Annotated in this window: 229 protein-coding genes, 1 tRNA gene, 2 riboswitches and 1 other annotated feature (1 of these 233 cut by a window edge); of the genes, 86 read left to right on the top strand and 144 right to left on the bottom strand. The window is 40.6% G+C overall.

All coding sequences use genetic code 11. From position 1 onward, the window contains the following. Positions 1-1,669, top strand: partial view of an ATP-dependent Clp protease ATP-binding subunit gene (locus tag EKQ44_RS01135; RefSeq protein ID WP_237662529.1) — the 3' portion only. 464 nt of this gene lie to the left of the window's left edge; 1,669 of the gene's 2,133 nt are visible here — the last part of the coding sequence; its start codon lies beyond the left edge, outside the window; it ends in the stop codon at positions 1,667-1,669. 50 nt (positions 1,670-1,719) lie between these two features. Here EKQ44_RS01135 and EKQ44_RS01130 read toward each other — a convergent pair whose 3' ends face one another. From EKQ44_RS01130 to EKQ44_RS01085, 10 genes are all read right to left on the bottom strand, one after another. Then, the gene (locus tag EKQ44_RS01130; RefSeq protein WP_237661686.1) at positions 1,720-2,052 is read right to left on the bottom strand and encodes a hypothetical protein; all 333 of its coding nucleotides are present in this window, start codon (positions 2,050-2,052) and stop codon (positions 1,720-1,722) included. A gap of 79 nt (positions 2,053-2,131) precedes the next feature. Next, positions 2,132-3,061 (bottom strand): polysaccharide deacetylase family protein, encoded by a 930-nt coding sequence (locus EKQ44_RS01125; RefSeq protein ID WP_237661685.1) that lies wholly within the window; start codon positions 3,059-3,061, stop codon positions 2,132-2,134. 88 nt (positions 3,062-3,149) lie between these two features. Beyond that, on the bottom strand, positions 3,150-4,643 hold the full coding sequence (locus tag EKQ44_RS01120; protein WP_237661684.1) for a UDP-N-acetylmuramoyl-L-alanyl-D-glutamate--2,6-diaminopimelate ligase: 1,494 nt from the start codon (positions 4,641-4,643) through the stop codon (positions 3,150-3,152). Positions 4,644-4,853: 210 nt separating this feature from the next. Further along, positions 4,854-6,548, bottom strand: a complete 1,695-nt coding sequence (locus EKQ44_RS01115) for a M3 family oligoendopeptidase (RefSeq protein ID WP_237661683.1) — start codon at positions 6,546-6,548, stop codon at positions 4,854-4,856. Between the two features lie 130 nt (positions 6,549-6,678). Further along, entirely contained in the window at positions 6,679-7,131 is a 453-nt protein-coding gene (locus tag EKQ44_RS01110) for a MarR family winged helix-turn-helix transcriptional regulator (RefSeq protein WP_237661682.1), read from the bottom strand. Between the two features lie 177 nt (positions 7,132-7,308). Continuing rightward, on the bottom strand, positions 7,309-8,877 hold the full coding sequence (locus tag EKQ44_RS01105) for a bifunctional metallophosphatase/5'-nucleotidase (RefSeq protein ID WP_269151511.1): 1,569 nt from the start codon (positions 8,875-8,877) through the stop codon (positions 7,309-7,311). A gap of 77 nt (positions 8,878-8,954) precedes the next feature. Beyond that, positions 8,955-9,752, bottom strand: a complete 798-nt coding sequence (phnE, locus tag EKQ44_RS01100; RefSeq protein ID WP_237661681.1) for a phosphonate ABC transporter, permease protein PhnE — start codon at positions 9,750-9,752, stop codon at positions 8,955-8,957. Further along, positions 9,752-10,552 (bottom strand): phosphonate ABC transporter, permease protein PhnE, encoded by an 801-nt coding sequence (phnE, locus tag EKQ44_RS01095; protein ID WP_237661680.1) that lies wholly within the window; start codon positions 10,550-10,552, stop codon positions 9,752-9,754. Before phnE (EKQ44_RS01095) ends, phnE (EKQ44_RS01100) begins: the two co-directional genes overlap by 1 nt. Next, complete coding sequence (phnC, locus tag EKQ44_RS01090) at positions 10,549-11,322, bottom strand: phosphonate ABC transporter ATP-binding protein (RefSeq protein ID WP_237661679.1); 774 nt, start codon at positions 11,320-11,322, stop codon at positions 10,549-10,551. Before phnC ends, phnE (EKQ44_RS01095) begins: the two co-directional genes overlap by 4 nt. A gap of 83 nt (positions 11,323-11,405) precedes the next feature. Further along, on the bottom strand, positions 11,406-12,344 hold the full coding sequence (locus tag EKQ44_RS01085; protein WP_237661678.1) for a phosphate/phosphite/phosphonate ABC transporter substrate-binding protein: 939 nt from the start codon (positions 12,342-12,344) through the stop codon (positions 11,406-11,408). 384 nt (positions 12,345-12,728) lie between these two features. Between EKQ44_RS01085 and EKQ44_RS01080 the strand changes: the two genes are divergently transcribed. After that, positions 12,729-13,460, top strand: coding sequence for a ZIP family metal transporter (locus EKQ44_RS01080; protein ID WP_237661677.1), 732 nt, complete (start codon positions 12,729-12,731; stop codon positions 13,458-13,460). A 47-nt stretch (positions 13,461-13,507) separates the two neighbouring features. Here the strand turns inward: EKQ44_RS01080 and EKQ44_RS01075 are convergent, their stop codons facing one another. Continuing rightward, complete coding sequence (locus tag EKQ44_RS01075; protein WP_237661676.1) at positions 13,508-13,681, bottom strand: aspartyl-phosphate phosphatase Spo0E family protein; 174 nt, start codon at positions 13,679-13,681, stop codon at positions 13,508-13,510. A 223-nt stretch (positions 13,682-13,904) separates the two neighbouring features. Here EKQ44_RS01075 and EKQ44_RS01070 point away from each other — a divergent pair, with 223 nt between their 5' ends. Then, a complete protein-coding gene (locus EKQ44_RS01070) occupies positions 13,905-14,678 on the top strand; it encodes a divergent polysaccharide deacetylase family protein (RefSeq protein WP_237661675.1) in 774 nt (257 codons plus the stop codon). A gap of 54 nt (positions 14,679-14,732) precedes the next feature. Here the strand turns inward: EKQ44_RS01070 and cbpA are convergent, their stop codons facing one another. The 7 genes from cbpA to EKQ44_RS01035 form a co-directional block, all read right to left on the bottom strand. Then, positions 14,733-15,371, bottom strand: coding sequence for a cyclic di-AMP binding protein CbpA (cbpA, locus tag EKQ44_RS01065; protein ID WP_237661674.1), 639 nt, complete (start codon positions 15,369-15,371; stop codon positions 14,733-14,735). Between the two features lie 107 nt (positions 15,372-15,478). Further along, positions 15,479-16,822 (bottom strand): CoA-disulfide reductase, encoded by a 1,344-nt coding sequence (locus EKQ44_RS01060; protein ID WP_237661673.1) that lies wholly within the window; start codon positions 16,820-16,822, stop codon positions 15,479-15,481. A gap of 124 nt (positions 16,823-16,946) precedes the next feature. Further along, the gene (locus EKQ44_RS01055; protein WP_237661672.1) at positions 16,947-17,480 is read right to left on the bottom strand and encodes a 1,2-dihydroxy-3-keto-5-methylthiopentene dioxygenase; all 534 of its coding nucleotides are present in this window, start codon (positions 17,478-17,480) and stop codon (positions 16,947-16,949) included. Between the two features lie 201 nt (positions 17,481-17,681). Beyond that, positions 17,682-18,320: a methylthioribulose 1-phosphate dehydratase gene (locus EKQ44_RS01050; protein WP_237661671.1), complete on the bottom strand. Its 639-nt coding sequence runs from the start codon at positions 18,318-18,320 to the stop codon at positions 17,682-17,684. Next, on the bottom strand, positions 18,317-18,982 hold the full coding sequence (locus EKQ44_RS01045; RefSeq protein ID WP_237661670.1) for a 2-hydroxy-3-keto-5-methylthiopentenyl-1-phosphate phosphatase: 666 nt from the start codon (positions 18,980-18,982) through the stop codon (positions 18,317-18,319). The genes EKQ44_RS01050 and EKQ44_RS01045 overlap by 4 nt, the downstream gene beginning before the upstream one ends. After that, entirely contained in the window at positions 18,979-20,223 is a 1,245-nt protein-coding gene (gene mtnW / locus EKQ44_RS01040) for a 2,3-diketo-5-methylthiopentyl-1-phosphate enolase (protein WP_237661669.1), read from the bottom strand. Before mtnW ends, EKQ44_RS01045 begins: the two co-directional genes overlap by 4 nt. Positions 20,224-20,298: 75 nt before the next feature. Further along, positions 20,299-20,405, bottom strand: a riboswitch (SAM riboswitch). A gap of 86 nt (positions 20,406-20,491) precedes the next feature. Further along, positions 20,492-21,664 (bottom strand): pyridoxal phosphate-dependent aminotransferase, encoded by a 1,173-nt coding sequence (locus tag EKQ44_RS01035; RefSeq protein WP_237661668.1) that lies wholly within the window; start codon positions 21,662-21,664, stop codon positions 20,492-20,494. Between the two features lie 98 nt (positions 21,665-21,762). On the opposite strand from EKQ44_RS01035, the gene EKQ44_RS01030 reads away from it, so the two are divergent. Further along, positions 21,763-22,545 (top strand): carbon-nitrogen family hydrolase, encoded by a 783-nt coding sequence (locus EKQ44_RS01030; RefSeq protein ID WP_237661667.1) that lies wholly within the window; start codon positions 21,763-21,765, stop codon positions 22,543-22,545. A 390-nt stretch (positions 22,546-22,935) separates the two neighbouring features. On the opposite strand, the gene cspD is transcribed toward EKQ44_RS01030, so the two are convergent. After that, positions 22,936-23,133 carry a cold-shock protein CspD gene (gene cspD, locus EKQ44_RS01025; protein ID WP_010192350.1) on the bottom strand — a complete coding sequence of 66 codons (198 nt, stop codon included), beginning with the start codon at positions 23,131-23,133 and terminating at the stop codon, positions 22,936-22,938. Between the two features lie 319 nt (positions 23,134-23,452). Continuing rightward, positions 23,453-23,612: riboswitch (SAM riboswitch) on the top strand. 108 nt (positions 23,613-23,720) lie between these two features. On the opposite strand from cspD, the gene mtnK reads away from it, so the two are divergent. Further along, the gene (mtnK, locus tag EKQ44_RS01020; RefSeq protein WP_237661666.1) at positions 23,721-24,917 is read left to right on the top strand and encodes an S-methyl-5-thioribose kinase; all 1,197 of its coding nucleotides are present in this window, start codon (positions 23,721-23,723) and stop codon (positions 24,915-24,917) included. 3 nt (positions 24,918-24,920) lie between these two features. Beyond that, the gene (mtnA, locus tag EKQ44_RS01015) at positions 24,921-25,970 is read left to right on the top strand and encodes an S-methyl-5-thioribose-1-phosphate isomerase (protein ID WP_237661665.1); all 1,050 of its coding nucleotides are present in this window, start codon (positions 24,921-24,923) and stop codon (positions 25,968-25,970) included. 46 nt (positions 25,971-26,016) lie between these two features. Here the strand turns inward: mtnA and EKQ44_RS01010 are convergent, their stop codons facing one another. The 4 genes from EKQ44_RS01010 to EKQ44_RS01000 all read right to left on the bottom strand — a co-directional run bounded on the left by EKQ44_RS01010 (position 26,017) and on the right by EKQ44_RS01000 (position 29,650). Then, positions 26,017-26,598, bottom strand: coding sequence for a DUF2087 domain-containing protein (locus tag EKQ44_RS01010; protein WP_237661664.1), 582 nt, complete (start codon positions 26,596-26,598; stop codon positions 26,017-26,019). 49 nt (positions 26,599-26,647) lie between these two features. After that, positions 26,648-26,773 (bottom strand): hypothetical protein, encoded by a 126-nt coding sequence (locus EKQ44_RS21375; RefSeq protein WP_269151510.1) that lies wholly within the window; start codon positions 26,771-26,773, stop codon positions 26,648-26,650. Positions 26,774-26,910: 137 nt separating this feature from the next. After that, positions 26,911-27,399 carry a methylated-DNA--[protein]-cysteine S-methyltransferase gene (locus EKQ44_RS01005; RefSeq protein ID WP_237661663.1) on the bottom strand — a complete coding sequence of 163 codons (489 nt, stop codon included), beginning with the start codon at positions 27,397-27,399 and terminating at the stop codon, positions 26,911-26,913. 40 nt (positions 27,400-27,439) lie between these two features. After that, the gene (locus tag EKQ44_RS01000) at positions 27,440-29,650 is read right to left on the bottom strand and encodes a PAS domain-containing sensor histidine kinase (protein ID WP_237661662.1); all 2,211 of its coding nucleotides are present in this window, start codon (positions 29,648-29,650) and stop codon (positions 27,440-27,442) included. A 564-nt stretch (positions 29,651-30,214) separates the two neighbouring features. Here EKQ44_RS01000 and EKQ44_RS00995 point away from each other — a divergent pair. Next, positions 30,215-31,978: a B12-binding domain-containing radical SAM protein gene (locus EKQ44_RS00995; RefSeq protein ID WP_237661661.1), complete on the top strand. Its 1,764-nt coding sequence runs from the start codon at positions 30,215-30,217 to the stop codon at positions 31,976-31,978. Positions 31,979-31,984: 6 nt separating this feature from the next. Here the strand turns inward: EKQ44_RS00995 and EKQ44_RS00990 are convergent, their stop codons facing one another. From EKQ44_RS00990 to EKQ44_RS21370, 3 genes are read right to left on the bottom strand one after another with little or no spacing between them, the layout of a single operon-like run. Beyond that, the gene (locus EKQ44_RS00990) at positions 31,985-32,170 is read right to left on the bottom strand and encodes a hypothetical protein (protein WP_237661660.1); all 186 of its coding nucleotides are present in this window, start codon (positions 32,168-32,170) and stop codon (positions 31,985-31,987) included. Positions 32,171-32,184: 14 nt separating this feature from the next. Then, a complete protein-coding gene (locus EKQ44_RS00985) occupies positions 32,185-32,340 on the bottom strand; it encodes a hypothetical protein (RefSeq protein ID WP_207556271.1) in 156 nt (51 codons plus the stop codon). 35 nt (positions 32,341-32,375) lie between these two features. After that, a complete protein-coding gene (locus EKQ44_RS21370; protein ID WP_269151509.1) occupies positions 32,376-32,507 on the bottom strand; it encodes a hypothetical protein in 132 nt (43 codons plus the stop codon). An 83-nt stretch (positions 32,508-32,590) separates the two neighbouring features. On the opposite strand from EKQ44_RS21370, the gene EKQ44_RS00980 reads away from it, so the two are divergent. Next, positions 32,591-32,938, top strand: coding sequence for a DUF3905 domain-containing protein (locus EKQ44_RS00980; RefSeq protein WP_237661659.1), 348 nt, complete (start codon positions 32,591-32,593; stop codon positions 32,936-32,938). Between the two features lie 109 nt (positions 32,939-33,047). Here EKQ44_RS00980 and EKQ44_RS00975 read toward each other — a convergent pair whose 3' ends face one another. The 6 genes from EKQ44_RS00975 to EKQ44_RS00950 form a co-directional block, all read right to left on the bottom strand. Continuing rightward, positions 33,048-33,875, bottom strand: a complete 828-nt coding sequence (locus tag EKQ44_RS00975; protein WP_237661658.1) for a carbohydrate ABC transporter permease — start codon at positions 33,873-33,875, stop codon at positions 33,048-33,050. Positions 33,876-33,887: 12 nt separating this feature from the next. Further along, positions 33,888-34,793, bottom strand: a complete 906-nt coding sequence (locus tag EKQ44_RS00970) for a carbohydrate ABC transporter permease (RefSeq protein ID WP_237661657.1) — start codon at positions 34,791-34,793, stop codon at positions 33,888-33,890. Positions 34,794-34,981: 188 nt separating this feature from the next. Beyond that, on the bottom strand, positions 34,982-36,229 hold the full coding sequence (locus EKQ44_RS00965) for an ABC transporter substrate-binding protein (RefSeq protein WP_237661656.1): 1,248 nt from the start codon (positions 36,227-36,229) through the stop codon (positions 34,982-34,984). A gap of 45 nt (positions 36,230-36,274) precedes the next feature. Further along, entirely contained in the window at positions 36,275-38,377 is a 2,103-nt protein-coding gene (locus EKQ44_RS00960) for an amylo-alpha-1,6-glucosidase (protein WP_237661655.1), read from the bottom strand. Positions 38,378-38,522: 145 nt separating this feature from the next. Further along, entirely contained in the window at positions 38,523-39,524 is a 1,002-nt protein-coding gene (locus EKQ44_RS00955) for a LacI family DNA-binding transcriptional regulator (RefSeq protein WP_237661654.1), read from the bottom strand. A gap of 152 nt (positions 39,525-39,676) precedes the next feature. Continuing rightward, entirely contained in the window at positions 39,677-41,035 is a 1,359-nt protein-coding gene (locus tag EKQ44_RS00950) for a TrkH family potassium uptake protein (RefSeq protein WP_237661653.1), read from the bottom strand. Positions 41,036-41,220: 185 nt separating this feature from the next. Between EKQ44_RS00950 and EKQ44_RS00945 the strand changes: the two genes are divergently transcribed. Continuing rightward, complete coding sequence (locus tag EKQ44_RS00945; protein WP_237661652.1) at positions 41,221-41,409, top strand: alpha/beta-type small acid-soluble spore protein; 189 nt, start codon at positions 41,221-41,223, stop codon at positions 41,407-41,409. 95 nt (positions 41,410-41,504) lie between these two features. On the opposite strand, the gene EKQ44_RS00940 is transcribed toward EKQ44_RS00945, so the two are convergent. The 3 genes from EKQ44_RS00940 to EKQ44_RS00930 all read right to left on the bottom strand — a co-directional run bounded on the left by EKQ44_RS00940 (position 41,505) and on the right by EKQ44_RS00930 (position 44,992). Continuing rightward, a complete protein-coding gene (locus EKQ44_RS00940; protein ID WP_237661651.1) occupies positions 41,505-42,671 on the bottom strand; it encodes an anti-sigma factor domain-containing protein in 1,167 nt (388 codons plus the stop codon). Next, positions 42,640-43,422, bottom strand: a complete 783-nt coding sequence (sigI, locus tag EKQ44_RS00935; RefSeq protein ID WP_237661650.1) for an RNA polymerase sigma factor SigI — start codon at positions 43,420-43,422, stop codon at positions 42,640-42,642. Before sigI ends, EKQ44_RS00940 begins: the two co-directional genes overlap by 32 nt. A 481-nt stretch (positions 43,423-43,903) precedes the next feature. Then, the gene (locus EKQ44_RS00930; RefSeq protein WP_237661649.1) at positions 43,904-44,992 is read right to left on the bottom strand and encodes an SDR family oxidoreductase; all 1,089 of its coding nucleotides are present in this window, start codon (positions 44,990-44,992) and stop codon (positions 43,904-43,906) included. 116 nt (positions 44,993-45,108) lie between these two features. Here EKQ44_RS00930 and ku point away from each other — a divergent pair, with 116 nt between their 5' ends. The 3 genes from ku (at position 45,109) to EKQ44_RS00915 (ending at position 48,367) form a co-directional block, all read left to right on the top strand. Further along, a complete protein-coding gene (gene ku, locus EKQ44_RS00925) occupies positions 45,109-45,993 on the top strand; it encodes a non-homologous end joining protein Ku (protein ID WP_237661648.1) in 885 nt (294 codons plus the stop codon). 189 nt (positions 45,994-46,182) lie between these two features. Then, the gene (locus tag EKQ44_RS00920; RefSeq protein ID WP_237661647.1) at positions 46,183-48,021 is read left to right on the top strand and encodes a DNA ligase D; all 1,839 of its coding nucleotides are present in this window, start codon (positions 46,183-46,185) and stop codon (positions 48,019-48,021) included. A 67-nt stretch (positions 48,022-48,088) separates the two neighbouring features. Next, the gene (locus tag EKQ44_RS00915; RefSeq protein ID WP_237661646.1) at positions 48,089-48,367 is read left to right on the top strand and encodes a hypothetical protein; all 279 of its coding nucleotides are present in this window, start codon (positions 48,089-48,091) and stop codon (positions 48,365-48,367) included. A gap of 95 nt (positions 48,368-48,462) precedes the next feature. On the opposite strand, the gene EKQ44_RS00910 is transcribed toward EKQ44_RS00915, so the two are convergent. After that, on the bottom strand, positions 48,463-49,440 hold the full coding sequence (locus tag EKQ44_RS00910; protein ID WP_237661645.1) for a YeiH family protein: 978 nt from the start codon (positions 49,438-49,440) through the stop codon (positions 48,463-48,465). Between the two features lie 280 nt (positions 49,441-49,720). Between EKQ44_RS00910 and EKQ44_RS00905 the strand changes: the two genes are divergently transcribed. Further along, positions 49,721-50,860, top strand: coding sequence for a mechanosensitive ion channel family protein (locus EKQ44_RS00905; protein ID WP_237661644.1), 1,140 nt, complete (start codon positions 49,721-49,723; stop codon positions 50,858-50,860). A 16-nt stretch (positions 50,861-50,876) separates the two neighbouring features. Here EKQ44_RS00905 and EKQ44_RS00900 read toward each other — a convergent pair whose 3' ends face one another. Together EKQ44_RS00900 and EKQ44_RS00895 are read right to left on the bottom strand one after the other, a co-directional pair. After that, positions 50,877-51,062, bottom strand: coding sequence for a stress protein (locus EKQ44_RS00900; RefSeq protein ID WP_237661643.1), 186 nt, complete (start codon positions 51,060-51,062; stop codon positions 50,877-50,879). A gap of 95 nt (positions 51,063-51,157) precedes the next feature. Then, positions 51,158-53,449, bottom strand: a complete 2,292-nt coding sequence (locus tag EKQ44_RS00895) for an ATP-dependent DNA helicase (protein WP_237661642.1) — start codon at positions 53,447-53,449, stop codon at positions 51,158-51,160. A 130-nt stretch (positions 53,450-53,579) separates the two neighbouring features. Here EKQ44_RS00895 and EKQ44_RS00890 point away from each other — a divergent pair, with 130 nt between their 5' ends. Genes EKQ44_RS00890 through EKQ44_RS00880 form a run of 3 tightly spaced genes read left to right on the top strand, consistent with a single transcriptional unit; the run spans position 53,580 to position 57,265 of the window. Beyond that, on the top strand, positions 53,580-55,019 hold the full coding sequence (locus tag EKQ44_RS00890) for a spore germination protein (RefSeq protein WP_237662527.1): 1,440 nt from the start codon (positions 53,580-53,582) through the stop codon (positions 55,017-55,019). A gap of 10 nt (positions 55,020-55,029) precedes the next feature. Continuing rightward, positions 55,030-56,139, top strand: a complete 1,110-nt coding sequence (locus EKQ44_RS00885; protein ID WP_237661641.1) for a GerAB/ArcD/ProY family transporter — start codon at positions 55,030-55,032, stop codon at positions 56,137-56,139. Then, a complete protein-coding gene (locus EKQ44_RS00880; protein ID WP_237661640.1) occupies positions 56,126-57,265 on the top strand; it encodes a Ger(x)C family spore germination protein in 1,140 nt (379 codons plus the stop codon). Before EKQ44_RS00885 ends, EKQ44_RS00880 begins: the two co-directional genes overlap by 14 nt. Before the next feature lie 71 nt (positions 57,266-57,336). On the opposite strand, the gene EKQ44_RS00875 is transcribed toward EKQ44_RS00880, so the two are convergent. The 5 genes from EKQ44_RS00875 to EKQ44_RS00855 all read right to left on the bottom strand — a co-directional run bounded on the left by EKQ44_RS00875 (position 57,337) and on the right by EKQ44_RS00855 (position 61,289). Next, entirely contained in the window at positions 57,337-58,059 is a 723-nt protein-coding gene (locus EKQ44_RS00875; protein ID WP_237661639.1) for an alpha/beta fold hydrolase, read from the bottom strand. 244 nt (positions 58,060-58,303) lie between these two features. Continuing rightward, entirely contained in the window at positions 58,304-58,927 is a 624-nt protein-coding gene (gene kynB, locus EKQ44_RS00870) for an arylformamidase (protein WP_237661638.1), read from the bottom strand. A 15-nt stretch (positions 58,928-58,942) separates the two neighbouring features. Next, positions 58,943-60,214 (bottom strand): kynureninase, encoded by a 1,272-nt coding sequence (gene kynU, locus EKQ44_RS00865; protein ID WP_237661637.1) that lies wholly within the window; start codon positions 60,212-60,214, stop codon positions 58,943-58,945. A gap of 99 nt (positions 60,215-60,313) precedes the next feature. Continuing rightward, entirely contained in the window at positions 60,314-60,541 is a 228-nt protein-coding gene (locus EKQ44_RS00860; RefSeq protein WP_237661636.1) for a hypothetical protein, read from the bottom strand. A 181-nt stretch (positions 60,542-60,722) separates the two neighbouring features. Next, positions 60,723-61,289: a hypothetical protein gene (locus EKQ44_RS00855; protein ID WP_237661635.1), complete on the bottom strand. Its 567-nt coding sequence runs from the start codon at positions 61,287-61,289 to the stop codon at positions 60,723-60,725. 97 nt (positions 61,290-61,386) lie between these two features. Here EKQ44_RS00855 and EKQ44_RS00850 point away from each other — a divergent pair, with 97 nt between their 5' ends. Next, a complete protein-coding gene (locus EKQ44_RS00850; RefSeq protein ID WP_237661634.1) occupies positions 61,387-61,986 on the top strand; it encodes a hypothetical protein in 600 nt (199 codons plus the stop codon). A 29-nt stretch (positions 61,987-62,015) separates the two neighbouring features. On the opposite strand, the gene EKQ44_RS00845 is transcribed toward EKQ44_RS00850, so the two are convergent. The 5 genes from EKQ44_RS00845 to EKQ44_RS00825 all read right to left on the bottom strand — a co-directional run bounded on the left by EKQ44_RS00845 (position 62,016) and on the right by EKQ44_RS00825 (position 67,355). Then, on the bottom strand, positions 62,016-62,756 hold the full coding sequence (locus tag EKQ44_RS00845; protein WP_237661633.1) for a phosphatase PAP2 family protein: 741 nt from the start codon (positions 62,754-62,756) through the stop codon (positions 62,016-62,018). Between the two features lie 111 nt (positions 62,757-62,867). Further along, the gene (locus EKQ44_RS00840) at positions 62,868-63,674 is read right to left on the bottom strand and encodes a GNAT family N-acetyltransferase (protein WP_237662526.1); all 807 of its coding nucleotides are present in this window, start codon (positions 63,672-63,674) and stop codon (positions 62,868-62,870) included. 185 nt (positions 63,675-63,859) lie between these two features. Continuing rightward, positions 63,860-64,801: a 3D domain-containing protein gene (locus EKQ44_RS00835; protein WP_237661632.1), complete on the bottom strand. Its 942-nt coding sequence runs from the start codon at positions 64,799-64,801 to the stop codon at positions 63,860-63,862. Between the two features lie 236 nt (positions 64,802-65,037). Next, entirely contained in the window at positions 65,038-66,030 is a 993-nt protein-coding gene (locus EKQ44_RS00830) for a class I SAM-dependent methyltransferase (RefSeq protein ID WP_237661631.1), read from the bottom strand. Positions 66,031-66,032: 2 nt separating this feature from the next. Then, positions 66,033-67,355 carry an FAD-dependent oxidoreductase gene (locus EKQ44_RS00825; protein ID WP_331254645.1) on the bottom strand — a complete coding sequence of 441 codons (1,323 nt, stop codon included), beginning with the start codon at positions 67,353-67,355 and terminating at the stop codon, positions 66,033-66,035. Between the two features lie 185 nt (positions 67,356-67,540). Here EKQ44_RS00825 and EKQ44_RS00820 point away from each other — a divergent pair, with 185 nt between their 5' ends. Further along, complete coding sequence (locus EKQ44_RS00820) at positions 67,541-67,696, top strand: hypothetical protein (RefSeq protein ID WP_237661629.1); 156 nt, start codon at positions 67,541-67,543, stop codon at positions 67,694-67,696. A gap of 146 nt (positions 67,697-67,842) precedes the next feature. Here EKQ44_RS00820 and EKQ44_RS00815 read toward each other — a convergent pair whose 3' ends face one another. Next, entirely contained in the window at positions 67,843-68,097 is a 255-nt protein-coding gene (locus EKQ44_RS00815) for a DUF2164 domain-containing protein (protein ID WP_237661628.1), read from the bottom strand. A gap of 28 nt (positions 68,098-68,125) precedes the next feature. Further along, entirely contained in the window at positions 68,126-68,959 is an 834-nt protein-coding gene (locus EKQ44_RS00810; RefSeq protein WP_237662525.1) for a VanW family protein, read from the bottom strand. 192 nt (positions 68,960-69,151) lie between these two features. Between EKQ44_RS00810 and EKQ44_RS00805 the strand changes: the two genes are divergently transcribed. Together EKQ44_RS00805 and splB are read left to right on the top strand one after the other, a co-directional pair. Beyond that, positions 69,152-69,412, top strand: coding sequence for a transcriptional regulator SplA domain-containing protein (locus tag EKQ44_RS00805; protein WP_414491237.1), 261 nt, complete (start codon positions 69,152-69,154; stop codon positions 69,410-69,412). Between the two features lie 14 nt (positions 69,413-69,426). After that, positions 69,427-70,452, top strand: a complete 1,026-nt coding sequence (gene splB, locus EKQ44_RS00800; protein WP_237661627.1) for a spore photoproduct lyase — start codon at positions 69,427-69,429, stop codon at positions 70,450-70,452. A gap of 56 nt (positions 70,453-70,508) precedes the next feature. Here the strand turns inward: splB and EKQ44_RS00795 are convergent, their stop codons facing one another. Continuing rightward, complete coding sequence (locus tag EKQ44_RS00795; protein ID WP_237661626.1) at positions 70,509-71,564, bottom strand: M42 family metallopeptidase; 1,056 nt, start codon at positions 71,562-71,564, stop codon at positions 70,509-70,511. A 204-nt stretch (positions 71,565-71,768) separates the two neighbouring features. On the opposite strand from EKQ44_RS00795, the gene EKQ44_RS00790 reads away from it, so the two are divergent. Beyond that, on the top strand, positions 71,769-72,449 hold the full coding sequence (locus tag EKQ44_RS00790) for a cobalamin B12-binding domain-containing protein (protein WP_237661625.1): 681 nt from the start codon (positions 71,769-71,771) through the stop codon (positions 72,447-72,449). Beyond that, positions 72,449-72,991: a hypothetical protein gene (locus EKQ44_RS00785; RefSeq protein WP_237661624.1), complete on the top strand. Its 543-nt coding sequence runs from the start codon at positions 72,449-72,451 to the stop codon at positions 72,989-72,991. The genes EKQ44_RS00790 and EKQ44_RS00785 overlap by 1 nt, the downstream gene beginning before the upstream one ends. Positions 72,992-73,060: 69 nt before the next feature. Here the strand turns inward: EKQ44_RS00785 and EKQ44_RS00780 are convergent, their stop codons facing one another. Continuing rightward, entirely contained in the window at positions 73,061-74,047 is a 987-nt protein-coding gene (locus tag EKQ44_RS00780; protein ID WP_237661623.1) for a CheR family methyltransferase, read from the bottom strand. A gap of 836 nt (positions 74,048-74,883) precedes the next feature. On the opposite strand from EKQ44_RS00780, the gene EKQ44_RS00775 reads away from it, so the two are divergent. Both EKQ44_RS00775 and EKQ44_RS00770 read left to right on the top strand, forming a co-directional pair. After that, positions 74,884-75,405 (top strand): GNAT family N-acetyltransferase, encoded by a 522-nt coding sequence (locus tag EKQ44_RS00775; RefSeq protein WP_237661622.1) that lies wholly within the window; start codon positions 74,884-74,886, stop codon positions 75,403-75,405. A gap of 27 nt (positions 75,406-75,432) precedes the next feature. Beyond that, a complete protein-coding gene (locus EKQ44_RS00770) occupies positions 75,433-75,753 on the top strand; it encodes a CHY zinc finger protein (protein ID WP_237661621.1) in 321 nt (106 codons plus the stop codon). A gap of 29 nt (positions 75,754-75,782) precedes the next feature. Here EKQ44_RS00770 and EKQ44_RS00765 read toward each other — a convergent pair whose 3' ends face one another. The 3 genes from EKQ44_RS00765 to EKQ44_RS00755 form a co-directional block, all read right to left on the bottom strand. Beyond that, positions 75,783-76,787 carry a DUF3231 family protein gene (locus EKQ44_RS00765; RefSeq protein WP_237661620.1) on the bottom strand — a complete coding sequence of 335 codons (1,005 nt, stop codon included), beginning with the start codon at positions 76,785-76,787 and terminating at the stop codon, positions 75,783-75,785. A 417-nt stretch (positions 76,788-77,204) separates the two neighbouring features. Beyond that, on the bottom strand, positions 77,205-77,528 hold the full coding sequence (locus tag EKQ44_RS00760) for an SCP2 sterol-binding domain-containing protein (RefSeq protein WP_237661619.1): 324 nt from the start codon (positions 77,526-77,528) through the stop codon (positions 77,205-77,207). Positions 77,529-77,645: 117 nt separating this feature from the next. Continuing rightward, positions 77,646-78,008 (bottom strand): rhodanese-like domain-containing protein, encoded by a 363-nt coding sequence (locus EKQ44_RS00755; RefSeq protein ID WP_237661618.1) that lies wholly within the window; start codon positions 78,006-78,008, stop codon positions 77,646-77,648. Between the two features lie 224 nt (positions 78,009-78,232). Here EKQ44_RS00755 and EKQ44_RS00750 point away from each other — a divergent pair, with 224 nt between their 5' ends. Next, on the top strand, positions 78,233-79,246 hold the full coding sequence (locus EKQ44_RS00750; RefSeq protein ID WP_237661617.1) for a DoxX family membrane protein: 1,014 nt from the start codon (positions 78,233-78,235) through the stop codon (positions 79,244-79,246). Positions 79,247-79,337: 91 nt separating this feature from the next. On the opposite strand, the gene EKQ44_RS00745 is transcribed toward EKQ44_RS00750, so the two are convergent. Beyond that, a tRNA-Val gene (locus EKQ44_RS00745) sits at positions 79,338-79,409 on the bottom strand. An 89-nt stretch (positions 79,410-79,498) separates the two neighbouring features. Then, positions 79,499-79,810: a hypothetical protein gene (locus tag EKQ44_RS00740; protein WP_237661616.1), complete on the bottom strand. Its 312-nt coding sequence runs from the start codon at positions 79,808-79,810 to the stop codon at positions 79,499-79,501. A gap of 133 nt (positions 79,811-79,943) precedes the next feature. Between EKQ44_RS00740 and EKQ44_RS00735 the strand changes: the two genes are divergently transcribed. Both EKQ44_RS00735 and EKQ44_RS00730 read left to right on the top strand, forming a co-directional pair. Beyond that, entirely contained in the window at positions 79,944-80,171 is a 228-nt protein-coding gene (locus tag EKQ44_RS00735; protein WP_237661615.1) for a hypothetical protein, read from the top strand. 78 nt (positions 80,172-80,249) lie between these two features. Beyond that, positions 80,250-80,801, top strand: coding sequence for an HD domain-containing protein (locus EKQ44_RS00730; RefSeq protein WP_237661614.1), 552 nt, complete (start codon positions 80,250-80,252; stop codon positions 80,799-80,801). 71 nt (positions 80,802-80,872) lie between these two features. Here the strand turns inward: EKQ44_RS00730 and EKQ44_RS00725 are convergent, their stop codons facing one another. From EKQ44_RS00725 to EKQ44_RS00710, 4 genes are read right to left on the bottom strand one after another with little or no spacing between them, the layout of a single operon-like run. Beyond that, positions 80,873-81,463 carry an SCO family protein gene (locus EKQ44_RS00725; RefSeq protein ID WP_237661613.1) on the bottom strand — a complete coding sequence of 197 codons (591 nt, stop codon included), beginning with the start codon at positions 81,461-81,463 and terminating at the stop codon, positions 80,873-80,875. 60 nt (positions 81,464-81,523) lie between these two features. Further along, positions 81,524-82,519 carry an aliphatic sulfonate ABC transporter substrate-binding protein gene (locus EKQ44_RS00720; RefSeq protein WP_237661612.1) on the bottom strand — a complete coding sequence of 332 codons (996 nt, stop codon included), beginning with the start codon at positions 82,517-82,519 and terminating at the stop codon, positions 81,524-81,526. A gap of 24 nt (positions 82,520-82,543) precedes the next feature. Continuing rightward, entirely contained in the window at positions 82,544-83,299 is a 756-nt protein-coding gene (locus tag EKQ44_RS00715) for an ABC transporter permease (RefSeq protein WP_237661611.1), read from the bottom strand. After that, on the bottom strand, positions 83,296-84,069 hold the full coding sequence (locus EKQ44_RS00710; protein ID WP_237661610.1) for an ABC transporter ATP-binding protein: 774 nt from the start codon (positions 84,067-84,069) through the stop codon (positions 83,296-83,298). Before EKQ44_RS00710 ends, EKQ44_RS00715 begins: the two co-directional genes overlap by 4 nt. Before the next feature lie 400 nt (positions 84,070-84,469). Between EKQ44_RS00710 and EKQ44_RS00705 the strand changes: the two genes are divergently transcribed. The 4 genes from EKQ44_RS00705 (at position 84,470) to EKQ44_RS00690 (ending at position 87,250) form a co-directional block, all read left to right on the top strand. Further along, positions 84,470-85,195, top strand: a complete 726-nt coding sequence (locus EKQ44_RS00705) for an alpha/beta hydrolase (RefSeq protein WP_237661609.1) — start codon at positions 84,470-84,472, stop codon at positions 85,193-85,195. 290 nt (positions 85,196-85,485) lie between these two features. Then, positions 85,486-86,007 carry a YjcG family protein gene (locus tag EKQ44_RS00700; protein ID WP_237661608.1) on the top strand — a complete coding sequence of 174 codons (522 nt, stop codon included), beginning with the start codon at positions 85,486-85,488 and terminating at the stop codon, positions 86,005-86,007. Positions 86,008-86,010: 3 nt separating this feature from the next. Next, a complete protein-coding gene (locus EKQ44_RS00695) occupies positions 86,011-86,436 on the top strand; it encodes a GNAT family N-acetyltransferase (protein WP_237661607.1) in 426 nt (141 codons plus the stop codon). A gap of 112 nt (positions 86,437-86,548) precedes the next feature. Beyond that, positions 86,549-87,250, top strand: a complete 702-nt coding sequence (locus EKQ44_RS00690) for a DUF421 domain-containing protein (protein ID WP_237662523.1) — start codon at positions 86,549-86,551, stop codon at positions 87,248-87,250. Here the strand turns inward: EKQ44_RS00690 and EKQ44_RS00685 are convergent. Together EKQ44_RS00685 and EKQ44_RS00680 are read right to left on the bottom strand one after the other, a co-directional pair. Continuing rightward, positions 87,220-88,128 (bottom strand): MBL fold metallo-hydrolase, encoded by a 909-nt coding sequence (locus EKQ44_RS00685; RefSeq protein WP_237661606.1) that lies wholly within the window; start codon positions 88,126-88,128, stop codon positions 87,220-87,222. The two genes, EKQ44_RS00690 and EKQ44_RS00685, sit on opposite strands and share 31 nt — an antisense overlap. Before the next feature lie 30 nt (positions 88,129-88,158). Next, positions 88,159-88,422, bottom strand: a complete 264-nt coding sequence (locus tag EKQ44_RS00680; RefSeq protein WP_237661605.1) for a hypothetical protein — start codon at positions 88,420-88,422, stop codon at positions 88,159-88,161. 134 nt (positions 88,423-88,556) lie between these two features. On the opposite strand from EKQ44_RS00680, the gene EKQ44_RS00675 reads away from it, so the two are divergent. The 3 genes from EKQ44_RS00675 to EKQ44_RS00665 all read left to right on the top strand — a co-directional run bounded on the left by EKQ44_RS00675 (position 88,557) and on the right by EKQ44_RS00665 (position 91,716). Beyond that, on the top strand, positions 88,557-90,845 hold the full coding sequence (locus tag EKQ44_RS00675; protein ID WP_237661604.1) for a UvrD-helicase domain-containing protein: 2,289 nt from the start codon (positions 88,557-88,559) through the stop codon (positions 90,843-90,845). Positions 90,846-91,006: 161 nt separating this feature from the next. Next, positions 91,007-91,207, top strand: coding sequence for a sporulation histidine kinase inhibitor Sda (sda, locus tag EKQ44_RS00670; protein WP_237661603.1), 201 nt, complete (start codon positions 91,007-91,009; stop codon positions 91,205-91,207). 38 nt (positions 91,208-91,245) lie between these two features. After that, complete coding sequence (locus EKQ44_RS00665; RefSeq protein ID WP_237661602.1) at positions 91,246-91,716, top strand: hypothetical protein; 471 nt, start codon at positions 91,246-91,248, stop codon at positions 91,714-91,716. A gap of 78 nt (positions 91,717-91,794) precedes the next feature. Here the strand turns inward: EKQ44_RS00665 and spoVIF are convergent, their stop codons facing one another. From spoVIF to EKQ44_RS00605, 12 genes are all read right to left on the bottom strand, one after another. After that, positions 91,795-92,055: a sporulation-specific transcription regulator SpoVIF gene (spoVIF, locus tag EKQ44_RS00660; RefSeq protein ID WP_237661601.1), complete on the bottom strand. Its 261-nt coding sequence runs from the start codon at positions 92,053-92,055 to the stop codon at positions 91,795-91,797. A gap of 149 nt (positions 92,056-92,204) precedes the next feature. Continuing rightward, positions 92,205-92,345, bottom strand: a complete 141-nt coding sequence (locus EKQ44_RS00655) for a YjcZ family sporulation protein (RefSeq protein WP_237661600.1) — start codon at positions 92,343-92,345, stop codon at positions 92,205-92,207. A gap of 391 nt (positions 92,346-92,736) precedes the next feature. Beyond that, entirely contained in the window at positions 92,737-92,982 is a 246-nt protein-coding gene (locus EKQ44_RS00650) for a hypothetical protein (protein WP_237661599.1), read from the bottom strand. A gap of 47 nt (positions 92,983-93,029) precedes the next feature. Further along, on the bottom strand, positions 93,030-93,890 hold the full coding sequence (locus tag EKQ44_RS00645) for a DUF421 domain-containing protein (protein ID WP_237661598.1): 861 nt from the start codon (positions 93,888-93,890) through the stop codon (positions 93,030-93,032). A 146-nt stretch (positions 93,891-94,036) separates the two neighbouring features. Then, the gene (locus tag EKQ44_RS00640; protein ID WP_237661597.1) at positions 94,037-94,213 is read right to left on the bottom strand and encodes a DUF1657 domain-containing protein; all 177 of its coding nucleotides are present in this window, start codon (positions 94,211-94,213) and stop codon (positions 94,037-94,039) included. A 15-nt stretch (positions 94,214-94,228) separates the two neighbouring features. Further along, the gene (gene spoVAE / locus EKQ44_RS00635) at positions 94,229-94,585 is read right to left on the bottom strand and encodes a stage V sporulation protein AE (protein WP_237661596.1); all 357 of its coding nucleotides are present in this window, start codon (positions 94,583-94,585) and stop codon (positions 94,229-94,231) included. Continuing rightward, the gene (gene spoVAD / locus EKQ44_RS00630; protein ID WP_237661595.1) at positions 94,585-95,604 is read right to left on the bottom strand and encodes a stage V sporulation protein AD; all 1,020 of its coding nucleotides are present in this window, start codon (positions 95,602-95,604) and stop codon (positions 94,585-94,587) included. Before spoVAD ends, spoVAE begins: the two co-directional genes overlap by 1 nt. Continuing rightward, positions 95,604-96,080, bottom strand: coding sequence for a stage V sporulation protein AC (spoVAC, locus tag EKQ44_RS00625; RefSeq protein WP_237661594.1), 477 nt, complete (start codon positions 96,078-96,080; stop codon positions 95,604-95,606). The genes spoVAD and spoVAC overlap by 1 nt, the downstream gene beginning before the upstream one ends. A 13-nt stretch (positions 96,081-96,093) precedes the next feature. Next, on the bottom strand, positions 96,094-96,546 hold the full coding sequence (locus EKQ44_RS00620) for a YhcN/YlaJ family sporulation lipoprotein (protein WP_237661593.1): 453 nt from the start codon (positions 96,544-96,546) through the stop codon (positions 96,094-96,096). Positions 96,547-96,656: 110 nt separating this feature from the next. Then, the gene (locus EKQ44_RS00615; protein ID WP_237661592.1) at positions 96,657-97,010 is read right to left on the bottom strand and encodes a DUF1360 domain-containing protein; all 354 of its coding nucleotides are present in this window, start codon (positions 97,008-97,010) and stop codon (positions 96,657-96,659) included. 55 nt (positions 97,011-97,065) lie between these two features. Further along, positions 97,066-97,218 (bottom strand): hypothetical protein, encoded by a 153-nt coding sequence (locus EKQ44_RS00610; protein WP_237661591.1) that lies wholly within the window; start codon positions 97,216-97,218, stop codon positions 97,066-97,068. A gap of 93 nt (positions 97,219-97,311) precedes the next feature. Then, positions 97,312-98,457, bottom strand: coding sequence for a coiled-coil domain-containing protein (locus EKQ44_RS00605; RefSeq protein WP_237661590.1), 1,146 nt, complete (start codon positions 98,455-98,457; stop codon positions 97,312-97,314). 177 nt (positions 98,458-98,634) lie between these two features. On the opposite strand from EKQ44_RS00605, the gene EKQ44_RS00600 reads away from it, so the two are divergent. The 3 genes from EKQ44_RS00600 to EKQ44_RS00590 all read left to right on the top strand — a co-directional run bounded on the left by EKQ44_RS00600 (position 98,635) and on the right by EKQ44_RS00590 (position 100,658). After that, positions 98,635-99,357, top strand: a complete 723-nt coding sequence (locus EKQ44_RS00600; protein ID WP_237661589.1) for a BMQ_0737 family morphogenetic spore coat protein — start codon at positions 98,635-98,637, stop codon at positions 99,355-99,357. 126 nt (positions 99,358-99,483) lie between these two features. Then, positions 99,484-100,248 (top strand): hypothetical protein, encoded by a 765-nt coding sequence (locus tag EKQ44_RS00595; protein ID WP_237661588.1) that lies wholly within the window; start codon positions 99,484-99,486, stop codon positions 100,246-100,248. A gap of 104 nt (positions 100,249-100,352) precedes the next feature. Beyond that, entirely contained in the window at positions 100,353-100,658 is a 306-nt protein-coding gene (locus EKQ44_RS00590; RefSeq protein ID WP_237661587.1) for a hypothetical protein, read from the top strand. 40 nt (positions 100,659-100,698) lie between these two features. Here EKQ44_RS00590 and EKQ44_RS00585 read toward each other — a convergent pair whose 3' ends face one another. Together EKQ44_RS00585 and EKQ44_RS00580 are read right to left on the bottom strand one after the other, a co-directional pair. Then, positions 100,699-101,412 carry a glycosyltransferase gene (locus EKQ44_RS00585; protein ID WP_237661586.1) on the bottom strand — a complete coding sequence of 238 codons (714 nt, stop codon included), beginning with the start codon at positions 101,410-101,412 and terminating at the stop codon, positions 100,699-100,701. Positions 101,413-101,416: 4 nt separating this feature from the next. Continuing rightward, positions 101,417-102,130, bottom strand: coding sequence for a glycosyltransferase family 2 protein (locus EKQ44_RS00580; RefSeq protein ID WP_237661585.1), 714 nt, complete (start codon positions 102,128-102,130; stop codon positions 101,417-101,419). Between the two features lie 111 nt (positions 102,131-102,241). On the opposite strand from EKQ44_RS00580, the gene EKQ44_RS00575 reads away from it, so the two are divergent. Beyond that, complete coding sequence (locus EKQ44_RS00575) at positions 102,242-103,210, top strand: UDP-glucuronic acid decarboxylase family protein (protein WP_237661584.1); 969 nt, start codon at positions 102,242-102,244, stop codon at positions 103,208-103,210. A gap of 291 nt (positions 103,211-103,501) precedes the next feature. On the opposite strand, the gene galE is transcribed toward EKQ44_RS00575, so the two are convergent. Beyond that, entirely contained in the window at positions 103,502-104,488 is a 987-nt protein-coding gene (gene galE / locus EKQ44_RS00570) for a UDP-glucose 4-epimerase GalE (protein ID WP_237661583.1), read from the bottom strand. Between the two features lie 155 nt (positions 104,489-104,643). Here galE and EKQ44_RS00565 point away from each other — a divergent pair, with 155 nt between their 5' ends. The 3 genes from EKQ44_RS00565 to EKQ44_RS00555 are packed head-to-tail and all read left to right on the top strand — an operon-like array spanning position 104,644 to position 107,419. Next, entirely contained in the window at positions 104,644-105,648 is a 1,005-nt protein-coding gene (locus EKQ44_RS00565) for a glycosyltransferase family 2 protein (protein ID WP_237661582.1), read from the top strand. A 12-nt stretch (positions 105,649-105,660) separates the two neighbouring features. Continuing rightward, complete coding sequence (locus EKQ44_RS00560; protein WP_237661581.1) at positions 105,661-106,656, top strand: glycosyltransferase family 2 protein; 996 nt, start codon at positions 105,661-105,663, stop codon at positions 106,654-106,656. Between the two features lie 25 nt (positions 106,657-106,681). Next, positions 106,682-107,419: a GT-D fold domain-containing protein gene (locus tag EKQ44_RS00555; protein WP_237661580.1), complete on the top strand. Its 738-nt coding sequence runs from the start codon at positions 106,682-106,684 to the stop codon at positions 107,417-107,419. Between the two features lie 134 nt (positions 107,420-107,553). On the opposite strand, the gene EKQ44_RS00550 is transcribed toward EKQ44_RS00555, so the two are convergent. From EKQ44_RS00550 to fabI, 3 genes are all read right to left on the bottom strand, one after another. After that, a complete protein-coding gene (locus EKQ44_RS00550) occupies positions 107,554-108,849 on the bottom strand; it encodes a UDP-glucose dehydrogenase family protein (protein ID WP_237661579.1) in 1,296 nt (431 codons plus the stop codon). Positions 108,850-108,889: 40 nt separating this feature from the next. Further along, the gene (locus EKQ44_RS00545; protein WP_237661578.1) at positions 108,890-109,708 is read right to left on the bottom strand and encodes a UTP--glucose-1-phosphate uridylyltransferase; all 819 of its coding nucleotides are present in this window, start codon (positions 109,706-109,708) and stop codon (positions 108,890-108,892) included. 341 nt (positions 109,709-110,049) lie between these two features. Further along, positions 110,050-110,820, bottom strand: coding sequence for an enoyl-ACP reductase FabI (gene fabI, locus EKQ44_RS00540; protein ID WP_237661577.1), 771 nt, complete (start codon positions 110,818-110,820; stop codon positions 110,050-110,052). 197 nt (positions 110,821-111,017) lie between these two features. Here fabI and EKQ44_RS00535 point away from each other — a divergent pair, with 197 nt between their 5' ends. Together EKQ44_RS00535 and EKQ44_RS00530 are read left to right on the top strand one after the other, a co-directional pair. Beyond that, a complete protein-coding gene (locus tag EKQ44_RS00535) occupies positions 111,018-111,593 on the top strand; it encodes an exosporium protein D (protein ID WP_237661576.1) in 576 nt (191 codons plus the stop codon). Continuing rightward, positions 111,571-111,990 (top strand): exosporium protein D, encoded by a 420-nt coding sequence (locus EKQ44_RS00530; RefSeq protein WP_237661575.1) that lies wholly within the window; start codon positions 111,571-111,573, stop codon positions 111,988-111,990. The genes EKQ44_RS00535 and EKQ44_RS00530 overlap by 23 nt, the downstream gene beginning before the upstream one ends. 46 nt (positions 111,991-112,036) lie before the next feature. Here the strand turns inward: EKQ44_RS00530 and EKQ44_RS00525 are convergent, their stop codons facing one another. Further along, positions 112,037-114,100: a cation:proton antiporter domain-containing protein gene (locus tag EKQ44_RS00525; RefSeq protein ID WP_237661574.1), complete on the bottom strand. Its 2,064-nt coding sequence runs from the start codon at positions 114,098-114,100 to the stop codon at positions 112,037-112,039. Between the two features lie 274 nt (positions 114,101-114,374). Here EKQ44_RS00525 and prpE point away from each other — a divergent pair, with 274 nt between their 5' ends. The 4 genes from prpE to EKQ44_RS00505 all read left to right on the top strand — a co-directional run bounded on the left by prpE (position 114,375) and on the right by EKQ44_RS00505 (position 119,289). After that, positions 114,375-115,115: a bis(5'-nucleosyl)-tetraphosphatase PrpE gene (gene prpE, locus EKQ44_RS00520; RefSeq protein ID WP_237661573.1), complete on the top strand. Its 741-nt coding sequence runs from the start codon at positions 114,375-114,377 to the stop codon at positions 115,113-115,115. 154 nt (positions 115,116-115,269) lie between these two features. Continuing rightward, positions 115,270-116,373: a UDP-galactopyranose mutase gene (glf, locus tag EKQ44_RS00515; protein WP_237661572.1), complete on the top strand. Its 1,104-nt coding sequence runs from the start codon at positions 115,270-115,272 to the stop codon at positions 116,371-116,373. A 20-nt stretch (positions 116,374-116,393) separates the two neighbouring features. Then, positions 116,394-117,905 carry a DUF707 domain-containing protein gene (locus EKQ44_RS00510; protein WP_237661571.1) on the top strand — a complete coding sequence of 504 codons (1,512 nt, stop codon included), beginning with the start codon at positions 116,394-116,396 and terminating at the stop codon, positions 117,903-117,905. Between the two features lie 478 nt (positions 117,906-118,383). Next, positions 118,384-119,289 carry a phosphotransferase enzyme family protein gene (locus tag EKQ44_RS00505; RefSeq protein WP_237661570.1) on the top strand — a complete coding sequence of 302 codons (906 nt, stop codon included), beginning with the start codon at positions 118,384-118,386 and terminating at the stop codon, positions 119,287-119,289. A gap of 162 nt (positions 119,290-119,451) precedes the next feature. On the opposite strand, the gene EKQ44_RS00500 is transcribed toward EKQ44_RS00505, so the two are convergent. The 4 genes from EKQ44_RS00500 to EKQ44_RS00485 are packed head-to-tail and all read right to left on the bottom strand — an operon-like array spanning position 119,452 to position 122,197. Beyond that, the gene (locus EKQ44_RS00500; RefSeq protein WP_237661569.1) at positions 119,452-120,351 is read right to left on the bottom strand and encodes an RluA family pseudouridine synthase; all 900 of its coding nucleotides are present in this window, start codon (positions 120,349-120,351) and stop codon (positions 119,452-119,454) included. Between the two features lie 13 nt (positions 120,352-120,364). After that, on the bottom strand, positions 120,365-121,162 hold the full coding sequence (locus EKQ44_RS00495; protein WP_237661568.1) for an NAD kinase: 798 nt from the start codon (positions 121,160-121,162) through the stop codon (positions 120,365-120,367). A gap of 18 nt (positions 121,163-121,180) precedes the next feature. Further along, positions 121,181-121,813 (bottom strand): GTP pyrophosphokinase, encoded by a 633-nt coding sequence (locus tag EKQ44_RS00490; RefSeq protein ID WP_269151507.1) that lies wholly within the window; start codon positions 121,811-121,813, stop codon positions 121,181-121,183. Positions 121,814-121,828: 15 nt separating this feature from the next. Next, positions 121,829-122,197 (bottom strand): UPF0738 family protein, encoded by a 369-nt coding sequence (locus EKQ44_RS00485; protein ID WP_237661567.1) that lies wholly within the window; start codon positions 122,195-122,197, stop codon positions 121,829-121,831. A gap of 342 nt (positions 122,198-122,539) precedes the next feature. Here EKQ44_RS00485 and EKQ44_RS00480 point away from each other — a divergent pair, with 342 nt between their 5' ends. The 4 genes from EKQ44_RS00480 to EKQ44_RS00465 all read left to right on the top strand — a co-directional run bounded on the left by EKQ44_RS00480 (position 122,540) and on the right by EKQ44_RS00465 (position 125,387). Continuing rightward, a complete protein-coding gene (locus EKQ44_RS00480) occupies positions 122,540-123,151 on the top strand; it encodes a CYTH domain-containing protein (RefSeq protein ID WP_237661566.1) in 612 nt (203 codons plus the stop codon). After that, positions 123,148-123,831 carry a lytic transglycosylase domain-containing protein gene (locus EKQ44_RS00475; protein WP_237661565.1) on the top strand — a complete coding sequence of 228 codons (684 nt, stop codon included), beginning with the start codon at positions 123,148-123,150 and terminating at the stop codon, positions 123,829-123,831. Before EKQ44_RS00480 ends, EKQ44_RS00475 begins: the two co-directional genes overlap by 4 nt. A gap of 277 nt (positions 123,832-124,108) precedes the next feature. After that, entirely contained in the window at positions 124,109-124,525 is a 417-nt protein-coding gene (locus EKQ44_RS00470; RefSeq protein ID WP_237661564.1) for a globin domain-containing protein, read from the top strand. Next, positions 124,515-125,387: a ClpXP adapter SpxH family protein gene (locus EKQ44_RS00465; RefSeq protein WP_237661563.1), complete on the top strand. Its 873-nt coding sequence runs from the start codon at positions 124,515-124,517 to the stop codon at positions 125,385-125,387. Before EKQ44_RS00470 ends, EKQ44_RS00465 begins: the two co-directional genes overlap by 11 nt. A 743-nt stretch (positions 125,388-126,130) precedes the next feature. On the opposite strand, the gene pepF is transcribed toward EKQ44_RS00465, so the two are convergent. The 4 genes from pepF to mecA all read right to left on the bottom strand — a co-directional run bounded on the left by pepF (position 126,131) and on the right by mecA (position 131,890). Continuing rightward, positions 126,131-127,945, bottom strand: a complete 1,815-nt coding sequence (gene pepF, locus EKQ44_RS00460; protein ID WP_237661562.1) for an oligoendopeptidase F — start codon at positions 127,943-127,945, stop codon at positions 126,131-126,133. 76 nt (positions 127,946-128,021) lie between these two features. Then, complete coding sequence (locus EKQ44_RS00455; RefSeq protein ID WP_237661561.1) at positions 128,022-129,215, bottom strand: competence protein CoiA; 1,194 nt, start codon at positions 129,213-129,215, stop codon at positions 128,022-128,024. Between the two features lie 369 nt (positions 129,216-129,584). Continuing rightward, positions 129,585-131,096 (bottom strand): cardiolipin synthase, encoded by a 1,512-nt coding sequence (gene cls, locus EKQ44_RS00450; RefSeq protein ID WP_237661560.1) that lies wholly within the window; start codon positions 131,094-131,096, stop codon positions 129,585-129,587. Positions 131,097-131,197: 101 nt separating this feature from the next. Next, on the bottom strand, positions 131,198-131,890 hold the full coding sequence (gene mecA / locus EKQ44_RS00445; RefSeq protein WP_237661559.1) for an adaptor protein MecA: 693 nt from the start codon (positions 131,888-131,890) through the stop codon (positions 131,198-131,200). Between the two features lie 534 nt (positions 131,891-132,424). Here mecA and EKQ44_RS00440 point away from each other — a divergent pair. Beyond that, entirely contained in the window at positions 132,425-133,087 is a 663-nt protein-coding gene (locus tag EKQ44_RS00440) for a TerC family protein (protein WP_237661558.1), read from the top strand. Between the two features lie 134 nt (positions 133,088-133,221). On the opposite strand, the gene spxA is transcribed toward EKQ44_RS00440, so the two are convergent. Then, positions 133,222-133,620 (bottom strand): transcriptional regulator SpxA, encoded by a 399-nt coding sequence (gene spxA / locus EKQ44_RS00435; RefSeq protein ID WP_010191975.1) that lies wholly within the window; start codon positions 133,618-133,620, stop codon positions 133,222-133,224. A gap of 562 nt (positions 133,621-134,182) precedes the next feature. Between spxA and EKQ44_RS00430 the strand changes: the two genes are divergently transcribed. The 3 genes from EKQ44_RS00430 to EKQ44_RS00420 are packed head-to-tail and all read left to right on the top strand — an operon-like array spanning position 134,183 to position 139,237. Then, a complete protein-coding gene (locus tag EKQ44_RS00430) occupies positions 134,183-135,403 on the top strand; it encodes an efflux RND transporter periplasmic adaptor subunit (RefSeq protein WP_237661557.1) in 1,221 nt (406 codons plus the stop codon). A gap of 9 nt (positions 135,404-135,412) precedes the next feature. Continuing rightward, positions 135,413-138,481 (top strand): efflux RND transporter permease subunit, encoded by a 3,069-nt coding sequence (locus EKQ44_RS00425; RefSeq protein WP_237661556.1) that lies wholly within the window; start codon positions 135,413-135,415, stop codon positions 138,479-138,481. A 24-nt stretch (positions 138,482-138,505) separates the two neighbouring features. Further along, positions 138,506-139,237: an SGNH/GDSL hydrolase family protein gene (locus tag EKQ44_RS00420; RefSeq protein WP_237661555.1), complete on the top strand. Its 732-nt coding sequence runs from the start codon at positions 138,506-138,508 to the stop codon at positions 139,235-139,237. Positions 139,238-139,300: 63 nt separating this feature from the next. Here the strand turns inward: EKQ44_RS00420 and EKQ44_RS00415 are convergent, their stop codons facing one another. Further along, entirely contained in the window at positions 139,301-139,876 is a 576-nt protein-coding gene (locus EKQ44_RS00415) for a GNAT family N-acetyltransferase (protein WP_237661554.1), read from the bottom strand. 168 nt (positions 139,877-140,044) lie between these two features. Here EKQ44_RS00415 and EKQ44_RS00410 point away from each other — a divergent pair, with 168 nt between their 5' ends. After that, on the top strand, positions 140,045-140,230 hold the full coding sequence (locus tag EKQ44_RS00410) for a hypothetical protein (protein WP_237661553.1): 186 nt from the start codon (positions 140,045-140,047) through the stop codon (positions 140,228-140,230). A 36-nt stretch (positions 140,231-140,266) separates the two neighbouring features. Here the strand turns inward: EKQ44_RS00410 and EKQ44_RS00405 are convergent, their stop codons facing one another. The 7 genes from EKQ44_RS00405 to EKQ44_RS00380 all read right to left on the bottom strand — a co-directional run bounded on the left by EKQ44_RS00405 (position 140,267) and on the right by EKQ44_RS00380 (position 147,760). Continuing rightward, entirely contained in the window at positions 140,267-141,475 is a 1,209-nt protein-coding gene (locus tag EKQ44_RS00405; RefSeq protein WP_414491245.1) for a putative glycoside hydrolase, read from the bottom strand. 210 nt (positions 141,476-141,685) lie between these two features. Next, on the bottom strand, positions 141,686-141,820 hold the full coding sequence (locus EKQ44_RS21365) for a hypothetical protein (RefSeq protein WP_269151506.1): 135 nt from the start codon (positions 141,818-141,820) through the stop codon (positions 141,686-141,688). A gap of 122 nt (positions 141,821-141,942) precedes the next feature. Continuing rightward, positions 141,943-142,887 carry an ABC transporter ATP-binding protein gene (locus EKQ44_RS00400; RefSeq protein WP_237661551.1) on the bottom strand — a complete coding sequence of 315 codons (945 nt, stop codon included), beginning with the start codon at positions 142,885-142,887 and terminating at the stop codon, positions 141,943-141,945. Beyond that, the gene (locus tag EKQ44_RS00395) at positions 142,874-143,956 is read right to left on the bottom strand and encodes an ABC transporter ATP-binding protein (RefSeq protein WP_331254635.1); all 1,083 of its coding nucleotides are present in this window, start codon (positions 143,954-143,956) and stop codon (positions 142,874-142,876) included. Before EKQ44_RS00395 ends, EKQ44_RS00400 begins: the two co-directional genes overlap by 14 nt. Positions 143,957-143,978: 22 nt before the next feature. Beyond that, a complete protein-coding gene (gene opp3C / locus EKQ44_RS00390) occupies positions 143,979-144,989 on the bottom strand; it encodes an oligopeptide ABC transporter permease (protein WP_237661549.1) in 1,011 nt (336 codons plus the stop codon). Next, complete coding sequence (opp3b, locus tag EKQ44_RS00385; protein ID WP_237661548.1) at positions 144,989-145,918, bottom strand: oligopeptide ABC transporter permease; 930 nt, start codon at positions 145,916-145,918, stop codon at positions 144,989-144,991. The genes opp3C and opp3b overlap by 1 nt, the downstream gene beginning before the upstream one ends. Before the next feature lie 150 nt (positions 145,919-146,068). After that, a complete protein-coding gene (locus EKQ44_RS00380; protein WP_237661547.1) occupies positions 146,069-147,760 on the bottom strand; it encodes a peptide ABC transporter substrate-binding protein in 1,692 nt (563 codons plus the stop codon). A gap of 333 nt (positions 147,761-148,093) precedes the next feature. On the opposite strand from EKQ44_RS00380, the gene EKQ44_RS00375 reads away from it, so the two are divergent. Together EKQ44_RS00375 and trpS are read left to right on the top strand one after the other, a co-directional pair. Next, positions 148,094-148,471: a DUF3899 domain-containing protein gene (locus EKQ44_RS00375; protein WP_237661546.1), complete on the top strand. Its 378-nt coding sequence runs from the start codon at positions 148,094-148,096 to the stop codon at positions 148,469-148,471. 43 nt (positions 148,472-148,514) lie between these two features. Continuing rightward, positions 148,515-148,734 (top strand) — a binding site (T-box leader). A 291-nt stretch (positions 148,735-149,025) separates the two neighbouring features. Next, on the top strand, positions 149,026-150,015 hold the full coding sequence (gene trpS, locus EKQ44_RS00370) for a tryptophan--tRNA ligase (protein WP_237661545.1): 990 nt from the start codon (positions 149,026-149,028) through the stop codon (positions 150,013-150,015). A gap of 283 nt (positions 150,016-150,298) precedes the next feature. Here trpS and EKQ44_RS00365 read toward each other — a convergent pair whose 3' ends face one another. From EKQ44_RS00365 to EKQ44_RS00320, 10 genes are all read right to left on the bottom strand, one after another. After that, entirely contained in the window at positions 150,299-151,048 is a 750-nt protein-coding gene (locus tag EKQ44_RS00365; RefSeq protein ID WP_237661544.1) for a YjbA family protein, read from the bottom strand. A 99-nt stretch (positions 151,049-151,147) separates the two neighbouring features. After that, positions 151,148-151,354, bottom strand: a complete 207-nt coding sequence (locus EKQ44_RS00360) for a hypothetical protein (protein WP_331254634.1) — start codon at positions 151,352-151,354, stop codon at positions 151,148-151,150. Positions 151,355-151,527: 173 nt separating this feature from the next. Continuing rightward, positions 151,528-152,439, bottom strand: coding sequence for an oligopeptide ABC transporter permease (gene opp4C / locus EKQ44_RS00355; protein ID WP_237661542.1), 912 nt, complete (start codon positions 152,437-152,439; stop codon positions 151,528-151,530). A gap of 14 nt (positions 152,440-152,453) precedes the next feature. Then, positions 152,454-153,404 carry an ABC transporter permease gene (locus EKQ44_RS00350; RefSeq protein ID WP_237661541.1) on the bottom strand — a complete coding sequence of 317 codons (951 nt, stop codon included), beginning with the start codon at positions 153,402-153,404 and terminating at the stop codon, positions 152,454-152,456. A 249-nt stretch (positions 153,405-153,653) separates the two neighbouring features. Next, entirely contained in the window at positions 153,654-155,345 is a 1,692-nt protein-coding gene (locus EKQ44_RS00345) for a peptide-binding protein (protein ID WP_237661540.1), read from the bottom strand. A 107-nt stretch (positions 155,346-155,452) separates the two neighbouring features. Beyond that, a complete protein-coding gene (locus EKQ44_RS00340; RefSeq protein ID WP_237661539.1) occupies positions 155,453-156,475 on the bottom strand; it encodes an ABC transporter ATP-binding protein in 1,023 nt (340 codons plus the stop codon). Beyond that, positions 156,475-157,455, bottom strand: a complete 981-nt coding sequence (locus EKQ44_RS00335) for an ABC transporter ATP-binding protein (RefSeq protein ID WP_237661538.1) — start codon at positions 157,453-157,455, stop codon at positions 156,475-156,477. Before EKQ44_RS00335 ends, EKQ44_RS00340 begins: the two co-directional genes overlap by 1 nt. A 428-nt stretch (positions 157,456-157,883) precedes the next feature. Beyond that, a complete protein-coding gene (locus EKQ44_RS00330; RefSeq protein ID WP_237661537.1) occupies positions 157,884-158,666 on the bottom strand; it encodes a DUF2268 domain-containing putative Zn-dependent protease in 783 nt (260 codons plus the stop codon). Between the two features lie 714 nt (positions 158,667-159,380). Beyond that, positions 159,381-160,619, bottom strand: a complete 1,239-nt coding sequence (gene fabF, locus EKQ44_RS00325) for a beta-ketoacyl-ACP synthase II (protein ID WP_237662521.1) — start codon at positions 160,617-160,619, stop codon at positions 159,381-159,383. 48 nt (positions 160,620-160,667) lie between these two features. After that, complete coding sequence (locus tag EKQ44_RS00320) at positions 160,668-161,600, bottom strand: beta-ketoacyl-ACP synthase III (RefSeq protein ID WP_237661536.1); 933 nt, start codon at positions 161,598-161,600, stop codon at positions 160,668-160,670. A gap of 223 nt (positions 161,601-161,823) precedes the next feature. On the opposite strand from EKQ44_RS00320, the gene EKQ44_RS00315 reads away from it, so the two are divergent. Beyond that, positions 161,824-162,066 carry a hypothetical protein gene (locus EKQ44_RS00315; RefSeq protein WP_237661535.1) on the top strand — a complete coding sequence of 81 codons (243 nt, stop codon included), beginning with the start codon at positions 161,824-161,826 and terminating at the stop codon, positions 162,064-162,066. Positions 162,067-162,247: 181 nt separating this feature from the next. Here the strand turns inward: EKQ44_RS00315 and EKQ44_RS00310 are convergent, their stop codons facing one another. The 5 genes from EKQ44_RS00310 to EKQ44_RS00290 form a co-directional block, all read right to left on the bottom strand. Then, complete coding sequence (locus tag EKQ44_RS00310) at positions 162,248-162,436, bottom strand: ComZ family protein (protein ID WP_237661534.1); 189 nt, start codon at positions 162,434-162,436, stop codon at positions 162,248-162,250. Between the two features lie 15 nt (positions 162,437-162,451). Then, a complete protein-coding gene (locus tag EKQ44_RS00305) occupies positions 162,452-163,405 on the bottom strand; it encodes a BMP family ABC transporter substrate-binding protein (RefSeq protein ID WP_237661533.1) in 954 nt (317 codons plus the stop codon). A gap of 141 nt (positions 163,406-163,546) precedes the next feature. Beyond that, positions 163,547-164,311 carry a hypothetical protein gene (locus EKQ44_RS00300; RefSeq protein WP_237661532.1) on the bottom strand — a complete coding sequence of 255 codons (765 nt, stop codon included), beginning with the start codon at positions 164,309-164,311 and terminating at the stop codon, positions 163,547-163,549. Positions 164,312-164,405: 94 nt separating this feature from the next. Further along, positions 164,406-165,146, bottom strand: a complete 741-nt coding sequence (locus EKQ44_RS00295) for an alpha/beta fold hydrolase (protein ID WP_237661531.1) — start codon at positions 165,144-165,146, stop codon at positions 164,406-164,408. A gap of 171 nt (positions 165,147-165,317) precedes the next feature. Further along, a complete protein-coding gene (locus EKQ44_RS00290) occupies positions 165,318-165,455 on the bottom strand; it encodes a hypothetical protein (protein WP_237661530.1) in 138 nt (45 codons plus the stop codon). A gap of 114 nt (positions 165,456-165,569) precedes the next feature. On the opposite strand from EKQ44_RS00290, the gene EKQ44_RS00285 reads away from it, so the two are divergent. Then, a complete protein-coding gene (locus tag EKQ44_RS00285; protein WP_237661529.1) occupies positions 165,570-165,752 on the top strand; it encodes a YjzD family protein in 183 nt (60 codons plus the stop codon). Between the two features lie 60 nt (positions 165,753-165,812). On the opposite strand, the gene clpB is transcribed toward EKQ44_RS00285, so the two are convergent. The 5 genes from clpB to EKQ44_RS00260 all read right to left on the bottom strand — a co-directional run bounded on the left by clpB (position 165,813) and on the right by EKQ44_RS00260 (position 170,493). After that, positions 165,813-168,404 (bottom strand): ATP-dependent chaperone ClpB, encoded by a 2,592-nt coding sequence (gene clpB, locus EKQ44_RS00280; RefSeq protein ID WP_237661528.1) that lies wholly within the window; start codon positions 168,402-168,404, stop codon positions 165,813-165,815. 296 nt (positions 168,405-168,700) lie between these two features. Continuing rightward, a complete protein-coding gene (locus EKQ44_RS00275; RefSeq protein ID WP_047971104.1) occupies positions 168,701-168,880 on the bottom strand; it encodes a YjzC family protein in 180 nt (59 codons plus the stop codon). 139 nt (positions 168,881-169,019) lie between these two features. Further along, positions 169,020-169,358, bottom strand: a complete 339-nt coding sequence (locus EKQ44_RS00270) for a DsrE family protein (protein ID WP_237661527.1) — start codon at positions 169,356-169,358, stop codon at positions 169,020-169,022. Positions 169,359-169,391: 33 nt separating this feature from the next. Then, positions 169,392-169,706, bottom strand: coding sequence for a metal-sulfur cluster assembly factor (locus EKQ44_RS00265; protein WP_237662520.1), 315 nt, complete (start codon positions 169,704-169,706; stop codon positions 169,392-169,394). Further along, positions 169,681-170,493 (bottom strand): alpha/beta fold hydrolase, encoded by an 813-nt coding sequence (locus EKQ44_RS00260; protein ID WP_237661526.1) that lies wholly within the window; start codon positions 170,491-170,493, stop codon positions 169,681-169,683. The genes EKQ44_RS00265 and EKQ44_RS00260 overlap by 26 nt, the downstream gene beginning before the upstream one ends. A 144-nt stretch (positions 170,494-170,637) precedes the next feature. On the opposite strand from EKQ44_RS00260, the gene EKQ44_RS00255 reads away from it, so the two are divergent. The 3 genes from EKQ44_RS00255 to EKQ44_RS00245 all read left to right on the top strand — a co-directional run bounded on the left by EKQ44_RS00255 (position 170,638) and on the right by EKQ44_RS00245 (position 171,927). Beyond that, entirely contained in the window at positions 170,638-171,444 is an 807-nt protein-coding gene (locus EKQ44_RS00255) for a Cof-type HAD-IIB family hydrolase (RefSeq protein WP_331254644.1), read from the top strand. Positions 171,445-171,535: 91 nt separating this feature from the next. Continuing rightward, positions 171,536-171,688: a hypothetical protein gene (locus EKQ44_RS00250; RefSeq protein WP_010192046.1), complete on the top strand. Its 153-nt coding sequence runs from the start codon at positions 171,536-171,538 to the stop codon at positions 171,686-171,688. 2 nt (positions 171,689-171,690) lie between these two features. Further along, positions 171,691-171,927 (top strand): DUF3813 domain-containing protein, encoded by a 237-nt coding sequence (locus tag EKQ44_RS00245; RefSeq protein ID WP_237661524.1) that lies wholly within the window; start codon positions 171,691-171,693, stop codon positions 171,925-171,927. A 146-nt stretch (positions 171,928-172,073) separates the two neighbouring features. Here the strand turns inward: EKQ44_RS00245 and EKQ44_RS00240 are convergent, their stop codons facing one another. Continuing rightward, positions 172,074-172,919, bottom strand: coding sequence for a YitT family protein (locus EKQ44_RS00240; RefSeq protein WP_237661523.1), 846 nt, complete (start codon positions 172,917-172,919; stop codon positions 172,074-172,076). A gap of 214 nt (positions 172,920-173,133) precedes the next feature. Between EKQ44_RS00240 and EKQ44_RS00235 the strand changes: the two genes are divergently transcribed. Then, positions 173,134-173,997: a DegV family protein gene (locus EKQ44_RS00235; RefSeq protein WP_237661522.1), complete on the top strand. Its 864-nt coding sequence runs from the start codon at positions 173,134-173,136 to the stop codon at positions 173,995-173,997. Between the two features lie 64 nt (positions 173,998-174,061). Continuing rightward, the gene (locus tag EKQ44_RS00230) at positions 174,062-174,193 is read left to right on the top strand and encodes a DUF3941 domain-containing protein (protein WP_082852400.1); all 132 of its coding nucleotides are present in this window, start codon (positions 174,062-174,064) and stop codon (positions 174,191-174,193) included. A gap of 91 nt (positions 174,194-174,284) precedes the next feature. Here the strand turns inward: EKQ44_RS00230 and EKQ44_RS00225 are convergent, their stop codons facing one another. Next, positions 174,285-175,139, bottom strand: coding sequence for a CvfB family protein (locus EKQ44_RS00225; RefSeq protein WP_237662519.1), 855 nt, complete (start codon positions 175,137-175,139; stop codon positions 174,285-174,287). Between the two features lie 358 nt (positions 175,140-175,497). Between EKQ44_RS00225 and EKQ44_RS00220 the strand changes: the two genes are divergently transcribed. Continuing rightward, on the top strand, positions 175,498-175,989 hold the full coding sequence (locus EKQ44_RS00220; RefSeq protein WP_010192059.1) for a YajQ family cyclic di-GMP-binding protein: 492 nt from the start codon (positions 175,498-175,500) through the stop codon (positions 175,987-175,989). A gap of 40 nt (positions 175,990-176,029) precedes the next feature. Here the strand turns inward: EKQ44_RS00220 and EKQ44_RS00215 are convergent, their stop codons facing one another. Further along, a complete protein-coding gene (locus EKQ44_RS00215; RefSeq protein ID WP_237661521.1) occupies positions 176,030-176,533 on the bottom strand; it encodes a GNAT family N-acetyltransferase in 504 nt (167 codons plus the stop codon). Positions 176,534-176,615: 82 nt separating this feature from the next. Between EKQ44_RS00215 and EKQ44_RS00210 the strand changes: the two genes are divergently transcribed. Beyond that, complete coding sequence (locus tag EKQ44_RS00210) at positions 176,616-177,479, top strand: SDR family oxidoreductase (protein ID WP_237661520.1); 864 nt, start codon at positions 176,616-176,618, stop codon at positions 177,477-177,479. Between the two features lie 413 nt (positions 177,480-177,892). On the opposite strand, the gene EKQ44_RS00205 is transcribed toward EKQ44_RS00210, so the two are convergent. The 5 genes from EKQ44_RS00205 to EKQ44_RS00185 all read right to left on the bottom strand — a co-directional run bounded on the left by EKQ44_RS00205 (position 177,893) and on the right by EKQ44_RS00185 (position 184,169). Further along, entirely contained in the window at positions 177,893-178,942 is a 1,050-nt protein-coding gene (locus EKQ44_RS00205) for a LacI family DNA-binding transcriptional regulator (RefSeq protein ID WP_237661519.1), read from the bottom strand. An 82-nt stretch (positions 178,943-179,024) separates the two neighbouring features. Beyond that, positions 179,025-180,575, bottom strand: a complete 1,551-nt coding sequence (locus EKQ44_RS00200; protein ID WP_237662518.1) for an alpha-amylase family glycosyl hydrolase — start codon at positions 180,573-180,575, stop codon at positions 179,025-179,027. 88 nt (positions 180,576-180,663) lie between these two features. Further along, entirely contained in the window at positions 180,664-181,506 is an 843-nt protein-coding gene (locus EKQ44_RS00195) for a sugar ABC transporter permease (protein ID WP_237661518.1), read from the bottom strand. Next, positions 181,506-182,798 (bottom strand): sugar ABC transporter permease, encoded by a 1,293-nt coding sequence (locus EKQ44_RS00190; protein WP_237661517.1) that lies wholly within the window; start codon positions 182,796-182,798, stop codon positions 181,506-181,508. Before EKQ44_RS00190 ends, EKQ44_RS00195 begins: the two co-directional genes overlap by 1 nt. 81 nt (positions 182,799-182,879) lie before the next feature. Beyond that, the gene (locus EKQ44_RS00185; RefSeq protein ID WP_237661516.1) at positions 182,880-184,169 is read right to left on the bottom strand and encodes a sugar ABC transporter substrate-binding protein; all 1,290 of its coding nucleotides are present in this window, start codon (positions 184,167-184,169) and stop codon (positions 182,880-182,882) included. 437 nt (positions 184,170-184,606) lie between these two features. Here EKQ44_RS00185 and EKQ44_RS00180 point away from each other — a divergent pair, with 437 nt between their 5' ends. Then, the gene (locus EKQ44_RS00180) at positions 184,607-186,370 is read left to right on the top strand and encodes an alpha-glycosidase (protein WP_237661515.1); all 1,764 of its coding nucleotides are present in this window, start codon (positions 184,607-184,609) and stop codon (positions 186,368-186,370) included. Between the two features lie 87 nt (positions 186,371-186,457). Here EKQ44_RS00180 and EKQ44_RS00175 read toward each other — a convergent pair whose 3' ends face one another. Next, positions 186,458-187,330, bottom strand: a complete 873-nt coding sequence (locus EKQ44_RS00175; RefSeq protein WP_237661514.1) for an AraC family transcriptional regulator — start codon at positions 187,328-187,330, stop codon at positions 186,458-186,460. Positions 187,331-187,450: 120 nt separating this feature from the next. On the opposite strand from EKQ44_RS00175, the gene EKQ44_RS00170 reads away from it, so the two are divergent. From EKQ44_RS00170 to EKQ44_RS00140, 7 genes are all read left to right on the top strand, one after another. Next, positions 187,451-188,806, top strand: a complete 1,356-nt coding sequence (locus EKQ44_RS00170) for an MATE family efflux transporter (protein ID WP_237661513.1) — start codon at positions 187,451-187,453, stop codon at positions 188,804-188,806. Between the two features lie 263 nt (positions 188,807-189,069). Further along, positions 189,070-189,411 (top strand): P-II family nitrogen regulator, encoded by a 342-nt coding sequence (locus tag EKQ44_RS00165; protein WP_237661512.1) that lies wholly within the window; start codon positions 189,070-189,072, stop codon positions 189,409-189,411. A 219-nt stretch (positions 189,412-189,630) separates the two neighbouring features. After that, positions 189,631-191,004 (top strand): ammonium transporter, encoded by a 1,374-nt coding sequence (locus tag EKQ44_RS00160; protein WP_237661511.1) that lies wholly within the window; start codon positions 189,631-189,633, stop codon positions 191,002-191,004. Positions 191,005-191,315: 311 nt separating this feature from the next. After that, a complete protein-coding gene (locus EKQ44_RS00155) occupies positions 191,316-192,107 on the top strand; it encodes a carotenoid biosynthesis protein (RefSeq protein WP_237661510.1) in 792 nt (263 codons plus the stop codon). After that, complete coding sequence (locus EKQ44_RS00150; RefSeq protein WP_237661509.1) at positions 192,076-192,741, top strand: lysophospholipid acyltransferase family protein; 666 nt, start codon at positions 192,076-192,078, stop codon at positions 192,739-192,741. The genes EKQ44_RS00155 and EKQ44_RS00150 overlap by 32 nt, the downstream gene beginning before the upstream one ends. Before the next feature lie 24 nt (positions 192,742-192,765). Beyond that, complete coding sequence (locus tag EKQ44_RS00145) at positions 192,766-193,875, top strand: glycosyltransferase family 2 protein (protein ID WP_237661508.1); 1,110 nt, start codon at positions 192,766-192,768, stop codon at positions 193,873-193,875. Beyond that, positions 193,872-195,338: a phytoene desaturase family protein gene (locus EKQ44_RS00140; RefSeq protein WP_237661507.1), complete on the top strand. Its 1,467-nt coding sequence runs from the start codon at positions 193,872-193,874 to the stop codon at positions 195,336-195,338. The genes EKQ44_RS00145 and EKQ44_RS00140 overlap by 4 nt, the downstream gene beginning before the upstream one ends. 260 nt (positions 195,339-195,598) lie before the next feature. On the opposite strand, the gene EKQ44_RS00135 is transcribed toward EKQ44_RS00140, so the two are convergent. The 4 genes from EKQ44_RS00135 to asnB all read right to left on the bottom strand — a co-directional run bounded on the left by EKQ44_RS00135 (position 195,599) and on the right by asnB (position 201,541). Continuing rightward, positions 195,599-196,432 carry a phytoene/squalene synthase family protein gene (locus tag EKQ44_RS00135; protein WP_237661506.1) on the bottom strand — a complete coding sequence of 278 codons (834 nt, stop codon included), beginning with the start codon at positions 196,430-196,432 and terminating at the stop codon, positions 195,599-195,601. Then, positions 196,398-197,897, bottom strand: coding sequence for a phytoene desaturase family protein (locus EKQ44_RS00130; RefSeq protein WP_237661505.1), 1,500 nt, complete (start codon positions 197,895-197,897; stop codon positions 196,398-196,400). The genes EKQ44_RS00135 and EKQ44_RS00130 overlap by 35 nt, the downstream gene beginning before the upstream one ends. Continuing rightward, positions 197,894-199,420, bottom strand: coding sequence for a phytoene desaturase family protein (locus tag EKQ44_RS00125; RefSeq protein WP_237661504.1), 1,527 nt, complete (start codon positions 199,418-199,420; stop codon positions 197,894-197,896). Before EKQ44_RS00125 ends, EKQ44_RS00130 begins: the two co-directional genes overlap by 4 nt. A gap of 270 nt (positions 199,421-199,690) precedes the next feature. Beyond that, positions 199,691-201,541 carry an asparagine synthase (glutamine-hydrolyzing) gene (asnB, locus tag EKQ44_RS00120; protein WP_237661503.1) on the bottom strand — a complete coding sequence of 617 codons (1,851 nt, stop codon included), beginning with the start codon at positions 201,539-201,541 and terminating at the stop codon, positions 199,691-199,693. A 234-nt stretch (positions 201,542-201,775) separates the two neighbouring features. Between asnB and EKQ44_RS00115 the strand changes: the two genes are divergently transcribed. Next, on the top strand, positions 201,776-202,354 hold the full coding sequence (locus tag EKQ44_RS00115; RefSeq protein WP_237661502.1) for a DUF2777 family protein: 579 nt from the start codon (positions 201,776-201,778) through the stop codon (positions 202,352-202,354). Between the two features lie 58 nt (positions 202,355-202,412). Here the strand turns inward: EKQ44_RS00115 and EKQ44_RS00110 are convergent, their stop codons facing one another. Continuing rightward, positions 202,413-202,751, bottom strand: a complete 339-nt coding sequence (locus EKQ44_RS00110; RefSeq protein WP_047971132.1) for a DUF1516 family protein — start codon at positions 202,749-202,751, stop codon at positions 202,413-202,415. A 251-nt stretch (positions 202,752-203,002) separates the two neighbouring features. On the opposite strand from EKQ44_RS00110, the gene EKQ44_RS00105 reads away from it, so the two are divergent. Continuing rightward, positions 203,003-204,199, top strand: a complete 1,197-nt coding sequence (locus EKQ44_RS00105) for an ornithine--oxo-acid transaminase (RefSeq protein WP_237661501.1) — start codon at positions 203,003-203,005, stop codon at positions 204,197-204,199. Positions 204,200-204,781: 582 nt separating this feature from the next. On the opposite strand, the gene EKQ44_RS00100 is transcribed toward EKQ44_RS00105, so the two are convergent. After that, entirely contained in the window at positions 204,782-205,687 is a 906-nt protein-coding gene (locus EKQ44_RS00100; RefSeq protein WP_237661500.1) for a fumarylacetoacetate hydrolase family protein, read from the bottom strand. Positions 205,688-205,845: 158 nt separating this feature from the next. Here EKQ44_RS00100 and EKQ44_RS00095 point away from each other — a divergent pair, with 158 nt between their 5' ends. After that, on the top strand, positions 205,846-206,025 hold the full coding sequence (locus EKQ44_RS00095) for an aspartyl-phosphate phosphatase Spo0E family protein (RefSeq protein ID WP_237661499.1): 180 nt from the start codon (positions 205,846-205,848) through the stop codon (positions 206,023-206,025). A gap of 20 nt (positions 206,026-206,045) precedes the next feature. Here EKQ44_RS00095 and EKQ44_RS00090 read toward each other — a convergent pair whose 3' ends face one another. Further along, positions 206,046-207,221 (bottom strand): DUF418 domain-containing protein, encoded by a 1,176-nt coding sequence (locus EKQ44_RS00090; RefSeq protein ID WP_237661498.1) that lies wholly within the window; start codon positions 207,219-207,221, stop codon positions 206,046-206,048. 170 nt (positions 207,222-207,391) lie between these two features. Between EKQ44_RS00090 and EKQ44_RS00085 the strand changes: the two genes are divergently transcribed. The 7 genes from EKQ44_RS00085 to EKQ44_RS00055 all read left to right on the top strand — a co-directional run bounded on the left by EKQ44_RS00085 (position 207,392) and on the right by EKQ44_RS00055 (position 209,882). Continuing rightward, positions 207,392-207,613, top strand: a complete 222-nt coding sequence (locus EKQ44_RS00085; protein ID WP_237661497.1) for a spore germination protein — start codon at positions 207,392-207,394, stop codon at positions 207,611-207,613. Between the two features lie 126 nt (positions 207,614-207,739). Continuing rightward, on the top strand, positions 207,740-207,985 hold the full coding sequence (locus EKQ44_RS00080) for a spore germination protein GerPB (protein WP_237661496.1): 246 nt from the start codon (positions 207,740-207,742) through the stop codon (positions 207,983-207,985). 97 nt (positions 207,986-208,082) lie between these two features. Continuing rightward, positions 208,083-208,700, top strand: coding sequence for a spore germination protein GerPC (gerPC, locus tag EKQ44_RS00075; RefSeq protein WP_237661495.1), 618 nt, complete (start codon positions 208,083-208,085; stop codon positions 208,698-208,700). Positions 208,701-208,719: 19 nt separating this feature from the next. Next, positions 208,720-208,896: a spore gernimation protein GerPD gene (locus tag EKQ44_RS00070; protein WP_237661494.1), complete on the top strand. Its 177-nt coding sequence runs from the start codon at positions 208,720-208,722 to the stop codon at positions 208,894-208,896. A 3-nt stretch (positions 208,897-208,899) separates the two neighbouring features. Next, positions 208,900-209,319 (top strand): spore germination protein GerPE, encoded by a 420-nt coding sequence (locus EKQ44_RS00065; protein ID WP_237661493.1) that lies wholly within the window; start codon positions 208,900-208,902, stop codon positions 209,317-209,319. 3 nt (positions 209,320-209,322) lie between these two features. After that, positions 209,323-209,541, top strand: coding sequence for a spore germination protein (locus EKQ44_RS00060; protein ID WP_237661492.1), 219 nt, complete (start codon positions 209,323-209,325; stop codon positions 209,539-209,541). 122 nt (positions 209,542-209,663) lie between these two features. Further along, positions 209,664-209,882, top strand: a complete 219-nt coding sequence (locus EKQ44_RS00055; protein ID WP_237661491.1) for a spore germination protein — start codon at positions 209,664-209,666, stop codon at positions 209,880-209,882. 35 nt (positions 209,883-209,917) lie between these two features. On the opposite strand, the gene EKQ44_RS00050 is transcribed toward EKQ44_RS00055, so the two are convergent. The 5 genes from EKQ44_RS00050 to addB all read right to left on the bottom strand — a co-directional run bounded on the left by EKQ44_RS00050 (position 209,918) and on the right by addB (position 222,258). Next, the gene (locus tag EKQ44_RS00050; protein ID WP_237661490.1) at positions 209,918-210,229 is read right to left on the bottom strand and encodes an HNH endonuclease; all 312 of its coding nucleotides are present in this window, start codon (positions 210,227-210,229) and stop codon (positions 209,918-209,920) included. 68 nt (positions 210,230-210,297) lie between these two features. Then, on the bottom strand, positions 210,298-213,723 hold the full coding sequence (locus tag EKQ44_RS00045; RefSeq protein ID WP_237661489.1) for an SbcC/MukB-like Walker B domain-containing protein: 3,426 nt from the start codon (positions 213,721-213,723) through the stop codon (positions 210,298-210,300). Continuing rightward, the gene (gene sbcD / locus EKQ44_RS00040; protein ID WP_237661488.1) at positions 213,720-214,898 is read right to left on the bottom strand and encodes an exonuclease subunit SbcD; all 1,179 of its coding nucleotides are present in this window, start codon (positions 214,896-214,898) and stop codon (positions 213,720-213,722) included. Before sbcD ends, EKQ44_RS00045 begins: the two co-directional genes overlap by 4 nt. A gap of 74 nt (positions 214,899-214,972) precedes the next feature. Next, positions 214,973-218,749: a helicase-exonuclease AddAB subunit AddA gene (gene addA / locus EKQ44_RS00035; protein WP_237661487.1), complete on the bottom strand. Its 3,777-nt coding sequence runs from the start codon at positions 218,747-218,749 to the stop codon at positions 214,973-214,975. Then, entirely contained in the window at positions 218,746-222,258 is a 3,513-nt protein-coding gene (gene addB, locus EKQ44_RS00030; RefSeq protein ID WP_237661486.1) for a helicase-exonuclease AddAB subunit AddB, read from the bottom strand. The genes addA and addB overlap by 4 nt, the downstream gene beginning before the upstream one ends. Before the next feature lie 183 nt (positions 222,259-222,441). On the opposite strand from addB, the gene EKQ44_RS00025 reads away from it, so the two are divergent. Continuing rightward, the gene (locus EKQ44_RS00025; protein WP_237661485.1) at positions 222,442-223,584 is read left to right on the top strand and encodes an MFS transporter; all 1,143 of its coding nucleotides are present in this window, start codon (positions 222,442-222,444) and stop codon (positions 223,582-223,584) included. A gap of 772 nt (positions 223,585-224,356) precedes the next feature. Here EKQ44_RS00025 and yidC read toward each other — a convergent pair. The 4 genes from yidC to EKQ44_RS00005 all read right to left on the bottom strand — a co-directional run bounded on the left by yidC (position 224,357) and on the right by EKQ44_RS00005 (position 230,270). Beyond that, entirely contained in the window at positions 224,357-225,127 is a 771-nt protein-coding gene (yidC, locus tag EKQ44_RS00020; protein WP_237661484.1) for a membrane protein insertase YidC, read from the bottom strand. A 27-nt stretch (positions 225,128-225,154) separates the two neighbouring features. After that, positions 225,155-225,427: a hypothetical protein gene (locus EKQ44_RS00015; RefSeq protein WP_237661483.1), complete on the bottom strand. Its 273-nt coding sequence runs from the start codon at positions 225,425-225,427 to the stop codon at positions 225,155-225,157. Between the two features lie 150 nt (positions 225,428-225,577). Next, positions 225,578-227,074 carry an acyl-CoA synthetase gene (locus tag EKQ44_RS00010; protein ID WP_331254643.1) on the bottom strand — a complete coding sequence of 499 codons (1,497 nt, stop codon included), beginning with the start codon at positions 227,072-227,074 and terminating at the stop codon, positions 225,578-225,580. 139 nt (positions 227,075-227,213) lie between these two features. Beyond that, the gene (locus EKQ44_RS00005) at positions 227,214-230,270 is read right to left on the bottom strand and encodes an efflux RND transporter permease subunit (protein WP_237661481.1); all 3,057 of its coding nucleotides are present in this window, start codon (positions 230,268-230,270) and stop codon (positions 227,214-227,216) included. Between the last annotated feature and the right edge of the window lie 416 nt (positions 230,271-230,686).

The raw sequence follows: 230,686 nt of genomic DNA, 5'->3' as shown, positions 1-230,686 counted from the left end.
AAACAAGGAAATCTATCTATTAGATGTTGCTTCCCTTGTTGCCAATACAGGGATACGTGGTCAATTCGAAGAGCGTCTGAAGCAAGTCATCGCAGAACTTCAACAAAGAAAAAACGTCATACTGTTTGTGGATGAGTTACACCTGATTGTTGGCGCTGGTTCTGCTGAAGGCTCCATGGATGCCGGGAATATATTGAAGCCCGCTTTGGCAAGGGGGGAGCTGCAATTGGTTGGCGCCACCACCTTGAAAGAGTATCGTCAAATTGAAAAAGATGCTGCGCTTGAACGTCGATTCCAACCTGTTTCAGTGAAAGAACCTTCAACGGACGAAGCACTGAAAATCATTCAAGGAATTCAGTCAAAATATGAGGATTACCACCAAGTCGTTTATGAAGAAGATGCCATAAAAGCATGTGTGGAGCTTTCACATCGTTATATCCAAGATCGCTTTTTACCTGACAAAGCCATTGATCTGATGGACGAAGCAGGTTCAAGAAAGAATTTGACCTTGGATCATATCGATTTGGAACAGATTGATGCCCGTCTGTCTCAACTTGAAAAAGAAAAACAAGCAGCTCTTTCCAAGGAAGATTATGAAACTGCCGCTAAATTGCGAGACGAAGAGGAAAAGCTGGAAGCAATAAGAAATTCAGATACACCTGAAGACAAGAAAAAAGCTCAGGTTTCAGTGGAAGACATCCAAAAGATCATGGAAGAGATATCTGGGATCCCTATTGGAAAGCTGCAACTTGATGAACAAGAGAAGCTTAAAAACCTGGAAAACAATCTAAATAAAAAAGTGATAGGCCAGCAAGAGGCTGTCAAAAAAATCACCAAAGCTATCCGCAGAAGCCGGGCCGGCCTGAAGAGAAAAGAGCGCCCAATTGGTGCATTCATGTTCGTCGGACCTACAGGTGTTGGAAAGACGGAGCTTACTAAATCCCTTGCAGAAGAACTGTTTGGAACTAAAGATGCATATATTCGCTTTGATATGAGTGAATATATGGAAAAGCATACAGTATCCAAGTTGATTGGTTCCCCTCCTGGATATATTGGTCATGATGAAGCGGGACAATTGACAGAAAAGGTCCGCAGAAACCCATATAGCATCATTCTTCTTGATGAAATGGAAAAAGCACATCCTGATGTGTTGCACTTATTCCTTCAAGTGATGGAAGATGGAAGATTGACGGACAGTCAAGGCAGGACCGTAAGCTTCAAAGACACGGTAATCATCATGACAAGTAATGCAGGTGTCACCGATAAGAAAATAACCGTAGGCTTTGAAAACCTAGATTCCCCGGTGGAAAGTACCATAGTAGAAAATCTAACCAACTACTTTAAACCGGAATTCCTGAACCGCTTTGACAATATCATTGAATTCTCTCAGCTTAAAAAGGATCATCTAATTGAAATTGTCGATATCATGCTCAATGAACTAAACGGTATGTTAAAAGAAGAACGCGACTGTTCTTTAAGCGTTTCAGACAGTGCGAAGGAAAAACTTTCAGCGCTTGGTTATCACCCTGCTTATGGTGCAAGACCACTACGTCGGGTCATTCAGGAACATATTGAAGATCCGATTACAGATCTTCTGTTAGAGAACGAAACACCAAAGACCATTCAGGTTGATGTACTGGAAGGTAAGATTGAAGTAAAGGCTTTATGATATGAAAAGAAGCAAGGTAGCCCCTTGCTTCTTTTTAGTTGAAGAGAACGTTAAATATCCAACTCTTTATTTAAATCCAAGCCTATACCTCGTCGATACAGCCTGAACCCCCTACTTTTAAATTCAGGGATATAGAATTTCATTTTTTCGTCTTGAGAATTGCCAATGAATAGTAAGTTATATCTAGTTAAACCCTGTAAATTAATGAGCCTTAGTACTTCATCGACTTCATTTTCTACCTCCACGATTACGTCGAGCTTTTTCTGTTGGACAATCTGGTCCTGCATCAACGAATCGGCATTCTCCACCTTAGTCTTCGATTGACAAGCGGAAACATTGAATAGCAGAACAAATGAAAATAACACATGAAACATACAAGCCACGAAACTTACCTCCCATACTTATCGTGACCCGTAAATTTTTCATTATGTGTTACTCATCCATTTGTTACAGAAATGTAATTTACTCTAGTTCATAATCCTGCAGGTGGACAAAGCTGAAGCCTTGTTCGATGAGAGAGGCAACTGCTTCTTTAACCCCTTCTGCAGTCTCGCTTTCAGGCTGGTTCATATGCAGGATAATAATGGAACCTGGCTGTGCTTTAAGCATTTCTTGAACTACTTCCTGTTTTGTAAAAGTAGCTCCACCGTCTCCTATCACATCAAAATTAACTATCTGAACTCCCAAATCCTCTGCAATTTGGACAGATATCTCATCATAAAAGGCGGTTCCTGATCGGAAGTATTTAGGAATGGTTCCCGTTATATCATAAATTTTTAATTGGTTATCCATTATTTCACCGATGATCTCTTCCTTCGTGGAAGTGCTTGCTATTCCCCATGCACTCCTAGGGGAAGTGGACAATGGTTTATGCTTGGTACCATGATTCTGTATCGTGAATAAAGGGTTTTGGGATAACTCTAAAAACGCTTCATATTGGGCATCAATCCATCTTGCATTGACGAACAAATCGGCCTTTATATTATTTTCAATTAAAAAGGATATTAACTTTTCATCATATCCACTTCCAAATTCTCCACCACAGGCGTCTAGAGTCAGCGATATAACTTTTTCTTTTGTATCCATTCTGGTTTTCACTCCGGATACATACTCAGAAAATTGCGACGAATCACCATACACTTTCCCACTTACTTCTAAGGCAAGCTCATTAATCCCTTGTCTTTGTTCGTCCTTTTTTACTTCTTCCGCTTTTTCCTCTGCTTCATCAACTTCAGAGGTATTTCCCACACTATGATTCTTCATATTGCTATCTTCAGGTTTTTCCTGTATGACCGGAGAATTACTTGAACACCCAAATGTAATCAGAAGAATGAATAATAATACCCCTAGCGTTTTCCCCATTTTGTTTTCATCCCCTATCAACTTTGACATAATAATCAAAAAACTCCATTGACCAAAAAGATGACTAGCTGATGGTCCAATAAGTGAACTATCAACTAGTCAGCCCGTTTCCTGTTCTTTATGTTGTCGGAATTGTTTCAGTTAATGGAAAGGCTTTAACTGCCTTGAGTGTTATTTCTTTTTCATCAAACGGTACAGATTCTTTTCCAATCAATTGATAATTCTCATGCCCCTTACCTGCGATGAGGATAACATCTCCTTCACCTGCAACCTCCACTGCTCGGATGATTGCCTGCTCGCGGTCCGGAATGCATTCGAATTTATCATGGATGGCTCCTGCAGCCATACCCTCTACGATCTCTTCACCAGGTTCGTCTAATGGGTTATCCGTAGTAAAAATGACATATTCGGATTTCTCGGTAGCAATTCTACCCATCTTCGGACGTTTGTCTTTATCTCTTCCGCCCCCTGTACCAATTATGGAGATAATCTTCTGTTTGGAAAACATCCTGATACTGTCCAATACCTTGCCGATTGCATCTTCGGTATGTGCGTAGTCAATGATGACAGTCCGCTTATCACCTGTATTCAATGTTTGCATGCGACCACTTGGTGGAGGTGTTTCTTTTAGATGATTCAATATCCTTTCAAATGGCATACCTTTATCCCACAATACACAAATGACCGAAAGGATATTATACACATTGAATTCCCCGACGAACGGAATTTCCATCTCAAACTCACCAAAGTTCGTATTAAGGGTAAAGGAGGTTTTGTTCTCGAAGAACTTGATATCCTTTGCTTTAAAGTCCGCATCGTTTTTAATGCCATATGTGATGATCCTTGCACTTGTCATGGTGATATAATCCTTGCTTGCCTCATCATCAGCATTCAAAATAGCTGCTTTATCCTTGCGAAAATCTTGTCCAAGCTGAGCAAATAGCAACCCTTTTGCATTTTTGTAATGCTCCATCGTACCATGGAAGTCAAGATGATCTTGTGTAAGGTTGGTAAATACACCGTTCTGGAATTCCACCCCTGCAAGTCTTCCTAGGATCAAACCATGAGAGGATACTTCCATTACTACATCCGTTACACCTGCTTCTACCATATCTTTTAGCATACGTTGCATGGTAAGCACATCGCTTGTCGTGTTCTTGCTCTCGAATTTCTCCCCATCAATGTCAATTTCAATCGTACCGCTCAGGCCGGTTTTATAACCTTCTCTTCTCATGACATTATTGATGACACTAGAAACCGTCGTTTTGCCGTTAGTCCCGGTAACCCCTACAATTCGTAGTTTAGTGGATGGATAATCAAAGAACTTATTTGCAAGTTGGCCCAGCGCTCTTTCCGTGTCCCTTACATGCACATAACAAACACGCTCATCTAATTGTTCTGGTAGCTCCTGCACCACAATGACACTGGCACCTTTTTCAATGGCAGATGCAATGTAGCGGTGTCCGTCCACTGTATAGCCTTTAATGCAGACAAAAACGGAATCCGTAGTCACTTGTCTAGAATCAGAAAAAATATTAGAAACGGAGAGAGGAAACTCTCCATACACTTTTATAGTTGAAACATTGGATAATAAAACATTCGTCTTCACCATCGTCACTTCCTTTTCTGATACTAAAAATGTTAATTATAGTATCTTCATTAAAATCCTTATGTACCTTACCGCTTTTTGCTAAAAATTTTGATGAATGTTTATCATCTATTTAGGTAATACTTTACCCTCTATTCTACAAAATTTGCGCAAAAAGGGAAAGAAAAAGCCAAAGTAAAAGCTGCCGTAAAAAATACGACAGCTTAAAGCCTTTTATAATGCCTTATCATTTACATCATTAAGATAAGACTCAATTTCACCTACAACCGACTCTACGCAACCGTCCTCGAATGGGGAGCGAAGGCCTGCGAATTTCACTAAATCTACAAATGACTTGCTACCACCTTGTTTGCAAAGCTCCAAGTAAGATTTCCAAGCTGCTTCGGCGTTTTCTTGAGACAATTTCCAATATTGTAATGCACAGATTTGCGCTAATGTGTAATCAATATAATAGAATGGACTGCGGTAAATATGGCCTTGTCGCTGCCAGAATCTCCCTGATTCCAAATAAGCGTTCCCCTCATAATCACGGCCAGGCATATATTTCTGTTCTATTTCTCTCCACGCCTTGCTTCTTTCAGCAGGAGTGGCTTCCGGATTCTCATAAACGAAATGTTGGAATTCATCTACTGCCACACCGTATGGAAGGAAAGAAATAGCGCCACTCAAATGGGAGAATTTGTACTTCTCGGTGTCTTCTTTAAAGAACAACTTCATCCACGGCCAAGTGAAAAACTCCATGCTCATGGAGTGAATCTCACAAGCTTCGTAAGTAGGCCAGTTATATTCCGGCACATCAAAGTCACGGCTCATATACACTTGGAAGGCATGTCCCGCTTCATGGGTAAGAACGTCAATATCACCGCTAGTACCATTAAAGTTTGAGAAGATATAAGGTGTTTTATAGGTTGGGATATACGTGCAATATCCACCAGCCTCTTTCCCTTTCTTCGCAACTAGGTCCATCAGGTTCTTATCAATCATAAATTGGAAGAACTCTTTTGTTTCCTCGGAAAGCTCTTCATACATCTGCTTTCCATTTTCTATGATCCATTCTGGAGTCCCTTTAGGTTTTGCGTTTCCAGATTTAAATTTAAATCCTTCATCATAATACTTCAAGGCATCGACACCAATACGTTCCTGCTGTCTTTCTGCAAGTTTTCCTACAAGAGGCACAATGGATTCCTTCACTTGATCACGGAATTTCGCTACCATTTCCGCATTATAATCCGTACGTGTCATTCGTGCATAGCCAAGCTCCACGAAGTTTTCGTAGCCAAGTTTTTTTGCCATTTTGGTACGGACTTTCACAAGTTGATCAAAGATTTCATCAAATTCTTCCTGGTTATCCTGGAAGAAACCGAACTTTGCTTCGCTTGCCTTTTTACGTACTTCACGGTCTTCCGACTCTGTAAAAGGATCCAATTGCGCAAGAGTCAGCTCTTCCCCGTTAAAATCGATTTTTGCAGATGCGACCAGTTTGGAGTATTTCGTACTGAGCTTATTTTCAAGCTGCAGGTCCTCGATAATGGAATCATCAAACGTTTTTAATTCACACTCTGCCAAGGCGAAAAGTTGCGTTCCCCATTTCGCTTCCAATTCTGTGCGAAAAGTTGATTTAACAAGTGCTTGATAGAATTTGGTATCCCAAGACTTTGTCAGAGGCTCGATCTCATCCAGGAAATCTTGCTCCTCTTTATAAAACTCATCATTTGTGTCAATCGAATGTCGAATATACACCAAATTAAAGTCCGTGCTTATATGGTTGCGAATATCATTGATCTCCTGAATCGCCTTCTCCTGCTCTTCAACAGAACCTGCCGCCTCAAATCTCTCCAAAGCAGCCATAAATTTCTTTTCCACCTCATCCACATTCGGACGCGTATAACTAAAATCCTCAAATCTCATATGTATTATCCCCTTTATAAACAGACTTCACCTTTATATGTATTCGACATGGATGGTGAAAATCCTTGTGGGGTCTGTCCCCCTTTGTAAGTTTTTTTCACGACAAAAAAATGACCTTCTGCTTTGAAGGTCATTTTTTTGAGGTTGCTGTTACGTTGAGTCCTAGTTTTTTGATTAGTTCGATGGCTTGTTCTTTTTCTTGTTGCGTTAAGCCGTGTAGTAGGTCGTGGATGTGTTGTTCATGCTTCGGGAAGATTTCTTGGAGCAGCTTTTTTCCATCCTCCGTGATCTGTGCATACGTGACCCTTCTGTCTTTTGGACAGGCTTTACGGGCAAGAAGCCCTTTGCTTTCTAACTTGTCTACCACATAGGTGATACTGCCACTTGCCAATAGTATTTTTCCACCGATTTGCTGAAGTGGCTGATCGCCTTTATGATAAAGAAGTTCGAGTACTGCAAATTCAGTCGGGTTTAAGTTGAAACTTTGAATGGATTGATTCGCTTGATCGTTTACTGCACGGAAAGCTCGTGATAGTACGATAAATAACTTTAAAGATGTATCCAGCTCATGTCTTTCAGCCATAATAGTCATTCCTTTTTCTAGAATATCTTGAATTAAAACTAATGGTATAGTAATTCAAGGGTTTCGTCAATCTATATTCTAGAAATTGTCAATTAAGAATACCCTGTATACTCCGCTGTTCATCTCCGCACCAAGCTTCAAACACCCTGAAGGAGAAATGTGTTAACAGCATAACCTCTACTTCCAAATCACCTTCCAATTTCCATTCACAGTTGCTTCGATCACTTTGTTTTCCATTATATAGTTTGCGATTAATTCGGACATATCCAGCGGGATGTCTTTTACGACCTCCTTCCCTTTATACATGGAATAGTCTCCTCCACCACCTGCCCGATAATTGTTCATCACCACATCAAATTCTTCACCCATTTCAAGCGGAATACCGTTTCTATTCAGTTTTACCACTCTTTCTCCAAGTGGCTTCCTTATATCCAGAATATACTCGATTCCTTCCCACATATCGTAATTATAGTGCTGAGGCTTTGGGGTGGTGAAAGAAGGATTAACTTCCAATTCCCCGCTACTGCCAATAATGAAATAGGAGGCGGAACGCTCTAATGCATCTTTTATATCTTGGCCAGATATTCGAATCACCTTCAACGTGTTAGGGTAGATATAGTTTGAAACAATATCCCTCATGGTGACATATGCAGGAAATCCAGGAGAATTGTTATGAAAAAGAGCGGTATTGGATATGGCAGCACCAGTAGCCTCCATTTGAACATTATTGATGAATTCGATTAAGGCATTATCTTGGGTACGTATTTCATTGGCATTCTTTACAAGCATATCGCCCTTAATTTTCCCCATCGGCAAATCTAACCATTCCTGTGTCGCCGTTTCATATTCCTCAATCAGTGTAACCACCTCTTGGTCCGGTTCTGAACCCTCCACAGATATAAGGTCTGCTTCCTTTGAAACGACCTGCCATCTACCATCTACATTCTCAAACGTAACTTCCGCTTTCCCTACCATTTGTCCATTCACCCCCGGCTGTACGACAAGGACATCATGGATGGATGTTGCAATGGTCCGATGCTGGTGTCCCGTCAGAAGGACATCGATTCCCTTTATTTTGCTACAGATATCATAGCCTTGATTTTCACCGGTAAGGTTTTCTGTTGCTTCCCCAGTAGACGGGTCACGCTCGAAACCACCGTGATAGCTGACAATTAATAAGTCAGGGTTTTCTTTTTCCTTAATGAGGGATACCCATTTTTCGGTGGATGCTAGAGCGTCTTTAAAAGAAAGTTTTTCGATATGGTCAGGGTTTTCCCAATTCGGTATGTAATGGGTCGTTACACCTAATACCGCCACCTTTATAGGACCTAATGTTTTAATCAAGTATGGCCTTCCTAAAAAAGGTGTTCCACTTTGTTGGTCGAGAATATTGGCGGATAACCATGGGAACCCTGATGCTTCCGCAGCATTCTTTAATACTTCAAGTCCGTAATTAAATTCATGGTTTCCGACTACAGCAGCATCATAGTTCAGATGATTCAACACAGTGATCATTGGATTTTCCAATTGTGTTTGTTTTTTAACATAATGATAGGTTAAAGGAGTTCCTTGTATCAAATCCCCATTATCGATTAATAGAATATGCTCTTTCTTTTTCCGAACCTCTTTTATGACTGTTGATACTTTTGCCAGGCCAAGGGCCGCCGCTTCATTGTTTCCATAGTTTAAGGGCATGATAGAGCCATGTACATCGCTTGTTTCGAGTATTGTTATTTTCAGCTTCAATTGGTAGCCTCCTAATCTGGATCAAACTTGATTAAAGAAAGGGCTGATCACGTTGATCAACCCTATAGAAACAAAACTTATACGATTCTTCTACGAATAGCTGAAGATAGGAAATCTATTATGGTCACCACTACGATGATCACTAAAAGAATCAAGCCCATCTCTTCCCAGTTACGATTCATCTGTGCAAATTGTATCAGTGTCCCGATACCGCCGGCTCCGACAATTCCCAGAATGGTCGAGGCACGAACATCAATCTCGAAACGATAGATAGCATAGGAAAGGAATTCTGGGATAATCTGTGGAATGACTCCTTGGAAGAGAATCTGGACTTTATTTGCGCCACTTGCTTCCATGGCCTCCACGATATTCATATCGATGGATTCCAGCACTTCCGAGTACAGTTTACCAAGCATTCCCGTAGATCCGATGGCGATAGCCAATACCCCGGCGAATGGATTCGGTCCTACTGCCACTACAAACAGTATAGCCAGGATAAGATCTGGGAATGCCCTAACCCCACTCAAGATCCACTTTCCGAACGTGGTCAGAACTTTACTTTTTGTCATATTCTGTGCAGCAAGGAAACCTAATGGGATCGCAAGAATGGCTGCCATGAGCGAGCCTGCAAATGCGATATACAAGGTTTCGACCATTGCAGACCAAACTTTGCCGATAGCTGACCACTCAGGACTGAATAGCTTTGGAATGACTCGATGGAAGTTATTGACCATTCTTTCCGCCGCACGAGTCCAGTTGATATCAATGGTGGCAAATGTCCAAACATACATTAGTACGAGGAAGAGAAAGATTCCCCAGTTTCTCACCTTTTTTATAATAGACGTCTTCTTTTTGGGAGGTAATACAAGTTCCATTATACAATCGCCTCCCTAATCTTGGTAGAAATATATTCAATAATAACGACCATTGCAAAGATAACAAGGATGATCAACATTGCGTTCGGATAGTTATAAAATCTCAGCTGTTGACTTAGAATTATCCCGATCCCTCCGGCCCCAACCAGTCCTAAAACTACCGAAGCCCGTATATTGATCTCAAATACATATAGGACAAAGGAGACGAATTGCGGCAACACCTGAGGAATCAGGGCGAATGAAATTTTCTGAAGCGTATTGGCACCAGATGCGCTCATCGCTTCCATTGGATTCATATCCACCGATTCAATGGTTTCACTGATCAACTTAGCTAAAATACCTAAAGAGAAAATAATAAGTGCAAGAATACCAGGTAATACCCCGATTCCAAATAGACCAACGAATATAACCGCAAGCACTAGATCCGGAATGGTACGCAGGATATTCAAGAATGTACGAACAGCTGTGTATACAAATTTATTGGTAGTGACGTTTTGTGCTGCCAATAGGCTTAACGGAATACATAACAAGGAAGCAACCGTTGTGGCAATGATGGCCATTTGCACGGTTGTGGCCATTGGCTCTAGAATATGTACAAATACATTCAAATTTGGCGGGAAGAACTTCACTATCACCTTAAACATATTTGGGATTCCGCTGATTAAATCGCCAATTGTGGCATTAGTCTTCACCGTACTTAGAATGTAAAAACCAATTACCAATGAAAAAATGACACTCAATTTAAATTTCGTTTTTGCAGGAAGGAGTGAAGGTGCTGTCTTGTTCTCTTCTAGCTTCACTGTTCTACACCTCCGCGCAAATCGTCTTCCCGAATTGCACGACCATAGATTTGTTCGAACGTCTTCTCTGATACTTCTGAAACAGGTCCATCAAAAACCACTTCTCCTGCTCTCATCCCGATGATGCGATCCGCATACTCCATTGCCATATCAATGAAATGAAGATTTACGATTGTAGTGATTTTGTCTTCTTTATTGATTTTCTTCAAATAAGTCATTACCTGATGGGAGGTTGGTGGATCAAGTGATGCAACCGGCTCATCAGCCAAAATATACTTGGGTTTTTGAGTCAACACCCGTGCAATACTGACACGTTGCTGCTGCCCGCCACTCAATTCATCTGCACGGTTATAAAGCTTTTCTTCTATATTGACACGCTTTAAACTTTCATAAGCTAGTGCTAAGTCTTCTTTCTTGAAAAGATTGAACATGGAACGTAATGTTCCTGTATATCCTAAACGACCAGCAAGAACATTTTTCAAAACATTCGATCTTTTTACCAGATTATAGTTCTGAAAAATCATTCCTACTTTGGTTCGTAGCTTTCTGAGATCAGTGTTTCTGTATGCTAGGATGTTTTCATTATCAACATTCAGTTCTCCTGAGGTTGGAGTGACCAAACGATTGATACTTCTGATAAATGTCGATTTACCTGCACCGGACAGGCCGACAATAACAACAAATTCACCCTCATTGATTGTTACATTAATATTCTTCAACCCTTGCGTTCCGTTCGGATACACCAAGGAAACATCTTTGAACTGTATCATGTTGCAAACCCCCTCAATTCTTTACACACAAATAAAATAGGGGGAAGTAAGCAACCTCCCCCTGGATTGCGAATCATATTAAATTAGAAAGAAATGGAATCCTTGAATTTTTCATATGTCTCTTTTACAACTTTATACTCTTCATCAGTTGCTTCACTGATTGCATCCCAGTTGTAAACGTCATTCATGATTTGGATCATTTCTTCGTCATCATTGAAAGAAAGGAATGCATCTTTGATTTGTTGAACCAATTCTTTATCAAGCTCTTTCGTTACAGAAATCGTGTCGTTTGGAATTTCTTCTGTATAGCCAAGTACCTTTAAATCTTCCATGATCGTATCATATTCTTCTGTAAGTGTTGTACGAACATCGTCAAAAGTTGTTGCTACATCAGCGTCACCTTCCAATACTGCGATAGCAGCTTGGTCGTGACCACCTGTTTGAATAGTATCTGAGAAGAAATTCGTTTGTAGATCTTGAGTAGATGAGATATCGAACTCATCCATTAATTGGGAAGCTGGGAATAGGAATCCGGATGTTGAAGTTGCATCCCCGTAAGCCCATACTTTTCCTTCCAGATCAGCTAATGATTCAATTCCAGAATCAGCTCTTACAAGGTATTGCGCCTTGTATGTACCGCTTCCGTGTCTCATGGATTTAAGGATTACTTCAGCGCCATATTGCTCATTTGCAAGTACATAACCGAATGCTGGAATAAATCCAACGTGTACAGTGTTAGAACCCATTGCTTCAATTAGTGCTGTGTAGTCAGTCATTACACGACCTTCCACTTCCACTCCAAGTTCTTCCCCTAAACGGTCAGCCAATGGTTGTACAGTGTCCGCAATGGAGTCAGAATCTTGGGAAGGTACAAATCCCATTACAATTTTTTCCGGTTTAATTTGCTCTCCGGAGTCTCCATTGCTGGAGTTGGTGTTCTCAGTGCCCGAGTTGTTGCTGCCACATGCAGTTAAGCTGATTGCTAGAATCGCAACCAAAAAGATTGATAAAAACTTTTTCATTTTTCTTTTTCCCCCTAAGAAATGATGATGTTGTTTTCTCACAATTAAAAGTATAACGAAACTTTTCTACATTAGGCTACATTTTTTTCTCTTTTTTTACAAAATGTTAAAAATATTTACTTTTCATTGCAGAAATATCAACTTTTTAGTCAGTTTCTTAACACTGCCTTAACAATCAGTTAATATTTTCTGCAAAAGACCGACTCAGATGTCGGATGATTGATGAGGGACGTCCTTCAAAAAGAACTTTTGATTTATAAATTTATATCTAGCATTATTATTGGTACAATAACCTTAATACTTTTGGTTTATTGAAATATTTAATGGGAGTAATCGTACTATTCTATTTCTAATAGGATTCAGAACCAGAAAGGAATTATAGATATGAAAGAAGCTTTATTGGGAAGTGTTTTAGCTGCAATGTCAACCGGTTTGGGAGCCTTGCCTATCCTGTTTTTAAAAAACACCTTGACGCACAGGTGGAAAGATACACTGCTAGCTTTTACCGCAGGTATCATGATGGCTGCCGCAACATTAAGTTTAATACCGGAAGCACTATCATATGGAGGATTTCTTCCTTTAGGGGTTGGATTACTTTTTGGGGTCATTATTCTGACACTACTGGAAAAGTCGATTCCTCATATCGATCTTGAGCATAATAGAAAAGGAATTGCTTTTGACCAGAAAGCGATGCTGATAGTTGCTGCCATTACCTTGCATAATATACCTGAGGGACTTTCTGTAGGTGTAAGTTATGCATCGGATGCAGAAGAAACTGGAAATTTAATTGCATTTGCGATAGGGTTACAAAATGCTCCTGAGGGATTCTTGGTGGCATTGTTTTTAATGAATCAAAAAATAACGAGGATGAAAGCTTTTGTAGTAGCTACGTTGACTGGGGCGGTTGAAGTACCAATGGCCATACTCGGTTTCTATTTGACTTCGGTAGTCTCTGCACTTGTTCCTTATGGTCTTGCTTTTGCCGCAGGAGCCATGTTGTATATCATTTATAAAGAATTAATTCCTGAAAGTCATGGGGATGGTCACGAGACTTCCTCGACATACTCCTTTATTATCGGATTATTGTTTATGATATTTTTAATCCAAATTTTTTAGCCGTTCCTCATGGGCGGCTATTTTTCTTTTTCCATTTATATTTATATCTATTTTTTGTCGTAAATCATTTCTTGGTATTGATAAATCAACTTGTCCAGATCTTGACTGCATTTTACAGTTTGCTCACTGATATAACCTGTTTTGTTGGCAATGGCAATCATATTGTCCCTTTTTTCTTTAATTAATAATAACAAGTGATCTACATACCCTTCATAAGTCACTGTCTATTCGCCCCTTCTCTCTCTATAATCCACAATAGGAATTATGACAATAATTTCTATAATTGTAAATAGAATCGCAAAGTTAGACATTTTTTTCATTGATTTTTTTATTATATTTAGATAAAAATAGTACAAAGTATCTAGAGAGAGTAAGCTTAGTTGGATAAATACCAAAAAACAAGTGTGCAGTTTTTGTCGAATCTATAACAAAGCAGGTGGATGTATGAAACGATTATTGATGATCATCATGAGCTTTTCCATCCTTTACAACTTTTCCAGTCAAGAGGCTTCAGCAGAAGAACATACAAGCAATAAAGTGGCCATTGTCATTGATGACTTCGGGAACAACATGAAAGGAACAGAAGAGATCCTTCAATTACCTGTATCCCTGACAGTGGCGGTCATGCCATTCTTATCCACTACCAAAAAGGATGCTGAAATGGCACATCGTTTAGGTCATGAAGTGATCCTGCACTTGCCCATGGAGCCTTTAAAAGGAAAAAGAAGTTGGCTCGGTCCTGGTGCCATCACATCCAACCTATCCGACGAGGAAATATACAAAAGGGTAAATGATGCCATAGATTCCGTTCCCTATGCAGTCGGCATAAATAATCATATGGGGTCCAAAATAACAGCTGATGAACGTATTATGAGTGTGATTTTAGGTATCTGTAAAGAGAGAAACCTTTACTATCTCGACAGTAAAACAACCAAAAAGAGTGTTGTCGCTGAATTGGCCACTAAGATGGGTGTCCCTTTTTTAGAAAATGAACTGTTTTTTGACGAAGTTTTTACCACCAATCATATTGTGAAGCAGACTACTCAGCTAATCAAGAAAACGGAAGTAGATGATTCCATTATTGCAATTGGTCATGTTGGGGTAGTTGGCGAGAAGACCGCAAGTGTACTGAAACAATACATCCCAAAATTAAAGGATAAAGCAGAAATTGTCACTCTATCCAATATTTTAATAGATAAAGAAATTTTATTGCACTAAAGAATGAGCGGTCCCCAATGTGGAGACCGCTCAAAACTTTTGGAAGTTTATGTTCTAGTTTTGTACATCTATTTGATCTACGTGTGTCACTCTGAATTCTTTTTCTCCAAGTTTTTTCACCAGCTTATTAACCTTCTCTTCAGGTAATTCAGCGGGAAGATTCACTATGATTCGTCTTAAGTATTTTTCCCCATTATCTAGAGTGAGCATGCCGTCGATATTGATATCCTTTAGCATGGATACAAGATCCTTGATGGCACCTTTATGTTCAATTGTTGCAATAGTGAGAGTATATCCCCCTGTTTTCATGCCAAATGAATCGGCAAGCACATCCATGACATTCGCGTGGGTCAATATCCCTAGAAATTCATGGTCCTCATTCAGCACTGCGATGAACGGCAAGCGCTTGATTGTGAAGAAAGCCTTGAAAAAGGAGTCTTCTTCAAAGATGAATGCGTCTTGACTTTTTATCAGTACTTCAATGGAATCATCTTCACTACCCTTTTCTTCATAAAGGTAATCAAGCAGATGAACTTTGTAGACAAGGCCAAGGAAGTTATGGCCATCATTGGAAAGGATCGGAATGCACCGATAGCCAGTATCCTTAATTTTCTCATATGCCTGTTTGATGGTATAAGTTGGTTCACAATACTGAACATCATGCTTAGGCACAAAATTGTAGCGGACCTTCATCTCTTTCACTCCTCAGTCAAATATATGTATAAAGCTACTTTAACATTAGCATATTTGACTTTAGCGGTAAAGAAAATTCATAATATTTTAACAACTTGTCTTTTTTCTTATTTTGCAGCATTTGCTGCCACCTGAACTGCATCCCAAACAGTAGCATAGGGTGGGGCATAACAAAGGTCTAGCATTGCAATTTGCTTGGTAGACAATCCGCAGGTGATTGCCGTTGCATAGACATCCAATCTCTTGGCAATAGATATATCCTTACCAACCATTTGTGCACCAAGCAGCTTTTGTGAGCCCTTTTCATAAACAAGCTTGATATGTATCGTTTTGGCGTCCGGATAGTAGGAAGCATGGTTATTTGTTTCAATGACTACACTTTCAATGTCGAATTCCTCTTTTTCCGCCTCTTTTTCGGTCAGTCCAGTCATGGCAACGGTCCATTCCATCACTTTCACAACATTTGTTCCAAGTATCCCTTTGAAAGTGGATGGGATGCCAGCCAAATTATCTGCAGCCACTCTTCCATGTTTGTTCGCCGTTGTGCCTAGACCGATATTGACAGGTCTGTTCAATAGAAGGTGATTACTTGTTGCACAATCACCAGCAGCATAGATGGATGGGAGGCTAGTCTTTTGATGGGTGTCTACGATAATCGCCCCGTTTTCAAGCATATCCATTCCTAGGTCTTTAACAAACTCCGTGTTCGGTTTATTTCCGATGTTGACGATTACTGCATCCACTTCAATAGTGCCCTTGTCCGTCATTATATGTGACACTTTATCACCGGTTACCTTAAGTTCCTTCACTTCTTCTCCCGTTCGAATGGAAGCACCTTGTTTCGAATTCAGCGAATCCGAAATAATATTGGCCATTTCGGCATCATAATTGGGTAATATCTGGTCCTGTAGCTCGATTACCACAACTTCTTTCCCAAGCTCCAGCATGCTCTCCACAAGTTCCATTCCAATGTACCCACCACCTATGATGCCTACCTTCTTAATTGCCTTATCGCAAAAGTACTCTCTCATCCTGATACCATCATTTAAGGTTTTCAATGTGTGAACATTTGTTGCCTCCTTTGGAATGAAAGGCGGAACAATCGGTTTTGATCCTGTTGCAATAAGTAATTTATCGTAGTCGACCCATGTATCCACTCCTGTAATAAGGTTTTTCACCTTTACTCTTTGTCTTTCAGGATCAACATTTATTGCCTCATGGCGAATATGTACTTGGATGTCGCGTTTCTCAAAATCTTCCACAGTCCTTGCCAGCAAGTCTTCATGGGATTTTGTTATTCCTGATATGTAGTACGGTAGGCCACATGCACCGTAGGATATATGTGAATCTTTTTCAAATACGCTGATTTTCACCTTTTCATCCAACCTTCTAAGTTTGGAGGCAGCGCTCATTCCACCTGCAATGCCACCTATTATCACCACATGCTCCATTATGCCTTCCTCCTAAATCTATCTCTGTTTTCATACCATTATATTCCCTCCAGACAGATAAAGTAGTCATGAAAAATAAAAAACAGATGACCCTGCTGCCAACGCAAGGTTATCTGTTTTTTTATTAGTTATTCACTTCTTCTTTTTCATAAATCGGTACCCAACCTTCTGTGGTTACGAAGATTCGAACTGCGACTACTTTACGATCCCCCATTAAGGTGAAATAGTGGCGGACATTTGGCGGGACAGAGATCAAATCGCCAGGCTCCAATTCTACATCAAAGAAAGAGCCATCCTTTCCTTGAATAACGAATATACCATGGCCACTGACAATGAATCGAACTTCATCATCTGTATGATGGTGCTCTTTATTGAAGTTTTGAAGAAGTTGCTCCAAGTTAGGTGTTGTATCAGATAAAGAGATAACATCTTGTGCCTTGTACCCTCTTTTTATAGAAATCGCAGCAATCTCATCTTTAAAGACTGTTAGGATCTCTTCTTTGTTTTCATCTGTTAAAGAAAAGTTTTCCTGCAAGTGTTGAGGGAGTTTCGCAATGTCCCAGTTTTCGTAGATTACTTCATTATCATTTAGAAAGCTTTCCACCTTTTCTTTCCCACTAATTCTTTCATTTGTTTCGTGTAATCTGATTTCTGCCATGTTAAATTCCTCCTTATTTTATATCTCTATTAAACACCGCTGTTCCTTTCCGCAAATGGCTCGCTTTCCGCGGGACGGTGCTTGAGCCTCCTCACAACGCTTCAGGGGTCTCAACCTACCGTTACTCCCCCGCTGGAATCTTCACCATTTGCTCCAATCCACAGCTAGGGAAACTATTGAACTAACTTTTCTAACTAAGATTTAAATAGATATTTTGGGTTGAACCAAATTTTTCACGCTTAATAATTTCAAATGATAGGAGAATAGAAACTCCCAGGCCTCTAGGTATTTTTTCGCTTCAAAGGCGGTTTTGCCCCATACAGTGATTCCATGATTCCTTATGAGGACAGCGCCAGCATCTCTATCTATATAGTTAGAAAACTCGTCTGCTAAAGTTGGTATATCCGCATAGTTTTTTATGATTGGGATGCTTACTTCTGCATCTTCCTCCCAAATACCGAATGCTTTAATAATTTCTTGTCCTTTAAATGTAATCTGTCCGTGGTCACCATACAGCTCAGAGATCACATTATTATCTACTGTATGGACATGCAAGGAACATCCTGCATTTGTCTTCCGGTATACTTCCAGATGTAGCAGGGTTTCTGCTGAAGGTTTCAAGCTAGTGTTTTCAACAGCTTTACCTAATTCATCTACAAGGAGGAAATCTTCTGAGGTTATCTTCCTTTTATCTTTGCCGCTTGAGGAAACCAAGAATTGCAGTGGGACATCTGATACTTTGATAGAAAGGTTTCCACTTGTGCCAAAAAACCAATCGCGCACTGCCAACTCTTCCTTGACATCAGAAAGCTCTGACCATTTCTTCAAAAATTGACTCATGCTGTCACCTCCCGTTTTTTCAGGATTTTCATCACATCATAAAATGTTTCGAATGGGGAAAAGCTGATGGAATGTTCCTCACACTTTTTGATAAGAAAGTCTCTCGCTATCACTTGGTCAGCAAGTTTAGCTGCTTCTAAATCTGTAATGGAATCGCCGATCACTATTTTATAGGTGTCTGTTTCGGCAAGCTTTCTGATAATGGATGGCTTGCAGCAACCACAACCATTGTTACACTCCTCATCACATGCATGCGGCCAAAGGATGTTTATTGTTTCTCCTGAAAAATCGGAGTGATTGCAGTAGATGTTCGCTTCTTCTACCACTCCGTCTAAAAGTGGCTCTACAAAGAAATCAATGCCGCCAGAAACAATATAAAGTGGAATACCCTCTTCTTTTGTAAAAGCCACAAACTCTCTGAAGCCATCACGAATCTCAGCATGAGCTAATATATATTCCGTAATAATCTCCTTTTTCTCAGAAGGAAGAAGCGCAAACATTTTTCCCACCCCTTCCTTGATGGAGATTTCCTGGGATAGTACCTTATCTTTAATGTCGTCCCATTCTGCCGGGGCGAATTTCTTCATAATGGCAATGATATTGTCACTGTTAGTGATGGTTCCATCGAAGTCGCAAAATATCATCGGCTTTTTAGCTGTCATGTTGTAACCTCCACACTTCCCCACTGCTTAAGGGCTACCTCTAATTCAGGATGATTTTGGGCGTAAGCTGCAAGTGATTCCCCAGCCTTAACAGCATCTACTGCCTGACGGAAAGCTTTAGCGCCGGATGCCCCACCAAGCTCATGGCCGTGGACCCCTCCTCCTGCATTGATAACCGCATCGTTTCCAAAGTCCTGATAAAGGAGCGGTACAAGTCCTGGGTGTATCCCAGCTGATGGTACAGGCAAAGTCTTTTTCAGCTGATTGTCAGCTACTGTTAGGGCATCACGGATTCCGAGCGCCTGTTCTTTTGGTAAAGCAACACTTCCATAAGGCGATGGAAATAAAGAAAAGTCAGCTCCGGCATAGCGTAAAAGTTTCCCCAATAGCAATTCATTGGATATGCCATAAAACTCTGACGGGGTGACTGCTCCACTAACCGCCGGATGTGCCATGATTGGAATAGATACTTCCTTGTCTTCTGCCAAACTTTGAAGTGTATCAAGTCCATATGCAAAAACATTGAATAGTAGAAAATCAGCACCCAATTCTACCGCCCTTTTTGCTTTATCCTTAAGCTCTAATGTACGGCCTGTCAGGTTTACCGCATATCTTGCACGATGACTTGTCTCTTCTTTCACTTCCTCAAGTATCCTTTTGCCTTCGGTAATCCTTTTTTCAAATGGGGTAAGGTCGTTTTCAAACAATATTTCATCATCCTTGATGAAATCCACTCCCCCAAGTGCCTGATCCTTCAATTGATCCGTAAGATATTCAAGGTCCCTACCAATTACTCCTTTGAAAATGCTCATGACAAATGGTCTATCATGAACGCCAGTAATGGAGCGTATCCCCTCTAGTCCGAATTTCGGTCCAGGATATGCTAGCTTTAAGTCATTGCTGAATTCAAGATCAATCAACTTTATTTCCCCATCTAAAGACAACTTGCCAAATACTGTCGTTAAAATGGCAGGCAGGTCGTTGCTATAATTGAGACTAGGATATGCAATTTGAATAATCCCGCGTGTTACCCCTTTTCCTAAATATGCATCCACCCTCTCACTTGACGAGAGCTTTTTCACGCTTACGACTCTTCCTTTATGCTTTTTCAGTTGTTGCTGTTCAAGCTGCGGGAGGTCCGTCCAAGATCCGATTGTAAGCCCGAGCGCGATACCTTCCGCTTTTTTTTCGAGATTCCCTTTATGATCATGAACCAGATAGGTTGCTAGAATTTCTGACATTATGTACACCCTTTCTATCGATGATAAAAAAACAAAAAACCCCTTCCATAAGAAGAGGTTAGTCTATCTAACGTCCTCTTATCTATCAGCTTCATGCTGCAAGATTTAGCACCGTGCTTAATAAAATTAAGTCGGTTGCCGGGTTTCATCGGGCCAGTCCCTCCACCTGCTCTTGATAAGATTGGATTATATATATAATTCAAATAATCTAAATACTCAATTCTAGTTGAGATTATGACATCATTTGGAGTTTATGTCAACAGACTATTCAGAAAATCTTTAATCCTCTGATTCGTTGAACTGCTTCTTGCAATCTTTCCGTACTGGTTAATAGCCCGACGCGTACATAACCCTCGCCAAAGGACCCAAAGCCAATACCAGGGGCTACCACCACATGTGCTTCTTCAAGCAGCTTATCTGCAAACTCCTCGGAAGTATAGCCTTCCGGAACTTTTAACCATGCAAAAAAGGATCCATTTGGTGCCTTCACTTCCCAGCCAATTTCCTGTAAACCATGAATAAGGACATTTCGTCTTTCCTCATACAAATCTACCAACTCTTGTACACAGGTTTGTTTATCTAACAAAGCGGTTGCAGCCGCCTCTTGGATGGCACCAAAAATACTGACATAAATATGGTCCTGCAAAAGATTGATTGCTTTAATCACACTTGCATTCCCTACAGCAAACCCCACTCGCCAGCCTGCCATATTAAAAGTTTTCGACAAAGTATAGATTTCAATCCCGACATCTTTCGCACCAGAAGTCTGTAAGAAACTAAGTGGTTTTTTTCCGTCAAACCCGATAGCACCATAGGCAAAGTCATGTACAACGCAAATATCGTGCTCATTTGCAACTTCTACCGTTTCTCTGAAGAAAGCAGAATTCGCTACAGCTCCTGTCGGATTATTGGGATAATTGAGGAACATAAGCTTCGCAGATTTTAAGACCTCTGGATTGATATCTTCATAGTCTGGTAAAAAATGATATACTTCTTTTAAAGGCATGTATTCCATTTTAGCTTTAGCCAATGCAACACCAGACCAATAATCCGGATAGCCCGGATCTGGGACAAGTGCTGTATCCCCTTCATTTAATAAACATTGGGGGATTTCCACCAGTCCAGCCTTGCCACCAAAAAGTATGGCCACTTCGGTTTCTGGATTTATGTCCACATCGTATTCTCGTTTATAAAAAGTTGCGATCGCTTCTTTAAAAAAATGATGACCCTGAAATGGGGAATATTTATGATGATTTGGTTTTTCTACGGCTTCCTGTAACGACTTTACAATATGTGCTGGAGTCGGCTGGTCAGGGTTTCCTTGTCCAAGATTAATAACATCATGACCTTGTGCAACAACCTTCCCCACTTTTTCAACCAATGAAGCAAAGAACTGTTTAGGCAGTGTATTTAATAATTCAGATTGTTGAAAGTGTTTCACCTTTTTCACCTACTTAAAAAATTCTTGAAATCCTAGTCACAAATCATATAGTGTTAGATTCAACTTGTAAAGTATTTTTTCAACGGGGGGATAAAATTATGAAATGGAAAATAGCTTGTATTCAATTTGATGTAGCCTTTGGAGATCCTGAAGCAAATATAGAAAAAGCATGTGAACTTTTGACAGTTGCAGGAAAGGATCGACCAGATATCATTGTCCTTCCTGAACTCTGGTCCACAGGCTATGACCTTGGACGCCTTGATAAAATTGCAGATTCCGGCGGTTTTGTCACCACCAAATTCCTTAAATCTGCTGCAAAAGAACTGAAAACTCACATTGTGGGCGGCTCTGTCGCGAAAAAAACGAACAAAGGAATTTATAATACGATGATTACCGTCAACAAAGATGGAGAAGTTGCCGGCGAGTATAGCAAATTGCATCTTTTTCGATTGATGGACGAGCATCACTTCCTCCAGCCAGGAAAAACGGATGGGATGTTTGAGCTTGATGGAGAAACTTGTGCTGGTTTCATTTGCTATGATATTCGTTTTCCTGAATGGATCCGTGCGCACACTACAAAAGATGCAAAAGCAATTTTCGTTGTTGCAGAATGGCCTTTGGCAAGAGTTGACCATTGGCGTACCCTTCTTATTGCCCGGGCCATTGAGAACCAGTGTTATGTAATCGCTTGTAACCGTTCAGGCGCGGACCCCAAGAATGCTTTTGCAGGACACTCCATGATTATCGATCCATGGGGAGAGATTTTGGCCGAAGCAGGAGAAACAGAAGAGATCATCACGGCTGAAATTGATTTGGCGAAAGTGGAAGAAGTAAGAAAAAGAATCCCGATCTTCGAAGACCGAAGACCACAATACTATTAAAATAGGATTTTTTTATATTACACCGCTGTTGCTTTTCGTAACGGGCTTCGCTTTCCACGGGGCGCTTGGGGAGTTTTCGCCCTTTACTACAAACATCAGCTACAAATCTCTCTAAAATAGAACTGTTTTACAATGTTTGTTGTTTTTTGAAAGATCCAAGCAAAACTAGTGGATTGGAGCGAAAGGCACTCGACTCCGGCGGGAGGTAGCGGTAGTCTTGAGACCCCGCAACGAAGTGAGGAGGCTCAAGCACCGCCCCGCGGAAAGCGAGTGACTGTAGCGGAAAGGAACGGGTAAACTTTGTAGGCAATATTACTAATCTTTTTGAATGAAGTTGAATTTCCAAACAAAAAGGACTCCGCGAGGGAGTCCTTTTCTATTTGGCTAGCATTATTTTGTAACGTTAGCAGCTTGAGGTCCACGAGCACCTTCAACGATTTCGAAAGAAACTTCTTGACCTTCTTCTAAAGTTTTGAAACCTTCGCCTTGGATTGCGGAGAAGTGTACGAATACGTCGTCTTGACCTTCAACTTCGATGAATCCAAAACCTTTTTCTGCGTTGAACCATTTTACTTTACCTTGTAACATGTTTGTTCCTCCTTGTGGTTTACCCACGTAAATATTACTATTCTTGCTCTTTCAAACACTTCAAGACGAAAACGTGTTTCTGACTTTCCATATTCACGAACAAAAATAATAGTTTAATAATAACAGGTGCCTATCATTTTTTCAAGGTTTTAACCAAACAATTCATACAATTCCATTAAATTCTTTAAAAAATCTGATAATGGTAATTAAAAAATCTTTCCAAAAAACTTATTGACAATATTCCTACCATCTTGTTATGATTTTCATCAAGTAATAATTTTCACACAATTTTATACATTCACAATTTATTAATTGTGATCTCTTATCAAGAGCAGGTGGAGGGATTTGGCCCGATGAAACCCAGCAACCGACCGTAATACTGTTGTGAGACAGGGCGTTACACATTTGTGGACGCCGAACGTAATCGTTCGTAAGGCACGGTGCTAATTCCAGCAGAAATTATTTCTGGCAGATAAGAGGGGAGAAGTCTACTCTTCAAGCCTCTTTCTTATGGAAAGGGGCTTTATTATTGAAATAAACGCCCCGCTCAAAATTTTCACGATAAATGATGACTCGGGGGTAAAAATATGACGATTACTGCAACAACAAACTATGAACCATTAACGGAAGCAACAGCCGTATCATTGGCAAAGGACCTAGAATTTTTCAAGGAAGGAGCACTTCTGCACTGTCAAGAGATAGGTGACGGGAACTTGAACCTTGTATTTCACATCAAAGATGAAAACAATACAGGGATCATTATCAAACAGGCACTACCTTATGCCAAAGTTGTAGGAGAAAGCTGGCCCCTCACCTTGCATCGTGCCACAATCGAAGGGAACTACTTGAAAAATGCTGCAGCACTTGTCCCTAACCTAGTTCCGAAAGTCTATTATACAAACGAAGCATTGGCCATCACGATCATGGAAGACCTTTCCCATCTAGACATCGCAAGAAACGGTTTTATTCAGGGCATGGACTATCCCCTCATATCCAAACACATTGGGGAATACTTGGCCAAAACGTTATTCTATACGTCAGATTTCGGTTTGAACCAACAGGAAAAGAAGATTCTGCAACAACAATTTTCCAACCCGGAACTTTGTAAAATTACAGAAGACCTTGTGTTCACAGACCCATTTTTTGATAGTAAGACAAACAGTTATGAGCCAGAACTTCAAGGTGCAGTGGAAGAAATTTGGAAGGATGATACCCTTAAACTTGAAGTTGCGAAATTGAAATACAAATTTCTAACAAATGGGGAGGCACTTCTTCATGGAGACCTTCATACTGGAAGCATATTTGCCAACGAAATCGATACGAAGGTAATTGATCCGGAGTTTGCTTATTTTGGACCTATTGGCTTTGATGTTGGTCAATTCTTTGCGAACATTTTACTGCAAGCCATCACCAGATCAAACGATGAAAGAGGCGATATTACCGCCCATCTACACCAAGTGTGGGAAACTTTTATCTCTATTTTCTCTAACCTTTGGAAAACGTCCAGCGTAGAGCAGTTGTCCACAACTCCAGGGTATCTGGATTATGTACTAAAGAATATCTTTGCAGAGGCAGTCGGTTTTGCAGGATGTGAAGTGATCAGGCGCACCATCGGGTTAGCGCATGTAGCAGATCTTGACACCATCCAGCCTTTCGCCAAGCGTATTCTAATTAAGCGAAAGGCGCTGGAGCTTGGAAGATTACTAGTCTTGGAGGCAGCAAATCTCAAGAACACAAAAGAGATAGAGACTTTATTGGAAAATGTATTAAAGGAGATTAAATGACTTATGACTGTTACAACTGGCCTTCCACTTTCTGTGGAGTGGAAGGATACATCTATCCGTTTATTAGATCAACAGAAACTTCCCCATGAAACCGTGTTCATTGACCTGAAGACCCTTGACGATGTTTATGATGCCATCATCACTTTAAAAGTAAGGGGGGCACCCGCCATCGGGATAACTGCAGCTTACGGACTTGCACTTGCTGCAAATTCCTATGAGACTGAAAGACTTGATGATTTTCACTCACTATTGAAAAAGGATAGGGACTACCTAGCTTCCTCGCGCCCCACTGCAGTAAATTTATTTTGGGCACTTAACAGGCTGGTGCAAGTCTCCTTAAAAGCATCTTCAGTAAATGAAGCGAAAACGAATCTAGTTCATGAGGCCATTCAAATTCAGTTAGAAGATGAGACAACTTGTCGATACATCGGAGAGCATGCCCTCACCCTTTTTCAAAAGAATGATAAGGTCCTTACGATATGCAATGCTGGGTCCATTGCAACGGCAAGGTATGGCACAGCATTGGCTCCCTTCCACCTTGCAAAGGAAAAGAATATCCCAATCAGTGTATTTGCAAGTGAAACAAGGCCTGTTCTCCAGGGAGCACGCTTAACTGCATGGGAGCTACAACAATCGGGTGTGAATGTCACTCTGATCACGGATAACATGGCTGCCCATACTATCAAAACCAAAGGAATCAATGCCATCATTGTTGGCGCAGATCGAATTACAGCCAACGGCGATACGGCAAATAAAGTCGGAACCTACAGCCTTGCAATACTAGCAAAATCCTTTGGTATCCCTTTTTATGTGGCAGCTCCCTTATCCACCTTTGACCTTTCGAAAAAGACAGGCGAAGAAATTGAAATTGAAGAAAGAGACCCAAAGGAAATCACCCACCTTGGAGGCAAATCGATTGCCCCAGATGGCATATCTGTCTTCAATCCAGCGTTTGATGTTACACCAAATGAACTGATTACCGCAATCATAACCGAAAAAGGAATCATCAAAGGCAACTATACCGAAGCCATTCCAGCCTTATTTGAAAATTAACATAACAAAAGGATCCATTATACTTATGAGTACAATGGATCCTTTATTATTTGGCCCACATTTCCCTAGGATTGAGTTCGTAAATACCCGCTTCCCGATACATATAATGATTAATGATAAATTCCCTTCTAATCGTCGCATAATCCTCATGAAACTGTTTGATATGCTCATTTATTTCCTTTTCACTATACTTTTTCCCCATCTCCAAATCTTTCACAATGTGCTCAAAAATAATTAATTTCTTTTTCCTTTGTGCTGGGATGGTTTTTAATGTACCGTCCTTCGCTAAGAAGTTTTGCAGGACCTGCTCCCTTTCCTTCCGTTCTTCCATTGTTTTCTCCCCCTTGCCACTTCTACTTAAAACAATATATAAGCCTTCATGGTGTATCTCCAAAGCCTTCTGATTTAAATAGTAATAGACCGTATTTTTCTCCCTTCTTTCATAAACCGCACTTATTTCTTTTAGCTTCGATATGTGATGGGAAACAGTAGGTGGTTTTACACCTAACCTCTCTGCTAGCTCTTGTCCACTAAGAGGCTCCTCCTCCGATGCCAATAGTACCAACAGCTTGATTCTTGTCTTATCCCCCATCACCTTATAAAAATTCACAAGTTTATCCAGTTGCATTATTCCACCACCTCCACCAAATTTTATCACCATCTAATTAGATAATAATCTAATTAAAATTTCTTTTCAACCCTTTTTTCTCTTTTTTTAAAATGGTCTCTTTATCTTGTTCACTGATGACATTTAACTTTGTTAATACTTCTGTGTAAAAAATGAGTTTGTTCGATTTCCCCATTTTTATCATCTCCTGTTTTGCCCTTGAGCAACTTTTTTTGTCTTAGTAAATTATATGAAACAAAACAAGGGTTGATACAGCTTAACCGTATGAACACAAAAAAAAATACGATAGAATTAAATCTACCGTACAAATTTCTATACCAATACACCTTCTAGCTTTAGCAGCTCTTCTTTTATCCCTATTTTATCACCGGCATATCCAACCAACGCTTTATTCTTCCCAATGACACGGTGGCATGGTATCACGATCGGTATAGGGTTTCTGCGGTTTGCCTGTCCAATAGCCCTAACCGCCAACGGCCTATTTATCTCTTTTGCTATGTCTTGATAGCATTTCACTTCGCCATATGAAATATTGCTCAGTGCCTGCCAAACCTCCAGCTGAAAATCTGTCCCGTTCATTTTTAAGGGTACATCAAAGTTAGATCGCCTTCCTAGAAAGTACTCCTCCATTTGATTGGTCACAAGCTTGCATATTGGATGATCCGGATCTGACACATACCTTTGACCAATAGACTCCAGTTTCAGAAAATCATCATCAAACTCAATCTTTATAAGGTACTCTTCATCGCATATTATAAAGATTTTACCGATTATTGTATTCAGGCTACTATAATAAAACATAATCGTTTCCTCTCTTATTAAGCTGATATCAAGATATTAATCAATGTACTGTAGGTGTTCCGATAGGCAACCTTATGTGGAAGGTCGTGCCCTTTCCTAGCTCGCTGCTCACCTCAATGGTACCATTGTGCTCTTCTACTATTTTATAGCTTACCATAAGCCCAAGCCCTGTTCCACGGTCCTTCGTGGTATAGAACGGTTCGCCAAGCTTCTTTAGCTTATCTTCGGGTATACCGATTCCTTCATCCCTAATGGATATGAGTACCTGTTCCCCATCCTCTTTTGATAGCGCCACAGAAGCTGTACCACCTTTTGGCATCACTTCTATTGCATTTTTTAGTATATTGATAAAAACCTGTTTTAATTGATTCGGTTCACAATAGATATCAGGTAACCCTTCTTCAATGGATGTGACGAATTGGACATTGTCAAGCGACGCCTGGGCACTTAACAGGTCGAGTGTCTCTTTCATGATTACCGTGACACTCTTGCGTTGATAGGAAATTGCCTGGGGTTTGGCCAATACAAGAAACTCGGTAATGATGGATTCTATCCTTTTTAATTCAGAGGTGATCACATCGAAATACATCGCATACTGGTCTTCATTCATGCTATTTTGCAAGAGTTGAATAAACCCTTTTAATGCTGTCATCGGGTTTCTTATCTCATGGGCGATACCTGCCGCTAGCTCTCCTACCACTGTAAGGGTGTCGGACTTTCGTAGCTGATCCTCCATCTCTCTTTTTTCTGTGATATTTCTGAAGATGGTCATGTGTAAACCTTCAATGACATTTTTCTTAGCGGAATATTCAATAATTTGCATGCCAGTCTCATCTTCGAGACAAACTTCGCCACTTAGCTCTTCGCTATTCGGGCAATCCTTCCAGTGGCTTTGGAGGTCCTGGAACTGCTCATGCTGTAGATAGTAGTGAAGATAGTTCGCAACTAACTCTTCTTTTGGAAGCTTCAGTATTTTGCTGGCATTCGGGTTTGCATCAATGATGTTACACTTGTTATCCCACAAAAGGATACCATCCATCGCGTTATCAAAAATCTTGCGGAACTTTTGTTCACTTTCCCTCAGGTCCTTTTCCATTTTCCTGCGTTCACTGACATTACGGAAGATAATCATATTAAAACCATCAATGATGCCCTTATTTGCTGTAAATTCTAGGAGCTTCTTCTGACCATTCGGCATATGAAACTCCAGCTCTTCCCTGATTTCACCATTGGCTACAAACTGTTTCATGATGGAAAACACTCTTTTACTATGTCTTGGAACAAAACAGTGAAGCTTGGAATGTATCAGCTCATCCAATGGAAGTTCAAATGCCCTGCTTGCAGCTGGGTTTGCACGCATGATTTCTCCACTGTTATCTACCAGTACAATCGCATCCAAGGCATGCTGGAACATTTCCCTGAATCTCTCTTCACTCTTCTGAAGCTGAAGCTCCATATTACGTTTTTCCGTCACATCCCTCATGATGGCAAGGTAATAATCATCATAGATGTTCGCAGTAATCGTCACTTCAAATGTTTTCCGTTCCCCTGTGTGAAGAATAACCGGCAATTCCCCTCTCACCCTGCCATGATTATCAAGAAGGCTCCAGATTTTTTTCATCTTGTATTGGAAATCCTCTTCTACAAAATCATCAAGCTTGGACTGGAGAAGGTCTAATTTCGGCATGGCAAAGTTTGAACAAAAAGCGGGATTCACATCTATAAAATACCCTTCCTTATCAAACACAACAATACCATCCACCGCCCGATTTATTACATCATGATACATCTGCTTGCTCTTATTCGACTCTTTCTCTAGCTTCTTCTTCGCGGTAATATCACGGATGATGCATATGTCCAATCCGCTCTCATCAGGGTTCCGAACTGCTGAGTATTCCACATACTTTATCGTTCCATTGTCTAGTCGCACAACCAATTCATTTTTCAATTCCCCTAATTCATCCAATTGTGCTTCTTGAAACTCCACTTCTTCTTTGGACATCAAATCAAGAAAGTCATGCAATTTACGACCTAATAGACCTTCCCTTGATAGTTCAAAAAGCTCGCAAGCCTTTTGATTGACCTGAAAGAATTCCACATTTTCATTGAACAATATAATGGCATCATTGGCATGCTCAAATGTAAGTTGCAGAAATCTATTTTCCTTTTCAAGCTTGTGAAGTTTGTTTGTCAGAGTCTCTATCTCTACCTCCAACTTTTTGGTCTCTTCCTTTACCATGTGTTGGATCATAACCTTCCCCCACTTATCATTTATTTTTTCTTCCCATATTTTAAATAATTATTTTTTTAAAAACGCGGCTGATATATCCCGCACTATAGGTCTTTTTTCAGAGGTGTTTTGTTGAATGTAATAAAAACGCACTTCTGCTCTAAATTAAATTCTACGTTTCTCCCCTTAAATCCTTTCTTCTACATTTAACGCAATAAAAAAGTCATTTCAGAAATCTTTTTGTAATATTTACTACTTTCCTGTTGATAATGGAAAGGAGAGGGAAATTTTGCTAGCGGTACAAAATATCCTGCAAACCATGACTCCTACATTTTAATTAGGCTCTCTTCTAAATAATTGTAGCTTTTCACTAGTAAAAAGTCGGAAATTGGACTTTTTACTGCTTACTTACTCTAGATATGCACGTAGCATATTTAGTATTGCAGGGAAAAGAGCACGACAGTAAGGAATATAACGGTCACTTTAAAAATTTTCCAAAGCAACAAAGTTTACGAAAATAGCCTTAAATTATGATAAACTGTATTAGTTATAGAATTTTTTCACTAGGAGTATGATGGATTTACCATGAAAATAATCGCGTCAACCTTAAATGCAAAATATATCCATACCAACCTTGCTATTCGTTATTTGAAAGCTTATGCAGCACCAGAATACAAAGTAGATTTAGCCGAATATACCATCAAAGACCCTGTCATGAATATAGTATCAGACTTGATCCAAAGAAAGCCTGATGTCATAGGATTCAGTTGTTATATATGGAACATAGAAGAGACAATCAAAGTTATGAGCATGTTGAAGAAAATCAACCCTGAGTTAACGATTGTCCTTGGTGGTCCTGAAGTGACATATGACGTGACAGAGTGGCTCGACCGCCTGACAGACGTCGATTTCATTGTTCTTGGGGAAGGCGAAATGACGTTCAAACAACTTTTACAAGAACTAGAAGGTGAAGGGAACTTCGCTAGCATCAGCGGTTTGGCTTATCGTGAGGGCACTGAGAAAAAGATATCCCCTCAACGAAACAAAGTGGATCTGAAGGAACTCCCTTCTCCTTATCGCTTTGAAGAGGACCTGGCACAGCTGGGGAAGCGAGTGACCTACTTTGAAACGAGCAGGGGCTGTCCGTTCAGCTGTCAATTCTGCCTATCTTCTATAGAAGTAGGCGTACGGTATTTTGACCGTGAAAAAGTAAAAGAGGATATTCGCTTCTTGATGAACAACGGAGCAAAGACCATCAAGTTTGTGGACCGCACCTTCAACATCAGTCGCAGTTATGCCATGGAAATGTTCCGTTTCCTGATTGATGAGCATCTACCGGGAACCGTCTTCCAATTTGAGATCACCGCTGATATCATGCGACCTGAAGTCATCGAGTTCTTAAATCAGGAAGCTCCTGCCGGCTTGTTCCGCTTTGAGATCGGTGTACAATCAACCAATGATGCGACTAACGAACTCGTCATGCGAAAGCAGAACTTCTCGAAACTATCTCGTACTGTGACCATGGTCAAGGATGGAGGAAAGATCGATCAACATCTTGACTTGATTGCAGGTTTGCCGGAAGAGGATTACCACTCATTCAAGAAAACATTCAATGATGTATTTGCACTACGTCCTGAAGAACTTCAACTTGGCTTTTTGAAGATGCTACGGGGAACGGGGCTTAGAATTCGCTCTAAAGAGCATGATTACATTTATATGGACCATGCCCCATATGAGATACTCGGCAACAACATATTGAGTTTTGATGACATCATCCGCATCAAGCAGGTGGAGGACGTTCTGGAGAAGTATTGGAATGACCATAGAATGGATGCTACTGTTGAGCATCTGGTTTCAGGAGTATTTGAAACGCCATTCGATTTCTTCCAAGATTTCGGATCGTATTGGGACAAGCAAGGCTGGTCCAGAATCGGTCATCAATTGGAAGATCTGTACAAACGACTTTATGCCTTTTTACAAGAGGAAGATGTGGCAACGCTTGGTGTTGTAGAAAGTTTGATGAAATATGATTACTTGCGCCACCAGAAGTTCAAGCCCCGTAAACCATGGTGGCAGGACCGTCTGGATAAAGACGTTCGTACCGGCATCTATAAAGAGATCGTAAAATCCCCCGATTTGATGGGTGAAGCATTTACGAAGCTGCAATTAAATGAAAAAGAACTATATAAACATACCATGGTCGAAACCATCCATTTTGACTTGTCCCTCTACCTTGAAAAAGGACAAATCAGGGAAAAAGAAAATTTTGTTCTTGTCTACTTCAATCAGACTACAAACAAAACAGAGATCTTCCCCATCTCTTCAGAAAAAAGAAAAACTGCCAGCTGATTTCAGCTAGCAGTTTTTCTTTTTATCTTTTTTGTTTTTCTTGATGTTCGATTCAATTGCATTTTCAAAAGCTTTCGCAGCATTAGGGTCACCGAATTCAGGACCGAATTCTTCTTTCAAGCTGTCATGTGAAATCGCATGATCCTCTTTGTGTGCCTGCTTCTGTTTTTTCTTTTTTGTATGTTTATCCATCTTATAAATCCCCCTTACTTCCCTTGTCGACCTTTTTTGGAATTGCGGTTTGCACCGCGAATCATATCCTCTTGTTGATATTCAGCAGAAAACTCCGTATCCGGCAAGCTTTCCTTCGGTGTTTTGTTATTGTTTTTCGCTGCATCGTGGGCAACTTTTCTCTTTGCCATTTCTATCACCCCCATGACAGTAGGTTGCCCCTATGTCATTTTTCACATTCTTCATAGGCAATTAAAACAATTTCCTCCCCGATTTCCTCCCGTAATTTTTGCTCATATTTCGAAATCTGTTCGAGCTTGTCTTCTGAAAGGTGTGCAATCTCAAATTTCTTTGTCATTTGATCCTTCCTCCTTTTTCTTGGTACATACTTATTTATTTTAAAGAAATGCTAAAACTATACATCCCGCGGAGGTGAAAGGTATGAAAGAAAAAGATCAAACACCGGAAGTACCTTATATGGAGGAAACGATGCCACATCAAATCAACTCCCCATCTTTCAAAGGCTCCAATATGAAAATGCAACCACCATTTGTCAATGAACATGGAGTCATTATCGGAGACAGCAAATACAATTCCGAAAAATCGCCCTTAAATAATTGGAGCGACGACATCGACCCCGCAATCATGGCAGGGGATCAATGGGTACATCCAACAAATGATATCGGATGGAATTCAGCTGAAAACCGGGAACTCGTCGAGAAATCAAAAAAACCTCAAGGTGTCCCCTTTACCCACCCTGATAAAGATGTGAGCTATGGTAGAGATTGAAGAATAAAAAAAGTTCCTTTGGGGGTCAGACCCCCAAAGGAATTTCCGCTTTAACGTCGAAACCCGCCTATTTATAGGCGGGGTCTCATTACAAAGAAGGATGATGGTTTTACTTGCCCCCTGTGAAGGAGATTCCTTTTATGAAATAGCGGTTAAAGAATCCGTAGATGAGCAGTACCGGGAGGGTGAATACCATGGACGCGGCCATAATGTAGTTCCAGTAGCTGATGTATTGGCCTTTGAACGTGTTCAATCCTAGTGGTAAAGTGAACATCGAAGGATCCGACAGAATGATCAACGGACGCATAAAGTCGTTCCAGAATCCCATGAATACAAATATTGCCTGGGCTGCTAGGGCTGGTTTCGCCAAAGGAAGCACAATCTTAAAAAAAGTACCGAATCTACTAAGCCCATCCATTTCTGCCGCCTCTTCCAATTCTTTCGGGAAGTTGATGAAGAATTGCCTCATCATAAAGATAAAAGTCGCATTAATCATTGCGGGTACGATCATGCCTTGATAGGAATTTAGCCACCCCAATTCACGAAGAATCAAGTAGTTGGGAATCATTGTTACTTGTGCAGGAATCATTAGGACTGCAAGAACAATGATAAACAACGTTTTCCGTCCTGGAAAACTGAGCCTCGCCAGGGCATACCCTGCCATTGAGTTGAATAACAGGTTCAAGGAAGTGCCCGCCAATCCGATAATCAAGCTGTTCAACAGCCAACGAGGGAATAGCTCCTGTTCTAAGAAAATCTGTTTATAATTATCAAAAGTGAAATTTCTCGGTATGAAATTGATCGTCCCACTAACGATTTCTTCTAACGTTTTAAAGGAAGAAGAGACTGCCCATATAAATGGAACAAGGGTAATAACCGCATACAGGACGAGAATACCATATAAAAATGCTTTACCGATACTAAGCTTCTTCTTCATGATGCAGCCCCCTCAATATAGAGATTCTTCTTTGGAAAATTTTCGTTGCAATAATGTTGCGACCAGTATAACAAGGGATAGCATAACAGCAATAGCTGCAGCATAGCCCATGGTCCCCAGGCTCTTGAAGGCATACTGATAGATTAATAACACAACTGTCAATGTAGAGTTATCAGGTCCGCCAGATCCCCCTGAGAAAATGAAGGACTGATCAAACAGCTGGAACGTCCCGATCAAGCCCATGATGACAACAAAGGATGTCACCGGACGTAAGTTTGGTACCGTAATATATATAAACTTTTTGAAAGCATTTGCCCCATCCAATTCTGCCGCTTCGTATAAAGATTCAGGAATGTCCTGGAGGGCAGCAAGGTAGATGACCATAAAGAACGGTGCCGTAGCCCAGATATTCATAATCATGATTGCTATTAACGCTACACTTGGATCTCCTATCCAGTTATAAGTGGGGAGTCCGACAGCGGATAGAATTTCATTTACCAATCCATTCTGATTGTACATCCACATGAAAATCAACGTTAATACTGCAGATGATGTTAATGTCGGAAGGAAGTAGACAATCCGAAAAATACTTTGCCCTTTCAAGCCCGCGTTTAGCGTTGCAGCAAGAATGAGTGCAAGCAGTGTTTGGATGGGCACAACGATGATGACATATTTAAAAGTATTCCAAAGAGCCCGTAAAGCCCGTCCATCGTCCGTTATATTTGTAAAATTGCTCAATCCTACAAATTGATATGTCGCCGTACCTAATAGCTGTACCTTATGGAAAGATAAGAAAAATGCATAAATAATAGGACCGATAATAAATAATGCCAATACAAAAATGGTTGGGGCCATAAAAGAATAACCTTGTGTAGCCTCTCGTAGTGACCTCTTTGAATAGGTACGTTTTTTCTTCATTTTTTTCACTCCTTTTCCCTTCCAAGAGTTCTTTTTATCTACATGAACTCTTTCTAAAGAAGAAAAATTTATCTTTTCTTCTTCACAAAGAAGTCAGTAGAGACTTCACAAATCAAGTGCAAGGCTGTCCATCTCTAACTAAACAGACAGCCCGGCACATGGCATTCCAATAAATCTATAAGCAAGAATTACTCGCCAATTTCTCTGTTTGCTTGCTTTTCAGCTTCTTTTAACGCTTCATCTAGTGGTCGCTGTCCAAGGAAGGCAGATACAAATTGGTTGTTAAAATTATTCATGATTGTCGGTAGGTTTACACCATTAGCCCATACCGTTGCGTAGGATGCACCAGAAACAAGTGCTGCTCGTTTTTCATCTTGGTCAAAGCCAAGTTTTTCTGCTACAGACTTCCTAGTAGGCAATGCAAACCCTTTGGACGTCCATATTTCCATACCTTCAGGGCCAGTAAGGAACTCAATCAACTTCCATGATGCTTCTTTTTTCTCAGATCCTGCATTCATAACGTAGGAAACCGTATAAGCCATCGTGTTTTGTTCCCCATTGATTGTTGGAAGTTCCGCAGTTCCATAATCGACATTTGGGAATGTATCCTCTAGGAAAGGAATTGCCCAGTTCCCCTCGATTACCATTGCCGCTTTTTCCTGACCGAACATTTCCCCACCCCAGTTTGCACCTACATCAGTAGCTTGTGCGGCAGTTTTATCTTCATTGCGTTGGTCGATAATGGGTTGTAATGCTTGAATTACTTTGTCATCTCCAAAGTTTGCTTTACCATCTTTCACCACTTCTCCACCTAGTGATTCTGCAATGTAGTACATTCTCGCAAGTTCGGGTGCCACTCCAAGGCCAACTACACCATCTTTCGTCAACTCTTTGGAAACTTCTCTGACTTCATCCCATGTAGTTGGAACTTCTACACCGGCTTCTTCGAACATCTTTTTATTGTAAAATAATGCAAGAGTTGAATAGTCCTTCGGGAATCCATATGTCACGCCATCCTTTTGGAAAGCTTCCAAAAGCGGTTGTTCAAAATCTTCCACATCAAATTCTTCTGTCACATAATCATCAAGTGGCTCAAGTACCCCTGTTTCAATCAGGGCCGGGGCTTCAAAAGCATCCAAATAGAAGACATCTGGTGCTTCTCCACCAATAAGACGGGTTTTCATTACATCCATATACTGATCAGAAATGACTTCATGCTTGACTTTAATATTAGGGTTGTTTTCTTCAAAAGCATTCAAGGCTTCTTTTAATAGACGGGTCTCAGATGGATTCCCCCCCCAACCGGCTAGGGTGATTTCCACATTATCACCGGAACCCTCAGAAGAACCGCTGCTTCCACCGCTACAACCTGATAACACTCCCCCAACAAGCATTGTCGTGACACCTAATGCTGCCAACCATTTTTTTGCTTTCATCTTAATACCCCTCTTCCTCTTACTTTATTTTAATAGTGGGAAAAACTAATTTTGCACCACTTCATAACCAGTAGTGTTTTCCTTGATGGTAACCTCCACATTTCCATTCGAGTTTCTTACAGCAGTAATAGATAAATGGCCTTTACCGATTTTAACTTTCTCCACTTCCAATAAATCCATCCCATTTGGAAATACCGGTGACAATACTATTTTCTCTTCCAATGCATCTGGGAAAAGACCTAAAATTGTTTGTACCATTACAAGTGGTGTCCCCGCGGCCCAAGCCTGCGGTGAACATGCAACGGGATATTTGACCGCTTTTCCTACTGAACGGTCGTACCCACAAAACAGCTCCGGCAAGCGATCATACTCGAAGTGGTCTGCTGCTTCAATAAGCCCTTCAATGACGACATTTGCAGATTCTTGCTCTTTGATTTTTGACATTCCAAGCAATACCATACTGTTGTCATGTGGCCAGATACTTCCGTCATGATAACTCATCGGATTATAACCCGCTTCCCCAGTTCCCATCGTACGGATGCCAAATCCTGAGAACATTTTAGGGGAGATAAGGGTTTCGATGACCGCTTTCGCTTTCTCCTCATCCAACATCTCCGAGAATAGTACATGTCCGGGATTGGATGTTATGGTTCCTACCTGCTGCTTATCACGGTCTAAGGCAATCGCATAATAATTGACGTCTTCCATCCAGAACTCTTCATCAAATTTAAACTTAAGCTTTTGACTTTGTTCTTTTAATGCTTCCGCCTTATCTGTTTTGCCAAGCTTGTCATAGATTGAAGCCAAGCCCATTTTCGCTTGGAAAACATACCCTTGAACTTCGGAAAGGGCAATTGGGGTGGTGGCATAATCTCCATTGCGATGGACGATGGAATCTCCTGAGTCCTTCCACCCTTGATTGGCAATCCCTTTACTCGCTTCCTGGTGGTATTCCACAAACAAATCTCCATCTCTATCCCCATACTGGTCTATCCAGATTAATGCAGCTTCGATGTTTGTTTCCAGATCCTTTACCACTTGAAGGTCTCCGGTCCATTTAACATACTCTGTCAAAAGAATTAAGAATAGTGGAGTGGCATCGATTGTTCCATAATATGGTGTGAAGGGAATTTGCTCGGTAGTCGCTAGTTCCCCAAAGCGAATCTCGTGCATAATTTTACCTGGCTGTTCATCCCGCCAAGGATCTACTTTTGTCCCCTGTTTACTAGCCATAGTGTAAAGGGTTCCTTTGGCCACTTCCGGTTGGAACGCTAACATCTGAAGAGCGGCAATCAGACTATCTCTTCCAAAAGGAACACCAAACCAAGGCAACCCTGCAACCGGGAACTTCCCGTATCCAAGATCGGTCAATAACACGCGTAAGTCCCCCAACCCTCTGTCCACCAAACGTTGTAACGGGAGACAATCTGTGTTCACCTTTGTGATATCTGTATTCCAGCCATTATAGGACTTCTTTAATTTCTCCAAAGCCTCAGGTGCGGATAGGATACTATCTTCCACTTGCTCTCCATGTTGTGGTTGCACCTTTAACGTGATTGTCTGCTCTTCTTCGTGCTTCAACTCGAAATGGAATTGAAGAGCACCTGATTCTGGATCTGTTGATTTTGCTTCCTTGTCCCATTCAATGTAAGTCCGACGTGAAAGATTATCTGCTCCTTCGTAATGGAACGTCAACGACTTTTCTTCCGCTGTCTGGCCGGTTCTTTTCCCTATATCACCATTCTGAAAACCACGGACAATAAACATATCCGCAAAATCCACATCCAAGTGTACGCTTAAATCAAAACTTACATTTTTAGGGAAATAGTTCTTAACTGTCATCGTTTCATAGAAAACGTCATTGTAGATGAAGCGGGTACGCTTGATTTCCACTGACTCCCTCCATAAAATAAGCTCTCCGTCTCTTTCCATATGAGGGTTTGTCATGAGAATTGTCGCCATATAGTTATCTGCTGCATCTGAGTGCAGTAGAATAGGCTCCTCTCCATTGATCTTTACATCCAGTTTGCTTAAGAACCGGGTATCCTTTGTATATAACCCCAAGCCGTATGGGTGATTTTCTGGGATATTCCCATTCTTATCTGTAAGAAGAAACAAATCATTTTCTTTTATCACTCTATAATCCATCGTTGTACCTCCTAGGCTATAATGTACCCGAAACGTTTTGGTTTTTCACTAAACTTCTAAACCAACTAAATGATTTGCAAGTTCTTCACTTTCCAAAACGTTTCGGAAATTCTGGTTGTAAAAAAGCACTCGTATAGTGCCTTATTTATGTTGACTCTCTTATGATGAGTTTTGTGTCAATAATTCGTGCGTGTGATTTTTCTTTTCCTTCCAACATATCAATCAGAAGAATCGCCGCTTCATGCCCTAGATTAAATTTATCCTGACGAATAGTCGACAAGCTTGGATTAGAATAAGATGCCAGCGTAATGTCATCATATCCTATCACTGCAATATCTTCAGGTACTTTTTTTCCGATTGCCTTCACTGCTCGCAGAACACCTAATGCCATCAGGTCACTCGCACAGAAAACGGCTGTAATTTCTGGATTGTCAGCTAAAAGCTCCATTGCCACTTCTTCCGCCACTTTTTCTTTGAAATCACCATTTCTTACCCAATCATGTCGGAATGGCAGATCCTGCTCATTGATAGCTTCAAGATATCCTTGCAATCGCCTCATGCTTACATCCGCTTTCTCATGTCCGTTTATCATGGCAATATTGGTATGTCCTCGTTCTATCAAGTGGGCCACAGCTTTCTTGGCACCTTCCACATTATCTGTGGTAACATAGCCGACAGTATCAGACTCCTTTGGAATATCTACTAGCACACAAGGGATATCGCTCTCCACTACCTCTTGCAAATAAGGATCATTCGTCTTGATTCCTTGTAAAATAACCCCATCCACCCGTCTTTCCCTACAAAGCTGGGTGTATGTCTTTTGACTCTGCTTTGTGGATGTTGTGCTGAAAAGTACCAAGTCATAGTCTGAATTCGCTGAGGCTTCATTGATTCCACATAGAACCTCGAAAGTGAAATTATCTTTAACGCCTTCCCTGTTCATATCAGATACAAGGAGTCCTATCGTTTTGGACTTTTTCATCACAAGGCTTCTGGCAACCGTGTTGGGACTGTAATTCAATTCCTTTGCTACTTCTTCAATTCTTTTCTTCGTTTTTTGATTAACATCAGAATAACCATTTAGTGCTCTTGAAACGGTTGTGACAGAAACACCAGCCACTCTTGCTATATCTTTTATCGTTGTCATGGCACCCTCCCAAAACGTTTCGGAAAACTTCTTACAAGAAGATTAACATGAGTTTGGAAGCGATTGCAATATGTTTCTTATAAATTCTTTTAATTTTATTGAAAATAAAAGAGAGACCCTCGAGTCTCTCCTTTATGACGTATATAGATTTACTAACCAATGATAACCCGCTCAACAGGGTAGTGATATTTAGGTGGCTTTTGTTTGCTCTCAAGAATAAATAGGAAAGTCAATAGCCCTACTCTCCCGATAAACATTAAGCAAATGATAATCAATTTCCCAAAGGTCGATAGATCAGGTGTAATTCCCATAGACAACCCTGTGGTCCCGAATGCAGAACAGACTTCAAAAATAATCTGTATTAATTCAAACTCCTCGGTCACACTGAGAATGATAATGGACGAAAAACAAATGAGGATGGCCAATAACAATACGACCAACGATTTAATGATGTCTTCCTCATGGATTTCGCGGCCAAATAATTTAATATTCTTATTCCCTCTTGCAAAATGGAAAAGGAAAAGAATATTTAGTGCAAAAGTGGTGGTTCTGATCCCCCCACCTACGGAACTCGGGGATGCCCCGATGAACATGAGTCCGCACATCACAAGCAATGTCGGCATGGTAAATTCGCTGACATCCATTGTTGCAAGTCCCCCGCTTCTTGTTGTCACGGATTGAAACATCGCATAAAAAAGAGACTCATGCCATGTCATTCCTTTAAAGTAGGAGTTAAACTCCAATATGAGAATGGCGACAGTTCCAAGTGTTATGAGGCAGGCAAACGTGATACTTGTAATTTTAGTAAATAAAGAAAAGCGGAACCGTCCTCCTTTATGGACGATAAATTGCTTCACTTCGACCAGCACAGGAAATCCTATCGCTCCCGCTGTAATCAATATCATCACAATGAATTGCACAAAGTAATCATTCGCAAAAGGTATTAGCGATTCACCAGTTATATCGAATCCTCCATTTGTTGTCGCACTGACAGAGGCAAAAAAGCCATGGAAGAAGGCTTCCTGCCATGTATCGTAATGGGAGAGAAAATAAGTGCCCAATATGAGTGCACCAAGTAATTCGAGTGTAAGTATCAAAACTAGAATCTGTTTAATGAGCTTTACGATCCCAGAAAGTGTAGACTGATTTTGATCCAACATCATCAATCTTCTCTCGCGGAGTCCGATTTTCCTACCTAAGAGCAGCCAAATGAAGGTGCCCACTGCCATCACGCCTACTCCCCCGAATTGGAGCACAAACGCAAGGATAAAGACGCCAGGAACTGTAAAGGTTTCAGCAGTGTTGACAACCGTTAAACCTGTTACACTTACTGCGCTGACAGCAGTAAATAATGCGTTAATAAAACTCCAATCAACACCATCAAATCTAGCGATGGGCAAGCTCAATAAGGAAACCGCCACGAGTACAGCTATAAAATAGAAGCTGACGATAAGCTGAGCTGGTGATAAATTATGTACTTTCTTGCTAAATGAATTTTTAAATTTAATCATAATTGCCCTTTCACATATCCATAAAGTTTCAAATACTCCGGTTTATTAATCCCCACTAATATTAACGTATTTGTCTAATACTTTCCAGTATGGATTAGAAAGAAAATCTCATACTAACTTTACAGCTTTCATAAGAGGGTTCAAGAAACTTATTTAAAAGCTGAACTAGAAAAGGAGTGATAGAAATGGCACGTAGCAATAAATTGCTTGTACCTGGAATCGAGCAGGCTCTTGATCAAATCAAATATGAGATTGCACAAGAGTTCGGAGTATCCCTTGGTTCTGATACTGTTGCACGCTCCAATGGTTCTGTTGGTGGAGAAATCACAAAGCGTCTAGTAGCTCAGGCTCAATCTCAATTACACGGAAAATAATTCAATATGAATGGATAGAACCCAGAGTATCTTAACTCTGGGTTCCTCGTATGTATGATCTTGTTGAAAAGTTATGAATAAATAATTGCTTTATTTTAGTTGTTGCCTCTTTTATTTTCGTTCTTCTTTTCATCCCGCTTGTTATTACCGTTTGAATCTCCCCGAGCATCATTCTTCTTCTCTTTTGCATGGTGGCCTTTTTGAGGCTCATTCTTTCTTTCCCCTTTATCACCATTATGACCTTTTTTATCATTTGAATTCTGATGCTTTTCAAAGCCTTTCATATCTTGTTTCCGCTGGTTGGGTTGCTCTTTCTTCTCTTTTTTCTGATGCTCTTTTGATTCTTTATGTTCTTGCTTCTGTTGCTCTCTTTTTTCCTTTTGCTCTTGCTTTCGGTGCTCTTTAAGTTCTTTTCGCTCTTCTTTACGCAGTTCTTTTAATTCTTTTGCCTCTTTGCTCTTATTTTTCTCAACCTGAAGCTCATCTACAAAGTTGTCTTTCGAATTGACCTGCTTAATATTGTGCGGTTTATGGTTCATTGGTGTGGTAGGTGCTATTTCCGTTTGGGAGGTATCCTCACTATCCACAAGATCCGTTTTTTGTTCCTTCTGAATGTATTTTCCAGGGGACAACCCTTCTTTTATAGCATTCGATCGTTCCTGTGTGGTGGTTTCCAGTGTAGTGATACTGACCTTATCCTGTTGAATTTTCTCAGAGATGGACGTTATTTTAGACTGCATCAATGAATTCCATCCTTCATTCTTTTCATGGGTCAAAACAGATGCGATCAGCACCTCGCTGTTTTCGGTAAGGTACCCTTTTTCGCGGAAGATATCAAACATTTGGGAAGAAACATTTGTAAGGTCCCTATTCTCCCATTCCACCAGTTGCTTGATAATATCCTTGCCTTCCTCATTGTAGGCCTCTATGGAGATTACCTTCATGTCTTTGTTTACCCCTAATTCAACACTTGGGTTTACGTCAACGGAAACGTACGCATATACTTGGTTACTTGCATACTTAGGATAAAGAGAGAATGCCAGAATGATGGCTGTCAATACACTGATGACAGCCCATTTCGCACGAAAAATGGAACTTAATTTCCCTTTTCTTTCCTTCTCTGCCCTATGTAAAGGAAAAAAAACGATTTCTTCCCCTAAATCTACTTGCCCCTTTTGTTTTCGTGACTTTAAAAATTCGCCCTCAGGGGTCAGAATGGTGACATGTTCATCATGAACTTCGAGCACAATCCCTTTTTTCACTCGTAATCGCCCCTTTTAAATAATCTTTCAAATATATATAATCCCCCGATAATATAATGGAAACGGCAATGATGTATTTCCGGTTGCGTTCTATTGTTTTCCTGCTCACATCTACCAGGTCTTCCAACTGTTTCATTGGCAACATCTTCTTCTCAAATAGATGTGCCTTCAGTTCCTGATTCTGAACAAGTGTTTTCGCAACCTCAATGGCATTCTGTCTGGCATCAGCATGTTTAGGAGAGCATTCCAGAAGATCGGCAAAACTCAAGCCGAATTCCTTTAGCACCGTTTGATAATAGTTTATCTCTTCTCTTCGATGCTCTTGGTCAATCTGTTTGTTGAACTCCTCAACGGACAACGTCGCTTCTATTTTGTTGGACGCATAGTCATCCTGTTCCACTTCCTGCTCAGACATCGTAACGGTAGCATTTTTGCTTTCTTTTCTTATATAGTCAATGACTCTTCTTTTGATGATCAGGTCTGCAAATGAAATCAAAGAGCTCCCTTTATCTTTTGAGTATTTCTCTATAGCTTCATTGAAAGCGATTAAACCGATACTAAATTCGTCATCCGTTTCACTTATATACCTTTTGCACACGGATGACACTGACTTTGCGATAAAAGGTTTATATTTATCAATAAGATTATTTTGTAGTTGAATGTTGCCAGCTTGTATTTCCAGCACTTCATCTTCAAGAGTCTTTGTGCGTCGTTTGCCAATTTTAAAAAGTAGGCTCAGCACTGGCTTCACCTCTCCCCCTGCTTATATAAATGTCGTTTTTTTTAAGTTAAAATTTATAAGCATGTATTAAGAAGGAGGCTTTTTCATTTATAGAAAAAGTCACCTGTCCTATATATAAAGGTGTACTTTTATCTATAAAATGTCAATGTAAAAACCTGTTAAGAACTCTCTTGATGTAATATAAAGGTAAAATAAGTAATATGATTCCATTGCAAAAAAATTCAGAGGTTGTTGTTTTCCATTTCAAATTACTCTTAAATATATAAACTGTATTGATTTTATTGCTTTATCTTCTACCTCCTTTGCTTTTGGGGCTAAATATCACCGCCTAGTCACTTAAATGTTACGTGAATGTTTCAATTTTTTCGGGGGAGAGTCAAAAAATAATTTTATAATACTTCGAAATACCTAATAAAAATGCTCATCTAGTTCTTTTGTTCAGTTATTAATTATTAGATAAATTGAATAAGAAGCCATAATTGGCTTCTCTTTAGGAAATATGAATGTGCTTCATTGTGTCGCTCCTATGCTCGTTATAATACTTCACCATGGTGTCTGCAGTTAAGTGGAATGGAGGACAAATGATTCCAGCATCCTCTAAGATCGTTCTGGCCTCCGTGCAGTCGAAACTTCCTTTCCAAGTAAAGTAATCCAATGCTTCACGTTCCACCTTCAACCACTTTCTTGCCGTTGGAACAAGGAGAAAGGTTTTTGCCAAAGGAAGCGGAATCGACCCTTTTGGTTCCTTTTTTAGGAATTTATCCATCAAAACTGTATAAGCCTCTCTTATCGTTATAGGCTCAGGATTTGTTAGGTGGAGCGTTCTACCTTGCGCCGTCTCGGAATGGCTAAGGTAACATGTACTTTTCACTATATAATCGATTGGAACCACATTAAATTCTGCATCCCCCTTCCCTAAATGTGGAATTAAAGGTAAGAAGCGAAGGGAATGAAGGAAATTCAACATCAGATAGGGACCGTCAAATTTACTGGTTTCACCTGTTTGACTGTGCCCTTTGACTATCCCGGGGCGGATGATGGTAATAGGTAGATTTATTTTTTCATTTTCTACCAAGACCTCGGCCAAATATTTTGTTTCTTCATAATGATTTTTGAAAGGGTACTTATGAACAAGTTCACTCTCCAAGATCTTTCCATCCCTTTTCCCCGCTACATAGGCAGTACTGAAATACATAAAGCGTTTCAGACCCGGAACACTTTTGAGCCATCTCAGCACTTCTCTCGTACCATTCACATTCACTTGAAAAGCTATTTCTTTCTTGACCGCCAAATCATAAATGGCTGCCAGATGAAAAACATAGTGTGTTCGCTCCTTGATTTTTTGCTGGTCGTCTTCATTCATCATTAAGTCGGGCTGTGTGATATCTCCTTCTATAAGGTGAAAGGATGTTTGTGGATACAGGCGCTGAAAAGATTGTATAACTGGAAGTGACAAACTTTTTTGTGTGGGAAGAACTAACAGAAAAACATCTGATATATCGTTTTTTGTTGCTAAAAGCTCACGAACCAACTCTTGACAGATAAAACCCGGAAACCCTGTGAAAAAATACCCACTCAACGCTTTCATCCCTTTCCATAATTTATATTACTTATCTTTTACAATAAGGATAAACTACAACAGAGCACGTGAAAAGTGCTTTTGTCTAAATTTTAAGATAATTAAGGTGATAAAACATGCACACAATGTGGAAAGGCTCCATCAGTTTTGGGTTAGTCAATATTCCAATCAAAATGTTTTCCGCAACGGAAGATAAAGACATCAAGCTCAGAACTTTGCATAAAGAATGTCATAGCCCCATCAAATATGAAAAAGTTTGTCCAAACTGCGAAAAAGAAGTGGAACAAAGTGACTTAGTAAAAGGGTATGAGTATGTCAAAGGAAAATATGTCATTTTATCCGACGATGAGCTAAAACAATTAAAAGAAGAGCATGAAGATAAGAGTGTAAAGATCATTGATTTTGTCAAACTTGAAGATATCGATCCCATTTACTTCAACCGTTCTTATTTTCTTGGCCCTGGAGAAAACGGAAGCAAGGCCTATTCCTTATTACGTGAAGCATTGTCAGATACGAAAAAGATTGGCGTTGCAGAAATCACCATCCGCTCCAAGCAACAACTCGCTATCGTACGCGTATATAAGGACTGCCTCGTGATGGAAACGGTTCATTACCCGGATGAAGTACGGAATGTCTCTGAGGTGCCAAGCGTGCCAGAGAGAAAAGCGGTAGACCAGAAAGAACTGGATACGGCCATCACATTGATCGATCAGTTAACGACAGAATTTGATCCTGAAAAATACGCTGATGATTATCGAGAGGCAGTACTCCGCCTCGTTCAGGAAAAGATCAATAAAGAAGAAGGAACTACCACACCAGCAGATACGGATAAATCCAATGTGGTGGACTTGATGAGTGCCCTGCAAGCTAGCATCGAACGGACAAAGGATCAAGGAGAAAAACCGGTCAAGAAGAAAACGGAAGCAAAAGTTGGAGAGACTAAAGCAGATGATACGAAACCGAAGAAACGTACAACTAGAAAGAAGAAGGCATCTAGCTGATAGGTTAGATGTTTTCTTCTTTCCAATAGATATCCGGTTTCACCACTGCTGATTTCCTAGCCAGGCGGTGCTTGAGCCTCCTCATTTCATTTCGGAGCCTAAAGTCTACCGCTACCTCCCGCCGGAGTCTTCGCCTTTCCTATGAAATCTCTTTATTTTATTCCAAATTATTACAAGAGGTGGCACCAAATGATTAAACCTATGTTACCCACACTTCACCGGGATGCGCCAAGTGGAGAGGAATGGGTATATGAAGTGAAATACGACGGTTTTCGCTGTCTTGTGATTATGGAACAGGGATCTGTCATGCTACAAAGCAGAAATGGAAAAGAACTTAACGCATCGTTCCCCGAGATAGTTACTTATATGAAAGGATGGTTGGGAGATAAAGATTTTCAGTCCATGCTTCCTTTGACGTTGGATTGCGAACTTGCTGTCCTCACCTCTCCTTACAAGGCAAACTTCAGTGGAATCCAGAAGAGAGGAAGAACCAAGTCGAAAGAAAAGGTAGACCTTCTTTCTAAGGATCTCCCTGCGATTCTTTTGGCATTTGATTTACTTACACTAAAAGGAAAAGACCTCTCCGGTAAAAAATATAGGGAACGGAAAGAAATGCTTCATGAGCTTTTCGGACAATTCCATCTACCACTTTCCCCCGACGATTCAAAAGAGGGTAAACTCCAGTTGGTTCCCGCTTTTACCAGCCTGAATGAACTATGGTCGCAGGTTCAGCTAGAAGAAGGAGAAGGTATTATTGCAAAAAAGCTCAGCAGTACCTACATAAAAGGAAAAAGAACGACGGATTGGATAAAGGTGAAAAATTATAAAACGGTGACATGTTTCATCACCTCCTATCAAAAAGAAAACGGGTATTTCCATATTGGGGTAGTTGATGGCGAGCAAGTAGTGGAGCTCGGTCTGTTTACACATGGTATGTCATCTGAAGAAAAGTCCGCCCTTATTGCTGTCATTAAGCAAAATAGTTTTAAGGAAGATAAGGAATACCTTTATGTACGACCAGGAATTTGCCTAGACATTTATTATTTGGAGTTGTACCAAAATCAGCTTCGGCACCCTGAATTCAAGCAATTTCGTTTCGATGTAGATGTGAGGGAATGTACCATGGATCAATTGAACCACGTCCGACTCCCTAATACCGTTTCCATCACTCACCCTGATAAACCACTATGGGAGGAGCCACTGGTCACCAAACAGGATTATCTTGACTATCTTTCCAAGTGTGCTCCAACTATACTCCCATTTCTTAAAAACAGGCTGCTCACGGTGATCCGTTATCCACATGGTATGTATGGAGAAAGTTTCTATCAGAAAAACTGCCCGGATTATGCCCCTGATTTTGTAGAGACGTTTACAAATCAAGATATCCATTATATGATGTGCAACAATTTAGAAACGTTGATATGGCTCGGAAATCAATTGGCCCTGGAATTTCATGTCCCATTTCAAACTATCCATACTTCTCAGCCAAGCGAAATAGTTTTTGACCTTGACCCTCCTTCCAAGGAACATTTTTCAGGGGCAGTTTTAGGAGCCTTAATGATGAAGGAAATATTTGATAAGCTTGAATTAGAGGCATTTATCAAAACTTCCGGCCGTAAAGGGCTACAAGTTTACATACCACTCCCTGAAGCAAGTTACTCCTATGAGGATACCCGTATGTTTACGGAATTTATCGCAACCTATCTCGTAACGAAAGAACCGACTCTTTTTACTGTGGAACGCTTAAAAAAACATAGAGGAGAAAGAGTGTATATTGATTATGTGCAGCATGGAGAAGGTAAAACGATTATTGCTCCCTATTCTTTGAGGGGCAACGACCTTCCGACAGTAGCTACCCCTCTCCATTGGAAAGAGGTCAAGGAGAGCATGAAGCCAGAGGACTTCACACTTTTTTCGGTAGTGGAAAGGCTGAAAGGAAGCAAGGATCCATTTCAAAGGTTTTCGGCAAGTAAGGAGAAGCAACCCTTTGAAAAGGTGCTAGCTTTTCTAAAGAATAGTCCAAGTTAAAGTTGCCAAAATGTATAACATGACAAGCTGATGGCGAAAATGGGGATTAAAAAAGGAAAAGGTGAATATGTTGCAAGCCTTTGCCGTTGTCCATCCGATTGTTGAATTCGAAGATACCCTTATCATCGAATTTCTAGATGAAACCGAGCCCGAAGACAGTCGCCGGTACCGCTTGTTTTTAGAGAAGCAGACACTTCAAGCTATAAAGCTGATTGTCTATCGCCCAAAGCTTGAAAGTTGGCAGGATATCACTTCCATGATCTCTACATTCTATCTTGCATCTTTGCGCACAAGGCTTTTAGAACAGACAGAAGATTTTAGGGATAAAAAAGATGCCATTTCTTGAAAAAACCAAAAGAAAAACCGGGCAAAAACAGCCCGGTCCTTTTTGTATATGAAGGAGGTCACCTAGTTGATTGGCGTGGAAAGCATGCACGGGAATCATACCAAGTATAAGATCAATAATAGACTAAAGACACCAACAAATAAGGCCGCAACAAATCCTGCAACGAACGGCTTCATTCCCAACCCCTTTATGTTTTTCCACTGCACTTGTAACCCCACTCCTGCCATGACCATCACGATCAGGAATTTGGCTGTCATTCCAAGATAGTCACTTACATTTTCCGGAATAACCCCAATGGAATACGCACCACTCATAAACAGAAAGCCAATGATAAATAATGGAAAAGCCGCTTTGAAGCTTGTTGTACCTTCACTCCTACGGACGGCTATAAATGAGATGGCCAGTACAAGCGGTAAGATGAACAATGTTCTCACTAACTTGACTGTTGTGGCAACCTCCCCGACATCATCTCCAAGCAGATATCCAACGGCTACAACAGAGGATGTATCATGAATGGATACACCTGCCCAGATTCCCATTTGAAGCGCTGACAGGTGTAGCCACTGTCCAAGAACAGGATATAAAAAGGTGGCTAAGATATTAAAGAAGAAAATGGTTGAAATCGCATAGGCCACCACTGACTCCCTTGCATGCAAGACACCTTTTAGGACTGAGATGGCGGTAGCACCACAGATACTTGTTCCCGCACCAATCAGTAAGGATAATGTTTGATCAATCTTTAAGAATTTTCCCACCAATAAAGTGACCAAGATACCTCCTGCCACCACAAATAAAATGACTAGAATGGATTGCGCTCCAATATCCAAGATACTTCTAAAGCTCAACGTTGCACCAAGCAAAATGATCGCAACCTTCAGCCATTTTTTCACGATAAGGTCTATTCCTTCTGTATATTTTTCATCTATATTCAAACTATTTCTTAGGATTATTCCAATCAACAAAGCGAATAGCACTCCACCTATTGAAGGGAAAAAGTGGCCAAAAATTTTCGCTATACCCGCAATGCTCAGTACCAGAATAATCCCCGGAATCCACTTTATTGCTCTTTTCATCCTCTTAACCCCTAACTATTCCAAGTAAACACTTCTCCTATTTTAAAGAATATAGAAAAGACTGTCGAGAAGAACTTTCGGAATACAAAAGAATATTGTATGAAACTTCCATTATATCTATATAATTCCCATCCCTTTTCTATTAGAGGCTACTCGTTGAAATCTATTAGACTTCGTAGTAATATAGTGATTTATGATAGTGGAAATATGAGTTTATAACACATGAATTATATGGACAATATAAATAAGTTATAGGCATCACCCAAGGAGGCTTTATATATTGAACAAGACAATTGATTGGTTTTCCAATGTCATTACAGCCGAGTATTGGACAGACCTTGATTTTTGGTTGGATGTAGGGGTTTCCCTAGTCATCCTGTTACTGTTCCTTTTATGGCGTAAGCTTTTTACAAAGTATTTCTTTAAAGGAATCCTTGCTGTCTCCAGAAAAACACCGACCGACCTATTTACTTATATAGTCTTGGCCTTTGATAAGCCTGTCAGGATGTTTTTCGTAATCTTAGGGATATTTTTCGCATTAAAGACCGCTCCATTTACTTTAATGGAACCAGAAACTCTTTCGAAGCTAATGCGTTCTTCGGTTATCGGCCTGTTTTCTTGGGGAATTTTCAACTTCATCCCTTATTCATCTAATCTCTTCACCAACCTCACTCATCGATTAGAATTTGAGGTTGATAAAATTGTCATGCCATTTGTAACCAAGGTATTGCGCTTCATTCTACTCGCATTGACATTCAGCATTGTCCTCGATGTATGGGGATATGATGTTGGAGGAATTGTGGCAGGTCTTGGACTCGGTGGTCTGGCCTTTGCTTTGGCAGCACAAGAATCACTTAAAAACCTTTTAGGCGGATTCATTATTGTGACGGAAAAGCCTTTTACAATGGGAGATTGGATTAAGACTCCAAGCGTGGAAGGTGTGGTGGAGGATATTTCTTTCCGTAGTACGCAGGTCAGAACCTTCGCACAAGCGGTGGTAACCGTACCGAATGCAACCTTATCAAACGAACCCATTACAAACTGGTCAAAAATGGGGAAACGCCAAATTACTTTCAAATTGGGTGTTCAATACGACACATCCAGAACTAGCCTGGAAAGAGTGGTCCGTCGGATTGAGAACATGCTCCGCAATCATGATGAAATTGATCAAGAGACGATTCTGGTCCGCTTCGATAGCTTTGGTGCAAGCAGCTTGGATATTTTCACTTACTTCTTCACCAAGTCTGTCATGTGGGGAGAATACCTTCAGGTAAAAGAAGATATCAATTTCAAAATCATGGAGATTTTGGAGGAGGAAGACGTTGTTGTAGCTTTCCCTACGAGAACATTGCATTTTGAAAAAGGCACTCAAGAAGAAAAACTAGTAAAAGAATATAGTATAAGAGGCGAAAAGGCATAACCCGGTGGCAACTGGGTCATGCCTTTCTTATTGGGTTCACTTTTTTACTCGGAACGTCGTAAAAGAAATAATTATATTCTGTCTTTAATTCTGTAGTAGTCATTCCATCAAGAACTAGTGAATCATACACACCTATTAATAGAAGCTTGTTAATATAATACTCTCGTTGTTGCTCCAAGGCCTTTTGAAGCTTCTTGCTCATAACATCCACTCCCATTATTTAATACTTATTAAGCATTTTACCCAACAAATATTGAATTAGGATGAAGCCACTGTAAATGTTTATTAAATTAACATTCACACTTGGTGGAAGTGTTGCCATTCAGGTGGAAGCAGGTTTCTATATTTTTGCTGAAAATAACGGTCATCCAACAACAGAATGAAGCCTGTATCTTCCTCGCTGCGTATCAACCGTCCCCCTGCTTGCTGCACTTTGTTTATCCCGGGGTAGACATAGGCAAAATCAAAGCCATTCTGACCCTGTTTCTGAAAATATTCCTTCATGACGTTCCTTTCATGAGTGATCCTTGGTAATCCAACCCCTATGATTCCTACCCCATTTAAACGGTCCCCCTTTAAATCAATCCCCTCAGAGAAGATCCCTCCTAGCACAGCAAAAGCTATGAAAGTACCTTTTTTGTCAGATTTGAACTTCAACAAAAACTTCTCCCTTTCCTCTTCGGTCATTACAGGCGACTGTACGACTGTCTCAATGGAGTCCTGCATGGCATAGTCCTTATATATTTCAAAGACCTGTGACAGATATTCATAGGAAGGGAAGAAAATGAGAAAATTTCCTTGTTGGGAATGAAACGTCTCTTGTATCGCTTGAATGATCGGTGTGATAGAAGATTCTCGATCCTTGTATTTGGTCGATATTTTTCTAGCAAATACCTCGACTTGATTCTGTTTAAATGGTGTAGGAATCGAAAGATGATAATCTTTCTCCTCCCCACCTAGTACAGTTTGGAAGTATCCAAGCGGATGTAAGGTGGCCGAAAAGAAAATGGCCGATACGGTCCTGGCCGACATTCTTCTAATAGCCGCAGATGAATCCATGCATGCGAGCTTCACTATCACTTCACTCTTAAATACGGTGACGATGGTTTTGTACCTCGCATCAAACTCCTTGGCAATCCTTAAAAAGTCCTGTCCCTCAAAATAAGCAGTCAGCACTTCTTGATGAGCCATACCTGATGGGTTGTTCACCAACCACTTCTCACAAGCCTCCACCGCTTTCTGAAGAACCTCGATAACCTCCACTGGCTTATCTTCAAACACAAACTCATTTAAGGCTATCATCTCTTTTTTCCATTTAAGGAGGGCATCATTTACCCCCTTAAGCATTACATATAGTTCTTTATCTACTACTTTCACTTCTCTGCTCGCCTGAAGGAAGAGCGATTTCGTCAACGTTGCCGAAAGCATTTCCCTTGAACGATCAACGAGATTATGCGCCTCATCAATAAGAAGGATGGTTTCCTTATGAAAGTCCCCCCATCTCTGCAATTTCACTTTTGGGTCAAAAAAGTAATTGTAGTCACAGATGACAACGTCCGCAAACATAGCGAGATCCAATGAAAATTCAAACGGGCAAAGCATATGTTTTTTCGCATATGATTCTATCGTCTCCCGGTTCAACAAGTTTTCATTCTGCAGAATATCGCTAAGACCATCCTTCAATCTATCATAATGACCATTTGCAAAAGGACAGAATTCTTTTTGGCATAACGTTTCCTCTTGAAAACAGGTTTTTTCCTTTGCTGTTATCGTCACCACTTTTACGGCAAGTCCATGTTCCACTAACAATATAAAGGCTTCTTCTGCAACTTGCCTTGTGATCGTTTTAGCAGTCAAATACATGATTCTCTCCTGTCTTCCCTCATGCAGGGACATGACAGAAGGAAAAATAGTTGCGATCGTTTTCCCTATCCCTGTGGCCGCCTTTGCAAAGAGACGTTTTTCTTCCTTTATCGTTTTATATACCGCTTTGGCCAGATCCCTCTGTCCAGTCCGATAAGAAGCATATGGGAATGTAAGGTTCTTGATACTCTCTCTTCTATCTTCTTTATGAGCAAGTATACTTTTATGAAACTCCATGAATCCTTCCGTCACTTCTTGCATAAAGGAAGTCAGCTCTAACATATCATATGTCTTTTGAAAGGTCCTTTCATCAGTGCTCGTTCTTTTTGCATATACCATATGCACCGTAATGGTTTTCAATTTGTGCTGCAGACAATAAATATACGCGTAAACCTTCAGTTGAGCCCAATAGGTAGGAAAATCCTGTTCAGTAAGAGCATTCAAATCCCTTGCAGTCGACTTAATTTCTTCTATTGTTACGTGTTCGGCATCACGGTAAATTCCGTCACATCTTCCTTCGATATGTAACTCATATTCACCAACAGGGATATCAATGGAAAGGAAAACTTCCTTTTCATAGTTTTCTCCTCTACTCCCCTGCAAACGTTGGTGGGTTTTGGTCCCCTCCTGCATGACATTTGCCCCTGCAAATCTATTGTCAATGCTTCCACCCATCATGACAAACTCTACAAGCTTTCTAACAGAAACAGATAATTTCTTCATCATCAAAAACTCCCGGTTACTATCTATTGTTCTTAAGTATAACAAAAGAAGTACAACATACATGCATAAATACATCTCTTACATAGGAAAATATAGTAAACAATAAATTCTAAAGGATGTGATGGAGAGCGTGATGAAGACAGACCCACTTGTTCTTACGACTAAGCTTGAAGAGAACTTACTACATGTAAGGGCTATGTTTGTAGATACGGAAGATCTCATCATGGAGTCGCTCCATCGCTTTAACATGGAAGCTTATTTACTTTATATCGAGACAATAATTGAAAAAAAGCTGGTAGAAGATATTATCGTTAAGCCAATGCAAGAAGCCGATCTCCAAGTGGAAAAGGGGGTATTTCCTCAGGCCCTGGTTGAAGAAACTAATAGTATTAAAGAATTAAGGAAAAGCTTGTTGCAAGGGAAATGCATCCTGTTAAAGAAAGATTCAGATCTTGCACAAATCTTTAACGCACAATCCTTTAAAGCAAGAAACATTACAGAACCTGAAACAGAAGGGGTTATCCGAGGTTCACATGAGGGTTTTGTAGAATCATTGAAAACAAATATTTCCCTCATACGGAAACGTCTGCATAATTCCAACTTAAAAATAAAGTATTTTACCATCGGCAACGATTCCCATACCAAAGTGGGAATGATTTATTTAGATCATATAGCCAATAAAAAAATAGTGGCTTCTATTGAAGAGAAACTGTCCGATATTGATATTGATTTTGTTCATGCTCCAGGTCATATTGAAGAGTTTTTAAGTGATAACTTTTCCATTTTCCCAACCATGCTGAGTACCGAAAGAGCCGACCGCACAGTAGCCAATCTAATGGATGGCAGGGTCGCCATTCTCACAGATAATAGTCCAGGGGCACTTATCGCCCCTACAACATTCTTTACTTTCTACCAATCACCTGATGACTACAACAGCAGGTGGTACTTTGGTTCATTCATCCGTTTTTTGCGTATTCTTGGCTTTTTAATTTCGGTTGCTCTTCCGGCTTTATATATTGCCATCGTTTCCTTTCACTATGAAATTTTGCCGACAGAGATCGTATTCTCCATTAAATCTTCATTGGAATATGTCCCCTATCCCCCATTGATAGAAGCATTGGGAATGCAGATTACGTTGGAGATCCTTAGAGAAGCGTCCATCAGATTACCGAGCAGGATCGGTCAGACCATCGGGGTGGTAGGAGGGTTGGTAATTGGTACAGCGGTTGTGGAGGCAAATCTTGTATCCAACACCATGATTATAGTTGTGGCCATCACCGCCATCTCCTCTTTCATTGTCCCGATTACCGAGATGGGATCGTCCATCAGGTTATTGGGCTTTCCGTTTATGCTCATGGCAGCAATGTTCGGGTTGATTGGCATGAGCTTTTTATTTATGTTTGTGCTCATTCATCTATGCAAGTTGGAATCCTTTGGAACGCCTTATTTTGCACCATTTTCTACCTTGAAGTGGTCAGAGATGAAAGATACATTGATCAGGGTACCAATTCCTTTCTTCAAAAACCGCCCAAAAGATACTTTGCCTCAAAAGAAAAAAAAGACGATTAAGTAAGGAGATTGCTATGCTAAAGGTCCATGAAAAGAGCATCAGTCAGGGTCAGCTATTCTTCCTAATTATTCAGGCCCAAATAGGGGTAGGTATCCTCTCCTTGCCATTTGCCGTCCATACTACTGCAAAAGGAGATGGGTGGATCTCTACATTACTAGCTGGATTTGTTATACAACTATGGATGTTTATCATATTGAAGCTAGCGCAGTCCTATCCTGAACAGAACTTATTTCAGTTATTGCGCCATCTATTGGGAAAGTTCTTCGGCAGTATTTTTATCATCTTTTATATCTTATACTTTACGGCCATTGCTGGACTTATTGCAGCATTGCAGACGGGACTGATCAACAAATGGATTCTTTCCCTTACTCCGTTTTGGATCATTTATATCTTAATTATCATTGTGGCTGTTTATTTGGCGACTGACAATATCCTGATGATCGCACGCTTTTTTAGTCTCTCCACAGGAGTAATCGTCTTTTTTATCCTCCTGGTTGCTACCGTATATAGAGATGCCAACTTATCCTATATCCTCCCAGTAGGGCATGGGGGATGGAAAAACATTTTCTTTGCCATCAAGGACGTCCTACTTGCACTTACAGGCTTTGAAATAATTCTCGTCATCTATCCCTTGATACAGAACCCTAAAGGCACCTTAAAAACACTTACCTTTGCAAACATTACAACCGTTTCGATCTATACATTCCTTGTTTTTACAAGCCTAATAATCTTCAGTCCCGAAGAAATGACGCTCGTACCTGAACCAGTGCTTTATATGCTAAAGGCCATTTCCTTTGAAGTAATAGAGAGACTGGATCTTATTTTCCTGTCCATTTGGGTCATTCCTATGACCAATTCGTTCATCATTTATCTGTATCAGGCTAGTAAAGGCCTTAAGGAATTGTTTCATAAAGAGTCCCACGCTCCATTTGTTCCAATTATCTGCGTGCCAATCTTTATATCGGGATTTTTTTTGCAGGATAAGTTCTTAATGGAAGATATAGGGAAGATTTTTCAATACATTATCTTCTCTTTCGCCTTTTTCCTTCCTATCTTGTTGCTGATGATTTCCTGGATAAAGAAAAAGTTTGGAAAGGGGGAAAATCAACATGTTTCATCATAAAAGGTATAAGAGGGTATTTTGTATCCTCCTCTCGTTACTCCTTTTGACTGGCTGTTGGGATCAACGGTTATTAAAAGATTTAAAACTTGTATTTACTGTCGCATTTGATGCAGGTGAAAATGATGAAATTATATCCCATGTAGCCATACGCGAAACCCAAAAGCTAAGTATCGGTGGGAAACCCGGTGAAGCAACGGTCGCTGTTGTGGAAGGAGATGGAATTACTTTAAGGGACACGAGGTTAACCTTGGACAGAAGAATTCCTGGAGAGTTTTCACCAAGCAAGATGAGGGTGTATCTGATGGGGGAAGAACTAGCCAAGCAAGACTTATACTCCATCTTGGATATTCTGTACCGCGACCCCAAGTCTCCATTAGGTTCAATGCTCGCCATTGTACAAGGAAAAGCGGAAGAGGTCATTCATATGCAAACCATCAAAGAAACATTGCTTACAGAAGCACTAACCGACCTTTTGGTAAGCAATGAAGATTATACTATTATTAAAAATGAAACAGTCCAGACGGTTTGTCCTGTCATGTTTGATCCAAGTGCAGATTTTTCCCTGCCTGTAATAAAAAAAATAGAGACTGATGATGTTGAAGTGGTCGGTATGGGATTGATAAGTGACAGAAAATTTACAGGGGTAACATTGGACGCGGAACACTCTACCATCCTTTTATTACTTGGAAATAATAAAAGGAAAATTGCACAATTGAATATGATGGTTAAACCTGAAGAAGAGAATATCCGTAACCGTTATATGACCTTGAACGTAGGAAAGGCTAAAGCAAATATGAAAGCAGAAATAAATTCCCCTTCGGATATAAAAGTGAATATTGAATTAAAAATAATCGGTACGATTGCAGAGTATCCAAAAAATCATCTCGTTAATAAGAAAGTGGTAAAAGAACTGGAATCAAAAGCTACTGAGGATATTGAGGTCAAAGCACAAGAAGTGATAAAGACTTTGCAGGAAGCAAACAGTGACATACTGAAAATTGGACAATATTTAAAAGTACATCATAACACAACCTGGAAAGAGCTTGATTGGAGAGAAGTGTACCCCACCATTGAAATTATTCCGAATGTTAGCGTGGACATAACCGGAACTGGGATCATTAACTAAAAAGAAGAGTTGGAACAGGATTTTCCCCTGTCCCAACTCCTTTTTGAAATGGTTAGGAATAGAACGAGTGATTAAAAGCTCCTTACAACACCTTGGACCACTCGTTTCCATTGTTCCTCTTTCGAAATCTCCGCTTTATTATCCCCTGTTTGCAATCCGTAATCACCAAACTGTGAATGATTGCCCCCCTGGATGATAATGGTATAGGTCTGGGATGGTAATCGTGCATCTCCTTCTGTCAGGGCGATTTCATCAATCACACCATCAAGTTGACCTTCTATCGTGATAACATCCCCCTTAAAGGAAGATAGGTCATCGGCTTCAGGAGGGTAGGCAGCCATTAGAATAAGGCCTGTTACCTTATCAGGGTTATTTTTTACATATCTCGCTGCCATTGCGCCACCAAGGGAATGACCAGCAATAACCCATTCTCTGTCACCAAATCTCTTTATTACTTTATCAGCTTTATTAGGATTTAAAACTGCGAGATGAAGTGGCATCTTAGCTATAATAAATGGTACACCTTCTTCAGCGGCCATTTTGGCGATTGGGGCATATGCTGCCGCCTCCACTCTACCGCCAGGGTAAAAAATGACCCCTATTTCATCATTCTCTTTTGTCGGAAAAAAACTGATCCAACCGCTATCTTCCTTTACCACCACTGTTTCTGTGGACTCCATACTTTCTTGATCGACTAATTTATAAGGTGTAGCAAGCAGGTATATACAAGCTGCTGCTATTACACTAATAATGATACCTATGGTAACTAGTGTGTTTTTTTGCCATTTTTTCATGTTTGACCCTCACCTAAATAGATTAGGTCTATTGTATGAAAACATGGAGGGGAAAGCAAATTTTGGTAGTTCATGTATGTTTTCTGTTAAACTCCTGTTGACTTTCGTTCCGGGTGTTCGCTTTCCGCGGGGCGTGTGCTTGAGCATCCTCACTTCGTTGCGGGGTCTCAACCTACCGCTACCTCCTGCAGGAGTCGAACACCCTCCACTACTGTCAACAGGGGGAGCCGGTTTATATGAAAAATTAATTCTTCTTTAATATCGCTCTTACTGGGCTTCCGTCTGTACCTTTGAGCTTTAATGGTAGAGCAATCAGTTCGTACTCCCCTTCTTCCACTTCTGTCAAATCTAACCCTTCGAGGATGCAAATATTTGCTTGATGCAAGGCGTGATGAATCGGCAATTCCTTGCTGTCGAGATTATCAACACTCGGGAGATCGACACCGATGAGAGGTATTTGCAGTCTTTCCAGTAACTTCACCACGTCGACGGATAGAGTTGGTATTTCAGTGGGAAACTCCTCTTTCTTTACCCAAGCATTTGTTTTGAATAGGATCCGCTTTGATGGATGTTGGGAAATAGTCTCTTCTACATGGCTCAACTCGACTGTCTCATATTGACTGACATCTACTACAATGGCTTGACCCATGAAGATGGAGAGATCCAACTCATCCATTCTTTTTCCTTTATCATCAAAATGAAATGGCGCATCCACATGTGTTGCCGTATGGACACTCATTTTCACACTTCCCACATTTACAGAGCCTGTGTGTTGCTTGGACCAGTTAACATTGTAGCTGAAGGGAGTATCCCCTGGCCATGTAGGTGTGTTCTCACTAAGTGGTCTTGATATATCAAATACGTTCATTGATTTGCCTCCTCCTTATGCCACTACTTCCCGTTCATTCGAGTGTTTTTCATAATGCTTATCTTGCATAATCTGCTTTATTATTTGGACCGTCTCATATACATCTCTGTACGTTGTGTATAAAGCAATGGGTGCGAGTCGAATGATATTCGGTTTACGGAAATCCGGTACAACTCCCAGCTCTTTCAAAGATTTACAGATCCGGGCGGCCTCGGGATGCTCGAGGCTGACATGACCTCCACGACGAGCATCCTCTTTTGGATTGATAAGTTGGAAACCAAATCCAGTTAGCTCTTGACCAATCAGTTCCATCAAAACCCTTGTCTGGTGCAGGGATTTTTGACGAATTTTATCCATGCCTATTTCTCCAAACATTTGTAATGAACCGAGCAAAGGTGCCATGCTCAAAATATGAGGGGTCCCAATCTGATATGCCCCGCTTGTAGCTGCGGCGGTAAATGTGTGTTCCATATCAAACTGTTTCTGTTTATCAGACCCAAACCAGCCTGTTAAACCCGGTGTTTTATCAAAATGCTTTTCATGAACAAATAGGGCACCAACTCCACCAGGACCGGCATTAAGATATTTATAATTGCACCAATAGGCAAAATCCACTCCCCACTTGTGGAACTCATGCGGTATGGCACCAACAGAATGGCAACCATCCCACCCGACGAGTATCCCTTTGTCTTGGGCTGCCTTCGTAATTTTTTTGATATCGAAAAGCTGGCCGCTCCGGTATAGCACAGTAGGTAATACGAGCACAGCAACCTCTTCATTCAAGGATTGGATGATATCCTCTTCGTTGATGGTATGCCCATCTCTACTTTTCACTCTTATGAGATATTCTTGTGGATCTAACCCTTTCAACTTCAGGATACTCTGAATGGCATAGATATCAGATGGAAAATTCAATTCATCCGCAACAATTTTCGTCCTTTTCCCTTCCGGATGAAAGAATGTTGCCAGTAACTGATGCAGGTTACTCGTTGTGGAACCAGTCACCATCACCTCTTCTTTTTTCGCTCCAACCAACGGTGCACTTAACTCCCCAAGCTTTTCAGCAAAATAGAACCAAGGCTCTCCCCCGCTTGTCCATCCATCTATTGCAAGATTTTTCCACGAGTCCAACAGGCTCAATAACGAAGCCTCCGCTCTTTTCGATAAGAGTCCCAGGGAGTTTCCGTCCATATAAATGGAGCCTTCTTTTATATAAAATTCGCTACGATATTCCTTTAAGATATCCTCTTCATCCCATTTTTTGATCTCTTCCATTAATATTGTCATTATGTATTCCCCCTTTGCTTTCAAGCGTATTATCTCATTTTTCTATAAAGTTTGACATAGGGAATTTCCTCAAAAAAAAGGACCCCCATAAAGAGTCCTTTAAAGTACATTATGAGTCAATTCAATAAACAGGTCCTGCATTTTCTTTTCTGCAAGATCATTCACTTTATTTCTGGTAGGCAAGGAAGGATTACCATTGATTCGGAAACTATAGTCAAGAATTTCTGGATGCATTTCGGAATACATAAATTCGATTTTCACTTTATGTCCTTCTGATTCCATGATCAGTGTGCACACTTTATTTCCCATAAATTCTGTGATTTTCACGACGGATTCCTCCTTCTCTCCTTTCACATTCATTTACTAATTCTACAGATATGGACAAAAACCTTTGTTTATTTAACAAATTATTCGAATTTTTTGTAAAAAAGAAGAAGCGGTTATCGTTTCCGCTTCTGGGTGTTCAAAAACTATATATTGTTGTTGTTCTTCATTCTTGATGGTTCGCCTAAAAGTTTTGCTTCAGATAGTTATTGATTCTTCGGATTTCACGGTTGTTGCCCAATGCATGTGTAACGCCCCAGATGTTGGTTTCGCCTTGTTCTTCGGTGATTTCGTTGAGTGTTACATCCAGATCATGAAAGATACGGTGTAAATATTTCAGAGCCGTTCTATCTTCATTTCTTTCAACAAGGGTAATAAGCGCATTGGCGTTTTCCATGTCATTCCATACTTTGGATGGAGCAAATCCCTCCGCTTTCAGCCAATTGACGGCCGCCTTCAACTCTTTCCATTCATCCGACGTTTTCAAGTTGCGGAGGTTGACCGTGTCAGCACCTCCCCACCCTGTCACATTATTCAAATATTTATGCTGGACTGAAATAACTTCTAAAGTAGTTTTCTCCCTATTTTCCTGATATATAATATCATCCTCATATTCCTGATGATCGATCTCCTGTACACTTGCTAGTGTGGTCGAAGAAAACAAAGATCCCCCATCCACATAATCATAATAATGATAGCCGATGACCCCAACGATAGAAACCATCATACATGCAGAGATAAATTTCAACAAAGTCCTCACTCCCAATATGTCATGCCCTCTTACTATAAGCTTTGCCCTTCACCTTGTTTATTGGTAGGATAAAAGAAAAACCAATAGGTGAGAATTGATGAAAAAACAACTAGTTATCTCTATTATCGTCTGTTCGCTCGTATTGTTAACAGCCTGCGGGGAACAAAAAGAGACAAATGAGCCGGGACCCTTAGATGGATTATTTGCCGGCACCGAGCTTTCCTACGAAGAATACAAACCTATCATGGAACATATCGTTGATCGCGTCCAAAATATGAACATTGACAATCCGCTTTTGGAGAAATGGGTGATTCGCGCAGTAGGTGATGAAAGACTTATGAATAAAAGAGATTTAACTAAAGAGGAAGCATTGGAAAAAGCAGAGTATAACCTTAAGTATTACGAAACTTTTATGGCTTTAGCACAAAATATATACGACATTTCCATTTCAGAAGAAGAACTTGATGCATGGATAGAGGAAGGACCAGATCAAAGTGAGTTCCCTCAGCAAAAAGCGTACGCTGAAGCACTAGATTTGACCCTCGCGGAACTAAACCATGAGTATGATAGGGATTTATATGAACAAACAATGGTAATGGAGAAACTACAACTTGTGTTACATGAAGAATACGATACACCTGATGTGGAAGAGGTGAGAGATAGATTCCATGAAGAAGTGGAGAACCAAATGAAATAGAACGGCCCCCATTTGGGACCGTTCTTTTTTTATTTCCTATGATGGATAAGGTCTGAAAGATATGCACGCTTATCCTTATCCCGATATACTTTCATCATTTCCATCGAGAATATGCAACATATTAACCATATCAATCCGACCGCATAGCCTGCCAATATATCACTTGGAAAATGGACCTGGAGATACACCCTACTAAGACCAACACTAATGATTAGGAGGGACAACAAAGCAATTGCAAGCATCCTCACTTTAAAAAAGCGTTTTTCCCTTCCAATCAAATAGATGATAAACCCGTATAAGATAAAACTACCCAATGCATGCCCACTTGGAAAGCTATAACCATTCCCATCATATTCCGGAGCCAAGGAGGGGCGCTCCCGCTGAAAGAAGTATTTTAATACAAAGATGAAACTACCACCACCAGCAATGGCCAAAACAAAAAAGAGGACACCAAGCACATCCCGCTTTCTTAGCCACAGGAATAGCACCGTAAATATGCTAGCAGCCGTTATCCACCAAACTGAACCAGTTTCAGTAATCATCTTGAATACATTGGTTAATGTCGTACTTTCAACGGATTGCAAATAGTCCATGATGACAGAGTCAAATTTGAATTTTTCCTGCTCCCACACATCCTCAGCCAATTCAAAGAACACAACCGTTGCCGTGATCATTAATCCAACCCCGGTAAGGATAAGCAGCCCCGGTGCCCATATCTTATTGATATCTATCTGCTCTTTCCAGTAGCGTGCTTCCTCTTTTAGATTCATCCTATCGCCCCGTTTTATTTTATAAGTTGCCTATTACCTTATTCCACTTTAGCAACTTGCTAAAACTATTTGGTTGGCATGCGATGGAGTGATATGCCAATCTGTAAATTTCTACCCTTGTTCATTAAATGAATACATCATCCAAAATCCGATATCTTGAAATCCAATTCTCTTATAGATTGCACCTGCGTTTGGATTATCATAGAAAAGACACAATTCTTTTCCCTCTCCTAGAAGTTGGTCACATAGTTTAATCATACATTGTGTCGCATATCCTTTCTTCTTGAATTCTTCCAATGTCGCAACGCCAACTACCATCGCAGAAAGTGAGTTTTCTGCTGTTGTTGAAGCAGTAGAAGCCATTCTTCCTTCTTCCTCTATAAAAAAGGAGCGGGAAACACCATCCTCAAGTCCACGCCTCTTTCTTTCCACCGTGATCTTGGATTCACTGAATTCAGGAATGGCATTCAATAACTCGACAAGTCTTTCGGCATCTTGTGGAGTGGCCTGTTGGATAAGGGAAGTATCCACCGTTGCTTGCAATTCATTTGAGAGGGCCGTGCATTTCGCATAATAGGTCTGTCTTTTTCTCTTTAAAAGATGTGTCACAAAAGGTTCAATCTGAGCCGTAACCTCTTTCAACCCTGACATCATATTGAATTTTGGATCATTCAGCATGATGTTTGCAAAGCCCTCTGCATCAAAGGTTCCTTTGGCATAAGGAATATAATTATCTTCATATTTAAGCAAGACGGCGATAAGCTGGCCGGCTGCATTAAATTCTCCCCACAGCTTCTGAAAATCCTTTTCATAGCCATAAGCCTCGATATCCCCGATGATAAACAAGTTTTCGGCCGCTTGTTCCCCCAGAAAAGTAAAGCATACTTCGTGGTCCTCTTGTGTCAGTCTTCTAATCATCATAATTCCCTCTCTCTGTTAGATAGTTAGAAATATTCTCATATTTTAACGGAAAAACTACTAGTAGGGAAGGTTATTTTATCTTTTACCTTGAAAAAAATGAATTTTGTATCGGAAGCAAACCCCCATAAAAAAGCCACAAAAAAGAGGCTACCCAATTCCATCGAGCAGCCCCTTCCTTTCTATTACTTATAAACTTTTACTTGAACTTCTTGTACACCATAGTTAACTGCATCTTCGTATTTTGGGATGAAAATATCAATTTTGTTTCCTTTGATTGCTCCACCAGTATCTCCTGCGATTGCTTCACCATAACCTTCAACCCAAACTTTAGATCCTAAAGGAATAACATCTGGATCAACAGAAATCACTTTCATGTCAGGGTTTTCTAATAGGTTGATTCCAGTTGCAGTGATACCGGAGCAACCTTCACAAGTAGCCGTATAAGCAGTTGCCGTGACTGTTAACTCCTGCGCTACTTCTGGATCAGCCGCTGTTTCTTCTTCTTGAGCAGGTTCTTCTGCAGGCTCTTCAGCTGGCGCTTCTTCTGCTGGTGCTTCTTCTGCTGGTGCTTCTGTTACAGGTTCTTCTGCCGGTGCTTCTTCTGCTGGTTCCTCTGTTACAGGTTCTTCTGCCGGTGCTTCTTCTGCTGGTTCCTCTGTTACAGGTTCTTCTGCCGGTGCTTCTTCTGCTGGTTCTTCTGTTACTGGCTCTTCAGCTGGTGGTTCTTCTGCCGGTGCTTCGACTGGGACAGGCTTTCCATCCACATAGATTACCAGCTCGTCCCCTGCGTAGATTAAATCAGGGTTAGCAATGGAATTCCATTCTGCTAGCTTCTGATAAGTTACACCTTCATAGTTCTGAGAAATTCCCCATAACGTATCTCCCTTTTCAATTTTGTAGCGTTCAGATAATGCTACTTTCAATTGATCTTGCGGGTGGATAACGTTACTTGAAAGTCCATTCCATTCTTTTATTTGTTCTACTGATATGTTATTTGCTTTAGCGATGTCCCAAAGCGTATCGCCTTTTTTTACCGTTACTTCTGCAGCAGAGGCATTCGCACCTAAACTAAACGTGCCTGCAAGGGCCGCTGCTGTTACCAAAGATACCATGGTCTTTTTCATACTAAATACCTCCTATGTATTTGACTCAATGCTACCATCATAACATGGTTTTACTAGTTTTAAAGAACAGTAGAATAACATTTTAGTTACGTACATAACGGGTATATTAAGGGATTATTACGAGTTTTCCTTTTATTAGAAGGATAAGGAAAACTATTCTAGTAGAGGATTATTAGACCATAAAAAAGAGCTTTACGTCGGAATTCCCCTTCCGCGTAGAGCCCTTCTATCAAAAGCTATTTTAATTTCGTAAAGGTTATTTGATACCAGCCACCCTCTTTGATGACCGGCTGCAATTTTTCCACTTTCAGCCCCGCCTCATCAGCCAGGTCTTTGAGATCCTTCTCGGAAGGAAGTGGGTACAAATTATCAAAGGCGGTAAAGAAGCTGTTAAACACACTAGAAAACTGGCCGCCGTGCTTTGAATTATGAATAGGTGAGACCACCGATAATGTTCCTTTTGGCAGGAGCCACCCGCTTATTTTCTTGAATAATTCAATCCGGTCATCCGGAGATATATAATGTAGAATATTGTTCAACATGACAAAATCCACTTTTTCATCAGGTGACCACTGATGTACATCTTTACAGACGATCTCTACCTGCTCTTGGTTTTGACAATTTTTGCTCGCTTCTTCTGCCACATCTTCGTTGAGCTCAATTCCGAGCATCTTCGCTTTCGGAAACTTTTGCGAAAGCTTCAACAAGTACCCACCACTGCCGCACCCGACATCCACTACTTTCTTCGGTTTGGCTTTCTTCATGACTTTCATCACCCGAGGAATGGCCAATTGTTCAAGGAGCGAGGAAGTCTGCGCGACCACCATTCCATGCTCTTTTTGATTAAACTGCTCCTTCTTGTCGGTTTTCATCATTTTTGGATATTTTATGAGGGTAGGTATATGAAGCTCCATCATTTCTTTCAATAGCACCCCAGTTGATCGGGGGTTATGCTTACTTGATGGCACCATGAACTTTTGGACCGTCTGGTAGCGTTCCTTGGATTTCTTTTTCAAATAACCAATGACACCACCAACCTCCACCCATCTTTTTAAAAGGTCTTCCTTCAATTCTTGTTCCTGAGCCACTTCCATGATGGTCTTTGGTTTCTTGAAAGCCTCATATAAATCCAACTCATACCCAACATAGGCATGCCAACTATATAGGAAGGGTAAATTTCTTTTCATATACCCCCGCGCTTTAAAAAGTCTTACATATTCACTAATCATCCCTATGCTTCCTCCTTATGGTCCCTCCACGGGTAATCTTCCTCTTCTGTAAAAAGGTGACGCCGATCTATTTCATGAATGTCGCGGTCCTTCCTTTTCGGGGCCACCCCGGTCTGGATCACCCGGTCCACCAGCGATTCCTTCCAGATGCCAAGTCCTGAAATATTCAACATATGCTTGATATGAAGAACAGGATCATTGGTAAGCTGATCCATTACCTTGCTTCTCCAGGTCACCAAGGATTTTAGCGGCTTGGAATAGGCGAGGGCCGAAAGATGACTTAATTTCAAAACATGCTGAACCCTCGGCTTTCTCACTCTTTCGTAATTGGTAAGGTTCTCCATCCCATGCTGATCCTTATCGTACATCCAACATAGAAGTTCCCCGAGCACGTCCCCATCCTGTATGGCAAGATTCATCCCTTCACCTGCCATGGGGTGAACGCTGTGCGCCGCATCTCCAAGCAATGCCACATTCCCTTTTACGTAATTGGAAACATGATAATGTACTGGAATCATGAGCTGTATTTTTTTCCATGAATCTATTTGCTGCACGTATCCATCCAATTCCGGATAAAGATCCAAATATTTTTTATAAAAAGCTTCCAATCCTTCCTCGATCATTTCTTTATAGCTACCTTTTGGAATCAAATACACGCTACGTACAAGATTATCCGGCAAAGGAAAAAGCCCCAGGAACGTATCATCTGTGGAGATGATTTTCCCCTCCGTCAACTTTTCAGGACGTGGAAATGTTACTGTCAGAAAATGATGATCATATTTTTTCTCCTTTTTTGGTACACCCATCGTTTCTCTGACCTTTGATTTGCGCCCTTCTGCACTAATGTAGTAATCCGCTTCAAGCAACACTTCTTCCTTTTCTATTCTCACCTTCGCTTTTTTTCCTTCAAAGCCCATAAACCGACCAGGCTGTATATATTTGAAGGAAGGGTATTTTTCCGCTTCCTCCAAGAGAATTTTTTTCAAGGTTTCATGGGGGATCATCAATGCATAGTTATATGGCTCCGGTAGTATGTTATAGCTCATGGATTGAATCGGTAAGTTGGGCTTCCTGTCGAGCTTGTTCTTTTCTATCAGCTCTATTTTGTTAATCGTATGGCCATGATCCAGTACATTTTCGAGGATTCCATTCTTCTCGAAAATCTGCAACGTCTTCGGTTGCACCAGTTCCCCCTTGTACATATGAGGACTGCCTTTGACCTGCTCCACAACCGTAACCCCAACACCGCACTTCGCAAGCTTCAGCGCTACCGTCAATCCGCCAACACCGCCCCCAATCACCAACACATTCGCCTTCAACACCATCACCACCTCTACTCAATTCATTCCACTAAACCACAAACGCAAAACTTAGAAACTCTCTTATGAGAGGAGAAAAAAATCCCTTTTAGGGGGTCAGACCCCGGCAGGATTTTCGTTACTCGTGGCGAAGTCTCGAGGCGGTATGCCTAGAGGCCTCGCTGAAAAGTTGGTTTAGGAGTGATTGCAGAGTGATTGGAGTGATCGGGCGGTTTTCTGGATTTTCGGGCGGTTTTTGGGATTTACCGGCGATTCCGGAGAACTTTCGGTCGATTTTTTGTGTTTACGGGCGACTTTTCGAAAATACGGGCGAAAATCAAAAAATACAGGCGATTCGCAAAATCTAACGAATTTGCAAAACCCGCTAACTTACCTCACCCCTCCCCCACTATCAGCCACAACATCAAAAAAACAACCTCTCCGGCCCCTATGAGCCAAAAAGGTTGTTTCCCCCATGATCAAACTACATTATAGTAGAAACTCGTCAAGAATCTCACCTGTACCTGTTGCCACCTGTAGAGCGTTTTAATGCTTCCATATCCTCTTCCACCGAGCCCCATCGCTCTTCCATCAATGCCTTAGCATCTGCAATTCCTTGATTATAATAGTAAGGACCGAGTTCCTTCATGAAAACGTCCAACAGCAGGTCCGCTCCAAGGTCGCCTATCTCTTCGTCACGTTCTTCTTCGAAATAGGATTGAATCTTACCAATCATCTGGTCTTTCATTTCTTTCGGAATGGAAATCATATAATACACACACCTTTATACGAATGGATTAACCACTTTGCTCTTGCTCCGATGCCGTCAAAAGTGGCTCATACATCATAATAGCATGATTTTCCGTTACGTATTGGTCATCAACTTCTTTACCGCTTAAATTAATTACTTTACGGTGAATGACATTGTGCCGTAGATATCCTCCCCAATATGCAGAAGTGATACTGTGTTCTTTTTCATACACCTTATACACATGCAGTGGCGGCTTTTCCAATCTCCACTCTCCCACCAATTCGTCCTCTTCCAACTTAACACATAGCTGGAAAGCATGGTCGGTGTCATTTCTAAGCTGGAGATCCAAATAATTATAAGAGCAGGTGGCCCCACTCCCAAAAGGCTGCGTCCTTTTGCTGTCGGGAAACACATCAAAGCTGTGACGATAGCGTTCTGTTACGGTCAGCGGAGTATGCAATGCCATCCAGTAGATTAAATTGGAAAGCTGGCACAACCCTCCTCCAAGTCCCGGCTTGAACGTACCATAAAAGAGGACCATACCATCTACATAACCCTTTTTCCTAGTAGGCTTTCCAATCAATTTCCAATACGAAAAGGACTCACCCGGCCTTATGACTACACCATTGATCTTTTTTACAGCCAGCCGCAAATTGATTACTTTGTTATGCTGATACCACATATCCACATCCTTTAGCTTCCTCAATGTCGGTGTCTTGTGTGAGAAGCTTTTATATGGAAGCATTTCACTTGTTAATTCAGTCGCATAAGTTTTATTTCCAATTTTCCATTCTAACCAGCGCTTCAAGATGTAAAATTGCGTTCCCAGCCAAATACGTAATGCTGACCTTTTTTTCGGCCTAAGATCCACATGATTCATCATTAAATCCCCGTCCCTTCGTTTACCCAAAGATTAGACGTCATTTTATGATTATAAGTTTTGTAACATTTTAAATTTTACGACTTTTATAGTCATAATCACGCTATTTCCATTAACAAATTTTCTCACGGATATATTTTTCCTTTTATATAAAACTAATATGGGAAATTAAAGAAGCTAAAGCAGGTGAACATGATGAATTTGTTTGAGCAAGGACCAACATCCTCCCTAAAGGATGGCGATACCATCTATCTCTTTTATCGTAACCCCCACACACAGAATGTTGCCACTGTCCAACAGGCTAGTATTGTGGCAAACCCTTATGAAGACGGTCAACTTTCCATTTTTTTATATGATACGTACTATCCTTTATCTGACGAGTTTGTTTTTTTCACATCATTGGAAGAAGCAGAAGCACTCTATCATGATTATTTCGGACCATCTTACGAATAAAAGGAGGGATTTAATTGAAACCGTTTGTTCCGCAACTTGTATATATTGAGCCACGCGCCCTTGATTATCCCCTTGGAATGGAACTCAAAAATAAGTTTGAATCCATGGGATTGGAAATCCGCGAAACCACTTCCCATAACCAAATAAGGAACCTCCCTGGTGACAATGATTTTCAAAAATACAGAACGGCCAAATCGACGCTAGTTGTAGGGGTAAGGAAAACATTGAAATTTGATTCTTCCAAACCATCTGCGGAGTACGCCATTCCTTTTGCCACAGGCTGTATGGGGCATTGCCACTATTGTTACCTGCAGACTACAATGGGAAGCAAGCCATATATCCGGACATATGTCAATTTGGATGAGATATTTGATGCGGCAGATAAATATATGCAGGAGCGGGCACCAGAAATCACAAGATTCGAGGCCTCCTGTACCTCTGATATTGTAGGTATTGATCACCTGACTCATTCCTTAAAGAAAGCAATCGAATATTTCGGTAAATCAGAACATGGGCTTCTACGTTTTGTCACAAAATTCCACCATGTTGACCACCTGTTAGATGCCGATCATCGGGGTAAGACCAGGTTCCGTTTCAGCGTAAATGCTGATTACGTCATCAAAAACTTTGAACCGGGAACCTCCTCGCTCGACCTACGTATTGAAGCGGCAGCTAAAGTCGCTGGTGCGGATTATCCACTAGGCTTTATCGTAGCACCAATCTATCTACATGAAGGATGGGAAGAAGGGTACAAGACATTGTTCCAGAAGCTATACGAAAAACTTCCTGCAAAGGCGACCGAGGACCTGACCTTTGAACTTATCCAGCACAGATTTACCAAGCCTGCCAAAAGGGTCATCCAACAGAATTATCCGATGACAAAATTGGAACTAGACGAAGCAAAGCGCCAGTATAAATGGGGGCGTTATGGTATAGGAAAATATGTTTATACGAAGGATGAGGCGACAGAAATCAAGGAAACGTTATCCGAGTATATCCATTCGTACTTCCCCCAGGCGCGCATTGAATATTTCACCTAAGCATAACTATAAAGACAGCATCCCTTTAATTAATTGGGATGCTGTTTCTTATAAATTTAGTACTTCACCATCTCAGACAACAAGTAGTGATAGATCAGCTTTTCCGTATTCTGGATGGAACTCTCGTGTGTCCGTTCAAATGCGTGGGAAGATTCAATTCCAGGACCAATCAAACCGTGGATGATATCATGTCCTGATCGGATGGCAGCTGAAGCGTCAGAGCCGTAGAATGGATAGATATCCACCTTGTAATCCACACCATTCTTTTTTGCCAGTTCTACTAGATGTTTCCTTAAGCCGTAATGGTAGGGTCCGCTTGAATCCTTCACGCAGATTGATACCGTATATTCATCTGAGGATTGTCCATCTCCCAAAGCTCCCATATCCACTGCGAGATATTCCACTGTTTCCGGTGTGATGTTGGAATTTCCACCATACCCAATCTCTTCATTATTGGAAATCAAGAAATGGGTCGTGTATGGTAGGGTTATTTTTTCCGATTGTATGTACTTGATTAGCTTGAGCAAGATTGCGACGCTCGCTTTGTCGTCGAGGTGTCTGGATTTGATATATCCGCTGTCTGTGATTTGTACACGGGGATCGAAGGAAACGAAGTCTCCTACTTCAATCCCAAGGGCTCTTACCTCTTCTGCGTTTGTCACTTTTTCATCGATACGCACTTCAATGTTTTCATCATTTCTCGGTGCATCCCCGGCATTTTTATAGACATGGACGGAGGTCTGATGCATCAGGATCGTTCCAGAGTAATTTTTGCCGGAAGAAGTTTCTATTTGGCAATATTCCCCTTCCACAGAATTCCAGCGAAATCCGCCAATGGTAGTAAGTTTCAACCTTCCATTGGATTTCACCTCTTTGACCATGGCACCGAGTGTATCCACATGTGCTGTGAGCATGCGATGCTCCCGATCGTTGCTCCCTTTTAAGGTGGCAATTAATCCTCCCTTTCTATTCCGTGACGTCTCCACGCCACATTCCCCAAGATATTTTTCGACAAATCCAATTACTTTTTCCGTGTTTCCGGAAGGACTCGGGATGGAAACAAGTTCTTTGATTAACGAAAAAGTTTCCTGAACAGTTGGTTGATAGGTCATATGGACACTTCCTTTACTACTAATATTTACCTACTACTAGCATAATAGAAAATACAAGTCTTGCATAGCCTGTTGTCAAGGTGTTTTAAAAGCACCATTTTCACATTTCAGATTCTAAAAAGTGCACTTCAAGGAAGAAGCATTTGATTTCAGGGAAAATATAGTATACTGTTTATAATTACTATTGTTGATAGGAGGAGTCAAATGAATGAAATCTCCAAGAAACTATCCGAATACTTGCTTGAGAAAGATTTACTGAAAGGTTGGAACAGTGTTAAAGAATCCATGAATCAAGGATATAATAGTTCCTTTATATACGATTTTATCCTACGCGATGCGATGTACCGCATTGGCGAGATGTGGGAGGAGAATCAAATTACAGTAGCCCATGAGCATCTTGCCACAGGTACATGCGAGTTGATATTGTCCAAATATCACTTAGAGAAATTAAGTGATAGATTGATAGAGAATAAAACCTCTGCTCCACGAGCTATGTTTTTTTGCGTGGAGGGAGAAGAGCATGACCTGGGATTAAAAATGGCCTCCTCTCTTTTTGAAGAGTATGGTTGGGACGTGTACGACCTAGGCTCCAATCTTCCATTGGACTATGCGGAATATAGTCTGGAAAAATGGAAGCCGGAAGTTGTATGTATTTCTGTTTCCATCAGACATCACCTTCCCACGTTAAAAGAGACGATCAAAAGACTAAAGCAAAAACGTCCTGGCACTACTTTTATAGTTGGCAGCCGCTTGCATGCTGAATCTGCCTTTCAATCATGCTGCATGGCGGACACACTCATTGCTAAGGATACATCGTTCCTTTTTCAATGGTTGGAAAATTATCAGAAAGAAGCCGGAACCGTTGATAAAGGAGTGCTAATGTAATGTACCGGATTCCCGTCCCCTATCTGAAGCTGACCGAGGACTTTCAAATTGTGAATGTATCCAAACCGGTCACTCATCTTTTCCATCCAGTATCTTCATTTCTGGACCTGGTAGATATAGATAGCAGATCAAAGATAAAACGAATCTTGAGTATACCTTCTCCTGGAAAGATGGAGTTGAATCTCAAAACGACTGATTCTCCTACTTCCCTGTTTACGGTGTACTTCAATTATCAAAAGAAGGAAAAGCTGATCCACCTTGTTTGTTTGGACGAAACTTCTTCCTATACTAATGTACAAATGGAGTACCAACAATGGCGTCAGCAAATTCAGACGCGTGATTGGAATGATGTGGTACCAAATCCGACCGAACTAGAACCTGAGTTGACAGAATTCAATAGGAAACAGGCGGAACGGAAAATCAACACCATCAACGACTTGCTTGGTATTATTAAGGAAGACCTTTCAGAAGCCGGCAAGCTCGAGTATATCAAGTTGATCCAATCTGAACTTGAAGATATAAAAGGCATCCTTCGTGCTTAATTTATCAAAGGTTTAAAAAAAAACGCTTGGACATTTCATATGCCCAAGCGTTTTTTTAATCTTTTACTTTTAATGCTCATCTCTCATAAAATCTTCAATGGTGTGTTCGAGTTTTCTCAATTCTATAAGCATGGCACCAGCATATTCTTCTTTATAAAACTCCTGCTTTTTAATAATTTGCAATAGACCTTTTATAAAGAGGATAGGATGATAGGAATCAATTTTAAGTGACTCGTATTTCCCTTCGTAATCCATGTGTATCTGCTCTAACTTGGTTTGGAGGCTGTTGATACGTTCGTTAGCTTCCGTTAACTTATCTTTCAGATCTTGTTTCTCTTTATCTTCTGCACTTCTGTCTTGTATAGCATGAAGGCCAGCATCCTGGCTGCGATTTCGTTCCGCGACTAGTTGTTTCTTATATATTTTCCATCTTAAATTTTCTGCGTGAAAAAGTTCCTTGAACTCGCCCACTGTTTCAAACTGTCCAAGAAACAAATAACCATCCTCATTCAGAGAGTGATGGAAGGATGAAATAATTTTTTGCTGCTGTGTCGGCTGAAAATAATTCAGTACATTCCTGCAACTGATAAAATCAAGGTGATGAAACCCCGGATCTTTTGCAATGTTGTGTGGGGCAAAAATGATATGCTTCCTTATTTCTTTTTTAACCACATAGAATTCCTGTCTCTTATCAAAATACTTATTCAATATGTTGGGTAACACATTTTCAAATGCGTAGTCAGGATACACGCCTGCACCAGCAATCTTTACTGAATCATAATCCAAATCAGTGGCGTAGATCTTGAAATCCATTTCCTGTTCTAAATTCAAGGATTCAATATGCTCTTTTAAAAGGATGGCCAATGAGTAAACTTCTTGTCCAGTGGAACAACCTGCAATCCATAGCCGTATTTCACTTTCACATAATTCTAATTTCTTTTTTAAAATGCCCGAGAATACATTGTTCTGGATAAAGTCAGTCAATTCATTGTTTCTAAGGAACTCTTCTGCACTACTTGAAGGTTGATTTAAATCTTTTAAGTTTTGACTTAACATATCTAGTCTCCCTATAAATTGTTCATCTTGCTCTCTGTCTTTTTTCTATTTTAACAAATTTCTGAAGTTTTCTGTCAAAAAAATTCCTACAAAAATCGAGTTTTATTTTAGATAGTTGACTTTCATTTTCTATGATGTATAATAAGAGTTTGGGTGCAAGCCCAATTATATTAGTAACTTGATATAGAAAGGAAGAACGTTATGACATTCTTAAGCAATACCAACGTGTCACAAGGATGCACTGGCGTTCCATATAGTTTTTTCACAGAGGCTTAATCGATCTGGCACGGCCTAGGAGCCGTAAGGACGTATGAGAGGTAGGGCTTACGTTGTTTAAGTAAGGGAAACTACCATGGAATTATACCGCGGCAAACGAATATAATACTTTTATGTCATTTATAAATCATGTCCATGTAGCAGGACATCTTATAATGCTTGTGATGAAGCAAGTTACTAATTGCGCTATACATCATTAAATGGCGCCTTTATTTAAATAAAGAAGATAAAAGCAAGTTGTCCTTTGTGATGACTTGCTTTTATATTTGTTTTCAGTAATTTGAAACTTTTGTAAAACACCTGTATAATAATATGCTGATTGTCAATTATACTCGGAAAATAACTATCTTTGTAGATTTTTTTATGAATGAGATTAAACTTTATTTTTGAGCCCGTAGCTGTTGATTGGAGCAATGGGCGAAGACTCCTACGGGAGGTAGCGCTTAGGGGAGACCCCGCAGGAAGCCGAGGAGGCTCCACAAGCGCCCCGTGGAAAGCGAAGCCCAGTGCGGAAATTAACAGCGGTGTTTAGTTGACCATATAGTAAAAGGGGGAATTGGATGTCTTTCACAAGCTTATTCTTGGCCGAAGAAGAGACAAGAGATAAAGAAGAAATCAAACAGGAACTAGACGATTTGGAATTCCAAATGTTCCGCATGAAAGAAAACATGAAAGAAATTGCTAAAAAATGGCAAGTGATCGGTATCGATCAAACGAAAGACGACAACTGGGTGGTCGTTTACACTAATTACGACAAAAACTCCTGTAGGATCATGCTTAACGATTGTGAATCAGCGTATCGTGGCCAGTGGGATTTCTCCATCCAGGCAACTTACAAAGAGGATGACACCATTTTCATTGGGGATATAAAGGGTCCTGAAAACAAAGGGTATGGCTCTATCTGCATGAATTACCTTAAAGAAGTGGCTAAAGGTCAAAATATTCATTGTATTACCGGAGATATCGCCAATCGTGATTGGGATCATGTAGATCGCCTGGTTCATTTCTATGAGAAACATGATTTTCAAGTAGAAATAGATAAAGAAAATAAATCTGGTGAAATTGTTTGGCAACCTAATTAAATTAATTTTGGTAAGGAGAGGAATAGAATGACTGTTAAAGTACTCGGCTCCACAGTGGACAGTTACACCCGTTGCACCCATTATCATTCAAAAAATGATATCATCGCCATCAAATTTCATTGTTGTGGGGAGTTTTACCCTTGTTATCAATGTCATGAAGAACACGCAAATCACCCCATCAGCGTATGGCCAAAAGACTGGTTTCACACTAAAGCTATTCTCTGCGGGAACTGTAAAACCGAAATGACGATTCACGAGTATTTGAACAGCCATTCCATTTGTCCAGTTTGCCAATCAAGCTTCAATCCAGGTTGCCAATTACATTATCATCTATATTTTGAAAAATAGAGGTTTCCCCGACTGAGGACCTCTATTTTTTAATCCTCACAAAGCTTGTGGTCTACCTTTGTTGGAGGCTGCTCTAACCACCCATGCTTTACCAATAGCTTCGCCCCATCGCCTGCATATGTCATCACTTCCCCCATTAACCTTACATACATCAGAGCAAGATCTTTTCTAGGACTCAAAGACAGAGATAAACCGTAGTTTGCCGTTGCATATGTAATCAAGTGCGCCACATGATTCAACATAAAACGATCTGAAAAAGGGGAAATGGTTGCATCCATGACTTCACTACCATACGTGGAAGGGACATTGCAATCTTCTTTCAAAAGGATGGTAGAAAACATTGTCACATATTTGTTGGCCAATAGTTTTCCTTTTTCAAAGTACGCACACAACTTCTTATCATGTGTTACTTGCATAAAGCCTTTTAACAAGGCCTTACCCAATGCATTAGATCGCACATTCTGAAAGAGCTGATTCATTTCCAAGACTGTCAACGGTCTTTTTTCATTCGTAAAACCGGCAAAAAAGTGACCGTTTTTCACAAACTCGATACTTGCTGGCGTAGAGATATAAGGAGGTCTAGAGTAGATTCCTTTCTCTAGCAACAACCTCTTCCCCATTTCTGTTATCTGTTGGAGGGCATCCATATGAAGGTGAAAAAGTTTTCTGATATCTTTTCGGGATACCTCCGTAACCGCAAGCGCAAAGCCATTAAGTGCAAACTTGGCCATCCCGTCTATATAATGGAGATAGAATACATCCGAAAATAGTCGCGGCGCTTTGGTATTGATGTCCTCAGAAGTTATCCCCCTCGGAATTGGGAAATTTTCTTTTTTGAATATATCCATATAATGATGAACATGTCGTTTGGAGACTTCAAGGCAATGTTCAATATATTTCGCTATATCCTGATCATCCACATGCACCAAAAAATATCGGAACATATGGTGAACAGATGTTTCAAACAAGTAGCTACTCCATAGGTGCCCGATTTCAGCTGATGTGAGGCGAATGTTATCATGGGAATTCTCCATTCGAATGGACCTGCCTTTCGATACATAAAATCACCGTTAGTTTGTTTCAATTGTATGGAAATATTCGTACAAAATTAACACAATAAAAATAGACAAGCGAGTTTCGCTCATCTATTTTCACACCACTAGTCGGAGTATCTGTAAAAACGGAAAACGCCTCCACGACATCTGTAACCATAAAAACGTCGGGCTCCCGTTGCACCCATCACTGAATGGTTTGCTTGCTGAAGGGACCTGGGTTGGTGAAGATATTCACGTTTCTTCTTGAAGTATTTTTGGCATTCGACATATACTACAGACAAGATTTTCACCTCCTCTATTAATCTATTAAAAGTATATTCAAATTCCTATAATATTCCTGTACGTTACCACAAAAAATAGACAGGCATTTAAAACGCCTGTCTCTCAAATTTCTAGCTATTGATATTTTTCCAATGCCGATTGAAGCTTCAATGCCAATCCAAGATCCCCTTTAACCTTTAGCTTACCAGTCATATAGGCCATCGTGGCATTGAAATTACCTTCCATCATCTTTAAGACATTTTCGTCCGATAATTGAAGTATACAATCTGGAGGATTCACTTCCCCCTCGGACATTTTTACATTCCCTTCACAAAATGAGAATTGATACACTTTATTTTCATTTAAATTAAATTGAAAGACTGCATGCAAACCATGTATCCCTTTAGGATTCTCATTCATTTTTATTTGTAATTCCTGGAATGTCCTTTTCACATCCATGCTAACGCCCCCATTCTCACTCTCTCCATCCCCATTTCGCTAAAACTTAAGGAAAACCCTTTAATTTCCTTAAGAAAAAACCACAGTGCCCCATATTTCTGAGCTGTGGTTATACATTTATACCATATTTAATTTAGGACACTTACATGACCTACCAACTACTTCATACCCAACTACCTTAATTCCTTTTCTCATCAAAAAGCGAATACTGATATTCTTTTCCAAATGACTGGATGCAACGACAATTACACTTTCCCCATTTAATTCTTTATAATTTCTCTGCAGATAGGCAACTGGTATATTAATTGAATTCGGGAAAATGCCCTGGACATAATTAAAGTCCCTCACATCGACAATTTTGATATCGTTCTTTATATGTTCTATTGCCTTCAGGCATGGTACACCTAATACAGGGACATATCTTTTAAATAAATATATAGAAACGGCTAGTGTGAAGACGAAAAAGAGTAACAACATCATCCCTCCAGATTTATAATATCCCTACAATTATATACCCCTATAGGTATACGGTCAACTTAGACATCACAATTGGAAAGTCAGCGTGACCGTTGATCGGTTCCATTGAATGAACTTTTAAACAGGCTTAATTTATATGTGTTTCAAAAATAATTTATAGAACAGGAGTTTGCATAAATCTTCCTTACTTACAAAGTATAATTCCAAGGACTTTCCACTAGGAGGTAATGATGAACATATCAAGAGTCAGATTAACTTTGTTTCTTTTGTTCTTCTTGATGGTACTGACCCCGATGCTTGCGGAAGCGCATGTTAAATGGTTTTCCGAGGTAGATCCTGTAAAGGAGGATATCGAGAGTATCCTATCCCCTCTTTTTATTGGGCTGACCCTATTTATTGCCGTATTGCTCGGTGTATTGACGCTGGTGCTGCAACCGACCATCGATAGAATTCCTTTAGTACAGCGAATCAATGCCTATCTGGACCGCTATCGAATCTCATCGAGGTATATTTTAAAATACGGAACGGCCATCGCTTTGATTGTACAGGCTGTTACCGGCTCCCTTTTTGCCCCCGAATTTGACATTATAAACTCTGGTATCATGATCGCAATTTGGGCGGCTATCATCCTCCTGCTAATTCCGGTCCATTATGCCACAAAGGCGGGGGCACTTGTTCTTTTGGGGTTGTTCATTTATCAGCTGGGACAGGCAGGTTTGTTCCACATGTTGGACTATGGTTTCTACCTGGCAATCATCGGCGTTTTGCTGGTTGGTAAAACAAAGCTTGAAAACTGGGGTTTTCCGTTCCTATATTTAGGAACAGGATTGTCACTCTGCTGGGTGGCGATAGAAAAGTGGGTTTATCCTGTAATGAGTGTGGACATAATCGAGCGCCACGGAGTCCCAACTTTTGGATTTGCACCAGAGACCTTTGTGGTCCTCGCTGCCTTTATCGAGTTTGTGGTAGGTTACCTCCTTATTGTGGGGATATTAAACAGGATGCTGGCATTTGTGCTGACGCTGATTTTTATCTCAACGACCATGCTTTTCGGCGTTACAGAAATCATAGGCCACCTGATGATACATTTCATCCTCATCATCTTCATCATTGAGGGAGTCTCCTTCTATGATCCTCCTATCAAGATTCATAAAAGCAGATTGGATCAATTTATTTTCATCTTCTTAAATTTCCTATTTGTGCTGAGCACCTTTTTACTCATCTATTATCGTTTTGCCTAATTCATAGAAATCCCAGAATAGATCCAATAGCATTTAACAAATAAAAAGCCACAATCCCTTAGTAATAAAGGGATTGCAGCTTTTTTTCGGATGATCTGAGAGGGATTCGAACCCCCGACCCCTACCCTGTCAAGGTAGTGTTCTCCCACTGAACTATCAGATCTTGTATGCGACTGTAAATATTATTATAGATAGTTCATACTTGTTTGTAAAGAAGAATTTAAAAAGAAATAACCGTCCAATAGGGAACGGTTATTTCTGCCTTCTTTTTTCTTTTCTACCTGAAGCAAAAGCATCGATCATTAGGATTATAGCTGTTATGGTATGAAGGAACCAACCAAGCAAAAAGACCCAACCTAAACAAGATGCGACAATCCCCCAAATACTACCGTGGAACTTTTGACCTTCTTTTACACTGAACACCAAAGTGATGATATGTAGAATTAGCATAAGAGTCAGCGGGGAATAACCGAATCCCATCACAGTTAAGCCCCCAAGAAACGGGATTGCCAAAAATGCTTCCATTCCTCCAGTCACCCATTTTAATGTTGTAGATGCTTTCACAATATACCACCTGCCCCTTTTTATATTTCTAGTATATTCCTTCCTCGACAGAAAACAACCAGAATATACGTTCGCTTTTTTCTTGTATACAAAACGTATGTTCGTATATAATAAGAGGAAAGGAGATGATAATATGAACCGATTGCTTGAGCAGTACCAAGTGTCCAGGATCCCCATTGAAATGATATATATGGCTAAGAACGGAGCTATCACCCAAAGGAACATCATGGTCTTAGAAGTCAAGGAACAGTCCATCGTTGCTTTTTGTTACCTTCGTCAAATGAAAAGGACCTTTCTTCTACAAAATATGCTGCTTTCCTTTCGTCCTAAGAAGAAAAAATATGTGGACGAAGTCATCTAATCACTTATATTTCTTGCACACTCCCTAATAATTATGATATTCTATAAAGAAACACATTTTTACAGGAGGGAGACTTTCATGAGAGAAGTAACATTAACAGATATTTTTACACATCCAATTACGCAAAAGTATTTAAAGCGCTCCGGGATCGCTCATGCCCTTGAAGTGGCCAACCATGCCTTCCATCTGGCATTTAAATATAATGTAAGTGTCGACTTGGCTACAAAAGCTGCTCTACTTCATGACATTGGACATTATGAATGGTACAGACAAGGAAAATGGGATTATGAGCTATACAGAGAAAATGATATCCATGCGATAAAAGGAGCAGAGCGAGCACACAAGCTTTTGATTCGTTTAGGAGAAAACCCACAAAAAGCCAAACAGATCTCGGTTGCCATTCTTCTGCACACCGATTCCTACCTCCCTGAGATTGACGTAAAGAGAAGTCCCTTACAAAAGGTCGTGAAACTTGCGGATGAAATGGACGAGGAAACTGGCGGCAACCACCACTACAAACAAATTGATAAAACCACAGCGCTTGAGAAAATCAACTACCTGGATCAACTCGTCGATCACTATCTACCAAAACAACAACTATCTACCCACTCGCACGAACAATCCATTTAACAACAAAGAGGTAGCCGATTGCTGCCACCTCTTCCTTTACATCATATTGAAAACCCTTACTTGCTAATAGTTTAGTCTATAACTTTTTTTAAGTCGTCCATGATTTCTTCCAATGGCACATCCAAACCACTGTAAGATTCCCGTACAAACCCTTCCTTGTCTACAAGAAAAATACTTGTACTATGCATATACTGATCTGAGCCTTCTTCTTTGGAAGCTGGCACCATGAAAGATACATTTGCAAATCGTTCGATTGTTTCTTGATCGTATCCTGTTACAAAATCCCAGTTAGAATAATCTGCTTTATACAAATCTCCATATTCCTTCAATGCATCTGGTGTATCATTTTCTGGATCGATGCTAAAAGATACAATCGGTACTTCCACACCGGACTCTTGCATTTCACGCTGGACCCTTGCCATATTGGCAGTCATTGGAGGACAGACCGTATCACAATTGGTGAAAATAAAATTAGCCAGCCAGAACTCCCCATCTTTTTTAGTAACGGAAAAAGACTTTTCATCCTGATTGACCCCTTCCAATTCACCTACTTCAAGCTTCATTGAAAATTCTTCATCTAAGTTCACTTCGTTGCTCGCACAACCTGCTAGAAGTAGTAAAAATATAATAGCAACCATTTGCCATAGCCTCTTCAAATTCATCCCTCCAAAACTCGTAAAAAAAGTGTCGAGACCATTATAGCCCGACACTCCTTTATAATGCTAGTCAACAAACTGAGTATCAATGAATTCCGTGAAATCCGGTTTCTCTTTCAGAAATTTAAGATCAAAGGATGAGTTAGCAAATTCCTGCACCACTTCTGCGTCCACCTCGTGTGTAAAGCGGATCCTTTCCCATGCAGAATCAATCACTTCTCTTGATAGCTCTTGGTTAGTAAGCTCCTTAATTGATTTGATCGCAATCTCTTTGGATTCTTCTGGATTTTCCGAGATAAAATCTACGGAATCCTGATGTGCATCCACTAGCTTTTTCACTAGATCATTGTTTTCTTCAATCAACTTTCCACTGGTAACGAAGATTGTGTTTGGCAGTGTTGTACCGAAGGAAATCTCATCGCTATCCACCAAAATATTTGCACCATGTTCAAGAGATAGAAGCGAAGCCCATGGTTCCGGGACTGCTGCAGCATCTACGCTTTTTGATTCAAACATTCCTCCATATTGAGCAGGGTTCCCTGTTACATGTTTCATGCTTCCACCAATACGAGCTGACGTTAATCCAAAGTCTTTCAGAAATGTTTCCATCTGCACATCATGTGTGCACCCAACACCAGGTGTGATGAATGTTGCCCCATCAAGCCCTTCTACAGATGTAATTCCACTTTCCTTGCTTGCAATGATTACCGTTCCACCGGAAGAGGCTCCAGCCACAACCTTTACATCTGCCCCACTTACATAGTTGTTCATCGCTGGCCCAGGACCAACCAAACCAGCCTGAATATCACCTGTTTTCAGCGCCGTCATGAATGCTCCGCCGTCAGGAAAAGTTTTATATTCCACTTCATATTTGTCACCCAACGCTTCTTCATACAAAGCTTTCTCACGGGCAACCATTGCTGGCACATGATCAATATTAGGAAAATAACCGATAACAACTTTCTCTTTGCCATTGGACCCGCTTGTACTTGATCCACATCCTGCTAATGCCCCCATTAATAATAGAAACAATGCACTAACCAACAGCCAACCTTTTTTCATCTCTTTTCCTCCCATACACTCTATTTATGATTCCAAGCCCCAGCGTTTAATGACATTTTTCTCAAAGCGCTGGAAGATAACTAAATCTACCACTGAACCGATTACACAAATGATGATGATAACGCCGAACACCAAACTCATCTGACCGAAATCCGCTGCGTATTTCAACGTGTACCCAAGACCCGGTCCCATACTAAGCAGCTCAGCTGCCATCAGCGCTCTCCATGCGAATGCCCACGCGAGCCTCGCCCCCGTCACTGCGTATGGAACCGAAGCAGGTAAAATGATTTTCCAAAACATTTCAATCCCGGATGCTCCCATCGTGGAAGCCGCCTTTATATATAATGGAGGGACACTTTTGATTCCCATCCTCATATTAATGGTCATTACCAAAGTTCCACCAAGGGTTACAATAAAAATAATTGCCGTTTCGTTAAAGCCAAACCATATGATAGCAAGTGGCAACCAAACGATACTCGGTACACTTTGTAGCGCTAGAACAAGGGTCCCCACTGTTTCATCCGCAGTTTTGGACTTCGCTAGCCAAATCCCAAGCAGTGTTCCAATAACCAATGCCAAGAACAATCCAATTCCTAACCTTTTAAAGCTTGCAGCAAGATCATAAACCAAGGTCATATCCATAAACCCTTGATATAGGGCAACCGCTACGTTGGAAGGCTTTGGCATAACCGCAGGCGACCACCCGATGACTAGCACTGCCACTTCCCAAATAATAAATAGCGAAGCAAAAAATACGAGTCGCTTTACTCCAGGTTTCATCGGCTCAGCTCCTCTTGTACGACTTTATCAATCTCTTTTTCTAGCATGGCACTGATTTGTGCTTCTAATTGAGCCACCTTTTCATTCGTACGTAATCGAGGGCGCTCTATATCCACTTTAATATCAGCAATAATGGTTCCAGGTCTTGTTCCCATTACCAAAATCCTGTCAGATAGTTTTATGGATTCATGGATACTATGCGTCACAAACAATACTGTCTTCTTCGTTTGAAGCCAGATGCTCTCAAGTTCCTGCTGCAATCTCAAACGAGTCTGTTCGTCAAGCGCCCCAAATGGTTCATCCATCAGAAGGACGGTCGGGTCCATTGCCAATGCACGGGCAATCGAAACCCTCTGTTGCATCCCCCCTGATAATTCATGGGGATATTGCTTAAGATTACTACCGAGTTGCACCATCTTTAGATAGCGGAGGGCCCTTGCCTCCCTTTCTTCCTTGTTTTTCATGTCACGGATGGCAAATAATACATTCTCCTCCACCGTCATCCAAGGGAACAGGGCAGCCTGCTGGAACACCATCCCCCTGTCTTTTCCCGGCCTGGTAATAGCCGATCCCTTCAGTCGGATTTCTCCTTCTGTTGGTTTAAGTAAACCTGCTACCATGGATAGCAATGTGGATTTTCCACAGCCAGATGGTCCAAGAATAGAAACGAATTCCCCTTCTTGCATGTCGACATTTATAGATGAAAGTACCGTATTATCAGTATTTTGTTGGGTGTAAATTTTAGTAATATCTGAGATCTTTAAAAACAAATTATGCACCTACTTTACACTTTTCACATAATCCATATTAGTTTAATCGGATTAATGGGATAAAATATATTATATAACGTATGTGCGAAAGGTCAATATATTGACAGAAAATAATTTAATTTTTTATTGGCGAATATGATGACAAGTTCCTCCTCTTTCTGGAGTGCAGTAGCGTGAGAAGGCTCAAGGTTGCCTTCCGGATAAGCGAAGCCGTTTGCGGATATCAACAGCGGGGGTTTTCAGTGACCTTAAGTGTAGGGTTGCTCACACACTGCACCGCGCACACAAATCGTTCTAGTCGACATCAAGTCTTACCATTCAACAAATAGGGGAAAGATATGGTATGATAGTGGATAAAGCGCTTACCAGATTAGACAAGGCACCATGGGAGGAATGAACAATGAGTAAAAATGTTGGGCGTATCGAAGAATTCACCATGTTCAGCAATGAATTAAATGAAGAAATGACATTAATGGTATATACACCAGCTAACTATTCGCCACTATATAAGTACAATATCCTGATTGCACAAGACGGGAAAGATTATTTCACGCTTGGTCGCATTGGAAGTACAGCTGATAAACTACTTGCAGCCAACGAGATTCAAAATACGATAATAATCGGCATTCCATATAAAGATGTGAAAGACCGCTGGGATAAATATCATCCAGACGGAAGCAAGAACAGTGCCTACATACGCTTTCTTGCACATGAGTTGACTCCGGTTATCGACGAGAAATATCCATCCTATCAAATGGGAATGGGACGGGCCCTTATTGGAGATTCATTAGCTGCAACGGTTTCCTTGATGACTGCACTTTCCTATCCCCATACATTCGGGAAAGTAATCATGCAATCCCCTTATGTTGATGATAAAGTGTTGCAGAAAGTGGAAGATTTCGCTCAGCCTTCTTTCCTTTCTCTCTATCATGTAATAGGCACAAAGGAAACCGAAGTACCCACTACAAAAGGAGAGAAGAAAAACTTCATCGAACCAAATCGCGCCATGCATGAACTGATGAAGGAAAAAGGATTCTCGGTCTTTTATGAAGAGTTTGAAGGAACCCACACCTGGACCTACTGGCAACCAGACTTAAAACAAGCCTTACCACAAATGCTATCGTAACCAGATATGCATTGGGTTTTTGATTGGAATGTGAATTTCCCCTGTAGTTTGGAGTGCAGGATGTGAGACTCCTGCGGGAGATAGCGGTAGGTTGAGACCCCGCAACGAAGTGAGGAGGCTCAAGCATCGCCCCGCGGAAAGCGAACATCCGGAACGAAAAGCTACAGGGAGTTATATAGGATAGTTATTTAAGAATGATAAACAAACTTTCCTATTCATTTCAAAAAAATTACGATAAAATAAATACATAAGACACTATATCGCAAAAAAGTAAACAGGAGGGATATTGGATGAAATATGGAATAGCTATTTTTCCAACAAAAAAATTACAAGATCTCGCAAATTCATTTCGAAAACGTTATGATGCCCACTATGCACTAATTCCACCGCATGTGACATTAAAAACAGCCTTTGAAATTGATGAGAATGATATGAAATCTGTGACAGACGAGCTTGCTTCCATCGCAAAAGAAACAGCTCCAATCCCTTTGAACATCTATAAAGTGAGCTCCTTTGCTCCAGTAAACAATGTCATTTACCTTAAAGTAGACCCAACGGATGAACTGCTGAGCCTGCATGAAAAACTTCATTCTGGTAAAGGATACTTCCAGGATAATCGTGAATTTTCTTATGTTCCCCACATTACCATCGGGCAGAACCTCTCAGATGACGAGCATTCCGATGTACTAGGGACACTGAAAATGACCAACATTGAGCACGAAGAAATGGTCGATCGCTTCCACCTTCTTTACCAATTGGAAGATGGCATGTGGACCGTGTATGAAACATTCCGCTTTGGAAAGGACTGCTGAGACTTGCACGTACTAATAGTGGATAACGAAGAACAACTACAGGATGCCTATTCTGTTCGTAAGATCGTTTTTGTCGAAGAACAGAATGTACCCCTTGAAGAAGAAATAGACCAATATGAAGAAGATGCCACTCATTTCGTGCTTTATGATGAGGACCAAGCCGTTGGGGCTGGACGCTTCCGAATTGTAGAAGGAATAGGAAAAGTTGAGCGTATCTGCGTGCTTCCTTCCTTCCGATCATCTAAAGGGGCTGGACGCCTTATTATGGAAACAATCGAAGAGTATGCTAAAACAAAAGAAATGCATGTGCTGAAATTGAATGCTCAAACGCATGCAGAACCATTTTATGCGAAGCTAGGCTATGAGACCGTTTCAGATATTTTCATGGATGCCGGCATACCACATGTAACGATGACGAAGAATATTTAAAAAGGATGACTCTCCCTTAGGAAATCTGAGGAGAGCCATCCTTTTTTTCATAGTTTTCCTCCTCTTTATCCATACTAACGACATGGACATACAAAAAGGATGAATACATATGATGATGGAATACGGCCGTATAGCTGTGGAATTGGTAATCGGTTTTTTTTCCTTGTTTTTGATTACACAACTTTTAGGTAAGACTCAAATAACACAAATAACCCCCTTTGACTTCATTTCTGCCCTTGTATTGGGAGAGCTTGTCGGAAACGCTTTGTACGATGATGAAATTGGCGTGGTGAAGATTCTTTTCGCCTTAGGATTATGGGGTCTTCTAATTTTCTTATTGGAAACCATCACACAAAAATGGCGCAAAACCCGAGGAATATTGGAGGGACGGCCATCTATAGTCATCCATAAAGGAGAAATAAATAAAAAAGAATTAAAAAAATCAAAGCTTGATATTGATCAATTACGTCACCTACTCCGTTCAAAAGGGGCTTTTTCCATCCAAGAGGTAGAATATGCCTTACTTGAAACGGACGGAACGGTGAGTGTACTTAAAAAGCATCCATATACCGCTCCAATAAATAAGGATTTGAATATTCCTTCCAGTAAGGTGACCCTCCCCATCCCAATTATTTCTGATGGGGAAATTTTGACAGATAACTTGGACGAATTCAATCTTTCCGAGCAATGGGTGTTAAATGAACTAAAAAAGACAGGTTACCACACGCCACAGGACATTATTTATGCCGAATGGGAAGAGGGGCAACCTATCTATGTGATGCCTTATTCGAAAGAGGATTCCACCACCAATTGATTGTTCCTTATTTGAAAGTAGGCTTTCTGTTCTTGAATCAATTTTGTCAGGTATGCGGTCACAGCCGTCCGGAAAAGCATGTAGCTTGGCACACTCTTTACTGTGATACCTTTCTCGGTACATGCCTTCGTAACTAACTGTTCGAAGGCAATACCAGCTGTTTCCGCAGTTATCAAGGAATATATCATTGCTTCGATTTGGTGATGCACTTTTATATTCTCATCTATCGTCTCCATAAAACCTGTTTCAAATCTCCCATGTCCAGGAACTGCACCTCTGCATGGGAGCTTTTTTATTTTTTCCAAGGTTTCTAATGCTTCTTTTGCATCCACTATATATGGAATGCCATGCTTATGTATGATGTCCTTCCCGAAATAAGCGTCTGCCGCAAAGAGAATTTCGGATACGAGTATTCCAAATTGCTGATAGCTATGGCCTGGTAGCGCAACTGTAAGAAATACAACACCTCCGAGTTCCACCGCCCCTTCTTCCTTCACCAACAAATCCACATGAATTGGTTTACCTTCTAGGAATTTATTTCGCCACTCAGATATCGGATTCGTACCGTGAAACAAATATAGGGGCTCAAGCATCGGTTCTTGGAGTATTAATGACTCAAATGACGGCGCCATCGTATAAACCTGTCTGTTTTTTTGAAGATAGGCAGCACCACCATAGTGATCCGCATGTGCATGAGTGATGAATAAATGGGTCAGCGGAAGTCCTTTTTCGTCCAGCATTTTTAAGACCTTTTTCATCGTTTGATCTTCAAGCCCCGCATCAATAAGCATTCCTTCGGATTCTGAAAAACGAACATACCCGATATTGACGGAAGCCAAAAAATAATAAACATTATTTGTTAATAATTGTAGCTCCACGTTTATAGCACTCCTTCTATTTGTGAACTACTAGATGGATTCGTTAAAGTATCGCCCTTTTCCTGTTATATCCGCCAATAATTTATCTGATATACGGGAGGCCTGCTTTTCCTTTTTGAGGTTTAAATGTTGGTGCTGAGCATTTCTGTGGATTTCTTGCCAGGAAAGCTGAGGGTCTACCCTGTAGAAGGTCGGCCTGATTACCGGATCAAGCCTGATCTGTTGTTTATCAGAAACAGTTCGGTTCGCATATTGTGTGTAGGCATCCATTTGTACTGGTAATACATATCCCATCACGTTTCTCCCCTTTCTGACTTACTATATTTTTCCCTTTATTTGCAAAAGACAAACTTCCATCGACTCGTGTTCTCTCTATATAATATGTGTTACTATGAATAAGATTGACTGTTATAAAGGAGTCTTTACATATGAAGTCTGCACGCTGGAATGAACGAAACATACATATTAAAAACATGGCAAGAGAGCTATATCAGGAGGTACATGACGCTGGAGTGAAAGGCGAACTCTCCTGTACTATCTGTGGGGAAAAGGTCAAGTTGTATCTTGGTTTGCAAAAAGAACCTCATTTTTATCACATAGATGGCGGATTGGATCATAAGGAAGAAAAGGAAATTCCTCAAACGAATAAGAGGATGACAGAACAGCAGGAATATATTGAACGGGACGGTTTTCGCTATCCGAAATCCAGGACCATTGTTGTGGAAAAAGATATATCCGATGAGCAATGGAAGGCACCCATGCCACTTACCCACCTACCTGTCTTTATTAAAGAACATACGAAAAGTCATAAGAATTTAAGTGGGTTTTTCCATACTTTACAAGAAAAAAATATTTTTCTTGATCCGACGCAACAAGAAGCCGTATCAACTGTTGAAGGACCTTTACTCGTACTGGCAGGTGCCGGAAGTGGAAAAACAAGGGTTTTAATAACGCGTGTTGCCTACATGGTGCAGGAGAAACAGATAGATCCAAAATCCATCATGCTGATCACCTTTACAGCGAAGGCTGCCAATGAAATGAAGGAACGACTTCGATTATATGAGGCCCCAGGTACTCGGAATTTTGCGAACCTCCTTTCTGGTACGTTCCACAGTATTTTCTACCGAATGCTGCAGCACCATCATCCCTCCCGCTGGAATGGTGACAACCTATTAAAATGGGATTGGCAGAAGGAACAATTTCTTAAAACAGCCGGCCGTAAACTTGGACTCGATGAAAAAGACTTCCCTTTTGACCAAGCGATTCAACAAATCGGCTATTGGAAGAACAATATGCAAACACCAAAAATGATTAAAGCTTCCAACAAACTCGAAGAACAGTTCCAATCTTTGTATCAGGACTATGAGGACTGGAAAAAAGAGAAAAATGTGTTTGATTTTGATGATATGCTGCTGGGTTGTTATGAACTCCTCTTGGAAAATCCTGCTCTGTTGGCAAAATACCAAGAGCGTTTTCGTTATTTTCTAATCGATGAGTTCCAAGACATTAATAAGGTTCAATATGAAACCATGAAACTATTGGCGGAAAGTGGAAATATATGTGCCGTCGGAGACGATGATCAGTCTATATATGCCTTCCGAGGCAGCAGTCCGGACTATATCCTAAACTTCCATCGCGATTTCCCTTCAACGAAAGTCGTGACACTATCCGAGAACTATCGGTCTACCCATACTGTGGTAGCTGCGGCAAACCAGGTAATTGTCAAGAATAAGAGTCGTCGTATCAAGAGCATGATCGCACAGAGAGATAACAAACAATTCCCTATCCTTTTTTACCCATATGACGAAGAAGAGGAAGCCACCATCATTGTTCAGGATATGAAAGAACAAATCGAAAAAGGTGCAAGCCCAGCCGATCTTGCCGTGTTATATCGCACACACAGTGCTGCAAGGGCTATTTTCGAAAGGTTGTCGCAATCAGGTTTACCTTTCAAGCTGGATCAGGATTATGAAAGCTTTTATAAAAGAAGGATTGTAAAAGGGATACTCGGTTTTTTACGGCTGAGCAAAGATCCAAATGACGTTCAAGCTTTTGCGGACATTCTTCCCGCCCTGTTTCTTAAACAATCGAACCTGCAGGATGCAAAAGCGATTAGTATTTTAGAAGATTGCAGTTTAGTAAAGTCATTGAGCAAACTTACGAATATCCAGCCTTTCCAAGTGAAGAAAATAAAGCGGATCATTCCTCTGTTTAAAACACTAGCTAACGTCTCACCTTCTGTCGCCCTTGAGATGATCGAAAAGGACATGGGCTTTGATGACTATATTAAAAAGCGGGGGAACGAAGGGAACGCTCTTGAAAAAGGCTCCGATGATATTCGGGATCTGAAGGTGGTTGCCCGAAAATTCAAGGGCATCCATGAATTTTTAGATCATGTAGATGATATGATCGCCAAAACGGACGAAATGAAAAAATTAAGTAAGCAATACAGCAATGCCATCCATCTTTCAACGATCCACCGTTCTAAAGGACTGGAGTATCCCAATGTTTATATACTAAGTGCCGTCGATGGCAGCTTGCCTCACGACTTTGCCCTGGAATCCTTCCGCAACGGAGAACCCTTGGCCCTTGAAGAAGAACGCCGCCTCCTGTATGTAGCCATGACACGCGCAAAGGAAACATTACAAATTTCCGTGCCCATGAATCGCCGTGGCAAAAAAGCATACACGAGTCGATTTCTTAGAGATATTCTTTAGAAAGAACGCAATTCCTTCTTTATTTTTGGAATTGCGTTTTTCTTTTTGTCAACCTTTAATCGATGAAAAAACTTTATTTTTCAAATAGTAAAAAAGTATGTTTATTCTACCTGAATCTGGGTATGTACCTCTTATATAAGTGTAGAAAGGGGGACATATAGATGAGAACATTAGACCCTCATGATAACTGTTCCATCCAACAACTGTCCGACGACTCCCTCCAATTCGCATACGACCATGCGATTGCGGAAAACCTGGATCATTACTTTATAAAACTGCTGGAATCCGAGCTGATGAAACGGAAAAAAGGCCCCTTGTACAATATCACCTCCCTTTCCAAAATGGAAAATGTTATTATTTAGAATATAGATAATTTTTAGGGAAAAGAGGTTTATTTGAAATGGCCAACCTGACTCAAAAAGAGACCAACCTCCAAAGTGATTTTCATAAAAAAACTGCCATCAACTTATTCAATGAAGTATGGGACCTCATGGAGAAAAAGGAACGCACTTCAGAAGAAAATTTACAAATGATACATAAAGCACATGCCTCCCGCTTCCATTGGGGCGAAGTAGGCAGCCCTGTAAATTTCTCCCGAGGAGAATGGCAAATCTCTAGGGTCTATGCCGTGTTGAACCGGCCAGAACCATGCCTTGTGCACGCAAAAAGAAATCTAGAAATCGTCTTGGAGCACGGCATCAAGGATTTCGACTTGGCATTTGCCTATGAAGCGTTGGCCCGCGCTTACAGCCTAAATGGAGACACTGCTTCAAAGGAAAGATACAGAAAGCTTGCAGAAGATGCATCCAGTGCAATTGAAAAAGACGCCGACAGGAATCTAGTGCTGGAGGATCTCGGGACAATTGAGTAGGTAGGATGAAACGGTTCTTTTTATCCAGAAAGAAAAAACATCTGCCCTATCCACTTAAACGTGGTAGGCAGATGTTTTTTACTTTTTCTTCTCGTTCAACATTTTGGATATAGTCCCCATATCGACAGGCTTATTCCCATTAACCAATGTATTAACAATCTTATCTTCCAATTCCTTAGGTACCTTCTTATTTGCCATCGTCGCTACCCGTGAAACCAAGTTACGAACAGTCTGTTCATCTTTGAAATTCGCGTTCTGCATGGAATTGGCAAGTTCAAATACGTCTTTCATACTTACGCCGGTTTTCTTTTCTATCCCTTTAAATAAATTATTATCCACCAAACATCCTCCTCTCGGATATACCTCATTGTATGTGAGAGTGCCTATGATGGTGACACGAAACACTTCACTTTTGTACAGGCTCAAATAACAAAATAATGAAACAGAAAAGCACGGATCAACCGTACTTTTCTAATTTCTATTAGATATTAATATCCTTTACACGCACAACCAACGATGATTAAAAGAATGAATAGAACAACGATTAGCACGAATGTGCTGCCTCCATGGCCGTAGCCGCCATATCCAGCTCCACCTACGCCATAAGGATAGCCTCCATAGTAACCCATAATCTCGCACCTCCTTAATGAAGATTCCCTATTACTATATGTATCTTTTAACATTCGGTATGGGCACTTTGGCAGCCAATGTGTAATTTTGTGGATTTTTTTTGGATAGAGAAAGGATGACCACTTGTCTCTGAGTTAGTTAATGGCATATGGGAGTATTCTCCATTTCCCAACTTCACTTCTCTATTTCCCAGCAAACCTTGAACGCTTCAGCGAGCTACTTCTACCTTTTAAAACAGACATTCTACAGTGTGGAGGCAAACTTCTACCACTTGGAATTAAACAATACAAAAAACACCCATATCATCCCCCAATAATACCTATCCAATCGGTATTCCCAATCCAAACACAAAAAAGCGAAGGACCACTCCCTCGCATCACAAAACACCCATCACTCATCATTTTCCTCATCATCAAAATCTGCCGCCCCGGTACTCGCTTGACCTTCCATCCACCGTTCCAAATTTCTGATATACTTGTTCATCCGCGCTTCCAGCTGTTGAATGTGCGCAAAACCTTCATCTGCACTTTTTATATTCAACTTAGCCTGTTTATCTGTTTCCGTAAGTCCCTCATTCACCTTCCACCGCTCAAAAAGAAACTTCAAATGTTCTTCCCCGAAATCATACTCGCTCATATGTGCTCACCTCAAGATATTATATGAGAGAAAAAAAATCAGGAAGCTTAGCCCTCTAACAATGGGCGCAGCTTCCTTCTTAGCTCTTCCAGGCTTGCAGCGGCAGTATGATAAAACACTTTATTTTCAGATGAGTTGGCTGTCACACTAAGAAACGAAAGATCTGTTGCACATTTATCAAGTATCACCAGTGTCAGTTGCTTTTCTTTTTTAGGAGGATTCTTTAAATGATCATTAAATAAATCCACACTCATCTCCCCCCAGGGATTAACCTGAGCTATAAATACATTTTCAATCAAGATATTTCGTTTTTCCATTTCCGCCTCCACCCAAGCTCTGTTCAACCCAAGTCGCGCAAGGGGTTCATCCAGAATATCCCCATCCATGATGATCGTCTGAGGTTCCTTTAGATGAGGAACTTTTGAATATAGATCCCCGTAGGTTACAGGCTGTTTCTCCTTCTTCAAAAGCACATTCAAATCACCATTTGATTCAAGTGTTGCAAACTCGATATCTTCTATTGAAAATATATCCTTTTTACGCAGTTGTTCCAAAAACTCATCTATTGTGTACTTTTCCTTCCTTAAGTTCTGCTCCAGTATTTTACCGTCCCTCACAAATACTGTAGCATTACCTTCTATGAAATCACGGAATCGCTTGTTCCTCAAAGATATCCGTGAGGTCACAAGGGGGAAGAGCGCCCAAATTAAAATGCTCGTCACCCCGTTCTTCAAGTCAAGATCCCTATCCATGGATAATGTACCGGCAATATCCCCCACTGTAATGCCCACTATATACTCAAAAAAAGACAGCTTCGATAGCTGCTTCTTCCCTAAAAGCTTCGTAATGATAAACAACCCAATAATTATAGAAAAAGACCGCACAGCAACCTCTACCCACTGTGGCATCACCATCACTCCGTTCAACAAATAGAGAGGTAAAGAATGACGCTTTAGCGCTTTAGAACAATGAGGGTCAGACCCCTTTCAACACACTAAAGCACTAAAACGACGTAAACAATTTCTTTCACTTGCTCTTTCTTCTTTCCTGCCTCTCACATCTCTTTTAGTTTATAGTCGATGTTTGAGATGATGTCATCGATTTTCAACATGGATTCGTGGTAGGTGGATTGCGCGACCGGGTCATTAGCTTCCATGGCATATACGTGAAGGTTATTCCGTATCATCTTCAGGCTGGCACGATTATAAGTTAGCATTAATTTCTCATCCACTTACAACCCTCTCCTTTACCCTTTTGGCTTAAACAGTAAAGCCCCAATAAAGCCGAATACAATGGCTGCTGAAATACCGGAACTTGTCACTTCAAACATTCCTGTCAAAACACCTACTAACCCGTGCTTTTGCGCCTCTTCCAATGCACCGTGAACCAACGAGTTTCCAAAGCTTGTGATTGGAACGGTCGCTCCTGCTCCTGCAAATGCAATCAAAGGCTCATACAAACCAAGGCCGTCCAATATTGCGCCTGCAACCACCAATGCACTCAACGTATGTGCAGGCGTAAGCTTAAATACATCAAACATGATCTGGCCAATCACACAGATAAGCCCTCCAACAACAAACGCCCAAAAAAAAGCTAACAACATCAGCTGACACCTCCCATCTCCATCTCGATAGAAACTGCATGAGCAATACATGGAATGGATTCCTTTTGCTGAAAGGAAACAGGAGAAAGCAAGGCTCCAGTAGCAATAAGAAGTATCCGCTTGTATGTCCCCTTTTTCATCTCATTCAATAAATGGCCATATAACACAACAGCAGAACAGCCAGCACCACTGCCACCTGCAAGCACAGGCTGGCTTTTATCATAAATCATCAGCCCGCAATCCTGATACTGCGAGTCTTCTATCTGCAAGCCTTTTTCCTTCAATAGCTGCAAGGAAACTTCTCTTCCAATCTCTCCAAGATCACCTGTTACTATCAAATCGTAATATGATGGGTTCCTGCCTGTATCCTTGAAATGCGCCTGTATCGTATCAACAGCGGCAGGTGCCATCGCCCCTCCCATATTGAATGGGTCTTTTAATCCCATATTGATTACTTTCCCGATGGTTGCCGAAGTCACTCGAGGTCCCACCCCAACTTTGCTTATAAGTCCCACTCCAGCCCCAGTAACGGTCCACTGTGCAGTCGGGGGCTTCTGACCGCCATACTCTGTTGGATAGCGGAATTGTTTCTCTACAGCAGCATTATGGCTTGAAGCACCTGTCAGACAGTAATTTGCACCGCCATAGTTTACCAAGAACCCCGCCAATGCCAATCCCTCCATTGACGTCGAGCAGGCACCAAATACACCTAAATATGGCATTTCAAGTGATTCTGCAGCGAAATTGGAAGGTGTCATTTGGTTGATCAGGTCACCGGCCAATAAAAACTGCACTTGGGAGAGGTCAAGAGCGGCTTTCTTCACTGCCGTCTCGCATGCTTCCTCTAACAAGACCCTGTGCGCTTTTTCATAGCTATCCTGTTCCAGCCATAAGTCTTTATGAAGCATATCAAAATCATTAGCAAGTAACCCATTGGCTTCAAATGGGCCCCCGATTGCCGCACTTGATGTAATGACAGGCTTATTGGCAAAAATCCAAGATTGTTTTCCTTGCAGCATCAGAATCCTCCTAACGAAACCACTATTGTTTTTATCAATGCAACTACAAAGGCAGAAAATACCCCGAACAAAATGACCGATCCTGCGAGCTTGAACATATTTGATCCCACTCCAAGCACGAAACCCTCTGTCTTATGTTCAATACACGCAGATATAACCGCGTTTCCAAAACCTGTAACAGGGACAGCACTACCCGCTCCAGCAAACTGTGCGATCCGGTCATACACTCCAAAGCCTGTCAATAGCATTGCAATGAAAATCATCGTTGCCACTGTTGGGTTCCCGGCCGTCACTTCGGTAAAATTAAAAAAGTATATGTACATCAGCTGTATCGCCTGACCAACTATACAAAAGACTCCCCCTACCAAAAAGGCGATGATGCAGTTTTTCCACACAGGGCGTTTTAGTTCCCGCGTTTGTTCAAACTGCTGATATGCCTTCTGTTCTGGGGTAAGCTGCTTGTCTTTCCCACTCATCCACTGACACCTCCTATGCTTTTTCTTCCCGCAACTTCTTCATTTTTTCTATGCGCTTTTCTAGTTCTTTCTCTGAGATGTTATCTTGCTCTACATCCCTTCTCAGCCTCTCGATTTCCAGACGAATCTTCAGGTCATGGGAAACGACCACATTCTCATCCGGGAATTCCTTTTCGAGTGCCTTTTTCACTTTTTTTTCAATCTTCTCTGTGAAAAACTTTTGATATTGTGTCACATGGAATGCAACCACCAATTCATCTTCCGTGTCATAGGCTACAGCTCCCTTGACCTCTTTGAAGTTTTTCGCAATTTTCTCTGCCCGTTGCTCTTTATCCGATTTCTCTTTTTGCTCATTAGAGGTACGCATGACTGTATCCTCCACTCTTTCCTTGACCTCCCCCTGACCGCAAGCTGCCAAAAGGACCACCGACACTATTAAAACTAAAAACATAACAACAGATCTCATTTCATCACCTCAATTTCCTTCATTTATCTATTTATTAATATTCATTTCTGTATTAAAAATTATGTATCACAAATTCCACTTAAAAAGGCTCTCCAAATGGAGAACCAGAATCAGTCAATTAATTTTCCCACTATACTTTCCATAATTCCGGCTACTCCAGCTGCAGCAAAAATAATCAGGGCTGACTTCCCTGCAAAAGGATAAAACGTAATAAGGAGAAAAAGGCCGGTCGTTACCCATACCCCTGTACACCAGTAGCAGCTCAACAGTTCTCCGATCCATTTTCTAATTCCTTTTCCTTTTATAATAATGTATGCTTCCATTTCACCATTTTCGTTTTCTTCCTCTATTTCCTCTACAAAAGGTTTTCGTATTATTGTTGTAATTTTATCCAGAACAACCAAACGAGTTAACCTAAAACTAGCAAGTCCCAATAAAATAAACCAAAACCAGTTTTCTAACAAAAAAATTCCCCCTTTCTTAGTGAAGATATGTCTGAAAAGGGGGTTTAGTATATATTTATTTATCTTCTGTGATTATTTTTTTCTTTTTCCCACAACTGCAACCAGAGGATTTTTTTGTTTTCTTAATGGAAGAAAAGGAAGAAGCTGATGTGATAACATTATTGATTCCGGCTGGCTTTTTCGAGTTGGAATAGTTGAAATAGCTCATTGGCAACCTCCCGCTTTTGTAGTAACAGAACATATATTATTCTATGCACTACAAATTTGAATGGTTATCCGCACTTGTCTAGATGAACTTCGTTTACTTTTCTTTCTTAACATTATTATAGAACCAGGATTGAATTTTCACCTCTTCTTCTTGGATTTCTTTCTCTTTAGGCTTAGTAGTAGCTGTAACGCTGTTCTCCTTTTGATCCACTTTTCTTTGCAAATTGACTACACTCTCATTTAAGCGCTTAATATCTACGATAAGTGAAGAGTTTCCTTCCTTGAGATTTTTCGATTCTAATGTTAATTCATCGATATGCTTATGCAATTGCAAATTTTCTTCTTCTAGCTTCTCGTTTATTTCCGCTATCTTTTGGAACTCTTGCTTGTCTTGATTTGTCTTTTCTATTTTCATAATCAATTCTTTTACTGTCTCTTTTACCATCTCATATTCCTGTTCTAGTTTGACATTGATTGCACTTTGTCTTGAGATTTCTGATTGATATTTAGAAATTTCATTTTGGTAAAATTGATTTTTTTCTAAGGTAGCACGGTGATTTGCTCGCTCTTCCTTAAATTGTTCCTCTATATTTGCAACTTTCTCACTTAGTTGGTTTTCCATTTCACCGACAAGATCCTCATTTTTTCTTTGCAAATTCCCTAGGCTCTCATTTAAGCGCTTCATATCTTTGATAAGTGAAGAGTTTTCTTCCTTGAAATTTTTCGATTCTAATGTTAATTCATCGACATGCTTTTGCAATTGTAAATTTTCTTCTTCTAGCTTCTCGTTTATTTCCGCTATTTTTTGGATCTCTTGCTTGGCTTGATTTGTCTTTTCTATTTGCATAATCAATTCTTTCACTGTCTTTTTTACCTTCTCATATTCCTGTTCTAGTTTGGCATTGACTGCACTTTGTCTTGAGATTTCTGATTGATATTTAGAAATTTCAAGTAGGTAAAATTGATTTTTTTCTAAGGTAACCCGGTGATTTGCTCGCTCTTCCTGAATTTGTTCCTCTATATTTGTAACTTTCTCACTTAGTTGGTTTTCCATTTCCGCTTTTTCTCTTTCCATTTGATTTATTGTTGCCACAAGGTCCTCATTCTTCTTTTCTAACTTCAAAAAATAGGTTCTTTGTTTCAATTTTTCTAACTCACTTGTCAGTCTTTTAACTTCTGCACCCAAATGTATTATTTTCTGTTTTAGAATAATTTCGTTATCGTTTTTAAAACTTTGCAAACAAGTCCCCTCCTTTTATTATCCTTTTTACATGTAATTCTTTCCCCTCAGGAAATATGCCAAATGGGTGGAAAAATAAAATTCGGGCTATTGTCTCAGCACACTTACCCACCAAATTCATACTATACAGTAGTCCCGTAACCCAAATGGGTAATAAAAGTATAGGAGGAGTTTTAAGTGAGTCATAACGAAACTGAAAGAGTCTGTATTAAGACTCGTAAAGTTTACGACTGGGTTACTCGTCAAATAGATGTAGCATTAAAACCTATCTGTAAGACTGACCTTGATGACCTTTTTAAATGTATCGACGATGCTGACATTGCAGACATTTTATGTGATAAAAAAATCGGCCCATTGTCTGTAGTATGCTTCTTATCTGATGAGCATGGTCACAAAATCGACACAAAAGCACACCATATTCACCGTCATCACAAGAATTTTGTTTGTAAGGAAATCGATCAGGCAGGTGGACGTACAGAAGTGGACGTTGAGTTACCAGATGGTACAGAAGTAACTCTGCAACGTGTCAAAGTTCTAATCAAGGGCTATGTAACAGTGCATATTGTAGATGACACCGGTACAGTTCTATGCTGCTCTGAGCCAATTCCATTCGCAAACATTCAAACATTCTTACTATGTGCGCCAGAAGGTACAGAGTTGGATTGCCACGTAACATTCTTTGATTGCGATTCCAATCTGATTGTTACATCCGACCTTTCCCAGCTAGATATCAATTTACTATTATGCTTAGACGTACAAATGGAAGCTGATGTTAAATTAGAAATCGAAGCAAGAATCTGCAGACCGCGTGAGGAAATCATTGAAGGCGTACTATGCCCACCAAAAGAATTCCCGCCACAATGTCCAGAAGTATTCCCAGCACATAGAAGAAAAAGATAAAACCATCTATTAAAATTTTTTTGGAACAGCCATGGAAATTCAGTCTGACTGAAATAAATGGCTGTTTTACATATTTCATGGGACACGTGCTCCATTGCATACAATGTTTTAAAGGAGGTTCAAAGTATGACAGGCAATTTATTCAGAATTCAACAACAGGTTATTCACTATAGATCAGAGGCTGAAAAATATAAAAATAAAATAGAACAAATGGAAATGCTCTTAGAAAAGGAAAAGATACGGAATAGTTATCTTCAATCAAAAGTTATCGATATGAAAAAAGAAATGCAAAACTCTCACGTTAACCAACTTAAGAATTTAAATAATAAGATACTTGAATTAGAGGTTCAACTCGAAGAAGAGAAGGCTATTAATCAAGTTGTACAGGCAACTGACACAACTCCCACCGGTGACCCACCTTCACCACAAACACCGTCGCTCTATAGTTTTTTCAACTATTCCATTCTACTACCACTGGAAGGCGAATCAGAGACAACCATAATTAGCGACTTGAATATTGTAAATACCGGGGGGATTGACATAGAGGATCTAATTTTATGCCTTAAGGTAAAACCGATCAACAAGGTGAGTCTATCAGCAAAAATAGCCAATCCTAAACTATATCAGGACAATGAGCACCAGAAACTTGCGGCCGATTGGATTTACGCCATTGAGGATTGGAGAAACAAAATATTAAGTGATGGAGAGTACTGGGTTCGACCTATTCACCATTCAACCTTACTTAAAAACAGCACCATGCGGCTTAAAGGCATGGAGTTGATGGTAGATAAAAAGATATTTAAAGGAAGGCTTACCGTAGAAGCATTTGTCTACGGTAGCAATATAAAAGAGGGCACCCCTTCTCTTAACAAAATAATTGTACAAATTTAACGATTTCATAAGGATAAAAAGGCTTTTTCATTAAGTGTTTCGCCCGTACAATAATGCTTCCTATGAATACATTATTATTAACCAAGGAAAAGGAGGTTAAAAGAATGGGAAGTGTATTTGTTGATAGAAGTAAAGATTGTGGCTTCTGTAAAAAACGCAGCCGAGCTAATAATTGTATCTGTGATAAAATTGAAGATTTAGTAGGTGAAATTGTAACAATCAGAACAAGATCTGGAAATGACTTTGTGGATGTTGAAATCAAAGCTTTTGATCCTAAAACTTGTTGTGTTACGTTATTACAAGACGGCATGATTACTCCAATGAGAATGCCTTCAGAAGTAACACATATTTGTTGTGAAGATATCGAATCTATTACAAGAGAGCTAATGAAAAGAAAACTGAGATACTAATTAATATTCACAATAATAAGTCGGAAATCTAGTTTAATTACTAGATTTCTTTTTTATTAACATAACTTTCTGGAGTACCTGTTTTGGAAATTATCTTACTTTTTTTAATTAATCTTTCATTAGAAACAACAGAAGTATGAAAGTATTTGTTAGCTTTTCGTACACAATAATAATTATACCTATCTGAGGAATATAAGACATACCCCATCCTTAAGCATTCTAGCTGAAAAGAAGAATCTTCACCTATATTTATGTTTGGAAAGGGTACAGATAGGGAGACATCTTTCTTAAAGACTAACGTAGCACCCGATAGTAATCTTTCGGGCAGTTTTGGGTTTGTAGACAGTAAGTTCTCGTACCCTGGATTTAAAATTGTCAAAAGTCGACTATCTTCATAATAAACAAAGATTGAAGATTTACCGACGACATCGGCCCGATTATTTTGAAGATCAATTAAAGCTGTATTCGCATAGTCGGGTCCATAGTAGTCATCATCATCAAATTTAGCTATATAATTAAACCTCGCAAGTTGGATCCCTTCATTCAAACATTCACCCAAAGATCTTTCTTCTGGCAATTGTATAATCCTAACATTTTTATATCTTTGTGAATGAGTTAACCAGCTATTTAGGTCCATTCCATCTTTATTAAGTATCACAATCAGCTCTTTATTTTCTACTAATTGCCTATTATAATTCTCGAAAACATTATTGATATTTTCTTGTCTTATTGTTGGTGTTATAAATGTGATCAATAAGTCATCCTCCATTATCTATTAAAGATTTAAAATCATTAGTATATGCAACTTCAATGCACATTGCTTTTATTTCCTTAGATTCTATTTTCCAAGTGTGCCTTTCTGGATTTTTTCGACGTATAGAAACGTAATCTTGTATGGTACTTGAATAGATCTTTCCTCCACTTTGCAAATATTTTTTTTGAAATGAAGTATCTTCACCTACCGTCACATCAGGAAATTTATTATAACTCCATACCTCCTTCAAAAATACGAGCGTTCCTCCACACAAATTTCTAAATTTTCCTCTTCGGTCTATATTGATTATTTTACTTTCATATTTCGGATTAAAAATAGTCAGGAGTTTTTCATCTTGAAAGTACAGGTAGAATGCGGATTTTCCCACTAATTTTGCTCCACTTAATTCTAAATACTTTAATGAATTCTTTAAATAGTTGGACCCGTAATAATCATCATCGTCCATTTTAGCTATAATATTATACTCAGTTTCCATTATTGCTCTATTTAGACATTCTCCTAGAGAAGTTGCTTCAGGTACCTGTAATACTCTTACATCTTTATATTTGCGAGCGTTTTTCTCCCACTTTATAAAATCCATATTATCCTTGTTCAAAATAATGATTAATTCTTTTTCTTGAATTTTTTGTCTTTGAAAATTTATAAATACATTTTCCATGTTTTCATCTCTGATTGTACAAGTGACACATGAAATCATGTTTTACCTCCTTTTTTTAGACACTAATATCTCTTTAATAAAGGAACACTTCTTTTACGTTTCCATATATTAATAGCATTAAAGGTAGTATTGATATATTGAGGTGATTTTTTGAAAGGACGTATATTAATTACAGGTGTTGCCGGCTTTCTAGGCAGCCATTTAGCCGAGGAGTTATTATTACGGGATTATAAAGTAGTAGGTATAGATAATTTCTCTACTGGAAAAGAAAAAAATTTAAAAAAACTTAAACAAAGTAAAAATTTTACATTCATTGAAGCAGATGTATCTTCTAACTATTTTATGGCTTTACAAAATCAACTGGAAGATATAGATGAGATTTACCATTTGGCATCTCCTGCATCTCCTGCATATTATTTAAAAAAACCGATTGATACAATAGATGCTAATACATTGGGAACAAAAAACGTCTTAGATTTAGCTCAAAAAAATAATGCTAAAGTTGTATATGCCAGCACAAGTGAAGCCTACGGAGATCCCCTAATACACCCTCAATCAGAGAAATATAGAGGGAATGTAAACACCTGGGGCCCTCGGGCGTGCTATGATGAATCCAAGCGATTGGGTGAGGTTTATTGTTACCTATATTATTCACTTTTTAATACTAAAGTAAAAGTTGCAAGAATATTTAACACCTATTCTGCTGGATTGGCTAACGATGATGGCAGAGTAATCTCAAATTTTGTGAACCAGGCATTATTGAATGAAGATATTACTGTATATGGTGATGGGACTCAGACTAGGTCATTTTGCTATGTGACAGATACCATTAGAGGCCTAATATTAATGATGGAAAAAGAGTCTGCAAATGGACAAATAATAAATATTGGCAACCCTAAAGAATACACGATTCTAGAGATGGCCAATTTGGTTAAGAAGCTATCAAACTCCAAAAGCAGAATTACATTCCATCCGCTCCCAATTGATGATCCGAAACAAAGGAAACCAGATATAAGTAAAGCTCGAAAGCTTTTAGGGTGGACTCCTCAAGTCGACGTTGTAGATGGATTGAACAAAACCATAACAAATTATAAAAATCAAATTGACTCTAAGGAATAAGAAAGAGTTATTCTCTGAATCAGAATACTTCAGTGTGTAGACAAAGGTAAAAAGTGATAAAAATTTCTAGTTGATTGCAGTGGAAGGAGCGGAGACTCCTGCGAGAGGAAGGGACTGGGAAGACCCCGCAAGGCGTTAGCCTGGGGAGGCTTCCGGACCGCCCGCGGAAAGCGAAGCTCCTGCAACGGAAATCAACTGTCTCAACTGTTAATCTAACTAATTTTAATTTGTCAACAGTCTGGAGTGATTCTCTGAATGAGAATACTCTTCTTTATTGTATATTTATAACGGTCATGTAGTGTATCCATTAGGATTATTCTGATGCCATTTCCATGCGGAAGAAACCATATGATTAATATCGTATTTAGGAACCCACCCTAATTCGTTTTTAGCTTTATCTGCAGATGCAACTAACATTGCCGGATCACCTATTCTTCTATTTTCATATCTTATATTAGCTTTTATTCCACTCACTTCTTCACATTTGCTGATAACTTCTTTTACAGAATAACCCTTTCCGATGCCTAGGTTAAACACTTCATTTATGGTGTGGTTTTTCAATAATGCCACTAAAGCTAATTTATGCGCTTCTGCTAAATCCATGACATGGATATAATCCCTAATACATGTTCCATCTTTTGTCGGATAATCATTACCAAAAATTCGAATATCCTTGTATTTTCCTAATAAATGCTCTAATACTCTTGGAATTAAATGTGTCTCAGGATTATGATATTCACCAATTACACCAGTAGGATGACCTCCAGCTACATTAAAATATCTAAGGTTAATATAAGTAAGGTTATAAGCCCTAGAGTAGTTTTCAAGAATTTTTTCACAAATTAGCTTAGTATGTCCATAAGGGTTAATTGGATTGTTTTTTTCAGTTTCAATAATAACTTGGCCCGTTGGATTTCCATATACTGCACAGCTTGATGAAAAAATAATTTTTTCCACCTTATGACTTAGCATGGCTTCTAGAAGATTTATAGTTGTAATTACGTTATTTTTATAATATTTTTGCGGTTTTAGTACAGATTCTCCTACATAAGCACTTGCAGCAAAATGTATTACCCCAGTTATATTAAACTTAATGAACATTTTATCCAATTCTTCCTTATTTCCAAGATCCGCTTCCACAAAAATAGCTCTATTGTCGACTGCCTTTTTAAATCCAGTGCTCAAATTGTCAATTACTAACACTTCAAAATTGGAATCTAACAATAGTTTTACTACATGGCTTCCAATGTATCCCGCGCCTCCGGTTACCAAAATCATATCTGACTCCTCCTTCCTTCATGATTATTCTATGTTCCTATACATTAATTAATTTGTAATATTAGGAATTTACCCCAAAGCCCATACATATTAAGTGGATTCACATAGTATATTAAGAAAAAATAGTTTTATGACTAAAAAATGGAGGGCAAAATGTGCTTGTATCAATTGTAATGGCAGTTTATAACGGTAAAGAACACTTATACGAGGCGATAAATGGAATAGCGAATCAAACTTATAATAACTGGGAATGCATTATAGTTAATGATGGGTCACAAGATTCTACTAAAGAAATATTAAACAGCTTACATGATAAAAGGTTTAAAGTTATCCATCTGAAAAAAAACCATGGTGCTGCTAATGCTTTGAATACGGGCATAGCGCAGGCAAAAGGAGAATGGATAGCAATTCACGATGCAGATGATATTAGTCTTTCAAATAGAATTGAACAACAAATAAATCACGTGAAAAAAAATCCTGATTTAGTTGCAGTATGCTCACATATTCGATGTTTTTCTAATGATGTTTCTGTATCTCAAAAGGTGTTATTTCAATACGCATATAATCGCAATAGCTTAAACACTAATAAGGAAATACAATCTTATTTATTTTATGGTTGTCCTATTTGCCATGGTTCTGTTTTGTTTTCCAAAAATGCATTTTATAAGGCTGGTGGATATAACAACAATTATAAAATTGCGTATGATTATGACTTATGGAGTCGGCTTTCTTTTGTAGGACCTATCGAAAACATTCCAGAAGTTTTATATGAATACCGAATTTATCATGACTCTCTTTCTAATAAAAATATTATACAAACTGGCATTGAATCTATTAAAATCTCAAATGAATATATCAACCGTTATTTTTTTAAAAATCATAACCGATTCCCAAAGTATATATTGATTGGAACGAAAGCTAGTTGTGATTATTTTATTCACCAAGTTTTATCGAATGATAGCAATAAACCAGTATTTATTATTGATTCATATTTTAGTAGATGTGATAAAGTAATTCACAAATTACTTAAAGAAAATATAGCAGATATTGCATTAATCCTAGAAAATACATCTACAAAAAATATTGATAAATTTATTAAAAACAATCAACTGCTAAATCTAAATGAAAATGTTTTTAAAATTTGGAACCCGTTAAACTAGTTGGAGGGACTTATGAAGGTATCAGTTGTTATGGCAGTCTACAACGGTGAAAAGTATATTGTCCAGGCAATCCGAAGTTTGTTGGAACAAACATATAACAATTACGAAATTATTATTGTGAATGATTGCTCCACTGACAAAACATATAATATTCTTGAAAGTGAAATAGCACTTAACGACAAGGTTAAAGTTTACCATCTAGATTCAAATAAAGGTGCTGCTTTTGCATTAAATTATGGTATCAATAAGGCCTCCGGCACATGGATAGCTATAAATGATGCAGATGATATTAGTTTTAAAGAAAGATTAGAAGTTCAAGTTAATTATATTAATCAGCATTCTGATATTATTGCGGCTGCAACACATATTGAAATTTTTACAGATTCAGGAATAGCAAATCCCATAGATCAAGTTCATCAAAATTATAAAAACTCGGTTAAATCAGAACAAGTTGGCGATGAGTTATATAAAGGAGTTCCAATAATTCACGGCTCTATAATATTTTCTAAAGATGCATTTATAAAAGCCGGAAGCTACAATACAAACTACAAAATAGCTTACGACTATGATTTTTGGACACGTTTAATTCAAATTGGTCCTATTCATATCATTCCAAAAGTTCTTTATAAATACCGAAAAAATAATCAATCTATATCAAATGTATATATTGAAAAAACTAGTTCTGAATTTTTAGAAGTTGCAATGAATTATATAGTCAAAACAAGGTTTTCAGGCCCCCCCCCTAATTTTGCTGTATTTGGCAGCAAAAATAGTTGTACACATTTTTTATCAATAAAGAATAATACTAATTTTAATATATTTTTCACTGATTATGGGGAAGCTTCAAATTTTATAAATAAATATAGAAAAATTTCTAAGTTAAATAAAATAGATGGAATTATTATTCTCGGTACCTCTCTAAAAACTGAAAACCTTGTTACTAGATTATTAAAATCAAATCTAATACAAAATATTAATTATTTTACTTTATGGACTGGTGTAGAATAAAAAAATTGGTTAGGACTGTTTAACTATGATCAATTATGAAGAAAATATGATAAATACTCATGAAGTTATTGATTTGATAAATCAGGCATTATCAGATAAGAAACCTTTATCTTTATCTAGATTTGGTCATGGAGAGATTGCAAATATGATTTGGCCAGATAATGAACTTTGGACAAAAGGTTTTGAATACTTCAAAGATTATGCAGGGGCTACAGTTTCTATAGAAATATTAAAAAAAGATTTAATTCATTCTTTAATGACAAGTGATATTATTGGATTACATGTTTCCAGTTCATATAAAGGTGTAGATCAAAAATGTGCGGAAATCACAAGGGAAATTTTAAAAAAAGTTAGTTTTGAACCTAAAAAGGTTTGTAACGCGTGGGTTACTCATGAAATAATTAATTATACTAGTTTCTGGGATATTATGTATAATAATAAAGTTGCTGTTGTCGGAAGAAGAAATAAAGCAGCAATGAAGTGGTTTATCAAACACGGAATAAATCTGGTTGATTGTATTTCTTTAGAAGGATATAGACAAATTGATTCTGTTCATGAGCATTTAAAGAATAACTTCGAATGGGATATTGTATTGATTTCTGCTGGAATTCCCGCAACTATTATCGCACCAAAATTAGCTCAATCTTCAGAAAAAGTTGTGATTGATTTTGGCCATGCGCTAGATATATTAATTGATGGAAAGAACTTTAACGAACGAGAATTAGTTCCTAAATGGAAAAGAAGCTCTAGAAGAAAACAGTAATTATTATAAAAAGATTTAGTAATCTTATGCTTAGCCAAAGTTATATGTATCATTAATATTAATAACAAAATGAGGATTTCTAAAAATAAGACAAGCTAAGATATCAAAAAAACTAAAATTAAAAGAAAGGAAGTTTATCCTCCCTTTCTTTTTGTTCCAACCCCAATATATTGTATTCCTTGACTGCTGAATAAATGAGATTCTAAACAGTTTCTACCATCACAAAAACATCTTACCTTACTCCTTGTGCTTATATCTTCCCAATCAAAGTTCTTATAATGATCCCAATCTGTACACAATATAATTACTTCCGCATTTTCTATAGTTTCTTCAATGTGATTTTTTTGTTTAACGGTCTTTTCCTCAGGTAAGATCACTACAGGATCATGCACTTTAATAATTGCTCCTTCTTTTAAAAGTTCCTGAATAATTCTTATAGAAGGAGATTCTCTAACATCATCTGTATTAGGCTTAAATGACAGACCTAAAATAGCTACTGTTTTACCATTGAAAGTACCAATTTCCCGTTTTATTTTTTGCAAAAAATAGATTGGTTGAGTTTCGTTTATGGTTATTGCATTATCTAATAAGGATAGATCAATTGAATGAACTTTACCTGATTCTAACAAAGCTTTTACATCTTTTGGAAAGCACGATCCACCGTAACCTATGCCGGCTTGTAGAAAACTCGGCCCAATTCTTTTGTCAAGCCCAATACCCTTAGAAACATCTATTACATTTATATCTAACTCTTCACAAAGCCTAGCAATTTCATTAATGTATGAAATTTTTAATGCTAAAAATGAGTTTGCTGCGTACTTGATCATTTCAGCAGTCCGAGGAGATGTTTCTACGATTGGACAATCCACTCCACTATATAACTCGTTCATTATCTTGTAAGCTTTATTACTATTAGCTCCAATAACAATTCTATCAGGATGTAGTGCATCATATAGTGCAGAACCTTCTTTAAGAAACTCTGGGTTTGAAACTACATCGAACGTCTGTTCACCTTTACTCTTATCTATTATCCAACCCTCTACCATTTCAGCAGTACCAACAGGAACCGTGCTTTTATCAACTATCACTTTATACCCATTAATATATTTTCCGATTGAATAGGCTACCTCCCTTACATACTTTAAATCCGCCTGTCCGTTTTTTGCAGAGGGAGTTCCAACGCAAATAAAAATAATTTCATTATTTTTTATAGCTTCTTCAGTATTAGTTGTAAAATTAATAGATCCACTTTTTAAGTTCTTTAGTAATAACTCCAATAGACCAGGCTCGTAAAAAGGCATTTTTGCATTCTGAAGGTCTCTTATTTTTTTTTCGTCAATATCCAGTCCCGTTACTTTATGTCCCATCTCTGCAAACACAAGAGCTGTAGTTGTGCCAACGTAGCCTGTTCCTATAACAAGGATATTCATTCTCTACACTCCTTACATCCTTTTATGACTTATGTTGACTTTATAATCCATTTTTTTTTGAATATAGGTGGTTAATTATTTTTATATAATCAGATTCTTTTCCTATATCAAAACGAGTATTTGAAATTTTGTTTCCGAGGAAGGAAATGTCTTTCTCGATCATAACTTGAATTGCATCTGTTAATTGAATTTCTTTTCCAATACCTGGTTTTATGTCTTTGATATAATCAAAAATATTAGGATTAAAAATATACCTTCCAATTACAGCAAGATTTGAAGGGGGATTAGATACTGGTTTTTCTACAATTTTATTTATTTTGAAAAGGTTTTCTTCATTTAAGGTCACATCCACAACCCCATAATTCCCCAACTCTTTTAATGGCATTTCTTGTAAAGCAATTACATTTGATTGTTTTTTCTCATATATACTAATTAACCCTTGTAATGCAGTTTGCTTTTCAGCAAGAATAATTTCATCTGGTAACATAACAGCAAATGGTTCATCTTTTACGAAAGTTTGCGCTAGACTAATTGCAGCCCCTAAACCATTTGCATAAGGTTGTCTTACATACTGTATTTTTACATCGGGTAGTTGAATAGTTTGTAATAAATGGGATTTATTCTTCTGCTTTAAAAACATTTCGAGTTCTAACGACCTATCATAGTAGTCCATAATGATATTCTTATATCTAGAGACGATGATAAGTATTTCTTCAATTCCTGAGTTTACAGCTTCTTCTACCAAATAATCTATTGCGGGCCTACCACAGATAGGGAGCATCTCTTTCGGCAACACCTTTGTTATTGGGAGGCTCCTTGTTCCGTAACCAGCAGCTGGAATAACCGCTTTTTTCACCACGTTACAACCCCCTTTCCTTTAATAATTTATTCATATTAGATTTTAGGGAAACTTGTACCCCCTTAAAAAGGCTATTGTCCAACATATATTTATCAAAAGAAAAAACCTTATTGATCAATAAGGTCAACATGTAGGTAAGGTCATTTTATAAAGAGTCTACTTAGATATTATGTTACTTAAAGAGGATGATTTAAGTTGTATGAGCTTTGCTGAGGTGCAAGAGCCCCACGAGGTGATTGGAGGTACGATTAAACTTTTTTGGTAGTAGTAACCATATTCGTTGTGAAAGAAACAAACAGATAAAAAAGAGGCTCCTTTTGGGAGCCTCTTTACAATATTTATTATAAAATATGATACCCAGAATCCACATGAATGTTCTCTCCAGTGATTCCACGGGATAAATTACTGAACAAGAATATAGCTGTGTCCCCAACTTCTTCTTGAGTCGTCACACGACGAAGTGGAGCAGTTTCTTCAATTTCTTTTAAGATAGAGTTGAAGTCACTTACACCTTTTGCTGAAAGCGTACGGATCGGACCTGCGGAAATGGAGTTGACGCGAATACCCACTTTTCCAAGGTCATTTGCAAGGTATTTCACGCTTGCATCTAGACTTGCTTTTGCCACACCCATAACGTTGTAGTTAGGAACCACTTTCTCGCCACCAAGGTAAGTCAAGGTTACAATGCTTCCGCCCTCTGTCATAATATCCTTCGCTTCTTTTGCTACTGCAGTTAGCGAGTAGGAGCTAATATTATGCGCAAGCAGGAATCCGTCTCTTGTTGTGTTCATATAATCGCCTTGGAGCTCTTCTTTGTTGGCGAATGCGATACAGTGTGCTATACCATGGATGGTGCCAACTTCCCCTTTGATCTGCTGGAAACAAGTGTGTACTTCTTCGTCATTAGTAACATCACATGGAAGAACAATGGAGTCGTTTCTTTCTAAGGAATCCGCAAGCTCTCTTACGCTCTTTTCTAATCGCTCACCAGCGTATGTGAACACAAGACGAGCTCCCGCATCATGCAGGGATCGTGCGATACCCCATGCGATACTTCTTTTATTTGCAACTCCCATTACTACATATGTACGACCATCTAAGGATAAGTTCATTGGATATATATCCTCCTATTTATATAAGTTATTAGTACCTAGTCATAATTATAGCATATAGTGGTGGAAATGCGAACTTTAACTTTTAACCACTTCGTCTATTTTTATATTTTAACCACTATAGCCCTACCATATTCTAATAGATTTCATAGAATGTATTGATAGGAAACTAGTAAATTTTGATAGGGGGGATATATATGTCCAAAGATTTTCATTTAAAAAGCAAGAAAGGAAAAGCGTTACGCTATTACCATTATAAATCTGATCAATCTCCGTTTAATTCTGGTAAGAAATTGCACAAATACGAAAAGGAACATAACCAAGAATGTTTCACTGATACTCATACAATGACTGGATTTGGGGTAGATCAAGCTGGTAATGTTCCCATCCTTGTTTCACTCAGGCCAAATGTGACAGAGACAGTTTTTGAGGATTTTACTTGTAACCATAATAAGACGCTCATACAACTAAGGTCTGAACCGAGAAGTGCGTTTCCAGCTTTTCCACTTGAGGTAACAATTCGTACACGAGGATCCCGCATTCCGATTGTAGCGACCATCCCTGGTAACCAAAGTATGAGAGCTTTTCAGGTGGAAGATTTTGAAAGTCTGTCTGTTCGTTTTAATGATGAAGTAGGACAACGCGAGGCTGCGGTTTCTGTCTTTATTCAAAAGACGTTCTGCGTTTGCTGCAAAAGTGACAATACACGTTGTTCCTGCAAACAAAATAAAAAAGGAAGGAGGTTAAGCGATGACCAGAAAGCACCACAATGATTCAAAGGCTGACTGCAAAGTGGAAACCCATACCGTAGCTGGTTCTGGAGCAAATTTAACGGGAAACATCCCTTACTTCGTACAAGTTCCACCTGGGTCAGAAGGAATTGTCGTTTTTGAAGACTATACATGTAACCATAACAAAACATTTCTGCAATTAACTTCCGTTCCAGGAGGGAATCAACTTAGACCAGTAAACCTCGAGGTAACCATTCAAACACGGGGAAGCAGACTTCCTATTACAGCCATTGTTCCAGGTGGACCTGACATAGGAGGTACCCGCGCCTTTCAGGTAGAAGACTTTGAAAGCTTATCAGTAAGTAATCCCGATGATATAGTCCCTGGCAGGTTAGCTGTCTTTATACAAAAAACGTTTTGTATATGTTGTGACAATTAATGCAAAAAGAGAGTATGCAGATAAAAGATGCATACTCCCTTACTTTTTAATCGTAATCCCTTCCAAGCAATACCTCTTTCGGTATCTCTGTCCCGCGTGTTCCTCGGAGGTCCTCTTTTTCTTCACGAGGGTAAAAGACGATGAAGCTTTCGGGATTTATTTTTGCAAGTTTACCTGGAATCTTTTCGAGCTGTGGATGCCAGCCGGTCGTTCCTTTTCTGGCACTGAGTACGACGACAAGGTCATCCGGTTGTAAGGTCGGTAGTTTATTTTCATATAAAGCCGTCCAGCCCTCCACCCATTCCACGACGGTCGGAGGGTTCGGCTTGATTTCGCGCATATGCGCTTTGTACACATCAGGGAAACCCTTGATGACATAGCATTGAATCGTTGCGCCAAGATTGCTGGCAATTAGCTTAATGGTAGCAAGGGCATCCCAATAGCCAGGTTTATGGTCTATTCCTTTTGGTAAAATGAGCACGATCCTTTTCGTCGTATTTAATGGATGACCAAGCTTGGAAATCAGCACGGAGACATTCGTTTGATCTAGCACCTGATCGATGACACCGCCAAAGATTTTCTGCGGTGCTGTGCGCTCCCCGTTCCAACCAGCTACTAGAGTGGTGATCCGCTCTTCCGCAATCGCACGGTTTATTCCGATGGCAATGTTCCGGTCCACCCTTGTGGTGACTCGAATTGGCACATCTGCTCCACTGGAATAGGAAACGGCCTGCCCAAGCATCTTCTCTGCTTTGGCAACATCGCCATCTGCTCCCCACATGTCACGTTGCACTACACTGAGTGCATACAGTGGATGCTCCACAGAGTTGGATTGGCGGATCACAAAGGCCAGATCCATGAGGGATTCCATCGTTTTCGGATTGGCGATTGGAATCAAGATCCGCTCCGGCGCATCGCCTTTTTGGATTGGCTTCATTTCTTCCTCTAGTGCAAGCTTACGACCATACTTTTCGACCATATATGGACCAAAGATACAAGTAATGAGAATCATGATGATGACTCCGTTTACAGTTGCTTGATCTAAGAGTCCTACATTGAACCCTACAAGCGTTGCTGCAAGGGTTGCAGCTGCCTGCGGCGTGGTGAGGCCGAATATGACCATGCGCTCATCCTTGGTATACTTGTAGAACTTACTTGTTAGTAATGCCGCAATATACTTACTAAACAATAGACCAACCACTATCGCGATCGTTAAGACCCATGCTTTTGGGTTGCCAACCAGGACGCCTAAGTCCATTAGCATTCCAACCGACAATAGGAAAAACGGAATGAAAATACTATTGGCTGTAAATCGAATTCGATTCATGAGCGGCCCTTGGTCGAATATGAATCGGTTGAGGGCAAGCCCCACTAAAAACGCCCCGATGATTGGCTGCAGCCCTGCGATAAGCGCCAAGGATCCAGCGGTGAATAGCATGACCATGACATAAATGAACTCCCCTGTTCCTTCTGTCGCCACGTTTCGGAAAAACCATCTCGATAGAAACGGCGTGCCTAAAAAGATGATGGCAACAAAAACAAGCAAGGAAAAAGTCAATTTTACCCCAAAGTAGATATCTAGTTGCCCTGCTGCCGCACCTGTTATAACCGCAAGTACCAATAAAGCAAAGGTGTCCGTTAGGATGCTTCCACCAACTGCCGTGGTGATTGCCTTACTTTTGCCAATTCCAAGGCGGCTGGCAATCGGATAGCCAAGCAAGGTATGGGATCCAAGTATGGATCCTATCAGGATGGCAGCTGCCACACTATAACCAAGCATCAAGCTGATAGCCGTCCCCACAGCAAGTGGGATCCAGAATGAAAGCATGCCATAAACAATACTTCGGTTTCGGTATTTCTTGAAGCCATCCAAGTCCATCTCAAGTCCAGCAATGAACATAATGAAAAGCAACCCGACTGTCCCTAAAAGTTCAATCGTCGAGCTTCTCTCTAAAACTGCCAATCCATTTGGTCCAATGATGACTCCGGCTAAAATTGGTCCGATCAATCCCGGTATCCGTAATAATTTCATGAAATAGGGAAAAATGAAAAATACCATCATTGCAATTGTAAAAACTAATACCGGTTCTTTGATTGGCAGCTCAAACATTCTATCTTCCCCAATCAGTCTAAATTTTTTGAGTATGACTTTGTGGTCACGTTAATTAACAGCGGTGAAAAACAAAACCTTTAGTTTAATAAGCACAGATTATATCATGTTTTTATTACAGTAATACAGTAATAGCATGAAATTTTCTTAATAAATTTACAAAAATGATACAATGAAATTATTGACATTAGTATTAACTCTTTGCATTAGGTTCACTCATATGGATGGGTGCCGTTTTACAAATATGTTATATAGAAAGGTGTGTTACATTGCAATGAAAATAGATATCTTTGGAGATATTCATGGTTGCATAAATGAATTCAAGCAACTGCTCACTGAATTGGGATATAAAAAAGAGAACGGTAACTACCTTCATCCAGAAGGACGAAAGCTTGCCTTTGTTGGAGATTTGACCGACCGCGGTCCTGATTCAGTTGGTGTGGTAAAAATCGTTTACCATCTGGTCGAAGCTGGGAAGGCATTCTATGTTCCCGGCAACCACTGCAATAAGCTTTATAGGTTTTTAATTGGGAACAAGGTGCAGCAGACTCATGGCCTTGAGACAACCGTAGCAGAATATGACGCCCTACCTAAAAAAGAAAAACAAGATTTTAAAGAAATGTTTGTTTCACTTTATGAAAATGCTCCATTGTATCATGTTTTAGATGAGAAAAAACTCGTTGTGGCACACGCTGGGATAAAAAAAGAATACATAGGACAGCACAGCAAAAAAGTGAAAACATTTGTGTTATACGGTGATATCACCGGAGAATTTCATGAAAATGGAATGCCTATAAGACGGGACTGGGCACAAGACTATGACGGAGGTGCTTGGATTGTTTATGGTCATACACCAGTTCGTGAGGTCCGAGTGGTAAACCGAACGGCTAATATAGATACAGGAGCAGTTTTCGGCGGTAAATTGTCTGCTTTACGCTATCCTGAAATGCAGACTGTTTCAGTGCCTTCTGCAATGCCGTTCGTGAAAGAAAAATTCCGGGAACTTTGGGATTAAGAAAAATTCAATGTTCTAAAGAGAAACATTTTAAAACCATAAACATAATATGGAAGATAGAGCAGAATGCATAATTGTAGCATATCTGCTTTTTTTCAATTGGTAACTTCGAGTTATAAAGTCAAAATAATTCATTTTTGGAAAGGAGCTAAATATGTACGATTACCTGATTGTAGGTGCAGGATTTTCAGGCTGTATTATAGCTAGAGAGATTGCTGAAAAATTAAACAAACGTGTTTTAATTATAGATACAAGAAATCATATTGGTGGAAACGCATTCGATTATTATGACGAGAACGGTATCCTAGTCCATAAATATGGCCCGCACATTTTTCATACAAATAGTAAAAAAATTTATGACTATTTATCTCAATTCACTAAATGGAATAACTATCAACTTCGTGTTCTTGCTTATGTAGACGGAAAGAAAGTTCCTATACCAATTAATTTAGATACAATAAATGAATTATATGGGCTCAATCTAAGTGAAAAAGAGGTAGAGGATTACTATAAGTCTGTTCAGTTACAATATACTCAAATAACAAATTCTGAAGAAGTAGTACTTAGCAAGGTAGGGTATGACTTATACAAAAAATTCTTCAAAAATTATACAAAAAAACAGTGGGATTTATATCCATCAGAATTACATGCTTCCGTATGCGCTCGTATCCCTACCCGCACTAATCGAGACAGTCGCTATTTTACAGATAAATACCAAGTAATGCCCAAGCATGGATATACTAGGATGTTTGAAGGTATGATTGATCATCCAAATATCAATGTAATGCTTCAAACCAACTACAATTCTATAAAAAAAACTATACCTTTTAAACGTCTGATATATACAGGACCAATAGATAGTTTCTTTAATTATAAATTTGGAAAGCTTCCTTATCGATCCCTTTACTTTAAATTTGAAACATTAGATGTAGAAACTCATCAAGAAACAGCAATTATAAATTATCCTAACGATTATGACTTCACTCGAGTTACAGAATACAAACATCTTACAGGTCAAAAGCATAATAAAACCACTATTGTTTATGAATACTCAAGTAAAGATGGTGATCCGTTTTATCCTATTCCCAAAGATGAGAATATTTCTCTTTATCAAAAATATAAGACAGAGGCCGACAAATTAAACAATGTTTGGTTTATAGGGCGTTTAGGTACGTATAGGTACTACAATATGGACCAGGTTGTAGCTCAAGCTTTAACCCTTTTTGAAACTGAGTTAGTAAAACTACCGGATATCTGATTTATTAAGGAGGATTTTAATTGTTCACATCAAAAAATATGAACAAACATCGTTTCCTAATAATTGCTCGTGTCGGAGATACCTCCTATCACAGAGAATGGCTAAAACCATCGATTGATAAAAATTTTGATCTTTGCCTGAGCTATTACGGTGATAGTCCAGAAGGTATTAAGAACGAGGCAGATTTTTATTTTGAGAGCAAGGGGACTAAATGGCCAAAAATAAAAGAAGTGATTAAAGCCCTTGGTGAACGAATAAACCAATATGATGCAATTTGGTTACCTGATGACGATATATTAACAAACTCTAGCAATATAAAAAAAATGTTTGAGCTCTTTACTAATCAACAATTTGAATTAGCACAACCAGCCTTAACAAAAGACTCTTTTTTTTCGCATGCGGTCACCACTGAACAAACAGACTATCTTTGGAGATATACTGAATTTGTGGAAATAATGGCTCCTATTTTCTCTAGAAATGCTTTAAATCAGTGTTGGGAAACTTTTGATATAAGTCTATCAGGATGGGGACTAGATTTATTATGGCCAAAACTTTTAGGTTATCCCCATAAAAAAATCGCTATCATTGATGATACTTCTGTTCAACATACAAGGCCAATAGGAACGGGAGGTATATATAAGTATTTTTCTCCATTTGAAGAATTACACGATTTAGAGAAAAAATTTGATGTAACCTGGCTCACATACCAATCCCTTCATTATGATGGAGTATTGAAACCAAAACGAATGTTTATACTTGTCACCGCTCATGAAAATGAAGAAGTTTTAAAGTCCCAAATAGAAAATATTAAATACTTTAATCCTGAAGCTGGAATAATCCTTTATAATGGTGGGGACAATAAAGAGTTTGCAAAAAACTTAAATATCCCAATATGCCCATACAGTCGTAAGATTAAATGGGCTGCTCAAGCTAGAGTTTTATGGGATACTATGAACTGGCTCGAAGAAACAGATGTGGAGTATGAATATTTGGTAAACTTTGATCATGATATGCTTTTTATAAAACAAGGTTTTGAGAAATTTCTTGATTATGCAATGAAAGACTATGATTGTTTGGGATGGCAAATGTTAAAAGGGTCAAATTTAAGTAAATTCCCAGACTATAGAGTGCCAAAATCTCTATGGAAAGAATGGAATATCTGGAGAAGAGTTTTTGGTGTGAATAATTTTCTCAGATACTTTAATCCAGGCCAAACTTACCGAAAAAGGATTGCTACAAAGATGATACGACATCTTACTTCTAATGTGAGTAGAAGTGAATTGGATTCTCTCTTTGAAAATACAAAAGTATATGGTTTTGAAGAAATGTTTACAGTAACTTTGGCTTTATCTTGTGGGGGGAAATGTGGAGAATATCCTGATGGAAATGTGTATAACGAGGCTGTCCGTTGGGGGAATGATATTAGCTTAGAGGAAGTACAACGTGTAATTAACCACCCATCATACTACTTTATACATCCCATAAAATATAAAAAATTAATTAAAATGAGTAATTTGCTAAAAAATTATTAAATGCTCTTAAAATATATTTTTGATAAATAATAAGGAAATAAGATTCTATATTTGATTGAAAAAAAAATATACACATAGCCGTCTAAATACCTAAAAGAATTAGACGGCTTGTTTGTATTTATTGTAATAACATCACCTTGTGTAAACTAAGCACCTTGTTTCGCATATCTTTAAACAACACGACTATGATTATTGCATTTAGCAGCATACAAACCAAAGTAAATAACAAGAGGATAAAAGGGGACCTGAAAAATCTTAACTATGAAAAATTCAAATTAAATAAAGCCTTAAAGGCCCAATCTGAATTGTATAGCATATGAGTATGCAAGCGTGCAACGCTGTAATCGGTGAATCTTAACATTTGCTTCCTACAAAAAATAAAAAGATTGTGATGAAGGAACTGAGTTGAAGAATGTAATTTGCCTCTCTTTAGCTAAAGGTAAAATTACAGGTATTATTTTAATCAAGGAGGAGTCTTATGAAATTATCGGAAATACAAGTAGTTTCTTCTTATTGGGGTCTAAATGTGGTAGCAAGTAAGGTTCTTTCAGAAAGAGCTTTTTTATTAAGGACTGATAATGGAGGTAGATTTATTTTAAAGAAAAAAGTTAGTATTGAAACTTTTCAGTTTGAAGTTCAATTGTTAAGTCATATAAAAAATGACAAGTTTCCTACTCATTTCCCCTTAGAGAATAATCTTGGGGAATTGACATTAAAATATAATGAAATGTACTTTTCAATCTACCCTTATCTTGAAGGAACTCCTTTCAATGCCGAAGAATGTCTTAATACCCCCACAATCCCGCGAAATCTGGGAGAAACAATAGCTACCTTGCATAAGAGTTTGGCAACTTTAGAAACTCCAGATGCCTTAACTAACAGCGACCTTTATAGTGTTCTTTTTGATTGGGCTATAAAAGAGATTCTAAGAATTGATCATGATAAAGTGCTCACAAACATCTTCAAAGAACTAAAAGTAGAACTCAAAAAAAGAGTAAATTTTTTACTAACTCAAATTATACATAGAGATGCTCATATTTATAACATTTTATACAAAGACAACAAATTATCGGGAATTATTGATTTTGAGATTGCAGAGGTAAATGTAAGAATCTTCGATATTTGTTATTGCTCCACAAGTATATTAAATAGAGTTTTTTTAAACGAGGAATTAAAAGATAAATGGATTCTTTTCGTAAAGGAGATTGTGTTTGAGTACCATAAGATTAATCCTTTAAATGAGGTAGAAGTGAATTCAATTTGGCACATAATGCTTGCAATACAGGTGATTTTCATGGCATCTTTCAAAGATTATTCCTCAATTTATGAGATTAATAAAAAAATGCTTATATGGCTGTATGAAAATAAAGAGAAAATAAATTAATAGTAACAACATTTTTGAGTGAATACTTTCGTAATGTAAAAAGGAAAGAAAACGACCAGTCATATTTCATTCTAGCCGTTATTTTAAAGTACGTTTGCAAATTAATATGAATCTTTATTTTTTCATTTTCTTATCAAAAGAATACCCTTAAATTGATGAACTTTAGCTTTCTTTTTCTTCTAACAATATTTCTATATCTTTGGGTAACTTTTGAAAAAAAGAATACTCTTTACTATAAAATGGATGATAAAAACAAAGTTCACAGCTATGCAGTGCCTGCCTTTTAATATTTATCATGGAACCTCCGTACAAGCTGTCTCCTATTAACGGATTTCCTTTATAAGCCATATGAACTCGAATCTGGTGTGTTCTCCCTGTTTCTAAATGTAACGAAACATGACTCCAACCTTCTCCAACACGAAGCACCTCATAATGCGTAATAGCGTGCTGTCCATCCTCCCGTACTTCCCGCTCAATGATGCTTGTATCCTTCCGACCAATTGGAGCATCAATCGTCCCTTGCCGCTGATCCATTACCCCGTGTACAACTGCCTCATACCTCCTCTTCACCCCATAATCCCGCTGTTGCAAGGCAAAGAGGTGATGCGCATGACGGTGCTTGGCAATTAGCATCAAACCGGACGTATCAAGGTCCAGTCTTGTCACAATATGAATGGTCGCGTGAATCCCTTTAGATTGATAATAACCTAAAAGACCATTGGCGAGCGTGCCGAAGCGGTGCTCACGAGATGGGATAGATGCTACACCTGCCGGCTTGTTGACCACCAGTACATACTCATCCTCATACACGATATCAAGTGGCATCTCCTCAGGCAATAGATCCCCACTTGGTTCCTCTATTGGAAAAAACACCTCTACTTTATCGCCTTCATGCAATATGTAGCGCACAGTTACGGCGCTGCCATTAACAAGCAGCGCCCCTCCGTTGAATTTAATATCAATCAAGGCAGCTTTTGAAATCTGCCTTTCTTTTAGAAATTCCCGAAGCAGTTTACCTTCGTCTCGCTCTCCTGCTTTGTAGACTAAACAAAATCTCTCCATGAAAATTGTCCTCTTACTTGTCCGTGATGAATGAATCGCTGACTCGCTTCCAGAACGGAAATGGGCGGAAACGTGCAAAGCGTATTTTCTCTTTTGCCACCCTGCACTGAATGGATTTCACATCTTTATGCAGCAGAGTCAGGTGGTCGATGGTGATTTGATAGTCGACATCGTTCACCGGCTTTAATAGACAGGTGTGGTGCTGAGGCAACACAAGCGGTGATCCGATGGTACGGAATACCCGATTGTTGATGGATGCCATTTCTGCAAGCTGTATGGCTGGTAGGGATGGATGCAGGATGGCTCCACCAAGCGCCTTGTTATAGGCCGTACTACCAGAAGGTGTGGAGATGCAAAGTCCGTCGCCCCGAAAGGTTTCAAAAAGCTGGCCTTTAATTTCTACATCCATTACCAACGTTCCCTCTACACTTTTGACGGTGCATTCGTTCAAGGCCAAATAGCGCGCTTCACGGCCCCCGTCTATGTATCGTATGATGACCTCTAGCAATGGATATTCCACCGTTTGATAAGGAGTTTTTGCGATGGCAATCACGAGTTTTTCAATTTCCTCAGGTACCCAATCCGCATAGAACCCGAGGTGGCCGGTATGCACCCCGATAAAGGCAGTCTTGTCCAAGCGGCTGCGATAGCGATGGAACGCATAGAGAAGTGTACCGTCTCCTCCGACGGAGACAACCAGATCTGGTTGGTCTTCGTCATAGGTCAAATCAAAATCTTGCAAGTATGTTCGCATTTTGTGCATCAATGTGTTTGATACCGAGTCCCCCTTGGAGGTTATGGCAAATTTCATACTCCCACCCCTATTCCATTATTCCGAATCCAGTTCTTTTTTACGTGAAAAGATGGCTTGTGCTTCTTGGATTTCCCCGCGGATCTGAGACATCTCCGCATCAAGGAGATAGGCCGCTTCTGCTGCACGAACAAGTCTTTCTTTTATATCCTGTGGGAATTGCCCGCTATACTTGTAATTAAGAGAATGCTCAATGGTTGCCCAAAAATTCATGGCAAGGGTCCTGATCTGGATTTCCACCAATATTTTCTTCTCCCCATCAATCGTTTGGACCGGATAGCGTACAACTACATGATAAGAACGATAGCCACTATTCTTTCTGGAAGAAATATAATCCCGCTCCTCGACAATTTCAAAATCATTGCGGTTCCGCAGAATCTCCACTACTCTATGTATATCATCCACAAACTGGCACATCATACGGACGCCAGCGATGTCTTGCATTTCATCTTCCAGTTTTTCAAGGGAAATCCCCTTGCGCGTTGCCTTGTCCAAAATACTCGCTATCGGCTTGACCCGTCCTGTCACAAACTCAATCGGCGAATGCTCCGACTGCATCATAAACTGACCGCGCATTCCCTTTAACTTTACCTTCATCTCATCTATTGCCTGTTTATAAGGCGCTAAAAACAAATCCCAGTGTTGTATCATAATTGGCCAAACCCCTTAAAAAATCTCGTTTACTCTTCTCTCCATCTCTTCCCCGTAATTGGCATTGTCTCGGATATTTTCGATTAAATATCCAAGTTCTTCTTCTATATTTGTCAGCAATAACGCCATTTTATCTACTACAAGGACAATAGCCTTTTTATCTTGCAGTGCTTGCTTTAGGTCCTTCCAGAAGTCGTCTTTGATACTGACATATATAAATTCTGTAGCTGTTTCCAATTTGTAAATGAATGCAAGATTATCCGAATCCACCAGCATTTGATTGCTTGCAGTCACTTGCTCAAGCGAGAAAGAAACCGTATCGGCCTCCAGCAAAAGTTGATGTTCATTCCATGATGTGTTTTTGATTTCAATTCTTTTTTGCATAATAATCTCCTTCCAAACCTAAATCCTATTCATATATTATCATATTTCCCATGTTGCAACGAAATGGAAACCTCACTTTTTCCCAATTTTGATAGTAACTCCTTGTTTCCTTGGCATTTTAGATATTCGTTTTCTAGGGTGGGGGATTGAGCGTCCTCCATTGCTTATAGTTTCTAAAGCTACGGCTATTGGTCTTACGCTTCCACTCCAGTCAACAAGGACTACATTTATTTAAGAACCATTAGCTTATATTCGCTAATTCCTAGAGGAATGTATTAAACGTTGCCTTCACTGGAAAACAAAGTAATAATAGAAGTATAACAAAACAGGAGAGGTAAAATTATGAGCCACCAAGAAATTGAAATTGAATTTAAAAACCTACTGACCTTTGATGAATTCACATCTCTCTGTTCGGCATTCAAAGTGAATTCGACAGACTTTTTTTCTCAAGAGAATCACTATTTTGATACTCCTGCTTTTTCATTAAAAGAAAAAGGATGCGCGCTACGCGTTCGAAAAAAAGGGGACAACTTCACCCTTACACTGAAACAACCAGCCACTGAGGGTTTATTAGAAACACATCAGTCAGTTTCTGAAAAAGATTTCCTATCCATGAAGGAAGAAACAGAAGGCTTGATCGAAGGACCCATCTCGACTATTTTAAAGGATGAGCTAAAAGTTGACCCTACTGAAGTGCTTTATTTTGGATCATTAAAAACAAACCGGGTGGAACTTCCTTATAAGGATGGACTTCTAGTCCTTGATGAAAGCAACTACATGGAAACCAGCGATTTTGAAGTAGAATTTGAAGTGAAAAATTATGCGGAAGGGGAAAAACTGTTCCATGAGCTTCTGACCTCTTATGGCATTCCACTTCGTGAGACGAAGAATAAAATTGTCCGTTTTTATGAAGCAAAAGCGTGTTCGTTGGCAGCGAAAGGGGATTCAAAATGAACGTAGAACAACTCAGGTCTATGATGCAGCTGCAGGCAATGAAAAGCTTTCAAGGAAAGGGAACGTTGAATAACGCCGGATCCGAGCATCCCTTTGCTTCTATTTTGGAAAGTTTTTTAGATAATGAAAATGGAAGCTCCTCTTTGCCTGGACAAAATTTTGGTCCAAATACTCCTTTTCCCTATACACATCCGTTAAATAACGCAGTACTTCCTCACGGATCTTCCAGCTATTTACAGACTGCTGCTAAGGGTAGCTTGGAAGGAGCTTCTTTAACAGGTGTGAACATAAGTCCAGCTAAACGCTCTGACTTTGACGAAATTATCAAGGAAGCCTCTGAAAGATATGGTGTTGATCCGAAGCTAATCAAATCCATTATCCAGCACGAGTCTAATTTCAACCCTGCTGCTGTAAGTCATGCAGGAGCAGCCGGCTTGATGCAACTTATGCCGCTAACCGCTAAAGGGTTGGGCGTAACGAACTCAATGGACCCAAGGCAAAATATAATGGGTGGCACCAAGTATATCCGTCAGATGCTGGACAAGTACAACGGCAATCTTACACTCGCCCTTGCAGCATATAATGCCGGCCCTGGAAATGTGGATAAGTATAACGGAGTACCACCTTTCAAGGAAACGATGAATTATGTCCGAAAAGTAACCGGCAGTTTTCATGCCTAACTAGTTCAATCCCAAACCACTTGTCCATAATGGCACGAGTGGTTTTTTAATGTTTCTTAAAAATCAGGTGATCTTAGAGGAAGGCGCGAAGATTCCTGCAGGAGGAGGAAGAAGCGACTGGAAAGTAAATCAACTGTTACTCGTTAAACCTCTCCTCCCTCCAATCTTCCTTATTTCCCTGTTTTTTGCAAGGGTGGAATCGAATTGTTTGAGATATAATAACCACATTGCTAAAATATACATACAATCGTTACTTTGAATTTGATAGGAGTTAAAAATGATGGATAACATACAATCACCTTTTGAAGCTGTTGGCGGAGAACAAGTTATTGATGAACTTGTAGATGCATTTTACGATCGTGTTGGTCGCCATCCCAGTTTAGCTCCGATTTTTCCGAATGATTTAACGGAAACGGCAAGAAAGCAAAAACAATTTCTGACCCAGTATTTAGGCGGCCCACCGCTATATACAAGTGAACACGGACACCCGATGTTACGTGCGCGTCATATGCCTTTTGAGATTACACCGAAGCGTGCGAAAGCATGGTTGGCATGTATGGAAGAGGCGATGGATGAAATTGGACTTGAGGGTTCATATCGAAAGGAATTTTTTCAGCGTTTAGTTTTAACGGCTCAACATATGATTAATACCCCAGACAAACCTGAAGAAAAGGAAGATTCATGTGACCTGTAAAGATAAGAGATCATTTTATTTAAAGAACATACAGCATACGACCAATAAACCGATAGAAATTTACTTCTTCATCGATCCCCTCTGTCCGGAGTGCTGGGCATTGGAACCGATGCTAAAGAAGCTATATGTACAATACGGTCAATATTTCACGATCAAACATATCGTGACCGGGCAACTAACTTCCCTTAACCTAGCGAAAAAGCATTATGCTGCTTCCATGGCACAAGTTTGGGAACGCACCGCGACCCGCTCGGGCATGTCCTGTGATGGGTCCTTGTGGCTTGAGAATCCGATAGAGTCTCCATATGTCGCATCTGTTGCTATAAAGGCCGCCGAGCTTCAAGGACGCAGGGCAGGAATTAAATTCTTGCGAAAGTTGCAAGAGGTTCTATTTCTTGAGAAACAAAACATTTCTGAATTGCCTGTTTTAATGGAGTGTGCCGAGTCGGTTGGACTTGACATGGAGGAGTTCACAAAGGATATGAACGGGGATTGTGCATCCAAGGCGTTAAACTGTGATTTCAAAATCACAAATGAAATGGAAGTTTCTGAGATCCCGACACTTGTCTTCTTTAACGAAAATATTGAAGAAGAAGGCATTAAGGTTTCCGGCTACCATTCCTATGAGGTATATGTCCATATTCTACAGGACATGCTCGGGGAACAACCATTTCCAAAAATATTGCCTCCATTAGAGGATTTCCTATCACAGTTCTCGTTTGTAGCAACAAAGGAAATATCTGTTGTATATAACCTTCCGATTGTGGAAGTGGAACATGAATTAAAGAAGCTTCAACTGGCACAGCGTGTGGAAAAAGTTCCTGTAAAGTACGGGACGTTTTGGAGATATATTGCTAATTGATAGTAATGCAGAGAGCGGAGAGGATTTTATTCCACTTCGCTTTTTTGTATTTCTGATTTAAGACATTTGATGAAGACCTCTATTGGGGATTTTTTATGCCTGGCAGGTCTTCATTGGGGCGACTTCTGCACTGCTTGTCTTTTTTCATGTTCAGGAAGTCTTCATTTTAGTTTTGGTGAAGGTTTAAACATAGGAAAAGCCCTGGTCAACGGGACCAGGGCTAATCTATTGTCATTAAAGACAACAAAGGGGATGGGAGAAATTTTTCACGGTCAAACAAAGGGGTATATGTTTGTTTGTGAATCGTTTCACAGTTATAAATATATCAGATGTTGTCGACTTTTGACAAGTGGTTAGACTTCTAATTCACAACATTGTCACAAACGAATTAAATAGTTTTTTTAGAATTTTTCGTAATGAAACGTAAAGCTATAACGTACAAATAACTAGTAGATGTACAAGTACATTAGAAAGGAGCTATCCCTATGTCCAAAATCCCCTTCATCCTTTGCATAGCCTTTATTCTGTTCAGCCTCTTTATTAATGTCCTTGGACTCATGAAGCTGTACCCCATCTATTTGACTTCCCCTTTGTTGTTTTTTTCTTTGTTTTTACTTATTGCATTATTGAACAACCAGCGACGTTTTAAAGGGTTTAAATAGTTTCTTTTTCCCGTCCTTTTAAAAAAGAAAACCACCTCAGCACAGAAATATCCTGGCATAAGGTGGTTCCTTTCGTACTTATTAGGAAAGCAACTCTTCCATCTCTTTCAACTTTTCCTCGAATACTTTGCACGCTTCTTCGATTGGATTAGAATCAGTCATGTCCACTCCAGCTTTTTTCAGCACTTCAATTGGATAATCAGAGCTTCCCGCTTTTAGGAATTCCAAATAACGATCAACGGCCGGCTGTCCTTCTTCTAGGATCTGCTTGCTTAGCGCCGTTGCTGCACTGTACCCAGTTGCATATTGGTACACATAATAGTTGTAGTAGAAGTGAGGGATCCTCGCCCACTCTAATCCGATTTCCTCATCAATCGTGATGTTCTCACCAAAGTATTTCTTGTTCAATTCATAGTAAGTTTCTGTTAACAGGTCGGCAGTCAATGCTTCGCCATTTTGAGCAAGCTCATGAATCTTGTGCTCAAATTCAGCAAACATCGTTTGACGGAATACCGTTCCACGGAACCCTTCTAGGTAATGGTTCAACAAGTATAGACGTTTTTTATCGTCATCAATGGTTTTTAACAAATAATCATTTAACAATGCTTCGTTACAAGTGGAAGCAACTTCCGCTACGAAGATAGAGTAGTTTCCATACGGGTATGGTTGTGTTTTTCTTGTGTAATAACTATGTACGGAATGTCCGAACTCATGGGCAAGTGTGAACAGGTTATTCACATTGTCCTGCCAGTTCATCAGGATATATGGATTTGTACCATATGTTCCGGAAGAGTATGCACCAGATCGCTTGCCTTTGTTTTCTTGAACGTCCACCCATCTGTTGTCAAAGCCTTCTTTCACAATATGAAGGTATTCTTGTCCAAGTGGTGCAAGGCCTTTCAATAAGTAATCCTTCGCCTCTTCATACGACACATTCATGTTTGCCTCTTTGACAAGTGGTGTGTAAAGGTCATACATATGCAACTCTTCTACGCCAAGGACTTTTTTACGTAGATCCACATAGCGGTGCAACAAGTGAAGATTTTTGTTGATTGTATTCACCAGGTTGTCATAGACCGTTTCTGGGATATTATTGTTGCTTAATGCAGCCTGACGGGCAGAATCATAGTTTCTTACCTTAGCTTGGAAGTTGTCTTTTTTCACAGCCCCACCAAGTGTGCTTGAAAACGTATTACGATACTGTCCATATGTTTCATATACCGCTTTGAAAGCATTTTTTCGTACTTCTTGGTCTTCGCTTTCAAGGAAACGGATATAACGGCCATGAGTGATTTCTACTTCTTCCCCACTCTCGTCTTTTACTGACGGAAATGTGATATCGGCATTATTGAGCATGCCGAATGTATTGGAGGAAGCTGATAATACTTCGGATGCTTCAGCAAGCAGCGCTTCTTCCTTAGCAGATAATACGTGTGGGCGCTGACGGTTGATTTGGTCCAAGGAATGCTCATATAGCGCTAGCTCTTTCTTTTCTTGAAGGAACTTTGTGATTTCCTCTTCCTTCATCGTAAGGATTTCAGGCACGAGGAAAGATAGGGCACTTGCCACTTGTGTGTACAAGTTTGTCGCTCGATCATTCAATCCCTGGTAGAAAGAATTGGTCGTATCTTGGTCATAACGCATATGGGCATATGTATAGAGTTTTCCTAATCGACTGGAAATCGAATCTTGATATTGCAATGCTTCGTATAAGGTATCTGCGGATTCGGAAAGCTTGCCTTCATAATCCTTGATTTTTGCAATCATACCCTTTACTTCTTGAAATTCTTTTTCCCAAGCCTCATCACTTGAGAAAATATCTTCTAATCTCCATGTATCTTCCACAGAAATTTCTTTTCGTTCTTGTAGTTTCTTAACAGCAGTTTGTTCCGCCATTGTTAAACCCCCTTTGAAAATAAAAAGTGCATCCTTATTAATTATTCGACGCTACCTTAGTATTCCCTTTTTTCTTTTAATAATCGGTAGATTGTTTTGTTCTTAACAAGCTTTCCAGAACTAACCGGTCCTGTAAATGTGCTTGCTCCAATGATGATAGAGGCAAAATCATTTGGAGCACACGGTAGATCGTTGGCGTTTCTCTTTTTAACACACCTATTTCCACTAAAACATTCATATATTCCACAATCGCATCCTCATAGGAACCTGCTTTCACCAGTGGTAAATCTCTTAATGTAATATCGGAAGCCTTTAAACGGAAACGGAAATTTTTTAACACAGAAGATAAGTGGATCAATGAAAAAGTAGGAGCTTGGTAGATAGAGTCAAAATATAACCATGCCTGCCATTCAATAAGGGAAGTGTGGATATGATAAAAGGATGATACCGGGAGACCAATTTCTGCCGGGAAAAGGGACAAGGGAATTGTCATCTTCCCGTAGCAGTAACTTCTAAGTTTCTGGTGGGGTTTATAAAACGAATATTGATACCTCCATTTCTTTTTATAGTGAAGGAAGTGCTCTTTCCATAATGGAGAGTGTTGTTTTATAAAGTTGGGCTTCTCTAACCAATGTTCACTTGGTTGAGAGTTCAAATACGTGGTGGAACTATTAATGGAGAAAATAGGTCGGTGGTAGGAAAACATGGAACGTTTTGGACAAAAACTCAAGATGAATGGTGGACTTTGTGGAGAAGGCCTTTGGAGAAACCGCCATTGAAAGGGTGATAATTTGAGCGGGGAAACGTTCCTGTCTTGCGGCACCAGAAATTGGCGTCCGATGATCCAGATAGGGTGGATCCCTTCTTTTTCATAGAGTTTTGTGCGCCTATTGAAATCTGCTGCAGAAAGGTTAGAACATTGAAACTCAAAAGCATATCTGCCATAGTCTGTTTCCATGTATACATCTGCGCGTTGATTGGTGTTCGGAATGTGATGTTCTAGAATTGGTTGGTTGTATGGAAGGAAACTTTCATATAATTTAACTTTTCCCTCAAGATGATATGGGCTTTCGGGATCGGAGGATGCTGTGCAGGAGTTAAACTGATGGGCAAAGTGGATTCGGCGGACCTGACCTTGTTTAAGTAAAAGTGCGCTATTACAGGCCGGGCAATAAAAGGATTCCCCTTTAGTGATACGTTCCAACTCGTCTATTCTTTTACAATCCAAGAGGGAAAAGTAGGAACCATCTCTCTTTTTGGCAACAAACATGTAAACACCCTTTCCTATTCAAATTTTCTTTCCTCTGTTTCTTTTCGTCATCATAAGACAAATTCCTGCAAAAAACTTCAAAAAAAATAAAATGCCGGGAAATCCAGCATTTTAGACTGTTGACAAACTATAAATTAGTTAGGTTATCTGTTGGAAAAGTTGATTTTCGTGGCAGGAGCTTCGCTTTCCGCGGGCGGTCCAGAAGCCTCCTCGGGCTACGCCCTGCGGGGTCTTCCCTGTCCCTTCCTCCCGCAGGAGTCTCCGCTCCTTCCACTGCGATCAACTAGAGAATTTTATCATTTTTGGATTTTGTCTACACACTAAAATGCCGGGAAATTCGGCATTTTATTTTTTGCCTATAGCATAAACCTATAGTAGTGGTGACGCCAATCGTGACAAGGATTCAAACACCTTTTGATAAAATGGACGGTTTGCGAATACCTCTTTCGCAATCGGTTTTGCATCATGCAGGTCCTGCTCATAATCCTCCACCAGTGTCTCCACACTATCCGTATTATAAAGGAAAGCATTCACCTCGAAATTCAAATGGAAGCTTCGCATGTCCATATTGGCAGTCCCGATGGAAGCAACTTGATCATCTACAATCACTACCTTGCTATGGAGAAATCCTTTTTCATATTGAAAGATTTTCACACCTGCCTCCATCATTTCAGGAAAATAGGATCTGGAAGCATAATAGACAATTCGCTTGTCCGGCCTTTTCGGTACAAGCAACCTTACATCCAATCCACTTAAAGCTGCCACCTTGAGAGCGGTAAAGATATCGTCATCGGGTACAAAATAAGGAGATGCGATCCAAATGGACTTTCTTGCAGAAGTGATCATGGAAAAATATAAGCTCTTAATTACTTCCCATTCCTGATCCGGTCCCCCCGCTATCATCTGAACGCCGCCATGTTTTTTCTCATCGGCAGGTGTTGGGGTCAGATAGGTTGGGGTAAGGAGGGATTCGTCGGTTGCATAATACCAGTCCTGCAAAAAAATGAGCTGAAGGGTCCTTACTGCTTCCCCTCTCACATAAAGGTGCGTGTCCCTCCAAAAGCCAAAGTAATCATCCCGTCCAAGGTATTCATCCCCTATGTTCAGTCCTCCCACAAATCCTACCTCCCCATCCACCACTATTATTTTGCGGTGATTACGGAAGTTAATTTTGTTATTGAATACTGGTATCCTGACTGGAGAAAAGGAGATGATCTCCACTCCTGCAGCACGAAGTTCCTTTATGTATCTACTCCCTAATTGGAAGCTGCCCACTGCGTCGAATAGAAACCTTACCTGCACGCCGCTTTTAGCCTTTTCGATGAGTAACTCCTTTATCTGTGTGCCGATCTCATCGTCCCTAACAATATAATATTCAAAATGAATGTGATGTTTTGCCTTGCTGATTTCCTCCAGTATTTTCGTGAAGGTCTGATTTCCATTTGTCAGTACCACGGTCTCTGTCTCAAAGGAAATGGGACTTCTGCCAATGTTTTGCGACAATTGGAACATCATTTTCTTGCTTTCATCAAGAAGACGCATATCTTCTTCTGAATACTCCCTTGATCCTTCCACCTCTTCAAGCACTTCTTTATCTAGTAATGCTTTTCTTTGGAATAGTCTTCGTTTCCTTACATTTCTTCCAAAAATCAAGTAAAAAAAGAAACCAAGGACAGGGAAACTTCCAAGAACGACAAGCCATGTCAACGTTCTCGTAGGGTGTCGGTTTTCAAGTGAGATTAAGAAAGCAATAAAAACGACGGATATCGTAAAAAATACGGAAATGGATCCGAGTAGCCATCCTTCCCAAAGACCTTGAGTGGCGAATAAAATTGCCCCGATGACTAAAATAAATACTATAACCCGAATGGTGTTTTTCAAATGAATCTCATCTCCTCATCCAAAAGCAAAAGTGCTCTAATCAATTAAACTATCCTGAATTTGAAAAAAACCGATTTCAACATCGTGAAATCGGTCTTCCATTATTTTAAAGGAAAATGTTTGGTCATTTCCTTCATTGCGTCATCCTTGGCAACTTCCGATCCATACTCTTGCAGACGGTGAATGGAGATGGCCGATTCTTCCCCAAATTCGAGTAATACACTTAACACATTATCGATTTCTTCATCGGTATAGTGTTCACTTGAAAAATCAACATAGAGATAGTAGTTCTTCTCATAGAAGTACAGATCGTTATTGAGATTCTCTAGGTGTTGCAGACGATGACTAGCAGAAATGATGTACTCCAAATCTTTGAATCGGACCATGAACTGAAGAAGATCTTTTTCCTCATCCAACTTTTCGTCCTTTGATTCTTCAGTTTTTGCCGCGGAATTGAAATGTTGGTCCAGGAGTGCCTCTATTCTTTCATCGACTGGAATGTCAATTCGCTTATCATCTGATACTGGGACTTCAAAGTTCTTCCCATCCTTTGAAAGTTGCGCTCGGGTAACAATGACTTCCAACCCTTTATCAAGGGCCTGAACCTGGATCCATAGTGGTCCTTCCACCATAAAATCCTCTTCATCATGTGCCTCATCCATCATTTCCCAGAATAGTTCTTCACTGCGTTCACGGTTATACCAGATTTCCTCACGGTCAAATCCGCGCTCCTCTATATCACCATATGAAATGTAAAACTTTACTGTATGATCATTGATACGTTCTATTTCCATTCTTAACAACTCCCTTCTGAATAGGTAAATGATTAGCGTGCTCTTTTTCGAACAAACCTCATATTGATAAATGCTTTTCATGAGATATGTCAGTCTCTTATTGTCCGCTCCTCATTTTCCTCCGTCTTTCCTTGGAAGGGACCCTCCACAATTTTCTTATACCTTATTGTTTCAATTTATCCATTTAGCATAGTGAGTAAACCTATAATCTATGCAAAAAGAAAAGCATATGCGGTTGGTTCCGGTCCATTTAGGCAAAAAACATAGATAGTATGCATCCTGGTTAGAGACGATTTGTGACCTCAAGTACCCAGCCTTCTAAGCTGTACCATGACCGCAACATATATAAAGCACATTGTACTATAAAGATTTATACTTGTACTGTTATTTTATGATAAAAAAAGGAAGAATGGAAACAAAAATGCTCACAATTTAAAAAATCGTTAAAATGCCTAATGTGATTAAATAATCAGTCATATTATCCCTTTTAAACCACTATATTTATATAGGACTGGGACAAGAAGGGGCGATATAGTGGAGCTAGAATTGATTACTTCCATTCTTATCATAATAGGTATTGATATTGTACTAGGCGGAGATAACGCCATCGTCATAGCACTTGCATGCAGAAATCTCCCAGAACGTTATCGAAACAAAGCAATAGTCATTGGGACACTACTGGCAATCCTTTGCAGGATCATACTGACTGTTGGAGCAGTGTACCTTTTAGCGATCCCATTTCTCCAGTTTGTTGGTGGGATATTGTTAATTTATATAGCTGTACAACTTATTATGGACCAAGGGGAAGAGGTGCTAGTAAAGGGCAGCAGCTCCCTCGGAGTTGCCATTAAGACCATAGTGGTTGCCGATATAGTCATGGGAATCGATAACGTGATGGCAGTTGCCGGTGCTGCACACGGTAATTTTTATTTGGTAATCATTGGCTTGGTATTTTCCATTCCAATCATTATATGGGGGAGTAAGATTATATTAGTGGCAATGGAGAAATATCCTATAATTATTTATTTTGGAGCAAGTATTCTATGCTACACAGCCGGTAAAATGATCATTAATGAGCCACGGGTTGCTGTGATGCTTCCAGCAGGCGACTGGCAAATGTTCTTTCCTTTTTTACTAATTGCGGGTTTGTTGGTTTATACTGGAGTCTTTAAAAGACAGCTTTTAAAGATTCGGTGAAAATGTTGCTGCTTTATCACATATTTCCGTTACAGGTGTTCGCTTATCCATTAGACAATGCTTGAGTCTCCTGACAACGCTTAGGGATAAAAAAACTTCTACATGGCATGCATGTAGAAGTTTTTTTGTTTATATTAGCTATTCACTAAGCGCTGTGCTTCTCTTAATTGGAACGTTCTTACTTTTCTTGGTAAGAAGCGTCGAATTTCATCTTCGTTGTACCCTACTTGCAGTCGTTTTTCATCTATGATGATTGGTCTTCTCAAAAGACCTGGGTGTTCTTTGATGACAGAATATAATTCTTGAAGTGGCATTGCTTCCACATTTATATTCAGTTTTTGGAAGATTTTAGATCTTGTTGAAATGATCTCATCTGTCCCGTCTTCCGTCATTCGTAAAATCTCTTTAATCTCATCGATGGATAAGGACTCAGAGAAAATGTTTCTTTCTGTATATGGAATGTTATGTTCTTCTAACCAGTTTTTCGCTTTACGACAAGAAGTACAACTTGGAGATGTATATAGGGTTACCATGAACTTTCCTCTCCTTTTTATCTAGTATTATTCGAAGAGAACATGCTGAACGTTTCTAATTGTGAATCGCTCTCAATTTGAAATTACTCTAAAGAAGTAATATCTATTGTTTATTATACACGATTTCCGACTAAAAAGGTATAGTATTTTAAAAGTCGGACGAGTTGTCACAACATGTTCAAATTTTTCCTGCTTTTACTCCCTTTAGATTTCCATTCCAGGTGTTCGCTTTCCTAGGGGCGGTGCTTGAGCCTCCTCACTTCGTTGCGGGGTCTCAAGCTACCGCTATCTCCCTCAGGAGTCTCACACCTTGCACTACAATCTAAAGGGGAAATCTTATTGACCATTTAAGTAATTTTACTTACTGCTTGCCTTACATATATTCAGACGTTTGGTTGTGGTTGAAAGTTTCATATAAAAGAAATTAGTTTCTATTCTTTTTTGTATGTTCACAAAGTGGTAACAATTGAACGCTTTCGAATACCGTCCGATAGTTAGTAATTGTAAGGGTTTGTAATACATGTTAGTTTTATATTTAGACAAGATAAGTATGAGGTGATATATGTTGAAAAAATATTGGCTGCTTCCAGCTATGTTCGTGCTCTTATTTTCAACCGCTTGCAGTCAGAAAGAGATTACAAGCCAGAATACAGAGACCAATAAAATCCCGGTTACAGTTGCTGAAGTGACTGAAAAGAATATCAGCAATACCATTGAGTTGGTGGGACTGGCTGTACCGGAAACACAAGTACCACTCCTAACTACCTCCCCCCTTACCGTCGAATCTGTTCATGTAAAAATTGGTGATATAGTAAAAAAGGGCGATTTGATTGTTTCATTGGATTCTGAAGCTGCAACCGAGCAGGTAAGTCAAGCTCAGAGTGCAGTGACAGAACTGGAAAATGCCCTTTCTAAAATGAAAGAAATGCAGCAGGCAGCTGAGAATCAGGCCTCTCTTTCTGATATACCCAAGTTACAAGAAGAATTAAACCAAAGTTTAGAAAAATCTCAAGCGCTTTTGGATGGTGTGGATACTGGAGCCGTCACTTCACTTGATTTGGTGCAAAGTACAGTTGATGTCATGGTGAAACAGGCTCAACTTGCGAATGCAGCAAGCCAGGTCCAACAGATACCCACGTTTAATACGATGGAAATGGAAGCGCAACTGAACCAGGCCCGACAAGGGTTGAAACAGGCGCAGCAGATGGCGGATGCCACCTCCATCACGAGTCCCATAGATGGAATTGTTTCAGAGCTGAATGTCGTTGCTGATGGTATTGCTTCCCCTAATGTGCCAATTGGTACGATTATTCAATTAGACAGCATCGCAGCAACCTTTCAAGTGAACAGTTACCAAGTAAGCAAGTTGAGGGCTGGTCAGGATGCAACGATTTCTTTTGAAGGGCTTTCAGAGACGTTTGAATCAAAAATCGAAACGGTCTCGCCTACAGTTAACCAACAAACCAATATGTTTTCTGTGACGATACCGATCAGTAATACCGAATTGGACATTAAAGGCGGCATGAGGGCAACAGCTTTTGTCGCGGTGGATAACCTTGAAGCACAGACGGTCGTCCCGATGGATGCCATCTTATATGAAGAAACCAATTCATATGTTTATGTCATTGAAGAAGACAAAGCAGTAAGACAAGATGTAACCACAGGCTTTAGAGACAATGAATATATGCAAATTATTGAAGGGCTGAAAAAAGGTCAAATAGTAGCTGTTAATGGAAAAGAACGCTTAAAAGACGGTGCTGAAATATCAGAACAAAGTGAGTGAACCTAATAGATGAAAATAGCGAAGCTTTCCGTATTACGTCCCATTGCCATGTCAATGGTGATTATACTTATGTTAATTCTCGGTGCCGTCAGTATGCGCGGGATGCCGGTCGATTTGTTTCCGGAACTGACGTTTCCGATCGTAGCGGTCACCACCACCTATGAGGGGGCAGGACCCGAGGAAATAGAAAATCTGATTTCTTCTCCACTGGAGGACGCCATGAGCACTCTTCCTAATGTGGAGTCTGTCACATCCATTTCCCGTACAGGGGGGTCGCTTGTTCTCGTCTCCTTCACCTGGGGTACGGACATGGACTTTGCATCGTTAGATATGCGTGAGCGCATTGATTCTGTCAGGGACTTTCTGCCTCCTGGTGCGAATCTTCCAAGAGTCCTTCGTTTTAATCCAAGCGACCTTCCAATCGTGCAGCTTGCCATAACCGATCCTTCCGGGGAAATGACAAAGGCAAAGCAATTGGCAGAACAGGATATAGAACCTCAATTGAGCAGCGTGGATGGCATTGCCTCCATTTCTGTGGAAGGTGGAGCTGAAAATGAGGTAAGGATCACCTTGGATCCCAACGCCTTGTCTTCCTTTGACATTTCCATAGATCAGTTACAGCAAATTATCGCTTCCGAAAACTTAAACCTGCCTGGCGGTTCTCTGACAGATCAGAATCAGAACCTGCCGATTAGGATAACTGGTGAATATCAATCCATCCTTGATATTCAAACACTTCCCATCCCCACTTCCAAAGGAGTCATTCAGCTCGACCAGCTCGGAGAAGTGAAGGAAACGTTGCAGCCGACCTCCCAGCTCAGTTATTTGAACGGGGAGCCAGCTGTAGGGATGTCCATCCTGAAGCAGTCCGGAAGTAACACAGTGACAGTTGCAAACAATATTGAGAAGAAACTAGATGAAATCAGGAAGACACTTCCTCCAGGGGTGGAAATCAAACCAATATTTGATCAAAGTGAATTTATCGAGAAATCCATCCGTGCAGTAGCAACCAATATGATTGTTGGTAGTTTGCTTGCAGCTTTGGTCCTATTCTTCTTTTTAAGGAATATCCGCAGTACCTTAATCATATTATTTTCGATTCCTGTTTCCATTGTCGCTACATTTATTTTCATGTACTTCAGTGGTCAAACATTGAATCTATTGACTTTGGGTGGACTTGCACTTGGAATCGGTATGATGGTGGATAACGCCATCGTCATCCTCGAAAATATATATCGACTGCGGCAAAAAGGCTATTCCATGAAGGATGCTGCCATCGAAGGGACAAGTGAGGTCGGGCCTGCCATCATTGCTTCGACTTTGACTACGGTTATCGTGTTCCTTCCTATCGTATTTGTGGATGGGTTGGCCGCTCAGCTTTTCAAACCATTGGCCTTAGTCGTATCGTTTTCTTTACTTGCGTCCTTGTTTACAGCATTGATCATTGTACCTTTGTTCTCTTCTCTTTTATTAAAAGTGAATACAAGTACATCCCGCTTTGAAGAGCGGTTTACAGGCTTTACCAATTGGTACCGGTCCATTTTGGAAAAAACATTAAGAAACCCGAAGAAAACAGTAACCTCTATCTTTATCCTTTTCCTGATTTCCTTGGCGGGCATACCGTTCATCGGAAAAGAATTCTTGCCACAACAGGATCAGAGCTTCATTTCCATGACCGTAAGATTACCGGATGGTAGCTCCCTTGATGCCACCTATGATGTCATGGAAGAAATAGACGAAAGATTGGAAGAGATATCTGAAATTGACCTTGCTTTTGTTACGGTGGGGGGAACAGACAACTTCTCCGTTTCAGCAGGGACACAGACAAACCGAGCCAATTACAGTATTCTTTTAACACCTGTAACGGACCGTAGTCGCTCTGATAAAGTCATAGGAGACGAAATCAGACAAAAGCTTGAAAATATTCCTGGAGCTGAAATTCGCCTTTCCTCCGGAGACTCAGGTTTCTCCCAAAACCCGGTATCCTTAAGTATAACCGGTCCGGATTTGACCACTCTTAAGTCTTTAGCAGACGATACCGTCAATCTTTTATCTGAAATAGAAGGAATCCGAGAGCCAACGTCAAACTATACGGAGGGCAACCCCGAAATAGTCGTGGATATCGATCGGGTGAAAGCCAGCCAGTTTGGTATTGGTAGCGGACAGATCGCCTCAGCCGTCTCTAGCGCCACGAAAGGTTTGGTTGCCACGAGAATGGCCCGGGATGGAGCAGAGTTGGATATCCGCTTGACCATCGAAGATACCTATACGGCTTCGATTGAGGACCTAGAAAAGCTGTTGATTAATACACCGACAGGAGAAAACATTCCCCTTCAAGCTGTTGCGACGGTAGAAAGAGGCCAAGGTCCAAGTCAGATTTCAAGGACGAACCGGAACCGTGAAATTACAGTCAATGCCGACATCGTCAATCGTGACCTTGGAAGTGTCATTGATGATGTAGAAAAAACATTAAAAGAAAACATTTATATCCCGAACAACCAATATAAAATCACGATCGGTGGACAAGATGAACAAATGAATGACGCTTTCTTCAAGCTTGGAGGCGCATTGGCACTAGCTGTCGTACTTGTATATATGGTGATGGCCGGCCAGTTTGAGTCGTATTTCTATCCATTTATCATCATGTTTGCAGTTCCTTTAACCATAATTGGCATCATCTTTGGCCTGCTTGTCACTTCTCAGCCGCTTGGTGTGGGCTCACTCGTGGGGATGCTCATACTTACAGGGATAGTCGTCAATAATGCCATCGTATTTGTAGACTATGTGAACATGATGAAAAGGGAAGGCAAAACGACTTTGGATGCGATCCTTATCGCAGGACCTACTCGTTTGCGACCAATTTTCATGACCGCCCTGACCACCATACTCGGCCTCATCCCGTTAACACTTGGTTTCGGGGAAGGGATGGAGATTCAGCAGCCAATGGCAATCGTTATTGTATTCGGTTTAAGTTTTGCAACCATCATCACGTTGATATTAATACCGGCCGTTTATTATCTATTTGACACGTTTAAGGAAAAAAGAAGGCAAAAGAAGTTGGAAAAGCTTGATGTGTAACCAATTAGGGAGAGGATGAAGAACATGCTGAAAAAATGGAGTTTAACTATATTACTGCTTGTTTCAAGCTTTCTTATCTACCCTCCCGCAATAGCGGAATCCCCTAAGCAAATCACTTACATTGCCATAGGGGATTCATTGACTGCAGGGCTTGGGTCTTCTGAGGAGAATCATTTACGCATTCACGGGTTTGTACCTCAGTTCACGAAATATTTGCGTGAAGACCACAATGTCACTGTTGAAAATTATGGAATACCAGGCCTATCCTCCATCGGATTACTTACATTGCTTACTGCCGATGAAGCCTTGCAAAACCGTTTGAAAACAGCTGGAGTCATATCTGTTTCCATAGGTGGTAATGACTTTCTACAGACCATCCGCTCTGTACCGGAGGGGGAAGATGAGTCAGCACTCAACCTTCGAATGGAAATACTAAAAAGAACCTATCAAGAAACATACAAGCAGCTACGGGAATTGAATCCTGATGCAACCATCATCCTACTAGGTCTCTACAACCCCTATCCTGATGGACATGAACTGACAGATCTTGGCGCAAAGTACGCCCCATTATTTAATGGCTTTATCGAGGAGTATGCAGAGGAAGAAAAGACACTTGTAATTGATCCTTATGATGCGTTCAAGGGGAATGCATTGGTGTGGACACATATTAAGAAAGAAGATATTCATCCAAATGATATCGGGTATTCCGAAATTGTTCGATTGATGAAAGCTGCTTATGAACAGTATAAAGAGTAAATAAAAACTCCAGCTGAAGGAAAGAATTTTCGCCTTCCTTCAGCTGGAGTTCTTTTTTGTGCATTATAATTTTTCAAGTATATCTTCATTGCCCTCATCTTCATCATAGGTGAGTACTTGATCCACTTTGTCATAGGATTCCCCATATAGCTCTTTATCCTTATAAGTATGTATCTGTTCGTACGTAGCTTTCATCCCTTCATAGATAGCCTCTTCTCCTGCGTCCGTTGGTGACCAGTAAAGGATCTCCATTGGGTTCACTTCGTTTGTTGCAAGCGAACGGCGTCGATATCCGATGGAAGAAGCATGCTCGAATCCCTCTCTTTTGTAGAAACGAAGTCGTTTTTCCGTATCCGTATCTTCATAATCGACAGGCTCCACCTCTAAAATAATTGCCTTCCCTTTTTCTTTCATTTTGTCCAACAGCTTATGGCCAAGGCCCATACCTCTAGCATCTTTTGAAACAAACAAATAATCGATAAAAATGAAATTCTCGAGCTCTACGTACATCAGCACATGATGCTCCCCTTCATCTTTATGATATATATCCCCTTTTTCTTTTAAAAGAAGCTCCATGTGCTCTCTAGACTTCATCTCTTCCACGGGAAAATACTGATTCAATTTTTCATACCAATTCATTATGTTGTAATACTCCCCTTTCGTTTATTATCTATGTACATGTTAAGTATAACAAACTTGAACAGACCTCAGTGTTAATATACCCTCTTCCTTTTCTCTTAAACATAGCCTACAATAGAAGAATAAAGCTTTTGTATACGATTACATACTTTAAAGGGGATGTATGATTTGATCGAATATTTTATTGATTTCACGATCGTAGCCATATTAGTTATTGGTATTACTGCGGTAATGGGAGTACTGACAAATGGAATCGGGGAAAAGTTTTTCGGCAGGAAAAAAGGAACTGAAAGCTTTGACAAGTCGGCTAATATGCAAGCTGGCTGGAAAAGTGTCGGGGGAAAAAACAAATAATTGAAAAAAGCTGCCTAGTTAGGCAGCTTTTTATAGTTAGTCATTCAAGGGTGTAAAATCTAGTCCTTCTGTGTAGGAATTACCTGCATTCCAAATCAGGTATTCGTCAATTCCATTTTCATTTAAGGCACGGATCTGGTCTTCAACCTCTTTTGGTCCATATGGGATATAATTGCCTGCCCCCAACCATGTAGCAGTGAAATCTTGAATCCAAGGTCTTGAAACCGGTCTGTTTTCCAGTTCATCCAGCTTGGCATTTTCAAGTTTAGCGTACTCCGCAATAAGTTTATAAGGTTCTGTGTCCGGTTTTGCTATGCCAAAATACGAAGTCCAGTGACTCGGATAGATCATGGAAGAAATGACATCCACATGCTCTGATATTCGGCTGAAGTTCTGCCCGATACCTGGTGCTTCCGGAAGAGTAGCTGTGTAGCCAAAAATATCAACTGAAACTTGTACATTATAAGGCTCCAGTCTTTCCCTTGCGTATTCCACAAAATCGGTTACCGATTCAACTCTCTTCTGAACATTGTCCATATCTAAATCTTTGTATTCACCATAGCCGTACTCTAAAGAAGTGTCTCTCTTTTCAAAACCTTCCGGAAAACGGACATAGTCGAACTGGATTTCCTGAAAGCCCATTTTCGCCGCTTCAATTGCTATATCAATATTGTAATCCCACACTTCTTTTAGGAAAGGATTTACAAATGCCTCTCCACGTCCATTCACCCAAACTTTTCCGTTGTCCTTAAACGATAAGTCTGGTCGTGCTTTCGCCAAAACGGAATCCTTAAAAACTACGATTCTACCAATTGGATATACTTCGTTCTCCTCTAATGTTTCCATCATATCTGCTGGATCTTTGATATACGGCTGTGCGATATCCATGAATGGGGAATCTTCTTCCTCGGGTATGTACGTCAAGTATCCATGATCATCTTTGATATCAATAACCATTGCGTTCAAGTCTGTTTTGTTCAGTAGCTCCAGCAAACGCGGAAACCTTTCCCCTCCTGCAGAGTGTCCTGTAACATAAATCCCTCTGACAGCATCAGGGTATGCAAAAGTATAACCTGAATCAAAAGCGAACCTTGCCATGGATACTGGCAGTTCACGGGCTTCCATTTGGACTGTTTTTGTAGCATGCTTCGACGCTTCCACTACTTCTTCATCTGCTTGTGCCAGCGTTCCACTAAAGGCAAATATCCCGACTGCTGCAACCAGACCACCGATCATTTTTTTCATCATTCCATTTCAAAATCCCTTCTCTTAAGTGTTACTTCTATTATACTGGAAAATCGTTAGAATTTTACCTTTTTCAACAAATTACTGCAAAATAATCCTAGAGTACTAGAGTAAACTAGCCTCAAATCGGCTGCTCGCTTTGATAATCACCCCTTTGGGTTTCCCTTTCCGCAGTGCGCTTGCGGAGCTTCCTAGCGGTCTCTTTGCCCTTTACCAGGGCTTATTTAAAATATCCCATTTTTGAGTGGCCCTGTCATCTTCAATGAAGACCCGTTTTTCTTCTTCCACGTAAAAGAGGTCTTCATCCCTTCCATGAGGACCTCCCCCGCTCATTTTCCGCGTCACAGAGGTCTTCATCCTTTGAGGCCTACTTTCTTTCTGAGGCTATATTATGTACTCTAAAAGCTTTTACACAAAAAAACGACCCCCACACATTTATGAGGATCGGTCCATTATAGCCTAAGCTATTACTTACCAGCATATTCTGCTTGGTATTTCTTATACTCCGCTTCTGAACACAAAACAAAGTGTCCAGGCTTCACTTCACGCAACTCTAAGTTCTCATCTTTGGCATAGCCATGTGATGCTGGATCGTACGCAAAACGCTTGCGGGAGCGTTCGGAATCTGGATCCGGTTGCGGGATAGCGGATAGCAATGATTTTGTATAAGGATGAATCGGATTATTGTATAGCTCGTCACTGTCTGCAAGCTCAACAATTTTTCCGAAATACATTACCCCGATGCGGTCGGAGATGTATTTTACCATGGAAAGATCATGGGCAATGAACAAATACGTCAGCCCTTTTTCCTTTTGAAGTTTTTTCATCAAGTTAACAACCTGTGCCTGAATAGAAACGTCCAATGCGGAGATTGGTTCATCGGCAATGATGAAGTCAGGTTCCACAGCAAGTGCACGTGCAATACCGATACGTTGACGCTGACCACCACTAAATTCGTGCGGATAGCGGTTTGCGTGCTCTTTATTCAATCCAACAGTCTCGAGCAATTCGTGCACGCGTGCCAGACGTTCTTTCTTCGACTTCGCAAGTCCATGGATGTCGATTCCTTCTGCGATGCAGTCGGCAACTGTCATACGTGGATTCAATGAAGCAGATGGATCTTGGAAGATCATTTGCATCTTACGGTTGAATTTTAAAAGTTCTTTTTTGGATTTCTTGCCATGTACATTTTCACCTTCAAAAAGAACCTCACCATCGGTCGCATCATAAAGTCGGATGATGGTGCGCCCTGTGGTGGACTTTCCACATCCAGACTCTCCAACTAGACCAAGTGTTTCACCGCGATAAATATCGAAGTTCAATCCATCTACAGCCTTAACCATATTCGGTTTTCCTTCGTTAAAATATTGTTTAAGGTTACGAATTTCCAATAGCTTTTCAGCCGTTGCCATTGTTTTCACCTTCCTTTACCATAACAGGCTTTTCGAAGTTTTGTGGCATTTCGCGACGACGCTTCTGTACTGCCAATGGAGGCTCTACAGCAGGTGCATCTTCATGTAACAACCATGTTTTTGCAAAGTGAGTTTTGGAAATTTGGAACATTGGCGGTTCCATCTCCAAATCAATCTGCATCGCAAATTCATTACGTGCCGCAAATGCATCCCCTTTCGGCGGATCGGATAAATCCGGAGGAGAACCAGGAATGGCATATAATTCAACTTCGTCCCCAAGCTCAAGATCTGGCATGGAACTTAGTAATCCCCATGTGTATGGATGACGTGGGTCGTAGAAAATTTCATCCACCGTACCAGTCTCAATGATTTGTCCGCCATACATAACCGCTACCCGATCTGCTACATTTGCTACAACCCCAAGGTCATGTGTAATAAAGATAATAGACGTATCAATTTTCTTTTGAAGATCCTTCATCAGATCAAGTATTTGCGCCTGTATCGTTACGTCAAGTGCTGTCGTTGGCTCATCGGCAATCAATACCTTCGGATTACAAGCAAGAGAGATGGCAATAACAACCCTTTGTCTCATACCACCTGAGAATTGGTGCGGGTATTGTTTAAAACGCTCTTCCGGCATTGGAATTCCCACAAGGCGAAGCAAGTCAATGGCCTTTTCTGCAGCGGCGCCCTTGCTCAGTTTTTGATGTTTGATGATTCCTTCCATGATCTGTTTACCAACAGTCATAGTTGGGTTCAAAGATGTCATTGGATCTTGGAAGATCATCGCAATGTCCTTACCTCGGATGCCCTGCATTTGCTTTTCCGTTAACTTGGTTAGGTCTTTTCCATCAAAAAGGATTTCCCCTTGCTTGATGTTGGAGTTATTTTTCGGTAATAAGCGCATTACCGTCTTTGTCGTAACAGACTTACCAGAACCGGACTCCCCTACGATTGCAAGGGTTTCCCCTTTTTTCAAATCAAAGTCCACTCCACGGATGGCTTTCACTTCACCACCAAATGTATCAAAAGAAACATGTAAGTTTTTGACTTCAAGAATTTTTTCCACTGTCATTCACCTGCCTTTATAACTAGTCTTTCATTTTAGGATCTAATGCATCACGGAATCCGTCCGCTACAAGGTTAAATGCAATCATCAACAAACTGATGATAATCGCTGGGAATACCATGATGTGCGGGAAGATCTGCAAGGATTTAAATCCATCATCTATTAACGTACCTAGTGATGCCATCGGAGGCTTCAATCCCAGTCCAATGAAGCTTAAGAATGCTTCGAAGAAAATGGCACTTGGAATCGTGAACATTGTATTGATGATGACGACCCCGACCACGTTTGGCAATAAATGTTTCGATATAATTCGGTTGTTGGTCGAACCAAGTGTCTTGGATGCGAGGACATATTCCTGGCTTTTGAGCTTAAGAACCTGTCCACGGACGACCCTGGCCATTCCGACCCACCCGGTTATGGTCAAGGCAATGGTGATGGCAATTATTCCCGGTTCTAGCACGAGAATCATCAGGATTACAATTACCAAGTTAGGGATACCAACCAATACCTCGATGATACGTTGCATGATGTTATCGGTACGTCCTCCATAAAATCCGGAAATACCACCATAGGCTACACCGATTACCATATCAATGAATGCAGCGAGTAATGCAATATATAAGGAGATTCGTGTACCTGTCCAGACACGTGTCCATAAATCACGTCCAAGGCTGTCTGTACCGAACCAATAATAATCCGTCACTCCCCGTTGGTCGTAAACGTCCACACCATTTCTAGTTCCATCCATGATACCTAGTTTCTCGATACCAGGAACTTTAGGAGGAAGATTTCCCTGCGTTACATTCTGACTATTGAATCCGTGGTCGTTCATGAATGGACCAAAGATAGCTAAAAATGCAATAACAATCAATACAATAGAACCAGCGATCGCCGCTTTATTTTTCTTGATGCGTAACCATGCTGTTTGCCAATAAGTCAAACTTGGTTTTGCAATTTTCTCACTCTTATTTGGATCTTGCACCGCCGGTTGAAATAATTCCTTTGGCAGTTTATCAAAGTTGTTGTTATTCATTATTTCTTACCTCCTGCCAAGCGAATACGCGGGTCGATAATTCCATAAAGAATATCAACTACAAGAACGATGACAATGAATAAAGCCGCAAAGAACAATGTCGTTCCCATGATTACTGGATAGTCGTTTGTAGTAATGGAACGCACAAACTGTTCTCCAAGGCCTGGGATAGAGAAGATTTTTTCAATTACAAGTGTTCCTGTCATCAAACTTACAGCCAACGGTCCAAGTACCGTTACTACTGGAATCAACGCATTTCGTAATGCATGTTTCACCGCGATATCATAGTTGGAAGCACCCTTTGCACGTGCCAAAGTAATATAGTCCGACCCCAATACTTCAATCATCTCTGTTCGCATAAAGCGTGCAGCAATGGCTATTGGGAACATTGCTAGTGCAATCGTTGGCAAAACTGTGAATTCCCATCCTGACCAAAAAGCTACAGGGAACCAGCCTAGTTTTACCCCGACCCAATATTGTAATAATCCTGCGAAAACAAAGGAAGGAATGGATTTACCAAGTACTGCCATGATTGTTGAACCATAGTCCACCCAAGTGTTTTGCCTTAATGCGGCAATAACACCTAAGAATATTCCAATTATCGTCCCGAAGAACATCGCTTGGAATCCAAGTTGAGCCGACGGACCGATACGTTGCATAATCAAGCTTGTAACACTTCGGTTGTCATATTGGAACGAGATCCCAAGATCACCTTGTGCTAGGCTCATGATGTATTTTGCATATTGTACTGGTACAGGATCATTAAGCCCATACTTTTCATTTAGTATAATTTTCTGTGCATCCGACAGTTTATCTTGCATCGTAAATGGTGAACCTGGCATCATTTTCATCAGGAAGAATGTAAATGATGCAATTAAGAACAAGGTGATAAACATATAAAAGATACGTTGCAACAAATACTTTGTCATTGTGGCACCTCCTAGAAAAATAATGCGTCGAATTGTTTTAAATTTTCCCTAAAATTCGACAATTTCCTTACAGGGAAAAAGAGAGTATATGTTTCAAATATACTCTCTTTCTCTACAATTTAAAAGAATTATTTTTATACTGATATAATATTATTTACCGCTGATATAAGCCCATTTGTAGCTGAAATCTGGACCAAAGTTGTGACGATACACGTTTTGTACATATGGCTGCCAAAGTCTTGTTGTACCACGTTGGTAGATCGGTGCAATTGCTGCATCTTCTTCAAGAAGAATTCTTTCTGCTTCTTGCATCGCTTCAAAACGTTTTGCAGGATCATTCGCATACGTAGTCATTACGTCATTCAACAACTTATCGTACTCTTCGTTAGAGTAACCCATCTTGTTGTTTCCACCATCAGTAATCCAAAGGTTAGAGAAAGAGATCGCATCTAGATAGTCAGGACCCCATCCTGCAAGCTGCATGTCATAATCCATTGCAGAATCTAAATCTAAACGTTGTGCAAATGGTACTTCTTTCAACTTGATTGTTAAACCAGGAAGATTTTCTTGCAATTGGTTTTGAAGATATTCTTGCATAGTTTTAGCTGTTTCAGTGTCTCCACCAAGGATTTCAATTGTAACAGCGTCCGTACCCAATTCTTCTAAACCTTTTTCCCAATGCTCTTTTGCTTTTTCAGCGTCGAATTCATTGAAATCGCCGTTTTTCTCACGGAAGTCTTCTCCCGTTTCAGGGTGTTGAACAAATTCAACTGGTACAGAATAGTTTGCCGGAATCGAACCGTTGTTCAGTACATAATCAGCCATGTCTTGCTTATTGAAGCCCATGGAAATCGCTTTACGGATATTAACATTTGCCAATGCTTCATTCTTTGTTTGGTTAAATTTAAACCAGAAAATAGTTGGCTCTAGGTAAGAAATCAAATCTTTGTTATCTTGGTACTGGGTTACAAAATCAGAAGTTAAACCAGGAGAAATATCAATTTGTTGTGCAGTGTATAAGTTAACACCAGTAGATACTTCTTTAACAACTTTTACATTGACTTCATCTAATTTTACAGTTTCAGCATCCCAATAATCTTCATTCTTCTTCATTGTCCAGCCTACTTCATGCTCCCAGCTGTCTAATGTGAAAGGACCGTTGTAGATTAAAGTGTCTGCTTCAAGTGCATATTTGTCACCTTGTTCTTCATAAAACTTTTGGTTTTGTGGGAAGAACGTAGGGAATGTCATTAAAGATTCGAAATAAGCAACTGGTTGCTCAAGTGTTACCTCAAGAGTAAACTCATCAAGTGCTTTTACACCAAGTTCTTCAAGTGGTAATTCACCTGCAGAAACTTGTGTAGCATTTTTAATTTTACCATTCATCATATAAGGACCATACTCAGAACCGGAATTCGGATCTACAGCACGCTGCCAAGCAAAAACGAAATCGTTTGCCGTTACAGGGTCGCCATTGGACCAAACGGAATCTTCACGTAATGTAAAAGTGTACGTTAGACCGTCTTCAGATACTTCATGACTTTTCGCAACACCTTCTACTACTTCGTCATTTTCTCCAAGTCTGTAAAGACCTTCAAAAACGTTGTTCATAACGTTGAACGCTACTGCATCTGTACCTTGGACAGAATCCATCGTTGGGATCTCAGCAGAATCAACTACATTAAGTACTTGTGGACCTGTTGGTTCTCCCTCACCTGCAGGAAGTTCATCCCCTTGTCCGCTATTGTTTTGCGCTCCTTGATTTCCACCGCCACATGCAGCTAGAAATGCACTAAGTACAAGTGTAAGCGCTAAAAGAAGTAAATATTTTGACTTTTTCATTTGCTTAACCCCCTAAAAAAATATGTCGAAAATTGTTTGTTTTCGAGGTAACGATTTTTATTATACAAGTTTTCTAAACATTGTGCATTCATAAATTTAACGTCAATTTTACAAAATACTGTTATTTCAAGAAAACTCATTACAAAAATAGTTCTAAATACCTATAAAATAATTAAAGGTTTTTATCCTTTTATTACAATTCATTTACAATGATTGCAATTATTTTACACAGTAATTATGTAATCAATGACCTTTATAGTTTCTTTAAATTTGTCTTATTCTATTCATTTCATTACAATACATTTTAGAGTCTTTTGTTTTATAGGAGGAACTATGAAAAATTCTTATAAAGTTTCCATAATATTTTTCTTCGTACTGTTAGGTATAACGCTTATAGCGGGCTATTACTATTATGAAGCTATTGATTTGCTGGCTTTCATCAATACTTCTTTTACTATTTCCAGTATCCTTTTATTCCTATCATTGCTGACAACAGTTACAAAAAGAGGGTTCTTCGACGGAATTACATACAGCTTCCGTAGAATCTTTGCTTCAAGTCAGCCTGATAAACAACTGGAAGATGATATTAGAAATGAAATGAGACCACCATCGGAGTTACTCCAGCCACTTTCTATCCAACCGATGCTCTTCGCATCTGTATTGTTATTTCTATGTATGCTGGTATCCCTTTTTATTTTTTACAATAGTTGATATTTCCCAAATAATTGGCTATAATAGGAGAATATTTATTAATTTACAAGCAATGATGAAGAGTAGTACTAAACAGTTTAGTTTATAGAGAGTTTGTGGTTGGTGGGAACAAACAGCTATCGTTTAGGAATGGACTTCTGAGCTTCACGGCTGAACCGTACATCAGTAGGCTGTGACGTATCCTTACGTTACAAGGTTAAGTGATTTCTGCAATATTTTGTATGAAATAATAAGGGTGGTACCACGGTCCATTCGTCCCTTTTTCAGGGATGAATGGGCCTTTTTGTATTTTATCAAACGTGATTTCATACTAGCTTTGGTTTCAACCGGTGGTTTTGGAGTGTAAGGTGTGAGACTCCTCGAAAATGCTCATGTATTTTCTTCGTGCGAAGAATTGCTGTCGGAGCTTTCCTTGTCCTGCGGGAGGTAGCGGTAGGTTGAGACCCCGCAACGAAGTGAGCAGGCTCAAGCATCGCCCCGCGGAAAGCGAACACCTGAAACGGAAAACAACCGGGAGGTTACCCAAGCAAGAATAAGTTAAAAGGAGAACTAATATGAAAACTATTTTCTCAGGAATTCAACCAAGCGGCAATGTCACACTTGGAAATTACATCGGGGCAATGAAGCAATTTGTCGAGTTGCAAAATGATTACAACAGTTACTTTTGTATTGTCGATCAACACGCCATCACCGTTCAGCAGGATCCACAGGAACTTCGAAAAAATATCCGTAAGCTTGCCGCTTTATACTTGGCGATCGGTTTGGACCCAGAAAAGGCTACCCTTTTTATCCAATCTGAAGTACCGGCACATGCGCAACTCGGATGGATGATGCAATGTGTGGCATATATCGGGGAATTGGAAAGGATGACACAATTTAAAGATAAATCCACAGGGAAGGAAGCTGTAACTGCTGGTTTATTGACATACCCTCCACTGATGGCAGCGGATATCCTCTTATATAATACCGATGTTGTTCCTGTCGGTGAAGACCAAAAGCAACACTTGGAATTGACAAGGGACCTTGCCGATCGATTCAACAAGAAATACCGCGACATCCTGACTGTACCGGAAGTGAAAATTGCGAAAGTCGGCGCTAGAATCATGTCATTAAGTGAACCAACAAAAAAAATGAGCAAGTCTGATCCAAATCAGAAGTCCTTTATCTCTTTGTTGGATACACCAAAACAATTGGAAAAGAAAATTAAAAGTGCGGTTACTGACTCTGAGGGGATTGTTAAGTTTGATAAGGAGAACAAACCCGGTGTTTCTAACCTTCTTTCCATTTATTCCATCTTAGCAAACAAAACGATACAAGAATTGGAAAATCAGTACGAAGGAAAAGGTTATGGAGATTTCAAAGGCGACCTTGCTCAAGTGGTTGTAGAAGCCCTAGAACCAATCCAAACCAAATATCATGATTTAATTGATTCGGATAAACTCGACGCTATTTTAGATGAAGGTGCTGAACGCGCAAATCGTGTGGCCACAAAAACTTTAAAGAAAATAGAAAACGCAATGGGACTTGGCCGCAAACGCCGGTAACCACAAAAGAAGCTGTCAGATCCTAATATCTGACAGCCTTTTTATAGCAATTATCAAAAAAATAGAAATCATGTTGATCGGTGGAAGGCGCAAAGACTCCTGCGGGAGGAAGGGACAGGGGAGACCCCCAAGCGTTGTGAGGAGGCTCCCGGACCAGCCGCGGAAAGCGAAGCGCCTGCAACGGAGATCAACTGCAAACGTAGTTCCTTAAATATTCTAATATAAAAAAAGCTGTCAAATTCATAAAATCTGACAGCTTTTCATTATTTCTCTAGGAAATATTCTAATTGACTTTTGGATGTTGCTCCAATTCCCATAGCTTTTCAAAAAACGGTTGACCTTTCACCAAATGCTCACAGAAGTTCTGATGTTTCTCCGACCATCCATCTCTTATTTCCTCAATCAATTGAGACCACACTTCTTCGAAACTCATGGATTGTATTTCTCTGTAATGAATCGGATTCCATTCCGTATACCAATATCTTATTTGGGCAACATTGCAGGTTGATCTTAGTTGGTCCATTGCCATGAATAGAAGCTGTTTCAATTGTCTTTCTTTTCTCGTTAAACCGTGCATGATCTCTGGAGATGGGGATAATATATGGTAGTCTTTTTGTGTTTTGCTGGTTGGTGAGAATGAATACTTCTCAACATCATGAGTTTCTACCATATCATATACTAGATGTTCCTGCCTTGGAATGAGCCTGCTTTTTCGGATTGGAATATTGTACCCAATGGTGTCCACTGCAAGGATACCTTGTCCATCTGTTACGACAAAACAGTAATCCAACTGAATTCTTTCATGGTTTTTTCGAATATAGCTTTTTTGAAATATGTCTTCCAGCAAAGATGGAGGCAGCTCTTGGAGGTCGTTTTCAATGTAGTTGAACAGGACTGAATCCACTTTCAATAGCGGTACTTGATCCAATAGCTCTACGCTATCATCTTTTCTCCACTCATGAAAATGACAAACATTATAACCGTTTTCTTCTCCTTCAAACCAATTTACCCATACGTCATGAAGATATAACATATCATACCCCTCACTTCACATCTACTCTTTTATTTATCCAACAGTATGAACAGTGAAGTGCAAAAATATTCCATTAGAACCAATAAATTTTCCTAATGACTAATCTTCGTCGCGAAAAGTCGGTTCTTGGTTCCCAGATAAATAGATACTGCCGGCAATAAGCAATATTCCAATTGGTAAAAGGTAACATTCAGGTCTTGAAACTAGAAATGTCATAACCTCTATCATACTCAATCCTGTTGCAAAAAGATTCAAGTAGGCAATCGTACTTATACCCCCAGCAACTGAAATTCCAAAGCCTGTCAAAAAAAGAAAACCTCTTATCATCAGCCATCACTCACAAAATAAATCCTGATTATGCACATACTATTATCCCCTTGTCCATTCTATTACTATTACTTTATGACTCGTCTCTAAAAAAATGACAAGTTCCATTAAAAATAGGCAAAAAGAAAAGCCGAGATCGGCTCTCAGCTTTTCTAATCTAGTGTCTTTGGATCAAGTGCATCACGTAGTCCGTCTCCAACAAAGTTGAAACTCAACACTGTTATTAAAATCATTAATCCAGGAAATAACGGGTACCACCAGTGCTTCAACATGATGGTAAAGTTCTGAGCATCCTGAAGCATATTCCCCCAACTTGGTGTAGGAGGTTGAATCCCTAATCCAAGATAACTCAAGGCGGATTCAGCGAGGATTACCCCACCCACCCCTAATGTAGCAGATACGATAATTGGTCCCATTGCATTCGGTAGAATGTGAGAGAAAATAATCGTATGGCTTCTCGTTCCAATGGTCTTTGATGCAAGAACGAATTCACGGGAACGAAGAGATAAGAATTCACCACGTACAAGACGGGCAGTAAATGTCCAACCGGTTAAAGCGAAAATTAAGATCAGCTTGTCCACTCCTGGTTGGAAGATGGTTACCAACGTGATAAGCAAGAAAATAGTCGGAATGGAAATGATGACATCTACGATACGCATCAGTACCGCATCAACTTTCCCACCAAAATATCCTGCTACAGCCCCAATGACTGTCCCAATGGTAATGGAACCTGCTACAGAAGCAAATCCTACAAGAAGGGAAATCCTTGCTCCAAACAGAATACGGGAAAATACATCTCGACCGAAACGGTCAGTTCCAAGCCAATGTTCGCCACCTGGAGATTGTAACTTATTCAACAAACTTTGTTTTTGTGGTTCGAATTGGGTGATCCATGGTGCCAATAATGCTAGGGTGATAATGATAAAAAGCATTACAGCCCCTATTACTGCTAATTTGTTCTTCATGAATTTGTTAATCGTGATTTTTGTTAATGTATCAGGGTTTTTCTTAACATTGGGGTTTAACGATTGATTGTTTGGTTGAGTTGATGGTTGAGTTTGCATCGATGTTCCCCCTTTTAGTACTCAATTCTCGGGTCAAAGATTGCATAAAGTATATCGGCAACCAAGTTTCCGATAACTACAAAGACCGCTGAGATTACAGTTAGTGCCATGATAACTGGATAGTCACGCTGGAATGCGGACTCAATAAATAATAATCCAATTCCTGGCCAAGCAAAAATTCTTTCAACAATAACCGATCCCCCAATGAAACCGGGTAACATTAATCCAAAGATAGTGATTACAGGAATTAATCCATTTCTTAAGCCATGTTTATACGTTACTTTTCTTTCTTTTAATCCTTTTGCTCTTGCTGTACGCATATAGTCTTGTTTTAACACTTCAAGCATACTAGAGCGGGTATATCTTGTTAGTCCAGCCATATCGGCTGTTGCCAATACAAATGCTGGTAATACTAGATGATGGATCCTATCAAGAATACTGAAGTCGGCATTCAAAGTCGAAACTCCACCTGTAGGGAACCACTGCAGCTGTACAGCAAAAACCATGATTAATACAAGACCGATCCAGAAGTTAGGTGTTGCGAGTCCTAAGAAGGATGTGACGGTAACCGTATAATCTGTCAAACTGTACTGCTTCCGGGCCGATATGACCCCAAAAGGTACGGCGACGATAATTGCTAATATGGATGATACAATCATTAATAACAACGTGTTTGGCAAACGGTTCATGATCATCTCACTTACCGGTACCCCACGGCGGATCAAGGATTCTCCAAAGTCTCCTTTAGCCATATTACTAACCCATTTATAATACTGAACATGGACAGGGTCGTTTAACCCATATCGCTCTTCAAATTTCTTCATTGCTTCTTTACTAATATTCGGATCCATCATTAGTGAAGTAGGACCACCTGGTGCCATCTGTATGATGGCAAAGGATAATACTGTAATACCGAATAATAGGGGAATCGCCATTAAGCAACGGCGGATGATATATGAGATCATAGCTGATTCTCCTTTTCTGTCTTTACTTTAGGAAGGTAATAAGTAAACGTGAATGGTTTATTTTAATACTGTGCATTTTCGCGACGTCACACAGTAATGTGGTCAAATTTAGCGAAAGAATGGCTAGTCCAACACATTTGCATTCTTTCTATACCAATGAAAAAAGTGTCAAGGGTCATTCATTTCAGTAAAAAAGAAGGAAGGGGAATATCCCCTCCCCTCTTCTTTTACCTTTTTACGGGGGTTAAATTAGTTATTTTCGCTTAACCACCATTTGTGGATGTTGTAGTGCTCTGCACGTGCGTGGAACTCAAAGCCTTCTAGGTTAGTAGGCATTGCACGGTGTGCATTTGGATAGTACAAGAAAGTATATGGTTGCTCTTCAGCAATGATTCTGTTGATTGCTTGGATTTTCTCAGCACGCTCGTCTTGATCCATTGTCAGGTTAGCTTCGTCCATTAGCTTATCAGCTTCCTCGTTAGACCAACCAACAAAGTTCAAACCTTCTGCGATTTCTTTAGAGTGGAAGATTCCACTTGGATCTGGATCTGTAGATAGTGCCCATCCTAGGATGATAGCGTCGAAGTTCCATGCTGGAGGATCAACGTCAGCCAAGAATGCAGACCATTCCATGATTTCTGGAGTAACTTTGATTCCAAGCTCAGCGAACTGCTCTTGAACTACTACAGCGATATCTTCACGAACTTTGTTACCTTGGTTCGTTTTTAAAGTAAATTCAAATTTTTGTCCATCTTTTTCAAGCGTACCGTCAGCACCTGGAGTCCATCCAGCTTCTTCAAGCATTGCTTTAGCTTTTTCTACATCGTACTCAAAACGTGGAACATCTTCGTCATAAGCCCAGCTAAGTGGAGATTCAGGAACATCTGCAACTTCACCGTCTCCATCCATTACAGACTCAACGATAAGTTCACGATCAAGAGCGTGAGTTAAAGCTTGACGTACTGTTTTGTCTTCAAATAGTGGGTTACGTAGGTTGTACCCAAGGTAAGAGTAAGATAATGCTAAACCAGATTCGATTTTTAATTGACCATTAGCTTCCCACTCTTTTGCAGTTGCAATATCAGAAGCAGGAACAGTGTAGTAGTGTACATCTCCAGCAGCTAATGCAGTCATTAAAGCATCTGCATCAGGAATAATGCGGTAAGTTAAAGAATCTAAGTATGGACGGCCATCCCAATAGTCATCGTTTGCAACTACGCGTACGTATTGACCATCTTCCCATTTTTCAAACTTGAAAGGACCAGCTCCAATTGGGTTTTTCGTGTTGAACTCAGTGTACTCACCAAGGTCAGCGATCGCAACCTCACCTAAGATGTGCTCAGGAAGGATAGGGTACCCTAATGCGATGTGGATTTTTGGATCTACAGCATTAAGTGTAACTTGTACAGTTAAATCATCGATTTTTTCAACTTTTTCGATTTTCTCGAAATAACCTGCACGAGGACCATCATAGTCTTCGCTTAAAGGAATGCTTAATGTGAAGACAACGTCATCAGCATCTAAAGTTTCACCATCGTGGAACTTGATTCCTTCTTTAATTTTCAATGTGTGAACTAGATCATCGTCAGAGATATCCCAGCTCTCAGCCATGTTTAATTGAGTTTCGAAAGAAGTATCACTTGTTAATAATCCGTCAAAAATGAAACCTTCGATTGCAGAACTTGCAGTATCTGCAGAGTAAAGCGGGTTGAACATTGTTGGGCTACCAGTAGAACCTAATACTAGGTCTCCACCTTGAACCGGCTCACCAGTTGTAGCTTCTTCTTCATCAGTTTCTTCACCGTTGTTGCCAGTGTTTGTTTCGTTTGTTTCATTGTTGCTGTTGTTTGGTGTTGTTCCTGTGTTTGATCCGCTACAAGCAGCTAGGAACAAAGACAAAACCAACGTTAAAACGATAAGTAGTAATGATTTTTGTTTCACGTTTACTCCCCCTAAAATTTTTTAATGTTCTGAAAATGAAAGGTAAAGAAAGTTGATTTTGGATTATCTCCCCCTTTCAAAGGGTATATATTTTATGTACTTGCCACCTATTCATATAGGTGACAAGCAACAAAATGATCTGGTTTAACCTCTTTGAATTGTGGAACAATCTGCTTGCAGACATCCATTGCTGCAGGACATCTAGTATGGAACACGCATCCTGTTGGTGGGTTAGCCGGACTTGGCAGTTCACCTTTCAATACGATACGCTCTCTCTTCACTTGCCCCTTGCGGCGAGTGGAAGGTACAGCCGACAGTAATGCCTGTGTATATGGATGAAGTGGCTCGTCATACAGGTCATGCTTCGTAGCCAGCTCCATCATGCGTCCAAGATACATTACACCGACTCTGTCACTAATATGACGTACAACGCTTAAGTCATGTGAAATAAAGATATAAGATAGTCCCATTTCACGTTGTAGGTCTTGCATTAAGTTAATGATTTGGGCTTGTATGGATACATCCAAGGCTGATACAGCTTCATCGGCAATGATCATTTCAGGATTAAGCGCCAATGCCCTTGCAATTCCGATACGCTGACGCTGACCGCCAGAAAATTCATGTGGGTAGCGATTGATGAAACTCGGATCCAATCCAACTTTTGCAAGTAGCTCCTGCACCTTTTCCTCACGTTCTTTTTTGGTGAACATGTTATGGGTGTTATATGGCTCCTTCAGGATGGACCTTAATGTTTTTCTTGGGTTCAATGTAGCGAAAGGGTCTTGGAATACCATCTGTATGTCTTTACGGACGGTCTTTCTAAGTTCTCCTTCCCCCATCGTGGCAATGTCCCGGCCCTTGAAGATGATGTTCCCTTCAGTTGGCTCATATAATCGGATAATCGTACGCCCTGTGGTTGATTTACCACACCCCGACTCTCCTACAAGTCCAAGGGTTTCCCCTTTTTTTATATAGAAGTTCAGGTCATCTACCGCTTTTACATTACCTACATGCCTTTGAAGCAACCCGGCTTTGATTGGGAAATACTTTTTTAATCCGCGTACCTCGAGGATATTATCTGGATTCGTTTCTATTATTGATTTTTCTGTCTTGATCTCAGTTGCTGTCATTATTTCCCCTCCTCGCCTTCGTATAAGAAGCATCGAACGGAGCGGTTTCCACCTTGGTTGATTAGTTCGGGAATCTCGCTTCGGCAACGGTCGAATGCTTTCGGACAACGTGGGGCAAATCTGCAGCCCTGAGGCAAGTTTGTCGGTGGTGGTACATTTCCTTCAATGGATTGAAGACGGCCAATATCTCCATCTATGTCAGGGATGGACCCCATCAATCCTAAAGTATATGGATGCATCGGTTCTTCGAATAAATCGTCCACCGATGCCTCTTCCACTACCTGGCCACAATACATAACTACTACTCTATCTGCTACTTCTGATACAACCCCTAAATCATGAGTAATTAATAGTATGGAAGTGTCAAATTTATGACTTAAATCTTTCATCAGATCCAATATTTGTGCTTGGATGGTAACATCCAACGCAGTGGTCGGCTCATCCGCAATCAATAGCTTCGGATTACAGCTCATCGCCATCGCAATCATTACCCTTTGTCTCATCCCGCCAGATAGACGGTGAGGATAGTCATTTACGATTTCCGCTGCTCTTGAGAACCCTACAACCTCCAACATTTCAATTGCTTTTTTAGTGGCTGCTGTCTTGGTCATTTTTTGGTGAAGGATCAGAACTTCCGTAATCTGTTCCCCTATTGTCAGTACCGGGTTCAATGAAGTCATCGGCTCTTGGAAGATCATTGATATATCATTTCCACGAACTTTACATAATTGGTTTTCTGTCAGTTTCACAAGATCCTGACCGTCAAATAGGATTTCCCCATCAACGATCTTCCCGCCTGGGCTGGGTACAAGCCCCATGATCGATAGGGAAGTAATGGATTTACCAGATCCTGATTCTCCAACAAGTGCTACAGTTTCCCCTTTTTTAATAGAGATATCTACACCATCTACTGCTGGAATAGCTTGCTTTTTTCTAAAAAAGTGAGTTTTTAGGTTTCTCACTTCTAATAAAGCTGACATTTAGCCTTCACCATCCTTTTTTCTTTCGATGCATGGTCTGTATGATGTCTAAAAATGTAATGTAAAGATTGAAATAATTTAATTTAATCTTAACCTTTATATTACAAATTTATATAACTACTAGCTATTAATCTATTGAAATCTTGCTTTTATAGATTTTCCATGCTAATTATTACAAAATTTTCTGTCATTTTACCCGAAATTTACTGTAAAAACTAAATTATCGGAAAATAATTATCGTCTGCTTGTATATTATTACAATTCCGTTACAAGTTCAAGCTTATTTTGAAAATAAACTAAATATTTTTTTTATTGGAACTTGCAACAATCTTCTACAAAAACTGATTATATACAAAAAAAAACAAAAAAACTAGCTTTTTTTGCTAGTTTTTTTGTTTTTTGTTATTTTTCTCCTATTCCTCAAAGAATTATTCGGCTAATAGTTTTGTTATCTCTGTGAGACTTTTTGACATCAATACAGAATAACTTGTTTTTTCCGTTTTTATTATTTTTTGGATGAGGTAGTAACCTACACAATATCCAAGCATCTTGGGATAAAACCCTTTTCCGTAAAGAAGCTTCATGTGATCTCTTTCACTTTTCTTCACATCTTTATTAGGGATGATGAATTTATTAAAAAAGATTTCAAGCTCTTTATCTGTATAGTAGGAAGTCCATGTAGAGGTATATTTTACTCCAAGTAGTTCTTTTACGGCACTCTCCGCTAACCCCTCTATAATGACGGAATCAAGGAGGGTATATTGGTCATCTTTTCTTTTATTTTTGGACAATACACAAATATGGTTATATTCATGAGTCAACAATGCTTTCATTTCATTGATATCAATATCCTCTGGGAGGAACATGAACAACTTATCTTTAAAAGCAACTCCCGCTTTTCCTTTAAAGTCCCTTTTGATTTGGTTGTTGTATTTATCCGAAGGGAAGATGAAGATTGGGATGTCTGGTCCATTCCAAAGCTTCTTTAAACGCTTTGATTCTGCCAAAACGATATTCCAACAATCCAACGTTTTTAACTTTTCGACTGTCCCTTTTCCATCCCTTACTGGCCGGTACATTCCATGCATAATGAGATAGTCGTAAAGTTCCGCTGCAGTGACGTCTTCAAAGTACTTTAGCAATCTCTTGGAAATGTTCAATGGCTGATGATAGTCCTCCTCCAACCATCGATCTGTATGAATAATACTCATGTTCTACAGCCCTTTTCTTTGCTTTTTGATGTCATTGTATGATGAGGGGGGCGGATTGGTGAGGTGGAGAAATGGTTATTGGGGTGAGGGGGGTGAGGGTATTGAGAATATCGGTAGGGTTTTATTCGTGTTTTATGCTTGATGAGTGAAGTACTATGAGTATCTTTTCTTGGATAGATTTTTACCTTTTGATGAATGGATTCATTTTCAATATGATTTTTTAAGGAGATTTTCTTTATGAACCCTTTGATGACAATCTCATTCCGGTTTTTCATCCAAGATAGTCTTTAGAACCCTATAATGACAATCTGCTCCCGGTTTTTCATCCAAGATTGTCTTTATGAACCCTATAATGACAATCTCATTCCGGTTTTTCATCCAAGATTGTCTTTATGAACCCTATAATGACAATCTCATTCCGGTTTTTCACCCAAGATTGTCTTTATGAACCCTATAATGACAATCTCATTCCGGTTTTTCATCCAAGATTGTCTTTATGAACCCTATAATGACAATCTCATTCCGTTTTTCATCCAAGATTGTCTTTATGAACCCTATAATGACAATCTCATTCCGATTTCTCATCCAAGATTGTCCTCAGCCAATCGATAGATCTTCATAATTAGTTATCACTTCCTAAAAGCTTTCTGTCATATTCCAAACCAAAAAAAGCAGTAGGGCTGTTAATCATGCCCTACTGCTTGAAAACGCCGCTTATTCGTATTTTTTAAACACAATTGTTGCATTATGGCCGCCAAAGCCTAGTGAGTTGCTCATCGCAGCTTTGACCTCTTTGTGTCTCGCTTCGTTCGGTACGTAATCAAGATCACACTCGGGATCTGGTGTATCCAGATTGATCGTTGGAGGAATGATTCCATTTTCAATTGCCTTAATGGTAAAGATCGCCTCCACGCCTCCTGCTGCTCCCAGCAAGTGTCCTGTCATCGATTTTGTGGAACTAATGGCTACATTATTTGCATGGGTACCAAGCACTTCTTTGATTGCAAGTGTTTCAAACTTGTCGTTATACTCGGTGCTTGTACCGTGTGCGTTTATATAATCGATATCGCCAGGTTGAAGGTCCGCATCTTCAATGGCCATTTTCATCGCACGCACTCCACCTTCCCCACCTGGTGCAGGTGCCGTAATATGGTGAGCATCTCCTGTAGCGCCGTATCCGACGATTTCGGCGTAGATGCGAGCACCACGTGCCAATGCATGTTCCAGGTCTTCCAAAACGACAATCCCTGCGCCTTCCCCCATGACAAAACCATCACGGTTGGCATCGAAAGGTCTGCTTGCTGTTTTTGGATCGGGATTTAATGACAATGCTTTTGCCGAGCTGAAGCCCGCAAAAGACATTTCCGTAAGTGGGGCTTCCGTACCTCCAGAGACCATAACATCGGCATCTCCGCGTTGAATGACTTTAAAAGCATCTCCAATAGAGTTCGTTCCCGTGGCACAAGCTGTAACCGTACAGGAGTTCACTCCTTTCGCACCTAAGGCGATACTGATTTGACCAGTTGCCATGTCAGGAATCATCATTGGTACAAAAAACGGGCTTACACGACGAGCACCTTTCTCTAAAAATGTTTTATACTGTTGTTCAAAGGTTTCCATTCCACCTATTCCAGAACCTACCCAAACTCCCACTCTAGGGGCAATTTCATCTGTGATTTCTAAGTTAGCATCTTTTACAGCCATGAAGGAAGCTGCGATGGCATATTGGGTAAAGCGATCCATTCTTCTCGCTTCTTTTTTATCCATAAAGTCTTCGGCATTGAAGTTTGTAATTTCGGCAGCTACTTTCGCAGGGAATTTTTCGCTATCAACCCTTGTTAATGGCCCTACACCCGAAACTCCTTTAATAGCGTTTTCCCACGCCTCATTTACATTCAATCCAATTGGAGTCACTGCTCCAAGCCCTGTTACCACTACTCTTCTTTTAGGCATTTGCATATTGTCCTGCTCCTTCCACCGTTGTATCCGAATTAATATTTATTATCTTCCCCATCTGATGGCAATTGCTCCCCATGTTAATCCTCCACCAAATCCTACCATAACTACTAAATCATCGTCATGTATTTTTCCATTTTCCAATTCCTCGACAATGGAGATAGGAATGGATGCTGCAGATGTGTTTCCATATTTCTGAACGGTCATGGACATCTTCTCCAGAGGTAGGCCAAGTCTTTCCCTTGCGGCTTCCATGATCCGAATATTAGCCTGATGAGGGATAAGGAAGTCTACATCCTCTTTTGACAAGCCGGCCTTCTCTAGAACATTTACTGCCGATTCTCCCATTTGGCGGACTGCAAACTTGAACACTTCCCGGCCATTCATCACAATGGTTTCATCTTGGTATAGATGTTTTGCTCCCGTTCCATCTGCTCCGAGCTCGAAAGATAAGATCCCTCTTCCTTCTGAGACGGGGCCGATAATGGTTGCGCCTGCTCCGTCACCAAACAGAACAGCTGTATTTCGGTCTTCCCAGTCCACAATTTTGGAGAGCTTCTCAACACCTACTACTAAGACATGTTTATAGGTGCCTGCCTCTACAAATTGCTTCGCTGTAATAATTCCATACATAAATCCAGCGCAGGCTGCACTCATATCAAAAGCACATGCCTTTTTAGCCCCTAGGCGCTCTTGGATCATGCAGGCAACGCTAGGAAAGGGGTTATCTGGGGTTACTGTGGCGACAATAATCATATCTAGTTCTTCTGCCGTGATTCCAGCATCCTTCAAAGCCTTTTCTGCGGCAAAATAAGCCATATGCGAAGTATCCACATCATCCGTTGCGATTCTTCTTTCTTCTATGCCGGTTCTTGTTTTTATCCATTCATCTGTCGTGTCGACCATTTTTTCAAGATCTGCATTGGTTAAAACTTTTTCAGGTACATATCTTCCAATTCCTAGTATCCCTGCATTCATAGATATAACACCTATCTCTCTTTTGGACTTTTTATCAAAAAAAACTTATTATCAATTATTATGACTTGGTACTAATTTTAACGTATTCTAATCATCTTGACAATATATAAATGCCTATTTTATAAGGAACCCCCTTATTTAGACCAAAGCCCATCCCATTTTTTTCAGCCCGCATATGATAGTCTCAGGAGGGGATAAATGTTGACTTGGAGAGGTGATATACATGAGTGAAGAACAACAAGAACCTATAAAGGAAGAACGTGACGTGGATCCATTCACTAGAATGATGTTTGGTAGTCCTCCTAGAAGAGAAATGGTAGAGGAAAACCCAGCGAACAAGCCAGAAAAAGCTAATACAGACTATTATGCCCTTATGGAACAGGTGGATTCCATTATGGAATCAGTAAATAAATTAAAGCCAATGTTAAAAGAATTCTCCCCGCTATTGGATTATTTTAAGAAATAGCAAAAAGACTATCCATCGATCAATGATCACATGGATAGTCTTTTCTTTACTCTAGTTTATTTTGTAAATATGATTTTACGTATTGCTAAATCCACCGTTTTATTCCTTAATGTTGCGCTCTTTTTCCTGCTGTACGATGAAAACTATGCCCATTTTATTGTATGGAAGCGGCAAGAAGCCCTTACTCTATATCTAACGCGTTCTGTTTTCCCAATTCGTATGCTTCATCCATCACTTTGGTTAATAGGGTGACCAATGGCTGAATATGTTGGGGCTCAAGTTCTAATCCTGTTTCATCAAGCATCTGTTTTGCTTCTGGTAAGTATTTCATAGCTATTGCCATATACTGCATGGTTCTATCTTGTTCCATTTGATAACCTACTTTCTATTTTTCGTTCGGTAATAAACCGGAATTTTTGTATTCTTCAATTTGGTTATGGATATTTTCTTGGTATTCTTTGCTTACCAATGGACTGAATTTACCAAGAGATATCACTTCATCTTTGAAGTCAAAATATAAATTTCCTGAATCCAGTTCGCCTGAAAAATGACGCCTTGCCACAAGTTCATATAAAGCTGGGATATGTTGGACCGTACTTGTTATGACTGTGTTTTCCCCAAGGTCGGACTGATCGGAGACGAATCCCACGGCATAAAGACCTTTTTCCTTCAAACTATTAATGATTGGAACATTAAAGCCGTCGCCAGCGGGGTATACAACATCCACTTCCTGCTCAAGCATATTGTCTAGTATGTCCAAGGCCTTATCCGGGTCATCCCAATCCTGGGTATAGTCTATCAACACCCTCGCATCCGGGTTTTCATGAAGCACACCTTCAAAGAAACCATCCACTTCCGGCTGCCATTCAAAGGCTGCAATGATCCCAATGTTGTTGGTTTTACTCATATGACCTGCGACCATTCCCCCAAAGAACCCCATTGCGTTGGCCTCAAAGTTTAAGCTTGTTACATTTTCACCTTGAGCTTCTGAATTAAAACAAACAAAATGTATATTTGGATAATCCGATGAGATAGCGTTGAATGTCTGAGCATATTCACTTCCATGGCCAAAAATTAAGGTAACCCCATCCTTATGAAATTCTTCCACCGCTTTTTTAATAGATGAATCTGTATGTATTCCTTCTTTGTAATACACATCAAGGTCATATTCGGTCTGTATGCGCAAAAGGCCCTTATATCCCTTGGTTCCCCATACTTGATCACTCACTGTATCCGGAACTAGCAATCCGACTTTTTGATCTCCACTGTCAGGAGTAGTTTGTCCACATGCAGATAAAAGAAGCATTAATAGAATTATTGCCATTATTGTTTTTTTCATGTATGTACCACCCCCTAGTGCCCCAAAGGAATCCCTCATATTTCCTATCCTCCATTTTATATTGTACATGCTTTGAATACAAAGGAAAAGTTAATATTCTGTAAAAACCATTTGGAAACGAGAGGGATTCTCTATTGTCTTTTAATCTAGTTTCAGTTTTTGCCTCATTTGTTTTCTTTGTGCTTGAAGACTTTCTTTCATTGTCAAACTTTGCTGCACCATGTAATCTGTCACCTTATCCCATTCACCATCAGGACTTACATCTGCCAGTAAAGTCAGATGGAGTAGATCCATTAATTCTTTAAGCGCTTTTGGATTTTTGTTTTTGAAGCGGACTACTTTCTCATGGTCATCCGTATTTGAGAGTTCGTAAATGGCTTTGACAACGTCCTCGACATATAATACATCCGTATCTTGGAGGGCAATAGGTTGATGTTCTTTTTCATCCATTTCTTCTTGAAGCCTTCTATGGACTGCTTCCTCTTCTCCTTGCCACGGACCGACTATCATCGGCAAATAGATGGCCAAGCAATTAGTTCCTTCCTTCCGTTTCTTTTTTATCTTATTCGAAAAGTCGATGTTTTTCCTGTAGTTTTTATAGGAAGAGATAAGTACAAGCTTCTTAGCTTTTTCTGCAATAGAAAAATATGTCGCTTGATTGGTTTGGTCCAATCGTTCCATTCTATCAATGAAATAAAATGCAATATCGGCATCTTTCTCTAAAGGTTGATCCAGTTGAAGATGAAAAAAAGCATTTCGTCCGATTCCCATCAGCATTTCATGTGCTCTTTCGTCCATCTTCTCTGACCATTCGAACCCTATTACTTCCACTTCATGATTCATGAGCTCTTGGCAAAGGGCAAAACCAACTTGAGATGTAGCACCGACAACCACAGCATTTTTCATCACTTTCCACTCCATCCATCATCATTGATATTGTATCCTTATGCATGGAAACATAATAATAGTCCCTATACCATGAGAGATGAAATGGGACTTTTCATAATTTCTGTTCATATTTTTTAAAGAACTGACATATAGATGGACCGTATGAATACCTTTTCTCCACAAGGTGATAGGTAACCGCAATTGGGGATTTGTGCTGTTGGCGTAGTTCTTCATACCTTTTACAATGAAGATTTGGGTCAAAGGAGAAATTGGTTGTGGTTTGCCATATTTTCACCGGCAACGAATTATGCTGGAACCGATGGAGTTCAGGAAAACCTTCATACTCCTCAAAATCATTAATCGGTACATTATAAGCCTTCGCTATCTCATTTCTGATTTTTTTATAAAAGAATTTCCTATCTTTTTCTTGAGCCAGTTGGGCTTTCAAGTCCATACACGGGTTGATGAGGGCGACCGAACGAATCTGTTCCCCTAGCTCTTCCATCAACTGCAGGGCTGTCAGCGCTCCCATACCTTCCGCAATAATATGAATTTTATCATTCAATATTTCTTGTTTCATCATGATATGATAAAGCTGCTTGGCATGCAGTACAGATTTACTGCTTCCCCAATGCGTCCCGTAAAGATTAGAATAAAAAAGTGTATATCCACATTTCAATATTTCTTCCACAATTTTGTTCCGACCAATATGCTGTAACCACAGACTATTCTGTTCATCAACGAAATGGTTGGTATCCCCGATGATAAGACAGCCAAAACCATTAGGCTTTTCCGGTACATGTACAGCATTCCATTGACCGCCCATTTGAAAAAATCGTTGATTTATGCTCATCCGATTCACCATACCCTCCAATTCACGAACTCATATAATCTATGCTATGTAGATAGGCTTCGTGATGATTAGTGCAAAAGACCACATTTAATGATAATGCTCCATAATTGTTATGCATTTATCCGACACCTATATTAAAAATAGCCAAATAATAAAAAGGAAGGTGCAAATCTAATCCCTTCCCACTTCATCGTATTGAAGCTCTTCTCTTAACATATCCAAAGTCCGTTGCCCCAGTTCCGTCAAATTACTGACCTCTTGATCAAGTAGCATTTTCAGTTCAAGAAGCTTTTCATTACTATTCATCATTTAACAACCCCTTTTTCGACTAAGTTAAACATATTTACATTTATTATATGTGCTAGTTGTGGTAAAATATCCTCTGAATGAGTTTCGAAATAATCAAATGGAGGGGGAGTCACAATGCGCGCATTTTGGACTATTTTCTGGTCACTTCTTCTTATAAACATGGTTGCTTATGTTGTTGCTAACATGCAGGGTGATACATATAACTACGTATTAGCTTCAATCATTGCGGTCGTTTTCGCTGTATTAGTCATGCTGATCGGGGAAGCGTTACCAAACGATCCCGTTGAAAAGCACTAATATCTGAAAAAAGAACTTGCTCCCCAGGGACAAGTTCTTTTTTTGTCTTCGTATTATTTATTAGTCACCGATCACGAGTTTTCCTTCTTTCACATCAATAATTATTTCTTGAAAATCTTGGATGGTCCCTTTGATTATCTCCTTCGCAATAAGGGTTTCCATGTGTTTTTGTATAAACCTCTTCAATGGCCTTGCTCCGTAAACAGGATCATAGGCATTGTCAGCAATAAAGATCTTCGCATCTTCTGTTAGATGTAACGTAAGATGCTTGTCTTCCAAACGTTTCTGTAAATCCTTGATTAGCTTTTCCACAATAAGACCGATTTGATTTTTGGATAATGGTGAAAAGATGACGGTATCATCAATGCGATTTAATAGTTCCGGTCTGAAGTGATTCCGTAACTGTTGCAACACTTTATCTTTCACTTCTTCCGAAAGGGCATCCTCCGTATTTTCCAATAAGACATGGGAGCCGATATTGGAGGTCATGATAATTACAGTGTTTTTAAAATCGACCGTCTTTCCTTGTGCGTCCGTTATTCTCCCATCATCCAACATTTGCAACAGGATATTGAATACTTCCGGATGGGCTTTTTCCACTTCATCCAACAAGACGACGGAATAGGGCTTCCTTCTTACCGCTTCTGTAAGCTGTCCCCCTTCTTCGTAGCCAACATACCCTGGGGGCGCTCCGATCAGCCTTGATACCGCGTGTTTCTCCATATATTCGGACATGTCAATCCGTATAATCTGCTCCTCACTATCGAAAAGGGATTGAGCAAGCGCTCTGGCAAGCTCTGTTTTCCCGACTCCTGTAGGTCCAAGAAAGATGAAAGAACCGATTGGACGGTTAGGATCCTTGATACCTGCTCTTGCACGGATGACCGCTTCTGAAACAAGTTGGACTGCTTCCTCCTGCCCTACTACCCTTTCATGGAGGATTTCCTCCAGCTTCAATAGCTTTTCTCTTTCCCCTTCCACAAGCTTTGTAACAGGTATGCCTGTCCATTTTGCCACAATGCCGGCAATTTCTTCTTCTGTTACCTCTTCTCGTAGAAGCTGGTTTGTTTCTTTTTTCTGCTTAGCCTTTTCCTCCAATTGTAATAGCTCTTTTTCTAGGCTTGGTATTTTGCCATGCCTAAGTTCTGCGGCTTTGTTTAAATCATAATTGTTCTCGGCTGTTTCCAAATCACGTTTGGACTTCTCCAACTCTTCCCGTTTCACTCTGACTAGCTGGATATCATCTTTCTCCAGCTGCCATTGAGCCTTCATAGCGGAAGCCTGTTCTTTAAGATTGGCCAATTCATTTTGGAGCTGTATGAGTCTTTCCTTGCTTGCTTGGTCCTTCTCTTTCTTCATGGCAGCTTCTTCAATTTCCAGCTGCATCACCCTTCTCGTCACTTCATCCAATTCAGATGGCATCGAATCTATTTCCGTTCGGATCATGGCGCATGCTTCGTCCACAAGGTCAATTGCCTTATCTGGTAAAAAGCGTTCCGAAATGTACCGGTTGGATAAAACTGCGGCAGATACAATGGCACGGTCATGGATGTTCACCCCATGATGGATCTCAAAGCGTTCTTTAAGTCCTCTTAAAATGGATATAGTATCCTCTACCGTCGGTTCTTGCACAAGAACCTGTTGGAAGCGGCGCTCCAAAGCCGGATCTTTTTCAATATATTTTCTGTGTTCATTTAAAGTAGTGGCCCCAATACAATGCAGTTCCCCCCGGGCAAGCATCGGTTTGAGCATATTCCCTGCATCCATTGAGCCTTCCGTCTTACCGGCACCCACAATTGTGTGAAGTTCATCAATGAAAAGCAGGATCTGTCCATCGCTTTTTTTGATTTCATTCAGAACGGCTTTCAGTCGTTCTTCAAACTCCCCCCTGTATTTGGCACCTGCCACCAGCGAGCTTAGGTCAAGGGAGAATATTGTTTTGTCCTTCAGTCCATCTGGGACATCCTTTCTTACGATACGCTGCGCCAATCCTTCCACTATAGCCGTTTTTCCGACACCTGGTTCACCGATAAGGACAGGGTTGTTTTTTGTCTTTCTGGATAGGATTCTGATTACCCTGCGGATTTCCTGATCTCTCCCGATCACCGGATCAAGCTTTCCGCTTTTCACCTCTTCAATCAAGGCCCTTCCATATTTCTTTAACGCTTCGTATGTAGATTCCGGTTCTTTAGAAGTCACTTTTTGGTTCCCCCTTATTTCCTGTATGGCTTGCTGTAGATATGCTTCATGGAGATTGTATGTATTGCTTAATTTTTTTAATGGATGGCTCATGCTATTTTGATGGAAAAGAGCAAGAAGAATATGTTCGACGGAAAGAAAATCATCCTCCCATTCATTTTTCCATTCATCAGCTTTTTTGAAAGTTTGGTTTAGTTGATTGCTTATATATGCATCACTTGAGGCGCCACTTACTTCAGGCTTTGATTTCAGTAGACCATTAAGATCCAATTGAAGCGCCTGAGTATCTACTTTCAGCTTTTGCAGGACTCTTTCTGTAAGTCCTTCATACTGCTGAAGCAATGCAAGAAAGAGGTGCTCCTGTTCAATTTGCTGATGATTCATCTTTTCCGCAAGACTCTTGGCCAACACGATGGCCTCCTGTAGCTTGGTGGTCATTTGGTTGATGTTCATATTGGTATCACTCACTCCTTTTGGGCAATGGAATTTATCACTTTACATATCCAGATTTGATATAGTTACAATAACGGAGAAAATAGTCAAAATAACCGAAAAATTAGTCACAATCGGGAAGAAAAAAGTTACAATCCTCATTAAGATAGTTACAATCAAGCAAATAAGAGGTCCAGGTCCGATTGATGATACGTTCACCTTTACTTACGAACCTTCTATCTCAAAAGTTCCCTTGTTTATTTGCATAGTATCTATCCAAAAAAGTCACCCTCTAATAAAGAGGATGACCTTATAAATTACGGACGGCGCTTCTTCGCCCACAGTCGGTTGTGATTGGAGGTTTCGGGAAATGTGTCCCCAGCTTTCAGGTTGATTTTCTGAGGATGTTTGACGCCACTGCCAGTCTCCCCGATTTCCAAATAGATACCGTTGTTAGGCGCTTTTTGCCCCGGTCTGAATTGTTGATTCTGGCCCATACGATTCCCTCCTATTGTCAGATCATGAACTTCTAATTAGGCAGACAGTATGTGCATTGAGAAAAAAATATCTCCCTACTATCATTCCCAATGAAGACATTTTCATGACCGGATCAACTGGTTGGTGGGCTATCCATTATTAAGCAATTGTCAGGACTTCATGTTTGGAGGCAAGATCAATAAAATGTGCCATGCCACTTACTTCGCCGCTTATCAGCCTCTGCTCGACCTCATAATGATCCACACATGTTTTACATGCATAAACAGGTACTCCTGATTCATGGATCTCTTTCAAGTGTACAGACACGAGAGAATCTTCCGTTAGCGTGTACACCCCTGTATTCATCAGGAAGATTGCCTCTGGCTTATCTTCGCGTTGCTTTAGAATAGTGAAAAAAGTTTCTAGGACACCCTCTCCCAGCGCTTCATCCCCTCTTCCCAACTGATTGGAGCTGACAAGTATCACCTTATTTTTCATGATCTTTCTCCCCTTCCACTCTTGTATGTATTTTCAGTCTGTAACGTTCAACGCAATCTTTGCAAGGCGGGACATTCGATCTTTGCTCCACGGCGGGTTGAACGTGATGTTTACGTCCACATCATTGATTTCTTCCACTGGTGCAAGCTTCTTTTTGACGTCCTCGACAATTTCTCCTGCAAGCGGACAGCCAATGGAGGTCAATGTCATCGTAATATCCACATTGTTGGATGCATCAATCTCCACATCATATACCAGACCAAGATTTACTATGTCTACACCAAGCTCCGGATCCTCCACTTCCTCTAATATTTCCATCACTTTATCTTTTAGTGCTTCCTGCATGATATCTCTCCTTTTCACTTTCTTGAAGATAATCGGCAAACCAATCCACTGTGGCCAAAACACCTTCCCTGCTTACCTTATGATCTGCATGCTCATCTACGAGTACCTGCATATTATTCGGCTTACTTTTATAATAACCTTTATTCACTTTTACAAACGTCAGTAACGGATCAATCGGAACCTCTTTGTCCTGTTTTCCGTGCCAACATAACAGGGGTCTTTCCTTTAGTGTGGCTGGATCGTTGGCTAAATCATATGGATCTAACTTTGCAAAGTATGATTCTAACTGGGCTTCATCAAAAGGTAACACAAATCCAGCTTCAAGGAATTTATCAACTTTATAACGTGCAAAGTCACGATAATTTGGACAGCCCATCAAACTGACTGCCGCTTTTATCCACGGATATCTTTTCAATGCACCGAAGGTCACAATTCCACCCATGGAGGTACCTGCAATACCAATATCCGTCTCCTTCGTTAAACCTGTTTCAATCAGATGTTCTTTTAGAATGTCTATCTCATGGATAGTTTGTATGACAATTTCCCAGAACGCCTGCATCATTTCGTGATTCTTCAGCCCGCTGTCCCGATCTCCATGATGAATACAGTCTGGGAGGATTACCCGAAATCCCTTTTCTGCTAAAAGGTAGGCATAGTGCAGATTATTCTCCTTCACACTTTGAAACCCATGTATAAAGATAACAGTAGGTTTCGCTTTTGAAAAGGATTGTGCATCACAGACATGAAGATAAGAAACCGCTCCCGCTTTCTGTTTGACAACATTAATCATTGGACTTCCCCCTGACCTATTTTTACCTCATTTTTCCTATTCAGTCTAGTCTTGTCTAGTTTATCATGTAGACAAGCAAAATTGAAAAAGGTTACACTTGAAACAGGAATATTTTTTATGAAGGAAAAAAGGAGATATGATATGGTGGAAAAACATCTGATTGCCGTAGATTTAGACGGAACATTGCTAACCGATGATAAAAGAATCTCCAGACGCAACAAATCGGCTATACAAAAAGCCATGGACCAAGGACATGAAGTGGTAATCGCAACCGGAAGACCTTACCGTGCAAGCATCATGTATTATGAAGAAATGAACCTGACTTCTCCCATCGTGAACTTTAACGGTGCATTTGTGCATTATCCTGGAAACGATGATTGGGGAGTTTACCATGAGCCACTTTCCATTGAAACGGTAAAAGAAATTATTGAAGTAAGCGAAAAATACAAAATACATAATATCTTGGCCGAAGTGATGGACGATGTTTATTTTCATTTTCATGATGAAAAGCTATTGGATATCTTCGGCTTTGGCAACCCAAAGATTGAAACAGGTGATCTTAGACAAGTGTTAAAAAAGGATCCAACATGTATTCTTATCCATGCTAGCGAAGACGAAGTGCCAAAAATCAGGAAATACTTATCCGAAGTACATGCAGAAGTGATTGATCACAGACGTTGGGCTGCACCTTGGCATGTGATTGAGCTTGTTCGCACAGGAATGAATAAAGCCGTTGGTTTAAAAAGGGTGGCCGCGCATTATAATATTCCGCAGGAAAACATCATTGCTTTTGGGGACGAGGATAACGATTATGAAATGATTGAGTATGCAGGAACTGGTGTTGCCATGGGCAATGCCATCGATGGGCTGAAAGGCAAAGCCAATGAAATCACGCTAAGCAATGAAGAAGATGGAATTGCCGTGTTTCTGGAAAAAAAGCTGAACCTTTAGGACCAATATTTGCCCTTATAGAAAGGACCTTTTTTACTTAGACTACATAGTGGGCAAGTAATTGTCCGATTTGAAAAGGGGGGCTTTCATAATGGGTAGAAGCAGCAAATCAAAACGTTTTGTTCAGCAGGGTAAAAATTCTGTACAGCTTCATGACCAACAAATCCCTTATCACTTGACGATGGAACAAGCAGAAGAGCGCAAAGCACATCAAGCAGAACGCAATTCTCTTGGAGGGATATAATTATGGGAAATCAATTATTCCAATCCGCTCGTGAAGCCGTCAAGAATGCGGTAAAGGGCAAGCATGATTCTGCATCTGAGCATAACAACACACATGATTATTCATCGGAAGTCGATTCGAATTCGATGAGTGTTGCTAAAAACGCATTATCCTCCGCTTATGCAAACTCCACTGAAGCTGAAAAAGTTCAGCTTAGGGAATTGCAGGAAGAACTTTTCAATAGTCAGCAAGAAAGATGACATGTAAACAGCGCACAGGCCATCATGGCTTGTGCGCTGTTATTATCCTAATATGGCTGCAGTATTGCAAGTGGTTTGACTCCTAAAGAGTTGTGAGGAGGATCAACCACCGCCCCACGGAAAGAAAAAGAGTTAAATGAGCCATATTAATCTTTCCGGAAGAAGCCAAAAATGCCGGCCGTTTGAACAATATTAGTAAACGCATTCGGGTCCGCTTCCTTTAAGATCCGCTCCAAATCATACATCTCATAACGTGTGATAACAATCATCAACATTTCCTTATCTTCCCCAGTAAATGCACCCCGTGCCGGAACTGACGTAATACCACGAACCATTTTCGCATGAATGGCTTCCTTCACCGCTTGCCCTTTTTTCGTCACAATCATCGCAGTCAGCTTTTCATGACGAGTATGGATCGCGTCAATGACACGAGTGGATGCGTAAAGGGTCACAAGGGTATATAACGCTTTTTCCCAACCAAATACAAGACCTGCTGTCACAATGATCACTGCATTTAAGGCAAAGAAGTATGTTCCTACAGGCTTGTCTTTCATTCTTGATAAGATCATGGCGATGATATCCAATCCACCTGTGGACGCCCCCCATTTCAGTGTCAGTCCGACACCAACAGCAGCAATGACACCACCGAATACGGCGTTAAGCAAAATATCATTATTGAATGAGTAAATCGGTACAACTTCCAGGAAGAACGACATAAGGAATACACTTAAGAAACTATAAATGGTAAAAGACCGCCCTACCTTCTTCCAGGCTAAAATCGTAACGGGAATATTCAAGAGCAATAATGTAATACCCGTGGATATCGTAAAGGGTAGAAAATCCTCAGAAATACGGAAAATCAGCTGGGAAACACCAGTGAACCCGCTAGCGTAAACATCCGCCGGAATCAAAAAGAAATTCATTGCAATTGCATTTAAAAATGCTCCCACTAATACAATAAGCACCTTTTTTATATGTTGTTGTACATCCATTTGGCCTATAACCTCCTAACAGCCTACTGCCTTATTTTATGTATTTTTCCTCTTTTTACCCTTCTGAAACGATAAACTTGTTTTCTTTTCTTGAAGAGTGGTTCATTAATAGGTAAACTTGAAAAAAGGAGCATTATTCCTCAAATGGAATTATCGTCAGTTTTTCACATATAGCTTAACCCATGCTTGTTAGTATAATAAAGAAGGTGACCTTATGACAATAAGAATTATTGCAGATAGTGCCAGCGACTTACCGAAAGAGTTTTTCACAAACGAAAAGGTGGACCTTATTCCTCTGAAAGTACTGTTCGGTGAAACCGAATATGAGGATATGGTCACCATTGATTCATCCAAAGTGTATGATGCCATGCGAGAAGGCCAAGTGGTCAAAACATCACAAGCCTCGCCAGTGTTTATGAAAGAGCTTTTCACTCAAGTGGCAAAGAAACAGGAAACCGCCGTGTACGTAGCTTTTTCTTCCGAATTATCAGGTACATATCAAACAGCGGTTCTTATGCAAAAAGAAGTAATGGAGGAGTACCCTGAACTTGACTTGACTATCATCGATTCCAAGTGTGCATCGCTTGGGTATGGTCTTGTAGTCAAGAAAGCTGCCGAGCTGGCTAATGGTGGAAGATCAAAAGAAGATCTATTAGCTTCCATTGAGTACGACATCACCCATATGGAGCATGTGTTCACTGTGGACAACCTGGATTACTTGGCACGTGGCGGCCGGGTAAGCAAAGCCTCTGCATTTGTAGGGGGATTATTGAATATCAAACCTTTACTTCATATGGAAGATGGAAAATTGATTCCTTTGGAGAAAATCCGGGGCCGAAAGAAAGTCTTGCGCAGGATGGTGGAAGTCATGCGGGAACGTAATGGTTTTAATAGCGAAGCACAACGGATCGGGATAAGTCATGGAGACGACCTGGCAACCGCACAGGCATTAAAGGAAATGATTATGGAGGCTTGTGATTGTAAAGACTTCACCATCACCTCTATCGGTTCTGCTGTCGGTGCCCATGCTGGCCCAGGAACCATCGCCTTATTCTTCCTAAACGGGAAAAAAGCGTAACTCATAACTTTATTATGAAAGGACAACCTATTCCTATCCATCTCAGAAAGGGGTAGGTTTTTCTATGCCACATACAAGCGATAACGATAAAAAAGCGAAAGATAACAATGCTAAACGTCATGAAAAAAACATGCAACGTGAAAAGAATGAACAAAAAGGTGAGCGTCAGTATTCGAAGAAGACGGACCATTTGTAGGATAATAAATATAGGAGTCGCTTCTTTTAGGAAGCGGCTTTCTTTTGTAGTAAAAAAGCAGTCCACTAAGTGAACTGCTCCCATATCCAATTTAATTCTCTTCTTCCTTCTTATACGTCCAGCCCTCAGACTGCCTAATCAAGCCCTGTTTCAACAACTTACCTATCGCACGTTTAAAAGCGGCTTTGCTGATATTGAATTGGTCCTTGATATCTTCGGGTGCACTTTTATCGCTGTAGGGCATCGCTCCGCCTCTAAGCTCCAAGTAATCCATAATCACTTGTGCATCATCATCCATGGCTTCCTGTTTGCGTGGCAACAATGATACATTGATTGTTCCGTCGTCCTTCACATCAATGACTCTTCCTTCTACCACCTGGCCCAATCTTGGTTCTTCCTTGCGTTCGGAGTTATGGATGAAGCCTACATAACCCTCATTTGAAATCATATAGCTACCTACCTTTAAAAGACGGTAGATGGTCCCTTGAATGTTTTGATTTAAGATATTGGATGGTGCTTTAATGGAGCGGTCAAGCATCACATCCTGCGTAGCAAGCTTTCCTATCAGTTTACCACGGCGATCCGTTTTCACACGGCAAAGGAGGTGGTCGCCAACTTGGGGCCATATTTTCTCAAATACAGGAAGATCATCTGCAGGAATGAGGGCATCCTTAGCAATCCCAATATTGATGAATGCACCAAGCCCTGGCAACACTTCCACCACTTCCATCCACTCATGCCCATTAAGACCCTTTGGAATAGTCATCGTTGCAGTGATGCGACTCTTTTGGTCCGAATATAAGAATACCTCTACCGTTTCATCTTCCCCTAATTCCCTTGTCGCTTCATTTTTGTGAAGAAGTATGGTCTCTTCCCCATCTGTTAACATATATCCAAGCGGTGTCTCTCGATCGACCGTCAATTCCAATACCGTACCTGTTTCCATCATTATTATGTACCTTCCTTTTTACGCATTATTATATGGTTTGTTTAAAGAATACTGTTGATTTTTACAGCAACCTAGCTGTTGATTGGAGCAATAGGCGAAGACTCCAGCGGGAGAGTAGCGACCATCATTGAGACCCCGCAGGGCGTAGCCCGAGGAGGCTCAAGGTCGCCTCGCGGAAAGCGAAGCCGTTTGCGGAAATTAACAGCGGTGTTCTTTAAAGCCTAATATATAAAGTGTACCTGACTTTGATTAAGTTGTCCAAACCGCTTTATTCTACTATAATTAAGAACAGAAAGCGATGTTTTTCTTACCATTACCATTTGGTAAAATTTTAACCTATGCTGGAGGGATTTCCATGGCAAAAGAGAGTTCTTTCGATATCGTCTCTAAAGTCGATCTGTCTGAAGTGACGAACGCCATCAATATTGCGTTAAAAGAAATTCAAAACCGATTTGACTTCAAAGGATCTGTGAGTGACATCAAACTTGAAAAAGAAGAAATCGTTCTTCTTTCTGATAGCGAGTTCAAACTGGATCAACTGAAAGATGTAATGGTCAGCAAAATGATCAAACGTAATGTTCCAACCAAAAACATTCAATACGGTAAAATTGAAGATGCTTCCAAAGGTGCGGTGCGTCAACGCGGAAAGCTCGTTCAAGGCATTGATAAGGACAATACGAAGAAAATCAACACCATCATCAAAAACTCCGGTCTAAAAGTAAAAACACAAATCCAAGACGATCAGGTACGTGTGACAGGAAAGAATCGCGATGATCTTCAACAGGTGATTGCTGCCCTTCGTGAGGCTGACTTGGATATCGACCTGCAGTTTGTGAACTACCGATAAGTCCATTTAAAGGTGCCCCGTCCTAAAATGACGTGGGCACTTATTTTACAAACAGGCCCATAAGCAATTCATCCGAATAGGTTCCATCCTCAAACTTCACATGCCGTTCTTTTCTCCCCTCTATCTTAAACCCCAACTTCTTGTAAACATGTATCGCTCGTTCATTATGCGCAAATACTTCCAGGCAAACCTTTTCAATTTCAGCATCTCTTTTAGCCCAGTCAAGCAACTGTGCAATCATGTTGCTGCCTAGCCCATTGTTGCAATATTCTTCTTGGATGCTGATCCCAAACATGCAAATATGCTGTACTCTTTTTCTTGAACCCTTTGTGGCATTAAGCATTCCTATTATTTTTGAGTCTTTTTCTGCTATAAGGGTCAAATATCCTTTGTCTTTATTATCTTGTAACCACTTTACTTCCTCTTCGATGGTGACATGGAATTCTTCCGGTGCAGTTAATAGATTGCGTCCTTCTCCATATACTTTTCTAGCATGTATCAGGAGTGCCTCTGCATCTTCTAGTCTTGCTTGTCTAATCATCATATTTACTCTCCCCTTTTTTCTCCCATTGGATAAATTATAGGTGATTTTCTAATAATAGGAAAGATTATTGGAGGTGCTTAATATGTCAGAACAGCAGAAACAGACGCTCCCACCACAGCATCAAAATCAGCAGCCTGGTTTAGAGTCCGAGATGACACCAAAGCCGAAGTCAGAGGACCCGACCTATAAGGGAAGTGGAAAATTAAAAGATAAGGTCGCAATCATCACTGGCGGCGATAGCGGGATTGGAAGAGCAGTTGCCATTTACTACGCAAAAGAAGAGGCAGACATAGTGGTTGTGTATTTAAATGAACATGAGGATGCCAAGGAGACACAAAAACAGGTTGAGCAAGAAGGCAGGAAGTGTCACCTGATTTCCGGAGACATTGGCGAGGAGGCATTTTGCAAGCAAATTGTGGATGAAACCATGGCCAACTTTAACAAAATAGACATCCTTGTCAACAATGCGGCGGAACAGCATCCACAAGAGAGCATTGAGGATATAACAGCAGAACAGCTGGAGAAGACATTCCGGACGAATATTTTTTCTTTTTTTTATTTAACAAAGGCAGCTCTTCCCTTTCTGGCAAATGGGAGTAGCATCATTAATACTGCTTCCGTGACAGCTTATGCCGGGAATGAGCTACTTGTGGATTACTCGGCAACCAAAGGGGCAATTGTGTCCTTTACACGCTCCCTTGCCTTGCAACTCGTTGGAAAAGGGATACGAGTTAATGGTGTAGCTCCTGGACCTATTTGGACACCATTGATTCCTTCCACTTTTTCTAGTCAAAAGGTGGCAAGTTTCGGAGCGAATACTCCGATGAAACGTCCCGGTCAGCCTGAGGAGGTAGCACCGAGCTATGTGTTTTTGGCAAGTGATGATGCCTCTTACATGAACGGCCAGATGTTGCATGTGAATGGCGGGAAGATTGTGAATGGGTAGGTAGTTTATTGGATGATGATTGAAACTTGGAACTTGGCGCTCTTTCATTTTGAATGGGGCGCTTTTTGTTCTGATTTTACTACACTTTTGGAGTGAATTTGGTAAATGTCCGAAGTTATTCAGTTCTTGACCGAAGTCTTTCAAAAGTTATCCGAATATTCCGCATTATTGTCCGATGTTTTTCAATTCTTGTCCGAACCGAAAATTAGAATGTCCAAATCACTCTTCAACCTTGACCGAGCCTCTCCAACACTTGTCCGAACATATCCATTTATCAGGATTTAATTGGCTGAACGACTCACTATTTTGTCCGAACCGATTTTAATCTCTCTTAGGTTTAAGGAAAACACAAAAAACAATATCCATTTCTAGTAAAAAAGCCAACCCCATCATCTGAGGCCGGCTTCCTTTTATCAATCTATGTTTCCATCTCCATTTTGCTTAGTCATTTCCTTGCAAGTATGGCGCTTTACCATCGTATGTGGGATGATAATCCGTTTGGTCGGTTCAGACGGATCCTTCACCTTTTGAATCAAAGTCTTCGCAGCTTGAAAGCCCAGTTGGAAGATGTTGATGTCTACCGATGTCAATGGTGGACGCGCCACTTCTGCAAGTAACACATTATTGAAGCTCACAATGGACATCTGATCTGGAACGGATATTCCCATGTCATGCAATGTATTAAGGATCCCAAGTGACATCAGGTCATCGGAAACGACAAGCGCTGTTGGCGGCTCTTCTAGCGAAAGCAATTCGGAAATCGCCTCTTGGCCACCCTCTTTCAGGAACTCTTCATGAATGATATATTCATCCCTATATTGAATTCCCGCATCTCGGATCGCTTTCTCGTAGCCAAGCAACCGATCGATGGTCACCACCAATTGGATGCTACCACCTACGAAAGCCACCCTTTCATGCCCAAGCCCGATCAAATGCTGGGTAGCTTCTTTTGCCGCCCGGTAGTTATCGTTATCAACATGTGTAATCTCTTCCACTTGCTCAAATGGCTTTCCTATGACGACAAATGGGAAGCACTCTTTTTGAAGGTACTTGATGATTTTGTCCTCCACGGCTGAATACAAGAGAATGATACCGTCCACACGACGGCCCTGGACCATTTGCATGACCCCTTCTAATATCTCATTGCCAGTTACCCCAGTGGACATATGGAGGGCATACTGCTTTTCATGCGCAGCCGTACTTATTCCCCTTAATACTTCCGGGAAAAATGGGTTTTGAAATGTTTTATCTGCAGATGCCGGCATAACAAGACCGATTACTTGTGTAGATTGGTTTGCCAGGCTTCGTGCGATAAAGTTTGGATGATATCCAAGCTCTTCCATTGCTTCTCTCACGCGTTTTTTTGTCTTTTCACTTATGCGCGGGTTGTTCGCGATGACGCGAGAAACTGTGGAAGGTGCAACATTGGCCATTTTCGCTACATCTTTAATTGTTACTGCCATGCACCTATCCCCTCCCCTTTTTTAATTGGAAACGCATTCAAATATAACGGAGCCTATCCTCCGCTTGGGAGGACATAGGCACTCATTTTTTATTCTTTTTCTTTCTTCTAACAATAGCAGCAACGATAAATGCCACAAACCCTCCATAGATCAACACCATGGCACTAACGAAGCCTACATTGATACCGGAATCTTCTTTTACTGTATAGACCTCAGCTGTTTCGCGGTCTAGTCCGATGGTATAAGTACCGTTGGAATTACGAACCAGTTCGTCCCCTAGGGTACCGCGTAGCTCCATGCTTTCTCCTACAAGCTCTGCATCAATAGGCGCTGCCTGTGTTTCGCTGGAGTTGTTGATAGCAACAAAACTGACTTCTCCTTCATACTCGCGTTTGATGACAGCCATGGCGCCATTATCATAAACCATCTCATAGGTACCGTGTGTCAGACTTGGCATCTGTTTACGCAATTCAGCTAGTTTGGTGATATAATCTATTATCTCTTTGTCTGCTCTGAAGTTCATATCTCTGCGGTTGTCAGGATCTTCCCCACCATCAAGAGCAATCTCTGTTCCGTAATACACAATTGGAATTCCAGGTGCGGTATACATATAAGCGAGAGCAAGCTTCAATCGTGTTGGAGGATGTTGCTTATTCTTAATGGCTGCTCTTGTAAAGCGCTCCACATCGTGATTGTCCAGAAATGTTCCCAGTACATAAGGGTTATCATAAAGGTTTTGATTGTGATAGAAAATCGTATCCAAGCGGCTTAGAGATTCATCCGCTTTTGAAAATACTCGCGTTAATTCGTTATAGGTCGGAAAATCCACAAAGGAGTCGATGCCCGTTTCCTGGTATCCTGCCACATACTTCGGATCATCATGCCAAACCTCACCGATTAAGAAAAAGTCTTCTTTTACGGATTTAACCTCTTCGGCAAACTCTTTCCAAAAATCCTTAGGGACATGTTTCACAGTATCAAGCCTATAACCATCAATATCCGTCTCTTCAATCCACCATTTGGCCATATCCAATAGATATTCCCTGACCTCAGGGTTATCCTGATTTAAATCCGGCAAACCATAAATCCAACCATTTTCAACTTGCTCTTGATCATCCCAATTTCGAATAGGTTCATTTGGGTGGAACCAATCTTGTTTGTCTTCTTCATTCAGCCAACCATGCTGGTAACCCGTATGATTGACTACCAAATCAACAATTATTTTTATGTCTCTTTTGTGTGCTTCTTGGACTAATTCCTTGAATTCCTCTAGTGTGCCGAAATGCTCTTCTGTGTTATAGAAGTCTTCTGTCCAGTAGCCATGGTACCCTTTTTCCTCATTTTGAACAATAGGGGTCAGCCATAGTGCGGTGAATCCCATATCCTTTAAGTAATCCAGTTTTTCAGTGATCCCACGGAAATCCCCACCGTGGTAGGCCTTCGGATCATCTCGATCCACGTCAAAGTCATTGGATGTGTCCCCATTGTTAAAGCGGTCAATCATAATAAAATAAATAATCTCATCTTGCCATGCGTGTTCTTCTTTTTCGGCGTTTACAGGTTGAACGGGCGGAACAAACCATGCAGAAAAAAGAAGAAACGGAACGAGAATGAGCCCCATCACTCTTTTCATCAATTCCGCTTCCCTCCCTTAAAATCGTTTTAGTAGTGTAGTTTTCGGTCAAAGACCCTTACTTTCCATAAACGATTATATACTATTCTTATCCTTTTGTTCCACCTGCAGTTAGTCCGGCAATCAAATAGCGTTGCAAGAACAGGAACATCAACGCAATCGGAATGGCAATCAGGATGGAACCTGCTGCAAAACGAGTGAAGTTGTTAGCGAACTGATCATTGATAAAGTTGAATAATCCCAGGGCTAACGTGAAGTTCTCCGGGTTCCTCAACACAATTCGAGGCAGGATAAAGTCTGTAAATGGTGCCATGAAGTTAAATAACGCTACTACTGCAAGGATCGGCTTGGCAAGTGGGAGCATGATTTTGAAGAATACGCCAAAGTGTCCAGCTCCGTCCATGCGTGCCGCTTCATCCAACTCTTTAGGAATGGTATCGAAATACCCTTTAACAAGCCATGCATTAAATGGTATTTGCCCACCGATGTAAACCAATGTCAATCCTACAAGAGAATCCAATAAACCGACCATGTTCAGCATGATGTAGATTGCAACCATCGCCATCAAAGCAGGGAACATTTGTAATAGAAGAAATGCGTATAACCCATACGTTCTTCCTACAAAACGGTAGCGCGAAAACGCATATGCTACAAAAGCCGTGATCAATACTGAAAAGAAAGAATTGGCAACCGCGACCATGATACTGTTTTTATACCATGTCAAGTAATCACTCTGTGGATCTGTAAATAGCCATTTATAATGTACAAGCGACCAGTTTTCAGGAATCATCGATGCAGAGTAAAGACTTGTTCCCGGGTTAAGGGATAAGCCGATAGTCCATAAAAGCGGGTAGGCAATAATGATGAACATGAAGCCTAGGAATAAATAGATCAATGAAACTTCGATCTTAGATTTTGTTTTAAGGTTCATTATATATTACCCTCCTCTTTAAACGAACGAGTACGACGGAATTGGAAGAAGGCAAAACCTGCTACAATAAGTCCGAGTATGATGGATATTGCTGCTGCCATGTTGTAGTTACTCGTATCGAACGTCAATTTATAAACCCATGAAATCAGAATGTCCGACCCACCAGCGTTTTGTCCACGGACTGCGGGACCACCTTGGTTGAACAGATAGATGATGTTAAAGTTATTAAAGTTTCCTGCATACTGCATGATCAATAGTGGAGCCGTTGCATATAAAAGATGTGGCATCGTGATGAAACGGAATTTTTGGAAACGAGTTCCACCATCCACATCCGCAGCTTCATACCAATCCTTGGAGATACTCTGAAGCACCCCTGTGAATAGTGCGAAAACGAATGGGAATCCGAGCCATGTTTGGATCATGATTATTGCTATTTTTGTATAAAACGGATCAGTCAACCATGGTAGTGCTAAACCAATGGTGCTTAGGATGTCACGGTTGATTGCACCGAATCGATCATTGAACATCGCAGCAAAGATCAAGATTGTAACGAACGCTGGGACTGCCCAAGGTAAAATTAAAATCGTACGGATAAAGCGTTTATATTTTATACGGGGGTCATTTACTAGCAATGCCAGGAATAATCCGAGCGCAATTTGTCCTGTAGTTGCGCAGACGGTCCAAACAATCGTCCAAGCAAAAACACTAATGAAGGTCGTTTTCCAAAGTGGAATCGATACCAGACTTGTAAAGTTCTCAAAGCCAACCCAATTTAGTAACGCTCTTGGCGGTGTGTTATATAGGTTGTAATCTGTAAAAGCCAAGGAAACCATAAACATTAGCGGTAATACTACTACGAATAATAGTAAAATCAATCCTGGGATTACCATTAAGTAAGGGAAGCCAGTGTCATAAAAGTTCTTGAATGCTTCTTTTACAGTTGGCTTTTCTTTCCCCAACTTCAAGTCGATTGCATTGTTTCTTGCATCCACTACGTTCAGATAGTATAAGGCCACTGCAAATACAGTGATAATAACAGAAATCAAACCTTGTATTAATAAAAAGATGGAGTGGTCTACTCTAGGAATTTCTCCAAGTGTGAATAGTCCCCAATAACCAATGTTAAGAAACTCGAAAAACGTAATCAAAAATGCGGCTTCAATGATAATGAATGAAATCCCTTTCGCATATCTGCGGTTATAGAGTTGACCTAACCCTGCAAAAATAATGGAAAGGACCATTGCTAAAGTTGGATTATGTGAGCGCATTTTTTCAGTTGCTGTGCCGGACATAGCAGATCCTCCTTTTAAAGAAATATAGTGGATAGACTAGCGTCTCAGCTTAGTCTATCCACCAGGTTTAATCGTTAGTAATTATTGAGCTCCACTTGCTGCAATATTATCTTCGATTGTTTGAACCGCTTCTTCTAATACTTCACCAACATCGTCGCCGTTAGCGATGAATTGAAGAGCGCTACCCATAGGATCCCAAACTTGTTGCATTTGTGGAATGTTTGGCATTGGCTCACCATATTGAGTTTGCTCAGCGAATGCACCGATGATTTCATCGTTAGCAATTTCTTCGCTATCTAATGCTTCTTGAAGTGCAGGCATTTCACCAGCAGCTTGATAGTATTTCATTGCATTGTCATAGTTAGTGATGAATTTCATTAAGTCGATTGCCCACTCTTGATTTTCAGAGTATGAGCTTAACATCCAAGCTTTTACCCCAACGAAAGACTTTGGAACGTCTCCATTTTCCAGTTTAGGAAGTGTAGCTGTACCCAATTTGTCACCTAGAGCATCTCTATAAGTAGCGATGTTCCAAGGACCTGTAAGAACAGTTGCGACTTTGCCATCAGTGAATAATCCACTCATGATATCGCCATTGATTTCTTTAGGGATATATCCATTGTCGAACCAAGATTGTACAAGTTCTCCACCTTCAACAGCGCCTTCGTTAGCAAGACCGATGTCAGAAGCATCAAAACCAGAACCATCGTTATTGAAAACATATCCGCCGTTACCAGCGAAGAAAGGATAGATGAAATAGAAGTTTGTTGCTTCCATTAAGAATCCGTATTTGTCTTGACCAGCGTCAGTTTGCTCTTCAGCAACCTTCATTAGTCCTTCCATTGTTGCGATTTCTTCAGCAGATACAAGATCTTTATTGTAGAACATACCGTAAGTTTCGATAACTTGTGGTACTCCATATGCTTCACCATCAACTGTTACAGCATTGATTGCTGTTTCACTGTAAAGAGAAGCATCTTCCCCTAAGTCGATTGGATCTGCAAGACCACGAAGAACGATATCACCAAGACGGTCATGTGGACCGAAGAATACATCTGGACCTTTTCCAGCAGGACCATCAAGAGCAAGTGCTTCTACTTGATCCAACATGGAGATACCAGTCGCTTTAACTTCAATTCCAGTTTCTTCTGTATAAGCTGCAAAGATTTCATCTAATGCCGCTCTTTGTTTCTCATCATCATTTACCCATACTGTAAGGCTTTCTGGCTTATCCACACCTTCAGTTGTAGTACCTTCACCTTCAGCACCAGTGTTGCCACCTTCATTGCCTGTCTCACGTTGTGGACCACATGCAGCCAGGACGCCTAAAGTAAGAACGGCAACCATTAACATTGCTAGGAACTTTTTCATTTTGACCCCTCCGTCATTTGAATAATCTTTCTACTAAGATGCACAAACGATTGCATATAATGTAAGCGAAACCATATAACGCTTACATTTTTTCGTGAAAACGATTGCACAACTTTCACTTTTTATTATACATGTATTCGCCCAATTGACAACCTGTTTTTTCAAAAAAATTAATCTAGTGATAAATTTTATGGACAATCTATTAAAGATTTCCCTGAAAACCTTGATATATATGAGTTTATTAATCTAACTACAGGACTATTTGTCTAGAATATTTTTCCTCACTCATTCGCTTTCCTGCACATGGCCTGTTTTCATTGACAACGCTTTCGTTTTGACATACCCTTATGTTGAATAAAATGGCAATGAAACCTTTTCAACCATTTTTTTCTCATAAAAAATGCAATCGATTGCATGAAGGAGAGGTTGAATGCTATATGCTTAAGGAAGCAATATTTCATCGTCCTAAGAATAACTTTGCATACGCGTATGATGAGAAAACTTTACATATCCGTTTGCAAACAAAGAAAGATGATGTGGAGACTGTAGAACTAATACATGGCGATCCATATGTATGGGAGAAAGGCGAATGGGTTTCAAAAAGGAAAGTCATGGATAAATCCGGGTCAGATGAATTCTATGATTACTGGATTGCAGAAGTTTCACCTGAATTCAGACGATTACGTTACGGATTTGCCTTAACATCAGGCGAAGAAGAATTGATTTATAATGAAAAAGGATTTTATGAAGATGAACCTAAAGATTGCGGTCTCTACTTTTGCTTTCCATTTCTAAATAAAGTTGATGTGTTCCAGGCACCTGCTTGGGCAAAAGATACGATCTGGTATCAAATATTCCCTGAACGCTTCGGAAACGGCAATAAGGAAAACGATCCGGAAGGTGCACTTCCTTGGGGAAGCACGGAACCTTCCACCACTAACTTTTTCGGAGGTGACTTTGAAGGTGTCATAGAGCATATCGATCATCTAGTTGAGCTTGGCATCACCGGTATTTATTTCACACCGATATTTAAAGCTCACTCCAACCATAAATACGATACCATTGACTATATGGAAATCGACCCTCAATTCGGCACAAAAGAAACGTTCAAAAAACTTGTGAAAGTATGTCATGATCACGGTATCAAAGTCATGCTAGATGCTGTTTTCAACCATAGCGGCTACTTCTGGGCTCCATTCCAGGATGTTTTGAAAAACGGAGAAAAATCAAAGTATAAAGATTGGTTCCATATCTGGGACTTCCCTGTGGTGACAAAGCCCAAACCGAATTATGATGCATTCGCTTTTGTTTCCGATATGCCTAAACTCAATACGGAGAATCCTGAGGTCAAGGATTATTTATTAGAAGTTGGCCGCTATTGGGTACGTGAGTATGACATTGATGGCTGGAGATTAGATGTTGCCAATGAAGTCGACCATCAGTTCTGGAGAGATTTCCGACAGGCTGTAAAAAAAGAAAAAGAGGATGTTTACATCCTGGGTGAAATATGGCACGACTCCATGCCTTGGCTTCAAGGAGATCAATTCGATGCCGTTATGAACTATCCATTTACAACTGCGACACTTGATTATTTGGCTAAAAACAAAACAAAAGCTTCGGAGTTTGCTAATTCGATTTCAAAAGTAATGCACTCCTACCCTGTAAATGTGAATGAAGTTGCCTTCAATTTATTAGGTAGCCATGATACTCCACGAATTCTAACTATTTGTGAAGAAGATAAAAGCAAGTTAAAATTGTTGTTTCTATTCCAGCTTTCCTTCATCGGAGCGCCGTGCATTTATTACGGGGATGAATTTAGCATGACTGGTGATCAGGATCCGGGTTGCCGTAAGTGCATGATTTGGGAGGAAGACAAGCAGGATCATGACATGTTTGAATTTGTGAAAAAATTGATTGCTCTTCGGAAGGAGCTTCCGGCTTTTGGGAACCATGGGGATATTCGTTTCATTGAAGCAAGTGATGAAACAAACCATGTGATGTATGAAAAGGTTGCCGCTTCCAACGGGGAAAGAATCATTTTTGTGATCAATAATAGCGACAAGGACTTGGTTGTAACGCTACCGGATGGTGTGAAGGGCAAGGTATTGCGCGATTTATGGAACGGAGAGGAGTTTGCTGCAGAAGCGGAAACGTTACAAGCAAAGCTTCCTCCTTATGGGTTTCAGATTTTGGCTTACTGATCTACCATAAACTTTAGTTTGTAGTATTAACAATGCCCGCTAAGTAAATTAGCGGGCATTTCTTTGTTTAAGGGCCTGCTCAAATAGTCACTTCCTATGCACCAATCTCCTATATTCCATCGGCGTCGTCCCCTCCACCTTTTTAAATAACTTCGAAAAATAGGTGACATCTTCAATACCCACCTCACGTGAAATGGCGGAGACCTTATATTCCGTTTCTGCCAGCAAGCGTTTCGCGTGGTTCAATCGGTAGTGAGTCAAATATTGAATGGGGCTGATTCCTATTGTCTTTTGCATGCAGCGGGTCAGATAATCCGGATGATAGTTCAGCTCCTCTTTTAATATACTCATATTAACAGGCCTTTTATAATTCTCTTGTATGTATTTCATTGCACTTTCACAAACCTTCTCCGTTGCGCTCGGAATGGAGAAGGCTTCTTTTTGTAACTGAACGACGAACTCAGAGAATTGTATTTGCTGCCGTAAATAGTCATCAGGGATATGGGCATCCCCATCCCGTGTATTTAACAGTGTTTCTAACTGTTGCTCCACAATCTCCCTGCGGTTCACTTTCCCAAACTGCGGCAAGTGAAACTGATAGTGCCCAACCTCTGTAAATGTCGGCTCCTTTATATAAACAAAAGACCAATCAAGTTCCTTATCTTCCACCATTTGATACTCATCACCCGGAATGACAAAGTGAAGCCAGAAGTAATCCGTCTGTTCCCCACAATCTGCATATCCCTCATGCCTCTCTCCAGGTACCAAAATAACATATTGTCCTTCGGTAACTTCAAATCTTTTCTTGCCCTCTTGCATGAATAGAGTCCCTTTTTTCACATAAAGCAAGTCAAACACGGTAAACACCCTGGAAAAATGACGTTCTCCTTTATAAAAAGTATATTCCCCTCCCCTGATGAACGTGGGAAATGGCGGAATGGACATAGCTATCATTGACATTCTTTACACCTCAAGTCGGAATAATCCAATAAGTATCGAAATCCTCTCTTTCCATTATAATAAAATGCGTTTAAACTGGGAAATGGTTTTATGTCGGATTCATCAAAAGGAGTAGCCAAAATGAAAGAAACAAATACAAAAAAATTGACACTTTTCGCCTTAACTTGGCCAATTTTTATAGAAGTACTTTTGCACATGCTGATGGGGAATGCAGATATTCTGATGCTGAGTCAGTACTCCGATGACTCGGTGGCAGCAGTTGGTGTCGCAAATCAAATTCTATTCATGCTGATTGTTATGTTCGGCTTCATCGCAACGGGTACCACCATTCTTGTGGCCCAATACCTTGGAGCTAAAAATCGAGGGCTCGCTGCAGAAGTGACCGTCGTCTCGATTGGAGCGAATCTTCTATTCAGTCTCGCCATCAGTATCGTCGTATTTCTGTTCAGCTCCAAACTTCTTTTAATGATGGACCTTCCTCCTGAACTCCTGTCTGAGGCAGATTCCTATTTGAAACTAGTGGGAGTATTCTCATTCATCCAGGCGCTGGTCATTACCATTGGTGCCACCATCAGGAGTTACGGGTTCACTAGAGATGCCATGTACGTCACCATCGGAATGAATATCATCAATGTAATTGGAAACTATTTATTCATCTTCGGTCCATTCGGCATTCCGGTACTTGGTGTGGATGGCGTGGCCATTTCCACGGTCGTGAGCCGTACATTAGGATTGATTGTCATTACAATCCTTCTGTTCAAAAGAATAGAAGAGCCCCTTCCTTTCAGTAGATTATTTAAACTACCAATTGACCATCTGAAAAATCTATTGAAAATTGGCATTCCATCAGCTGGTGAACATTTATCTTATAACACCTCCCAGATTGTCATTACTTACTTCATCGTTATGATGGGTACAGAAGCGCTCACTACGAAAGTGTATACCCAAAGTCTTATGATGTTCATTTTCCTTTTCAGCCTTGCCATCAGTCAAGGAACTCAGATAATGATTGGTCATCAAATAGGAGCCCGCCAAGTAGAAGATGCTTATAAACGTTGCCTTAAAAGTCTGCGACTTGCGATAGTGATTTCTATCGCCACTGCAATACCTATCGCGATTTTCTCTGATACCTTATTGGGCTTCTTTACTTCGAACCCTGACATTATCGCACTCGGTGGCACCTTGATTTTGTTTACAGTCATCTTGGAACCAGGGCGTTCATTCAACCTGGTAGTTATCAATGCCTTGCGTGCTGCAGGAGATGTTAAATTCCCCGTTTACATCGGCATATGCTCGATGTGGGGTGTGAGTGTGACTGTCTCCTATATTCTAGGCATCCATTTCGGCTTCGGGCTAATCGGCGTATGGATCGCCATGATATTGGATGAATGGCTGCGCGGAATCATCATGCTTTACCGCTGGAGATCCCGTACTTGGGTCAGTAAATCATTTATTCAAAAACAAGAAGCATCCTAATAGAACCCTCCAATCGGAGGGTTCTATTTTGTTTTACATTTAGATTGGCTTTTTAATTACCTGTCTATTTATACGAAAATCAACAAGTTTACGAAAACAGTTTTTCGTTTTTTAAACAATGTAAGATTTCCTTACAAACTAGTAAGCGCTTTCGACTGATTTTTTTGATAATTACTATTGCATGCTACATATTTATAGAATATGATATAAAACATAACTACTGATGTTAGGAAATATAACACCATATTAAAGGAGAGATATCGATGAAAAAAGTGGAAGCCATCATCAGACCGGAAACATTCCGTGCTCTTCGTGAAAAGCTCGAGGAAGTCGGGATCAATGGTCTGACGGTATCGGAAGTTGCAGGGTGCGGACAACAAAAAGGACAACAAGGACTTTTCAGAGGTAACACCTTTGAAATTAAATTGCTTCCGAAAGTAAAGGTGGAAATGGTAGTGGAAGCCGAGTTTGTGGATGAAATTGTACAGATCATTCAAGAAACATGTTCAAGCAACACAGTTGGTGACGGAAAGATTTTCATCTACCCAATTGAAGATGCCATCCGGATTCGAACCGGCGAAAACGGAAAGCTCGCTATTATTTAACCCATAGGCTCTGTTAAAGGATACTGTTGATTTTTGCAGTAACCTAGCTGTTGATTGGAGCAATAGGCGAAGACTCCTAAGGGAGATAGCGTTTAGGGGAGACCCCGCAGGCGCAAGCCGAGGAGGCTCCCTAAACGCCCCTAGGAAAGCGAAGCCTAGTGCGGAAATCAACAGCGGTGTTTAACAGAGCTAACCCAAAAAAAAGAAAGGATGATAAAATTGAAGAAAAAAATCGGATTACTTGTTACTGGCGGATTACTCGTAAGTTCTACCGCACATGCCCAAGCACCGACAGTCGAAGGCTTAAGTGTTTCCCTTGATATGGTTTGGATTATGGTTGCAGCACTATTAGTATTTTTCATGCATGCAGGCTTCGCCATGGTGGAGTCAGGATTCACAAGATCTAAAAACGCTCTGAATATCTTAATGAAAAATTTCCTGACGATCTCCATTGCGGCAATTCTATACTTGGCTTTAGGCTACGCGCTCATGTTCGGAAGCTCCGTTGCTGGTTTTACCGGATTGGACGGATTTTTCTTAACAGGTCACGAAGATCAAATTGGTTTCTTCGTATTCCAGGCAATGTTTGCAGCAACATGTGCAACGATTATTTCCGGTGCAGTCGCTGAACGCATGAAACTTTCTAGCTATATTTTATTGACGGTTGCCATGACTGCTGTCATCTATCCAATTGTCGGCCATTGGGTCTGGGGAGGCGGCTGGTTAGCAGAGCTTGGTTTCACTGATTTCGCAGGATCTACCGTAGTCCATCTTACCGGGGCACTCGGAGCCATTGTTGCCGTTAAATTCCTTGGTGCCCGTCTTGGAAAATATACAAACGAAAAAGTAAACGTCATTTCCGGTCATAACATTCCACTAGGCGCCCTTGGCGTATTTATCTTATGGTTCGGTTGGTTCGGATTTAATGGTGGTAGCACATTGGCGGCAGATCCATCTCTCATTCCACATGTCATCACCACTACTTTGTTATCTGCTTCCGCAGGAGTGTTGGCATCCGCTTTTTATACAAATCATCGTTACAAACGCATAGATGCATCATTAACGCTCAATGGCGCTCTGGCTGGCTTGGTGGGAATCACTGCTGGTACTGGAGATGTATCTCCGATCGGCGCAATTATTATCGGTCTGGTTGCAGGAGTTCTTCTTGTAGAGGCCGTTACATTCATTGATCGTAAAGTGAAGCTTGACGACCCTGTCGGCGCTATAGCTGTTCATGGTGTTTGCGGAATTTGGGGAACACTTGCTGTCGGTCTATTTTCCACCTCTTCTGGATTGTTTTATGGCGGCGGTATCACTCAATTAGGTGTGCAGGCGATTGGCGTGCTTGCAGTTACTGGCTGGACGATCGGATCTGTTAGCCTCTTCCTCTTCATCGTTACAAGATTCACCACCATCCGTGTGACAAAGGAAGAAGAAATTTCAGGCCTCGATTTCGCAGAGCATGGTTCTGCAGCTTATGAATTAAGGGAATCCGTATTCTCTGATAATAGCTCAGCCCCTGAATTCGGTACAGGACTTGTCCACCGACTAAACAACCTAGGAAGCCCAGCAAAAAAAGTCAAAGCCAATTAAGTTTAAGAATGTCAACCGTCGACCATCATAGTTATAAATAGAAATTGGATTGATGGTTTCCCTTTGGATTGGAGTGCAAGGTGTGAGACTCCTGCGAGAGGTAGCGGTAGATTGAGACCCCTGAAGCGTTGTGAGGAGGCTCAAACACCGCCCCGCGGAAAACGAACTCCTGGAACGTAAATCTATAAGGAGTTGAACAAGCAACTATAAAAGCGATCCATGGCAGAGCCCATCGGATCGCTTTCTTACATATACAAAACCTATACAATCATTTAACTATAATGGTATAATTCCTCCTAGAGGTGATTAAATTGACTACTGGTACATGGGAGAAAATGATTTTTAGATTTTTCATCATATGGTATATATGCGGTGTCATCCTGTTGACCTTTGATCTTTTACCTCCATGGTTGGAATGGGCAAATGTCGTATTCCTTGTAACCGCAGGAACACTTGGGGCGATCTATTTTATAAAGAACTATCGTGGCATCGGTGCTGTTTTTACAATCGCTGTCTTCACCGTTTCCATGGCTGCGGAACATTTCGGAGTGAAGTATGGGTTCCTTTTTGGTGATTATTATTATAATTCCTATTTTGGACCAAAGTTTTTTGATGTACCCATCACGATTGGTTTTGCTTGGGTATTAGTCATTTCGACGTCTCATGTGATGGCGCTAAGAGTCATCCCTCATGCTCCCCTTCTTGCTAAAGCAATACTAGCAGCGTTTGCGACGGTTGTGTTGGACTTAATCATCGACCCCGTTGCTTTTCTTGCAAAAGAGTATTGGATATGGGAAGGCTCCAGCATCTATTATGACATTCCCATGTTTAACTTTTACAGTTGGTTTGGATTGTCATTATTATTTCACTTGTTCATTTTATATTTTTCAAAAGAGGTTACTTCAAAGGAAAATGTCTATTGGGAAAAGAATATGTATCTATTATACGGCCTGATGATTGCCATGTTTTGTATGATAGCTGTAACAGCCCAGCTTTATATGGCTTTGGTCGTGACAATCATCCCTACCCTTTTATTATACTGGGCTACTCTCCATACAAAGGAGCTCTCGCATGATTCCAGCAAAAAAAAGCAAACGGTTTGACTTCTTTTTTCATCAATTCAACAAGCGCTTCCTTCGATTTCATTTTAGGGGGATAAAGATTGCAGCGGAACCAAACGTTTCCATCCCAACCTCCCCTGTCCTGTACATAGTAAACCATAGTACATGGTGGGATGCGTTGGTTGTTTTTCATTTGAATCAGCTTGTGATCAAACAGGAGAGCTATGTCATGATGCATGAGAAAGGCATCAAGGAATTCCCTTTTTTCCGTAAAATAGGAGGATTTTCGGTGAATAGGGATAATCCAAAGGATATTGTCCGCTCCATGAACTATGCAAAGGATAGGTTGAAAAACGGTAACACCTTATGGCTATTTCCTCAGGGTGATGAACGCCACCTTGAAATCCGACCGCTTGCATTCCTGCCGGGAGCCGTTCATATCGTGAAGAACACCGATATTCCTATAGTTCCCGTTTGCCTGTATTATACGTTCACAGGTGAGAGGAAACCTGAAGTATTCATTAAGCTTGATGAGCCTATTTTTTATTCACAGCTCGAAGGATCTTCAACCAAAGAGAAGAATCAGTACCTAGAAGACCATTACACCAATCTTCTTGATAAGGTAAAGCAAAACGTAATTGACCAGAATACTGCTAGTTACAGATCTTTATTATAATCATAGACAAAGGAGGAAACCGTTATGGAATCATTCATCTACATGCTTTCTGCTATCCTATCCGTTTCCTTCCTTTGGATTGTCATTAACGGCCTATTCTTCCCAAACTACCAAAAGCCATCAAGACTTTCGTCCCCTCCCCTTGTTTCCATTCTAATTCCCATGCGCGATGAAGAGCGCAATGTCGAGCCTCTTATTGAAAACTTAAAACAGCTTTCATTTCCTAACCTAGAGATCGTTTTATTGGATGATCATTCTTCTGATGAAACTTACTCCAAGGCGCTAGAATTAACAAGAAAAGATAGCCGTTTCTCCCTTATCCAGGGTGCCCCTCTGAAAAAAGGGTGGGCGGGGAAAGTTCACGCCTGCTATCAACTATCCCATGCTGCAAACGGAGACTTTTTGCTTTTCCTTGATGCGGATGCCCGTTTAAACCAGAACACCATTGAACATATGCTACCTTTTTTTAAGGATGAAAAGGTTGGTCTTGTTACTGGTTTCCCCCATTTTCCGGTAACAACGTGGTTAAGCAGACTGTTAGTCCCGATGCAGCATTTTGTCATCTGGCTTCACCTCCCATTAGCCTTGGCTAATTACAGTTCCTTCAAGCCCGCGAGCGCCGCACATGGTGCATTCATGTTTTTTGAAAGGAGCGCCTATGATTTTATCGAGGGACACTTTTCCGTAAAATCCAGTATCGTCGAGGATGTTCATCTAGCAAGAGTCATGAAGGAGCACTGTTTTAAAGTAAAATTGATTAACGCGACCCCCTATGTTACTTGTCACATGTATGAAACCAATTCTGAGGTTTGGAATGGTTTTTTGAAAAACATCTACATCGGAATAGGAAAATCCCCTATCATGGTCGCACTTTTAACCATCTATTACAGTTTGTTGTATGTATTGCCTTTCTTTTTGGTCTTCATGGCGCCGTTTTACGGAATATGGTTTATCGTACCCCTTTTACTCGTTTGGGCGCACAAGCTTTATATTGACTTGCAGACGGGGCAGGTTTCTTATCTGTTTTTGTTTATGCCCCTAAGCGCTCTTGCCTTCCTTGTCATCATGCACGCTTCCATGTGGAAGTCTTTAAAAAATCAACATTATATTTGGAAGGGGCGTGCCTATAAATGAAAAAAGTGATTGTGATCGGAGGTGGCCTTGGTGGGCTTTCAGCTGCCATTACGCTTGCTTCTAACGGTTTTGACGTAACCTTACTTGAAAAAAATAGTCATTTAGGCGGTAAACTGATGCCTGTTCAGTTAGGACAGGCATCTTTCGATTTTGGACCAAATACCATCACCATGCCCGGTGTATTTAAGGAGGTTATATCACAAGCAGGCGAAGATCCTGATGATTATTTTAGATTCGTGAAACTTCATAGCCATACAAGGAATTATTTTTCTGATGGGACATTTTTGGACTTTAGTTCCGTTAAAGAAAGGATGAAGGAACAACTTACAGTTTTAGACCCAGTAGGTGCACAGAATTACGACGCTTTTTTAAAAGAGGTGACAAGATTATACATGCTGGGAGAGGCCCAATTTTTTCGCCGGACCTTCACGTCCACTGCTGATTATCTATCACCAAAGTTAGGCTTTTCCTTTAGCAAAGTTCGTCCTATGCAATCATTACATGGCTTACACCGCAAATATTTCACCAATCCCTTCGTTATTCAAGCATTGGACCGCTATGCAACCTATATCGGATCTTCTCCCTACGTTTCTCCAGCGACTTTCGGCTTAATCGCTTATCTGGAACTTGTGGAGGGCGTTTACTACACAAAAGGCGGAAACACTAAGATAGCACAAGGCTTTGAAGAGGTTGCAAAAAAAATAGGGGTGACAATAAAAACAAACTGTAAGGTTACGAGTATAGAAGTAAAAAACAAGAAGGCTGTATCCGTTTCAACAGAAGACGGGGACCGTTATTTGGCAGATACCATAGTCATGAATGCTGACTTGCTGGTAGCATACCCTGAGCTTGTAAAAGAAATGGACAGGCCTCACTTTACGGATAAAAAAGCCTCCGGGTATGAACCATCAATCTCTGCGTATGTGGTTCTTGCAGAAATGAACAAGCGTCATCCCGAACTGCTACATCATACTGTTTATTTTTCTAAAAACTATCAACAGGAATTTAAGAGTTTGTTTGATGAAAAGCAATATGCAAAAGAACCCACCATCTATCTCAGTAACTCTTCTTTTACTGAAAAGGAAAAGAGTCCCAATGGGGACAATCTATTCATTTTGGTAAACGCGCCGGCAACCTTAGGGGAATCTTCCAAGGCACCCGAAACGTATAAAGAGATGATTTACGAATCCTTAGCGACTAAAGGACTATCTCTGAAAGAACATATTTTGGCAGATAAGGTCATCTCACCAAGGGATATTCAATCCATGTTCGGTGCCTTTAAAGGTGCACTATATGGGGTAGCTTCCAACCGAAAAATGGATGCCTTCTTTCGGCCAAGAAACAAATCGGCCGATATCGAAAACCTCTATTTTGTAGGCGGATCCACCCACCCAGGTGGTGGATCCCCTATGGTCACCTTATCAGGGTTGAATGTAGGGAGAATGATCAGTGACCGAGGCTAAACAAATCTAAAACAAGATCCTGCCACTTCGCACCCCTGGGGAGTTTCCGCCGATTGCTCCCCTCCTATCTTTAAACAGGGAAGAAAGTGGGGAAATATTAAATACTAGTTTTTTAGGAAGTGAGGTCTTCCTTACAGGATGAAGACCTTCCTACTTCAATTTTCGTGGTAGAGAGGCTTCAAAAATCAAGATAAAGACCTTATAATTAATTGTTATCAATAAAAAAATCACCACAGTGTCCAGCCACCGTGGTGATTTTTTTAAATTTGCGAAATGATTTCCCGCTTTTCTTCATTACTGACATAGTGCTTCATTTTAAAGACAGAATACCCTTTTTTACGGATTGAACCGAGGATGGCACGGTACAGATACGCCGCTCCCTTCACAGGTGTCCTCGAATGCAACGGATAGAGATCGATGGAACTCATCGCCTGTTCATAAAGCTTTTCCGCCTTATTGGCCATATCTTCCCATACAGAGATGAACTTATTGTTCACAATATGCATTTTTAAGTCTTCAGTTGAGTAGCCTGCCTGCTCAAGCTTTTCAATGGGGATATAGATCCTATCCCGCTCCAGGTCTTCGCCGATATCCCGCAGGATGTTGGTTATTTGCATCGCCTGGCCAAGTGCAATGGCATCCTGCCGCAATGCTTCCTTATTATTGGGTGCGAGGATGGGCAGTAACATCAAACCAACCGTACTTGCTACATGGTAGGAATAATGAAGCACCTCTTCTTCTGTATAATATAACTTTTTATATAAATCCATTTCCTGTCCTGTGATCATATCGTGAAAGGCTTGCACGTCCATCTCATATTTTCGGAATACATCCTGCAGGGCAAGCCACATCGGATCTTGTGAAGGTAATTGATCTTTCAAGAAAACGGCAAAAGATTGCTTGAATCCAAACAGCTCCTCCTTAGGGTCCCTTCCCTCATCCACAATATCATCCACCTGGCGACAGAAAGCATACACGGCCCAGACTGCCTGTTTTTTTTCTTTAGGTAAAAGCATAAATGCCTTGTAAAACGTTTTGGAATGATCTTTGATTATGGATTCACAATGAAGATAGGCTTTCGTTAAGTCGGTCATTGAGATTCACATCCTTTGTAGATGAATGATGGGCAAAATCTTGGATTATCTGATTTGCTGCAAGCTTTGCGCTTTGCATGACAATGGGGATACCGCCCCCTGGGTGAACGGAAGCACCTGTAGCATACACATTTTCAAGATTGGTCGGTTTTGCTTGAGGCCTAAATACACCGGACTGGAATAAGCTTGGCGCAATGCCGAAACTCCCTCCCTGAAATAAACCATCCTGTTCGGCGTCATTCGGCGTCCTTACTTCCATCCATTCCATCTTATCGCTTAATCCTGGGAACGCCCTTTCTTCGATATTTTTCAACATCTTTTCCATAAACACTGTTTCTAGGCTCCAATCTATATGACTGCCAGAAGGAACCGGAACCAATACATATAGCGTACTTTTTCCGTCCGGGGCCAATGAAGAATCTATCAATGATGGATTAAAAGTATAAAAGGATGGATCTGTGGGTACTTTCTTTTCCTCAAACACTTCCCTCATATGCTGATCAAAATCTCCACCCATAAAAAATTGATGTATATCTGACTCTTCATACACTCCATCCAATCCGAAATAGAAAAGCACACATCCAGATGAAGGTTCATACTTTCTCTTGTCATGGAGAATATGTGCAGCAGTAGGAAAGTCACCGTTCCACACAAGAGCGTCCACCTCAATGGCCCGACCGTTAACCCGGATGGATTCCACTAGACCGTTTGCCTTTTTAATATCCTCCACCCTGCTATCCACATAAAGAGGAATCTCATTTTCCTTTAAAGTGTCAGTCAGCACCTTCACCAGGGAGGCATACCCACCTTTCATGTAATGGATCCCATGTTCATGCTCACTGTAAGGTATCAGACTGTACATAGCCGGTGATGTCTGAGGATGACCACCGATATATAAAGTTTGTAAAGAGTAGGCTTCCCGAAGGCGTTCATCCTTGAAAAAGGACCCGGAGAATTTTTTGGTGGATTGATATGCTTTTAATCTGACTAAAGACGTGAGGTTCTTTCCAGTCCAGAAATCTCGTTTTCTTGTAAAAGATTTCTCGAGGAAGGAGGTCTGCCCAATTTCAAAGTTTGTTTTCATTGCTTCCATATACTGCTTAAAGCCCTCTTCTTCACCAGGAAATTCTTGAGACAACTCCAATAACTGCTTATCTCTGTCTTTAAATTTGCTGTACTTTTTTCCGTCTTTGAAGTGTATGGAATAAAGGGTATCAAGCCTTATAAGCTCCCAAGCATCATCAGAAACGCCTGCTTCTTGCAAAATGCTCGTTAACATTTCGGGTAGAAGGACAATGGTTGGACCTTTGTCAATTCGGTAACCTTCTCTTTCGACAAAAGAAAGGCGACCTCCTGCTTGTTTTTCTTTTTCATAGATGCTCACATTAAACCCTTGCTTCTTTAAGAGAAGCGCTGTGATCATCCCACCTATCCCTGCTCCTGCTACTGCTATATGTCTACTCATTGAGCTTTCTCCAATCTTTTCGCTTGGAAGCTTTGTTGAGGTTGTGTTTCATGTTTTCCACGTAGTAGTCCGGTAGTGATTCGTGCTGACTCTAATATAGTGGGCAATCCGCTTCCAGGATGGGTACCACCGCCGACAAGCCAGCAGTTATCCAATTCTTCAAATTTGTTATGCGGACGAAGCACCATCATTTGACTGAGCTGATGTCCAAGATTAAAAGTGGCTCCCTTATATACAAACACTTCTTTTTCCCAATCTTCTGGAGTAAGGATCTTCTCCACTTCAATATGGTTTCTAAGTTCTTTAAATCCACTTTTCTTTTCCAGTGATTCAAACACCAGATCTCTGAATTTTTCTTTATTTTTCTGCCAATCTATTTCACTGAAATTGTTAGGAACCGGAGCTAGAATATAAAGGGCCGACTTCCCCTTCGGAGCCAATGTAGAATCTGTAACCGAAGCATTCTGCACATAGATGGAAGGGTCGTTCGAAAGCTTTTTTGTTTTTGTTATTTCTTCCACATTCCTTTTGTAATCCTCTGCAAATATGATGCTATGGTGAGGCAGGTCATACACCTTATCCAGGCCGAGATAAATCATGAAGGTAGAGCAGGAAAACTTCTTTTTCTCCAACTTTCTCTTGCTATATTTTTTTAGCACTTTATCATCCACCAGGTTTGTCATGACGTGGGCAAAGTCACCATTGACCACTACCTCATCCGCCTCGACTTTTGTGCCATCTTCCAATATGACACCAACTACTTTACGCCCTTGCAACCACAGCTTTTTCACCCCTGTGCCAAGACTGATCCTCCCACCATGTTCCGTTACAACCTTAGCCATGCTTTCAGATAGCTGATTGACTCCGCCGATAGGATGATAGATTCCATATGCGTGCTCCATCCATGAAAGGATCGAGAAGGCACCCGGGCATTCCCAAGGAGACATTCCAAGATATTTAGATTGGAATGTGAACGCAAGTTTCAGCTGCTCTTCCCGAAAATATTTACTCAATTGGTCATACAGGCTGCTTCCTAAGCTTAATTGCGGAAGGGCTTTAATAACCTTCCATTGGAAATAATGATAGAAACGGTCCATCTTTCCTTGAAGAATGGGTGACAAGGCGTCCATCCGTTTTTCCGTTTCGGACATGAAGCGCTCATAGCCTTCTCCGTCTCCAGGAAAGTATTTTTCAATGGTCTGTTTCATCTTCTCTTGATCACGAGTTACCATAAATGATTTATCCGGAAAAACAAGTTCATACATATCCTTTAATTCTTTCATTTCCATGTAGTCATGCATGTTTCGCTTTGACTCTGCAAAAATCTCTTCAGCTATTTGAGGCATACTAAGGAAGGTTGGGCCCATGTCAAACGTAAACTCACCAATTTTTATGGCAGAGTTTCTCCCACCGACATATTGTTGCTTTTCCATTACGGTCACCTGATACCCATTTGCAGAAAGCATCATTGCAGCTGCCAATCCGCCTGGACCTGCGCCAACCACAATTATTTTTTTGCTCATTTTAGTACGCCTCCTCATTCCAAACAAACCGCTCTTTAATTAAACAAATATTATACAAACATTATACATAATATTGTTCATTCTTACAATCCAGAACTCTCTCTTGTGTAGAAAGAAACTTTTCTCGCATGATAGGATCCCTAAAAAGAGCTTGTCCAACCTTTTGATGAAATAAAAACTCCTTACTAAGGAGTTTAGGAGTTTTCATCTCTCTAATACAATAAAGCGCGTACTACTTCCATAAAAACACACTTGACCCTTTTTAGCAATTTATTCCTTTATTGTTACTCCGTAATGAGTAAACCATACATGAATTTGTGCAAGGTGAGCCAAAAGCTGAGGACCTGTCATCAGTTGACCAAACCAAGGTACCTGAAAGGCTTTTCCTTCCGAGGAAACGATGTCTTGTAGCTTCTTTTTATCGAAAAATTCAAGAAGCGGACTAGTATGATCTTGTAGAATCTCCTCCAGCCAATTTCTGACCAGTTTCGTATAAACAGGATGGTGGGTCTTGGGATATGGACTCTTCTTGCGATAGAGAACTTCCTCCGGCAATATTCCTTCCAATGCCTTCCGCAGAATCCCCTTCTCCCTATTGCCATGCATTTTCATTTCCCAAGGGATGTTCCAAACGTATTCTACTAAACGATGGTCCGCAAATGGAACTCGGACCTCAAGGCTTGCTCCCATACTCATCCTATCCTTACGATCTAGAAGAGTTGTCATGAACCATATCATATTCAAATAGAAAAGTTCCCGCCTGCGTGCTTCCAACAGGCTTTCCCCTTCCAATCTTGGCGTCTCCCTCACCGTTTCTTCAAATTTGGATGTAATATATTCATCCAGCTTCAGTTTTCTACTCCATTCCGGACGGAGCAGGTCCATCCTTGCCTGTGTGGAACGCATCCAAGGGAAATTGCTTGAAGCCAAGTCCTCTGGCCTATGAAACCACGGATATCCCCCAAAAATCTCATCGGCACATTCCCCTGAAAGGCTGACTACATAGTTTTGTTTGATTTCCCGGCAGAACCACAAAAGGGAGGAATCAATGTCCGCCATTCCCGGTTGGTCCCGCACCAGTACCGCTTCTTTTAAATAGGCTGCGAGATTTGTCTGTGATATGACGGAACGGTGATGTACCGTACCAAAGGTTTCTGTCATTCTTCTAATCCATTTCTCATCGGAGTTCGGCTGGAACTCATTCGCTTTGAAGTATTTATCATTTTCCTCATAATCAATGGAATACGTATTTAATGGCGGTTTTCCTTCTCTCTTGAAAGCATTGGCAGCAATTGCCGTTATCGCACTTGAATCAAGTCCACCGGAAAGGAACGTACATACCGGTACATCCGATACCAATTGCCTTGTCACAGCATCGGTAAATAAGTAGCGGACCTTTTCCACTGTTTCGTCGAGCGTATCGGTATGAGGCTTGCTTTCCACATTCCAATAGCGCTTTATTTTTAACCCGCCACTTTTCGATAATACTAGAAGGTGAGCTGGACGGAGTTCCTTTATATCATGGAATAATCCATGACCAGGGGAACGGGATGGACCAAGACCAAAGATTTCTGCCAATCCATCATATCCGACTTTGCTTGATACATCCGGATGGGCGAGCACCGCTTTTAATTCCGATCCAAAAATGAATTTTCCTTGTGATTCATGGTAAAAAAACGGCTTTACCCCAAGCCGGTCCCTTGCGATGAACAATTGATCTTTTTCTTCATCCCAGATTGCAAACGCAAAAATTCCATTTAAGTGGTGGACACATTCTTCCTTCCATTCCATATAGGCGGTCAGCAGCACCTCAGTATCAGAATGCCCCCGGAAAGAATACCCTCTCTTGAGAAGCTCCTTTCTAATGTCTTCTGTATTATAAAGTTCTCCATTGTAACAAATCGTATAATTTTTATCTGCTTTCGTTCTTGTCATCGGCTGTTTGCCGCCTTCCAAGTCGACAACAGCAAGTCGCTTATGTCCAAATCCCACATGACGGTCCATCCAGACATTCGTATCATCAGGCCCACGAAATGATAATGTTTCCGCCATTTTCTTCACTATATCCTTCTGATCTTTAATATCCTTTTTGAGATCAATCCATCCTGTAATACCACACATATTGTCCCATCCACTCCTTTGCTTTAAGCAAACTACGGCTGTTCTATACTATGCCGGGAGTGCTTATACCATGAACTTGAGAAAGAGTTTACGTAACGATTCCTTGTTAGTCTTCCTTCCAGTGGAATGAGCAGATTTAATTCCATTTCGTATCTTTCATCTTCTCGTTTAAAGGCAGGCAAAGTAGGGAAGAATGGCAGAAAACCTAACTTCAAGCTACTGGAGGAAATGACTGTGAATCTTCAAAAACGAAAAAGCATCATCTACGAGCAAAAACGCTCCTTTACTTGTGGGACAATTGAAAGTATAAATGATCAATGGATCTTCTTTGAGGCTGAGGATGATGAAGCATTTTTGCTAGAGGAAATTTCTGAAGAGGGCATTGAGATCCTTCTTTCCAATGAGTGGGTACCTGGTGTTCTTCTGGAAACTGGGCAAGTTATTTTACATACGAAGCATCTATATGAATTGAATAACGGGGATGCAGTTCGTGTACGTAAAAAACTCCCTCAACCATATATGGAACTGTTAGAGGAACTTTCGGAAGATGCGTTCACGAAGTTCACCACACTTTTAAATAAGTCCAACATTTCACTGTATGACTGTATTTACTGCCATAATACCATGCAGTTTATGGACCAAGTGAAAGAACCATCGGGAGTGAATTTCTTGGTCTACGATAATGAAACATTTATTTGCTCCGTTCAGCACCATTTTACACGGGGTAAGTCGATGACAGATCGCTTTGAATACACGCTCCAAACAGGAAAACGGTATATGTTCACGAATATGGAACGCAGAAAAGCTGAATAGCTTCACACAAAAAAACGTGATTCGCTAAATAAGAATCACGTTTTGATGTTTCAAGATATTACATCGGTAAACTAAAGCCCAAATGGATGATATACGCTAAAGTCAATACGAATAGAACCCATACCACAACAGTAGATTTTCCTTTTCTTGTACGGACAGAGATCATCTCCATCAAACCGATTACCACGATACCAAGTACCATTTTCAATACATATTGGCCGTTTGTAATCCAGCCCCAGCCAAGCTGCAAGCCTGTTACAACAATCAATATGTAGAACAATCTCAATACCATCGATGTGATTTTAGCACCTTTTTCTTTTCCTACCTTTGTCAAAACAAGCACAACAACAAACAGAATAAGTGCGATTGCCCATGTGGAAATATGCGCGTGCGTCATTTTTACTAACCTCCTTCTTTCAACTCAAAACTACTTGTATCATACCATAGAGAAGGAAAAAAACTAAATAAATTACCTTAATATAAGAGTTTGAATTATTTTCAGTATTGCAGGGAAAAGAGCACGACCGCATAAACTATAACGGCCAGTATGAATATTCGTAAAAACAACAATTTTTTCGAAAATAGCCATTAACAATGATATAATACCTTTGAAAGCCATTACATTGATTAGATGGAGGTATTTCATATATGACAACAAAAACGCATGACATCATCAGCATCACAGAAAAATTCGGTGCCAATAACTATCACCCGCTTCCAATTGTTATCTCTAAAGCGGAAGGTGTATGGGTGGAGGATCCGGAAGGCAACAAATACATGGATATGTTAAGTGCCTATTCTGCAGTAAACCAGGGGCATCGCCACCCAAAAATCATACAAGCCTTAAAGGACCAGGCAGATAAAATCACGCTGACGTCCCGCGCATTCCACAATGATCAGCTCGGCCCATGGTATGAAAAAATGGCTACTTTAACGAAGAAAAACATGGTGCTGCCAATGAACACCGGTGCAGAAGCTGTGGAAACAGCAGTAAAGGCTGTTCGACGCTGGGCTTATGACGTAAAAGGTGTACCTGTCAACCAAGCAGAGATCATCGTTTGTGAAGACAATTTCCACGGCCGTACGATGACAGCTGTATCCATGTCTTCAAGCGAAGAGTATCAGCAAGGCTTCGGTCCAATGCTTCCTGGGATCAAAGTAATTCCTTACGGTAGCATTGAAGCACTTAAAGGTGCCATCACACCTAACACTGCTGCTTTCATTTTTGAACCAATCCAAGGGGAAGCCGGCATTAATATCCCTGCTGAAGGATTCCTTTCTGAAGCATATGAAGTTTGTAAAGCCAACAATGTATTGTATGTGGCTGATGAAATCCAGGCTGGCCTTGGACGTTCTGGCAAACTTTTCGCTTGTGACTGGGAAAATGTAGAGCCTGATATGTACATATTGGGAAAAGCGCTTGGCGGAGGGGTATTCCCGATTTCCTGCGTAGCAGCGAACAAAGACATCCTTGGCGTTTTCAACCCAGGATCCCACGGCTCCACGTTCGGAGGAAACCCATTGGCTTGTGCTGTTTCGATGGCGGCACTGGAAGTCTTAGAGGAAGAAGAGTTGGTTGAGCGTTCCTTTGAACTTGGTAACTATATGATGGAAGAGTTACGTACCATCAATAATCCTATAATTAAAGAAGTGCGCGGTCGCGGTCTCTTTATCGGTGTGGAACTGACAGAGGCAGCTCGCCCTTATTGTGAAAAGTTAAAAGAAGAAGGTTTATTGTGCAAAGAAACGCACGAAACGGTGATTCGTTTTGCGCCGCCTTTAGTGATTTCCAAGAAAGATCTGGATTGGGCAATCGGTAAAGTGAAGCAAGTATTATCTGTATAAATTACAAAAGCTGTCCGAAGGGTTTAGAGAGACCTTTTGGACAGCTTTTTGTATTTGGCTCTGTTAAAACTCCGCTGTTGATTTGCGCACTAGGCTTCGCTTTCCTAGGGGCGTTTGGGGAGCCTCCTCGGCTTGCGCCAAGGCCACTGAAAAAGTAATGAATGTTAATAATCTGGTTAACACTGCTGTAAATCTCCGCAAACGGCTTCGCTTTCCGCGGGGCGACCTTGAGCCTCCTCGAGCTGCGCCCTGCGGGGTCTCAAGATTGTCGCTATCCCCCCGCAGGAGTCTGCGCCTATTGCTCCAATTAACAGCTAGAAATCATTTGAACGATAAGGTTATTGGGTTTTTTAGTGGCCTCGCTTGCGCCTGCGGGGTCTCCCCTAAAACGCTATCTCCCTCAGGACAAGGAAGGCTTCGACAGCGATACATCGCACGAAGAAAATGCGTAATATTTTCGAGGAGTCTTCGCCTATTGCTCCAATCAACAGCTAAGTTGCTACTAAAATCAACAGTATGCTTTAACAGAGCCTTGTTTTTAAATAATCATCTTGAAAAGTTGATTTTTATATATTACGCTGCTCAAACCACCACGTTCTTCAATGTTCCGATTTTTTCCACACTTACCTCTACCACATCTCCCTTTTTCAAAAAGCGAGGAGGCTCAAAGCCTTTTCCAACTCCAGCAGGGGTTCCGGTTGCTATGATATCCCCAGGCTCCAAGGTCATCCCCTTTGAAATGGTGGCAATGATCTCAGGTATAGAAAATATCATCAGCCCGGTAGATTCACGCTGGCGGACCTCCCCATTCACTTTTGTTTCCACTATCAAGCTTTGTGGATCTTCCATGAATGATTTATGGACAATTGTCGGTCCCATAGGACAAGACCCATCCAGACTTTTCCCTAAAAAGAACTGTTTATGCCTTTTCTGCATATCCCTCGCAGTAATATCATTGACGATGGTGTAACCAAATACGTGATCCATAGCATCTTCAATGGAGATGCCCTTGCCTGACTTACCGATGACTATAGCTAGTTCCCCTTCATAGTCCAATTGGTCTGTAAGATTTTCATGGCTTTCAATGGAAGCACCTGGACCTATTACAGAAGTAGGAGACTTTGTGAAAATCATGATATGCTCCGGGATATCTCCTTCACTTCCCATCTCAAGAACATGGTCACGATAGTTTTTTCCGACACAGAAAATGTTTTTCCGCGGCCTTGGGATAGGTGCAAGGAGATGAATTTCCCCCATCGGGTAAAAATAAGACTCAGAGTCCCTTTGCATGAAGACGTGATCCCTTAACTTGGCCATACTTTCAATGAAGGACTCTCCCTGTTCTATTCCTTCCAATAGGGTGGATGGCAATACTGTTCCATTACCCAATTCTTTCTGTGCTTTATGTAGGTCAAGTACATAGTTTTGAGCCTCGTCGGTTAATCCGATTCTTTCCTCACCTTGTATTTTCATAGTTACAAAATGCATGTTACATCGTTGCTCCTCTCTCGTCACACTTGGTTTATTGTAGTAATTTGTTATATTATGACTTGTTTTATCGAAGTGCTTTTTTTATTGTAAAGACCGTGCCATAATAAGGACAACCGCTTGCGTTACTTAATCTTATTGTAATGGAGTAGAAGAAAATGTTGGCATTAAAAATCGAACTAAAAAGACAGCAAATGATTCATTGCGCAAAAGAATACGGATTTACTGCGTCACAAACTGTCAGATGCAGTCAGGAACTAGATGTACTGCTGAATAAACACTCGCAACAGCAACTCCGTTTAAGGAAAAATCAAAATAAATATTCCTTTGCACAATGACTAAGATGTGAGGCATATGCTCACATCTTTTTAAATTTCGGTCTGTTGCCGTATGTTCCAGCTCTCCAAAGCCATTCCATCGGTCCATAATAGAAATTGGACACCCAAATTCTACTGATAATAATTTGGAATACATATATTCCTAGTACAAGCCATAGTCCTTGAAACGGGGTGAATGAACCATATAACCCTAATCCATAACTGTAAAAAATCAAAGAACATACAACAGATTGGAACAAGTAATTGGTCAAGCTCATCTTCCCCACGTATTGGAATGGAGATAATAGCTTCAACCCTAAGCTTGTTCTGGTAACCAATACAACCGTAAGAAAATAGAACACTGCACTAGCGGGACCACCGATGCCGTCTTGCAAATATTCGGTAGCATAGTTTTGTTGCGTATAATATGGAAGCAGTTTAAAGATCAACGCCAGAAATAGAGTTACCAGCCATAGCTTTTTCATTCCAGCTAGATGCTCTTCCACTTTTTCTAGCCAGTTCGATTTAGCTGCTGCTGCCCCGAATAGAAACATTGGCAACACGGAAAGCACGATGAAAAAGAAGTTAGCTATATTAACAAAAGACCAATCGGAAATACGCTGTTTGGTTATCTCCATAAATGTACCATTCGCATATACCTCCAAAGACTGTGCAGCATTCCCTTTTAATGTGGAATAGATATCTGCGTCCCCCATGGTCATGGTCACAACAAGCATCAATAACGAGAACAGGATTGTCGGTATCACAACAAGCAAAAGCCCCGTCCACACCATTGCTTTTGATGACATATTCCTCATCACTAATAATATAAATCCGCATAAAGCATATGTAATAAGAATATCCCCATGCCAAATGAAGAATGCATGGATCACTCCTATCACCAGCAATACGATGAGTCTCCTAGAAAAATACTTTGGTACAGATAGATTTTTCTCAGCAACCCTTTTTGCAAAAATAATAAATCCATATCCAAACAAAAACGAAAATAGTGTGTAAAAGCTTGCCTGAGCAAGAATATCCACGCCATTCATAACAACTATGTCCCTGGTTTCCGACCAATATGTTTTCATGTTCACATACAGCATTGGTGAAAAGAACGAAGGCATATTCACTAGGAAAATACCTAATATCGCGATCCCCCTAATAATATCCAATGCTACAATTCTCTCTTTTTCTTGTATCGGTGCCGCTTGCATCCAGATTCCTCCCTCTTGCCTCTTTTATCTCATACAGAACATTATAGCTTTTTTTCCTTAATATTCCTATCATCAAATTCACGTGATAGCCGATTACAATTATACACTCACCATACCGGGCTAATGTCATAGGATATATCAATAAGCGCACAGAAAAGGAGTTAACGTTTATGCCAGCAATCGTCGGAGCTGTAAGTGTTAACAGCATCGGTAACTCCGGGATATTTCATATCGGGGACGTTTTCCAGATGTCTCCGGTCAGTTCAGCTAAAACATTTGCAGGAGCCGGAAGCTTCAACACAGGAGATTCAATTAGCATAAGCAACACTAACAGTCAGACAAACACCTATGACCAAGACGTCAATGACCAACCAGTTGCATTGAATATGTGAGGCTCTTTTCGTAAACTTTGTTGCTTTTACTCGTAAATCGCAACAATCTTTGAGAAAAGAGCTATATGTAAACAGAATAGCTCCAAGAACCCGGAGTCAGAAAATATGAAAAGCGGAGGGGCCGAGATGTCTTCAAATTTTTTCATCAATCAAAACATTGTGATCCATCATTTGAAAATTGGTGGAATAACAAACTCTTCTGTTTTCCAGATAGGTAGTGCCGGGGTCATTAAATCCCTATCCAACCTTTATAACACAGGAGGATTTGAGGAACCCGCCCCGGTAAGTAGCGCAGAGGTAGCCCAAGGACAGCAGGTTGGCTCAAGCACAGGCACTTTAGGCCCCTTTGTCCCCTTAACAGGTTCAGATTGATTTTTTCTTCTGGGCATTCACCCATTTTCAAGTGATTGCATAAAGTATTGGAGATGATTCTCAAGAACTTAGCAAACCAATGAAAGAGGTGGGTCGAATGTACAATAACTATCAGTACCTTTATCAATCACAACAACAGGTACAACAGCTTCAACAAGTTGTAGAAAACCAGACAAAGCAGATCTCCACCCTTGAGGAGCTTGTAAAGCTTATGCAAAAGGAGATCATCCAATTAAAAGAAAAACCTAGTATGAACATAGAAAGAATTGAGTATAAATTTGATCAGCTTAAAGTGGAAACACTCGAGGGTACATTGAATATTGGCCTGACACCAGGCTCATCAGGGGAGATCGAAGACTTTATCGTTACCAAAAACAACCTGGAAGTCCCGGTTCCACAAAGAAACCAAAATCTTGCAAAAGGAATAGAAGCAGATTTACGGGAGTATTTGGAGAAAAACGGAGAAGCGAAGATCAAACAAATTGCAAAGCAGCAAGGCAGGTCCTTAGAGGATCATTATTATGATTTTATGATCCAAGATGTAAATAAACAGCTCTCTTCTCGTGTCAATCACAAGTTGAATACCATCACGGCAGAAGCTGTGCAAAAGGGTTATAATGATGAAAAAATAAAAGAGATTACCATCCAGCAGCTACAAGGCGATATGGATAAAGCTTTTGCAACTTTTATACAAAGCTTGCCTCACCAAAAATAAATATGTGTGGTGTTAATGAATGAATTTCCAAGTAACCAATCATAATCTGCAAGTGGATAATATCAATATTCTAGGGGTTTCTTCTTCCTCCATTTTCCTAGTTGGCGATACGCAGAATATCTGTCTTTCTTCCTATTTTGATACACCTGCGGAATCATTGATCATAGGACCTTTTGTTCCTCTTACTACGGAATAGGCCATGAGAATATCCAGAGTAAATGATATCAATTTGCATTCTTTGTCCTTCAGCTCTTATTTTCACATTGGTGATTCATGTTATATTGACGCAAAATCTCGAGCACTTGCGGTCAAACGGGAGTTCCCAAAATTTTATGGAAATGAAGGTAATTTTTCTGATTTCCCCATTTTCAGCTTGCAATATCCAATGCCGAGGTTAACGGAGAACGTGAACATGTCTGTTTTAAATCCAAACCCGAACATTTGCGTTAATCATATCACGGTAAAAGGGGTATCCTCTTCCTCTGTCCTGCAGGTCGGATCCTCCCAAACAATTTGTGCAGAAGTAAGAATCAAACATATAAGGCAACTTTTAGATCCAGAAGCGCATCAAGCGATGGGAATTCCCATAACAAGTACAAAAAGGGAAGAGGAGGTGTAGCGTATGCCTTCCATTATTGGCCCCGTAAAAGTGACAAATATCGGTGGGGGGATCATTAATTTCGGGGACACCTTTTATATTAGCCCGAAAGGAACCGGAAAGACCAGCGAAGGTTCCGGTGGGTCCAACACGGGAAATATCATTAATACAAATAGCGGACTTAATGCTACCAATACGATTGATCCTGACATGACAGATCAGAGCGTCAGCGGGAATAAATAAACATCACCTTCACCTTTTAGGCGAGTTTTCATATAGTGTAAGTATCAAAAACAAGACGGTTCGTAATGTCGCGGTCCAAAACTGCGATAACAGAAACGGCCGACAACAAAAGGATGTTCTGCATGCCAGCTATCGTAGGTCCGGTTGCCATCAACAGCGTAGGCGGAGGAGTCATCAACTTCGGAGATTCTTTTTATATTTCTCCCAAATCCGCCTCCAAAACTTCAGCAGGATCCGGTGCACTTAACACCGGAAACTTCGTCATCACCAACAACGGTCTCAGCGCCACCAACACTATCGACCCTGATATCAATGATCAGGATATTGTGGCGAATAAATAAAAGCCGTGCCCACGTAAGTGGCACGGCTTTTGAGTTTAGCGTCTTTTCTTTCGTTCGTTTGATTTGCGGGTCAGTGGTATTTTGGTGGACGGCTGTTTTTTGATCCACTTGATGAAGGAGGAAATCTTCGGGTCATCCTTTAAAAGGAGAACTGTGTTCAGACGAATGGCAAGTTCTTCATTCGTATAAAGAGCATGTATCTGCTTATGACATGGAATACAAAGATTTGCCGTTGGTAGAAAGGTTCCCCCCATTTCCTTCGGGGTAAGATGATGAAGCGTTATTTCCACCCCTTCCCTCTCACAAAGCTCACAAGTTCCAATCTCCCGCTTTTTCTTTTTTGCCATTTCACCTCACACCTCCTACAATCAGGATCACCAGCCTTGCATCCTCACCTTCTTACACACACATTCCATCATAGGTTCTCCAAGGTTACCACAGAGCCTGTGCCAGAAGACTGTGCAGGTGTAACCACCAATCGTCTCGGCAGGCGTGCCCTTAGCTCTTGGACATGAGAAATCACTCCCACGGCAAGGTGGTTGGACTGTAGTTTCTCTAGTGCGGTTACCACTGCATCCAGCAATTCAGAGTCCAACGTTCCAAATCCTTCATCAAGGAAGAAAAATTGTAACGGATACTCCCCACGCAACTGAATTTGTGCTGACAAGGACAACGCAAGGGCTAGGGAGGTCAGGAATGTTTCCCCACCCGATAGCGTGGAAACCGGTCTTCTCACCCCGCCATTTGCATCATCACGGATAATAAATCCTCCTTGTGAGTCCATCTCCAATGCATATCTCTGTCGGGTAAGTTGGCCCAATCTTTCCGATGCATCCCTGCTTATTTGTAGCAGTTGTTCTTCCGCCAGGTATTCTACAAAACTGTTCCCTTTAAAGACAACTTGCAGTTTTTGGTAAGCCTGTGTTTCCTCTGTCAACTTTTCTTTCTTTACCTCGAGGGAACGGTAACGTTCATTGCGTTCTTTTATGGAAGTAAGATTATGTTGAACTGCACTTTTTCTTTCTATTTCTTCCCGTAATTTTTTTCGCGAATATTGCAGCTGTTCCTGCAATTCTTGCCATTGTGCTTCTTCCAGCTTCTCTGTCCCTATAAGTGCATTCAATCTGGAAAGGTCCTTTTCAACAGCTTTTCTTTCTTCCCAATATTGTTCTATTTGTTTCTTCCAATGATCCTTATGATCTATTTGGGCAACTGCATCCTCCACTGCATCCATAGATGTAAAAATGGATTTTTCCAAATGAAGTTTCCATTTTTCCTGGATTTTCTCGAGCCGGGACTTGGTCTCACGTACCATCTGTTCACTTTGCAAAGCAGATTTCTCCCTTTCTTGTGCATCCTGCTGTGCTGAAGTCCATGTTTGGTAACCTTCCCTTTCCCTCTCATTTAAACTGGCCAATTTAAGCTCCACCCGTTTCAGCTCATCTTGAATATCATGTTCCCCCGCAATGGATTTTATTTCTTCTTGGGTTTCTTTCATACGGGAAATTAGTTGCTCCAGGTTTAATTTTTCTTGATATATGGATTTTTCCATTTCCATTTTCTTTTCTTGTACTTCTTTTAATTGTTTCTCTTTTGTTTCGATAAAATCCACACTTTTATTGATTCTTTCCTGCAGCTCCACTCTGCGCTTTTCCGTCTCTTGTGCAGCCTGATAATTCCCATCAATCTCTTCAAAACTCTCCTTCTCGAAAGCTTCGCGCCACTGCTTCTTTTTACTTTCAAGGTCTTGCCTTGAGCTTTTTTCGCGCTTATTCCACTCTTCCCGTTGCTCTATATAGCTAGAAGAAAGCTTGGCAGTTTCCTGAAATGTTCCCGACCAGGTTTTAAGGAAGTGGTCCGCTTGCTCTTTCTTTTCCTGCAGATGGATAAGGTCTTGGATCAATGACTTTTGCTCGGTTAAGATTCTGTGGTATTTATCAACAAGCAGTCCCGCTGCATCTGACGACTCGTCCATTTCCTTCTTCCACTTATCTACTTTTTCTAAGGATTCCTTTGGGCTAGGAAGTTCTGTTTCTCCATCAAGGTCTCGATGAAGCTCAGAAGCCAATTGCTCCAGTCTGAGCTTGATTTTTAAATTCTCCTGCTTTTGCAGAGATAACGCAGATGGAAGTTTCCCCACTTCACTTTCCTCTTTACTGCTCGCTACCTCTCGATGTGCTTCCTGAGAAGCTACACCAGGATGATCAGTGGATCCACAAACTGGACATGCTTGCCCTTCTTCGAGTGATTTTGCCAGTTCCATTGCTAGTTGATGAATTTTGGCATCTTCTGCAAACTGTTGTTCTTCCTTCAAGAATTGTTCTGTTTGTCGCTCCAACCAATCTAGATATTGTGTCATTTCTGATGCTTGGTCGTAATGCTTCTCTGTACGTTGAAAGAGTTCCAGTAGTGTTTCTTTTCCCTTCTGCAGGTTTACCTCTGCTTTTTGATTCTCTGCTTGAAATGCTAGAATTTTGTTTTGGAGGGTTTGAACCTCTGCACCATTTTCAAACACTTTTTTCTCCAAGTGCAAAATTTCCTGTTTGCCCTCAAAGGCCTTCTGCAGCAATTGTAGACGGACAGGTGAATCAGCATGTGACGCAAGCTCATCCTTTAATGCCTTCTGCTTTTTAACTGCCTTGATATAGATGTCTTTCTCTTTTTCTTCCAGGGCTTCTATACTAGTAAGCTTTTCTTTTTTTGACGCTATAGACTGTTGTAGGTCTACTATCTTCGGCTTATGGGTAGCTAAGCCTTCTTCTAGCCTCAGTGCACGGTCCAACTTTTCTTTCTTGGTCAGTAACACTGGTAATTCCGTCTCTTTCTTCTGCCTTGCTTCTTGATAACTAATCATTGATTTATCCATTTTTTCTTTCGCAGATGCATGGGCAGCTTGGTCTTGTATGCTTTTTTGCCTCCATTGAACGAAAGATTTCTCCACTTCTTTTAAATCATTCAATAATGGCTTTAAGTTCTCCGCTTGCTCCGCCAAAGTATAGGATACTTCCATTTCCTTAATGGAAGCTTCAGAAGCTAAGAAAGTTTGCAGCTTCTGTTCCACCACTTCCCTTTCCGTCTGCCATTCCCATTGCTTCTTTTTACTTTCGAAAACATTTTCCAGTTCCTGAAGAGCTTTTTCTGCAGCATCCACGAGAGCTTCCACTTCTTTAAACGCCTTTTCCGCTTCTTTCACCGCTTCATCCGTTGCCTCGCCCAAACCCAGCTGCTCAGCATGGATCTGACCGAGCAGCCTGGTTTTTTCCTGTAATTCTTCCTTAATTTTTCGCGAAAGCTGATCTCCGTATTTCTCTAACTGAAATAGGCGTTGCAGCATCTGTCTCCTGTCAGCACCCTTCAATGATAGAAACTCTGCGAATTTCCCCTGGGGCAGGACGACCGCCCGGGTAAAGTCATCGATGGTCAGACCCAGGATTTCTTGGATGGCCTGATTGACTTCACTTGCCTTATCAGCGATGACGATATGTTCTTCGTCCTTAACTTCCGTCAATCTGGATATTCCCGATTTGACGCGGATATCATCCGTACGCTTAAAAGTCCGCTCCACCTTGAATCGTTGCTTTCCATTGGCATTTTCTAATTCAAATAGGAAGGATACCTCCAACTGGTTCTCAGCATGATTCATGATTCCCTGTGTATTATTGGAGGCACGCTCCACTTTCCCGTAGAGTGCGAGTGTCATGCCATCCAAAATGGATGATTTACCGCTACCAGTAGGTCCGAAGATACCAAAAACGCCTCCTTCACAGAGCGATTCAAAGTCAATCACTTGCTTCTCACGAAAACTGTGCAAGCCTGTGACCGCTAGTGAGATTGGTTTCATGCTTTTTCCTCCTTTACCGATTCATCTTGTAGCAAGGAAAGGAATAACCGGACCAATTCCTCCTCAGGCTGTGCTCCACCTGATTGTTTTTCGTAAAATTTAACAAATAGCTCTTCGATCGGAACACTATCCATTTTCACAGCCTTCCGTTCCTCCACCATTTCCGGAAAAATAGGACGGATATGGAGGATGCCATCGTGATGCTTTCGGATGCGGTGAATCTCTTCCATGGATAACGCATGTGTCACATGAATTTCGAGATCCACCCAAGCATGATGGTCCTTCTTTTCCTCCAGCCATCCAAACACCTGTTGAACACCTTCTGTCGCTTTCCATTTTACAAGAGGCTTCCCGCTTGATAGATGTATCTCTTTCGATTCTACCTCTGCACCAGGCTTGGCATCTATGATAGTGACACTTTTTGTATATCCAGCCTCAGAAAAACTATAGGCCAGAGGAGAACCGGAATACCTTGCAGCGGTTTTCGCACGCTTGATGGTCTGAGGTCGATGCAGATGTCCAAGCGCTACATACTGCGCTTGTTCGGGCAAGCTTTCCGCTGCAACCGTGAACGCTCCGCCTACTTCAATCGGCCGTTCCGAATCGGAGGAATTCCCACCTGCAACAAAAAGATGGCTCATCGCAACATTAACCGTCTTTTCCGTGAACGCTTCACACATTTTCCCGAAAAACTGACGAATCCGCTCATCATATTGATTGCGGATGACCTTTTCATCAAACTCTTCGGAAAGCACCTCATTCAATCTCGATTCAGATGGATATGGCAGAGAAGCAAGCATGAGGGTTTCATTTGTTGTAGGAATGTAGATATTCTGAACATCCATGGTGGGGTAACCGAGCAAGGATATATTCTGTGAGCTTGCAAGAGGGCTGGATGCCGAAAGACGGTCTGGATTATCATGGTTTCCCGCAATGACCGCTACCGGCCTTTTCCCATTGTTTGAAAGCTGTTGAAGTGATTCATAGAATAGCACTTCCGCTTGAGCAGGTGGATTGACCGTATCATATACGTCCCCAGCCATCAGAATGACATCTATCTTTTCGTCCTTTACTATTTGTAAAAGTTCTTCTAGAAATTGAGCCTGCTCTGGCAATCTGCTTCTTCCCTCCAGTGTCTTACCGAGGTGCCAATCTGCAGTATGAAGTATTCGCATCGTCCTCTTCCTTCCATAAAAGAGGCTCAAGCAACAAATCCAAGCCTTCTGACTTTTGCCTGAGCCTTTCTAATTTATTTTTTCATTTCAACTAAATGGTTTCCATCAAAGAAATATAAATATTTTGCCTTGAGTTCCTTCTTCCAGATCTGCTCGACAGCCTTACCGTACAAGGACACCTGTTCTTTGTATCGATTCCTTAGGACTGGTTCCGCCTCTATGAACCCTCCCGGGAAACGGCCGTTGATGGTATCTGTTTTATAGTCAATCAAAACAAGTCCATCTTCATCCTCTAAAAGGCAATCAATGACCCCTTGTACTAAGATGGTCTCTTCTTTTAATTCCGTCGCTTCACCAAGCTCATTCCCCTGTAGCGCAAAACTGAACGGTACTTCCCTGTGAATTTGTTCCGCCTTTAGCATGCGTTTGCCGACAGAGTTGGAAAAGAAAGCTACTATCGCGTCAAAGTCTATTACTTCTGCCTGTTCTGATGTTATTAATTCTTTTTGTACCATTTCCAGAACCTGTGCTTGGACGTACTCTCTATCTATGGTTTCCACAGGCAAGTCCACATTCTGCATCACGGCATGCATCGCTGTTCCAACTTCAGATGGTGATAGCTTCTTCTTTTGCATAAATGCAGGTCGATCCAAGAAGTACCTTCTTTCCGTTTGAACAAGCGTGTTATCCGCATATGGGTCCTGCTGTTCTCTCATTCTTTTAATTTCTGATACCGATTGCTTAGATCGATGGGCACTTGCCTCTTTATACGGATATGACCAACTCAATTGCTCTTTGACTCTTATTCTATAAGGACTTTCTATCTCCACAGGCACACCATGCCTAACCTTATCCAACAGAAGGTTTTCTTCCTCTTTTTCCGACTCCATTTCTTCTAAAAGCTGATGAACCTTCGTTATAGACACTTTCCAGGCGGTTGGATGATTGGTTATATCGTCCGATACAGAAGCTGACACGCCATTTTCTCTCAAGTTCTCGGCATCCCTGTGGCGAACAAGTGCAGGACCAACCCAATCCATATAGGATTTTGCCCCTGCTCTGGCGTAATCCGGCAACAACCAGCTTTCATGGTTGCAGTGTTCATTCCATAGTGCCTGCGATTTCTCGAAGTCCTTTACCGTACCGACCAGATACAACTTCTCTTTTGCCCTTGTCAGTGCTACATATAAGACACGCATTTCTTCTGCGATCAACTGAGCTTTCGCTTTTCTTTTCAATGCTAGCTGCAGAATGGTAGGATAGGTGATTCGCAGTTTTGCATTGACATATTTGGAGCCAAATCCAAGCTCCTTATCCAGCAAATAACTACTGTTGAGATCCATCATGTTGAACTGTCTCGACAAGCCGGCAACAAATACGACTGGAAATTCGAGTCCCTTACTGGAGTGGATGGTCATCAACCTGATTACATCCTCCTGCTCCCCGAGTGCTCTTGCTGCCCCTAAATCCTCGCCACGGTCCTGCATCCTTTCGATAAAACGCAAGAAGCGGAAAAGTCCACGGAAGGAAGTGGATTCATATTGTCTTGCACGGTCATATAGTGCTCTTAAATTTGCCTGACGCTGCTTTCCACCCGGCATCCCCCCGACAAAGTCGAAGAAATGGGTGTCCTGATAGATTTGCCAGATCAATTCCGACAATGCTCCTTCACGAGCAGAGGTTCTCCAGGTTTGAAGCATTTCATAGAATAGCTGCATTCTTTTTACGAGATTTCGCTCTTCTATTGTATCCGGTGCTTTATTCATGAAGGTGATCAAGGCTTCATAATAGGATCCTCTCTTTTGCTGGATCCGGATGGTTGCCAAGTCGTTGGAGTCCAAGCCGACAATCGGAGATCTCAATACAGAAGCCAACGGCACATCTTGGTACGGATTATCAATTATTTTTAACAAGGATAAGAGAATGGCTACTTCCGTTGCCTCAAAATAACCCGTACTCAAATTTGCATATAATGGCAGCCCCTCCTGTTTGAATTCCTCCATGAACTGCGGTGCCCATGGCATGGAACGCATCAGGATGACACAATCCCGGTACATGATAGGGCGCATCACTTTTTTATCTTTGTCATAGATCTCATAACCAGATTGAACGAGATGCCTAATTTTCTGTGCAATCACTTTTGCTTCCACTTGAGCGGTTTCCAATTCTACTTTATCAAAGCTTGTGTTACCAGCAGAATCTTCCATCTCGTCGGAAGAATCGGGCCCATCTGCCGAAGAATCACTGCGGTCGATCAACATCAGCTCTGCTTCCCGGTCTTTCGCTTCCGGATAGTAGGCCGCGCCGAACTTCAATTCCGCATCGTCGTCATAGTCAATCTCTCCGACCGTTTCTCCCATAATCTGTTTAAATATAAAGTTGGTAGCATCCAGCACTTCCGGTCGTGAGCGAAAGTTTTTATTCAAATCGATTCGGAGTCCAGAGTCTTCTCCTGTTGAATTAAATCGCTTGTATTTACTCAAGAAAAGAAATGGTTCAGCAAGGCGGAATCGATAGATGGACTGTTTCACGTCCCCAACCATGAACATATTTCCTTCCTTTTCGTTTTCTTTTGTCACAAGCTTCAAGATGGCCTCCTGTACCATATTCGTATCCTGGTATTCATCCACCATCACTTCTTTGAACGTGGACTGATAACGGAGTGCGGCCTCTGATCGTTCGAGCTTCCCATCCTCGCTGTGTGTGAGCACGGCAAGACAAAGGTGCTCCAAGTCGGAAAAATCGACCAAGCCCTTATCCTGTTTCAACAAACTGAACTCATGGGCATACTTTTTAACAAGGTTCACTAGGGTTCCCATCACCGGGGTGAGTTCCTCCAAATCCTTCAGGAAGGATTCCGGACGCCTTGAGAAGAGTTCCTCTTTTATCCCTTGGATCATAGCCTTCGCATTATTCCGGACCTTTGTCCATCTTTCAATAAGTTCTTTATCGTACTCATCCCCACGGCATGTTTTTGCCCGTGAAAAATCAAGTTCCTGCATGACTGCATACAGTTCCTCCCAGGATGAATCCAGGGCTGTTTGAAGTCTACGAAGTTGAGCTAGATCCTGTTCTATATTATCAGCTCTGGGAGCAGGCCCACCAGGTTCCAGTGTGATTTCCATCGCAGTATTCAAAAGCCCCTCCGCCCCAAGGAATTGCAGGTGCATTTCTTTTTTCAGCGTCTCAATAAAGGGAAGTTCGTTCATGGATAAATTGCTGGTGGATTGATAGAAAGCCACAATTTCATCCAGCCATTTCCCTGGGTTAGGATTTGCCCGTGAAAATTCGTGAAGGTCCAGTACCAGGTTTTGCAGGGCACTATCTGAGCGGTCATTTGTATAGCGATCGACCAGTTCGAAAAATGCATCATTCCCCTCTTTTCCGTACTCCTCCTCAAACACGTTCTCCAGTACTTCTTCTTGCATCAATTGAATCTCCGTTGTATCGGCAATCCGAAAACTTGGATCAATATCAATCAGGTAATAGTATTTTCGTACAACATCCAGGCAAAAAGAGTGGATGGTGGAGATGGATGCACGGTTAAGTAAACTCAGTTGCCTGCGCAAATGAAGGGAGGCAGGCTTTTTCTCCAGTTGCTTCTCTAATGCTTCCCCTATTCTGTGCCGCATCTCTGCAGCAGATGCATTGGTGAAGGTCACGACAAGCAGCCTGTCCACGTCTACATGCTCTTCGACAATTTTATGAATCATTCTTTCTACAAGCACCGCTGTTTTACCGGATCCCGCTGCTGCCGCAACCAGGATATCCATGCCTGATGCTACAATTGCTTTCCATTGATCATCTGTCCACTGGGCATCTGCGGGTTTAGGAAGAAGTTCCATACTCATGCTTCCTCTCCCCCTTCCAATTTTCTTTTCATTGAGGCAATGACCTCGTTTTTAGGTATGTTAGATAGCACTCTATAATCATTCTCATCCAGTGAAGTATCAAACTGGCAGAAAGATTTAAAAGAACAGAAGGTACACGGTGTTTGATTTTTTAATTTATAAGGAGCAATGCTTGTCTCCCCTTCGGAGATCTTCATGCCGATGTCCTCGAATGTTTTTCTGACATAGGTCCTTAATTGTGTAAACTCTTCCTCACTAGCAACCGAAGAGTTTGCCTGGAACCCGCCATTTTTTTTAAGGGCAGCAGATACTATTCTAGAGTGTCCCGATTCTAGTGTCTGATCCATCAACTTTACGGATTCCTCTTCCCCTAGCAATAGGCCTTTCATTTTGAAGCTCTTGAAGATTTCTTCCTCAATGATATCTTCTGGTGCCATTCCATTCGTCTTGATCATCGGGTTGTGTACATGGAAGTACAAGACACCTGCAGGAGTGGCTTCCTTCCCAAGCCAACCTTGGGAATGAGAAATAACAATATCCAGGTAGGTCAGCATCTGCAGTGCCAACCCATAGTAGACTTCTGTCAAGTCAAGCGCTTTTCCACTTGATTTATAATCTATGATTCTAAGTAATAAACCGTTGCTTCCTTCCGCTTTATCCACACGATCAATACGTCCGATAAGCTCCATCGTCACACCATTTGGTAGATGGAGCTGAATCGGTGGCAGCTCTTCTTTTTTTCCAAATCCAAGCTCCAGTCCAACCGGAGTGAACTTGCTCGCCTTGGAATGATCACTTAGGATTTGTGATGCTCTCGTAATGATGGTCTCAAGCTTCCGTTTAATATAGTGGAAGCGATTGGAGCTTAGGAGTATTTCCCCTTGCAACTTAGGAGCGAGAAGGTTGACCGCCTCTTTTGCCAGCACCTCGCATTCCTGCTTGCTCAAATGCTTCCAATCGTTACCGCTTTTTCTCAGCTTATCCGATATATGTTTGAGTGCGGCATGGAATAGCTGTCCGATATCAGGAGCTTCTAACCGATAGATTTTTCTGTCCTTGAGCTTCAAGCCGTGGGATGCAAAATGGGAGAAGGCGCACGCACTGAATTTCTCCATCCGGGAGACACTTGCTTCCATATGGTTTCCATATAATTCACGGCTAACTTTTCGCTCCAACTTCTTTGCTTCGTTTTTATAAAATAAACTTCTTAACACCTGCTCTGTTTTGGCCTGCCATTCCTCACTATCAAGTAGCGTATTGTATACATCCCACCATATCGGCTCCATGGGATATTTTTTCATCCATGCTTGTAGCTGGACCGCTAAGTTAGAAAGCGTGGTGGATGGTGTATGCACAAACATCAGTTGCTCCTCTTGAGACAGCTCTGCAGGTTCGTTAAACAGGAGCTTTTCCTCCATGTCTGGGAACATTTCCTTGATCCTTTTAATGTAGGAGGATGGCAGAAGGGTTTTTCCCTCTTCATCTGCCAGTGCATAGCTTATATATAAATGATGAGATGGACTCAAAAAGGATGAATAAACAAGGAAGTGTTCACCAAGCAGCCTTTCCATACTCGTAGGGGCCAGCTCCATACCATAGTTTGCCAAAAGCTCTCTTTCTTCTTCGGATACAAATCCCTCGTCCTTTATTTTCGCAGGTATAACACCATCGTTCACCCCGATCACAAAGCTATGCTTAATATCCGACAAGCGGGAAAGATCGAAGTTGGCGACAATTACCTGGTCGATGGCCGGAGGAACCAGGCTGAAGCGCAAGCTTTCCAATCCGCTTTCCACCATTTTCGTAAACATGTTCAATGAGATCGGGTGGTCTCCAATCAACTCCACCATCTGATCGAGCATCTGTATGATGGCTTTCCACACCTGTTCGTTTTCTTTTGCAGCCGCAAGATTTCCTTCCTCTTCCGCTTTCTTCATTCTTGCTTCCAGCTTCTGAGGAATTTTGAGGTCTTCCATATATTCATAGAGGGCTTTGCAGTAACCATCCATCGTCTTCGCTTTTTTCCAACGCTTTTCAAGAGTGTGTAAAGGTACTACGACCATTCCTCTTAATTCATTGATTTCCTCTTCATAGGCAAGCTCTTCATCTGTCTGTACATAGGGACCTTCTGTATCCACACTGAAGAAACGACGATATCTCCAAGGCTCTTTAGACGTCCATCTATGCCCTTGGATTCCATAGGAAAGGCAATAATTCTCCAATTTGTCCGTCTTTTCCCGCATCTCATTGGTATCTTGATCCAGCGAGTAGAAGAAATCCGTTTTCACACAACGGAAAACCGATTCATAGCGCCAGTTTCTTGAAATGACCTCAAGGCTGGAGCGCAGTAACTCAACCAGTGGATGGTGAAGCATTGTCCGCTTTTGATCTACGAAAAAGGGAATATCATAATCTTTGAAAATCGTATTAACCAAATCTATATAAGATTCCGCGTTTCTTACAATGACGGCAATATCTTTGTAGCGGTTGTTTCGGTCTCTCACTAGAGATGTTATTTCCCTTGCAATCCCTTCTATTTCAGCACGTCGATTGACAGCTTGCAAAATGGTAACTTCAGCTTTGCCTTGATAGCTTACAGTAGGACGGATATCAAAATATCTTTCCATATGGCACAAGGAGTCGGCATGAAAACGGGGAGCACCCTCCAAAAGAATTGGTTCTTCTACGGAACACCCTTCTTCCACAGCAAGCTTCTTCAGCTTTTGATAGGTTGTCCCTGTTTCCCGGAAAAGGTGAAGATCGTATGGTGCTTCCTCGTCATATGGCTTATCCACCGTCAGGGCTATCGTGACGGAGTTTGCATGCTTCATCAATTCCTTCAGAACTTCAAGTTCCTGTGGGGTGAAACTGTGAAAGCCATCAATGAATATATCCGCTTTTTGAATATATCGTGATTGAGGTAATTTTTCTGCTAACAGCTGTAAATAATCCTCGCCATCCAAGTATTTCCCTTCCAAGCTTTTTTCCAGTTGCCGATAGACTACCAGAATATCTGTCAGCTTTTTTGCCAGCATCTTCTCATGCTCTGAAATGGATATGTCTTCTCTGATACGTACAATTTCGTCCTGTAAAAGGTCAGGTGTGATGCAATAGCGTTTGAATTCCGTAACCATGCTTTCCATTTGTTCAATGAAACCAAATTGTTCTGCAGATTTGCCGAACACATGAAACTCACTTTTATGTTCTTCAATCACTTTACGAAGAATCATATGGATACCTGTCTGATCGATATGAAAACGGCTGATTCCGCCGACTTCTTGCAAAATTCTCCAGGCAAGACGGGTAAAACTGAATACTTGGGCCCGAATCATTCCCTTCACATCAGGGGACTGAATTATCCTGTATTCTGATTGAAATGTCATCTGTTCTGGTACAAGGTACAGAACAGGGGGACCTTGAGGATTTTCCTTCAGTTTATGTAGGATCTTTTCATTGAACCAAGTTGTTTTTCCACTTCCTGTTCTTCCTAATAAAAAACATATAGACACAAGATTTCCCCCATTTTATAATTTCCTCACTTATTATACGTACTTATGTTCTTCTTCTGATTCTATTGTACTGAAAAACGAGCATTAATGCCAATGTCTTGGCCATATTCAGAAGGTTGTTTCTTTCGTGGATGGAACGGGTCAAACCCTTGTTGCATAAGGTAAAATGGGCAGGTGATGGGGATGGGAACAGCAAATAACCATTATTTTTCAGCAGCATTATTAATTATCATGGGTTTCTTGGTCGTGTGTAGTCTTTATACGTTAATTCCGCTATATGATCAGATCAGCTTGGAATGGCGTATACCGGTTGGCCAGGTTATACTCGCAAGCAGCTTCTTTAGCGTATTCTACGCTATCGGGTTACTTACATTCGGACCACTGTCTGACAGATTCGGTAGGAAAACCATCATTAGTTACGGCTTTCTATTTTCTGCAATTGCCACCCTACTTATTTCTCATTCTACTGAAATTGCTCATATGTATCTCTTCCGCTCCATACAGGGATTTGCACTTGGATGCTTTGCTCCTGTCGCTTTTGCCTACTGCTTTGATCACTTTAACCAAACCCTTCGAACATTTACCATTTCCCTCATTAATGCAGGATTTTTGCTTTCTGGTATATTCGGACCGATGATAAGCGAAAAAGTTTCTATCTATTATCGATGGGACGGAGTCTTTGTATTTTTTGCACTTTTTTATTTCTTATTATTTTTGTTTTCCCTTGTTATTTTGAGAGCTTCGAAAGTTTCAAGGAGTATAGGGGAACAGCCCTGGAAGCATTTTCTCATTCTATTGGCTGATTGTGATTTACGATTACTTTATTTGATTGTTTTTTCGTTATTGCTCTCTTTTGTGGCTTTTTACGATAGTCTTTTCCAATACTTATCCAATGAATTTCCTGTGCAGTCTTTCTTGTTGGTCCGGTCCATCGGGCTGATCGGGACTGTTACCTGCCTGTTTTCGGATTCTCTTTTAAAGCATATTGGTGCAAAGCGGCTTATTCTTTTTTGCTCTATGACCATTTCGCTTACGTTCTTTTTAATGATGTACTTTCTAGAAAATCTTTTCTTGATCGGTGCTTTATCTGTTATTTATGTTGCAGCGATTTCTTTTTCCCTGCCTTCTGTGATCATCTATATCGGAATCTTGGGAGAGAAATATAGGGGAAGCGCAATTTCCCTTTACTCTTTTACATTATTAATCGGAACGGCCTTTAGCCCTTTAATAAGTCATACTTTCAGTTTTCACTCTGCATTAGCCTTATTGGGTACTTGGTTCCTTGTTAATAGCTGGATGATTATTAGAATTAGGAAAGATGCGTAGAGGGGTTTATATTCCACAAAAAACAGCTTTAGTCGATGTGGATGAAGCTTGTTGGCTCTTTCATTATGTTTATGTTCTGGAGAAACTAAGAGCTTGCTTAAGAAAAATGGCTGTTCCTTTTTGAAGCCTCTTCCGCTCCTTGTCTTATTACAAAAATTCTGACTCACTCCATGAAGACCTCTCTTTCTGGTGAATGAATTTGAATTTTCCGTTGAAATTATCTTTATCAGGGTTATTATGACAATCTGGAGTTGAATTTTCCGTTGAGATTGTCATTATCAGGGTTATTATGACAATCTGGAGTTGAATTTCCCCTTGAGATTGTCATTATCAGGGCTATAATGACAATCTGGAGTTGAATTTTCCCTTGAGATTGTCATTATCAGGGTTATTATGACAATCTGGAGTTGAATTTTCCCTTGAGATTGTCATTATCAGGGTTATTATGACAATCTGGAGTTGAATTTTCCCTTGAGATTGTCATTATCAGGGTTATTATGAGAATCCTGGAGTCATCACTCCCAACTCATGAAGACACTTTCAATCAAAAACGACCCCTAAAATCATCAGCATCAAGATCACGCTCTTCCTAAGAATTTTCCCCCATTGTAAAGGGTATCCATTGCTTTAACTCCTTCTCCTTTTCTGCCCCACAGAGGTTCTCATACACTACATAAAAAACCTCTCCTCTCCATTTCATTACTAGTTTATATGTAGGTGGAATTCAAAAAACCTCCAATTTCCATTGCTGGAGGTTGGAGGTTTCATCGAATCATGTGCTAGGAACTGCTGTCGTTTGTTCCATCTCTTTTAACGTTTTCATCCGTTTTTTCAAATATAGTCCTTGCGCGATACCGAACATATTACCAACCACCCAATATAACGCCAGTGCGGATGGAAGTGTAAGACCCGCAATCAAGATGAACACCGGGATGATGTTCATGACCATCTTCATTTGCGGCTGGATGTCATCTGTCAAGGTGACTCTTGTTTGGATAAAGGTGGTGATGGCCGCAATGATCGGCAGGATATACATTGGATCAGGTTGTCCAAGACTTACCCAGAAAAATGAATGCTCGGCAATTTCTGTCGTTCTGCCAATTGCATAATAGAAAGCCATGATCACAGGCATCTGAATCAACATAGGAAAGCAGCCTGCAGCCGGGTTCACTTTATGTGTTTGGTATAACCCCATCAATTCCGTCTGCATTTTCCTTTGATCATCTGGATTCTTCTTATCTTTATACTTTTTCTGTATTGCTTCCATTTCAGGCTTTAGCTTTTGCATGGCGAGCATGTTTTTTTGTTGCTTCAACGCCAGTGGCAAAATAAGCGTGCGAATGGCAATTGTTACGAGAATGATCGAGATACCATAACTTCCGCCTGTCCAATCTGCTACTGTCGTCAAGGCAAGGGATAGGGGATAAACGAAATAATGATTCCATACTCCCGAACTATCGGCCGTAATCGGCTCACTCATGTTACACCCTGTTAAAAATGCTACCAATAATATTACCAAACTTACTGTCCAAAACTTCCTCAATGTGAATTCCTCCTACTTTTTACAAGATTAGCAATTCATGTAAGCAATGTAGAGGGAGGAATCTTCTTCATCCAAAGTTGTTTCCTTTGTTGGTCTTTTTCTATAAATAAACGTTATAAGCCTTTTTCTTTTTCCAATGACTGACTGCAGTTTGTTGGTCTCAAGATCCAAAGAGGTCGTATAGCCACTGTGTTGGCAGACCACGTATTTTGAGTCCACAAAGAAGCAGAACGTCATCAGGCAAAGGATCGCGGCTGTTACATATGGTGCATAGAGTAATATATCAAGATAAAATTCCATATATGTGCATTCACCTTTTTGTGTGAGTATAGTAGATACTACTTGTACGAATTAAAACTCCAAACGTTTCATTAAAAGTATATCCCTACAAGAAAAAGATACACCTAGTCTGCAAAAAATGCTAGGTGTATCTTTTTGTAAATTTTTCTCTTAGACATGTTCTTCTGTATTTTCTTTGTTGGTGAAAAGTCCTCTGAACGAATCCAGTAAATTCTTTTTATCCAATTTTCCTACTGCCGTCTTTGGTAATTCCGGTACAAAAATTACTTTCTTAGGTATTTTATAGACTCCGATTCTCCTCTTGCAGAAGGTTAGAAGTTCTTTTTCAGAAGTCTGCTTCTTATTGGAAACGATGGCAATGACCGCTTCCCCCCACACAGGATGTGGTACACCTAACACACACACCTCTTTGACCGCTTCATGCTGACAAAGAATCTGCTCCACTTCCAGAGGATAAATATTCTCCCCACCAGAGATGATCATGTCCTTTGTCCTGCCTACTATATAAAAATAACCGTCTTCATCCCTGCGCCCCAAATCACCTGTCCTCAGCCACTCTTCGCTTTTAGCTTTCTTGGTTTCTTCTTCTTTTCCCCAATATTCCGAGAAGACATGGGAGCCTCTTATATAGATTTCCCCAACCTCCCCTTTTGCCGCTTCCAGATTATCATTTATCATTAATTTCACTTCATTGAACAACATCGCTTTACCTACTGAACCTTTTTTACCATATGCTTCATTAGGATCAATATAAAAGTTGTTCGGACCCGCTTCTGTTAAACCATATCCTTCTTTGAACAATTTATCCTTTTTGTAGAATGCTTCGTATATTTCTAGTGGACAAGGTGCCCCTCCTGAAAGAAATGTTCTCATTGTCGGGAAGTCCGTGCTTTGAAACTGAGGATGTTCTATTAACATCCCGTACATCGTAGGTACCATTAACGTAATGGTACATTCATACATATTCAATAGATTCATGGCTTTTTCCGCGTCAAAATTCTTCATCAATACAACGGTTCCACCTGCCATGAGTATTGGAGTGGACAAGGCATTCAGGCCACCCGTATGGAACATGGGCAAGCAAGTGAGCGTGATATCTCCTCCATGCAGTCCCCAGCTTACAATTGTATTGGTAGCATTGAATGTGATGTTCTCATAAGTAAGGATAACGCCTTTTGGTTGTCCCGTTGTGCCTCCCGTATAAATGATGGCTGCTGGGTCATTGGAACGTGTTGCGCGTGTAGTATTCCATTGGGTTTCTTTTGTTTCCAATTCCTCCAGGGAGAACACTTGACATTCCAGTCGCTTTGATTGTTCCAAATAATCATCATGTACGATCACACATTTAGCCTTGCAATCTCTTATTATATAGTTCCATTCCTTTTCCGCCATTCTCCAGTTGAGTGGAACAAAGATTGCGCCAATCTCACTACATGCAAAGAGCAAATCAAAGTACACTATATGGTTTGGAGACAATAAAGCCACACGATCTCCTATTCCAATGCCTGCAGAAAGAAGTCTGCCTGCCATGACTCTTGATCGGTCATATAATTGCTTATAATTCCACCTTTCTCCCGTTTCGCCGTCTATCACTGCGATCTTATGTGGAGAATGTTGTGAACGCTTCTGTAACCAAGAACCATTCATTTCCACTTCCATCTCTCCCCTACACATTACAAGATATCCATACTATAGGAGAAGGAAGTTACAGAAGGGTTACAAAGGGGGGAAATATTCATAAAAAGAAAAGGGCACCATCAATTTGATGGATACCCGTTCACAACGCTTAGACTTCTTTCACTTTCTTCCGCTTAATCACAATATAAAATGCTGGTACAAATAGTAATGTAAAGAATGTCGAGAAGAAAATCCCTGAAATGATCGAAATCGCAAGTGGGGTGAATAACACATCCCCGCTGAACGCTATCGGAAGCAACGCGGCAATGGATGTAAAGGCCGTCAGTACGACCGGTCTTAACCTGGCTTTACCTGAATCAATGACCGCTTCACTCAGAGTTGCACCCTCTTGCAAGCGAGATTCCATGAATTCAATGAACACTGTCGCATTTCGGACGACTATACCCGCAAGCGATACAATCCCCATCATCGCCATGAAACCGAGGCCGGTTTGTGTGATGAACAAGCCTATCATCGCACCTGAAATGGCCAAGTACACAGAACTCATGATTAATAATGGCAGTCTTAATGAATTGAATTGAACGACCATTAAGATATAAATCAGGAAAATAACGATCAAGAACAGTTTTCCTACTTCAATAAAGAAGTCACTTCTTGCAGAAGATTCCCCACCCACTGAAACGGAAATATCATCAGTTTCATAGGATGCTGCGATATCTTTCACTTCCGCTTCTAACTTTTGTTTATCATCTTCCGCTGGATACACACGTACCGTTATGGTTCTGTCCCCATCCTTATGGGGAATCAAAGGTAACACTTCCGTTTCCTCAATAGAAACTAGCTCCGATAGGGGGATAAGGACCGGTGCTCCAAACTCGGTCGTTTCTGTTTTACTTGGAAGTTCCAATGCTTCAAGATCAATTGTTCTCCCATCCTCTACAAGACCTTGGACGATGGTCAGTGTTTCCCTCTCCAGTCCTGCTTCATAAGAACCTACTGGGATTCCTTCTGTAACAAGCCTGACTTGATTGCTTATTTCCTGGGAGGTGATGCCATGCTCCTCCATTGCATCCCTATTCGGAACATAATTGATGGTAGGCTGTGGTGATCCTACATCATCAATGACTGCTCCACTTCCTTCCAAGCTTTCAATCTCTTCTTTCATTCCATTAACAGATTTCATTAGTTCTTCTATATCTTCCCCGACTACTGTCAGAGCGATTGGAGCCCCAACAGGAGGCCCTGCTTCAATTGTGGAAAGCATGACCACTGCATCCGGGTTTTCGTCTCGGAGTTTAGGTTGCCACTCTGCAATCGTATCTGCAGAAGACTGCTGTTCACGGTCCACCCTGATGACAATCTGACCAGTGTTTTCACCTGAGTTGGATAGTGTGCTACCGAATATCCCAGGTTCCCCACTCCCTGCAAAGATGGTCGTTTCGTAAACTGCTTCATCTGTTTTGATACTCTCTTCCATCTGTTTAAGCCTTGATTCCGTTTCTTCAAGAGGCGTCCCTGCAGGGTAGGTGACGGACACGGTTACCTCTTCACGATCTGCACTCGGGAAGAATACAACCGGGATAAATGGCACCAGTGCGTAACTCGCGGTACAGAATGTAAGAACAGCAAGTCCTGTGAGTAGAGGTTTTTTCACAACTTTTGTTAAAACCTTTGAACTATACCAGTTACTTACTTTTTCAAATTGTGACCCAAGCAGGCCGTCTTTTGCTTTTTTGCGTTTTTTCTTCTTTTGTCGCCATGCCATGAAAATCGGCACGATGGTCAAAGCGACAATGGTGGAGCCGATGATTGTGGCAATCAATACTGTAGGCAGTGCTGAAATAAAGGCACCATTTGGCCCACCAAGGAATGTTAATGGCAAGAAGGTAAAAACAATGGCCAAGGTGGAGGTAATGATCGATACCCTTACTTCTTTTGTTCCTGTTAAGGCGCCTTCAAGCGGGCTGTCCCCGAGCTGATAACGCCTTTGAATATTATCATTCACAACAATGGCATCATCGACCAGAATTCCTAGTGCAATGATGATTCCAATGATAGAGATTTGGTTTAGGTCCACATTTACATACGGTAGTGGGATCAATCCAAGCGCAATCGAAATTGGGATGGAGATTGCTACAAGAATCGCAGAAACTGCATTTAACCCGAAGAATGTAATCAATACAACAGCTAAAATAGAAATCAAGAATGAAATACCTAAATCTTTGAAAATCTTGGACACAATATCATTTTGAGTATAGTAGAGATCCATCTTCACTTCTTCTGGCAAGTCATTGGACAACCGCTCCATCTCTGCATCAACTTTTGCATGAAGTGTTGGGATGTCCACTCCTTTTTCCTGCATGATCGTCAAAGATATAGCAGGAGTCCCATTATATGAAATGAAATCGTCTTGTTCTGTAGGGATTTGCGTCAAGTTCCCGATATCTCCCACATAAAGAGAGTTTCCTTCTTCAATCTTTTTCAGAAAAACATTTTCCACGTCTTCGATATTTTCAATATGTTCAAAAGCAAGTTGGCTAATTCGATTTCCTTCCTGCTGACTGCCAAGTGGAGTGATTTCAAGTTCGTTCTGGATGGCTGTTATGACATCCGGAAGCAGGACTCTTTCCTCTTGCATGCTTTCTGAATCAAGATTAAGTGTGTAACTGGACTCTTCCAGCCCTTTTACAGTAACTTTACGAACTCCATCTATCTTTTCAAGTTGGGGTATCCAATTATCAATCAAATCTTTTTGCTCTAATAGAAATTCACGATCTTCGTGAAGCACATGATAGGAGGCGATGGCTCCCATTTGTATATCCGAGTTTACTGTTGGCTCGAACGCGTCTTCGGGAAATTCGCGGCTCACATCGGATACCTTTTGCTGTACAAGGGAGAAGACTTTATCCCTGTCGGCGTCATCTGTGAGTTCCATTACGATATTGGAAATCCCCAATCCTGAAACGGAAGTGACACTGTCCATCCCTTCGATATCCAACAATTCCTTTTCAAGTGGGGTGGTGATATCACGTTCGACCACATTCGGTGTGGCCCCTGGATACACAGTGGTAATGGTTCCTACGTTGAGCGAAATTTCAGGGATCTCCCGTTTTGGTATCTGGAAATAGGTCAAGGAACCGATGACCACCAATAATAGTAGAAAAATCAATGTAACCTTTGGCTTTTTAATGAGTGCATTAAACACCTGGATGTCCTCCTATACTCGATTATTCAAATTTGACTATTTATCCTGAGTTCATCATAAGGTGTCTGCATCCCACTTGGCAAGAATGAATATGCTTTTGAGTGCTTTGTTATTTTTTCGTCAAAACTTTTAAAAATATATACTAAAAGACTAGGTACCATTTCAGTACCTAGTCTAAACTGTTCCCTCATTATATTTAGAATTGCATATGGCAGTTGATCTCCGTTCCATGCGCTTCGCTTAGCCGTAGGGCGGTCCGGGAGTCTCCTCGGCTGCGCCCGAGGCCACTGAAAAACCCAATAACTTATCGTTCAAATGATTTCTAGCTGTTAATTGGAGCAATAGGCGCAGACTCCTGCGGGGGGATAGCGACAATCTTGAGACCCCGCAGGGCGCAGCTCGAGGAGGCTCAAGGT

The sequence above is a fragment of the Sutcliffiella horikoshii genome, assembly GCF_021991925.1.
Classification (GTDB): domain Bacteria; phylum Bacillota; class Bacilli; order Bacillales; family Bacillaceae_I; genus Sutcliffiella_A; species Sutcliffiella_A horikoshii_F.
The sequence above is the reverse complement of the archived record's forward strand: the minus strand, read 5'-3'. Positions and strand labels throughout refer to the sequence as shown.

Coding starts and splice junctions, on each gene's coding strand:
- EKQ44_RS01125 (WP_237661685.1), bottom strand. CDS start 3,061: ATGTCAAAGTTGATAGGGGATGAAAACAAAATGGGGAAAACGCTAGGG.
- EKQ44_RS01120 (WP_237661684.1), bottom strand. CDS start 4,643: ATGGTGAAGACGAATGTTTTATTATCCAATGTTTCAACTATAAAAGTG.
- EKQ44_RS01115 (WP_237661683.1), bottom strand. CDS start 6,548: ATGAGATTTGAGGATTTTAGTTATACGCGTCCGAATGTGGATGAGGTG.
- EKQ44_RS01110 (WP_237661682.1), bottom strand. CDS start 7,131: ATGGCTGAAAGACATGAGCTGGATACATCTTTAAAGTTATTTATCGTA.
- phnE (WP_237661681.1), bottom strand. CDS start 9,752: ATGGAACTTGTATTACCTCCCAAAAAGAAGACGTCTATTATAAAAAAG.
- phnC (WP_237661679.1), bottom strand. CDS start 11,322: ATGATACAGTTCAAAGATGTTTCCTTGGTGTATCCGAACGGAACGCAA.
- EKQ44_RS01085 (WP_237661678.1), bottom strand. CDS start 12,344: ATGAAAAAGTTTTTATCAATCTTTTTGGTTGCGATTCTAGCAATCAGC.
- EKQ44_RS01080 (WP_237661677.1), top strand. CDS start 12,729: ATGAAAGAAGCTTTATTGGGAAGTGTTTTAGCTGCAATGTCAACCGGT.
- EKQ44_RS01070 (WP_237661675.1), top strand. CDS start 13,905: ATGAAACGATTATTGATGATCATCATGAGCTTTTCCATCCTTTACAAC.
- cbpA (WP_237661674.1), bottom strand. CDS start 15,371: ATGAAGGTCCGCTACAATTTTGTGCCTAAGCATGATGTTCAGTATTGT.
- EKQ44_RS01060 (WP_237661673.1), bottom strand. CDS start 16,822: ATGGAGCATGTGGTGATAATAGGTGGCATTGCAGGTGGAATGAGCGCT.
- EKQ44_RS01055 (WP_237661672.1), bottom strand. CDS start 17,480: ATGGCAGAAATCAGATTACACGAAACAAATGAAAGAATTAGTGGGAAA.
- EKQ44_RS01050 (WP_237661671.1), bottom strand. CDS start 18,320: ATGAGTCAATTTTTGAAGAAATGGTCAGAGCTTTCTGATGTCAAGGAA.
- EKQ44_RS01045 (WP_237661670.1), bottom strand. CDS start 18,982: ATGACAGCTAAAAAGCCGATGATATTTTGCGACTTCGATGGAACCATC.
- mtnW (WP_237661669.1), bottom strand. CDS start 20,223: ATGTCAGAAATTCTAGCAACCTATCTGGTTCATGATCATAAAGGGAAT.
- EKQ44_RS01030 (WP_237661667.1), top strand. CDS start 21,763: ATGAAATGGAAAATAGCTTGTATTCAATTTGATGTAGCCTTTGGAGAT.
- cspD (WP_010192350.1), bottom strand. CDS start 23,133: ATGTTACAAGGTAAAGTAAAATGGTTCAACGCAGAAAAAGGTTTTGGA.
- mtnK (WP_237661666.1), top strand. CDS start 23,721: ATGACGATTACTGCAACAACAAACTATGAACCATTAACGGAAGCAACA.
- mtnA (WP_237661665.1), top strand. CDS start 24,921: ATGACTGTTACAACTGGCCTTCCACTTTCTGTGGAGTGGAAGGATACA.
- EKQ44_RS01010 (WP_237661664.1), bottom strand. CDS start 26,598: ATGCAACTGGATAAACTTGTGAATTTTTATAAGGTGATGGGGGATAAG.
- EKQ44_RS21375 (WP_269151510.1), bottom strand. CDS start 26,773: ATGGGGAAATCGAACAAACTCATTTTTTACACAGAAGTATTAACAAAG.
- EKQ44_RS01005 (WP_237661663.1), bottom strand. CDS start 27,399: ATGTTTTATTATAGTAGCCTGAATACAATAATCGGTAAAATCTTTATA.
- EKQ44_RS01000 (WP_237661662.1), bottom strand. CDS start 29,650: ATGATCCAACACATGGTAAAGGAAGAGACCAAAAAGTTGGAGGTAGAG.
- EKQ44_RS00995 (WP_237661661.1), top strand. CDS start 30,215: ATGAAAATAATCGCGTCAACCTTAAATGCAAAATATATCCATACCAAC.
- EKQ44_RS00990 (WP_237661660.1), bottom strand. CDS start 32,170: ATGGATAAACATACAAAAAAGAAAAAACAGAAGCAGGCACACAAAGAG.
- EKQ44_RS00985 (WP_207556271.1), bottom strand. CDS start 32,340: ATGGCAAAGAGAAAAGTTGCCCACGATGCAGCGAAAAACAATAACAAA.
- EKQ44_RS21370 (WP_269151509.1), bottom strand. CDS start 32,507: ATGACAAAGAAATTTGAGATTGCACACCTTTCAGAAGACAAGCTCGAA.
- EKQ44_RS00980 (WP_237661659.1), top strand. CDS start 32,591: ATGAAAGAAAAAGATCAAACACCGGAAGTACCTTATATGGAGGAAACG.
- EKQ44_RS00975 (WP_237661658.1), bottom strand. CDS start 33,875: ATGAAGAAGAAGCTTAGTATCGGTAAAGCATTTTTATATGGTATTCTC.
- EKQ44_RS00970 (WP_237661657.1), bottom strand. CDS start 34,793: ATGAAGAAAAAACGTACCTATTCAAAGAGGTCACTACGAGAGGCTACA.
- EKQ44_RS00965 (WP_237661656.1), bottom strand. CDS start 36,229: ATGAAAGCAAAAAAATGGTTGGCAGCATTAGGTGTCACGACAATGCTT.
- EKQ44_RS00960 (WP_237661655.1), bottom strand. CDS start 38,377: ATGGATTATAGAGTGATAAAAGAAAATGATTTGTTTCTTCTTACAGAT.
- EKQ44_RS00955 (WP_237661654.1), bottom strand. CDS start 39,524: ATGACAACGATAAAAGATATAGCAAGAGTGGCTGGTGTTTCTGTCACA.
- EKQ44_RS00950 (WP_237661653.1), bottom strand. CDS start 41,035: ATGATTAAATTTAAAAATTCATTTAGCAAGAAAGTACATAATTTATCA.
- EKQ44_RS00945 (WP_237661652.1), top strand. CDS start 41,221: ATGGCACGTAGCAATAAATTGCTTGTACCTGGAATCGAGCAGGCTCTT.
- ku (WP_237661648.1), top strand. CDS start 45,109: ATGCACACAATGTGGAAAGGCTCCATCAGTTTTGGGTTAGTCAATATT.
- EKQ44_RS00920 (WP_237661647.1), top strand. CDS start 46,183: ATGATTAAACCTATGTTACCCACACTTCACCGGGATGCGCCAAGTGGA.
- EKQ44_RS00915 (WP_237661646.1), top strand. CDS start 48,089: ATGTTGCAAGCCTTTGCCGTTGTCCATCCGATTGTTGAATTCGAAGAT.
- EKQ44_RS00910 (WP_237661645.1), bottom strand. CDS start 49,440: ATGAAAAGAGCAATAAAGTGGATTCCGGGGATTATTCTGGTACTGAGC.
- EKQ44_RS00900 (WP_237661643.1), bottom strand. CDS start 51,062: ATGAGCAAGAAGCTTCAAAAGGCCTTGGAGCAACAACGAGAGTATTAT.
- EKQ44_RS00895 (WP_237661642.1), bottom strand. CDS start 53,449: ATGATGAAGAAATTATCTGTTTCTGTTAGAAAGCTTGTAGAGTTTGTC.
- EKQ44_RS00890 (WP_237662527.1), top strand. CDS start 53,580: ATGAAGACAGACCCACTTGTTCTTACGACTAAGCTTGAAGAGAACTTA.
- EKQ44_RS00885 (WP_237661641.1), top strand. CDS start 55,030: ATGCTAAAGGTCCATGAAAAGAGCATCAGTCAGGGTCAGCTATTCTTC.
- EKQ44_RS00880 (WP_237661640.1), top strand. CDS start 56,126: ATGTTTCATCATAAAAGGTATAAGAGGGTATTTTGTATCCTCCTCTCG.
- EKQ44_RS00875 (WP_237661639.1), bottom strand. CDS start 58,059: ATGAAAAAATGGCAAAAAAACACACTAGTTACCATAGGTATCATTATT.
- kynB (WP_237661638.1), bottom strand. CDS start 58,927: ATGAACGTATTTGATATATCAAGACCACTTAGTGAGAACACACCTACA.
- kynU (WP_237661637.1), bottom strand. CDS start 60,214: ATGACAATATTAATGGAAGAGATCAAAAAATGGGATGAAGAGGATATC.
- EKQ44_RS00850 (WP_237661634.1), top strand. CDS start 61,387: ATGAAAAAACAACTAGTTATCTCTATTATCGTCTGTTCGCTCGTATTG.
- EKQ44_RS00845 (WP_237661633.1), bottom strand. CDS start 62,756: ATGAATCTAAAAGAGGAAGCACGCTACTGGAAAGAGCAGATAGATATC.
- EKQ44_RS00840 (WP_237662526.1), bottom strand. CDS start 63,674: ATGATTAGAAGACTGACACAAGAGGACCACGAAGTATGCTTTACTTTT.
- EKQ44_RS00835 (WP_237661632.1), bottom strand. CDS start 64,801: ATGAAAAAGACCATGGTATCTTTGGTAACAGCAGCGGCCCTTGCAGGC.
- EKQ44_RS00830 (WP_237661631.1), bottom strand. CDS start 66,030: ATGATTAGTGAATATGTAAGACTTTTTAAAGCGCGGGGGTATATGAAA.
- EKQ44_RS00825 (WP_331254645.1), bottom strand. CDS start 67,355: ATGGTGTTGAAGGCGAATGTGTTGGTGATTGGGGGCGGTGTTGGCGGA.
- EKQ44_RS00815 (WP_237661628.1), bottom strand. CDS start 68,097: ATGATTTCCATTCCGAAAGAAATGAAAGACCAGATGATTGGTAAGATT.
- EKQ44_RS00810 (WP_237662525.1), bottom strand. CDS start 68,959: ATGAATCATGTGGATCTTAGGCCGAAAAAAAGGTCAGCATTACGTATT.
- EKQ44_RS00805 (WP_414491237.1), top strand. CDS start 69,152: ATGATGAATTTGTTTGAGCAAGGACCAACATCCTCCCTAAAGGATGGC.
- EKQ44_RS00795 (WP_237661626.1), bottom strand. CDS start 71,564: ATGACCTATCAACCAACTGTTCAGGAAACTTTTTCGTTAATCAAAGAA.
- EKQ44_RS00790 (WP_237661625.1), top strand. CDS start 71,769: ATGAATGAAATCTCCAAGAAACTATCCGAATACTTGCTTGAGAAAGAT.
- EKQ44_RS00785 (WP_237661624.1), top strand. CDS start 72,449: ATGTACCGGATTCCCGTCCCCTATCTGAAGCTGACCGAGGACTTTCAA.
- EKQ44_RS00780 (WP_237661623.1), bottom strand. CDS start 74,047: ATGTTAAGTCAAAACTTAAAAGATTTAAATCAACCTTCAAGTAGTGCA.
- EKQ44_RS00775 (WP_237661622.1), top strand. CDS start 74,884: ATGTCTTTCACAAGCTTATTCTTGGCCGAAGAAGAGACAAGAGATAAA.
- EKQ44_RS00770 (WP_237661621.1), top strand. CDS start 75,433: ATGACTGTTAAAGTACTCGGCTCCACAGTGGACAGTTACACCCGTTGC.
- EKQ44_RS00765 (WP_237661620.1), bottom strand. CDS start 76,787: ATGGAGAATTCCCATGATAACATTCGCCTCACATCAGCTGAAATCGGG.
- EKQ44_RS00760 (WP_237661619.1), bottom strand. CDS start 77,528: ATGGATGTGAAAAGGACATTCCAGGAATTACAAATAAAAATGAATGAG.
- EKQ44_RS00755 (WP_237661618.1), bottom strand. CDS start 78,008: ATGATGTTGTTACTCTTTTTCGTCTTCACACTAGCCGTTTCTATATAT.
- EKQ44_RS00750 (WP_237661617.1), top strand. CDS start 78,233: ATGATGAACATATCAAGAGTCAGATTAACTTTGTTTCTTTTGTTCTTC.
- EKQ44_RS00735 (WP_237661615.1), top strand. CDS start 79,944: ATGAACCGATTGCTTGAGCAGTACCAAGTGTCCAGGATCCCCATTGAA.
- EKQ44_RS00730 (WP_237661614.1), top strand. CDS start 80,250: ATGAGAGAAGTAACATTAACAGATATTTTTACACATCCAATTACGCAA.
- EKQ44_RS00725 (WP_237661613.1), bottom strand. CDS start 81,463: ATGAATTTGAAGAGGCTATGGCAAATGGTTGCTATTATATTTTTACTA.
- EKQ44_RS00720 (WP_237661612.1), bottom strand. CDS start 82,519: ATGAAAAAAGGTTGGCTGTTGGTTAGTGCATTGTTTCTATTATTAATG.
- EKQ44_RS00715 (WP_237661611.1), bottom strand. CDS start 83,299: ATGAAACCTGGAGTAAAGCGACTCGTATTTTTTGCTTCGCTATTTATT.
- EKQ44_RS00705 (WP_237661609.1), top strand. CDS start 84,470: ATGAGTAAAAATGTTGGGCGTATCGAAGAATTCACCATGTTCAGCAAT.
- EKQ44_RS00700 (WP_237661608.1), top strand. CDS start 85,486: ATGAAATATGGAATAGCTATTTTTCCAACAAAAAAATTACAAGATCTC.
- EKQ44_RS00690 (WP_237662523.1), top strand. CDS start 86,549: ATGATGGAATACGGCCGTATAGCTGTGGAATTGGTAATCGGTTTTTTT.
- EKQ44_RS00680 (WP_237661605.1), bottom strand. CDS start 88,422: ATGGGATATGTATTACCAGTACAAATGGATGCCTACACACAATATGCG.
- EKQ44_RS00675 (WP_237661604.1), top strand. CDS start 88,557: ATGAAGTCTGCACGCTGGAATGAACGAAACATACATATTAAAAACATG.
- sda (WP_237661603.1), top strand. CDS start 91,007: ATGAGAACATTAGACCCTCATGATAACTGTTCCATCCAACAACTGTCC.
- EKQ44_RS00665 (WP_237661602.1), top strand. CDS start 91,246: ATGGCCAACCTGACTCAAAAAGAGACCAACCTCCAAAGTGATTTTCAT.
- EKQ44_RS00655 (WP_237661600.1), bottom strand. CDS start 92,345: ATGGGTTACTATGGAGGCTATCCTTATGGCGTAGGTGGAGCTGGATAT.
- EKQ44_RS00650 (WP_237661599.1), bottom strand. CDS start 92,982: ATGAGCGAGTATGATTTCGGGGAAGAACATTTGAAGTTTCTTTTTGAG.
- EKQ44_RS00645 (WP_237661598.1), bottom strand. CDS start 93,890: ATGCCACAGTGGGTAGAGGTTGCTGTGCGGTCTTTTTCTATAATTATT.
- spoVAE (WP_237661596.1), bottom strand. CDS start 94,585: ATGTTGTTAGCTTTTTTTTGGGCGTTTGTTGTTGGAGGGCTTATCTGT.
- spoVAD (WP_237661595.1), bottom strand. CDS start 95,604: ATGCTGCAAGGAAAACAATCTTGGATTTTTGCCAATAAGCCTGTCATT.
- spoVAC (WP_237661594.1), bottom strand. CDS start 96,080: ATGAGTGGGAAAGACAAGCAGCTTACCCCAGAACAGAAGGCATATCAG.
- EKQ44_RS00620 (WP_237661593.1), bottom strand. CDS start 96,546: ATGAGATCTGTTGTTATGTTTTTAGTTTTAATAGTGTCGGTGGTCCTT.
- EKQ44_RS00610 (WP_237661591.1), bottom strand. CDS start 97,218: ATGAGCTATTTCAACTATTCCAACTCGAAAAAGCCAGCCGGAATCAAT.
- EKQ44_RS00595 (WP_237661588.1), top strand. CDS start 99,484: ATGACAGGCAATTTATTCAGAATTCAACAACAGGTTATTCACTATAGA.
- EKQ44_RS00590 (WP_237661587.1), top strand. CDS start 100,353: ATGGGAAGTGTATTTGTTGATAGAAGTAAAGATTGTGGCTTCTGTAAA.
- EKQ44_RS00580 (WP_237661585.1), bottom strand. CDS start 102,130: ATGATTTCATGTGTCACTTGTACAATCAGAGATGAAAACATGGAAAAT.
- galE (WP_237661583.1), bottom strand. CDS start 104,488: ATGATTTTGGTAACCGGAGGCGCGGGATACATTGGAAGCCATGTAGTA.
- EKQ44_RS00560 (WP_237661581.1), top strand. CDS start 105,661: ATGAAGGTATCAGTTGTTATGGCAGTCTACAACGGTGAAAAGTATATT.
- EKQ44_RS00555 (WP_237661580.1), top strand. CDS start 106,682: ATGATCAATTATGAAGAAAATATGATAAATACTCATGAAGTTATTGAT.
- EKQ44_RS00550 (WP_237661579.1), bottom strand. CDS start 108,849: ATGAATATCCTTGTTATAGGAACAGGCTACGTTGGCACAACTACAGCT.
- fabI (WP_237661577.1), bottom strand. CDS start 110,820: ATGAACTTATCCTTAGATGGTCGTACATATGTAGTAATGGGAGTTGCA.
- EKQ44_RS00535 (WP_237661576.1), top strand. CDS start 111,018: ATGTCCAAAGATTTTCATTTAAAAAGCAAGAAAGGAAAAGCGTTACGC.
- EKQ44_RS00530 (WP_237661575.1), top strand. CDS start 111,571: ATGACCAGAAAGCACCACAATGATTCAAAGGCTGACTGCAAAGTGGAA.
- EKQ44_RS00525 (WP_237661574.1), bottom strand. CDS start 114,100: ATGTTTGAGCTGCCAATCAAAGAACCGGTATTAGTTTTTACAATTGCA.
- prpE (WP_237661573.1), top strand. CDS start 114,375: ATGAAAATAGATATCTTTGGAGATATTCATGGTTGCATAAATGAATTC.
- glf (WP_237661572.1), top strand. CDS start 115,270: ATGTACGATTACCTGATTGTAGGTGCAGGATTTTCAGGCTGTATTATA.
- EKQ44_RS00505 (WP_237661570.1), top strand. CDS start 118,384: ATGAAATTATCGGAAATACAAGTAGTTTCTTCTTATTGGGGTCTAAAT.
- EKQ44_RS00500 (WP_237661569.1), bottom strand. CDS start 120,351: ATGGAGAGATTTTGTTTAGTCTACAAAGCAGGAGAGCGAGACGAAGGT.
- EKQ44_RS00495 (WP_237661568.1), bottom strand. CDS start 121,162: ATGAAATTTGCCATAACCTCCAAGGGGGACTCGGTATCAAACACATTG.
- EKQ44_RS00490 (WP_269151507.1), bottom strand. CDS start 121,813: ATGATACAACACTGGGATTTGTTTTTAGCGCCTTATAAACAGGCAATA.
- EKQ44_RS00485 (WP_237661567.1), bottom strand. CDS start 122,197: ATGCAAAAAAGAATTGAAATCAAAAACACATCATGGAATGAACATCAA.
- EKQ44_RS00480 (WP_237661566.1), top strand. CDS start 122,540: ATGAGCCACCAAGAAATTGAAATTGAATTTAAAAACCTACTGACCTTT.
- EKQ44_RS00475 (WP_237661565.1), top strand. CDS start 123,148: ATGAACGTAGAACAACTCAGGTCTATGATGCAGCTGCAGGCAATGAAA.
- EKQ44_RS00470 (WP_237661564.1), top strand. CDS start 124,109: ATGATGGATAACATACAATCACCTTTTGAAGCTGTTGGCGGAGAACAA.
- pepF (WP_237661562.1), bottom strand. CDS start 127,945: ATGGCGGAACAAACTGCTGTTAAGAAACTACAAGAACGAAAAGAAATT.
- EKQ44_RS00455 (WP_237661561.1), bottom strand. CDS start 129,215: ATGTTTGTTGCCAAAAAGAGAGATGGTTCCTACTTTTCCCTCTTGGAT.
- mecA (WP_237661559.1), bottom strand. CDS start 131,890: ATGGAAATAGAACGTATCAATGATCATACAGTAAAGTTTTACATTTCA.
- spxA (WP_010191975.1), bottom strand. CDS start 133,620: ATGGTAACCCTATATACATCTCCAAGTTGTACTTCTTGTCGTAAAGCG.
- EKQ44_RS00430 (WP_237661557.1), top strand. CDS start 134,183: ATGTTGAAAAAATATTGGCTGCTTCCAGCTATGTTCGTGCTCTTATTT.
- EKQ44_RS00425 (WP_237661556.1), top strand. CDS start 135,413: ATGAAAATAGCGAAGCTTTCCGTATTACGTCCCATTGCCATGTCAATG.
- EKQ44_RS00420 (WP_237661555.1), top strand. CDS start 138,506: ATGCTGAAAAAATGGAGTTTAACTATATTACTGCTTGTTTCAAGCTTT.
- EKQ44_RS00415 (WP_237661554.1), bottom strand. CDS start 139,876: ATGAATTGGTATGAAAAATTGAATCAGTATTTTCCCGTGGAAGAGATG.
- EKQ44_RS00405 (WP_414491245.1), bottom strand. CDS start 141,475: ATGAAAAAAATGATCGGTGGTCTGGTTGCAGCAGTCGGGATATTTGCC.
- EKQ44_RS00400 (WP_237661551.1), bottom strand. CDS start 142,887: ATGGCAACGGCTGAAAAGCTATTGGAAATTCGTAACCTTAAACAATAT.
- opp3C (WP_237661549.1), bottom strand. CDS start 144,989: ATGAATAACAACAACTTTGATAAACTGCCAAAGGAATTATTTCAACCG.
- opp3b (WP_237661548.1), bottom strand. CDS start 145,918: ATGACAAAGTATTTGTTGCAACGTATCTTTTATATGTTTATCACCTTG.
- EKQ44_RS00380 (WP_237661547.1), bottom strand. CDS start 147,760: ATGAAAAAGTCAAAATATTTACTTCTTTTAGCGCTTACACTTGTACTT.
- EKQ44_RS00375 (WP_237661546.1), top strand. CDS start 148,094: ATGAAAAATTCTTATAAAGTTTCCATAATATTTTTCTTCGTACTGTTA.
- trpS (WP_237661545.1), top strand. CDS start 149,026: ATGAAAACTATTTTCTCAGGAATTCAACCAAGCGGCAATGTCACACTT.
- EKQ44_RS00365 (WP_237661544.1), bottom strand. CDS start 151,048: ATGTTATATCTTCATGACGTATGGGTAAATTGGTTTGAAGGAGAAGAA.
- opp4C (WP_237661542.1), bottom strand. CDS start 152,439: ATGCAAACTCAACCATCAACTCAACCAAACAATCAATCGTTAAACCCC.
- EKQ44_RS00350 (WP_237661541.1), bottom strand. CDS start 153,404: ATGATCTCATATATCATCCGCCGTTGCTTAATGGCGATTCCCCTATTA.
- EKQ44_RS00340 (WP_237661539.1), bottom strand. CDS start 156,475: ATGACAGCAACTGAGATCAAGACAGAAAAATCAATAATAGAAACGAAT.
- EKQ44_RS00335 (WP_237661538.1), bottom strand. CDS start 157,455: ATGTCAGCTTTATTAGAAGTGAGAAACCTAAAAACTCACTTTTTTAGA.
- EKQ44_RS00330 (WP_237661537.1), bottom strand. CDS start 158,666: ATGAGTATTATTCATACAGATCGATGGTTGGAGGAGGACTATCATCAG.
- fabF (WP_237662521.1), bottom strand. CDS start 160,619: ATGCCTAAAAGAAGAGTAGTGGTAACAGGGCTTGGAGCAGTGACTCCA.
- EKQ44_RS00320 (WP_237661536.1), bottom strand. CDS start 161,600: ATGAATGCAGGGATACTAGGAATTGGAAGATATGTACCTGAAAAAGTT.
- EKQ44_RS00315 (WP_237661535.1), top strand. CDS start 161,824: ATGAGTGAAGAACAACAAGAACCTATAAAGGAAGAACGTGACGTGGAT.
- EKQ44_RS00310 (WP_237661534.1), bottom strand. CDS start 162,436: ATGGAACAAGATAGAACCATGCAGTATATGGCAATAGCTATGAAATAC.
- EKQ44_RS00305 (WP_237661533.1), bottom strand. CDS start 163,405: ATGAAAAAAACAATAATGGCAATAATTCTATTAATGCTTCTTTTATCT.
- EKQ44_RS00300 (WP_237661532.1), bottom strand. CDS start 164,311: ATGAAAAATGCTGTGGTTGTCGGTGCTACATCTCAAGTTGGTTTTGCC.
- EKQ44_RS00295 (WP_237661531.1), bottom strand. CDS start 165,146: ATGAGCATAAATCAACGATTTTTTCAAATGGGCGGTCAATGGAATGCT.
- EKQ44_RS00290 (WP_237661530.1), bottom strand. CDS start 165,455: ATGATGAATAGTAATGAAAAGCTTCTTGAACTGAAAATGCTACTTGAT.
- EKQ44_RS00285 (WP_237661529.1), top strand. CDS start 165,570: ATGCGCGCATTTTGGACTATTTTCTGGTCACTTCTTCTTATAAACATG.
- clpB (WP_237661528.1), bottom strand. CDS start 168,404: ATGAACATCAACCAAATGACCACCAAGCTACAGGAGGCCATCGTGTTG.
- EKQ44_RS00275 (WP_047971104.1), bottom strand. CDS start 168,880: ATGGGCCAGAATCAACAATTCAGACCGGGGCAAAAAGCGCCTAACAAC.
- EKQ44_RS00270 (WP_237661527.1), bottom strand. CDS start 169,358: ATGAAAAATAAGGTGATACTTGTCAGCTCCAATCAGTTGGGAAGAGGG.
- EKQ44_RS00260 (WP_237661526.1), bottom strand. CDS start 170,493: ATGATTAATGTTGTCAAACAGAAAGCGGGAGCGGTTTCTTATCTTCAT.
- EKQ44_RS00250 (WP_010192046.1), top strand. CDS start 171,536: ATGGGTAGAAGCAGCAAATCAAAACGTTTTGTTCAGCAGGGTAAAAAT.
- EKQ44_RS00245 (WP_237661524.1), top strand. CDS start 171,691: ATGGGAAATCAATTATTCCAATCCGCTCGTGAAGCCGTCAAGAATGCG.
- EKQ44_RS00240 (WP_237661523.1), bottom strand. CDS start 172,919: ATGGATGTACAACAACATATAAAAAAGGTGCTTATTGTATTAGTGGGA.
- EKQ44_RS00235 (WP_237661522.1), top strand. CDS start 173,134: ATGACAATAAGAATTATTGCAGATAGTGCCAGCGACTTACCGAAAGAG.
- EKQ44_RS00230 (WP_082852400.1), top strand. CDS start 174,062: ATGCCACATACAAGCGATAACGATAAAAAAGCGAAAGATAACAATGCT.
- EKQ44_RS00225 (WP_237662519.1), bottom strand. CDS start 175,139: ATGGAAACAGGTACGGTATTGGAATTGACGGTCGATCGAGAGACACCG.
- EKQ44_RS00220 (WP_010192059.1), top strand. CDS start 175,498: ATGGCAAAAGAGAGTTCTTTCGATATCGTCTCTAAAGTCGATCTGTCT.
- EKQ44_RS00215 (WP_237661521.1), bottom strand. CDS start 176,533: ATGATGATTAGACAAGCAAGACTAGAAGATGCAGAGGCACTCCTGATA.
- EKQ44_RS00210 (WP_237661520.1), top strand. CDS start 176,616: ATGTCAGAACAGCAGAAACAGACGCTCCCACCACAGCATCAAAATCAG.
- EKQ44_RS00205 (WP_237661519.1), bottom strand. CDS start 178,942: ATGGCAGTAACAATTAAAGATGTAGCGAAAATGGCCAATGTTGCACCT.
- EKQ44_RS00200 (WP_237662518.1), bottom strand. CDS start 180,575: ATGAAAAGAGTGATGGGGCTCATTCTCGTTCCGTTTCTTCTTTTTTCT.
- EKQ44_RS00195 (WP_237661518.1), bottom strand. CDS start 181,506: ATGAACCTTAAAACAAAATCTAAGATCGAAGTTTCATTGATCTATTTA.
- EKQ44_RS00190 (WP_237661517.1), bottom strand. CDS start 182,798: ATGTCCGGCACAGCAACTGAAAAAATGCGCTCACATAATCCAACTTTA.
- EKQ44_RS00185 (WP_237661516.1), bottom strand. CDS start 184,169: ATGAAAAAGTTCCTAGCAATGTTAATGGTTGCCGTTCTTACTTTAGGC.
- EKQ44_RS00180 (WP_237661515.1), top strand. CDS start 184,607: ATGCTTAAGGAAGCAATATTTCATCGTCCTAAGAATAACTTTGCATAC.
- EKQ44_RS00175 (WP_237661514.1), bottom strand. CDS start 187,330: ATGTCAATGATAGCTATGTCCATTCCGCCATTTCCCACGTTCATCAGG.
- EKQ44_RS00170 (WP_237661513.1), top strand. CDS start 187,451: ATGAAAGAAACAAATACAAAAAAATTGACACTTTTCGCCTTAACTTGG.
- EKQ44_RS00165 (WP_237661512.1), top strand. CDS start 189,070: ATGAAAAAAGTGGAAGCCATCATCAGACCGGAAACATTCCGTGCTCTT.
- EKQ44_RS00150 (WP_237661509.1), top strand. CDS start 192,076: ATGATTCCAGCAAAAAAAAGCAAACGGTTTGACTTCTTTTTTCATCAA.
- EKQ44_RS00145 (WP_237661508.1), top strand. CDS start 192,766: ATGGAATCATTCATCTACATGCTTTCTGCTATCCTATCCGTTTCCTTC.
- EKQ44_RS00140 (WP_237661507.1), top strand. CDS start 193,872: ATGAAAAAAGTGATTGTGATCGGAGGTGGCCTTGGTGGGCTTTCAGCT.
- EKQ44_RS00135 (WP_237661506.1), bottom strand. CDS start 196,432: ATGACCGACTTAACGAAAGCCTATCTTCATTGTGAATCCATAATCAAA.
- EKQ44_RS00130 (WP_237661505.1), bottom strand. CDS start 197,897: ATGAGTAGACATATAGCAGTAGCAGGAGCAGGGATAGGTGGGATGATC.
- EKQ44_RS00125 (WP_237661504.1), bottom strand. CDS start 199,420: ATGAGCAAAAAAATAATTGTGGTTGGCGCAGGTCCAGGCGGATTGGCA.
- asnB (WP_237661503.1), bottom strand. CDS start 201,541: ATGTGTGGTATTACAGGATGGATTGATCTCAAAAAGGATATTAAAGAT.
- EKQ44_RS00110 (WP_047971132.1), bottom strand. CDS start 202,751: ATGACGCACGCGCATATTTCCACATGGGCAATCGCACTTATTCTGTTT.
- EKQ44_RS00105 (WP_237661501.1), top strand. CDS start 203,003: ATGACAACAAAAACGCATGACATCATCAGCATCACAGAAAAATTCGGT.
- EKQ44_RS00100 (WP_237661500.1), bottom strand. CDS start 205,687: ATGCATTTTGTAACTATGAAAATACAAGGTGAGGAAAGAATCGGATTA.
- EKQ44_RS00095 (WP_237661499.1), top strand. CDS start 205,846: ATGTTGGCATTAAAAATCGAACTAAAAAGACAGCAAATGATTCATTGC.
- EKQ44_RS00090 (WP_237661498.1), bottom strand. CDS start 207,221: ATGCAAGCGGCACCGATACAAGAAAAAGAGAGAATTGTAGCATTGGAT.
- EKQ44_RS00085 (WP_237661497.1), top strand. CDS start 207,392: ATGCCAGCAATCGTCGGAGCTGTAAGTGTTAACAGCATCGGTAACTCC.
- EKQ44_RS00080 (WP_237661496.1), top strand. CDS start 207,740: ATGTCTTCAAATTTTTTCATCAATCAAAACATTGTGATCCATCATTTG.
- gerPC (WP_237661495.1), top strand. CDS start 208,083: ATGTACAATAACTATCAGTACCTTTATCAATCACAACAACAGGTACAA.
- EKQ44_RS00070 (WP_237661494.1), top strand. CDS start 208,720: ATGAATTTCCAAGTAACCAATCATAATCTGCAAGTGGATAATATCAAT.
- EKQ44_RS00065 (WP_237661493.1), top strand. CDS start 208,900: ATGAGAATATCCAGAGTAAATGATATCAATTTGCATTCTTTGTCCTTC.
- EKQ44_RS00060 (WP_237661492.1), top strand. CDS start 209,323: ATGCCTTCCATTATTGGCCCCGTAAAAGTGACAAATATCGGTGGGGGG.
- EKQ44_RS00055 (WP_237661491.1), top strand. CDS start 209,664: ATGCCAGCTATCGTAGGTCCGGTTGCCATCAACAGCGTAGGCGGAGGA.
- EKQ44_RS00050 (WP_237661490.1), bottom strand. CDS start 210,229: ATGGCAAAAAAGAAAAAGCGGGAGATTGGAACTTGTGAGCTTTGTGAG.
- EKQ44_RS00045 (WP_237661489.1), bottom strand. CDS start 213,723: ATGAAACCAATCTCACTAGCGGTCACAGGCTTGCACAGTTTTCGTGAG.
- sbcD (WP_237661488.1), bottom strand. CDS start 214,898: ATGCGAATACTTCATACTGCAGATTGGCACCTCGGTAAGACACTGGAG.
- addA (WP_237661487.1), bottom strand. CDS start 218,749: ATGAGTATGGAACTTCTTCCTAAACCCGCAGATGCCCAGTGGACAGAT.
- EKQ44_RS00025 (WP_237661485.1), top strand. CDS start 222,442: ATGGGAACAGCAAATAACCATTATTTTTCAGCAGCATTATTAATTATC.
- EKQ44_RS00015 (WP_237661483.1), bottom strand. CDS start 225,427: ATGGAATTTTATCTTGATATATTACTCTATGCACCATATGTAACAGCC.
- EKQ44_RS00010 (WP_331254643.1), bottom strand. CDS start 227,074: ATGAATGGTTCTTGGTTACAGAAGCGTTCACAACATTCTCCACATAAG.